Raw genomic sequence first — 183812 nt, forward strand, 5'->3', positions numbered from 1 at the left:
TATCTGTCTGAAGTTTTAATTCTGGAATCAGCTCTCTGTAATAATCAATACCTTTGAGTAATTCTGCTCTGAACTTCTCAAAATACTTAGTCTTTTTCGCATTCAGATCATGCAGTTGCGCAGTCAGATCTTTCTTCAGATAATCGACATATAAATGCAATTCATTGACAAATAAATTCGGTCGGTTGAATTTAAAAGTGATGGCCTCTCTTCCGTAAATATGACTGATCATTTCTTTTAGTGTATACTGTTTAGAAAAATAAGCGAGATTGGGGCCCGGGCAAATACTTACTGCTTTATTTTCCCTTGGTTTTAACAGGTCATTTTTCAGGTAAGCGGAAGCACATAATCCTTCACACAAACATATTTTCTCTGTAATCGCTTCAAATTTCTCTGCAAAAATTGCAGGATCTGGTTCTGTTACTTCTAACTGTTTAATCTTCAGTCGCTGATATTCTCTGGAAGCAGTACAGATAGGCAGTTCAGTAAACTCTGTATTGGTAGACAGGAACTTTTTAGTACAAGGACTGCCTGGTCTCCCTTTTTCTATCCGTTGTAAACGCTGCTCTTCAATTGTACTGTTTTTGAAATTATTGAATAATACCCCCAGAGGTGAAGAGTTGCTAACGTAGAAATCATCCTGCTGTGCATTCGCCAGAGCTTCCAAAGTCTGCGCATCCACATTAGTCGCTTCCGGAACCAGCAGAAATGGACTTCCCCATCCTGTCGCATCCAACTGATAATAATTAAGCAGGAATTCATTTTCTCCTGCTGTACCAATTCCTCCCTGAGCAGTAAATTTAAGTACCGGGGTTTCTTCCAGTGAAATCCCTTTATTTAATAAGGCAGCCTGATAAATACCCGATAATTCTTCGCGCAATTCATTCCGCTTTTGTTTAAATTCTTCTAATATTGGCCCGAGCAATAAACCTTCGGTCGCAAAAGCATGACCTCCGCAATTCAAACCAGATTCCACTCTGAATTCTGTTACCCATAATCCTTTTTTGGCCAGCATTTTCGCTTGTATAAGCGCTGACCTGAAATCACTAACCTTCAGGATGATCTTCTTTCTAATCCTGCCGTTTGCATCCGGATAAAAATCAATGCAATTCTCCATATAAGTATATAGTCTTGGATTCAGCCCGGCCGAAATCACCACAGCAGATGATAAAGTACTGTTTCCAAAACCACGCATCGCTGCCAGCGCATCTGTATAATCGTTGCCCAGATTTTCCTGGTTAGCTGTGTAATTAGCTTTGTCCACCTTCGACATGATATTCACATCAATATTTCCGGCTTTCATTTGCTGACGCAAGTTGTCTTGTAGACTTGCTTTTACTATACCTTCTTCCAATTGAAGCATTTCCAGGTATTGACTCTTCAATGCAGAGTTTTCCGGAAGAAGTTCAAAATAAGTATGTATAGCTGCGCCTTCATTAAAAGGTTCAGCTTTTAAAGCCTCAAATTGCTGCTCAACCAATTTGCCAATCAAATTAAGGTAGGCTGTAACCCGTCTTGCACGCCCATCTTCTTCTTCTTTTTTGATCAGGACATAATCAAGTTTATTTGCCTGGGAATGAAACTTTCTCATTCGCTCTGTCAATTCATCATCAACGATAGAAAGGACTGAAGAAATACCATATTTAGCTACTTTTAAAGGAGTATCAATGGAGTAACCCAATCCCAAAACGGGTATATGAAAAGTGTGGTTCATGCAATTCTATTTTATCTGTAGGACGGCAAAATAGGGGAGAAATCCGGGGATAAAATATGACATGGATCATTATTTTTTATGATTTATAAGGGTACCCGGCATGACAGAAGTCATAGATAGATCCGGCAGATGCACAGATCTTTGTAGTAAGAAAAACAACATATTATGGCAACTTTAACCTTAAACACCGCCCCATCCATCAGTCTATGGTCTAAATATTTAAACTTTGCTGATAGTCAGAAACCTAATCACTTAGGCTGGTTTTTAGTCTCTATTGTTTTACACGCTACGATCCTTGTTCCATTAACTTTTGTACTGGTCTATTCTTTAGGTGGCTATGTAATTCCATGTTTAGCAGTGAGTATGCTGATCTTCTTTGCCAACATTGTGGCAAATATGAGCAGTGCTAGTACCAGAGTAACGATAGGTGTATTTTACCTGAGCCTTTTGATCCATGCAGCAATCCTTTTAATTACGGTAGCAGGTCTCTAGCTTTAAATAATCTCTTAATAGATTTCTATATTTGTAAAAATCGATTATGGAAAAAGCAAGGTTATTAGAGGCGATTATTGAAACAGCCATTGATGGAATTATTACCATTGATGAAAGAGGGAAAATAGAAAGCCTTAACCCTGCGGCACTTCGGCTTTTTGGCTATACCATTGAGGAAGTAATCGGACAAAATATTTCTAAACTCATGCCTGAACCAGACAAAGGCAGGCATGATGGCTATCTGGCCAATTATCATGATACTGGTGAGAAACATATTATTGGTAAAGGGAGAGAGGTTAAAGGATTGAGGAAAGATGGTACTACTTTTCCTTTCAGGCTTGCTGTAAGCGAAGTACAATATGAAAGCCGTAAAATATATACTGGGTTCATTCATGATCTGTCCAAAGAAAAAGAAGCAGAAGAACGCTTACAGGACTATGCGGCCGAACTGGAAAACCTGGTAGAGGAGCGGACTAAATCATTAAAAAAAACAGTAACCGCTTTAAGAGAAGCAAAAGAGGAAGTAAGTTTGTCGCTTGAAAAGGAAAAAGAGCTGAACCAGATGAAAAGCAGGTTTGTCTCTATGGCATCCCACGAATTCCGTACCCCGTTAAGTTCGGTACAACTTTCTGCTTCTCTCATTGAAAAATACGCACAACCATTTCAGAATGCAAATATTGAGAAACACGTACATAAAATAAAGAATGCGGTCGGTAACCTGACTACTATCCTTAACGATTTCCTGTCTCTGGAGAGACTGGAAGCCGGCAGGGTAGAACCTGCATTTCAACCTTTTGATCTGGTTAAATTATCAGAAGAAATTACCGAAGAAATGCAGATGATTGCCAAGCAGGATCAGAACATTATTTATCAGCATACAGGGCTGGAAAGTATGGTCTTACTCGACCAGAACCTGCTGAAAAATTGCATGATCAACCTGATCAATAATGCAATCAAATACTCGGGGGAAAATACTTTTATCGAGTTTAACACTGAAATCAATGCACATCAGTGTTTGGTTACCCTGAAAGACAACGGTATTGGTATTCCCGATACCGATCAAAGACATTTATTCCAGCCATTTTTCAGAGCGCATAATACAGGGAATATTCCAGGTACAGGCTTAGGCCTTAATATTGTACTCCGGTATGTGGGCTTAATGAATGGTGAGGTACAATTTGAAAGTAAAATTAACGAAGGAACTAAATTCACCCTATCTTTCAACAAATAGGCAGAATTCAAGTAGGATGGAAAATAAGAAACAAAGGATATTAATTATTGAAGACAATGACGATATCAGAGAAAGCACAGCGGAAATACTAGAACTGGCCGATTACGAGGTTTTCCAGGCAGACAACGGGAAAACAGGTGTTGAAATGGCGCATAGTCATTTGCCAGACTTGATTCTTTGCGATATTATGATGCCTGAACTGGACGGCTACGGCGTACTTTATCTCTTGAATAAAAGTCCGGAAACTGCTGCCACTCCCTTTATCTTCTTAACCGCAAAAGCCGAAAGAATGGACATGCGTAAAGGAATGGAGATGGGCGCAGATGATTATCTGGTGAAACCTTTCGACGATGTTGAACTGCTGAATGCGATAGAAAGCAGGTTTAGCAAGAGGGAAAAACAAGAACTTTTTTATAGCAAGTCAATTGATAAATTGAATACACTGGTTTCTTCCAGCCAGGGCGTGAAAGAGCTTGACAAACTCATGCAGGACCGTAAAGTCCGTACCATTAAAAAGAAACAGATCATTTATTACGAAGGAGATAGTGTTTCAGGAATTTACCTGGTCTTAAGTGGAAAGGTAAAAACCATTAAACTTACTGAAGACGGCAGAGAACTTTTGACAGGAATGTATGGAGCTGATGAATATTTTGGTATCCCTGCCTTACTCTTGAATGAACCTTATGCCGAAACTGCAGAGGCTTTAGAAGATACAACGGTATGCCAGCTTCCAAAAGAGATGCTCGAAGAATTACTGAACCGTTACCCTGATGTGGGCAGACAGTTTATCCACATCCTTTCGAATAACCTGCTTGATAAAGAAGAACAGTTGCTACAATTAGCTTACCATTCTGTCCGTAAAAGGATGGCAGAGGTGTTATTGCGCCTGTGTAAACTCGAAAAACAGGAAGGGCAGATTAACCTTAAGATCTCCAGAGATAATCTCGCAGCAATGGCAGGAATGGCTACCGAAACGGTGAGCCGTATTTTAAGCGATTTCAAAGATGAAGGCATTATAGAAAGAAAAGGCAGTCAAATCGGAATCCTCGATCAGACGAAACTTCAGCAAATGAAAAACTGATCCAGATCATATTTATGGCTGACTAGCCTCATTCTCTCTGATGTGTTTTCGGGTTAATTTTGCTCATTAACAAATCGATCCGAATGAGAGTAGTAGCCTATAGTATAAAATCTTTTGAAAAAGAGCCACTGGCAATAGCCAACCACAAGAAACACGATATTACGTTAATATCTAATTCGCTAAGCCCAGATACAGTTAGCTATGCGGCAGGAAAAGAAGCTGTGATTGTCTTTACAGATGATGTGGTTTCTGAAGCTGTGATCAATAGCCTTGCTGATCTGGGCGTGAAGTATATCGCAACCCGGTCTACCTCTACCCAGCATATTAACCAGGAAACGGCTGCGTTGCGCAATATTAAAATTGCAAATGTTCCGGCAGTTTCTTTAATGGCAGATACCAATGATGAGCTATCGCTTGCTTTAGCCAGAGAGACTATCTTAAACCTTGATAAATGGCAGCAGAACCGTTGTTTAGGCTCTGCTTGTGTTTGTTCAAAAGCCTGTGATCAGGTTCACCCTAAAACACCTGATCATGAGCATTAAAACACTGATTGCGAAATACCATGTTGCAGCGCCCCGTTATACCAGTTACCCTACAGTTCCTTATTGGGATACCGAAGGATTTGATCAGGAAAAATGGGCTTATGCAGTTCGCAAATCATTTACCCATAGCAATCAACAGGACGGAATCAGCGTATATATCCATCTGCCTTTTTGCGAAAGTCTTTGTACCTATTGCGGATGTAATACCCGTATTACACGCAACCACAAAGTGGAACATCCTTATATCGAAACTGTCTTGAAAGAGTGGAAATTATATCAGAAACTTTTCGATAGTAAACCTGTGATCAGAGAGCTGCATTTGGGAGGGGGGACACCTACATTTTTCAGTCCCGAAAATCTGAAGTTGCTGATAGATGGAATTCTGAGTGTGGCGGTTATCCATGAAGATGCGGAGTTCAGCTTTGAAGCGCATCCTGGCAATACAACCCAGGCGCATTTAGATACACTGTATCAATTAGGTTTTGGACGTCTGAGCTTAGGTATTCAGGATTTTGATCCTAAAGTACAGCTTGCAATTAACAGAATACAAAGCGTCGGAGAAGTCTCTTTAGTCACGCAGCAGGCCAGAGAAGCAGGTTATCATTCTATCAACTACGATTTGATTTACGGCCTTCCTTTGCAGAATATTGAGGGCTTATCTGCTACTATTTCTTCTGTATTGACCTTGCGTCCAGACAGGATAGCTTTTTATAGTTATGCACATGTACCTTGGGTGAGACCGGGACAGCGCAGGTATACAGAATTGGATCTTCCTTCTGCTGCATTAAAGCAGGAATTATATGAATTGGGGCGCGAAATGCTAAAAGCAGGAGGGTATGTGGAGATTGGAATGGATCACTTTACCCTTGTCACCGATAGCCTGTACCAGGCTGAAAAAGAAGGTAAGTTACATCGTAATTTTATGGGCTATACCCATCAATATAGTAAGCTGATGATCGGATTAGGCGTCTCTTCTATCAGTGATAGCTGGACTGCTTTTGCGCAGAATGTAAAAAAGGTAGAAGATTATATGAGCTTGGTTAATGAAGGGGAAATACCTGTTTTTAAAGGCCATATCCTGGATCAGGAAGATTTGGTGATTAGAAGACATATCTTAAACCTGATGTGTAAAGGGGAGACCTCATGGGCTAAACGTGAGGAACAAAGTGAAGGTTTCAGCAAAGGCCTGGAAAGGATGACTTTAATTGCAGATGATGGTCTGGTGATGATCAGAGGTACCGAGTTAAAAGTAACCGTATTAGGTAAAAGGTTCTTAAGGAATATCTGTATGGCACTGGATTCAAGACTTTATGCCAATCAGCCTCAGACCCAGTTATTTAGTATGGCCGGATAAGATAATCAAATCCGGATCAGTTACATATAGCAGTTCCGGCTCCGGCCGGACTCAAATATGGAATATTCAATTCCATTCCCCGAAGGATAAACCAGACCCCCAGCATTACCATTAAGTAAGGAATCATTTGATTCAGCTTTCTTCTGAAAATCGCAGAAGTAAAACCAGCACTTATTCCAGCGATAAACATCAGAGGGACTGTCCCCATTCCATACCAGAACATATATTCAACAGCTGTATTTACACCTCCGGTATTCAATGCCCCGGTTAAAGCCAGGTAAACTAAACCACAAGGCAGAAAACCGTTTACGATCCCAATAATCAGGTGATTCGCTTTATGCTTTAATGCGTAACCAAATAACTGGTTAAAGGGTTGCAGCAACTTCCCATTCATCCTTCCGGCAGAGAAGTTAAATAGTCTTGAAGCTGCGGCAATCAAAATCAGTATACCGCTTAAAATACTGATATATTGCTGCGCACCTGCCAGCCAGATTTGACGGCCAACGAGACCGATCACAGCACCTAAAATGCAATAGGAGATTATTCTGCCCCCCTGATAACTTAACTTATCCAGTATCAGGAATCCCCAGCCTTTTTTTAAGGTGGGGACTGCAAAAGCCAGCGGGCCGCACATCCCTAAACAATGCACACTGCCCATCAAACCTATCAGAAATGCTAAATACTGATCACTCATTTGATATTAATTTCCTGTTCGATAAGATATTTTTTAGACTGACTTTCCCATTCCACGATTAAGCGCCAGGATCCTTTCGGTAAATGCTGGGCAGGAATCAATAGCTGTCTGTTTTGATCTGTTTCAAAAGTCATCGCTCTGTCCAGTCTTTTATCCGAAGTACGCATCAGGCGTAAATTCCCTTTGGCCTGTTCTTTAAAAACAAGGCTGATTGTCTCTTTGCTTACCACTATTTCTGGCTTTGCATGATCAATATTTACCTGTTCTTTCAGGTTATAGACTTTGTCATAATTGATCCCTTTCTCATAATAATCATTGTCTACCAGTGCATCAGTTTTACTGTTAAACATAATGACAACCAGTACGATAATAAAACTCATGAAAGTGCCCATGCCGAGCAGTACTTTTATTCCCCAATTCATAGCTTAATCATTAGCAGGTGCAATAAATGTGGTCTTGAACTGTCCGGCAACTTTATGTTCAGACATCAGTTTAAAACCTATAGCTGTTTTATATTTCTGAATAGATTTTTGCGGAAGGATCACAAAAAAAGTCAGCTTGATCGTTTCCCCGGGTTTCACTATGTTCTCTTTCTGGATATACTGTAATTTAGCTTCCTTGTTATCGGGAACAATCTCAAATTTTATTGGATGAGTTGTTTTATTCATCAACTCTGAATTGTACAGATTGCTGACGGTTTTGTCTTTATCCCGAAGCTGATATAATGTTCCGCTTGCTCTGAGTATCGTTGTTTCCACATCACTGCGGCTGATCAGCAAATAAGCCAGTACGGCCATTAGCATAAACAGTACTCCGGCATAACCATAAATCCTTTTATTCAGGTGAAAAGGTTTTTTTGTCGCAATTTCATCTTCAGATTTAAAACCTATTAAACGCAGTGGACGGTCAATTTTCTCCATCACCATATCACAAGCATCAATACAAGCGGTACAATTCACACATTCCATCTGGGTACCATTCCTGATATCTATGCCCGTAGGACAAACTTGTACACATAACTTACAATCGATGCAATCTCCCTCTGGCTGTTCCACCTCTTTAACTCTTTTTCCACGAGGCTCACCACGTTGGTAATCATAAGCGACAATGATACTTTGATTGTCTAATAGTACCCCTTGTAAACGTCCATAAGGACAAGCTACCGTACAGACCAATTCTCGCATTCTTGAAAACACCAGATAAAATGCCATGGTAAATACACAAATCGCTATAAACCCCGACACATGCATGGAGACTGGTTCGGTCATTATTTTCCACAACACTTCTGTGCTGATCAGATAAGAAAGAAAGATATTGGCAATTAGAAAAGAGATAGCCAGGAACACACCATGTTTAGTCGTTTTCTTCCAAAATTTATCAATGTTCAACGGGCCTTCGTCCAGCTTCCTTTGTTTCAAATGATCACCTTCTATCCAGTTTTCAATTTTCCGGAAAACCATTTCCAGAAAGATAGTTTGTGGGCAGGCCCATCCGCAGAAGACCCTGCCAAAAACTACCGTAAACAACACCACACCTATGATAAATATCAGTAAAGCCAGTACAAAAAGATAAAAATCCTGTGGCCAGAAAATTATTCCAAAGAAGACAAACTTCCTTTCCAGCACATTCAGTAAAATCAGCTGTTCTCCATTTAATTTTAGAAATGGAGCAGAAAACAGCACAGCCAGGAAAAAATAACTGACCGCGGCGCGGTACTGATAAACCTTTCCTTTGATGATTTTAGGATAGATCCACTTTCTCTTTTTCCCGTCATCGGTAATCGTACCGGGCTGATCTCTGAAATGTGCAGGACTTTGTGACATAGCTTATTCTTTGTTACCTTGTGGGGCTTTCGCTCCCGCAGGTTTTGTTCCCTGGAGTGACAAAACGTAATTCGTTAAGTCAGATATCTGTTGCGCACTGAGTGATTTCTCCCAGGCAATCATTCCTTTTTCAGGAACACCATACTTGATCGTTTTGAAAACATCTTTTGCTTTTCCACCATGTAACCAATATTCATCAGTCAGGTTAGGGCCTACCAGACCTTCTGCATGTTCTCCATGGCAAGGCGTACAACGGTTGGCAAAGAGAGATGCGCCGTTTTTAATGACGGCTTCATCCTTACTTTGTTCCATATTGTTTTCATTGACCGCGTTCTTTGCATTTGCCGGATTGGCCAGGAAAGCAACTTTCGACTCCGCTGCCTGCTCTATTTCTGCGATATATTCTTCTTCTTGCGATTTACCGAAACCCAATACATCATAAGTCAGTAAATAACCAATTGCAAAAATAATCGTACCATAAAACAGGATCATAAACCAGGCAGGAGTCGGATTATTCAATTCGGCGATCCCGTCGAACTTATGTTCCATAACCAGGTTTTTCTCTTCTTCCATCGGTTTCAGCTGCATCAGCTTAGTCCAGATAGAAGGCTTTTTATCCTTGATTACCTGTAATGCTTCTTGTTCAAGCCTTCTTTTTTCTTTTTCTTCTGGTGTTGCAAAAGGAGTCGGATTGACAGATTCCTTCACATAAAACTTAATCACCTTTAGCATTAATATGGCTACGCAAAGGATCATAACCGCAGTGATGAGCATTAAACCGATCACAATATCAGCCGATGTACTTCCAGTAGACCAGTTGCTGTTAATTACCTCTTTCATCCTGATCGTCTTTTATAGGGAGTTCGCTCATATATTTTATATCGTCTTTTTTCATGGTCAGCAATAACACGCCGACCAGTAAGAAAAATAGCATGAAGATGCCGAGTGAGCTGAGCAGATACCCTTGGTTTCCATCAACCTTATCTAAAAATTGCTTAAACATGTTTTGCTTTATTTGGCTTTAATATCAGTTCCAAGGCGTTGCAGATAAGCGATGATCGCGATGATCTCCTTATCACTTTTTACCTTAATGTTGTTCTGTTGTAAATCGGCAGCTATTGCTTTGGCTTGCTTTTCTAAATCGGCATTGGCCTGATGCTCATAACCTTTTTCGTAAGGGACACCTAAAGTCCGCATCGCATTAATTTTTACGCGGGTTGTGGTGGTATCCAGTTTTTGCTCCGCAAGCCATTCGTATGGAGGCATAATACTGCCCGGAGACATCGTTTGCGGATCGTACAAGTGATTGTAATGCCATGCGTTACCATATTTTCCACCTTCACGTTGCAGATCTGGTCCTGTACGTTTTGAACCCCATAGAAATGGATGGTCATAAACGAATTCTCCAGCTTTACTGTATTCTCCATAACGTTCGGTTTCAGAACGGAACGGGCGGATCATCTGAGAGTGACAGTTCACACAACCTTCTCTGATATAAACATCTCTGCCTTGTAGCTCTAATGGCGTATAAGGTTTTACACTTGATATTGTAGGGATATTTGATTTAATTGTAAAAGTTGGCATCATCTCAATCATTCCACCGATCAGGATTACAATTAAAGAAAGCACCATAAAGATCATTGGTTTGCGTTCCAGCATGCGGTGCAATTTCTTGTCATCACCCTGTGCCACATAAACCGGAGGTAATGGTTGTGCTTCGGCAGCTTCATTCGCTACCAGCTTACCAGCTTTCATGGTTTTGATCAGGTTATAGGTCATCACGATCACACCTGTCAGGTATAAAGCCCCACCAATAGCTCTCATCACATACATCGGTATAATCTGCAGCACCGTTTCCAGGAAGTTAGGATATTTCAATAACCCTTCTGGTGTAAACTCTTTCCACATCAACCCCTGTGTAAAACCAGCAAAGTATAAAGGAACAGCATAAAATATAATTCCCAGAGTACCAATCCAGAAGTGGAAAGAAGCTAGTTTTACCGAGTATAAAGTGGTATTGTAAATTCTTGGAATTAACCAGTATAAAATAGCGAAGGTTAAGAACCCATTCCAGCCTAAAGCACCAACGTGTACATGTGCAACTATCCAGTCGGTATAGTGAGCAATTGCATTAATCTGTTTAAAAGCAAGCAAAGGGCCTTCAAAAGTCGCCATACCATAGGCTGTTAAACCTACGACCATAAATTTCAGTTTTGGATCTTCTCTTACTTTGTCCCAGGCACCGCGTAAAGTCAGCAGTCCGTTGATCATACCACCCCAGCTTGGAGCGATCAGCATCACAGAGAAAGCGACCCCTAAAGACTGTGCCCACGAAGGCAGAGAAGTATATAATAAATGGTGAGGACCTGCCCAGATATAGATGAAAATAAGTGACCAGAAATGCAGGATACTTAATTTATAAGAGTAGACAGGACGGTTTGCCATTTTAGGCAAAAAGTAATACATCATACCCAGATAAGGAGTAGTCAGAAAGAATGCAACCGCATTATGTCCGTACCACCATTGTACCAGTGCATCTTGTACGCCTGCGTAAACATAGTAGCTTTTGAAAGCAGAGACTGGCAATTGGATAGAGTTAACGATATGCAGGACAGCTACCGTAACGAAGGTTGCAATGTAAAACCAGATCGCCACATACATATGTTTCTCTCGTCTTTTAATAATAGTACCAAACATGTTGTAACCGAATACTACCCAGATAACAGTAATGGCAATATCAATCGGCCACTCCATTTCTGCATATTCATGAGAACTGGTTAACCCTAAAGGAAGAGTAATTACCGTTGCAATAATGATTAATTGCCAGCCCCAGAAATGTATCTTGCTGAGTATATCGCTGTACATCCTGGCTTTGAGGAGTCGTTGCAGGGAGTAATAAACGCCCATGAAAATCGCATTACCTACAAATGCAAAAATTACCGCATTGGTGTGCAATGGCCTGATCCGGCCGAAAGTTGTGTATTGGGAACCCATGTTCAAGGCAGGCTTGAATAGCTGCATGGCAATCAGAAGTCCAATCGTCATTCCCACTATACCCCAGACTATGGTGGCTAATGCGAAGTTTCTGACGATCTTGTTGTCGTAGTGGAATTTTTCAGTCATGAGAAAAACTTGTAGTTGTTTATGGGGGTAAAATTAGCTTCTGGTGTTATCCTGGGGAGTGACAGGAGTTATGTCCCGGAATGATCTTCATCACTTTTTTCTTCGTTCCGGGTTTCCTGAAGGTCTTCTTCTTCAAAAAGTACCCGTACACCTGGTGTAAAAAGATCATCATGCTGACCAGATTTATTTGCCCAGAAAAAGGCGAGCAGAAATAGCAATGCCAATAGAATACTGAAGCCAATCAGCATATAGATCATGTTCATAATAACTGGTTTTTACGGGCGTAAAACCGGGCGGTTAAACTGGTGAATAAAATAATGGTGATTGTACTCATTGGCATAAGTATCGCTGCCATCAATGGGGAAAGCAAGCCTTGTACGGCAAAGAACAAGCCCACCATATTATATAGCAACGAGATAATGAAACTCATATGGATCACTTTTACTGCATCTTTTGCCTGTTTAATGAACTGTGGGATTTTTTGGAAAGCAGCTCCATCCAATATGGCATCACAACCTGGTGAAAAGTTATTGATGTCGTCTGTGACTGCTACCCCTAAATTACTTTGTTTTAAGGCACCTGCGTCATTTAAACCGTCACCGAGCATCATTACTTTAGCCCCATTTTTTTGCAGCTGAAGAATATAATCCAGCTTTTGCTGTGGGCTTTGTTGAAAATGTAATTGCTGGGCTCTTGGGAAAAATGGGGTCAGCGAGTTCCGGTCGTGATCCTGGTCTCCTGATAATAAATGGAGGTCAGCAGTCTGGCTTAATTTTAAAGCTAAGGGTTTAAATCCTGCTCTCCATTGCTGGGCAGAGCGGAAATAACCACAATAACGTTTCTCAATGAGGATATGGACCACACTGCCTTCATCTTGTGTTTTCAACCCCAGGTAAGCAGCGCTGCCTAATTTTATATCGTGACCATCTACACAGCCACTAATTCCGCGGCCTACTTTTTCCATGTAGTGTCCGACTTGGAATAATGGAGTTTCTGCTAGCCATTTCACCAGTTCGCGGCTTAAGGGGTGTCCCGAATTCCTGGCCAGATCAAATACTAATTGGCGCTCATATTGATCGAGCTTTCCGTTAAATTCGAAACCTTTGGCTTCCGGGTTGGTAATCGTTCCGGTTTTATCAAATACGATCGTATCCACCCGGGCAAGTTCTTCTATAACTGATGTGTTTTTTAAATAGAACTTATTTTTATCAAAAATGCTCAGTACAGCGGCTAATGTAAAAGGCGAGCTTAGTGCTAATGCACAAGGGCAGGCAATAATCAGTACTGCTGTAAATGCGGCCACAGCTTTGTTGACATCAGTATTTATCCAATACAGGCCAGCCGAAAGAGCTATGGCAACCAGAACGATGCTAAAGTGCCTGCTAGCGGTGTCACTGAAAGTTTTTATAGGGTCTCTTTCCCTATTAAAGGCCTCATTGTTCCATAATTTGGTTAGATAACTTTGAGAAACGGGCTTGACAACTTCTAATTCAATGGCGCCATGGAGTTGTCTTCCTCCTGCGTAAATGATCTCCCCTAAAACTTTTTCTACCGGAATAGATTCTCCGGTTACAAAGCTGAAATCAAGTTTAGCATCTCCTTTTAATAAGATCGCATCGGCTGGAATAATTTCATTGCTGCGGATCAGAATACGGTCGCCGGTTTTCAGCTCATTTAAAGGAAGTGGTTTTTCTTTGCCGTCTTTTAACTGTGTTACTGCTACTGGGAAATAAGAGCGGAAATCGCGCTCAAAGGAAAGATAATGATAGGTTCGTTTTTGCATCCATTTACCGATCAGCAGGAAGAATACAAGTGAACACAACGTGTCTACAAAGCCAGCACCAGTTTGGGTAATAATTTCATAGGCGGAGCGGATAAACATAACTGCGATACCCAGAGCAAGTGGGAAATCGAGATTCAGGACTCCATTTCGGAGGTTTGTCCAGGCAGAGATAAAGTAATCTCTGGCGCTATAAAGGAGTACCGGAATGGCGAAAGCAAGATTAATCCAGCCGAAGAAGTTTTTGAAATCCTGGTCAAGGCTATTTAAACCAAAATAATCTGGAAAACTTAACAGCATTACATTGCCAAAACAGAATCCTGCAACTGCAATTTTAGTAAAAAGACTACGTTCAGAATGATCAGTTTGTTGTTTTTTGATCATATCCTGTAAGCTAATCAGCGGTTCATAGCCGATTGCGCTTAAGTTTTCCACAACCTCACGGAGTGAGATTTGCTGATTTCTGAAAGTAATACTGACTTGCTTTTTGAGAAAGTCAACGCGCGACTGTGCAATTGCGGGATTGATTTTATGCAAATGTTCGAGCAACCAAATGCAGGAACTGCAATGGATCACCGGGATAAAAAGTGTAATAACAGTAACTTTTGCATCAGTATAATCGACCAGTTCTGCAGCAATTCCGGGTTCATCCAGATAATCGAAATGTAATGTTTTCTTCTTCTGAGAGCTCCCAGGTACGTCATTATAGAGATAATAGCTGGAAAGGTTGTGTTTGGAAAGAATTTGATAAACGCCTTTACAGCCCAGGCAGCAAAATTGTTTATCGTCCGCAGGATAAGGCTTTTCTGGAAGATGGTCACCACAGTGAAAACAATGTGTTTCCACCGCTAAGCTATTTGTTTCTTTCATGCTGAAATTCTTTCCTCCAAAAATGGGGGCATAATCTCAGGTGTAAAATGATAGCAGAAACCTTAAAAAGTGACGCATGTCACTTTTATTTCCATAACTTTATATTTTATTTCGTGAAATTAAAAACTATTGCCCACTGCAGAGTCTTATTATAGAATGGAACTGTGATTTGCAGCAGAATATATCGCGAAATGAGCAAAATCGTTAGCAAATGATAGCTTCATCACAACCGAGAAACAATTTTATTATTGATGAAAAAAGATAAAATGCAGTTATGGTCACAACTTATGGGAAGTCCTGATACCCATACGCTGGAAGCAATCATATTTCATACTGCCTGCATTTTTACTGGTTTGCTTTTTATTTGCAGCATAGTTTTTAATTATCTGATAGGTTTATATACTTTATCAATCTTATTGGTACCAGCTGTATTCTCTGTTGGTTTTGTTTACTATTTATCAAAGTTTAAATACAAGCTTAATTTGGCGGTGACCATTTTTTGTACACTGGGCAATTTGTTATTTATAGCTTTTTTCCTGAAGAACTCTGGTATTAATGGCCCCGGGCTGGTAATTTATTTGCTTTTTTTCTTTTTGGTGATTAGTATTGTACCTAAAAATCAGCGCTTTGCATGGATGGCCGTTAATATCATTGTAGCGATCAGCCTTATCCTTTTTCAGTACCGTTATCCTGAGTTGGTACCTGTTAATTATGAGGATAATCTGAGCAGGCACCTGGATTTTAGTTATGTATATTTCTTTACTTTAATTATCATTTACTTTATTCTGACGAGTATTATAACAAGTTATAATCGGGAGCGGTTGCTGGCAGAAAAGCGGGCTGAGCAATTGGAGATTGCCAATCAGTCGAAGAATAAGTTGTTTTCTATTCTGGCACATGATCTCCGGTCACCTTTGAATTCTATCCAGAGTTTTCTGGAAATTTCTATGGAGGTTGAAATTGAGGAGGAGGAGAAAAGAAGCATAAATTCGAGTTTACTGAAAGAAACCAAGTATACGGGGCAGATGTTAATCAATTTACTTTCCTGGAGTAAAACGCAGATGGAGGGGGCGAGCGTGAAAATGCTTGTACTTAATTTGGATTGGGCGCTGGAAACGACGTTGCTTTTACAAACTAGTCTTGCGGAAGAAAAGGGATTGATTTTGAACAATAGGCTGCAGCAGAATATCTTTGTAATTGCTGACAATGATATGTTAGAATTGATTGTCCGCAATTTGCTGAATAATGCAATTAAGTTTACGCCACCTGGCGGACAGATCACCATTTCTTCTGAGGTACATGGTAAAGAGTGCTGGATTAAGATCCAGGATACGGGAATTGGAATAGATAAGATTGATTTTGATCATATCTTTTCTTTGAATTCTCAGAGTACTTATGGAACGAATCAGGAGAAGGGGGTAGGTTTGGGTTTGGTTTTGTGTAAGGAGTTTATTGAGTTGCAGGAGGGGAGAATCTGGGTGGAGAGTACGTTGAATGTAGGGACTACTTTTTTTATAAGCCTTCAGATTTCGTCGCAGAATGATTTGTTTGCTTTGCATTTGAATTGAAAGTTTAATTAGTCACCTTTGCACGGTCAAAAAAATTATAATATATGGAAGATCATTATGAGCTGTCCCGTTTCGGAAAAGGGTTTAAGGAAAGAGTTGAAAATGCGCTGGACTGTCTGAAAAAGGGTAAAGGGGTACTGGTTGTTGATGATGAGAGTAGGGAGAATGAGGGTGATCTGATTTTTCCTGCGGAGTCTATGACGGTGTCGGATATGGCTTTAATGATCAGGGAGTGCAGTGGTATTATTTGTCTTTGTTTGAAGCCGGATAAGGTTGATTCTTTAGAGTTGCAGCCTATGGTACAGGTGAATACGAGTAAGTATCATACGCCTTTTACGGTGTCTATTGAGGCTAAGGAGGGGGTGACTACCGGTGTTTCTGCTGCGGATCGTTTACAGACAATCAGAACGGCTATTGCTGATCAGGCTAAGCCTGGTGATCTTTCCAGACCTGGTCATGTTTTCCCGTTAAGGGCTAATGAGGATGGGGTTTTCGGCAGACGCGGGCATACTGAGGGGAGCATTGATTTAGTGGTTTTGGCTGGGTTCAGACCTGTAGCTGTGCTTTGTGAGCTGACGAATGAGGATGGTACGATGGCAAGGCTGGCTGAGATTTCTGTTTTTGCGGATAAGTATGAGTCTACTGTGGTTTCTATCGAAGATATTTTTCAATATCGTTTATCGCTGCTGAAATAATTTTATGCGCGTTCTTCGAACGTAAAAAAAAGGAGTATACTATGTTCGGGCGACATTGCCTTCGCCGAAGAGGCTCGGAACGAATGCCCTTCACATTAGCATACTCCTTTTTTTACAGTTTCTCCTGTTGCAGGATGTATAATTGGATTCATAACCCGGTGGATAACTTGTTACATGGTTTGGTAAGTAGCCCTGTTGGATGTTTTTTTTGATTGCCTTGTTGGATAGCTTTTTAGATTGCACCGATGGATAGCTTTTGGATTGCCTTGTTGGATACTTTTTAGATTGTCTGTTGGATAGCTTTTGGATAGCTTTTTAGATTGTCTGTTGGATAGCTTTTTAGATTGCCTTGTTGGATAGCTTTTTGGATTACTTCAGTGGATAATTTGTTGCTTCACTATACTACTTTCATGAATTCTTCGACAAACAGCATTGCTGATTTTTTACGGTACACTCCTTTTTGCCAGAGGATGAAAGCCTGTTTGTAGAGCTTTTTATCTGATATAGGTACGGCAGCAATGTTTTCCCAGGTGCTTATTGCCTTTTCATTAATGATGGTTGCCCAGTTCCCGGATTCAACCATGGATAACAGGGAATGTACATCGTTCATTTCGATTCTTGTATTGGGCGTGATGTTGTTTTTTCTAAATATTTCATCGAATAGATCACGCGAGCTAAAGCCTTTGCTCGGGAGAATCAGGTCTAGTTTTCCGAGTTCTTTCAGGGAGATTTTTGGAAGCTTGGCCAGCGGGTTCTCTTTGGAGATAGCCATGATGATTTTGGAAGAGAAAACAGGCTGCATCTCAAAACCGCTACTGTCACGTTGTTCGTGGAAGGCCAGGATGATATCCAGGTCAGCCATTTTTAGTTTATTTTCCAGTTCACCTGCTGTTCCGTATTCGATGTGGATCATGATACCTGGATATTTCTCTGAGAAAGGAGTTAATGCCGGGAGCAGCAAAGAACTGAAGGCATAGGTTACTCCGATTTTTAGTTCTCCGTTAACCATGTTGGCGAGCTCAAATATGGCTTGTCTGGACTTTTTGATGTCAAGCATGATTTGATGGGCATGCGTGAGGAACACATTGCCGGCTTCAGTTAGCTTTACTTGTTTACCCATCCGGTCGAATAGGAGCATACCTAAATCTTCTTCGAGTTGTTTGATTTGCTGCGATAGGGTAGATTGCGTCACAAAGCAGGCTGCGGCGGCATCTGTAAAGTGCAGAAGTTCTGCGGCTTTGATGAAGTAGTTGAGTTGTCTGATTTCCATAATCGATCGTTAAAACTAATCAATATCATTAAAACTATCAATTTTATAAATAGATAGTTTATGCCGAAATTTGTAACAGTCTTTCTGATGAAGCTGCTAATGAGAAAATTAGATGCAGTACATCAGCTCTCAGACCTTCAAAATAGTAAAGTAATATCATGAATGTTTTTCGGTCGTTAAAATCACGTAATTTCAAACTCTTCTTTTATGGACAATCAATTTCCCTTGTAGGCACATGGATGCAAAAGACGGCGGTCAGCTGGCTGGTTTATCAGCTTACGGGATCTGCTGTTTTACTAGGGGTAGTTGGTTTTGTAAGTTTGATTCCTTCGTTAATTTTATCGCCATATGCAGGAAGTCTGGTAGACAGGCATAACCGGTACCGCATCCTGGTCATTACACAGGTTGTTTCTATGATTCAGGCAGGAGCACTGGCAGCAATTATCTATTTTGGATATAATAATATCATTTTTATCATCGGGCTGAGCCTGGTACAGGGGATTGTCAATGCTTTTGATGTAACCTGCAGGCAATCACTGATGGTGGAGATGGTGAATGATAAAAATGATTTACCGAATGCGATTGCACTGAACTCTTCGATGGCCAATTTTGCACGTATTGCAGGACCGGCTGTTGCAGGGATCATCCTGAGTACCTTTGGTACAGACATTTGTTTTCTAGGAAATTTCCTGAGTTACATCCCGGTTTTGATCTGTTTGTTCATGATGCGTTTACCTGTGCAAATTATTACGAAATCAACTAAAAGCATTTGGGTGGAATTGGAAGAAGGTTTCAGATACGTATCAGGAGATAAAGAATTAAGCAGCATGATCATGATGATCGGAATCAGCAGTCTTTTTGTAATTCCTTTCAATACACTGATGCCGATTTTTGCTAAAGATATTTTTAATGGAGATGCCAAGACCTTTAGCTGGTTTGAAAGTGCAGCTGGTCTGGGCTCAATTATCAGTGCTATTTATCTGGCCAATTTAAAAGACAGTAGTACGATGATCAAATTAACTACTATTGCAGGAGCTGTAATGGGAGGTAGTTTGTTGTTTCTTGCTTATGCACCGCAATTGCCAATTGCACTTGTGTTTATGGGTTTATCCGGAGTAGGGATGATGGCGCAGTCTTCAGCTATTAACACTTATATTCAAACACATGCTATTCCCGAAATGCGCGGACGTGCAATCAGTTACTATGTAATGGCTTACCAGGGCTTGATTCCTGTAGGTAGCCTGCTGATTGGCTGGGTTGCGCATTTGATTGGCCCAAGACCAGCGGTTATGATTGAAGGACTCATCGGAATCACTGCTACCGGTATCTTTGCCTATTACAAAAGCAGGCAGGCAGCAGTTAAAACTATATAATTTTAAGACAATGCGCGTATCAGAATGACACGCGCATTGTGTTTTAAATACTCAATCCTCCGAAAGTACTGAACAGAATAATTGAAAGTACAATCAATGTAATCAATACATAGAGTTTATCTCTTTCCATCCCAAACGCAACCAGCGAAAATACAATCCTTATAATCGGGGTCGCAATCAGAATGACTACACCGAGTTGGATGATTTCTTTTGCACTGCCTTGCCCTAATCCTTTAATGATCCCTGTTAGGCTAGTGTAGCCTTCGCCTTCCCCATGAAATGTACTGTAGTCAGGAAGGCCGGAGCCTTGTTGGAATAAGTACCAGATTCCGCCGATGATTGCAACAAGACCTGAAATTAATACACCATATCTTAAAACCTGACCGATCAGTTGTTGCATATCGTAGTCAGTTACTCTTTTAGTTTCTTTACTGTTATTCATGTTTCCTAGAATTTGTGATTAAAACCATTGTAAATCATGTTAAGGGCGATAGCTGTAATCGCAAAACTGAAGATGATCTTCAACCATTTGACGTCGATCTTCATCAATAACTTTGAGCCTGTAAAAGCGCCTGCAAGTACACCGATAATTACTGGAAAAGCAATTCCAGGATCGATATAACCTCTTTGTAAATACACCACAGCACTCGCAGCAGCAGTTACTCCGACCATGAAATTACTGGTTGTAGTACTTACCCGGAAAGGGACACGCATGGCACTATCCATTGCCAACACTTTTAAGGCACCTGAACCTATTCCTAATAGGCCTGAAAGCATTCCGGCCAGGGTCATAATGGAGAATCCACCGCCTATATTTTTTAGCTTATAGTCTACAACACCATCTTTTGTAGGGTAGCTACTGTTTAATTTCAGAAAATAAGATAGTTTACTACCTTCCGCTAATGCACCTTCATGTTTCTTTCTCAGGGTCATTGCCGCAGAAAAGATCAAAGTAACACCAAACAGGATAGCTACAATGTTAACAGGTGTATAGATCGCCAGAATAGCCCCCATAACAGCACCCGCTGTGGTCGCTATCTCCAGGAACATTCCGAGACGGATATTGGTGATGCCTTCTTTCACATAAGCACTCGCAGAACCAGAAGAGGTAGCGATTGATGCGACCAGTGCAGCACCGATTGCATAACGAATGTCAACGTGAAAAAACAGGGTCAGCAAGGGTATAATTACCACGCCGCCGCCAAGACCAGTTAGTGAACCAGCAAGTCCTGCAAGATAAGCCCCTAATAACAGGATCAGGGTAAAGGTTAAAATTGTCATGAGCTGTATGATTAATAATAGTTTTTAGTAATTGTTATCTAATAAAGTTTTGATGAGCTGTTCTGCCGCTGCCTGATCTCTGTTGACAATGGCAAGGGCAAGTTCTTCATGCCAAACATGGCTTCTGGCAAAATAAGCCATGTTTTGTTCTTTGCGCTTGGTAAAGAAATCCCGGATTACTGCAGTGAAGTTCTGATACAGATCAATTAATACCTTATTTTTTGAGGCTTTTGCAATGCTGACGTGAAAAGCTATATCTGCATCAGTGCATTTTTGTTGCTGATCGGTATCGATAGCTTTTTTTCGCTGCGAAAGATGATTTTGCATGGCAGTCAAATCTTCTTCAGTTCTGTTCAGACAAGCAAGTTTTACGATTTCTTTTTCAAGTAAAGAGCGGACAGTATTTATTTCTTCGAAGTCTGCCCGGCGCAGACGCTGTGCAAGAGTTTCCTCTTTTATTTTTGAAGCGACAAAAGTACCTGAGCCTTGTTGTACTTTAAGTACGCCAGAGATCGCAAGAGTTTTAATTGCTTCCCTGATGGTAGAACGGCCAACTTCATAACGCTCCATCAGTTCAGGTTCTGATGGGATTTTTGTGCCTTTTTTGAGTTTTCCAGAGGCAATATCGCTTTTGAGTGCAGCGATTACTTTGTCTGATAAATTGATTCTTTTCATCTGTTTTATCTATTGTCTTTCTTGTCAGATGGAGCCTTTGATGATTAAAATAATTATTGCCTTTCGGGTTTGATAATTATTTTAATCATGTCGGGTTTATGATTTAAACATCTGATGTTTCAAAGGTATGTAATCCTATTATACGTCTGATGTTTGTAATGCAAAAGTGACAAGAAAAACTGTTTTTTTTGAAGGTGATCTTTTAATAAATTTCTTTTCTTCTTAAAAATGTTATAGGTTTACAAAAAACTTTAGGGGTGCCTTGTGCTGAGATATACCCTTTGAACCTGATGCAGTTAGTACTGCCGAAGGGAAAAGTAAGGCCACAACTATGTTGTTGGTTTTCCATTCCTTATACAGGTCATTCCTATCGTTATTAAAAATGAAAAGAATGGAAATTACTGTAAATCATCAAACTTATTCTATTGCCGGTTCATGCTCTGTAGTACAGCTGTTAACTGCTGTTTTACAGATTTCAGAGAGCGGTATTGCGGTGGCTGTTAATCAGTCAGTCGTGTCTAAATCTGACTGGTCTGTATACCATCTTCAACCCGGAGATCAGGTCATGCTGATCAAGGCAACTCAAGGAGGATAATCCATTAATTTCTGTTTGCAATCTCACAAAATCACATAACGATGAAAGTAGAAAAAATTCCAGATGGCCAGGTCATCAGCAGGACGCCGTTCCCGGCTTCCCGTAAAGTTTTTGTAAAAGGTGAACTTCATGCTATTGAAGTAGCCATGCGTGAAATCAGCCTTAGCGAAACCAAAATACATAATGGTTTTGGCCTGACAGAGAAAAACCCATCCGTAACAGTTTATGATACAAGTGGGCCTTATACAGATCCGAATGCACATATTGATGTTAAAGCGGGCTTGCCACGAATCCGGGAACGTTGGGTAACCGATAGGGGTGACGTAGAAAAACTGGATCAGGTTACCTCTGCTTATGGTGCACAGCGGTTGGCAGATCCCTCACTGGATCATTTGCGTTTCGCTTTTCAGCATCAGCCGTACCGTGCAAAAGCAGGGCAGAATGTTTCTCAGATGCACTATGCGAGAAAAGGGATCATTACTCCTGAAATGGAATATATCGCGATCAGAGAAAATCAAAGAATCGAACTTTGGAATAATGAAAAAGGGGAGCAGGCTGAAGCAATGAGTCAGCAGCATGCAGGAAATAGCTTTGGTGCAAATACACCTAAGGGATTTATTACACCGGAATTTGTACGTCAGGAGGTGGCCTGCGGCAGAGCTGTTATTCCATCAAATATCAATCATCCTGAATCTGAACCTATGATTATTGGCCGGAATTTCCTGGTTAAGATCAACGCAAATATTGGTAATTCAGCAGTGACTTCCAGTATTGAAGAAGAGGTTGAAAAAGCAGTATGGGCATGCCGCTGGGGTGCAGATAATATTATGGATTTGTCAACAGGCAAGAATATCCATGAAACAAGAGAGTGGATTATCAGGAATTCACCGGTTCCAATCGGGACTGTTCCAATCTATCAGGCGCTTGAAAAAGTGAACGGTAAAGCAGAAGACCTGACCTGGGAATTATTCAGAGATACGTTAATTGAGCAGGCTGAGCAAGGAGTTGATTACTTTACCATCCATGCAGGAGTGTTGTTAAGATATATCCCGCTAACTGCTAAAAGAATTACGGGTATCGTTTCAAGAGGTGGATCAATCATGGCAAAATGGTGTTTAGCGCATCATCAGGAGAGTTTCCTGTATACACATTTTGAAGAAATCTGTGAAATTATGAAAGCTTATGATGTTGCCTTTTCATTAGGTGACGGACTAAGACCGGGATGTTTGGCTGATGCAAATGATGCTGCGCAGTTTGCAGAGCTGGAAACATTAGGTGAGCTAACTAAAATTGCCTGGAAACATGATGTACAGACTATTATTGAAGGGCCGGGTCACGTACCGATGCACATGATTAAGGAAAATATGGAGAAACAGCTGGAACATTGCGGTGAAGCTCCATTCTATACCTTGGGCCCCCTGACTACGGATATCGCACCTGGATATGATCATATCACTTCAGCGATTGGTGCGGCTATGATTGGCTGGTACGGAACTGCGATGTTGTGTTATGTGACGCCAAAAGAACATTTGGGTTTACCAAATAAGAAAGATGTAAAGGACGGTGTGATCACTTATAAAATTGCAGCACATGCGGCAGATTTAGCAAAAGGACATCCCGGAGCTCAGTACCGTGACAATGCATTGAGTAAAGCAAGATTTGAATTCAGATGGGAAGATCAGTTTAATCTTTCACTTGATCCGGATACCGCAAAGGAGTTTCATGACGAGACACTTCCTGCTGATGGTGCTAAAATCGCTCACTTTTGTTCAATGTGCGGTCCGAATTTCTGTTCGATGAAAATCACGCAAGATGTAAGGGAATATGCGGCTAAACAAGGTTTGGACGAAGCTGCGGCGCTTGCAAAAGGGATGGAAGACAAATCGCGCGAATTCACCGAAAAAGGAAGTGAGATATACCTGTAAATGGAACTTATAGCCGTTACACGTCCGGATTATTTCCAGGGAGAAGGAGAATTGATTAATGGCTTGTTTGAGGCAGGACTTCAATTATTGCATCTCCGGAAACCAGAAAATAATGAGGCTGAATTTATGAGGCTGATGTTAGAAATTAACCCGGATTATTACCGGGCAATTTCAATTCATCAGCATCATGAATTGGCAAACAGGTTTTCAATCCGCAGGCTTCATTATCCTGAAAAACTATGGAAACTTACAAGTCAGCAAAAAAGAACAGAACTTGTTACGGAAGGTTTTCATTTAAGCCGTTCTGTTCATGAATGGGCGCTGCTGGAGGATACGGCATTTCTGGATTATGTTTTTTTTGGGCCAGTATTTAATAGTATTTCTAAAGTAGGTTATCAAAGTATAGTGGATAGGGATTTTAGTTTGTCTGCTGTTCCTGAAGGGCTAAAGGTATTTGGTATTGGAGGGGTTACAGCAGCACTGTTTCAAGAATTGCGGCGGATGAAGTTTGACGGTGCTGTTGTTCTTGGTGCACTTTGGAATCACCCGTCTGGCGCATTAAAAGAATTTGAAAAGATGCTCACATCATTAGAAGAAAAAAGAGATGTTAATTGATCAGTTACATTATATATCACAGCCCCCGGAAAATGGGACACACCTTACTGCTATTGAGAAAGTATTGCAGGCAGGTGGTCAATGGATACAACTGCGGGTTAAGGAGCAATCCGAAGATGTTGTGCTTGAACTCGCCATTCAAGCCAGTCGTTTATGCGAAAAGTATGGCGCAAAATTAATAGTAAATGACTATCCTGAATTAGCTTTAAAATCAGGTGCTTATGGCGTGCATCTGGGTTTGAATGATATGTCTGTAGCTCAGGCAAGGACTATTCTGGGAAAGGATAAGTGTATTGGTGGTACGGCGAACACTTTTGCAGATATATGCAGAAGGGTAGAAGAAGGTGCAGATTATATTGGTTTGGGACCTTTCCGTTTTACTACAACTAAGCAAAATTTAAGCCCGGTACTTGGACTTGAAGGTTATAAGCAGCTTATGCAGCAGGTTTTAGATGCCGGTATTAAATTACCTATTATAGCTATTGGTGGTATTACAACTCAGGATATCACGAGTATTCTTCAAGCTGGGATTTATGGGGTTGCAGTCTCTGGGTTACTCACACAGGGTGCTGATCTGGCTGGAAATATCAGCTTGATCTATCAGAAATTAAACCTTAATTCAAAACAAACGATATGTTAACTATTGCAGATAAAGTATTTAACTCCCGTTTATTTACAGGAACGGGAAAGTTCAGTTCAGCAGAAATTATGGAGCAGGCGTTGCTGGCTTCTGGTTCAGAACTGGTTACTGTAGCCTTAAAAAGAGTTGATCTGAAGGATGAGGAAGATGATATATTAAGCCGGTTAAATTATCCGCAGTTTAATTTATTGCCGAATACTTCGGGTGTAAGGAATGCGAAGGAAGCTGTTTTTGCAGCGCAAATGGCAAGAGAAGCTTTAGAAACTAACTGGATTAAGCTGGAGATTCATCCTGATCCTAAATATTTAATGCCTGATCCGATTGAAACGTTAAAAGCAACTGAAGAATTGGCGAAATTGGGTTTTATTGTTTTGCCGTATATTCATGCTGACCCGGTATTGTGCAAGCATTTAGAAAGTGCTGGGACTGCTGCGGTTATGCCTTTAGGTTCGCCAATAGGGAGTAATAAGGGATTGAAGACTATCGATTTCCTGGAAATTATCATCAGTCAGAGTAATGTTCCTGTGATTGTGGATGCTGGAATTGGTGCGCCTTCGGACGCCGCAAAGGCTATGGAAATTGGCGCAGATGCGGTATTAGTGAATACGGCAATTGCTGTTTCGAGAGATCCTGTTAAAATGGCTGAAGCGTTTAGGCTGGCAGTTATTGCGGGAAGGACGGCTTTTGAAGCAAAATTAGGATCTATCAATTCATATGCTGTGTCAAGCAGCCCTTTAACGTCTTTTTTGGATGAATGATAATTTCACTACACTTTTTAATACTTATAGCTGGGAACAGACTAAGCAAAGTATATACGAAAAGACAGCGCACGATGTAGAACGTGCTTTGGGGAATAGCAAGCGGACTTTAGAAGATTTCAAAGCATTAATTTCTCCTGCTGCAGCTCCTTACCTGGAACAAATGGCACAGTTGAGCAGACTGGCTACTTTAAAGCGTTTTGGTAAAGTAATGCAGTTATATGTGCCACTTTACCTTTCTAATGAGTGTAATAATATTTGTACTTATTGTGGGTTTAGCCTGGATAATAAGGTAAGGCGCAAAACGCTGTCTCCTATGGAGATTATGCAAGAAGTTGCTGTACTAAAGGAAATGGGTTATGAACATGTATTACTGGTGACTGGTGAGGCTAATCAGACGGTTCATACTGAATATTTTAAAGGAGTACTGGAACTTTTGCGACCGCATTTTGCACTGATTTCAATGGAGGTACAGCCGTTGGATACGGAAGATTATGAAGTTTTGATTCCTTTGGGCTTAAATACAGTATTGGTTTATCAGGAGACGTATCACCGGGAGGATTATAAGAAGCATCATCCGAAAGGAAAGAAGTCGAATTTTGAGTACAGGTTGGAAACACCTGACAGGTTAGGAAAAGCTGGTGTGCATAAGATGGGGCTGGGGGTGTTGATTGGGTTAGAGGATTGGCGCACGGATTCATTTTTTACGGCGTTGCATCTGGGGTATCTGGAAAAGAAGTATTGGCAGACGAAGTATAGTTTATCTTTCCCCCGTTTAAGGCCGTTTAGTGGAGGGTTGGAGCCTAAGGTTGAAATGTCAGACAGGGAGTTGGTACAATTGATCTGTGCGTACAGGTTGCTGAATGAGGAGGTGGAGCTTTCTATTTCTACAAGGGAGTCTATTGTTTTTCGGGACCATGTTATTGGTTTGGGGATTACTTCTATGAGCGCTGGGTCTAAGACGAATCCGGGCGGGTATGCGGTAGAACCGGAATCGCTGGAACAGTTTGAAATTTGTGATGAAAGGACGCCGGGAGAGATTGAGGAAATGTTGAAGGAAAAGGGGTATGAGGCGGTGTGGAAGGATTGGGATAGGCTTCTCCAATAAAAAAACACCTATACTATGTTCGGGCGACATTGCCGTCGCCGAAAAGGCTCGGAACGAATGCCCTTCACATTAGTATAGGTGTTTTTTTTCTATTTCAAAGCGGGAGAAGTGGTTGGGAAGAGGAAAGAAAGAAAGAAAGAAAGAAAGAAAGAAAGAAAGAAAGAAAGAAAGAAAGAAAGAAAGAAAGAAAGAAACCTTGAGAAGAAAAAATAGAATAAAGTTGGAGACGAGCATTAGGGATAAATCTTTACGAGAAAAAATTAAAATAGAATTAAAGACAAGGGTTAAGGGAGAACTTTGGGGTTAAAGCAGGGCTGGATTCTATCAATACTTTGATTTTTGCATTCAATTTTTTGATCATGTAAATACATCTTTATGTGCCAGCAGCATTTCCCGGATACGAGTATAAACACGCATGATCTGGATATTAACCTTGGTGGCCTGTTTACTGTTGAGCACACTGGAAAGCATCAATACCCCATGTTCAGTAAAAGCGTAAGGTTGTTTTCTTCGTCCACGCCAACTTGATGTCGCATTTTGAGACATCAAGTCTGCAAACTCCTGCTCATTCAGAACAAACATAGTCTTCGGGGAACGGTTCTATATTACGTTTCACCTGCTCATTTAAACGGCAGGTTTCAACGCCGTATAACTTTGCCAGATCCTCATCCAGCATTACCTTATTTTTGTAACGTAAAATTCTTAGATTCGCGGCATGAATTTAATAGACTTTACACTTCCCGAAATAGTTTTCTTAGAGCCAAGTGAACATCTTGAGGACGAAATGGGGGGCCGCACTGTGATACAGCATACGGGCTCACATACGATCATGGAAGTTATTGCGACAGATGAAGTTGAAGGACTTAATTTTAAGGCGGAGACTAAAACTTATGAGTTTGAATACCTGAACCTTTATGGGGTTGTCGAAAATCATATTTTCGCAGTGCATTTTACTTTGGAAGAGGGTGATTTGACTGAAGTGTTTAAACAATGCGCGGAATGGTATAGAGCATATCTGAGCTGGGAGGATAGAAATATCCTGGAAGACGAAGAATAAGAACTTTGTTTACCACCTGAAATAAATTCCTGCCATAACGTTCGCAGGTCTGATCATAGCAATGTTGGAAGTATACCCAGCGCCATCATATAAGGTGTAGGCATAAGTCTTTTTATTAAACAGGTTCGTACAATCTAAATTGATCTCTATATTTTTGCCAGGTATATAACGGAAGCCCAGATCTGCAAAAACCAGGGAGACAGATTTATTTGCTGATACCTGGTTATACAGATGATCAACTCCAGCTTTCAGATTCAGTTTTTTGCTAAGAATCAAACCCATCTCTATATGTTGATTTATCCTGTGGAGTGATAAGGTATTTGCTGTACCAGATACTGACAGACTATTTCTTGAAAAATCTCCTTTATATAATAAACTACACCAGCTGAGGATATCGGTGTTGAAACTTGGTGTGAGCTGAAGGGTAGTGGTTTTGTTTTCTAATAGTTTATCCTGCTGGATTAATTCTCCGCTTGTGGAAGTATAGTTAACGGAAATGGCGGCAGTCGCTTGCCAGTCATCAATTCCTTTACTTACCCGGCTGATCAGGCGCCACATTGACTTTTGGTTATTCCTAAGAATAACTTCCCCCACACTTATAAAACCTGAAAAATTACGTTGACTTAGCTGGTTAAAGAGCGTAGGCGAATAAATTCCGGATAGACTTGCGAATAGAGATTTTACAGGGTTCCGATAACTTAATCCTGCTGAATAAGATTGCCTCCTTTCTATGGACAGGCTACTGTTACCTAGTTCCAGATAGCGATAACTCCTGAAAATATAGCCTTGATTTAAGCGGTCAATATTTCCGGGGACACTTGATAAATTTGTCCTGAAATTAGCAGTCCAGAATGGATTGAACTTGTAGAAAAGTGTAAACTCCGGATTGAAATAGAGATAGTTTTCATGCAGCATAATAGCTGTTAGCCTGTTGGTGATTTTTGAATCATAAAAGTTGAGCGGAAGAGCCAGCGTCAGGTTGATTTTTTCAGTGTTGTAACGAACAGTGGGTTTTAAATAATAATTTAATAACTGCCATTGCAAATCGTTCTTTAATGAATCTTTTACCGGATATGATGCCGGCAATTGCAGGATGTCAGTATTCAGGTCTTGTATATTCAATTTAACACCAGCTTGGTAATCAATTGCCAGACCACTGAAATTCTGACCATAAGAGAGATTAGTGTGGCTGAAAAATGTACGTAAATTCGCTAGTTGAGTAAAAGGCAGAGCTTGATCAGCTGCAGAAACAACAAGCTCTTGTGGTAAATAGCTATACTGGTTAAACGAGTTGAATTTAAGGATGTTTTTACCGAGCACTTTTAACCAGTTCAAATCATTTTCCAGCAGATGATAAGGGGTCTTTCCATATTGCTCATTAGGACTTGTTCCGGTATTACCAATAGTACTGTTCTCCCAAAATAGTTGTGCTCTGAATTTGTCTTTTAAATAAATCTTCTCCGTATTTTTGTTTAATTCAGCTGTGCCCTCTGCACGGTTTCTTTGAATAATATTATGATTGTTTTCTTGAATAAGAATAGGTTCATTGCCAGCTAAATAGTAAGCTGACTCAGACTGACTATTACTTTTTAATTGATCATTGATATAACTAATGTTAGTTCTCAGCTGATAATCATTTTTTAATGTTCTGAGCGTATTCACAGCAGCAAGATAACTGCGGTTAAAAAGGATACGATCTTCATTGACCGGAGGAACATCCTGGGAAAGCTGAACCAGATTGCCCCGTTCTATATTGTTATCCTGCCCGTTAATCAGATCCTCCAAAGTGTGGGCCTTCAATTCGGTGCTGATATTCTGTCCAGTATTATTACTTTTCAAAAGATTTAAACTCTGGCTTGATGCTGATATTTTCATCGCCATCAAACTAGCTTTCCAAAGCGGAACAGGGATTCCGGTTCCAATCTCCACTGTACCCAGCCATTTTGCTTTAGCAGAATTTTTCAGTTTGAGATTCAATGCTGCTTTATCGGAAAAAACAGTAGACTTTAAAGCCTTTATTGGCTGATGACCTTCCAGTACCTCAACACTGTTGACATCTTTAAAAGAAATGTTGTTTGCAGCCAGACTGTATTTATTGTCGAGCAGATCAAGCCCCTCTATGTAGAACTTGTTAATCGCTTTTCCATTATATAATATAGTTCCATCCGTCTGCACATCTATGCCAGGCATTTTTTTGAGTACATCGGCTATCGTGCGGTCCTGATCACTGGCAAAAGAAGAAACATGATAACTGATTGTATCCTTACGCTGAGAAATCCGGGGCGGCTTTATGAAGACTTCTTTTAAATTGCTGATCTCTTCTTTGAGAGACAAATTAATTTGCTGTGTATTTTTCTTGACCAGTAGCAGGGAACGCATTTCATAACCTAACATGGATACTTTTAAAACGAATTCACCCGCATCAGGGGTAAACTGGATAGAATAATATCCCTTTTCATTCGTAGTGGTGTAGCCCAGTAAATTGGTATCGTCCTTAGATGTTACCGTAATAATGGCTCCTTCAATAGCTGTTCCCGTATTTTCCTGCTTAATGTACCCGTTCACAGTAGCCTGTGCAGCTACTTTTGTGAACAGACCAAAGGTAGCCAGTAAAGTGATCAAGAAGTACTTTATCGCACTCACGCGGATAGCAAAGAAGAGAGAATTAACGTTCAATTGGATTATAAGGTCTGTCTTTTTTTTGATTACTTGCACTGGCTTTGATAGTCATCGATGTATTGCTGTTGATAAATGCAACAGGATCTTTTTTCATCTTTTTATCCAGTTTAAAAAACTCAGCCTTAGTCAAACCGATATATCCTTTTTCCTCCATAACTATAGGTTCCTCCTTTTTAGTTTTTCTGAGGCCGGCAATTTCAAATACGTAGTTTTTATTGCTGTCTTCAACATGCAGGATAAGACCAGGAAGACCACTGAATTTCCATGGTCCTGTACTTACTGGTATTTCAGTTGTAAACCATGCAATATATTTCCTTCCACCAAAACTGCAAGTTGCTTTTTGTGCATTATATCCCAGTATCTTCTTTTTTTCTTTTTCTACTGCCCATTTCTGAAGCTTTAAAGTTTCTTCATATCTATAAGTATCAGATACCAGCTTCTCAGTCACTGTTATTTTTCCCTCCGGATAGTTTTTGTAAATATGATATTCCATTCCCTTTTTGCCATATTTAGCACGCTGAGCTAAAATTTGTGCAGTAGACATGCCACTTTTTGCATCTGCCTGTATCGAAGAATCGACCCTGAAAGAATTGTAACTATAGAAATCGGAAAGCTTGCGGCCTATTTTAAGGATCATGAAATCTTCTTTAGTTTGATTAGGACGTAAGGTATCAGGTACCCATGTTAACTTATACTGGCATTCAATTGTGGTTTTATCTATAGTCTGTGCATTTAAACAGAAAGAGGATACTATAAAGCAGGTGAAAATGAGGTATGATTTTATCATATAACGAGTTTTGAGATTAAATAAATATAATCAGAGGGGACACATGATATGCCCCCTTTGATTAATAGTAGTTGTTAACCACAATCAATAGCATCTAATATTAAAGCTGCATTTACAAGATCAAGTGCACTGCATCCATTGCAAGATGCTTCATAAGCAGTTCCGCAAGATGTTACAATAATAGTGCTGGTACGGTTGGTAGCGTTGGCAGCGAATGTTACGCCTAAAAGAAGACAAGCTCCTAATACGATCTTTTTCATAATTTTGGTTTTTAAGTTGATGAAATGAGTATTTTGCTTTTATGGATCGGCCAATCCCAGGCAAAAGCGAGCCTCCAGTAGCGAACTGAATATTTTACACACAATATTTAGGTTGATAATAATTGTTTTGTTTTCAGCAATTCCCGACGGTGAATCTGGTTTCTGTATTCCCGGGGATAATTAAAATTGAGTTAGAAGCGTTATATTTTGTAAACCTAATTTAATTTCAAATAAAGTTGAAAGCAATTTTTTTACGTGAAATGGATTGGAATTTAGGTGAAGTATATATAAAATAGTATATAATTGAATTTTATATTCGAAATTAAGCACCTTTTAATATTTAAATCGCCTGTAATGTTTTAAATTATATTTTTGTGCAGTAAACGAGATCAAAAATGAATTTACGTCATTATAAAATCACTGTTCCTACGTTGTTAATGCTCTCTTTCACTGCCGCTATGGCGCAAAAGCCTATGAACAACCTATATCAATCTGACACTTATACCTTATCAAAAGATAGAGTTACACAAGGAGCATTCCAGGCGATTGCACTTTCTCCAACAGCCTTACATTCTAATTATCAAAGTCCGGTTAACCTGGACATCAGTCCAAATCTGTCCTTCAAGTTCAGTATCAATGGTAAAGACAATGAAATGGTTTCTGGAAAAAATCACCAGATCAGTATTATTGCCGTTAATGGAAAATTTGAAACACCAGTAATTCGTTTTGGACAACAACTTAAAGAACCACTATCAAAAGGTATATTTCTCAGGCCAGATACTAAATTCACAATCAAGCTTGATATGCGTGAAGTGCTGGCTGCTTTTGCCTCCAAAGGTTTTTATACTACTTATGATGGAACAAAAATTTACAAAGCAGACTTCAAAGGCGTTTTTGTAGCCGGCAGTATCAGCCCGCTTATCTGGGATTTCGATAACCTGAACAATCATAAAGAGCTGGAATTAAAGGATGCCGATGGTGATGGCATTTATACAATTACGCTGGAAATGAATAATGCACAGGAGAAAAAAACTACGGCCTCTTCCTGGAAACTTTCCAAAGACATTTCTGCTTTTCCTCAATATAAATCTGCTGTTCCAATTATGGACGCGTTGTACAACCTCGGTTTGGAAGAAATGGAAAATGCAATAGAACCGGACAGTACTTTCAGAACCGGAAAAGAATGGGCAGGTGTATGGACAAGAGATATCAGTTATAGTATTATCCTTTCTATGGCTGCACTGCAACCCAAAGTTGCCCGGAATAGTTTATTGAGGAAAGTTAAAAACAACCGTATCATTCAGGATACAGGAACAGGAGGTTCATGGCCAGTCTCTTCTGACCGGATGATCTGGGCAGTTGCAGCCTGGGAAGTCTATAAAACCACAGGTGATCAGGTATGGCTTACCAAAGCTTATTCAATTATTCAAAACTCTGTTGAAGATGATCTGAAAAATGTATATGACCCACAAACAGGCATGGTCAGAGGTGAATCCTCCTTTTTAGACTGGCGAGACCAGACCTATCCAAAATGGATGCAGTCTGCCGATATTTATGCCTCAGAAAATCTGGGCACTAACGCAGTTCACTATCAAACCAATAAAGTACTTGCCGAAATGGCGATGCTGCTGAAAGATAAAAATGCAGCTGAAAAATATACGGGTATTGCCAATCAAATAAAAGAAGGGATTAACAAATACCTGTGGATGCCAGAAAAAGGATATTATGGACAATACTTATACGGCAGGCAATTTAAACTTCTGTCTCCCCGTTCCGAAGCACTAGGAGAAGCACTGACTGTATTATTTGATATTGCTGCTGCAGAGCAGCAGAAATCAATTATTGCAAACACACCAGTTACTAAATTTGGTATTCCTTGTATCTATCCGCAGATTCCGAATATTCCACCCTATCATAACAATGCAATATGGCCTTTTGTACAAGCTTACTGGTCACTTGCTGCAGCAAAAACTGGAAATGCAGAAGCTCTTATGCAGAGTATGAGCGCAATTTATCGCCCTGCAGCATTGTTTCTGACCAATAAAGAGAATTTCGTCTCTACCTCTGGAGATTTTGCAGGTACACAAATTAATTCCAGTAATATGTTGTGGAGCCTGGCTGGAAATATCAGTCTCGTTTATAAAGTATTATTTGGTATGGATATGCAAGCAAAAGCCCTGGTATTTAAACCTTTTATTCCTGAAATCCTAAAAGGAGAAAGATCGCTGAATAATTTTAAATACCGCAATGCGGTATTGGATATTAAATTGAGCGGATTCGGAAATCAAATTAAATCCATCACGATGGATGGTAAGTCTTTGCCGGAGGCTATGGTCCCTGCCACACTAAAAGGAAAACATCAAATTGATATTATACTCGCTGATAACAAATTGGAACAAGATAAAGTTGCAAAATCTGAAGACTACTTCTCAGTCGTTGCACCTGCGTTGAAAAAAGAGAATAACCGGATCAGCTGGGAAAAGGTAGAAGGAGCTGAAACTTATCATGTGATCCGTAACGGGAAAGAAATTGCTAAAACTCAGGAATTGAACTATACCGCAAAACAAAGCGGAGAATATCAGGTCATCGCTGCGGATAAAAATAAGGTTACCTCATTTGCCAGTGAACCTGTTTTAATTACAGACGCAAAAGAATTACAGACCATTGCGATGGAAACCGTAGCTGCCAAATCAATGTTAACTTATCAGGGATATACCACAAATGGTTTTATCGAGATCAGTAAAACAAAAAATAAGAAACTAACGCTTAAAATTAATATAGCTGAAGCAGGTACTTATGCCATTGATTTCAGGTATGCCAATGGGAACGGCCCAACCAATACGGAGAACAAATGCGCCATCAGAACATTTAATGTGGATGGTCAGTTTGCAGGAACCTTTGTATTTCCACAACGCGGAAAAGAAGAATGGTCTGATTGGGGGTTTAGTAATGTAAACACAGTGAAACTAACTAAGGGAACACATGAATTTCAACTATCATTGGAAGACTGGAACGAGAATATGAATGGCGAGCTTAACCAGGCCATGCTCGACTACCTGAGATTGATGAGGATAAACTAGAAAAAACCCTTTAAAGGGTCTTTTCTAGTTGTACAGAAAAACTTGAATTGCCATTGCGATTATCAAACATTTTACCATAGGTAAAAGCCTGCTGCGTATAGAAATCAGCTAACTCTTTTACCTGATAAGTATTGGAAGGCTTATAGCGTGAATGCGCATACGGCAACTTAATAACGACCGTCTTTTCCTGATCTTCCAGTTTTAATGCTTCAGCCACATGCATCGAAAAGAAAAACTTAAGGTTTGCTTCGCACTCCATAGCCCAAGGCAGATAGTTCTCCAGGTAATTCCATCCAGCAGCTTTATCAGTATGGAAAAGATAGACAATTAGTAGCCCCATGGAAGTGACCAGTGAAGAATCAGACTCATTTCCTTGTAACTCTTCTTCTGCCTTCAGGAACAGTGCGGCAGCTTCCTCAATCCTGTTATCTTTAATCGCCATATAACATAAATTGCAAAGTGTGATGAAAGGTACATGTGCACAGCTATATCGCTTTTCAATTAAAGGAAGAGCCCTGGTATAAGCCGCTTTAAAGTCACCTTCATTAATTAAAAATGAAACCTCATTGTCCATTTCACAAGCACTGCAATCACTCATTCCGTCAGTCGGCAAAGCATTCATTAAATCCAGATATTTCTTGCTTGCTGCCCGGTCTTTTTGACTAAGCGCTTCATGAAGGTGTTTCGTATAATAAGACCTGAGATTATAACCTTGCTCCTGTATTCTGCGCTTATAATCTTCCAGGACTACTTTAATTTGCTCCAGAGGAACTTCTGGATTGGAAAATAACTCTCCAATAATCCATTTGTACCTCCATAATAAAGTACTCGCAGCATAACGCTCAGGATCCGCATCAAAAGCATTGAGCATCCAGCTGAAAGCACTCACAAAATAAGGCCGGTCTGCAAGGCCCCATTGTTTATTCAGCAGATTTAACCTCAATTCATAGCCAAGCACAGTGTCTTCATGCACATCCGCAAGCTGGATCGCGGCAATGAGTAATTTTTGCGCATCTTTTGGGTTTGTGCTATCTTGATTCGCGTTGTCTGTTAATTCTTGTATTTCTAAAGTATAACTCATTGTCATTATAGATTGATAAAATTCTCCATCCCCATAATCACCAGGTTATGAAGTGCTTCATTGAATAAATTCATTTCTCTGTCACTCACTGGGTATTTCCCTAACATCAATGCCTGAACATATAAAATGTGAATAATTGAAGGGAACAAATAGGGATCTTTGATCCCAATAATGCTCTTAACCAGTTTATTGTCTACATTGAAACAAAGCAACGGCTCTATGACTTTTGTTTTTTTAGTAAACATACCGAGCGTTGCTTCCAGCGGATTAAAAGCGGAGGAACCCTGAGTACTTTTAGCATCAATGTCCTCGTAGGCACCGATGTAAATTGCTGGTGTATCTATAGGATTAAAATGCTTAAGACTACAACTACAATTTAAGGGCTGCAGGACTACCGCTGCTCTGTTTTCAAAATCTACCAGTTCTGCCGAATTCTGCACGTCGACAGAATGAAAAGTATTTAACAGGCTTTCTGGTGAGATTTGTTTGATCTTCAGCTCAGGATGCAACTGGCTGATCTTTTTTAATAGCTCTTCTTCAAATGTATAACCTGCATTAATGACCAGAATACCCTGCGAACCCGCGATCCGGTGAATCTGTTTAAAATCATTAACATTAGGCGTATAATAGATAGTCTGCTCTAAATGTCTGATGCTCCTGTAACTCTTTGGCCCTTTGTTGGTTTCAAAAAGCAGATCATCCATAAATACCAAAAGCAGCTCATGATCCTCAGCAGCAATGGCTTTAAGATGCAGGTAATGTGTACTTATCAATCTTTGATAAATATCAGGATCCACCATATCTATAGTTTTAAGATAGGATTTGATAGAATCTGAAATTTCTTTTTTAGCATCTTTAAGGGTATCATTATATACCAATGATTCTCTGGAAGCTGTAGCGTCTAAACCATCTGCATTCAAGATACAGCGAATAAAAAATGCCCATTTAGGTAAGAGATGGCAATCATCCTCACTCATAAACATGCGTTTTAAATAGAGCTTATGGCTTTGCTTTCCGCTAAATTGCGTTTTATACAATGATATAAAAGCTACTCCTTTAACACCTCCATTAGTTGCTGAAATGGGAAACACATCCAGAAAACTAGTGTTGAATGTCTTTTTTCCAATCGCAAGCAACTCTTCTTTAGAAGTTCCACGATCGAGCCAGCGCGCGCCGGATTCATTCACCCAGGTTACATTTTCATTGTAATGCAGGTAAATAGGCATTGGCAACGCTTCGCCATAATATTCTAAATTCTTTCGGAAAGTATCAGGTTCAAATAAATGTCTGAACTCATCTTTAGGCAGCAGGATTACTTTAGTCCCAATTGGTCTTGATTCTTCAATTTCAGTAATCTGATAAGTTCCGTCAGATTTTCCCGTCCACCTTACCGCTTTTTCACTTAAAGCTGACCGGGATTCTACGATGATCTCATTGCTGACTACAAAACAGGAAAGCAAGCCAATACCAAACTTCCCAATATAATCTTTAGCCTCAAATGACTCCCTTTTAGAACTTTCTCCGATCACTGCCAGGAACTTATGGATCTCTTCCTCTTTCAATCCGATTCCATTGTCTTCGAAGCTCATTTCTGCGTTTTGGTTGTTTGGCAAATAAACGCGCAAATAACCTTCATGGTCTTCATGAAGCGTTCTGAATGCTGTTATTGCATCCACACCATTTTGCAAAAGCTCTCTTACAAAAGTACCCGGGTTACTGTATAAATGTTCTGACAAGAGGGAAATCATTCCCTTCAGGTTTACCTGAAATAAATATTGTTGATTTTCATTCATGTTCATAAATAATTCTGTGCATAGTCAGGGCCATGCCTGCAATTCAAAATGACAGAGAAAGATGGTAATAAAGAGTTGAACCGTTATTTTGGCTCGTTCAAAGGACGGCGCAAAAAGAAGTATTCACTTTGATGCGCAACATACTCCTGAAAGCTGGAAGAAGCCTCAATACCTTCAGGGATCTTTTTGAAATTCTCAGGTGTGATATATTTCCAGGTTACCCCATTCGATTCTTCTAAAGAGATGATTTCAATGGGGAAGTTCAATACGAATTCATTCAGGAATTCAAGTTTGTTTGCTGTCCATTCCTTAGTGCTCCCTAAATTACGTGGCCATACATATAACTTGTGCGCTTCTACAGCCTTTCCATTGTCATCGATAAAGGTTGATTGTTTCAGGATCAGGTCACTGATTTTTACAGTGGCGATATCGCCTTTAAAATAATTCTCTTCCGCTGCGATCAGAATTGCCTTTGCAGTCAAAAAAGGAACACTTGCTCCCTCAGGATGTACTTCTTCTAAATGGTCAGTAAATACATAATGGCCTTTTTTGAATGTTAAAACATTTGCTGATGGTTGATCTTTGCTGCTCATTTTGAATTTTTTGTAAACTTAAACCTTTAACGTCAGTAATAGTAATAAAATTCTATTCAAAGGAAACTTTCAAGCGATCTGCTTGCCTGTTTATTTTACGTTCATCTCACAAAATTTTATTCTGTTAAGGGAAGGTATATGAAATTCATCTAAATTTAAATAACTTCAAACATAGCACGTTTGTTGTTGTTCTAAGGCTAGTAAACATATTGTTTAGAATTGATCTGATCTTTTAAATCTCAATTATATGCCAAAGAAAGTAGTCATTATAGGTGGTGGATTTGCAGGAGTGAACCTTGCTAAAAAACTAGCAGGTAATGAATCATTTGATATAACACTCGTAGATAAAAATAATTATAACTTTTTTCCGCCGTTGCTTTACCAGGTAGCTACCGGTTATCTGGAAACCTCTAACATCACTTACCCGTTTCGTAAGCTTTTCCGGGGAAAGAAGAACTTTATGTTCAGACTGGGAGAACTTGAAGAAGTTTTGCCAGAACAAAAGCAAGTTATCCTTTCCACAGGCCCGGTGAACTACGATTACCTCGTTTTTGCCACAGGTTGTGAAACCAACTATTTCGGAATGGACAATGTAGCAAAACATGCTATCCCAATGAAGACAGTTGCTGATGCCCTGCAAATGCGGAATACCTTATTAGAACGTTTAGAAGAAGCTTCCCGCTCAGCAGATCCTATGGAGCGTAAAAAGTTGCTGACTGTAGTTGTTGCAGGTGGTGGCCCCACTGGAGTTGAAATCTCCGGGATGTTTGCCGAAATGAAAAGAACGATCCTGGCTAAAGATTATCCTGAACTTAAAGGTGCAGGAGGTGAAATTCATCTTGTGGACGGACTAAAATCAGTACTTGCACCCATGAGTGAGAAATCTCAGCAATACACCTATGATACACTGACAAAAATGGGGGTCAAAGTAAAGCTGAATGTGATGGTGAAAGATTTCGTAGACGATACCGTTCATTTCGCTGATGGAAGTACAATTGAAGCTAAGAATCTGATTTGGGCAGCCGGAGTTACCGCAATGACTTTTAAAGGTATGCCAGAAGAAGCTTATGGAAAAGGCAAAAGATTACAAGTTGATGAATTCAACAAAGTAAAAGGACTGGAAGATATTTATGCCATAGGCGATACCTGTATCCAGTTAACCGATCCCGGCTTTCCACAGGGACATCCGCAATTAGCACAAGTTGCCCTTCAGCAAGGAGATAATGTCGGTAAAAACATGATCCGGGTTGAAGAAAACCAATTTCCTAAAGCATTTAGTTATGTAGATAAAGGTACAATGGCGATTATCGGAAGAAATAAAGCCGTAGCCGATCTGCCAAAACCCAAGCTATTTTTCAGTGGATTTATTGCGTGGGTGATGTGGTTGTTTATCCATTTAATCTCTCTGATTAACTCGGGGAACAGGATCAAAACTTTATATAACTGGATGATTGCTTACTTTACAAAAGACCAATCCTTACGAATGATCGTCAGACCGGCAAGTAAGAAGCTATAAAGCTGCTAATATTACAATTATAAGGCAATTCTTGCCTCTTGATTTATGGCTTCATAAGCCATAACTATTACATTTGCTACATGGATGATTTCTTAGCCGCACGACTCCAAATGGCCTTTTCACTAGGCTTTCATATCGTTTTCTCCTGTATCGGAATGGTGATGCCATTTTTCATGTGTACCGCTCATTATCTTTGGTTAAAAAGAAAGAAAGCAGTATACCTCGATGTCACTAAAGCATGGAGTAAAGGAGTAGCAATTTTCTTCGCTACTGGTGCAGTTTCAGGAACTGTATTGTCTTTTGAACTCGGCCTGCTCTGGCCTAAATTTATGGAACATGCAGGCCCGATCTTCGGGATGCCATTTTCACTCGAAGGGACAGCATTTTTTATCGAAGCTATTGCACTCGGATTTTACCTGTATGGGTGGAATCGTTTTCATCCCTGGTTTCACTGGTTCACCGGAGTCATCGTAGGGATCAGCGGATTACTTTCCGGTATTCTTGTTGTTGCAGCCAATGCCTGGATGAATAGTCCTGCGGGGTTTGATTTTGTTAAAGGGCAATACCTGAATATCGATCCGATGAAAGCCATGTTTAATGAAGCCTGGTTTTCACAAGCACTCCATATGTGTGTTGCTGCTTTTGTATCCACAGGTTTTGCGGTTGCAGGAGTTCATGCCCTGATGATTTTAAAAGGTAAAAACGTAAACTTTCACCGTAAAGCATTTCAGATCGCAGCTATATTCGGTACTGTAGCCGCATGTCTTCAACCCATTAGCGGTGATATTTCAGCGAAGGATGTTGCAAAGCGCCAACCCGCAAAACTTGCCGCAATGGAAGCTCACTTTCATACCGAAAAAGGGGCTGGATTAATCATTGGAGGGATTCCGGATACAGCGACTAAAACTGTAAAATATGCGTTAAAAATACCCAAAGCACTGAGTTTTATGGCTACAGGGGACTTTAATGCAGAAGTCAAAGGACTGGATCAGTTCGCTAAAAAGGATCAGCCGCCAGTTGTAGTGGTACATTATGCCTTCCAGATTATGGTAGGTCTGGGGATGGCCATGTTAGGCTTAGCTGTTATTTATTTTATTGCCCTGATCAAAAAGAAAAACTGGGCTGAAAGTAAATGGATGCTCAAACTCTTTGTTATTGCAACACCTATGGGCTTTCTTGCGCTCGAAGCAGGTTGGACAGTCACAGAAGTAGGCCGTCAGCCATGGATAATTTATGGTGTGATGCGTACTGCCGATGCGGTTACTCCAATGCCCGGAATTGCGTACTCATTTTATCTGTTTACAGCCGTTTACATTTCACTCGCCGTTATTGTGAGTCTGCTGCTATTCCGCCAGATCACGATGGTCGATAAACTTTATGATTCTTCCACTGATAAAAAAATACAATAGCATATGGTATACGTCGTAATAATTTTCCTGTGGACTGCCATTCTGTTATATATCTTATTGGGAGGAGCTGATTTTGGTGCCGGAATTATAGAATTATTTACTTCCAGAGCTAACAGACCGAGAATGCGTAAAAAGATGTATGAAGCCATTGGCCCGGTTTGGGAAGCCAATCACATGTGGCTGATCATTGTAATCGTGATTCTTTTTGTTGGTTTTCCTAAAATCTATACAACAGTTTCCATTTATCTGCACATTCCGCTGGTTTGTATGTTAATGGGGATTATTGCCCGGGGTACAGCTTTTGTTTTCAGAAATTACGACGCTGTAAAAGATGATATGCAAAAAGTATATACCCCGATATTTGTTATTTCGAGCGTAGTCACCCCTTTCTTTTTGGGAATTATCGCTGCAAGTGCCGTGTCAGGACAGATAGATCTGCAAGCCAAAGATTTCCTTTCGGCTTATGTTTTTAGCTGGTTAAGCTGGTTTTCGGTCAGTGTAGGCATCTTTACGGTCACTATTTGTGCTTATCTCGCTAATGTATTTATCATCGGTGAAGCAGAAGACGAGCAGGACAGACAATTGTTCACCCGTAAAGCAAGACGTACCATCTTCGTAGTTATGGCAGCAGGAGGATTAGTATTTTTAGCCGCACACTCAGAAGGTATCCCTTTATTAAATTGGATTTTTAGTGATGTTCCTGGAATTATAGCGTTGATTATGGCGACCATTTCACTCATTATTACTTTTGTCCTGCTAAACAGGAATAAACCGATTATGTTACGTTTATTGGCTGGTTTTCAGGTGACGATGATCCTTTTTGCTGCTACTTATAGCCATTTTCCGGATATTATCCTGCTTAAAGGCGGTGACAATCTTTCCTTACTAACCCATCAGGGACAGTTCAAAACAATAGAAACTTTAGGTTATGCACTGCTGATTGGCAGTATTTTTATTATACCTGCATTGGTTTACCTTATTTATAGCTTTCAGCAAAAGAAGGGAAGTACTAACGCACATTAAGCCTGTTTAAAGAGGCGTTAAACATTATTTTATGGAAGAGACTAATTTTTCAAGGCTTAGTAAGCTAACAGCGGGAGATTACGAGGCATTTTTATACGATTGTGATGGCACATTAGCCGACAATATGCCCGCACATACAGAGACTTATGTAGCCATAGCTAAACAATATAACGTGGATATGGATCCTGCAATTATAGATGAACTTGCAGGCTGGCCAATCTTCAATGTCGTAGAAGAATTAAACAGGCGTTACCAGGCTGATATGGATCCGGCAGAATTCACCGCCAGAAAAGCGAAGCTTTATTTCGAAGAGTATCTTCAGAAAGCATTGCCGATCACCTATGTTGTTGAACATTTAAAAGCGAATGCAGGTAAAGTGCGTATTGCTGTCGTTTCTGGTGGAGATCGCAGAGCAGTGCAGCATACGCTGGATGTAGTTGGCGTGAGTGATTATGTAGAAGCCATGGTTTGCGCCGGAGAAACACCAAGAGGTAAACCTTTTGCAGATCCATTTCTCAAAGCAGCAGAACTATTGGGTGTTGACCCGAAAAAGTGCCTGGTATTTGAAGATGGAAAACCAGGGACTGATGCCGCGGAAGCTGCCGGAATGCACTGGGTAAGGATTGATCAGTTTAAATTCGGGTAAATAAACAGATGAAAAGGTCAGGGACAGCAGATTTACCGCTTCACTATGGCCATATTCCGAAATGGCTTTCCCTGCGAATGTCACGTCTTGGACTGGCTATTACGGAAGCTATTATTACAGAATATGGCACTGCCGAAGTATTGCGCAGGTTAAGTGACCCGTTTTGGTTTCAAAGCCTGGGCGCGGTCATGGGAATGGACTGGCATTCTTCGGGGATTACAACTTCGGTAATGGGCGCTTTGAAAAGTGCAATTAATCCGCTTTCCAAAGAACTTGGCCTATATATCTGCGGAGGAAAAGGTAAATCGTCCCGCCAGACTCCACAGGAACTTCTGCATTACAGCGACCGTAACGGTCTCAATGGGACAGACCTGGTACGTTGCAGTAAACTAAGCGCAAAAGTAGATAATACAGCTATACAGGATGGTTTTCAATTGTACATGCACAGCTTTATTGTCAATACCGATGGTTTATGGTCAGTTGTTCAGCAAGGCATGCAGGATGGAAGTTCTACAGCCCGTCGTTACCACTGGCATTCGGCAGAAATGAAGTCTTTTGTTGATGATCCGCATACTGCTATTTGTGGGGTTAACCAGGGGACAATTATGAATATGGTTACTCAGGCAGCTCAGCCCGCCCGTTTATCCATGCTATCTATGACTACAGAACATCCCTCGCGGATGATTGCTGAAATACAGCATCTCGTTTTGCCAAACCACCATGAGGTAAAAGCCAAAGATGTAGATCTGAAGCGGCTGGGCGCGATGTTGTGGCTGACCCATGAAAGACAGCCTGCCGATTTTGAAGAATTGCTGTTACTGGAAGGAATGGGACCAAGAACTTTACAGTCTATGGCATTAGTGAGTGAGGTCATTTATGGCACGCCTTCCCGCTTTAAAGATCCTGCGCGTTTCTCTTTCGCGCATGGAGGTAAAGACGGGCACCCTTTTCCAGTACCACTGAAAGTTTATGACGAGACCATCAGTGTTTTAACAAAAGCAGTTAACAAGGCTAAGATCGGAGAATCTGATAAACTGCAAGCGATTCAAAAACTGGGCGAATTGTCCCGGCAGGCAGAGAAAGATTTTATTCCAAATGATAATTTTGAGGAACTTTTGGAAAGAGAACGGAATAACTCTTGGAAATATGGAGGAAAAACGATTTTTGGTGATGCAAAACCGCCTAAAGGAGGTCAATTAGACCTGTTTTAGGCATTATTTCTCTATATTTAAGCGAGTCCGGTTTAATTTTGAAAAACCGTTAAACTATAATTGACGTTTGTTGTCATAAATACGTCGTATAAACTGAATCTATATTATTTTTGAAGCTACAATGAGTTACTGGCAACGAGGTTTATGCCTTCTTTACATTTTTCTTTTTTCCGGATGTGGAATCCTGGTAAAAACCAGGGCAACCAATCACCATGGGGTTGAGACTGACGATTTTAATCTCCCGGTAATTAATTACCCAAGTGCTATTCCATCATCCAAAAGGTTACTTCTTCTTTTCTCCGGAGACGGGGGCTGGCTGGACTTTGAAGATCAGTTGGCTACAGGCTTTGCACAAAAAGGATTTCATACCATTGGTTTTAATTCCAGAAGCTATTTCTGGGACGGTAAAACGCCGCAGCAAACGGCAGATGATGTTGCCTTATTAATTTACAAATATTCTACGCTCTACAATACCAGGGTAATTTATCTGGCAGGTTATTCTTTTGGGGCAGATGTTGTCCCTTTCATCTATAACCGTTTACCTGAGGCAATGAAAAACAAAGTTGTCGCATTGGAGCTGATGTCTCCTTATTTCACATCTGATTTTAAGGTGCATACGTCCGATCTGCTGAATTTAGCCGGCGATGACAGGCAATATAAGGTTCAGCCTGAAATTGAAGCTGTAAACGTCCCGATTTTTTGTTTCTATGGAAAGAAGGAAGATCCAAAGCCAATGGAGAAATTACAGAAAAAGAATTTTACGTTAAAGATCTTACCGGGTGATCATCATTATGATGTTTCCTCTCATCAGGAAATTTTTAAAGCATTACGCGGATTAAGAAGAAATCAATTTTTTAGAGAACACGGATTATGGATGCTATAGTAATTACAGAAAAAGGTGGGCCTGAAGTTCTTAAGTTAGAACAAGTAGCTAATCCTGTACCCCAGGGAAACGAGGTTTTGATTAAAGTATATGCAGCGGGGTTAAACCGGAGTGATATTATGTCAAGAAAGAGTAATCCTTATGGAACAGATACGGTCAGGGAAATTCCCGGACTGGAAATATCGGGTGTGGTGGAAGCTATCGGTCCAGAGGTAAAGCGCTGGAAAACTGGTGATCGTGTTTGTGCATTGATTGCTGGCGGAGGATATGCTCAATACAGAGCTGTAGATGAAAGATTATGTCTTCCTGTGCCTGATGGTTTATCTTTTGAAGAGGCTGCAACTTTGCCTGAAACCATTTTTACAATCTGGTCTAATGTATTTAAAGATGCTGCTTTTAAAGCTGGTGAAAACTTTCTGATTCATGGCGGAACCAGTGGGATAGGGGTAACCGCTATACAAATGATTGTGGCTATGGGTGGAAAAGCTTATGCAACCGCTGGTACAGTAGAAAAGTGTCAGTTTTGTGAAGACCTCGGTGCAACTATAGCGGTAAATTATAAAACAGAAGACTTTGTAGCCCTGCTTAAACCTGTAGGGATTGATGTGATCCTGGATATGACGGGAGGGGACAATACTTTGAAAAATATGGATATACTGAATCCGGACGGACGGATTATTTTCATTAATGCAATGAATGGGGCTAAATCTGAGATCGATATTTTGCAGATGATGAGTAAGCGGATAATGCTTACCGGAAGCATGCTTAAGCCCAGAACAGCTGACTATAAAGCGATGCTTGCAGCAGAAATTGAGCAAACTATATGGCCGCTGATTGCAACAGGAAAAATAAAACCAATTATCTATAAAGTATTTCCACTGGCAGAGGCCGGGGATGCACAGCAATTAATGGAGAGCAGTACACATATTGGCAAAATCGTATTAAAAATAGCGTAATTGAGGGCAATCCTCTTTGAAAAGTAATTTATTCTGTATGATCGGAAAAAAAACAATTGGTAGCTGTAAAAACAGATCAATTACTAATTACATTTGTGACTGGATCATCATATAATACAGTAATGAATCACCATATCGCAAGAATACAGCAGGTTATTGAGCCGCTAAGACAAGAAATTATTAATCATAAAGTTTATTCAGTAATCAATAATCTGGATGATCTTAAAGTTTTTATGCAATACCATGTTTATGCGGTGTGGGACTTCATGTCATTGCTTAAATCGTTACAAATCGGTTTAACCTGTACAACTACGCCGTGGTTTCCTGTGGGAAATGCAAATACAAGATATCTGATCAATGAAATTGTTGCTGGTGAAGAATCAGACGTTGATGGAGCAGGTATCCGTAAAAGTCATTATGAGATGTATTTGGAGGCGATGTCACAATGTGGTGCTGATGTTACAGCTATCTATAAATTTGTAGAGAATTTAAAAGAAACAGGATCACTGACCACTGCTTATGAAGCAGCAGGAGTGCCGGAAGAAGCACGTTCTTTTGTTGACTTTACTTTTAAGGTGATTAACGGTGGAAAATCTCATTTGCAATCAGCTGCTTTTACTTTTGGCAGGGAAGATCTGATCCCACATATGTTTATATCTATAGTAGGCGATTTAAATAAGAAATTCCCTGATCAGTTATCCCTGATCAAATATTATCTGGACAGACATATTGAGGTGGATGGAGATCACCATAGTCATTTAGCACTGGAAATGACCGCTGAGCTTTGCGGAGATGATGAAGCAGCGTGGAAAGCCGCAGAAGAGGTTACTGTAGCTTCATTGCAGCAGCGGATCAATTTGTGGAACGGTGTTTATAAAGAGATAACGGGGACTAAATAAGCGAGATAAAGCATAAAAAAACCTGTAAGGTTATTTTATGCTATTCTTTTTATGCTTTATATTGGCAATTGCGTTAATCACAAATGCCAATATAATTGAAACCAGAATAAAGTTGAATGATAGATATATTCCGTTTAATTTAATATTGGTTATCTTATTAAAGAATGCGGCGGGATAAGTACTTATAATGGTAATTTTAGTAGATATAACTGGAAGTAATGCTGTGGAATTTTTATTTAATGCAGCAATTGCATAAAAAAACAATAAACTAATAAAGAGTATTGCGCTTAGTGTTATGATTCTTTTTTTCATTTATTTGATATAGGCAAAGCAAAGATTAATGACTGATCGTTCTTGTTGTTGACTCGAATATATATTCTTCTCTATTATTATCTGCAATGATTTTGTATATAGAATTTACATGAGCATTATCAGGATAAATTCTTTTGAAATCACTAATTAATTTTAACCCTCTTTCTCTTTCCCGAACAATAAAAAATAGTAGTGAGTAACCGGAATTATCTTGTATTGCCTGCTCAGACATGCCAGAAATACATTTGATATTTAATTTACCCAGATAGTTTTTTACAATTTCATAATCTTGATTAGATAAAACTATTTCCTTATTTTTTTCATGTAGGATACCTCTTTTAATTCTCATATCCTGATCATCCTGATGCCTGGCTAACCATAAATTACAAATATCAATTTGCTCCTTTAGGAAGCCTGTTTTAACTGAATAAGGTTTTTCGTTCATGGATTTTATACAGTCGAGTAGATTCAGATACGATCTTTTATAATCCGGATCGAGCAGAATAGCATGTCTTAAATCCTTTTTCGCTGATATAAGTACAGATTCTCTGACTTTACCACTAATTGTTTCGTAAAGTGTATTTGAAGCACTATTATTTATCTTTATGACTTCTTGATTCGATGTTTTATAATTGTAATCGATTTTTTTTTGTGCATTAGCAACGGATATATAGCTATTAAATAGTATTAGGGTCAAGATTGGAGTAAATAGATTTTTTTTAATTAGATCAAGCGACATAAGGAAATAAATAGAACTAAATTGATTCTTTTTCTACATCAAGAGTTTGAATCTTTTTGTAGGTTTCTGCAAGTTTTTTATCATTTGGAAATGTTTTACAAAGGCTCTCCATTATATCTAAAGATTTCTTACGTTCCCCTATAATCAGATAGGTATGTGCATTCGTGATCACTTGCGTCATTTCTTGTTTAGGCATTTTATTACTGATACTTATATGATCTTTATCAAGTTTATCTTTAATGATTTTAAAATCTTTATTTGCAAGTTCTTGATTTTTAGTCCGGTGTCACAATACACCTCTTTTTAATCGGGTTTCGTCATCTTGAGGATGATTTTTAAGCCATTCCGAGCAGGTATTGATTATTCCCTGTGGCTCATATAACATTTGATAAGACCCCATCAAAACCTGATAAGCAACAAACTTGGTGCTATCCAATCGAATGGCTTTCTTTGTTAAGAGAATGCTTTTCTTAAGATTGTTATTTTTTTGAATCAGACTTCCATCTCCAACATCATATATCAAGTTGCCAGCCTAATTAATCAACTTGAGCCTCTGCTTTTTTATCGGTCATTTTTTGACCGAAAGAAATACTCTGTTTAACGTAATTATTTCTTTCTGGCATCTTACCAGGCTTATAAAGTAAATCACCTGCTTCATTAATTAATTTCTGAGCTTCAGCTTTCTGAGCAGTTGTGTTTTGACTATATGACATGCCTGTGAGAGAGAAATATAACATAATGAATAATACGATTCTCATTTTTATAGTATTGCATTAGATGCCTTTATCTTGAAATGTAGTAGTTGTATTTTGTCAAATTTAGACTGAATAGATATTTGCCAGATTTTTTCTTATTGAAGTAAGGATATTATAGATTGTTAATATTTAGAATAGCCTGCGTCGATAAAGCTCCGCAGGCTATTCCTATTTATTGAAAAGTTGAGCTAAGAACTGCGTTTTCGATTGCTGTTTTATCTTCAACTTTATCAAAGTACCATGTCATCGTAAAGAGATAACCTTTTCTGTAGGCAAGTATGGTTTGATTTACGCCTGTATATCCATCTCTTGTATAAATTATTGATCTGAAATCCTGTGAACCAACTGTTAAAGTTTGAACCTTTGTATCCATTTTAGTAGATGGATAGGTTTTCTTTAATACTGTTAAAATATTCCTGGTGAAATCATCAAGGTTCTTCACGCTTTTACTGGCTAATGAAACACTGTCTTCAATCATGCTTCTGAACATTGGCCCTGTGTTGTCACCTTTGCTAAAGCTCATCAATTGAGTGGCTGCTGAGCCATTAAGTTTGTGATTGGCAGTTTTTTCTAAACGTTTAAACAATTCTGCTTTATCCTTTGAAGTTTCTATATGCCAGCCTGCCGGAACATCCATACTCCATCCAATTGTCTTATTAATATACTTGCCATTCACCAGACTATCTGTCTGAGCCGATAAGTTAAAGTTGACAAATAATAGTAAGGCAATGATGATTTTTATCTTGTTATTCATTTTTAGGTTTTAGTAATTGTATTATTTCTTCTTGATTGTCCCAAAATGACGGAACAAAATATAGTCTTTTGTTACCATCGAATTTAAAAGTAAGAATTTTATCATCCTTAAACGCCTTCTTAGGGTTTAATTCTTCATTAATAATAATCTTGTCTATAGTAGTCTCAAAATTATACTCTTGTCCCTGTAATCCTTTAGAACAAACAAAGATCACTTTGTTGTTTGTTAACTTAATTTCTGTAACGGTATATTTTACTATGGATAAAAGCTGTATCCCACTAATAATAAATATTTTCACAATAAGGACTACACCTACAAATGCACCAACTAAATAACCTTTCTCCCCTGGCGGAGTAGATAAAGAATTTACAAATACGACAATTCCTAGTAGACCAAAAATTATTGGTACAAAAACAAATAAACTTTTCTTGATTTTCTTTATGAAATTTTCAAGAAAAAATAAGCCATCAGGGTTTATATTGAAAAAAAACATATTTTAATTAGTGCCATATTGATAAGCGCAATAAGTTAACAGTATTTAGGATAAAATTAGCGGCAGTACGTATGCTTTCATCTAGTACGTTTTAAATCTTTCTTTGCAGAGATAAGTGCATTTTCTCAACTTTACGAATAATCATTTAGAAAAGCATTTTGGATGCATCGTTATTTGTTTTTCTGACTTCTTGATTCAAGAATTTGTAATTGTAATCAAATTTTTTCTGCGCATTGACTATGGAGATATTGAGACTAAGTAGTATAAAAAACACGGTTGAAGTAATTAGAATTTGGTTGATTTTATCTGCACATAGATATAATACTATTATCGAAAACGTCACCTTTTATCTACAAATTATAGCTTATAGTTGCTCTGGAATGCGATATAATGAAATAACCTGAGGATTTTCCGACAAGTTATTTCATTAATTGGGAATTGTTTTAAGGTAATCTCTTGTACTCTAAACCCCTGTAAAATTAAACATCTTCTCTTCAATATCTACATCTCGGATTTCCTTATATCCCTCATTAAATTTTTTATCATCTGGAAATGCCTTAGAAAGATTGTTCATTATCTCTAAAGACTTTTTTCTTTCTCCCATTAAGAGATACGTATATGCATTTGACACAACACCGGCTACTTCTTTCTTGGATAATTTATTGCTAATTTTTATTTGTTCTTTTTCTAATGTATTTTTAATCAACCTGAAATCTTGCTCAGCAAGCTTTTGTTTTTTTATTCTATGATATATTATGCCTCTTCTTAAACGCATATCAATATCATTAGGATGACTATTTATCCATTCTGAACAAGCATCTATACCCCCTTGAGTATCCTTAAGCATTGAATAAGATCCGATTAGAACTTCATATGCTACTCGCCTATCGTTGCCTAGCTGGATTGATTTTTTTGCCAAAACAATACTTTGTTTGAGATTACTATTTTGTTGCGCTAGACTTCCATCGCCAATATCATACATTAAATGACTTGCTTGATTAAGTAATTTGCCAGCCTCCGCTTGTTTATCAATTGTATTCTGTCCATATGAAATATTTACAATAGAAATAAATAATATGGCTGTAAATAAAATCCTCATTTTTCTAAATTAATTGTGCAAATTTAAGGTTGCTTGTCCACTCTGGTTGGTATTAGTTAATAATAATCCTGCTGCGTCTCTAGTCGTTGTACCAAGTCTAATTTCAAATTTAACAGTTTGAGATCCATCAAACGAATTAGGTAAGATAATAGACCCATTTGTAGGTATCATATTAGGATCTGAGAATGACATACCATTTGTAGAATATTTTGAGTCATTTAAGCTAAATGAATTGTAATAGTTTCCATTTATATATACATTAACAGTACCATGAGCCTCTGGATTTGTTCCATCTGGTATTTTTACATTAAATCCAGCAGCTGCAATCCAATTTCCAGAAATGTCTTTAGCGACTCCTATACCACCTGTAGCAGTCATAGCTGCAATACTAATTCCTTGGTTTTCTTGTAAGTAAGCACCTACGCCATCAATAAAACCAAAACCTAAAGTCATTTCTTGGGAGATTGAAGAGGCTGTTAAAGGTCCAAATACAATTGATGGTACAGGCCCTGGGCCATTATTCCCGTTAGGATTTGAAGAAGAACTGTTATCCATTGAAGGAGTATTTCCAGCACCAGTAAATCCACCTAAACCATATCCACTATTAAATCCACTGTTTTTACCGTCACTTACATAGCCGCCTCCACCACCCAATGAACCTGTATAAACTGAATCCGGATCAATTGGTGGATCCTTTGGTGGGAATTTACCTCCCAATATGCTTTTTACTGACTCACGATCAAGTACTTCCATCTCTCTTTCTAACTCATCGAACGACAAATTTGTTGTTGTGTTTTTCATGTTTTTTTATTTTTCGGGTTACGTAGGTTAATCAGATGGCTAAAGGTATTATAAAATATATTATCATTTAATAATTTATAAATAAATAATTATACTTTAGTGCTCTCTATTGATTACCTATGACGTTAAGAAAATTTCCATCAGACAGGCAACTGGATATGATGGACTGTGGACCTGCCTGCCTGAAAATGATAGCCAAGTACCATGGTAAATTTTACTCCCTTCAATACCTGCGGGATAAATGCGGGATTACTAAAGAGGGTATTTCTTTTCTGGATCTGAGTCATGCTGCGGAAAGCATAGGTTTACGTACCTTATCTCTAAAATGCAGTATTGAAGACTTGCAATACAAAATTCCTCTTCCAGTGATCATTCATTGGGACAATAGCCATTTTATCATTGTTTACAGAGTAACACCTAAACATATTTATGTATCAGATCCCGGAAGGGGGCATCTGAAATACAAAGTAAAGGAATTTGCTGATAAATGGCTTGAACAAGGAAAGCCAAAAGGAGTTTTAATGGCGATAGAGCCACAGGCTGATTTCTATCAACGACAACCCAATGAGAAAAGAGACCGGAGAAAAACACTAAGTCATTTTTTAAGCTATTTCGCACCTTATAAAAAGAGCTTTATAAATCTGTTTATCGTGATGCTGCTCGTTACGATACTTCAGGGATTTTTACCTTTTATTGCCAAGTCAGTTATAGATGTTGGTATCCAAACACATGACCTGGACTTTATCAATATAGTTCTCCTTGCTAACGTGGCAATTTATATCAGTATCCTTCTTTCCAATATCGTGCGGGATTGGATTATGCTGCATGTTACTTCCAGAATTGATATTGCGTTAATTTCTGATTACCTGATTAAGCTCATGCTGTTGCCAATTACCTTCTTTGAAAATAAGCAGACTGGTGATATCTTACAAAGAGCACAGGATCACGAACGTATCCGAAGCTTCATCATGAATAATTCGCTTAATATGGTTTTTTCCATTTTAACCTTTTTTGTTTTTGGTGTTATTTTATTCATATACAATACCCTGATTTTTGGAATTTTCTTAGCAGGAAGTGTATTATATGTGCTATGGGTCGTTGCTTTTTTAAAAGTAAGAAAGAAGTTAGATTGGGAATATTTTGAACTGGTGAGTAAGAATCAGAGTTACTGGGTAGAAACTATCGGAGCAATACAAGATATCAAGATCAATAACTACGAGAAATCAAAAAGGTGGAAATGGGAAGATATACAAGCAAGGTTATATAAAGTAAACCTCAGAGTGCTAAATGTGACCAATACCCAAAACCTTGGCGCGCAGTTTATAGATAGTCTGAAAAATCTATTTATTACTTTTTTCTGTGCTAAGGCTGTAATCAAAGGTGAAATGACTTTTGGGGTGATGATTTCAACTCAGTTTATTATTGGGATGCTCAACGGGCCTGTGGTGCAGTTTATACAATTTATCATTTCATTTCAATTTGCACAGATAAGTTTTCTCCGTCTGAATGAGATTCATCAATTGGAAGATGAACACGAAAATGTAGGTTCAAATGCTATTGATTTACCAGAGAACAAAAGCCTGATTCTGAATAATGTGTCTTTTCAATATACCCCTACTGGCCCGGTGATACTCAAAGGAATACGCTTATTGATTCCCGAAGGAAAAGTAACAGCTATTGTAGGTGATAGCGGTTGTGGGAAATCGACTTTACTTAAACTATTGCTGAGGCTCTATAAACCATCCTATGGCGACATACAGATAGGCAATATGAATGTGAACAATATTAGCTTAAAGCAATGGCGTGACAAATGCGGTGCGGTTATGCAGGATGGGAAAATATTTAATGATACTATATTGAATAATATTGTCCTGGATGATGAGAAAATAGACTACTCCAAACTAAAAAAAGCCTTAGAGACAGCAAACATTGCCTCCGAGATAGAGCAGTTGCCGCTTGGTTATCAGACAGTGATGGGCGAGCAGGGAAGAGGGCTTAGCGGAGGCCAAAAACAACGTGTTTTAATTGCCAGGGCACTCTATAAAAATCCGGATTATTTGTTTTTCGATGAGGCGACTAATTCACTGGACACCTTAAATGAACAGAAAATAGTCAATGCACTTGATGATGTTTTTAAAGAAAAAACGGTTATCGTTGTCGCTCACAGGTTAAGTACGATACGCAAAGCAGATCAGATTGTTGTCATGCAGGCTGGTATGGTGGTTGAAATTGGCAATCATGAGCTATTGATGCAAAGTAAAGGCAGGTATTTTCAACTCGTACAATCACAAATGGAATTAACTGCTATAGATACTCCACCTATTCCATTAATTACGGAAAACAATTAAGCAGGCGCATCCGGTTTTTTCCCACTAATTGATCAAACACAAATGAACGAAGAAGAAATATATCACTCCAATCAGCGTACAGAACAAGTACAGGATATTATAGAACGTATGCCCATAAGATTTGGATTCTGGGTAAGCTTAATAGTCCTGTTTATATTTATCATGTTGCTTCTTTTCGGCTGGTTAGTACGCTATCCGGACGTTGTAACAGGACAAATTGTTATCAATGCAAATAATGCGCCTTTAAAGCTCATCGCGAACAACAGTGGCAAGCTAAAGCTGAACGGAGTGAAGTCTATGGATCAGATCAAAGAGGGGCAGGTGATCGCTTATATTGAAAATCCTACACGGTTAGAAAATGTTCTTTTGATCGAGCGTATCCTTAAAGACTATAATCCCAATGCAGATACAATTACGCGTGTTTTTGCAAAACTACCACCCAATTTTTCCATGGGTGACCTGAATATAAAGTATTATTCTTTTGTCAATAGCTTGCAAAACTACATTAACTACAGGGACAATAAACTGATGGACAAACAAGATTCTAATTTAAGAATCCTGCAATCAGAACAAAGGAATGCAATTACATCCGCAGAGAAACGTGTAGAGATGAGTATCAATAATTTAAAATATGTTTACAAATCTTATTGGCGTGATTCTTTACTTTTTATTAAAAAAGTCATTAGTGAATCTGAGTTTGACAAAACTAACCTGAGCTACATTGCGGCCAAAGATGGGTATCAGTTTTCTTTAAATAACATGATTAATGCGAAGCAATCGGAACAGCAGACCGGTGGTAAAAGACAAGAACTTTCAGTTCAGAAACCTGAAAAACAGATTGAATTGCGCATGGCGGTTATTTCGGCATTTAATGACCTCCAGGATAATATTAAAAGCTGGGAGCAGAAATATATTTTCAGGTCTCCTTTTTCCGGGAAAGTTCAGTTCCTGAAATTTTACACAGATGATCAGTTCATTACAAGTGGTGAACCTGTATTTACGATTGTTGCTAAAGAAGAAAAGGCGCTAGGGCAAGTCTCATTACCGGCTATAGGCTCAGGTAAGATTAAAATCGGACAAGAGGTAATTGTGAAATTGGATAACTTCCCTTATATGGAATATGGATCAATCAAAGGACGGGTAAATTCTATCTCATTGACAACTAATATCACTAAAACTGAAAATAGTAATATTGATACCTATATGGTGCTGGTCGATTTTCCCGATCAGTTAAAAACCAATTATGGGAAAGAGTTAGACTTTAGGGCGGAAGCTAAAGGCACAGCTGAAATTATTACGAATGACAGGCGTTTAGTACAAAGGTTTTTTGACAACTTAAAGTATGTATTAAATAAGTAAGTTCTATTCCCTTAATCATACAAATAAGTCCTCTTAAACTTCAGGTCTGATAATTTGACATACCCGAAAAGTTGTTTCCCATTTGACATCATGGTCGCAAAACCCCAGTCTCCTTCATAAAGTTCTTCGATATTAATGACCTCAGGTGTATTCGCATAACCTTTCTTTCTTGATTTGTCATCTGGTTTGCTGTAGAAATAGCAAATATCTGCGGAAACAATATATTCCCCGGTCACATTATCCGCAATCTTGACATAAATGCCATTGAAACGATCTGTGAGTTGATAATTATCGCAATCCTGAAAATTTGCTGCTAATGAATCTTTGAGAAACGTGAGAGATACTTTGCATATTAATGATTTTTTATCTGCCTTGATGGTGGTTTTATTATCTGTCAATATTCCTGTCCCTGTAAACTGACCATAGGTTCCAGCTTTGTTGTTCCAGTTAGCAAGAATATTTATTTCCACCTGATCGTCGGTTCTCCTGACTGATATATTACTCGAAGTACCATTCTCCTTATTTGTTAATTTATAAGTAGCCGACTGAGAGAATATTTTTTGCGAAGAGAATAAAAGGACGATGAAAAAGATATATTTCATTAATTATTAATATATAATTTAATTTTTTATTCTGATTAGCTATAACAAGTACTGCTACCCATATGTTTTGAAGAATGACTTTTATTTTTTGAACAGTTTAGTTAGATTGGGCATTATGAATATAACAATAAGAGAAATTCAGCCAAAGGATAATGCTGCAATGGCAGTAATTCTAAAAACAAGTCTGGAAGAGTTTGGTCTGAATATTCCAGGAACAGCTTATTTTGATGAGAGTACAAATCATTTATATGAATCTTTTCTTGTGGCAGGCAGTAAATATTTTGTTGCTGAACAGGGAAACGAAATTTTGGGTGGAGTAGGGTTGTACCCTTCAAATGGACTGCCTGAAGATACAGTTGAACTGGTAAAAATGTACTTGGCACCAGCACACAGAGGTAAGGGATTAGGTAAAATATTGATGCAAAAATGTATTGCGCTGGCAGAAGAACTGGGCTATAAAAATATTTATCTTGAATCCATGCCTGAACTTTCTGCTGCGGTTTCTGCTTATGAGAAATTGGGCTTTAAACTATTGGATAAGCCAATTGGTAACACAGGACATTATTCCTGTTCCATCTGGATGTTATACCAAGTAGTTCCCCGCTAAATCTGCTGACCTTATTTTAGTCAATTGATTAATTTTTTTTCTAAGTATTTGTTTATTAATTTAATGAATAAATTGAACGGGGTTTTGATATACATGATGAATTGTTCATCCCGGTATGTTTAAAGCCTTTTTTGAGTTAAGGGAACCTAAATAAGGTATGTTGTTCATTTTATGTAATATGAATAGATAAAGTAAATGGCACGCTTATAGACTATTTAATTAATAGTGTAATATAATACGCGATTATTTAAATAGATACTTAATCACAAGCTATGCTTCTACTCATTGTAGTCTTCCCTATAAAGACAAATCCCCTTTCTGTAATTAGTATTGCCAGTAGCCAGGAAAAAGAATTAATCAAAGATCTGAAATTAATGAATATAAGAGCATTCTCTTTCTTATATCAGCAGTATTCATCAGCACTGTTATCCATTATCATAAAGATTGTGAAATCCAGAGAAACAGCAGAAGATGTTTTACAGGAAACCTTTTCGAAAGTGGCATCGAGAATTGACCAGTATGATGAAACTAAAGGCAGATTATTTACCTGGATGGCGAGGATTGCAAGAAATAAAGCCCTGGACCAGATAAAGGCACGCGGATCGGCTAACAGTGCCAAAAACATAAAAATAGAGGAAATCATGGATCTGGTGGAAATGAATTACGTCTGTTATTACAATCCTGATACTATAGGGATCGGACAATTGACTACCACATTAAACCCTTTTCAGAAAGAAGTGCTGGATCTGGTTTATTTTCAAGGCTACTCCCATGCTGAAACTGCTAAGCTCCTTAATATTCCAATTGGTACAGTTAAGACCAGAATAAGGATTTCTATCTTGACATTAAGAAAATACTTTACTGTACCGCTGGTGTTTGATTTATAATAACACCTTTAAAAAAAATAATAGATAAAGTGCTCATTAAAATCTACTCATCGAATTTTAATGGAATTCTAATTTAAACTATCCAATATTCTTTAACTCCTATAGCTATGAAATTTAAAACTCATACTTATGAAAAAGATCGCAAAAATTAGTCTTTTGTTTTTAGCAATGACTTTTGCCAGAACAGCTGCATTTGCGCAGATTAGTGTAGGCATTAACATATCTGCAAGAATTGCTCCGCCAACACTCCCGGTTTATTCACAACCTCCTTGTCCGGCAGATGGTTATTTATGGACTCCAGGTTACTGGGCTTATGACGACGCTGATGGTTATTACTGGGTTCCGGGTGTATGGGTGCACCCACCACGTGCAGGTGTATTATGGACGCCTGCGTATTGGGGCTTTGACGGTGGGGTCTATAGCTTTCACTCTGGCTACTGGGGCTCTCATATTGGCTTTTACGGCGGTATAAATTATGGCTTTGGTTATGGTGGTTCAGGTTTTTATGGCGGAAGATGGGAGGGAGGATCCTACAGGTATAATACAGCCATCACCAATGTAAATACTACTGTCGTTCATAATACCTATATCAATAAGACGGTAATCAATAACAATACAGTAAATAACAACCGTACAAGCTTTAATGGCCAGGGAGGTGTAAATGTTCAGCCACGTGAAGAAGAACGCAGGGCAATGAACGAAAGCCATATACAGCCAACTGCCTCTCAATTATCTCATCAGCAATCGGCAGGTAAGGATCATAATCAGTTCGCTAATGTAAATCATGGTAAGCCTGGAAATCCAGCAATGGAAAGAATACATCACAATGGAGGAATGAACAACCATCAGGCGAATGAGAATAATCCAATGAAAAATGACAGGCAGGTTAATGGAGACAATGCGATGAAAGGTGATAAACTGGCTAATGGTGCTAAATCACCTCAGCAATGGCATCCTGGAATTAACAGGCATCCAAATGCTATGCAACAACAGCTACAACAACCAAATCATGTGCAGCAGCCACATCCTAATCAACAACATCGTATGCAACAACCTCATCCGCAACATGAAGGTCATCAGCCTCATGAAGGTAACCCACACCGGGAAGAAAAAGAACATAGGTAACATTAAAAAGGCCTCTTATATGCATATAAGAGGCCTTTTTAATGTTATTCAGATAATAACCTGATTTCATGATCACCGATGGTAATCAAACGCTCTTTGTAAAGCGCGCCTGTTGTTTTCTTGAAAGCTTTTTTGCTGATCTTCAATAGGTCATAAACCTCTTCCGGGGAACTTTTATCACCTAAAGCGATCAGGCCCTGGTTTTCTTCCAGCATTTTAATCAGAACTTCCTTAGTATCCAGAATATGACCATAACCCATAGGCTGTAAACTCAGGTCAATCTTTCCTTCTACTCTAACCTTTTTAATCCATCCTTTTCTTACTTCTCCAGGATTAAGCTGATCAAATAATTCATTCTGATATAATAATCCTATATACTTATTATCAACAATTGCGTTGTAACCTAAATCACTCCGGTCTGCAATTAATAAGCTTACTTCATCACCTTCTTCAAAATTGATTTCTTCTTCTTCCACATAATTCGTTAATCTGGATGAAGCCACCATACGGTCATTGCTATCATCAAGGAAAACATAAACTACATGTTTATCACCCTTGAACATCGGGCGTTTTTGTTCCTTTTCAGGTACATATACATCTTTATCGATACCGATATCCATGAAAACACCATTCTCACCATCTTCAACAACAGTCAGGTAAGCAAAATCGCCTACACAAGCCAGAGGTTTTTGTGTGGTTGCATGAAGTTTTCCATCTTTATGCATGTAAATAAAAACATTGATATTATCTCCAATTTCCGCATCCTTAGGAACGTGGTTGTAGGGCAATAGCGCTTCCTTATCGCCATCAGACAGTATTAGTCCTGATTCTGTCTTGTTTATAATTCTTAACTCGTTGTATTGTCCTATCTGTATCATTGGTATTTCTTAATATTCAATCTGCAAAGGTAGCAATATCAGCAAGAATATGAGAACATCTTTCCACTACATGTGTTATAAATATATCATTAAACCCTGATCATAAACCGATATAAAGAATGAACGACCCAATTATTCCTCCATTGAAAACTGCCTTTCCACCAATTGTTGATCAAAACTGTAAGGTACTGTTACTGGGCACTATGCCTGGTGACCGATCGCTAAGTCTTCAGCAATACTACGGTCATGGAGGTAATCATTTCTGGAAATTGATCTATACACTTTTTCAGCAACCCGTTGAAGCGGAATATGAGGCCAGGAAAAGATTCTTGCTCGATCATGGAATTGCATTATGGGATGTGCTGGAATCCTGTACCTGCGAAGGTAGCCTGGATAGTAATATTAAGAATGAAGTAGTCAATGACTTTGCGGCCTTTTACCAGCAATATCCCGCTATCACAGAAATATTTTTTGATAGCAGGAAAGCAGAACAATTTTATCTTAAGCACGTAAAGAAAAGTGAGGATAAGAATTATCATTTGTTACCCTCTCCAAGCCGTGCAAATGCCTCAAAAACATTTGAACAAAAGTTGGAGCTATGGAAGGAGCTTCTGCCTTATGTTAAATTATAAGAAGCAATAATTTAACGATTTAAATATAAACTCCTTCTTATATTTGCGGTATAAATGAAGGATACAATCACTAAAAACAAACACAGAATATATCTAAGTCTCTTTTTCTTTATGTCCGGATTCAGTTTTGCAACCTGGGCATCAAGAATTCCAACTATCAAAATGGCCTTTGGCTTTAATGAGGCTGAACTCGGGACGATCTTACTGGCTATGCCAATCGGCTCTTTAATCGGTCTGCCAATATCGGGCTGGCTGGTTTCCAAATACAATAGCCGTGTTCCCCTTGCTGTTGGCTATGGCTTAAATGCGGTTGCACTGGCAATTATCGGATTTTCTCAAAACACCTTTAGTCTGGTTGTTGCGGTTGTCTTGTTTGCTTTTACGACACGAATTTTTAATATTTCAGTCAATACACAGGCTATTACACTGCAAAAGCAATTCAGTCAAAAAATTATTGGCTCTTTTCACGGCTTCTGGAGTACCGGCGGAATTGCCGGAGTCGCATTTTCGACACTGTTGCTGACCTACAATGTTTCCCTGCACATGCACTTATTGATTGTAGCGATCATGTGCTTAGTGATTACCTGTTATTCTTATCAGTTTTTGTTAAAAGGAGACCGGTCTGAAAAGGGTAATAAAATTATTGTAGGTAAGCCTGATCCTTATATTCTATATCTCGGATTTATCATCTTTTTTGCTGCGATATGTGAAGGAGGAATGTTTGACTGGAGTGGGATTTACTTCCAGGAAGTACTACATGTAGAAATCTTTACTTATGGCTATTTAATCTTCATGACCTTTATGGCGGCCTCAAGATTCTTGTCCGATCTGATCATTTCAAGAATTGGAATGCCAGCGACCTTTTTGATGTGTGCATTCCTTGTTGTTTCGGGAATTTCGCTTGCTATTATTGTACCGCAGTTCTGGCCAGCTATGATTGGGTTTTCGATGGTTGGCTTTGGTACAGCTGCAGTGGTGCCTATGAGTTATGCTTTAGCAGGTGCTTCCAGCAAATATTCGCCAGGAATGGCTATCTCAATTATTGCCACTTATGCAATTACCGGAATGTTGCTTGGACCGCCGATTATAGGATACCTTGCACACGCTTTCGGGCTGAGAGTCGCATTTATTATTTTTGGTTTCAGCGGATTAATGCTGATACCGATTTCGCAGTTATTCTTCAGGTATCAGAAGAAAATGACGACTATGTCCGAGAAACCAGAGTAGCAAAATAGAATAGAATAGAATAGAATAGAATAGAATAGAATAGCAAAATAGAATAGAAAATCAGTATAGTAGCCTAAGGAAATATAACCCAGGAGAACTGAATAATTTAACTAAAATATATGGATCAGCTCATTGATAACGTCAAGCAAGTCAGAACAAATTTTATTGAAAGTATAGGCGGTTTATCAGCCGAACAATTAAATAAAATACCAGAAGGGTTTAATAATAACATCATCTGGAATATGGCACATCTGGTTGCTGCTCATCAGGGAATCTCTTACCTCAGAGCAGGACTGGAAACTTTCGTGGACAAAGAATTTTATCTGAGTTATACCGGAGGAACCAAACCAAATGGCATTGTTTCTGAAGAAAAAATTGCGGAGATCAAGTCCTTATTAATCACTACACTCGATCAATTTAAAGTTGACTATCATAATCGGATATTTGATAACTATAAAGGATGGACTACCCGTTATGGTGTTAATTTGAACAGTATTGACGATGCAACAAACTTCCTTAGTTTCCACGAAGGCATGCACTTAGGCTACATTATGGCGCTAAAAAGATTAATCTTAAAAAATATTTAAAGTCATACATAATAATATCAAATTATAAACGTCTATATATTTGAGAGCGTTAATTTAGATGGCGGGGATACTGCGAGAGTGGGGTCCCCGCTTCTTTTTAGACAAATATTTTTATGGCAAACTTCGCAGAAATTATTAATTCAGATAAACCAGTATTGGTAGATTTCTCTGCCGAATGGTGTGGCCCTTGTAAAATGATGGCTCCGATCCTGCAACAACTTAAAGGGATGCTGGGGGACCGGGCAACAATTTTAAAAGTTGACGTCGATAAAAATCAGGCAGTTTCCAGTAAATATCAAATTCAGGGTGTACCTACTTTAATCCTTTTCAAAAATGGAGAGATCAAATGGAGGCAGTCTGGCGTAATTCCTGCAAATCAGTTACAAGGAATTATAGAAAGACATTTATAGAAATACACACATAACGCTTATAATTCTTTAGCCTTGTATCTTCTTAAATCTATGTCTGTAACATAGAAATAACCTTGTGCATTTCCAGATACATTACCTTGTGCATTTACCGGCACACTGGAAAAAAGACCGCTCCAGTCCGTTTCCAGGAAAACATCATAGAGATACCTCGCATATCCTTTGGAAAGAGAGAATTTGTAAATGGTAATCACATCCTCGCTCAGTAAATTAAAATCGCGTTTAAGATTGTTCAGTGGATATAAAGAGTTAGGCGAACCCAGAAAGTGGGTGTAATTATAATACTGTATCCCATCAAACTTTGAAGGATTCCATACCGGTATTCCCGTATAATTTATCCACCATTTATTAGGATTCAGATAGCCAAAAGTATGTTTTGGTATAGTTCCATCATAAGAACCGCTGCTATTGATTTTTACCTTTAATGGTAAAAAGTCATCTACAATATTAACCACCTGCCTTAATGTATCAACTGCTGTATAAGTTTTACTGTTATAGGTAATAGTCAGTGTATAAGCCTTATTGTAATTTGGGCTATTGTTATTTGTTGCAGAATATAAACCGGGCGTTGCTGTTTCTTTGAAAATGATATCCGTTTTACTATCATTTACGGTGATTACTGCCTTTGAAATTGCTGCTGGCATTGCGCCCAGTGCTAAAGAAGGTTTACTCAGCTTAATATACTGAGTTTTTGTTAACGTATTAATCCCCCCTTCCACAGCAAGATCATATTGATGTTTAGGATTATCAAACGAAATCTTATCATTCTTTTTACAAGCACTAAGCAGCGCTGTACAGAAAAACAAAATGTGGAGATAATGCTGCGTTTTCATATTAGAGTTTAAAACTGTATGAAATCCATGGAGAAACACCAAACGCATATTCCAGCGAACTTTTCTGGTCAATTGAAGAGTCCGTGGTTAAATGATAATATAAAGGATTTTTTCTATCGTATAAATTGTATATCCCTACAGAAAGCGTACTTGATAAAGCTCTTTTTCTGGATAATGGAGTTTGAAAATGATACTGACCTGAAATATCCAGTCTGCTGAAATCAGGGAATCTAGAAGTATTCCTGCCCTCGTAAATAGGAACATTGATTCCGTCATGCTGATAATAACCAACTGGCAACGTTAACGGCCTGCCAGTCGCATAAGTGAAAAATGCCTGAACAGAAAACTTTGTGTCGAAAAGATAAGAGGCACTCAGTTTCACCTCATGTGGAATATCATAATTTGCGGCAAACCTGTTTCCATCATTAATACCCTGGATCGTTCTGAAAGCCCTTGAATAAGTGTAGGCCAGACTGCCCGTTAACTTTCCAGTTGTTTTATTAATCTCCACCTCAACCCCGTAAACATCAGATTTGCCTGCCTTGAGCTGATTTCTGATATCAGGATTTTGAATAATCTGTGCATGACCGGTCAAATCCAGCTGATTATGTAATTTCTTATAATATGCACTTAAAGAAAAGAAGAAGCCATTTGGTGAATAATTATAGCCTGTTGAAAATAAATCTGAACGTTGTGGGGCAATGGTCGCAGAAGCAGGAACCCAAGGTTCCAGAGAAGAAAATGCCAATGTACTATTTTGCACCAGCTGCAGATATTGAAAACTACGGTTATAAGTAATGAACAGCCGCTTTTTATCATTTAATAAGTAACTTATATTGACTCTCGGCTCCGGGTTGATAAATGTCTTATAATCATTTTGCTTTACTCTGTTTCCCTGCGGATCAAAAACATCAAGGCGTTCCTCTGCATTCTGAAACAGTCCCAGGCGCAGGCCATAATTCAGCGTAAAAGAATTGTCAAAGGAAATCTCCTGATTATAATAAAGAGCAGATTCTACAGATTTATCTTTTGCGATATTAAACTCGTTGCTTTCCTTGTTTTTTGTCTGCCCGGGTGTAAACTGGTGGTAAGTAGTTGAAATTCCGAATTTGACCAGGTTAACGGGACTGCTGTAAAAAGTGTAATCTGCCTTAACGGTGATATCCCTTACTCCAGTACTCCATTGACTTTTCTGCGACAGGGTATCTGAATTCAAATCCAGCAGGTTACTATAATTACTGTAAATTGCTGAAGCATTCATAAACAACCTGGAATTAAAAATATGATTCCATCTTAAAGTAGAGGTCAGATTACCCCAGTCATTACGGAATGAGTTTTCTGAAAGCAGCCTGTCCTGACCAGCATATACCGAATAAAACACACTGTTATTTTTATTGATCCTGTAGTTTGCCTTGGCATTGATATCGTAATAAATAGAATTCGGGTTAAATAATTTAAACTTACTTCTAAAAACATCAAGCAAGCTCCTTCTGACGGCAAAAATAAATGAGCCTTTATCTTTGACAATAGGGCCTTCTGCTGAAATCCTGGCCGACAGCATATTAATTCCCCCATTGACATGAAATTCCTTGTTATTTCCTTCAGCCATACGGTTCACAATAACAGAAGAAAGTCTTCCACCAAAATTAGCCGGAATGTAATCTTTATAGACCTGAATATTATTGATGGCATCCGGGTTGAAAACAGAAACCAGCCCATACAAATGTGAAGGATTATAAACCACTGCTTCATCTAGTAAAATCAGGTTCTGGTCTGAATTTCCACCCCGTATAAACAAGCCTGAACTTCCTTCAGAAATCGATTTTATACCATTTTGCATCTGTAAAGCCTTGATAACATCAGTTTCACCAGCATAATAAGTTTTCATATCTAACGCCGAAGGACTGTAATCCTGTTGATTCTGTAAGATTGGATTTGGTGTAACTGTTTGTTTAATCTCTACTTCAGGTAGTGACTTGGTTTGTGCAGACAACTCGGCTTCCAGCTCTGTATTTTCAGTCAGATGAATAGTTTTTCGCTCAGTTTCGTAACCCAGATTAGAAATAAGTACCTCATAATTCCCTTTGGGTACACTTAGCGAATAAAAACCATATTGATTGGTGACTACACCCACCTTGAGTTTTGGAATGAATAGCGTAGCACCAATTAACTCTTCCCCATCTTCCTCATTACGTATATGCCCATGAATCGTAAAGATATCAGGTCTTGATTTTGTAATTACGATGTTATTTCCAATCAGATTAAATGTTAGGGAAGTGCCCTTGAAAACCTTTTTTAAGACCGATGACATTGGTGTATTTACGAAATGCATATCAGCTATCTGATAAGCTCCGAGTAAGTCAGACTCATAAGAAAAAGTTACGGCATAATTTGCCTGTAACTTAGAAAGTACACTGACCAGAGCACCAGCTTTTAGATCAATACTAACCTGATGTTCGAGAATTGTTTTTTTTTGCGCACAAAGCTTGCCCGTTTGTAATAAACATACAGAAAGAAGCAATGCAAAAACCTTATTTAACATACATCATTTACCAGGGAACAGAAGCGGGTTGGAAATTTAGTTATTTTTCGGCTAAAATATAACTTCCTTCTTCATTAATGACCTGACATTGTAAAGTTGCGGCAATAACTTTTAATGCACTGTCTGGTGTCTGGTAATGTAAATGTGCGGTTAACTTTCGGTTTTCAAGACTGTCTCCATCAATGGTGATAGAATTTTTATAGACCCTGCTTAGTTGTTTAACTACTTCATCAAGAGGGGTCTCAGTGAAGATGAACTCTTTATTTAACCACGATTTATAATTGATATCTGTGTTTTTCTCCGCGGTAAGTTTTCCGGTGGCAGAAGAATAACGGCCAGTTGTTCCAACAGTCAGAAGTACGGATTTCGAGGCTAGTGGCTGCTGTAAGGCAACTTGTCCTTCCTCAACAGTCAATACGATATCGCGATTACGTTTAGAAATATTAAAACTTGTTCCCAGATCCAAAGCATGTACATCGCCAAGGTCTATCAGGAATGGATATTTAGTCTGATGGATAACTTTAACAAAAATTTCTCCATTTAATAACTGAACTCTTCTATTTGTTTTAAAACTACCAGCAGCATATTTTATCGTTGCACCGCTGTTAAGCTGTACCGATGTGCCGTCAGGTAATGTGATCGTTTTAGCGGCAGCGCTCTGTTCATTGCTAACCACTGTATAAGTATTCTTATTAATGAAATAATAACCTAAAGAAACAACAAGCAATACAGATGCAGCGATGCCATACCAGATTTTAGTATGCGTATTTCTTTCTTTTTGTTTCCATGCATATTCCAGGTTATCAATTTTATAGTCCAGACTTTCCCAGGAAGATTCGGTCGTATAAGGTTCAGTATTGTATAGTTGATTAATATTTTGCTCAACCTGAACAAATCCCTGGTATGTCTTCTCATTTTGGTCACTTGCAGCCCTCCAATTCTCCAGTAGGATCTTATGCGCCGGACTGATAGTCTCTTCGAGATCATCAAGAATCAAGGAGTAAATAAACTGTTCGTTACTTTCAAATGCTTTCATAGTATAATTTGTACTGGCGCTAATATTTATAAAGTATCAGAAGCAGCAATAGTAAAGTTTGCTGTTGTTTTTCCAATAGTTCTCTCAATTTCTGGAAACCGTAGGTCAAATGATTTTTAACTGTTTTAATAGATATATTCATTTGTCTTGCGATTTCCTGTTGTTTTAATTTTCCAAAACGGCTTAAATACATCACCTCCCTACATTTTGGAGGCAAAATAGCCATTGCATCCTCCAGGCTGTTCAGCAAAGACTCTTTTTTGTCCCGCTGTTCATTTTCAGCGTCCGGATCACTTTCCACTACCAGGTAGGCATTTTGCTTTCCATTGTTAATTTTCTCTTTCTTAATGAAGTTCAGAGAAGAGTTAATCACTGCCCTGGACAAATAGCTTTTAATGGAATACTCAACGTTAAGTTGTCCGGCTATTTTCCAGATTGTCAAAAACACATCATGTACAATTTCTTCAGCAACCGGTGCTTGTCCAACATATCGGTAGGCTAGTGCAAACAACTGTCTGTAATGCTGTTTATACAGTTTTTCAAAGGCTTTTCGATCATGCGTTTTCAGCGCGGCAATCAATGCCCTTTCTTCATCCGGAAGAGAGTGTTTTTGTTCCTCGCTCATCCGGTCACTATTTTTGCTTCAAAGTCAGACCTCCTGAAATATCAGGAGTATCAGACACCGTATTCATGGCTACAAACCATAATCCTTTTAATAGATTTCGTTCCTGCAGTGGGTTTAAACTAAGCCTGCCGGTAATTTCCAATGCGGAGATTTGTCCATTGCTTTTGTAAATCTCCTTAACCAGTTCTCCAACTGATCCCTTTATGCCGCTTCTCAGCGTGATGATTGTGGGTGCAATTTTCTCAAAATTAAGTGTATAGGTCAATTGCTTGGTACCTTCATCGTATGTCCCTTTTAAAATACCTGTGCCTTCGGCATTTGTATTTGTTCCTTTTTTATCAATTCTGGCCGTGATGATATAACTTTTTACTGGTGGGTTAATTTTCGTTTCCCCAGTTGATGGCTCTTTTTTGCAGGATGTTTGCAATACGACCATCAAAATTAAAATCGTCCCTAAAACCTTATATAAGCTTGATTTCCTAAACCTCATTCCATTTAATACAGGAGGCTAAAATACTAATTATAGCTTAAACGTATTGTTAATTAAATCTAAATGTTCTCATACTCAGGAACCCATATTCCAAAGAGCGTTTACTATGGAAATTCTTATAATAACCCAATAATGTGAATAAGACATATTTTCTTGTCTTTAGTTTAATCCAAATATTATCTTCTGATAATTCGTGAGCGGTTTTTTCGGCATTAACCTGATATATTTCCGCTTCAGCAACCGAAAGTGCTTTGGTGTATGGCTTATAAATGTGCCTGGCTACCTTACGATGCAAATAATAACCCGGCGAAGATAAGCGATAAGCATCACCTGTAATGTATTGAAAATCATGGAAATGATAAAAAACAAGATCAAATGAAGTGTGTGTGTCCAATTCTCTGCCCTTAATTTGCTTCTCTTTAGTCGTAAATTCATACTGCTGTACATTCCACGGTGCAACTCCGCCCCCAATATTTTTTAATACATGGACAGTATCAAAACGGGTAGTCCAATCATCAAGATACTTCTGGTCACCAAATTTATTGTCTTCGAAACGATTAAAACACCACGTTATACAGGCATCAACCCACCAGTTCAAGACCTCCATACCTGCTTTTGTATTTTTAAAAGTCATGAATTGAACACAATAAAGACCACTTGTTACTGATTGATCGTAACATGGGGTATATCTGTGTTCTGTGATCAGCACCGATTTTTCACCCATTTCATCTACTAAGCAAGCTGGATTACTGAAGAACAAAAGATCTGCATCAATATAAGTACAATGATCCAAAGCATATTTTTCAATACAATATTTAATAGTAGAAGATGCACAAGTCCAGCAATATTCTCCTGCAGTACGATCGTCTTTTATAGCCAGTAATCGATCATTTTCAAAGGTATATAAGCTAATAATACTTGCGTTTTTAAGGGCCATTTTCGTAAGCACATCAAAGCAATAATCATCAAAAGCGAAAATATACAAATGGAAATCCTCAGCGTGTTGTTCTAGTGAATTGTACATTGCAATTCCACGGGAAAGATAAGTTGTGTTAAATAAGGTGCAAAATTTAAGCATGTTTTGATTTATTTACGAAGTAAAATCCTTTGTTGTAGCCAGTTGGTTGTTGGTCAATAGAGAGCACTGTTTCGCCTTCTACATAAGAAGGGAATTCGCAGATCTTGTTATAATTGGTGGTGAAATGATTTAAAAAACCGTCTTCCTGAAAAAACCACGAAGGGTAAGCTGCTTTATAAATTTCGGGAGGTACAATTTGTAAAGTCAGCCGGTCTTGCTTGCCTTGATGAAAAGCAGTACGATCAAAAACCAGGAAATCGAAGTTATAAGCTGCTAACGCTTTAAGGAAGAGATGTGGTTCCTGCAGGTATTGAACAGAACCTGACAGCAAAACCAAGTCTGGTTTCTGAACTTGCAGACAAGCCTCAATGGATGGATAAAATTTTAAATGGTCATCTTCAAAATGTTCTTTTCCAGCAGTTACATAATGTTCCTGCTCTACAATATTCCAGCTGGCGATCGCTGTCCCAACCATGTTTTTAGTCTGAAAATAAGTACTACCTAATGATCCGCCAAAATCTATAATGTGAAGGGGTCTTTGAAGCTGGGCGGCACTTTTGAATAAGCAAGTTAATAAGGGAAATGGATGTTCGATTTTATCAGACAGAACTGAATCTCGTTCGTAAATGGCAGTGCCATTTTTAACTTGTAATAAGGCATTTCTGGTTTTGTCCAGTATGCTGGCCTCGCTGTAACCGCCTATAGAATCGATTAAATCATTCCAATTGGAATAATTTCCAGACCAGCCGTAAGATAGTTTTTTAGATTTTGAAGAAAATAATTTGAACATTACAGGTTTTGAATAATCGATTTTTCATAAGCATGACAACCGATTATTCAAAAAGTCCTATATGGAATTCAGAATTATTTTTTATTTAAAGGTGGCGTTGCACCAGGGTAATCTCAAAGGTAGTGCCTGCTCCGATTTCCGAATAAATGTCAAAATTTCCATGTAAGCTATTGACAAGGTGTTTAACCAATGATAGTCCAAATCCATAGCCCTTTTCGCCAACAGTACCGTCTGTTGTGGCAGTTTTTCCTTCCATAATACAGTTGATTGTATCTTCATCCATACCCACGCCCGAATCTTCAACTTTGATTTTTAATTTATGCTGACCAACATCTACTTCAAGATCGAGGTTTACGATGACCGTACCATCTTGTGGCGTAAATTTCATCGCATTGGATATCAGATTTCCTGTAATCTGGAGCAGCTTATTTTTAATGAAAGGAATATGTTCGTTCTTTTCATTGATATTAATCTGAAAAGTAATGTTTTTGTTCAACGACTGTGGCAAATACAACCGTTCCAGCTTTTCCTTGAATACCAGCAGATTGAATTCATCACTCTTTAATGCAGACGTTTTTCCTTCGGTCAGAATTTCATCTGCAAGTTCAAGTACAGATCTGCCACTTTTATGGATCATTGTAATAAACTCCAATACTTCATCCAGGTTATTGTTATTGCCCTGTTCTGCAATAACTGCAGCCAGACCGACAATACCGGCAATGGGTCCGCGGATATCATGCGCTACCTTTTTCTGGGTTTCTCTGACCTCGTCCAATTTATGTTTAAGACCATCAATAGCTTTTAATGCTTTTAGTCTGTTAACCACTTCATCAGCTACAATTTTTAGCAGCTCAATCTTTTCTGGGCTTTGTTCTCTCAGTTTTTGATCCATTACACAGAGTGTGCCAATATGAGATCCATCAGAAGTCGTTAAAGGAACGCCAAAGTAATAACGCAGATTAGGTGGGCCACTTACCGCGGGAAATTCTTTAAAACGATCGTCGGCCGACATATCAGGCACTTCAAAGTATTCCTCTGTAGACGACAATGATATTGTATATTGACAGACAGTCTCTTCTCTGGGATTTTGAACTATACCCTCAAGCCCGTAGCTGGAATAGGTCCATTGTGTAAAAGTATCAATTAAATTGACCAGTGATATTTCAGTGCCGGCGATCTTGGCCGCCAGATGAGCCAGATCTTTGAAATTATTCTCCATAGAGGAGTAGTCAATGTCGAATTCTGCCAGAGTTAATATACGTTCCTGCTCGTTTTCGGGTATAGGGTTCTGAAACATCTTCATACAATACTGTTTATGAATTTCGGTTTAACCTGTTGATTAATTCTGCACTCTGTAACCTGCCTTGCTCCAATCTGTCATTAAAGAAGTTTTTGGTCTGATCGAAGTGTTGTTTATAACCATTTATATCTCCATAACCAATAATCGATGACCATTCTCTTACTGAAGAATGAAATTCGAGATCGTCTGCCCGGATCTGCTTGTCATAAAGGGCAGCCACAATAGACTCTTCCAGCAACTCCTCGTTTCTGAACAGGTACTCGACAATTCCAAGACGTAAACGGAAAGGTGGGGTCTGACAGATCAGGTTATCATATGGATTAATTTTCAGGTGATACCAGGCATCGGCCATACTTAATAAACTTAAATGTGAATTTGGCGTATGTGGTGCTCCGGTTCCTGATAGCGAAAACTCCTTCATGATCTGGTTGTCCAGTAGCAAGAACTGCTTGTCATCAGGAAAAAGATATTGCTTAACCTCTTTAATACGCTGGCGGAATTCGTCTTCTTTCTCCATAATCATCAGCTTGAACAGCTCTGATTCTGATTGCGCATAACGCTTGATTTGATGGCGCGCATAAGGGTTCATAATTGCCAGACCTGCATAGATGTGTGATTTGTAACTAAAGATCCGAAGCATAGTTAAAATCTTTACATTATCTATCCCACCAAGGTAAGATGCATTTTCCCAGGGAAAAAATCCTGCTTCTTTCCATGCGGTACCCATACTTTCAAAACCCATATGGGTTACTGCTTGTGTATCGGCTACGATTTTATCGTGTTCGTGGTAATCTTTCATCTCTACGATGTCAGAACCTAAAACCTCAAGTAAGCCAGTCATCCGGGTATAAGCATCCGCATCACAACGATGTGGGATCACAATTAATGTTTGTCCTTTAGGATCAAAACCAGGTCCATGTAACGAATGGCACGTAATAATATTAACGTCCTTAGGTAAATATTTCTCAAAAGCGGCGATCTCAGGATGTTTTACGGAGGTTTGGCCTGCAACGATAGCACCATATTTAGTAGAAGCCCCATAAAGCGCAACTACCTCTGCTATTTTTTCAGCTTCTACGGCATAAAAAATCACGTCACATTTGCGGGCCACAGCATTTCCGTCCACTAATATTTCTATACCTAAAGGAGATAATTCTTCCTCAAGTTTTTCTCTGAAGACCGGGAGGTCTGCACCGCAAACCTGATGTCCTGCTTTAGCAAAATGTTTTGCATAAAGTTTGCCCATGTCCCCCAGGCCAATAATTCCTATATCCATCTCAATATTATATACGGCAAATAAGCGAAATTCTATGGGAAAAGGAATGATTATCATCAATTTTATCGCAACAGTCACGGTAATAATTATTTGTAAATTTTTGTAATCATTTATATTTGTACCTTATTTATCTGTCGAAACTTTTATAGGATAAATAAGATATTCAAGATGGATCAAAAACAAAACGAGGTTAAAATTATTCAGGCTTCCCGCGAAAATTCTAATACTGCTATTCTTAAAGGAGATGCGGCAGGGGTTGCACAGTACTGGATGGATGATATTATTGTTATTTCTGGCGAAGGCGGACAGTATGCAGGAAAAAAGCTCCTGTTAAAGGTATTTACAGAAATGTTCCAGGAAGACCGGCCTGTTTTTGAACGAATACCTTCGGTGATTACAATTGGAGATAGTGGCGTACTGGCATGGGAAACAGGGGAGTGGAATTATAAAACAGAAAAGTTCAGAGGTAACTATTCGGCCATGTGGCGGAAAATCAAGGGAAAATGGCTAACCCAATCTGAGCTTTTTGTATCGCTGGATTAGGATAATCTATTGAGAATCCGTCTCTAGCTTATAGAAACGGATTTATTGTTTCTAAACACTTATTGACAATAGCTCTTCACTAACTCCATCAATTCATGGTTTTTTCTATCTAAATATACCTTTTGCTTTTCCAGCCACAGCGCTTGAGCAGCCACGTCCTTTTGTCCGTTAGTCAACATCTGCATCACAGATGACATTGCTGGCATTCCCGGCCCTGTTTTATGCGCTACGCTTTGTACAGGATCAAGCGCCGACTGTAATTGCTTCTCTGATATCGTCAATCCGTGGCCTAACCGTTCTTTCGCTTCAGTCTGGATCATTTCCAGTTTAATTTGATCAGCAGTTTTGTTTGCTGTTATTGCATGGTTAACGACTGCGGCAATAACCTCATGGGCGTCTCTGAAATCAAGATTAGCGGTCCTAACCAACAAGTCTGCCAAATCAGTCATGGTAGAAAAGTTTTCTTTTGCATACCTGAGCATGGTTTCCTTGTTGACATGTAAGGTACTAACCACTCCCGTCATGGTATGGGTTGCAGCCAGAAGTGCATTCAGAGTTTTCGGCTCCAGCATAACTCTGACACCACTATGCTGATATTCGATTCCCATTTAATGAGGTCAGTATAGACATCAATTGTCCCGTGGTTATTGCGGCTGCTTTACGTGTTTTTTCAAGCGCATCAGGATTTTTTTTCTGAGGCATCATACTACTTATACCAGCATATGAATTATCCAGTTCCACCGAGTTGTATTCATCCGTACTCCAAAGCTGCAGTTCTGAAGCCAGACGGCTGAGATCACTCATGAAGATCGCATTGTCAGCCGCAAACTCTGCGATATGATCCCATCCTGCAGCCCCTTCTATGGTGTTGACAACAAGCTAGTTAAAGCCCATTAATTCTGCTGCTCTGTACCTGTCTAAGTTCCAGCTCGTACCGCCGCTTGCCCCTGACCCCAGCGGACACTGATCAATACGTTCATAAAGCTGAAGGTAGCGGTCTGAACTTTTTGCCAGGCTTTCATCAATAGCCATTAAATAATGACCCAATGTGCCCGGTTGTGCCTCTTTTCTGTGCGTGTAAATTACCATTACATTTTGCAGATGATCCTTTGCTTTATTGTGAATTGCTATACGTAGCTTGTTGACCGCCCCGATAACTTCGAGCAGCTGATCGCGTAAATACATCCGGTTAATCGTATTGTCCAGATCATTACGACTGCGACCAATATGCATTTTTCCGCCAACGCTGCCAATTTCTTTGATCAGTTGTGCTTCATATGGAAGGTACACTTGTAAAGATGGGTTTTCTATGGCCAGTTTATCAACTTTAAGGAGGCCATTAAGTATTTTTTTAGCTTCCTTATCGCTGATGATTTTTTGTTCGGACAGCATGATTACATAGGCTTTTATGTAGTAAGGTCTGATAAGGAAATGTAACGCTGGTCAGATTCTTAGTGCTGACTTCATAATCATAAAGCTCCTGAAATTCCGGAGCCTTCGATCCCGAAGTACGGCCAATCCGGCTGGCATCCTGCAGGGGTTTAATTGAAGTATTGTTTGAATTTTCCATAGCTAAGCCTTTAGCGTTTATCAATTGGGCTTTCAGTTTTATTGGCAAAAACAGATTAATTACCGCTGCCATTAAGAATAGATGGTAAAGTTTGAATCTCATAATGCGCACAAAGTAAGTAGAAAAATTTATTAATGAAACATAGTTGCATTAAGTGTGTGCTAAGTAAGCTGCTGCTATCGGGAAAAAAATGATAAACTGAATTTGTGCTGTGATAAATTCTAATCATTTTTTAGCTTTAACAATTTCAACTATTCCATGCTTGCTATTCAGAATTTTCATCCTCCGGAATGTCTCAGAAACTATGTTAAATATTTCTGGTATATGGATGCTAATGCGCTGAATAATAGCAGGAAATGCTTTCGGATTTTTCCTGATGGTTTACCTGGCTTACTCTTTCACCATCACAATGGCCAGCAGGTACTTGAATTGCCTGACGGGCAAAAACTACCTTCTTCATTTATATATGGTCTTTCAACTCATGCTTTCACCAATTACAGCTCTACCGGGTTTTCTGCCATCGGTGTAAGTTTATATCCATGGGCATTCCACCGGATCTTTAAGATTGACAGTGTTGAATGCAGCAATAACATGCTAGCTCTTGATGATCTGACTGCTTTTACCCTAAATGAAAAGCTGTTTGATGCTCCCAATGCTGATACTGCAATTAAAATCTTATCGGGCTATCTTATTCAAAAAGTTAACTGCGCTGCCAGAGAAGATCAGTTGATAAAAGATTCTATCAGGCAAATCAACAATAACCCCAATACGTTAATCCGGGATTTAAGCAAGAGTTTCGGGTTAAGTGAGCGGCAGTTTGAACGTCGTTTTAAGCAGACAGCAGGCATTAGTCCTTATCAATATTTCAAAGTTCTCAGATTTCAAAGATCCCTTACAGCACTTAATTTCAATCTGACCCAAAGCCTTTCTGCTGTGGCTTACTGTTCAGGGTTTGCGGATCAGTCTCATTTTATCCGGGAGTTCAAACAGTATTCAGGAATTACACCGAATTCGTATTTGAAGCTTAACCAACAAAATCAGCAAATATTATCTGGTCATATTCGTCAAAATATACCCCAGCGAATTTTAGCAGTCTAAACTTACATGCCGGTTTTATACTATGGTAGCTTTTCTTAATTACTGAGCTTTGAATAAAAATTCAAATCATGGTAAACATACATCATATCAATTGCGGCTCTTTACAAAGAGATCCGGACAGCCTTAAAGTTCTTTGCCATTGCTTACTATTGGAAGATGTTAATGGTTTGGCTTTGATAGACACCGGGATAGGTATTCAGGATATTTTATACCCTTTAGAAAGAATTGGTGAGGCAATAATTAATCAGGCAGGTTTCAATTTTGACTGCATGGATACAGCTGTTTCAAAGCTTAATAAATTAGGATTCTCAGTAGAAGATGTTAAACACTGTATCCTAAGTCATCTTGATCCGGACCATATTGGCGGACTTGCTGATTTTCCCCAGGCAACAGTGCATTTATCTGCAATCGAACTGCAGATTTTTCTGGAAGGCGATCCGCGTTACTGTCCTCAACAATTAGCACATAGACCGATATTCAAAGTGTATCCCAATTTTGAAGAAAGCTGGTTCGGTTTAGCCGCTAAACGGGTAAATCTGAATTTTGAATCAGCAGTTTATCTGGTATTTCTCCCAGGACATACTTTAGGTCATTGTGGTATTGCGATTCAACAAAAAGATAAATGGCTATTTTATGTTGGCGATGCTTATTATTTAAGAGATGAACTTTTCATAACAGATCATCCGGTTAATGAACTTGCTGCATTGATGGCGATGGATAATGAACTGCGCATCGAATCCTTAAAAAATCTAAGGATTCTTATCCAAAAGCATGGAGAGGAAATAGAAATTTTCGGCTATCACGATCCATCAGAGTTAGCAATTATAACAGATTGATTATCTGCCGAAAATCTAAATTATTGACTCATTAACAGGTTTAGCATTTCCTTTACTTCTTCCAGTTCCTGCTCAAGTTTAATGACTCTGTTTTCCAGATCGGGAGAAGACTGCTGACTTATCTCAGGCTCAGGACTTTCTTCTTCCTCCACATCACCTCCAAATAAATGTTTATACCTCGCTTCTTTTTGCCCTGGTTTTTTAGGCAGGTGTTTAACATAAACTGGTTCTTCCTTTGCTAATTTATGCAGGATTTCCTGAACTTCTTCGATGGTTTCAAACTCATATAATCTTGCTGCATTTGTATTGATTTCACCAGGAGTTAATGACCCGCGTAAAAGCAATAAACAAATTACTGCAAGCTCGGCCGGGATCAGGGGATATGCAATAGCAAGATTGTGTTTATATTTTGTGCTCCTGCTGCTACCACCCATAGCTGTACTGGTCAGACCTTTAATTTTTAAAGTATTTAAGGTAAGGGTAACCGTTTCTTCATCATAGTTTACAATAGGATTTCTTGATGTTTTCTGATTACAGGCAGTGATCAACGCAGAAATAGTCATCGGATAATAGTCTGGTGTAGTTCTGCTTTTTTCGATTAAGACACCTAAAACGCGCTGTTCGGCTGCGTTTAATAAAATTAAAGGCTGATTATTTTCCATGTAATAAATATAGAAGATGCTGCTAATATTTGGTGCAGAAATTATTAAAATATATCCTTACCGAAGGACAGATGTCTCCAATTTATATGCTAAATCATTTTTATATCAAAAAATACTTCGATTGTTTATCATTTTTATAAAAAAGTTATATCTTTATTTTCAATCAGGTTTAAAACGCTCTATAGTTATAATTCGCTCTCAAATGTTTGAATTATTACTCATGTTTTTCATTTGAATTCTATTAAGCTATAATAGATGAATTTTAAAAATATGCAGTTCAATAACTGCGCAAAGAAATAAGCTTCGGCTTATAAATAGGTAGTTAATAAAAAAAATGCTGATGGATGTCAGCATTTTTCTTTGTTACCTGTCTCATCATATTGTAGCATTATTCCACAGTGTTTTTTATAAGATTAAATGTTAGTTTGCTGATTTTCAGTGTTTTGGTTTGTGTGCCAGTTTTTGGCATTATTATGAAACTATACCACTCAGATTAAATAACTGAATTATACACAACAGTAGCGAAGTATAGATTTATTATCAGAATTGAAAATTTCGAATGCTTTAACACAAATCTTAAAATTATGAAAAATATCATTTTAACAGCCGCAGCATTATTAGCAATTACAGGTATATCAACAGTAAAAGCGTCAGAAACTAAATCTCCGTTAGTAGTCACTATGAAAATGGACAGTGCATCTACCATGAAAATGGATAGCGCGTCTATCATGAAAATGGACAGTGCATCTACCATGAAAATGGACAGTGCATACACAATGAAAGCGGATAGTGCAACTACGATGAGAACAGATAGTACAATGAGTGTAAAACAAGATAGTTCACAAAAAGTACCTGTGAAATTAGAAGAGCTTCCAGCACCGGTAACTACTACTTTAAAAGCAGATGCTTATAAAGACTGGACGCCAACAACAGCATTTTTGGTAACAGCAGCAGATAAATCACAATTCTACCAGATTGATGTGACAAAAGGTACTGAAAAAGCCTTTATCAAAATTAATAAAGAAGGTGTAGTTGTTCAATAGATAATATTACAATACGTTTTAATACCATATCGGGAGCCGGATTTTATCCGGCTCTTTTTTGTATAAAAGGATTTAATTTCATTCTCTGCAAGGCGGACAGTTTTCCTGAACGTATCAGGTATCCTATAATTAATGCGATCAGCATAGCCAGGCTATTTAACGAGCTTAGCAAAGCGCTGATAAAATGCAGTAGGGCTATTTTCGTGTTTAGGTTCATATTTACCAGCAATAATCGGTAAATAGATAACCCTTCTGCGGCTTTGTTCACCAGTAACCGCAGATTGAGCAACCCGGTGCCATAACCGGCCGTCATGTATAGTCAGATCTCCGGCTTCCGGTACAATTGCTACTTCTTTTAAATCAGCTTTATTGTCCAGAAAATATTTCTTACGGAACAACATATGATAAAGACTCTGTTTATGTGTTCCTGGCAGGACTCTCAATCCACCATTTTCTGGTTTCAGGCTGCTCAGGTGGATACCCACGTTTAACATCGGATTTAGTTTTTGTCCGTGGAAGATATCACGTAAACCATCAGTATGCCATCCCATTTGTGTAAACTTACTTTCCGGGCCATTGACATAATGATTTAAAACCATCCCGTCTTTTTCTTCCGTACCTAATCTGGCACCCGGACCGGTCAGGCTTAACAAAGTTTCAAATCGTGGATCATGGGTTAGTCCGGCAAATAAAGGATGCTGCTGATTCAGAAAAGCAAAACGCTGCACAATTGCGGAACCATCCAGATCCTTGCCATATTTAATAGGTATGCCGTTTATCTTGGTTTTTTCCTGTTTTATCCAATCCTGCTGGACTTTTAAAGAAGCCTGTATAATATCATTTACAGTTTCTGGCTGAATGAAGTTTTTAAAATGGATGAAGCCATTTTTGTTGAAAAAATAGTTTTGTTCATCAGTAATAGTTTCGCCTAAAGTGAATCTGGTATAAGTAGGGTTCATGGTCGTTGAGGTTTAAGGTTTGAAGATTGGATATAGCAAATCCTGCTGCTTAGGTTAGCAGGTTCTAAAGGATATTAATCAAAGAAATTTTTTCAGAGAATTAACAACAACAATAGCAACAACCTGCCCTTTCAGAGAAGGGCATTCGCATGAAGTGCGCGCTGGAAATAGGGTTGCTGTAGTTCATATATTGTAATGTATACTAATTTAGTATACATTACAAATGTAGGAAAATATTTTGTTTATAAAAATATTTGAAAATAAATATTGATTCTTTTTTTATTGTTTGTATAATCCTGCTGTAATGCTTTCAATCAGTGACTTAGGAAGTATCCAGGTTCCAAAAACTGAGACCTTATTTAAGAAGCCCGGGACAATTTCTGCTTTCTTTTTAAACATACCATTTAAGCCGGTATTGGCCACATTTTCTGAAGTCATGTTGAATTTTTCGGCTAATTCTGCTAAGGAATCCATCCCCGCACGGCTCGAAAATCCAGTAGCTGTAGGGCCGGGGCATAAACAACTCACACTAACCGGGCTATCTTTTAGTTCATACCGTAAGGCACGGCTATAAGAAAGTATAAATGATTTACTGGCAGCATATAGCGCCAGCGTGGGTACAGCCTGATAAGCTGCTGTACTGGATACATTTAAAATGTAAGACTGTTTTTGTTTTCTTAAAATGGGTAACAGATGCCAGGTCAATTCAATTACTGCATCTATATTCAATCTGAGCATGTTGAGTTGTTCGGGAAGGCTTAAGAGCTCAAAATTACCCCATAGTCCGTATCCTGCATTATTGATCAGAATGGATAAATCTGGTGTAATACCGGTACACCATTCTTTTACCTGGTTGGCAGCTGTGCTGAGCGAAAGATCGGCAGATAAATAATGTGCTTTAACCTGATATGCTTGTTCGATGCTTTGCGAAAGCAGTTGAAGCTCAGTTTCATTGCGTGCAATCAGTAATAAATGGTAGCCGGAACGGGCCAGTGAATTTGCCATAGCCTTTCCTATTCCTTTACTGGCACCAGTTATTAAAGCGTATTTATTCATAAATGAGGTCTGTAATCGGGTGTAAAATAGTATTTTTTTTGGAGTTAACAGTTTATCCACATTAACTGTTGATAAACTGTTAGTTATGCCATTTTTACTGTGGGTAAGTGTCAAAAGATAGCGTTTGAATATAGTTTTTGCAGCTGAAATTATCTGTATGTGTGTCAGAATAGTAGTTGTTCACAATAATTGTTGATAAACGTGTTAAGTATTTGATATTCAATATTATGGTTGTGTGGATAACCTATTTGAGTTTGATGAAATTGAAGCCGGATTCCTGAGACAGGGGTGGACTTCTAAAAAAAGTGGCCTTGACGTACAGAACAGGTGTTGAAATTGGGTTGAATAGTGCCTTGAAATGACATTGGAATGAGGTTGGAATGACGTTGGAATGACCTTGCAATGACCACAGTCATTCCAACCTTATTGCAACGACATTGTAAGGTCGTTAGAAAGGCTAAGCAGAGTACCGTTTAACTACAACTGAAACAGTTCTCAACAGGTTAAGAGCTTGATTCTTTGTTTTTCTAATCAGTTAACATAAATAAATATGTATTAATTGATTTTTAATGTGTATCTTGTTTTTGTTCTGTATTTATTTAATAGTTTATTAATTGTTAAAATATATGGTAAAACCCCTTTGATTAATATTCACAGCATTTTTCACCTTAATAAAAAAGTTATGGCTATTGTTACAAACAGTTATTTAGGAACATTCACTGGAAGAATAGGAAATATGGTTATTTATCCTCTTGCAGGACAGATAGTTGCCAGAACTATAGGTAAATCCTATAAAAAACCCACAAATAATCAGCTGAATTCAAGGATGGCGCTTAAAAAGATGAATGTTTTTTTACAGGAAATCAAGGGGTTTCTCAAAGTCGGTTTTGAATTAGAAGCTAAAGGCACGACTGCTAATGCATTCAATCACGCGCTTAAATATAACCGAAAACACGTTACAGGTACATTCCCGGACGTCGCAATTGATTATGCAAAAATACTGGTCACCAAAGGAAAGATGCCCATTGTAGAGAAGGCAAAAGCCAGTCTCCTGACCGACAGGCTTAAAGTGAGCTGGGATACTCAGGTCATTAATGGGCAAACACATCAGGATGACCAGGTATTGCTATTGGCCTATTTTCCGGGGGAAAATGGGAAGACCCGTATTTTTACCACCTCGGTCAGAAGATCAGCGGGTACTTATAAGTTCAACCTGAACAGGAGTGCTAGAATGCGCAATGCACATTTGTATCTGTCCTTTGTCTCAGATGATTATAAAAGTATTTCTGACAGTGTTTATCTTGGAGAGGTTTCCTGGGATAAAGTGGCTAAATAGCTGGAGTTCTTCCCCCGTCTACTGGAATACTAACTCCTGTAACATAGGAAGCAGCTGGTGAAGCAAGGAAAGCAATTACATTTCCGATTTCTTCCGGTTGGCCAATTCTTTTCATAGGAATGGAATTGGTTAGCTGTTTTTCTACGTCGTCCTTATTAGTGGCATCAGAAAGACTATCCAGCAGTTTTGTATACCGCGTGGTCTGCGTTAAACCCGGCAATACATTGTTCACTGTAATATTATATTCTCCCACTTCATTTGATAATGTTTTTGCCCAACCAGCTACGGCAGCCCTGATCGTATTGGATACGCCAAGATTCGGAAGAGGTGTTTTTACCGAAGTGGAAACAATGTTGATGATCCGTCCATAACCTGCTGCTTTCATTCCAGGCAAAACAGCCTGAACTAATAGCTGATTACAAACCAGGTGCTGACTGAAAGCCTGTTCAAACTCATTGGCTAATGCTGTTGTTATCGGGCCTGGTTTTGGCCCTCCGGTGTTATTGATCAGAATTTCTACCTGATCAAGTGCAACGATTTTTTGGATTGCAGTACTGACCGTTGCCGGGTCGGAGAAATCTGCAACGGCATAGGCATGTTGTTGTCCCTCAGTTAATGGTAACTGCTTTAAAGTATTGATCAATGATTCCTCACTTCTTGCGATCAGAATACAGTTTGCACCTAAACGGGCAAGAATGGTGGCTGTAGCCAATCCAATTCCTTGTGTACTTCCGCAAATTACTGCGGTTTTATTTGAAAGGGATATGTTCATCGTCATTAGATTTTAATTGGGATATGCCTGTAGTATCATTAAGCTTACAGGTAAAAATATCAAAAAAAAGCCGGCCCTTGTGTAAGGCCGGCAATTTTAATTGTGTGTGCGTGTTATCTTTCTCTACCACCTCTTTGTGGCTGGTTATTGTTATTTCCTCTGTGGTCATCCCTTCCGTTTCCTTGCTCATGGCCAGCTCTGCCTTTCATTTGCGATCTCTCATTGGCACGGGAATTTATATTTTGACCCGGTCTGTTATTTCTTGCTGCAATGTACCTTTTGTCTTTGCTATCTCTGATATTTCCTTGTTTACCATGGTAATTTTTGTATTTACCATATTGTTTAAGGTTTTGAGCATGATTTAAATATGGATTCGGTGTGTTCATCACAACCTTATAACCATTGTATAAATTATAGTTGCTGTATCTGGTTGGTAAAGTTCTTCTCGATACCCATTTTCCATTGACCAGGTAAGTATAATTTTGTGAGGATACATTATAATATGAATCTACATCTGGCAGGTAGTAGTTATCCACATGGTCGTATCCTGTTGGTCCCCAGGCAGGCTGGGATCCTATATTTATATTCAGGCTTATTTGTGCACTGGCTTTGATGCTGCTAAACGAAGCTACTCCGATAATGACAGCTAAAACAATTCTTTTCATTTGTGTGGTTGAGTTATTTGCTAAGGGTATTCCAAACCAGATGCCATCATTCAGTATATCAGGCTCTTTATCTATGAATGATGGATATTTGCCGATGAAGAAGGTATACTTATCGCCCGTGGCTGATTTTTTTAATATTTTAGCGTGATGATAGATGTATCCTGTGCCCTGATTATTAGCCAGAACGGACAAGTTTTAGTTGCTCAAAGAAGTTTGAGTATGCATTTGCCGCTTAAGTGGGAATTTCCCGGAGGGAAAGTTGAGCCGGGCGAAACTGCTGAAGATGGTCTGATCCGGGAAATCAGGGAGGAGCTTGGTGTGGAAATTGAAATCCTGAAAAAGATGTTGCCTTCAGTTTATGATCAGGGAAAACAGGTCATACGTCTGCTACCTTTTCAATGTAAAGTGATTAGCGGGGAGATCAAACTTACCGAGCATGCAGCTTTTCAATGGCTGTTTCCTGCAGAATTAAAGAAATTGGACTGGGCAGCAGCAGATATTCCAGTCGTGCAAAACTTTATAGATGAAATGATGTTGTAAAGAAAATCTATATTATGAACTCATTTTTCAAAACAATCATCGCAGGCTGGGGCGCTAAAAAACTTGGCGGAGGCTGTCTGTCTACCATCCTTATTTTCGTCCTTATTTATGTTGCTTTAGGTCAATGCAGCAGAACGCCTCAACGTACTGCTGCATTGCACAAAACTGTACCGGTTATAGAAAACAGGCAGTAAGTTTTTATTTTGCGATCGCAGCAAAGAGCTTGGGTAATTCTGTGTCACCACTTGTTTTGAAGGTCAGTGCATGCTTAGGAGAGTATAAAAATAAAGACGGATACTTTGTAGGCTGGAACAACGGGATAAATACATGATCGCGGTCTTCCAGCAACAGTACATTTTTCTTTCCAACCAGGTTCTTTCCGTATTTGCTCATGAAATCATTCATGGTGATATGCTGGTCAAGGGAAACGAGATAGATATTCAATTTTTTTAAGTCTTCGTATTTCTTAGACAGTTCAATCATGGTTTTCTGGCAGTGAACACAAGTAGCATCAAAGAAGACAAAAAGTGATTTGTGAGCTGGAACAATTTGTGCCTTCGTGAAGGCTTTTCCATCACCTTTATAAAACTGAAAATTTGGAATATCTGTAGCAGGCATTTGTGCTGAAGCAGTAAAAGAAAGGAAGGCCATTAAAAAGCCGAATAGATATAGTTTCATAAGATCAGATGTTTTTTTCAATAGTCGTGATGCCGGGCGTATTTATACAGACTTCACTAGTATTGTCAAGGTAATCAAATATAATAATAATTGGGATTGTCGGAAATGATAAGAAAATTAATTTTTAATGGAAAAAGAAACGGGGACCATCCAGGCGGACGGTCCCCGTTATCTAATTAACGCTCTCGTATATAAGACGACCAAATCTTCAATTTATTGTGTAAGATTAAAATAATTTGAGAAATTTAATTGGTCCGGTAAGACGCAACAGGTTTGGCCAGTTCATATTTGATCCAGAAATCTGCTGCAGCTGTGCGCTGGTCATTTCCGCCATCTGAACTACGGGCTCCTTTACCTCCCATACCTCCACCATGTCTTCCGCCACCACCACCGCCACGCATACCGCCGCCCATGCCACCGCCTTTGCCTCCAGACATACCATGACCGCCACCACCTGAGCCTTCGCCCGCTGGTGTTTCTCTGTGATGATGTTCCACACCACTATTTATTTTAATATTATAAGCTACTGCTTTAGTCTCATTTCCTTTTAAACCAAGCTGATTTAACGGAATTGCTAGTTCACAGATATAATCTCTCTGTTTATTGAATGCCGCTGCGACCGCTATGCCATCTTTATTTGGCATGGCTAAACTTCCGTCTGGAATATTTTTAAAGCCTGAGACCTGTATCGTATGTACTCCACCATGCTCAAATTCGTTTGCTTCGGCGTCAGGATGTGATAAGGTGTCATTTTGCTCATGGGGAGCAGGAGGTTGGTTCATCCCTAAGAAATTGAGTTTGATACCATCTTTCTTTTTTCCGGCGGTATTGATATCCAGGGTAAGCCCCCCGGACATTAGTTTTCTGGTAGTCACTTCATCAAGTGATTCAATGATGATGTAAAGATTTTGCTGGTCATTAGCCAGTGCAAATGCAAGTTTGGTATCTGTGTTGTAGTTGTTGAGCGGCTCATGCCATTCGTCCGAAACTCCATCTACTTTAACGGGCTGTTGTACCCATAAATTTATATCCGCATCCGGATCTGTTTTTTGCGCATAAAGCGATGTGGATGAAAGGCAGCTGATACTGCTGAAGAGAACTAAACTCAGTATGGTTTTCAAATCCATTTTTTTGCAGCGGGGGGGATAAATAACCCCGCTTAACAAAGCTATCTGATCAGATACATATTCTAAATAAATTAACATTTTTTAACGCATGAAAGCCCTAACAAAAGGGCTTATCTTTTTGTTCCTTTTATTCATAATAGACTTATGGGACTATTGTCTATTGTGTAATTTATGGGTTCAGTGTATCTTGGCTTAAATACTAAATATAAACATGACAGCTGTTGACCTCCAAAAGAGACAGAAATTATTCTATAGTATTATAGATCAGATAGAGAAAGATTATCATTTATACTTTGGTCTTAAATCTATTCAAAAGAGATTAAGCCAGACAGAGCGGATTTATGATCATTTTATATTGGATCATCAATCTTTCGAGCTATCTTTTTATCCAGAAAGTGACTTGCCTCAGGAAATTAGAGATTTGGTTTTAAATGCCCATCATGAGACATTTTCAAAGCAAATACAACTGGGCTAAAATTGACTTTATGATTACTTTGCTAAAGGCTTTTAATTTTAATTATAGCTAGAATTCGAGGTTTTGTCTTTAATTTAGGTTTCTAAATCTTCCCTGATTCCTAAGCCTATGAAACCTCTCATTTTCATTATTTTATGGTTATTTATGCTGGATACTTCCGCACAAAACAAAGAAAGAGTTTTGTTGAGCGATTTGTATCAAATAAAGACAGCTTCAAATGTGAAATTTTCTCCCGATGGAAAGTGGTATATTTATAGTGTTCAGTCTATAGTTGCCAATGAAGCTAAAACTGGAGAATATGATTATCAGCGGCAATGGTTTTTGGCTGCTTCCGATTTTAGCGCTGCCCCAAGAGCAATCACCAACCAGAAAGAAAATAGTAGTTATGTTTGCTGGTCTGGAGATAGCCGGCAATTATTTTTTACAAGAGCAGTCAAAGGGAAGTCGCAGGTCTTCAGGTTATCATTAAATGGTGGTGAAGCTTTACAGTTGACAGATTTTCAATGTGGTGTGGAAAAACCGTTGGTGAGCAAAGATGGACAGACTTTATTTTTCTCTGCTTCGATAAACCTGGCTGAATTGGAAAAAGATTCAGTCCTGAATCCGCAAAAGGCAACGCCATCATGGAATTTGGAAAAACCTGAAGTTACTGCCCTTGAAATTTATACAAACTCTGCCAAAGGAAATGCTGATGGTAGTTTAAAGGAGATCAGGGCCTATTTGCAGCAGAATGAAAAGGAGAAGAAAGCAAAGGTTTTTAACAGGTTAGATTTTCAGGACGAAGCAGTTACTAATCCTGAGTTGAATTTTACCCAGCTATTTACTTTATCACTGGCTCGTCCAGATGCAGTTCCTGTGCCTTTAACCAGTGGTTTTTACAGTTATGAATTGATCGCTGTGTGCCCGGACGGCAAATCAGTTGTGGTCAATGCCGATCTCAATCCCTCAGTACATCCCGATAGAAGTACCGAGTCTGCCATTTACCGGTTAAATATAAATGGAGGAAAACCAGAATTAATTTTGAGTGGTGCTGGTCAGCAGTTTAAAGCAACCAGCATCTCCGGAGATGGCAATTGGATAAGTTTTACACGAACTCCTGGAAGAGGAATAAATATAGGGAAAACCTTTGTTTACAACTTGAAGTCAAAGCAACAGTTGCGGGTACCTTTGGAGCGTAATTTTAATGGTTTTAGCTGGAACAAAGAAAATACACAGCTTTATTTTACGGCCAGTTCCAATGGAGGAAATGTGTTGTATAGTTATAAGTTAGCTGATCATTCCTTAAAACGTCTTTCTGCTTTTGATACCGGAATAACATCATTTGATATTAATAAAACACAATTGGTTTATTCGCAAATGAATACATCAGATCCTTCGGAAGTTTTTGCTGCAGATTTGCTGAATAAAACACCAAAGAAGATTACCAGCCTCAATACAGGATGGCTTAAGGGGAAGAAACTGAGTTATCCGGTGAAAAAAATGTTTACCAATGATCTGGGAATGGAAGTAGAATACTGGGTCATGAAGCCTGCCGGAGCAGAAGCTGGTCATCAATATCCTGTGATGTTGGAAATTCATGGAGGGCCTTCAGCGATGTGGGGACCGGGTGAATCCAGTATGTGGCATGAATTCCAATATTATACTGGTTTGGGGTATGGGATTGTCTATGCTAATCCGCGCGGATCGGGTGGGTATAGTGAAGCTTTTTTAAGGGCTAATATTAAGGATTGGGGAGCAGGGCCAATGCGCGATGTCATAAAAGCGCTTGATCTGACTATTGAAGAGGGCTGGGCGGACACGACTAAACAATTCATTACCGGTGGATCTTATGCAGGTTACCTCACAACCTGGATCATCGCCCATACCAACCGGTTTAAAGCGGCCTGTGCACAACGCGGTGTCTATGACCTGACTACATTTTTTGGAGAAGGTAATGCCTGGAGGCTGGTACCGGAATATTTTGGTGGTTATCCCTGGGAAAAGGAAGCCGGAAAATTACTCAGAGCTGAATCCCCATTTACTTATGTAGATCAGATCCATACGCCACTGATTATTTTTCATGGGGAAACGGATTTAAGGACTGGGGTTGTTCAATCTGAAATGCTTTATAAAGCGCTCAAAGTTTTAGGCAGACCAGTTGAATATGTAAGACATCCAGGTGGCACTCACGAGCTCACCAGATCCGGAAACAACAGGCAGCGTGCTGACCAGATGTTAAGGACGATGGAATTTTTTGAACGATACAAATAATAATGATTAAAAAAGTATATACCACCTATAAAGATTCTTTTTCTGGATTAAGCGCTGAAACCTGGTTATTAAGTATAGTGATGCTCATCAATAGGAGCAGCAGCATGGCTGTACCTTTTATGAGTTTATATATGACTCAATATTTGCACAGACCACCGTCTGATGCTGGATTAATTATCACCCTGTTTGGAGTAGGGTCTATTCTGGGGGCAACTGCAGGCGGAAAACTAACCGATGTGATCGGCTTCAGGGCAGTACAAATTATCTCCTCCATTATTGGAGGGCTGTTTTTCATCCTGTATTCTACGATTACGCATTTTCATGCCTTGTGTATGCTGACTATTGTCATCAGTTTCTTCTCTGAGGCCTTTAGACCGGCAAATTTTGCTGCGATTGCAACTTATGCGAAAGAAGGTACTCAAACCCGTTCTTATTCGCTGAACAGACTGGCAACAAATATGGGTTGGGCTGTAGGCAGTGCCATAGGAGGAATTGTTGCATCTTTTAGCTATCCTATGCTGTTTGTGCTGGACGGATCGGTGAGTGCCCTTTCTGGTCTCTCGATTTTATTGCTTTTACCTGCAACTGCCAAAGGAGCACGTAAAGCGGTAGCCGAAAAAATTAAGGGAATGCAAGTTCGCAAACCTTGGGAGGATATTTTGTTTATCAAGTTTTTATTGCTGACCACCATGCTGACTACTTGTTTCTACCTGATGTTCAGGGTAGTCCCTCTCTTTTACAAAGAGGTCTGGCATATCAATGAGCTGAAAATCGGTTTGATATTGGGGATGAATGGTTTGATTATTGCGCTTTTTGAAATGGTCATGATCAGCAGAATTGAAAATAAGCGTTCTCCAATCCATTATATCGTCAAAGGTGTGTTGTTCATTGCCGGTGCTTATGTCATGTTATTATTACCTGGAATTACACCAGTTATAGTTGCCCTTTTATCTGTATTGCTGTTTACGATTGGAGAAATGTTCGCACTTCCTTTTATCAATACTTTTGTAATGAGCAGAACCAATGAATTTAACCGCGGACAGTACGCTGCCGGATATACGTTAAGCTGGTCGGTTTCACAAGTGATTGGCCCTTCGGCAGGTTTTTATCTGGCCGAAAAATATGGGTACAACTGGTTGTGGATAATGCTGATCGTATTGTTAGTCGTTTGTGCGTCAGGTTTTAAATTACTAAAACATAAAATGAATTAAACTGTCTTTAATAGTGAATGTAATTTTGTAATATTATTAAAAAAACAAAAAACTCTAGCTAACAAAAGATAAACAATTTAAAACTAAATAGATGAACCCGACATGAATAAAATAATTATAAGCATGCAATGCAATAATTATTTTATTCATCAAAGGCTCTAGCTAACAAAAGATAAACAATTTAAAACTAAATAGATGAAACGTAATGCAACAGCCGTTTGGAATGGCACAATCAAAGAAGGTAAAGGTCACTTAACTACCGACAGTACTGTACTGAACCAGACTCAATATTCATTTAGCAGCCGTTTTGAAGATGGTGTAGGAACCAATCCAGAAGAGTTAATGGCAGCTGCACATGCAGGATGTTTTACGATGAAATTAAGTCTTGATCTGACTGAGGCTGGTTTTAACCCGACATCGCTGGAAACTAAAGGAACAGTATCTTTGGATAATGGAGTGATTACAAGTTCTAATCTGGTACTGAAAGCAAGTATTCCTGATATTACGGAAGAGCAATTTCAGGAAATTGCTGCTGGTGCAAAAGAAAATTGTCCGGTAAGTAAGGCTTATAATGTAGCTATTTCTCTGGAAGCTAGTTTAGTTTAAGAGAATAATTAATATAATTTTTAAGAAGCTATTGAAACGGTTTCAAAAAAATGCTTTCTGTAAAGAAGGCATTTTTTTTAGGTCAGAATTTGCTGTGGTTAGTATTTAGGCGGAGCGATGAGATTACGCATCACTAAAAAGATAACAAGTAGTGCCAGCAGGATAATCATAATTTCTGATAATCCTATTTTGATATTATTGAACATATATAATATTGTATTCATCTTATTGCTTGGTTTGGGAAAGGTAAATTACCCTCTTGTTTACGTATGTTGGATGGCTATGGATTTCAATGTATTGAATATTACAGGAATTGGGCTTTTATATTTAATCTTTAACCAAACAATAAGCCTTTTCATTCCTTTTTATGGTATAGATTTCTAAAAAATTAAATTATGGACAGGTTAGTTATAGAATCAATCCTCGCGGAGGCTGAAAAAATATATGTATCAAATGATACCGAAAGTGCAGAACTAGGTACCATACTAATGCTTGGCTTTAAGGCTGATCATGCAGAGCAGGTAGTTAATGCGTTTACGGCTTTGAAAAACATTACACATGGTAAAGTAGTGGAACTGGTGATTTGTAAAACACTGACTTCAGGAATTTATGATCTCGAACTTAAAACAGATGCGCTGGATGAGCCAGTCAGGATCTTGAATAAAGCAATACCAGATGACTTGCTGTTGCGACTTGAAAAACAACTGCAAAAAGATCAGAAAATTTTGCTAGGTACTAATGTATCGGAACAGGAGAGCTGGATATCTTTAACCGATGCACAAGTGAAAGAGTGCGCTATTAAAGAGAAATAAGCTGTTTTTGAAGCGATCTGCTTAACCACCTTCAGTCTGAATGCTGAAGGTGGTTTTTAATTTAATTTTGCTGGTAACATAGCTTCCAGATGGTTATCATTCCCGCTGATGTACCAGATTTCCTCTATTTATATTTAATTTTTTTCACTGCATTGCATAAGAATTTGACTTTGTTTTTTAGTTTAAAAACCGGGTTAAATAAATCAGCACGTTATCTCTGTTTTTTGTTATTTTCGTAACAGATAAATTTAATTATGAGTGAGGAACCAGCTAATAACTCCTTTGGGATTTTAAGAAGCTTAAAGAAATTAATCTTTGAGGATAGCCCTGAGCCATCTGTCCCTGAATCGAAACAGACAGTTGTACCGTCGGTAATGGAAACTAAAAAGGGTGAAGGTGTAACTAACAACCCTCCAACTAATCTAACACAAAATACTTCTGATCTGCCGCCGGCTGATGTCAAGCAGATGAAGCTTAAAGTGCTGGAGATATTAGAAAGAATTAATGAACCAGGATTAGACTTTTTTGAAGTTTGGAATGCAGCTGCTGAGATGGGAAGTGTGAATGCGGGCTCTATAAAAGCAGCTTTTACTTCTTTAAAATATGTAGATAAAACCCTGGATAAGGATAAGCTGGTCAGAACTGGTCAGAATTATGCTGCCGAACTGCAAAAGGTAATTGATAAGGAAACGAGTCAGAAGCAACAGCAAAAGGAGAACATTGAACAAAATCAGGTGGCAGAAAGGGCCAGCCTGACTGCAGAGATCCAGCGGCTTGAACAAAATATGGAAGAGTTGCGTGAAAAACTGGGCTCCAGACAAAAAGAACTTAAGGACATCAATAGTAAGTATGAACCTCAGCTTAAAGATATAGATGCAAAAATTGCTGTAGGCAATACTGCAGTTGCGGAAGTAATCACTGATATTAAAAATGCACTTAACATAATCCAAACCAATATAAACTAAAAATTAAGATGGAAAATAAGTCCCAATTTGTAAACATCCCGGCCGAATTGAAAAGCCAGTTACCAATATTCCAGGTACTGGGTGATCATTTGCCTAGCCAGATGCAAACACCAGAAGCCAAAAAGACGATGGCTAATATTTTTTTCTGGGTAATTGTTTTAGGCGGAGCTTTTGCCTTTTTTAAATTCCTGCCAATAATGCTGGAATATGCTGCTAAAAGCATTCTACTGGTGATTTTCAGTATTATTCTGATTGTGTTATTATTGCTTGCACCAAAAATTATTGCTTTGCTGCATCGTCTGGGAACTATTTTGATTTTTAAAGGAGAGAAGGCTATTATCCGTAACAATCCGATTGAAACATTGCAATTGTTATCAAAAGATGCTAAAGATACTTTGAAAAGGGTAAAAGAGAAGATCACCAATGTAGACGGGGTGCGTATTGATATGATCCAGAGTGGAGAGACTGCGCAGAAAACAGCAGAGGAAAAATATACTTATGCAAAGCGCTTTACGGTTGAAGCAGCTAACCTGGACGAGAAGGGAAAACAAGAAGCGGCTAATAACAATACAGAGAAAGCAAATGGGTATGGCAGAGATGCGAAGGAAACCCGTACTAAAGCATTTTTATTAGGGAAAGAGGGGGAGTCTGAAGAGCAGAATGCAAGAAGTTATGTGCAATATGCGAATCAGTTTGCCAAGGTGCTGGAAGTTTTAAAAGACAATGAAAGTGCTGCCCGTATTTATGTAAGTACGCTTGATAGTAGTATTTCTATCATTTCTAAAAAACTGGAAGCAACTCAGAAAATGAAAAATGCAACTGATGGTTTGGCGGAAGTCTTTAACATTAAAGATAGCTGGGTATTTCAGGAGGCCATGAATGCAGCAACAGGTGCAATCAGCCAGAACATTGCTTCAATCCGTTCCAATCTTGATTTTCTGGATCAGAATAACAATATCACTGTGGGTGGGGCACCAACACAAGGTGAGTTGGAAGAGTTTATTCAAAAAGTGGATCAGCGTAATCTTAAAATGCTTAATGTTAGCCAGATGTCGGATGCTTCTTATGAACTAAAAGCAGAAGAAAAGGTGGATAAGGGTTTTACTTTGCTGGATTAGACTTAGAACTGGCTTTAAAGGGGGCAGTATTAAATTAAATTATTAACAATAAAAATATAAATAAAGAATATGGAAGAGAAATCAACATGGGGCAGATTACGCTGGCCGATAAAGGCAATAATTATTGCTATTCCAATTATAGGATTAGGTTACTGGGCATCTGAAACTGGTAAATTTGATGGGGGTGCAACTAAAGCAGCACAGGATAGTACTGGTATCAGCCGTACTGCAGATGCTTCGGGTTCGCCTTCTGCTGCAACTAGTGATGAGAAACGTTCTTTCAATTATACCCCGGAGAAACCAGTAAATGGTGAGTATAAAGGTGTAGTTGAGGTTGGTGCTTCTGGTTTTAACTCTTTTGTAGTTAATATTGATAAGGAAAAACGTTGGGAAATTATTTCTAAGGACTTTGGAAAATCTTTTGTGTATGAAGGTATGGCAACTACTGCTGATATCCGTACTGGATTAAAAGATTATATAGGTGCTATGTTTGATAAAGGCGTAAAGTCTAAGAATATACATTTCGTAATTAGTTCAGGTGCGCAAAAAGAACCTAAAACGGCTGCCATTACTTCTGAATTGAAAAAAATGGGTTATATCGTGAACCTGGTTACTGCTGAACAGGAAGGTAAACTTGCTTTAAAATGCGTATTGCCTGCTTCTTATTATGATAACTCTTTTGTAGTTGATATTGGTTCTGGTAACACTAAAATATCCTGGATGGATGGCATTGTTAAATCTGCTGAGGCGCCAGGAGCGAAGTATTATGAGAAAGATTTAAAGGATGCTGCTGTTTACGATCAGGTTAAAGCTATCGCAGAAAAGATTCCTGCGGCTAAGCGTGAGGTTTGTTTTATCATTGGTGGTGTTCCATTTGAACTGGCTAAACAGACCCGTAATGGTGAAGAAAGATTTACTGTATTAAATAATCCTGAGAAGTATAATACAGATAAGGTAAAGATTAAAAGTGGTGTAAATATTTACAAAGCGATCAAGTATGCGACGCATTGTGATACTTTTGTTTTTGATTGGGATGCTAACTTTACAATAGGGTTCCTGTTGTCGGTTAAGTAGGCTTTATAGCGCATTAAAAAAGCTGCCTTGTCATTGACGGGCAGCTTTTTTGCTGATATTATTGGATGTTTATTTTACAAATTCCATTAAAGGTCCGAGTATGGTCGTTTCAAACTCTAACTGTTCCCTAAGCCCTTTCTTCGTATTTGAAAAGGGCTCGCTGATTGGATAGTTTTTTACAAAACGCGTGCTCTTAGCGCCAATAGTGTAGACTAATAGACCATAACTGGTATCATTGACCAGCCTGATTTCCTCAAAGTCCATCAGTGTTTTTGTATAAATTCCGGGTATCTTTTTATATACTTTTCGGGTACCCTGGTCAAAAATGATTTTTACATTCGCTAAAAACAGGAATTCATAAACTACATAACAGCAAAGTCCCGTGCCAATTAAATACAGGAAAAATTTGACGTCATGAGCTATTGGTGTAAAAGGAATGACAGCAAAGCATAAAAAAATTCCTGCTAAAAAGATCTTTATTTTGGTGTAATAACTCAGATTGGGTTGAATACTGAACCGGCCATCTGAGATTTCTAAGTTATAAAGCGCCATAATTTCTGTTCTATTTAATCTTCAATTTTCATGATGTACAGCGCCTCATTAATCATGTTGTTGAGTGGTACTGTAGAAAATACGGATTGGTTCAACATCAGAAGTTTCTCTTTTCCTTCGATGTTTAAAACCATACTTGCTGTTGCATTCATCGTAATTCCAAAAACAGAGATCGTTTTGGCTACAAGGAAGGTTTCAAAATAGTCCAGGCTATAGGCTACTTCAGAGGCGAACAGGTTCTTTTTCAATAAAACCTGACGGGATTCCATATCGATGGTAGTTTTCGCAGTAAGGCGAAGTAAGACCAGCGCACCGAGTATGGCCATAATATAGCCAACCCATCTATTGGCTTTATCAGTTGCACCGATAGTAAAGGCAAGAATAAGTCCTCCTACCAGGAAGAGGCCACCAAGAAAACCAATAAATACGAATTGTGCTTTCAAAAGATATTTATCACCATCCTGTTCAAAGTACTTGTAATTTTCCATGTTATTTCTGTTTAAGGGGTTAATTAGATTGTTTAGCTAATAGTATATTTATTGTGGATCATTAATTGTATTGTTAAAATATATTTATTTTATCTGTTAAACAAAATTTGACGACAAAATTAATGCCATCTGTTTTGGTAAGAAGTATTAAATTTTACAGCTGGTAGTAACTGTCTGATTTATTGGTGGATAAGAATGTTGTGTAATTTTCTGTCAGCATATTACAGGCTGTTCGCTGTTTGATAAATTATAGTGATTTCTGATTTGAGGACAGAAATGTGAAAGAAGAGAGTTTATTAGTTATTCATTATTAGTGCATTTAATCATAAATGCAAATAACCGTTACTATGATTTAGAAACGGCTATTTGCAGTAAAAACAATACCTTTCTAATTCACATTAATTTTCACTTTAATGATATCATTAATAGCAGGTAAAGTTGTAAATGGGTTTGGATTAGGTACACCAGCGATTACATTGCTTTGTGATGCAGTAGCTCCGCCAAGGTTAAACTGGTTATTTCCCGCGCCAGGAAACTGATCAACGGCAGTGCCATTATCATATAGCTTGATGGAACTTGAAATGTCCGCCGTTTGTGTGGCATCCGAACCGTTTTCTGAAGAAGCAAAAAACCAGTCATTTGAAAAGCCATACATCGTTGCAATAGCAATACGGTCACCTTTGGCTACTGAAAGTTCTTGAGAAACGGAACCACCTACCTGATTTCCTATCATAGGAAGCAGGACAGTTGAGTTGGGTGCTGGTAATACGTATACATTTTTAACACCTGGTCTGCCTTGCAATGCTGCGGCTAATAAAGTCGCATTTCCTTGTTGTGCCAGTTCTTTTAATCCTTCGTTACGGTCTTTTTCACCAGTCTTGAAAATTGGATTATCTATGCCGTTATAAACCACTACCAGAATTGGAGACAGTGGAGTGAAGATTCCGGTATTGCTTTTTATGTAAGCATATAATGGTGCATTATTTCCAGCTTCAGCAAGCTGAGTCAAACCATTTGCTGTTGGCTGTCCGCTAGTGAAAATTGGTGCTGGGTTAAGTAGTTTGCCACCTGCAATGTATGATACTGCCCATACGCCAGGACTTAATGGAGTCTCATTAGCTGTACCGCCCGAAGTATTTTGTAAGGTTAAGGTGAAATAAGAATCGCCTTCATATTTTAAGGTCGCTTTGACCAGAGATGAAGCTGGTAGGTAGGTATTTCCCTGAGCATCTTTTCCACTCACTTCTGTAATTGCATTATTTTCTGCAATGCCGGGATGAACAACGTTCGCTCCTGGTGCCTGGTTCACTCTGGTTCCATTATCCCAGAGTTTGATTTGTGCTGAAACATCACCTTCAATTGGTTTTTTATTCTGGTCATAAAGTGCGATCCCAGGATTTGCTGGCGCGAAGAATAAGTCGTTAGACCAGCCATACATACTAGAGAAGGTAACTGCTTGTCCGATAGAAGCCGAAAAGCGGAAGGAAATAGTTTGACCCGGGAGTATAACTGGTGGTGTACCTGTGCCCTGAAAAGTACCTGATTCAACCAGGTTACTTGAATTCAATACGTTTTGTACCGTGATTGTAGTTTTGTTAGTAGCTGGAGGGGTTACTGAGTCTTTTTTACAGGCTGTGAATGTTAAAGGTAAGATCGTGGCTGCAATAAGCCATTTCCAGTTGTTTTGAAGTAAATTCATTTTGTGTTTGTTTTTCGTTTATACCGCTTTGTCGCGGTCATTACTAAAACCTTACAACTGATCCTGAATTAATTTCAAAAAATCAGATTGGCACTGTAAAAGGGGAGGGCAATCAGGATGGTAAGTTGGACATGTTGAGGAATAAAACTTGTTTTTTATAATATATGCACCTGAAATAAAAATCCAGGGCATAAAAAAAGCCCCTGTAAGGAGCTTCTAAAAGTTCTTTTTTAAATCCTATCCTAGAAAGAAAAATCATCATTCTGGCCTTTTGCAGCACCTTCATGATTTTCTGAATATTCATAGCGTTTTTCAACAACTTCCTGGTGATTCTTGATATAATCAACCGTCTCATTTAAACCTTCAGCGAATTTCTCAAAATCTTCTTTGTATAAAAAGATCTTATGTTTTACAAATACACCGTCTTCCAGTCTTTTCTTGCTTTCAGTAAGGGTTAAATAATAATCTCCTGAACGTGTTGCTTTAACGTCGAAAAAATAAGTTCTCTTACCGGCCCTTACTTTTTTAGAAAAAACCTCTTCTCTCTCTTTGTTGTCAAATTCTCCCATGTTTGGTATCGCTGTTGGTTTTTGGTTCGGGTAAATATAAAGTATTAATTAGATAAGATCAAAATAGAAATTAAAGAGATTTATTTTCTTCTTCCAATAACTGGTTCTGATACATCTCTTCGTAGATGCCATGCAGGTTAATTAGTTCATCATGAGTGCCTTGTTCTGCGATACGGCCTTCTTCAAGTACCAGAATCTTGTCTGCTTTTTTGATAGTAGAAATCCTGTGGGCAATTAATATGCTGGTCTTTCCTTTCATGACATTACCCAGGTTATTTAAGATTTCCTCCTCAGTTTTAGTATCTACTGCGGAAAGACAATCGTCGAAAATCAATATTTTGGGCTCTTTGATCAATGCTCTGGCTATAGATACACGTTGTTTTTGTCCGCCGGAAAGGGTAATGCCCCGCTCGCCAAGCATCGTGTCGAACTTCAACTCAAAGTCCATTATATTATGATATACGGCTGCATTTCGTGCTGCATTTTCGATTTCAAGATCGGTTACCTGATCCAGTCCAAAGGCAATATTATTCTTAATGTTATCAGAAAAGAGAAAAACTTCTTGTGGAACGAAACCAACTTGATCTCTGAAAGAATTCAGGTTGACATTCTTCAAGGGATTTCCGTCAATTGAAATCTGACCTGAGTCGGTATCATACATCCTCATAATCAGATTGGCCAGTGTTGATTTTCCCGATCCGGTACGCCCGATGATCGCAACGAATTGTCCTGCTTTAATATCAAAACTTACATCTTGTAATGCTTTGATACCTGTATCCTGATAGGTAAAGTTAACGTGATCAAATTTGATATTTCCGCTCACTTCTCCTGCAGGTGCATCTCCGGTATGAATATCTGATTGTAATTCGAGGAATTCATTGATCCTTTTCTGTGAGGCTGACGCGCGTTGAATTAACGTGGTTACCCAGCCCAGCATAGTAACGGGGAATGTAAGCTGATTAACATATACGATGAATTCTGCGATGTTTCCTGCGGTAATAGAACCATCGAGTACCTGTTCTCCACCTATATATACGGTAAGAATAGTACTCAGACCAACTAAAAGAAGCATAGTTGGATAAAAGAGTGCTTGTACGCGTACCAGCCCCATGGAACTGTTTTTATAGGCGTTGCTTTCGTTCGCGAAGATCTCCCGGGTATAATCTTCTCTGACATAAGATTTGATAACCCGGATGCCTGAAAATCTTTCCTGTACGAAACTTGATAAACTGGAAAGCTGTTCCTGGATCTGTTCGCTTTTATTATTGATCTGGGTGTTTACAAAGTAAATAATGATGACCAGTACCGGCAGAGGTAATAAGCAGAAAGTAGCCAGTTTAGCATTCACTGAATACATGGAAGTAATAATCAGCAGAAATAAAACAAGGGTATTGATGGCATACATAATTGCAGGGCCAACATACATCCTTACTCTGTTGACATCTTCTGTAGCCCGGTTCATTAAATCGCCGGTATTGTTGCGGCGGTAAAAGCCAAGGCTCAGCTTTTGGTAGTGTGCGTAAATCTCATTCTTCATATCAAATTCAATATGTCTGGACATCAGAATCAATGTCTGGCGCATAAAGAACAGAAATAGACCTCTGATCAGATAGAGGATCAATACGAGCGAGCCGAAATAAAGCAAACTGTAACTGAAGATATCATAAATGATCTGCTGTCTTTCAAAACCGCTGAAAAGGCCGTAAATCTGGATGTTCTCGGTAATAAGATTAAAGGCATGGCCGATAACCTGTGCTGGAATTACACCGAAAATATTAGAGATAATAACGAAAAACACCCCGGGTACGATCCACCATTTATATTTATAGAAATGTTTATTTAAAAAACGAAGGTGCTTCATGTGGCGTAAAGTTAGCCAATTGCACATGATTTTTGAAAACTGTTTGGTTAAAACAATGTAAATAATGTTTTTTATCCTTAGTTTTGCGAGCTGTCTGATAAACGAAATCTTATGTCTGGTAATAGTTCTGCGGTAACCTCAATTTTAGATCAACTAAGTGCTTTAGGACACAAAAAAGTTGTTTTTTGTAATGATCCCGATACCGGTTTAAAAGCCATTATTGCTATTCATGATACGACACTGGGCCCTGCTTTAGGTGGTACAAGAATGTTAAGTTATGCTACGGAGACTGAAGCATTGGAAGATGTGCTGCGGTTATCAAGGAGTATGACTTATAAAGCTGCAATTACAGGTTTAAACCTGGGTGGCGGTAAAGCTGTAATCATTGGTGATTCCCGTAAAGGAAAATCTGAAGCGATGATGCGCAGTTTTGGTCGTTTTATTCAAAACCTGAATGGTGAGTTCATTACTGCTGAGGATGTTGGTACAACGACTAAAGACATGGAGTATATCAGTATGGAAACCAAATATGTGACGGGGGTTCCTGAATCAATTGGTGGAATGGGTGATCCTTCCCCTACCACTGCTAAAGGCGTTTTTCTGGGAATAAAAGCTTGTGTTAAGGAAGTTTTTGGAACTGATATGCTGGCAGGACGCTCTGTTGTTGTACAGGGGATCGGAAATGTAGGGGAACAATTGGTAGAGTTACTGAGAAATGAAAACGTTGAGGTTTTTATCAGTGATATCAATGAGGAACGTTTACATCATATTGCAAGAAAATATAAAGCAAAACCTGTAGAGGCTAATAAAGTATTCGGTCTTGACGTTGATATCTATGCGCCTTGTGCGCTGGGAGCTACGGTCAATGATGTAACTATTCCCAGAATGAAGTTTGCGATTATCGCTGGTTCAGCTAACAATCAGCTTGCTGATGAACATGTGCATGGCAAGTTGCTTTTGGAAAAGAATATACTTTTTGCACCGGATTATCTGATTAATGCAGGTGGACTGATTAACTGTTATTCAGAATTAACAGGTTTTGGAAGAAAACGCACGATGCAGCTGACAGAAAATATCTATCAGGCAACGCGTAACGTAATTAAATTGTCCAAGGCAGAAAATATCCCAACAATTCTGGCAGCAAACAGGATTGCAGAACAAAGAATAATAGACATCAAAAAAATAAAATCATCATTTTAATAACCGGTATATTACCAACTCGTTCTTACATTCATGTTAAATAGAAGGCACCTACGAATTAAAGTCCTGCAAAACATCTTTGCGTGGCAAATGACAGACAAAAAGGATCTACTTTCTGCAAAGAAAGAATTGATGCACAGTATTGACCAGGTTTATGAAATGTATGTCAGAATGCTGGCACTACTTTCTGAGATCACGGAATACACCTCAGTTGACGCTATTGAAAGAGCTAACAAGCATTTTCCAACTGCTGAAGATCTGAATCCTAACAAGAAATTACTGCGCAACAAGTTCATTGTTTTGCTGCAGGAAAATCCTGAATTTAAATCGGCTGTAAACAAATACCAGATTAACTGGCATGCGGATCCTGAATTCATCAAAACAATCTACAATAAGCTGAAAGCTACTCCTGAGTATATCGCTTATCTGGCAGATACTGATGATAGTCTGGAAGGATCAAAAGAGATTATCAAATTTATCTTTAGAAAAATCATCCTTAAAAGCCAGAATATCATCCAGGCTTTTGAAGATAAATTTATCAACTGGCCGGTAGATAAGGAAGTAATGCAGGGTATGGTTGCAAAAACCCTGAAGAACTTTGTTTCGGAAGATCCGTTTAAAAACAAACTTACGCCAATCAGTGTGGATTGGAAAGAAGACAGCAAATTTGTGGAAGATCTTTTCACTTATACGCTGAAAAATAATACTGAATATCAGAATTTAATCGCCGAGCGTACTAAAAACTGGGAATCGGAACGTATTGCATTAATGGATACTATCCTGATGAAAATGGCTATTTGTGAGTTGATGAATTTCCCTTCAATTCCGGTAAAAGTAACCATTAATGAGTATCTTGACTTGTCAAAAGATTACAGTACTCCGAAAAGTAATTCATTTATTAACGGTATATTGGACAAAATTTTAGGCGATTTAAAGCGTACAAACAGTATTAAGAAAATTGGCCGCGGATTGATAGAAGAATAAAAAAATATAGTAATGAAGAAGATATTTTTACTTGCATTTGCAGCAGCTGCATTAGCTGCGTGCCAACAAACAAAACCTACAGCGGTTGCGACTGACAGTGTAGTTAAAACTACTGAAACTAAAACAGTGGCTTCACCTGATGCACCTGTAATCAGTTTCAAACAAGGAATGTACAATTTTGGTAAAATCGTACAGGGAGAGTCGGTACATTATGAATTTAAATTTACAAACACTGGAAAAAGCCCATTGATTATTACCAATGCGACTGCAACTTGTGGATGTACTATTCCTGAAATTCCTAAAGAGCCGATTAAACCAGGAGCTGATGGTGTGATTAAAGTAGTTTTTAACAGTGCTGGTAAAATGGGAATGCAGGATAAAGTTGTCACTATCACTTCAAATGGTAACCCTTCCACTACAGAAGTACATCTGATTGGTGAGGTAAAAGAAAGAACATAATTTTATAATAATACAATCAATATGACATTAACAGTAATTTTAGATGCTGCTGCCGGCGGAAGCAGTACGTTAAGTACCTTGGTTCCAATGGTATTAATCATGGTAGTTTTCTATTTCTTCATGATCAGACCACAAGTTAAAAAAGCTAAAGACCACAAAAAATTAGTTGCAGACTTGAAAAAAGGTGACAAAATAGTTACTACTGCTGGTATTCACGGCAGAATCGTTGATATGAATGAACTTACTTTTCTAATCGAAGTTGAAGGCGGTACTAAAATCCGTTTTGACAAGTCAGCGATTTCTCTGGATGCAACTAAAGCATCTACTGAATTGCCTAAGGCTTAATTCGCTGATAGACATTAAAAAGCCGCTCCATTAATGGCGCGGCTTTTTTGTTTAGTGATAAAACCTTAAATTTGATTAATTACAGCCCGTATGCCATTCATTAAACTTACAAAAATAGAGCGAAAGCGCTTTTTAGTATTGATCACTTGTGTGCTTCTGGCTATTGCAGGATGGTTGTTTCTGGCGTTGAACAATAAATATGTTTATACGGCCAAGACTGTTCTGATTTATAAAAATTTTCCGCAGAAAAAAGCTTTTCATCCTTTACAGTCCGATACGGTAGATTTACAGGTAGAAGGAACGGGCTGGCAGTTGTTGTTTGCACGTTTAAGAGTAAATCCGCAATTTATCAGCATCAACCTTGAAAAGTTGAATAACAGGAACTTTATCCTTTTTTCAGAACAGTTGTATAGTGTGAACAATCAGCTGGAAACTTCACAGAAAATTATATCTGTACGCCCTGATACGTTATACTTTGATTTTTCTAAAAGGACGGTAAAAAGAGTTCCGGTCAGATTAGTCTCTAATTTATCTTTTGTGAAGCAGTTTGGTATTTCTGATGTGATTCAGTGTACGCCTAATTACGTAACGGTATCGGGGCCGCAAGAAGAGCTGGAAAAAATTAATGAATGGAAAACTGATACTTTGGTGTTGCATAATATTCAGAATCAGGCAGTGACCAGGATAGGGATGATACAGAACGTGCTCAAAAATGTAAATATATTCCCGGCGAGTGTCGAGGTTAAATTGCCAGTAGATGAGTTTACAGAGAAGACACTAGAGGTGCCATTGAAGATTATCAATAATGGTGAATATTATAATGTTAAGCTTTATCCGAAAAAGGTGAAGATAACTTTTATGGTCGCCTTATCCAGTTATCAGCAGGTAAATGAAGATTTCATTGAAGCGGTGGTAGATTTGAATGAGTGGAAATTAAAGCATCATGGGCAGCTGAGTGTTAAGCTGACCCGCTTTCCTGATTATTGCAGAAAGGTGAGGGTAGACCCGGAAAAAATTGATTTTATTATAGAAAGATAATGATTAAAATTGGGATTACCGGTGGTATAGGAAGTGGTAAAACTACGGTTTGCAAAATATTCGAACAATTGGGTATTCCTGTGTTTTATGCGGATACTGTAGCGAAAGAAATTATGGTAACCGACCCAATATTAAGGAAGGGGATTATAGCAGCTTTCGGCGTAGAGAGTTATGAGCTGTCCGGGAAGCTGAACAATAAACATATTGCCCAGATCGTATTCAATAATAAAGTGGAGCTGGAGAAGCTGAATGCATTGGTTCATCCGGCTGTATTCAGAGCATTTGAAAGCTGGCAGCAAACTATACCTGCAGAGGTACCTTATAATTTGAAAGAGGCTGCACTATTATTTGAGAGTGGTTCTTATAGAATGTGTGACCATAGTATTTTGGTTACCGCACCCAAAGCGGTCAAAATACAAAGGGTGATGGAACGGGACGGGGTGACCAGCGAACAGGTCGAAGCACGGATGGATAAGCAGCTGAGTGATGAAGAAAAGAATAAAATGGCTGATTTTTTAATTACAAATGATGAAAGCCAATCGGTGATACTCCAGGTATTGGAGCTGCACTATCAATTTATAAACCTTACAAAATAAATGATATTAGAGGATTTTTTAGTGCCAACTAAAATTGGACTGTATTGTGCCTATGGCAATTTTTACCTGGATCCGAAAGAAATGGTAAAGGATGCAGTAATTTCACATGCACATGGTGATCATGCAATTAGTGGTAATTTCAATGTGTATTGTACCAAAGCTACCTCATTGTTCATGATACAACGGTATAAGAAATTTGCAGCGGGTGAGTTTCATCTGTATGCTTTTCATGCTGAATTTGTATTGAATGGAGTAAAGATCAGTTTTATCCCTGCTGGCCATATTTTGGGCTCGGCACTGGTAATGATGGAGTATAAAGGGGTTAAATATCTATATACTGGAGATTATAAGCTTCAACCGGATACGACTTGTGAGCCTATAGAATTTGCGGAAGCTGATGTATTGATTACGGAAACAACTTTTGCAAATCCTGATACTAAACATCCGGATGTAGAACTGGAGATCAAAAAACTAAATGCGACAACGAGTAATATTATGCTGGGTGCTTATGCTTTAGGTAAGAGTCAGCGGTTGATTAAATTGATCAGCGACCTTTGCCCGCAACGAAGAATCCTGGTACACCATAGTATTCTTCCTTTTGTGAAAATTTATGAACAGATGGGAATTGATATGGGAAAGTATGAGGTTTATGACCGGAAGGTAATGAAGAATACTAAAACTGATATGATTTACCTGGTACCGCCTTTGGTTTACAGAAGTTATATCAAAGCGGTAAATGTGATCAGGGTTTTTGCTACAGGATGGAAACACTTACAGAACAATAATGAGTTACAATTGTTCATTTCTGACCATGTGGACTGGGATGATATCATTTATACGATTGAAAAAGTAAAGCCAAAAGAAATCTGGACTACACATGGGAGTGGAATTCAACTAAAAAGTTATTATACAAACATTATTACTGTTAAATTGCTTAACTAATGGAACAGAGTGCCGACTATTATTTCAATAAAGAGGGATTAATGGTTTTTACGGAAGCGTACCACCTTAAACGTGGTTATTGCTGTAAAAATGGGTGTAAGCACTGTCCATGGAAATACGGCAGGAAAAAGGACAGTGGAAATAATAGTGAATTAAACTCAGAAAAAAGATAACGTGATACAGTTGCAGAAAGAAACAAAAGCTCCCCGCTATGAAAGCATATTCCACGAGGCAATGGTTAACGTGGCATTTACACAGAATTGGTGTAATGATCAGGTGAAACAGGCGGTTTCATTGTATGATATTACCAACCAGCAATTTAATGTGCTCAGAATATTGCGGGGGCAGTATCCGGACCCTTCAACTATCAATTTGCTGAAATCCAGGATGCTTGATAAAATGTGTGATGCTTCGCGAATTGTTGACCGCCTGGTACAGAAGGATTTGATTTGTAAAAAAACCAATACTTATGATAAGCGTGCAGTAGATATTCTGATCAATGAGAAGGGACTGGCACTGTTAAAGAAGATGGATAAAGAAATGGATCTGTCTGCTATCCTTTCTGCTAACTTAACCCTTAAGGAGGCTGAGCAATTAACCTCTCTGCTGGAAAAAGCAAGGGGCAGGGCTTAAGGCCCTGCCTGTCGATTTATTTCTATTAAGAGTACCCTTTTGGTGCCCTTCCTGATATTTTTATTTAGTGGCTGTGCCCTGAGGTATAAAAACCGATCAGTGCAATCGCAATACCCAATAAAACAGCAACCATTTTTCTTTTGGAAACTTTATGATCTACGCTGGATTCGAATAGGATAGTGGTTGAGATATGTAAGAATATCCCGATCACAATTCCCATCATCTTATGAAAGTACACTTCTATCCCTCCAATACTGCCTGTGCTGATTCCATTGCTAACCCAGAACCCCAGAGGTGCCATGATTGCGAAGATAGCCAGGTAAAAGATAATACCTGCAGGCTTAAATTTGTTTTGCATCAATATACTCGCCAGGGCAAAAGCCGCTGGGATATGATGCAGGGAAATACCAAAGATTAATGCGTTATGCTGATCTGCTGCAAGTGGCATTCCTTCTAAAAAAGCATGCAAACACAAACTGATCATTATTCCATAAGGAAAGATCTGAGTGTCATCATGTTTATGGATATGTCCATGTTCTACACCTTCAGAAAATTGTTCTAACAAGATTTGTAAAAGAAATCCAATTAATATGTAAATACCAATTTCTGCATGATCCGGCCCGCTGTAAGCATCGGGGATCAGGTGTAATACGGTGATGGCAAATAAATAAGCACCACTAAAAGAAAGTATAAGTTTTAGCAATTGTGACTTATCACTTTTGACTAAAAATATAGATAACCCTCCAAAAAAGGCGCAAAAGAACAGGATTAAGATTTTCCAAACTTCCATTAAAGTGCTGGTTGTAATTTTTTATAAATCAGGGATACTAAAAATCCGATAGTTGACCCTAGCGCAGCACCTGCTATAGTATCAATCGGGTAATGTACACCGACATATATTTGTGCGAAAGAAATAATAAATGCCCAGGCCAGGCCAACAGGCAGAATTGGCTTCCATCTTGGATAGAAAACCATAATTAAAAACACGGCAATACCGAAATGGTTGGTTGCATGTGCTGATGGGAAACTATAACCGCTGCCACAGGGTACACGGTGAATAATATCATGAATCAGTGTGGGTTCATTACAAGGTCTTAGCCTGGCAACAAATGGCTTAATGAATCTTGAAGAAATCATATCTCCCAGGGCAAACGTAAGGAGTACGCCGCCTATAATATACCAGCCTCTCTTTTTATATTCTTTGAAACTGAAAATGATAATAAAAAGGTAGAGCGGGGCCCAGGTATAGCGGTTGCGCATCAGTGGAAGAAACCAATCCAGGAAACCATTCGACAGTCCTCTGTGAATTTTCAGAAACAGTTCGACATCGAAGTTATGCAGGCTTTCTATCATGCTTTTTTACAAACAAGGATTAATCTGTCCGATTTGGCTACATCAAAAGCTTCCAGGCTATAGCTGCCGAATGTATCAACGATTTTTAACCCGCTTTTTTCAAGCATACGTTCAAAGTCAGCCAGACTGAATGCTTGTACACGTTCTTCAAAAGCATAGTGTTTGCTTTTGTGTTCAAAGTTGATGTGCTTAATGATTTTACCTTCAGCAACGAATTTACGAAGATCAAATTCTATACCTTCAAGGGTCTTGGTTTCTCTGTGGGTCAGGTTACTGATAATTTTCTGTGTGTTGAAATAATCAATAACTACTGTTCCGTCTTCTTTGATACTTTTTCTGAAAGATTTAAGCGCGTTTACATGATCTTTTTCTGTATCAAAGTAGCCGAAGCTTGTGAAAAGGTTCAGCGCGATGTCATAATAATTGATATAGCCTAGCTTACGCATATCGTGCACAAAAAAGTGAAGATGTTTTTGCTCGAATTGCTTTGCGTATTTGATACTTTGTTCAGAAAGATCAATTCCTGTAACGTCAAATCCCTTTTTGTTTAAATAAACAGAATGTCGACCTCTTCCACAGGCAATATCCAGCATACGGGAGTGTAGTGCAGGCTTCAGGTAGGCTGTCAGGTTATCAATTAAAAACTCTGCTTCAGCGTCATTACGCTGACTATATAAGATATGATAATAGGGAGAATTGAACCAATATTGAAACCACTTTCGCTGCATAAGGACCGTCTTAAATTTAGAAAAAGCAAATATAGTGATTAGGAATGCAACTGGGTGGACATTCAACTCAAATTATGCTAATATGACTATGACTACTTAAATTTTTACTATTTTTGAAAAACAAAATTCATAGCAGTTGACACTTATAAAATCTATTTCAGGAATCAGGGGAACTATCGGCGGAATCGCTGGAAATGGGCTAACACCTATTGATATAGTGAAGTTTACCGCAGCTTACGGCTCGTGGGTAATTAAAAATACGAATATTAAGAAAATCGTACTCGGACGGGATGCACGGATCTCGGGAGACATGGTGAATAATCTTGTGACTGGTACTTTACAGGGATTGGGTATTGAAGTGATAGACTTAGGTTTATCAACTACGCCAACTGTAGAGATTGCCGTTCCAATGGAAAAAGCAGGGGGAGGAATTATTCTGACGGCCAGCCATAATCCTAAACAATGGAATGCCTTGAAACTCTTAAATGAAAAGGGTGAGTTCATCAATGATGAAAATGGTAAAGAAGTATTGGAAATTGCAGAAAGAGCTGATTTTTCTTTTGCTGAAGTGAATGATCTTGGAAAAGTTACCTATGATGATTCTTATCTGCAAAAGCATATTGATGTAATTCTGGCTTTACCTTTGGTTGATGTTGAATTGATCAAAAAAGCAAATTTCAAAATTGCAATTGATTGTGTAAATTCTACAGGCGGTATTTTTATTCCAGCTTTATTAAAGGCATTAGGGGTAAAAACAGTATTTGAATTGTATTGTGAGCCAAATGGTGAGTTTCCCCATAATCCTGAACCTTTACCAGAAAACCTGACTGAAATTGCGAAAGTAGTGCAAAGCAAACAGGCAGATCTGGGTATTGTAGTAGACCCTGATGTAGACCGTTTATGTTTTGTTTGTGAAGATGGAACAATGTTCGGTGAGGAATACACTTTAGTTGCGGTAGCTGATTATGTTTTGAAGAATCAGGTGGGTAACACAGTTTCTAATTTATCATCAACCAGAGCTTTAAAAGATGTAACCCTTAGAGCAGGTGGAGCATACAATGCTGCTGCTGTGGGTGAAGTGAATGTGGTAAACCAGATGAAAGCAACAAATGCAATTATTGGTGGTGAAGGTAATGGCGGGATTATTTATCCTGAATTACATTATGGCCGTGATGCTTTGGTTGGGATCGCTTTGTTTTTAACACATCTTGCGAAATTTGGTAAGTCTGTTTCCTTGTTAAGAAGCAGCTATCCGAATTATCATATTTCTAAAAATAAGATCACATTAACTCCTGAAATGGATATTGATGCTTTGTTGGTTAAAGTACAGGAAAAGTATAAAAATCAACCAAACAGCACTATCGACGGATTGAAAATAGAGTTTGATAGTGAGTGGGTTCACCTGCGTAAATCAAATACAGAACCAATTATCCGTATCTACAGCGAAGCGGAAAATGAAACTGTAGCTGAAAACCTGGCGAACAAAATTATATCAGACATCAAAGAAATTTTAAAATTGAATTAATACAGAATGAACAGGATCTATTTAGATAATGCTGCAACTACACCTCTTGATAAAGAGGTAATGGCTGAAATGATTAATGTGATGGAGAATTATTATGGTAATCCATCTTCAATTCATGCACAGGGCCGTGAGGTACGTACATTGATTGAAAAGGCCCGTAAAACTGTAGCTGGATTACTGAATGCGACACCTGCTGAGATATTTTTCACTTCGGGTGGTACAGAAGCCGATAATACAGCTATACGTTGTGGTATCGCGGCTTTTGGAATCAAACATGCCATTACTTCAAAAATTGAACATCATGCGGTTGAGCATACGCTTGACCAGCTATTAAAAGATGGTGTTATTGATAAGCTGAGTTTTGTAAATATTGATGCTAAAGGTAATGTTGATTATGATCACCTGGAACAACTGTTAAAAGAGAATTCACGTTCTTTTGTCTCCTTAATGCACGCGAATAATGAATTGGCAACCTTGACCGATATGGAAAAGGTGGGCGATATTTGTGAGCGCTACGAGGCTATTTATCATTGTGATACGGTACAGACTATGGGTCATTATGTACACGATGTCAGAAAGATTAAGGCGCATTTTATAGTTTGTGCAGCACATAAATTGCATGGTCCGAAAGGAGTAGGCTTTTTATTTGTAAATCATACGGTGAAAATCAGTCCGATGATCTATGGTGGTGCTCAAGAGCGTAATATGCGTGGAGGAACTGAAAATGTCTACGGAATTGTAGGGCTGGCAAAAGCACTGGAGATGGCTTATAGTCATATGGAAGCGCATCAAACTTATATCCAGGAATTGAAAACTTACATGAAAGATAAACTGGTTGCAGAAATTCCTGCCATTAGTTTTAATGGAGAAACTGATCCTGATAAAAGTTTATATACGGTTCTTAATGTTTCATTCCCTGCAATGGATATGTCTGATATGTTATTGTTTAATCTTGATATTAACGGCATCTCTGCATCTGGTGGTAGCGCCTGCTCTTCAGGCTCTAATATTGGATCTCATGTATTGACAGCTGTCGGTACTGATCCGAACCGTCCATCTGTCAGGTTCTCTTTCAGCAAGTTGAATACGAAAGAGGAAATTGATTATGTGATAGAAAAGGTGAAACATATTGTAGAACAGAATATCGCAGTTTAAGAATTTTATTGATTACGAAAAGCTCTGACCAGCGGTCAGGGCTTTTTTTTTATAGCACAATTATGCAATACGTATCCATAGAGAATAATAAGAGCCCATACCTGTCTTTTATAGAGGAATTGTACCATGCTGCTTTTCCAATGGAGGAACGCAGGAACTGGGAACAATTGTTAAAAATGATCGGCACAGTTCCGGAAATGTTTATGCAGGTGATTCTGGAAGAAGAAAAAGCTATTGGTTTTGTAACCAGCTGGAAGTTTGAGGACTGGTGTTTTATTGAACATCTGGCGATTGATCCGGTAAACAGAGGAAAGAAATTTGGGGAGCGTGTGATGAAAGATTTCATGGTTAACCGTAAATTATTGTTAGAGGTTGAGCCTCCTGCTTCTGTGGATGCAATACGCAGAATTGGCTTTTATGAAAGATTGGGATTGGTTTGTTTACCTTTTGATTATCTCCATCCTTCTTATCATGACTCTCATGTTTCTCATTCTTTAGTGCTGATGACTAATGTACCGGAAAGAGAAGAGTTGTATTTTCATGAAATCATCCGCAGAGTTAAAAAGCAGGTTTATTTATACCACCCGTTTTAATTTATTGGTGATTGTACATATTTATTATAAAATAATATAAACTATATTTTTTCCGGCTTGTTGTGTATTCAATTGTCAATAATTTTTAATTAAAACATTGGTTATGAATACTCCGGATAAGCACGATCACGAAGAAGAAAAAAAGAAAACGGTTTATAAAGAAACTGACAATGATGAAGATTTGAGCAGTGGTGAAACATCTTCTGAGTCAGAATCTGGAAGATCTGCATTTGCGAACAGACCTGAAAGAAAAAGTAAGCCTTTAGGTGCGGGTCATGAGCCCGGTACTACACCTGGAAGAGATTTCTGATAAAAATATTATTTCTAAAGAAAACCCTGATTCAACAGCTGATTCAGGGTTTTTTGTTTATAAACGGGAATTTAATAAATTCTATCCCGTAAATATTACCGGATTTATTTGTCTGTTAAGGTTTTCTCCATTACATTAGAGGATAGATTTAGCTATTGTATGAAAAGGATAATATGTGTTTATTGATTTGCTAAATCGTTTTTAATTCTTTAACCATATATGAATCCTATCCGTACTTTAGCTGTAAGCAGCTTACTATTATTCTCCCTCACGAGCGTTGTATCTGCTCAAAAAAAGGAAACTTTTAAAGACAAGGAGGTCGTCTATAAAAAAGGTTTGAAATTAACCTTGATCAATCAGGAAAAGGGTTTTTCACCCGTAGTCAAAGAAAGAATGATCGAAACCTTCTTTAAAGTTTATCCGGCTTTAAAAGCTGCGTACAATGAAAAGACTGCAAAAGAAATCACTTTTGTCATCGATACTGCCTATAAAGGAGTGGCTGCAACCCAGGGAACTGTCGTTGCTTACAGCCCGGTCTGGTTTAAACAGCATCCTGGCGATATAGATGTGGTTACGCACGAGGTGATGCATATTGTACAAAATTATGGCAATAACGCAGGCCCATGGTGGATCACTGAAGGGATAGCTGACTATGTACGTTATAAATACGGAGTTGACAATGCAGGGGCTAAATGGACACTTCCTGAATATAAATCGGGACAGAATTATGATAATGGTTATCGTATTACAGCGAGATTTCTAGCCTGGCTGGAAGCGCATCACCAGGGGATAGTCAAAGTTCTGGATCAGCAGATGAGAGCGCATACCTACAGTGAAGAATTCTGGAAAACACAAACGACAAAAGCTTTGCCTGAATTATGGGCTTCTTATGCAGAAAATCCAATAATTTAGAATACTATTATACGCTATAAACCACACAAAACAAATGATGAAACATTTCTTATCAGCATTACTTATCTCTGCGGCTATGCCCGTACTAGCGCAGCAAGCAGGTAAAGTGACAGACCCGGTAGACTGGGTTAATCCGCTAATGGGGACGGCAAGTAAACCAAGCCTGTCTAATGGTAATACTTATCCTACAATTGCAGTTCCATGGGGAATGAATTTCTGGACTCCGCAAACTGGTAAAATGGGTGACGGATGGGCTTATACTTATGATGCTGATAAAATCAGAGGATTCAAACAAACACACCAGCCTTCTCCGTGGATGAACGATTATGGACAGTTCTCGGTGATGCCGGTAACTGGTAAAATGAAATTCAACCAGGACGAGCGTGCAAGCTGGTTCTCCCATAAAGCAGAAATTGTAAAGCCATATTATTACAGTGTATATCTGGCTGATGCGAATGTAACTACTGAAATTACACCTACAGAGCGTTCGGCTCAGTTCCGTTTTACTTTCCCAAAATCTGATAGTTCTTATGTAGTGATTGATGCTTTTGATAAAGGATCATATATCAAAGTTATCCCGAAGGAAAGAAAAGTTATAGGATACAGCACGCGTTATGCAAGTGGCCCGCTGCCTGCTAATTTTAAAAATTACTTTGTTATCTACTTTGATAAAGCTATTTCTTCTGCTAATACATGGCACGGGAATACTTTGGCAAAAGATACGCTGGAGCTGAAAAGTGATCATTCTGGTGCAATCATAGGATTTAAGACTGAAAAAGGAGAAAAGGTTGGGATGAAAGTCGCTTCGTCTTTTATCAGTGTTGAACAGGCCGAAATCAGTTTAAAGAGAGAGCTGGCAAATGATACTTTTGAAGCTACACAGCAAAAGTCAAGAGCGATATGGAACAAAACTTTGGGTAAGATTTCTATCGAAGGCGGAACTGTTGATCAGACGCGTACTTTCTATTCAAGTTTATACCGCACTTTATTTTTCCCGAATAAGTTATATGAGATAGATTCGAATAATAAAATTGTTCACTGGAGCCCCTATAATGGCAAAACTATGCCAGGATATATGTTTGCTGGTACGGGATTCTGGGATACCTTCAGGGCGCTGTATCCATTCTTAAACCTGGTATATCCTGCAATTAATAAAGAGATGCAGGAAGGATTGGTAAATGATTATAAAGAAGGCGGATGGTTGCCTGAATGGTCAAGTCCGGGTTATGCAAATTGTATGATTGGTAACAACTCTGCTTCGGTAGTAGCAGATGCATATATCAAAGGGTTACGTGGATATGATATTGAGAGTTTATTTGAAGCACTAAAACATGGTGCGAATAATGAAGGACCGAATGAAGCAGTCGGAAGAGCGGGTGTGAAGTATTACAATGAGTTGGGTTATGTCCCTTATGATGTTAAACTGAATGAGAATGCAGCCAGAACATTAGAATATGCTTACGATGACTTTACGATTTATCAATTGGGAAGAGCGCTGAACAAACCAGCTGCTGAGATTGATATCTACAAGAAAAGAGCAATGAACTATAAAAACATTTTTGATCCTTCGTCTGGCTTAATGCGTGGAAAAAATAAAGATGGTTCATTCCAGTCACCTTTTAACCCGTTTAAATGGGGAGATGCTTTTACAGAAGGAAATAGCTGGCATTATTCATGGTCAGTTTTCCAGGACGTAAATGGTCTGGTTGGCCTGATGGGTGGTAAAAATAAATTTGTAGAGAAACTGGATTCTGTATTCACTATGCCTCCTGTTTTTGATGCAAGTTATTATGGTTCTGTGATTCATGAGATCAGAGAGATGCAGATTGCAAACATGGGCCAATATGCACACGGCAATCAGCCGATACAACACATGATCTACTTATATAACTACGCAGGACAACCTTGGAAAGCGCAGTACTGGTTAAGAGAAACGATGAACAGAATGTATAAAGCTACGCCTGATGGCTATTGTGGAGATGAAGATAATGGACAGACTTCTGCCTGGTATGTTTTCTCTTCAATGGGCTTCTATCCGGTTACTCCTGCTACAGATCAATATGTGGTTGGTGCGCCTTTATTTAAAAAAGTAACGGTAAACCTGGATAATGGAAAACAGATTGTAATCAATGCTGCTGCAAACAGTGTGGATAATAAGTATATCAATGCGTTGAAATATAATGGTAAGGCTTATGGTAAAAACTGGTTAAGTCATTCTGATTTAGTCAAAGGAGCTACACTGGATTTTGATATGACTGCTGCACCTAATAAGACCAGAGGTACTGCAGAAAGTGATTTTCCTTACTCTATGTCAACAGAACAAAAATAAGTCAAGGCTCGGACAGCTTAGCTGATCAGCTTATAAAGCGCTTGATATACTCATTTATAGCTAAATGAGTATATCAAGCGCTTTTTTGTGTTTTAAATTGAAACTGTATTAATTATTTAAGATATTTTTATAATATATTTTTCTTCTGATGTTAATTTAAATATTAAGTATCATCTTTTATGTTTAATATTGAATACACAAATGAAACACTGTATGAAAAAACTAGTAACACTGGCGATGCTTTCTGCATTTGCACTGGCAGCTAATGCCCAAACTGAAAAAGGTAAGACTATTGTAGGAGGATCAATAGGTTATTTCAATGAAAAAAGTAATGATAATGCTATGGATAGTAAGCATAGCAGTTTAACCCTGCTTCCAAGTATTGGTTATTTTGTAAAGGATAACCTGGCATTGGGTTTAGGGATTGGTTATTCTAGGCTAACATCGCAGAGCAGCGAAAAAACACAGTATCTTTTAAGCCAGAAGAATACAACTGATTATTTTATGGTGAGCCCTTTTGTCAGACACTATATAAATATATCTGATCAGTTCAAATTCTTCAGTCAATTATCTGTTCCAATGAAATGGGGAAATCTGGAATCAGCAACAGGGACTACCAGTCCGGCTGTTAGTGTTGCACCTGCTTCAAATTCTAAAACTACATCGATAGGAGTGAATATAGAGCCTGGTTTCGCGTATTTTCCTACCAAAAGGATTGGGATACAGCTTTCTTTAGAAGGGCTATCTTATGCCTGGAATAAAACCGAAAACAAGAATTCGAACGAAGTGAGTAAGAATAATGCTTTCAATTTAGGAACGAACTTTTTCGCGCCGAAAATTGGTATTCAATTTCATTTCTAATCCTGAGCTGTATCATATGAAGAAAATAGTATTAATTTTTATTGGTTTGATATCAATATCAGTTAGCTGCATGGCGCAGACAGAAAAAGGAAAAATACTTTTAGGAGGTTATGCGAATTTCAACACCTATAAAGGTACAAGCATGACTGGCAGAAATACGAACTTAGGAATCAATCCTACGGTGGGAATCTTTGTGACGGACAAGCTGGTCATAGGAACCGGATTAGGGTATGTTCATTCTGCTTATACCCAGAATTTGGTAGATGGAGAAGAAATAGGATCTGTACGAAGAAAAGCTTATGCTGTAAGCTTAAGCCCCTTTGGGAGATATTATGTTGGTATCACACCACAACTTAAATTTTTTGGTCAGCTGGAAGCAGCTGTAAACTGGCGGAATATAAAAGGTAATGAAGCAACGGGGGAAAAAGATTTGAAGAGTAATTTTTATAGCGCAACCCTATCTCCGGGATTTGCCCTGTTCCCCTCTAAAAAAATCGGGATAGAACTGTCAATTACCGGATTCCAATATGCAAAGCAACATTGGAAAACTGAAGAGGCAACCTTAACTGATTTCAGATCTTTTAGTTTTGGAAGTGACTTCTTTAATCCGCGTTTAGGGATTCAATTCTATTTGTAAGCAAGAGTTGGAATAAAAGACCCTGATAAGATAAATTGAATAAAATAAGAATGCCCTGCTGAATAGAAATTTAATTTCCATTCAGCAGGGCATTCTATTTTATAGCAGCGTATTCTGTTTAATATTCAAGCCTGGTTAACAGGCAGCAGGTTATCTAGTTCTTTACCATTTTAAGGAAAGTAGCCAACTTGGCTTTCATCGCCCTTCTGTCAACAATAAAGTCAAGGAAACCATGTTCCTGCACAAATTCGGCAGTCTGGAAACCTTTTGGTAAGTCTTTTTTGATCGTTTCTTTAATTACTCTTGGGCCTGCAAATCCAATAAGTGCACCTGGTTCTGCAATATTAATATCACCCAGCATCGCATAAGATGCAGTTACACCACCGGTAGTCGGATCAGTTAATAAAGAGATATAAGGGATTTTTGCCTGGTTAAGCAAAGCTAATTTAGCAGATGTTTTTGCCATTTGCATCAGTGAGAATGCGGCTTCCATCATTCTGGCTCCTCCCGATTTGGAGATCATCAGAAATGGAATTTTATGTTTGATACTGTAATCGATAGATCTCGCGATTTTCTCTCCTACTACAGAACCCATAGAACCACCGATAAAATTGAAGTCCATACAGGCAATTACCAATTCTTCTCCTTCAATTTTACCTACTGCTGAACGGATAGCGTCTTTCAGGCCTGTTTTTGCCATCGTGTCAACCAAACGTTCTGTATAAGGTTTGCTGTCTGTAAAGTTAAGCGGATCTCCTGAGGTCAGGTCAGCAAAAAGTTCTTTGAACTCATTGTTATCAAATAATACCTGAAAATATTCTTTGGAACCAACTCTCAAATGATAATCACAATAGTGACAAACGTATTTATTTTCGATAAGGTCTGCGCTGTGTAATGCTTTCTTGCAATTAGGACACTTGTTCCATAAGCCATCCGGCGCTTCTTTCTTTTCTTCTGTCAGCGTACTGATACCTTTTTTTTCTCTCTTAAACCAAGCCATGTTATTCGTTGAAAAATGCGATTACAAAGAAACGAAAAAAAATCATAACAGCTTAACCTAGATTTCGTATAAATTCTATAATAGTTTAACAGGTTATAATTTATAAAATAATAGGGTATTATGTTTTGCTATATTGATATAGCAATTGAAATAATCATCTATAACAATAAATGATAGGATGAAACCATCATGTGCAGCGGTGAAGAAGCCGATATATACAACTTTCGTAGCACATGATAGCTTCATCTCTATTAAAACCATCATTGTCCGATGAAAATAATACCGGCTAAGGTTTGCCCGGGCTAATATTTTTCCTAACTTCGGCTTAAACAAAATCTAATAACAATGAGTTTAAAAGGCTATAAAGGCGTAATTTACGGAGATGCTGTTCAGGAATTATTTGAGCAGGCTAAAAAACATCAGTTTGCATTGCCTGCAGTTAATGTTACCGGAACAAATACCATCAATGCGGTTATGGAAACTGCTAAAGCGGTGAATTCACCAGTCATGATCCAGTTATCAAATGGTGGCGCGCAATTTTATGCAGGTAAGACATTGAATAATGATAACTTAAATGCATGTGTATTAGGCGCAGTATCTGCCGCTAAACATGTTCATTTACTGGCGGAACACTATGGTGTTGCGGTAGTATTACATACTGACCATGCAGCTAAAAAATTATTGCCATGGATTGATGGTCTGTTAGATCACGGTGAAAAATTCTTTGCTGAAACTGGTAAACCATTATTTTCTTCACATATGCTGGATCTTTCTGAAGAATCAATTGAAGAAAACATGGAGATCTCAGCTAAATATTTAGCCCGTATGGCTAAAATGGGCATGACTATCGAAATCGAACTGGGTGTAACTGGTGGTGAAGAAGATGGTGTGGATAACAGTGATGTAGATAGCTCTAAATTATATACTCAGCCTTCTGAAGTGGCTTATGCTTACGAAGAATTGAGTAAAGTAAGTGATAAATTTACTGTTGCTGCTGCTTTTGGTAATGTTCATGGTGTTTATAAACCAGGTAACGTTAAATTGCAACCAGTAATTCTTAAAAACTCTCAGGATTATATCAAAGAGAAGTTAGGATTAACAGCTGAAAAACCAATTAACTTTGTATTCCATGGTGGATCAGGTTCTTCTCAGGAAGAAATCAGAGAAGCTATTTCTTATGGTGCAATCAAAATGAACATTGATACTGATATGCAATGGGCATTATGGGAAGGCGTTCTGGATTATTACAAAGCGAATGAAGCTTATCTTCAGGGACAAATCGGAAATCCTGATGGAGATGATAAACCAAATAAAAAATACTATGATCCACGTGTTTGGTTGCGCAAAGGAGAAGAAGCATTTGTTAAACGTTTAACTCAGGCTTTTGAAGATTTGAACTGCAGAAACGCAAGTGATAAATTATAAGTAAAGAAAAAAAACTTCAGAGCGCTTCAGAGTCAATCTGAAGCGCTTTTTTTGTGATTTATTTTTTCCGGTTATACGCTGTAAATGCGTTTTAATCGTCAAATTAGCTGGAAAACTTATCTATGAAAACTCAGGGAAAGAAAAACAATTTATTTGAGCAGTTCTCTAACGCTGCAACCAAGTTTACTGGTAGCTCTTCAGCTTTTATTATTGCGTTGTTAATTGTTATTGTCTGGGCTGTAAGCGGCCCGGTTTTTCATTATTCGGAAACCTGGCAGCTGGTGATCAATACCGGAACAACAATTATTACCTTTTTAATGGTCTTTTTAATCCAGAAAGCTCAGAATAAAGATGGCAAAGCGATACAGCTTAAACTGAATGAACTATTGGCTGCACACGAAAGGGCAAGTAACAGGATGGTGGATATTGAAGACTTAACAGAAGCTGAATTAGATCAGCTACATAAGTTCTATGTCACATTATCAGCATTGGCAAAACAAGAAACCGATATTCATTGTTCTCACTCTATTGATGCAGCGCAGGCAGTGAGTGCAATTAAAGCGAAGCATTTATTTAAACCCAAACATCATGGAACTACTTCAGGTAAATAAGATCAGGACGCAGGAAGAATTGGAAAGTGCATTTGCAATTCGTAAACAAGTCTTTGTGGTGGAACAGGGCTGTCCGCCAGAACTGGAATGGGAAAATGAGGATGTTTCTCATCACTTCCTCGCTTTACTGGATAACCATCCTTGTGGCGCTTGCCGATGGCGAAAAACTGAGAATGGTTATAAATTAGAGCGCTTTGCAGTATTAAAAGAATACAGGGGTAAAAGGGTAGGACAGGCGCTTGTAGCGGCTGCTTTAGCCGATATACCAGATAGTGCCAATTCGATCTATTTAAATGCACAGGTGGAAGCTGTTAGCCTCTATGCTAAGTTTGGCTTTGCAGTAGAAGGCGAACAGTTTGAAGAAGCTGGAATACAGCACTTCAGAATGGTTAAGAAATAAATAACTGGTAGCAGGTGAGGTTACATTCCTTGAAATACTTTCGATGACAACAACATCGCCTCCTGCCATTTATCTATGTTCAGATTCAATGACTCTCCTTGTTGCTGAAGATAAGTAATCAGTTCTTCGGTAGCGAGGTTACCAGTCAGATCATCGGCTGCCATTGGACAACCTCCGAAGCCTTTTAAAGCACTATCAAAACGTCTGCACCCGTTATGGTATGCAGCTTCAATTTTTTCTTTACGCGTCTCCGGAGTGCTGTGTAAATGCAGGCCTATTTCTGTTTCCGGAAAACTGCGGAGCAAGAGTGGCATTAATTCTCTAATCTTTTCTGGGGTAGAAACTCCAGTGGTATCTGATAAGGAAAGTATTTTAGTTCCTCTTTCTACCAATTCTGACGCCCATTGTTCTACAATTTCTGTGTGATAAGCATCACCATAAGGGTTACCAAAGCCCATAGACAGGTAAACTACGGCAGTCTTCTGCTTTTTATCACATAATTCCAGCATTTTTTCGACGGTAACCAAAGATTCCTGAATACTGGAATTTGTATTCCTTTGCTGAAAAGTTTCGGAGATAGAAAATGGGAATCCTACGTAATCGATTTCAGGAAATAGCATGGCATTTTCGGCGCCGCGAAGATTGGCTACAATGGCTAACAATTTGCTTTGTGTGTTGCTGAGATCCAGTTGCGCTAAAACTTCTTTGGTATCGGTAAGCTGCGGAATAGCCTTTGGCGAAACGAAGCTGCCAAAATCTATGGTATCAAAACCAACTTGCAGGAGTAAATTGATATAGGCTGCTTTTAAGTCTGTAGGAATAAAATCATGGATGCCTTGCATGGCATCTCTCGGACATTCGATTAGTTTAATAGCTTTCTGACTCATACATTGTAATGCACGCTGGTTATTTGTGCAACGGCTCAATGTAAGTAAAAATACGAAATAACAGAAATAAGGCAGCTTTCCGTAGTGGAAAAACTGCCTGAGGATTAAGGTTGGTTTATTGCAGGATTAACTCAATGACAGGAATTGAGAAATCAGGTTTTTTAGTGGGTAGCGTAACCACCAGATCATCTGATCCTTTTTCCTTATAAAGCAGTTCTGAACTGTCATTTAAAAACTGTGCATATTTAACTTTACCATTGTAGCCTGGTAAAACCAGTTTGCCATTGGTTGGATAGTCAAACAGGTGCACATATAAACGCTTTGTGGTTGGGTTATAAGTCAGTTTACTGTCTTCTGGTATCTTGTATCCTTCGGGTGCGTAGGTACAGTTGTAAATGGCCTTGTTATTCGCGTGCATCCATTGACTCAGGCTATCCAGTGCATTCGTAGCTCTTTGGTCAAATTCGCCTCTGGCTGTAGGACCTACGTTCAGGATCAGGTTACCGCCATTGCTGACCGAAGTAATCAGCAGATCTAATAATTGTTTGTGTGTTTTCCAGCTGTTCTCGTCACGGTGATATCCCCATGAACCAGAAAAGGTCTGGCAGGTTTCCCAGGTTTTTCCTTTGTATTTGGCAAGCTCTGCTGTGCTCACCTGTTCTGGCGTTTCGAAATCTGCGCCATCTTTGTATTCGCCAAGATCCAGTCTGTTGTCTACAATGATACCGGGCTGTAATTTTCTGATCAGCTTAAGCAACTCTACTGAAGCCCAGTCATCTTTACCTTTACCTCTTCCGTTTGGTTTAGGAAAAGAGAAGTCCAGCCATAGAATATCTATCTTTCCATACTTGGTTAATAACTCGGTAATCTGATTGCGCATATAGGCTCTGTACTTGGCCATATCTCTGCCTTTATTTAAACGGGCATAGGCTGCGTCACTTTTATCTTTTCTGACTAGTGGATGGTTCTCATCCATGGTATAATCCGGGTGGTGCCAGTCTAGCAACGAATAATAGAAGCCAACTTTGATTCCTTCGGCTCTGAAAGCATCTACATATTCTTTCACCAGATCACGTTTTGCTTGTGTATTTGTTGCTTTATAATCCGTGAATTTGGTGTCAAACAAACAAAAGCCTTCATGATGTTTAGTGGTAAGTACGGCATATTTCATCCCTGCTGCTTTAGCCTGTTTTGCCCATTTCTTTGGTTCAAACTGATCTGGGTTAAACTGGTCAAAGTATTTCTGATATTGCTCATTTGATATGCCTTCTATACTTTTCACCCATTCATGTCTGGCTGGTTGTGCATAGAGGCCCCAGTGGATAAACATTCCGAAACGGTCTTGTGTCCACCATTCCATTCGTTTCTGCTTTTGTGCCGCAGTTTCATTACCGATCATCTTTTGTGCGAAAAGACTGGGGCCGCAGAGCAGGATGATCAGTAGCAATAGTTTTAATTTCTTTACTATCATTTTTCTAAGATTTAGGTTAGCTGGTTAGGTTTTGGTTTTTAAAATGATTTAGCTTCTATACAAAAGAAAAGAAATCCGGCCTGAAAAGATTAACTGAAATTAGCTAAATGATCAACTCTATTGGGATGGAATGGGTTGGTAATGAAATAGATTGAAAACAAAAAAGCCTTCTTCTGATTTCCAGAAGAAGGCTTTTAAATGATATGATGTTACTTAGGCGTGTTTTTTGCCTAAGTCGATTACAATTGGAGTAGAGATACATAACGAAGAGTATGTACCGATAACACGACCAATTAATAAGGCGAAGATAAATCCACGGATACTTTCTCCACCGAAGATGAAGACTACAAGTAATACGAAGAATACGGTTAATGAAGTTAAGATGGTACGACTTAATGTACTGTTCAACGCGAAGTTGATTAGTGTATTACGTTCTTCACCATATAAATCATCTTTACCTGTCTCTGCAAGTTTCTCACGGATACGATCAAATACAACTACAGTTTCAGTCATGGTATAAGACATAACCGTTAAGATCGCCGCAATGAAATCCTGACCAATCTCTAATGAGAATGGTAGAACACCATCAAGGATTGTATAGAATGATAATACCAGTAACACGTCATGGAATAATGCGATAACGGCACCTAAACCATAATTTACTTTCTTAAATCTGACGATGATATAAACAAACATCAACAGACAAGAGAATAAAATTGCTGTGTAAGCACTTGAAACAAGGTCGCTCGCAATGATTGGCCCTACTTTCTGGTTACTTTCAATGGTGTATTTAGCTCCTGTTGTTGCTAAACCAGCTTTTAATGCATCTTCTACAATCTTATCAGCACCAGCATTCTGGTCAGCGATATGATAAGTAGTTGTGATTTTTAACTCATTGTCAGCACCAGCAGTTTTAACCTGAATTTCTTCATTCTGGAAGCTTGGAGCTAATTTCGCTTTTACATCTTCAGTATCCATTCCTTTATCGAAATGAACGATGTAAGTTCTTCCTCCTTTAAAATCAATACCTAATCTTAATCCACCATTTTTGAAGTAGAAAATGATACCTAAGATGATGATGATAGAAGAAATTGTATAATAAATCTTTCTGCGGCCAACAAAGTTAAACGCGATGTTTTTAAAGGCGTGGATAGTTGCTTTGTTACCGAAAGTGATATTTGCATTTTTGTTCAATAAACCTTCGAAAACTAAACGTGAGATTAATACCGCACAGAATAGAGAAGAAAGGATACCGATACATAAAGTAGTTGCAAAACCCTGAACCGGGCCACTACCGAATGCGTAAAGGATAACACCTAAAATTAATACCGTAACGTTCGAGTCAATGATAGAAGGCATTGCATGTTTGAAACCTTCTTTGATTGCTACAGCAGTTGATTTACCATGCGCCAGTTCCTCTCTTACACGTTCGAAGATCAGGATGTTCGCATCGACTGATAAACCAATTACCAGGATAATACCAGCAATACCAGGTAAAGTCAGTACCGCGCCCAGTGAAACCAGGATACCCATGATGAACAATAAGTTGATCACTAAGGCAAGGTTAGCTACCCAGCCTGCTTTGTTGTAATACAACGCCATGAACACAAGGATCACGATGAATGCCAGTACGAATGATAATAAACCATTGTGGATCGCTGCTTCTCCTAAAGATGGACCCACTACAAACTCTCCAACAATACGTGCCGGAGCTGGTAATTTACCTGCTTTTAAGATGTTCGCTAAATCCTGTGTTTCATTCACTGTAAAGTTACCAGTGATCGAAGAAATACCGTTAGGAATTTCATTCTGAACAGTAGGAGCAGAGTAAACTGCGTTATCCAGGACGATAGCAATAGATTTTTTGTTGTTTGGATCAGCTGAAGCTTCAGCTGTGATTTTTTTCCATTTCTGTGCACCTTCACCAGTCATGTACATGGTCACTTCAGGTTTACCTTTCTGATCGTAATCATGACGGGCATCACTGATAGCTTCACCACCTAAATCAGGTTTTCCATCTGGAGATACAGATTTGATTGCGTAAAGTTCAAAAACTTTAGTACCATCCATTGGTCTTACACTCCACATGAATTTGAAACTCTGAGGTACGATAGAAACAACTTCTGGTCTTCTGAAGTAAGAGTTTACCTTAGCAGTATCTTTTTGTGCAACCCATCCAACAGTTGGACCAGGACGTAAAGCAGGCTGTCCTTTTTCATTCTGGTAAGTAGGGATATTTAATAAAGCGAATAATGGATTAGATTTAGAAAGTTCTTTTGTTTTTAAGTCAGCAGAATCTTTACCAGTAGTGCTTTTCTTAGCTAAGTTAGCCAATGCACTTTTTCCTTTTGCAGCAGTGTCTTTTACAGTTGTTACTGCAGCAGTATCTTTTAAAGTAGAGGCAAGGGTTTTGTTGATGTTCTCCATGATCGAGTAAACCTCTTCATTTTGATACACCTGCCAGAATTGTAATTCTGCAGACCCTTGTAATAATTTATGAACCCTTTCTTTATCCTGAACACCTGGCATCTCAATCAGGATACGGTTAGTACCTTCTTGTTTCTGCATGTTAGGACTTACCACACCAAATCCGTCGATACGGCTTCTGATAATGATAAATGAACGGTCAATCGCGCTGGTTGCTTCTTTCGATAAGTAATTCTTAACGTCAGCATTGCTCGCATTCGCTTTTAACTGCTGTGCATTATCCTGGTTAGAGAAATAATCTGCAAGTTTTACGTTCGGGCTGATTTTTTCGAATTCATTGACAAACAAACTGATGAAATCTTTACCACCAGCATTCAGCTGAGTTTGGGCAGTAGCGAGTGCTTTGTTAAAATTAGCATCATCTGTGTGATTCGCTAAAGATTTTACTAACTCTCCTAACGATATTTCCATCGTTACGTTCATACCACCTTTAAGGTCAAGACCTAAATTGATTTCTTTCCCTTTACAGAACTGATAGTCAAACCCGAATATTGGATAAACCGGGACGGTTGACATGGAGTCCAAATAAGCTTTTTCCTTAGTCAGATCGCCTTTAGCATACGCTTTAGCGTCTTTTTCTACCTTCGACGTAACGAAATTGAACGAGAGGGAATACACGCAGACAATACCTAATAGTATTGCCATAAATTTAATGAAACCTTTACCTTGCATTTTTGTTTGTAATTATTTGTCTATGCTGTATATTTTTTTCAACAAGTCGGCAAATCTAATTAATTTTTTAATTAATAGTCAGCCTTATATAATATTTATTGAGGATTGGGAACTATTTTCGAACAAGGGTTGAAATTGTATAACCAATGTTGTTTTTTTCGTCCGGCCCATAGCTGTTGCTGCTTTCCTCTTTCCAGATATCCGGGTCTATGGCCGGGAAAAATGTATCTGCGTCAAAATGGCCTTTAACAACCGTCAGATAGATTTTATCGGTGATATCCATTGCCATTTTATAGATCTGTGCCCCGCCTACAATAAATACTTCTTCATCAGGATCGCAAAGCGCTATAGCCTCTTCCAGGGTATTGACCACTTCTACACCCGGTATTTCCAGGTCAGCAGCGCGGGTAATGACCAGGTTACGACGTTTAGGAAGCGGTTTCCCTACAGAATCGAATGTTTTGCGGCCCATGATCACCGTATGACCGCTGGTCGTATCCTTAAAATGTTTCAGGTCACCTGGCAGGTGCCATAGCAGTTGATTATTCTTTCCTATTCCATTATTTTCAGCAATGGCAACAATGATAGAGACGATCATACGGCAACTGCGCCTTTAATGTGCGGATGTGGTTCGTAGTTTTTCAGGTTGAAGTCTTCAAACTTGAAACTGAAAATGTCTTTGACTTCCGGGTTGATTTCCATGACAGGTAAAGTTTTGGTATCCCTGCTTAATTGCAGTTTTGCCTGTTCAATATGATTATTATATAAATGTGCGTCACCCAGGGTATGGATGAATTCACCATATTCAAGATTGCATACCTGTGCGACCATCATCGTTAAAAGGGCATAAGAAGCTATATTAAACGGTACGCCTAAAAATATATCCGCACTGCGCTGATAAAGCTGACAGCTTAATTTACCATCGGCCACATAAAATTGAAAGAGTGCATGACAAGGAGGAAGAGCCATCTGGTCAATATCAGCTACATTCCATGCGGAAACAATAATCCTTCTTGAATCAGGATTCGTTTTGATGGTATGGATGATATTGCTGATCTGATCGATGAGCCTGCCGTCTGGTGTTGGCCATGACCGCCACTGCGAACCATAAACCGGGCCTAAATTCCCATTTTCATCTGCCCACTCATCCCATATTTTGACGTTATTGTCTTTGAGGTATTTGATGTTGGTCTCACCTTTCAAAAACCAGATCAGCTCGTGGATGATTGATTTAAGGTGTAATTTTTTTGTGGTCACCATAGGAAACCCTTCCTGGAGGTTAAAACGCATCTGATAGCCAAATGTACTGATGGTCCCTGTTCCCGTCCGGTCGTGTTTCTGTGCCCCATGGTCCAGCACGTATTGCATTAAGTCCAGATATTGTTTCATGTTGGAGGATAATTTCGCTTAAAATACAAAACTAAAACAAATAATGTAAAAAATAGGCGAATATAATAGGGCAGAATATTCCGTCCTTTTGTAAGTTTGCGATCCATACCTTTAAAAAGACGCCAATGCTCGCATTTGCCAATGCCAAAATAAATCTCGGCTTAAATGTTATTGAGAAAAGAGCTGACGGATATCATAATCTGGAGACAGTTTTTTATCCGGTAAAGCTATATGATGTATTAGAAATCACTGATGCTGCGGAGACCTCCTGTCAGATCAGAGGAATTGACATTCCTGGTGAAATGACAGATAATATCTGTTTGAAAGCATTTAACCTGATTCTGAGAGATTTTGACATACCAGCCCAGCAGATTACCTTATTAAAGAATATTCCTGTAGGTGCCGGTTTGGGAGGGGGATCAGCTGATGCTGCATTTTTGATTAAGTTGTTGAATGAAAAGTTTAAACTTGGATTGACAACTCAGGTGATGGAAGATTATGCTGGGGAACTCGGTGCAGATTGTCCTTTCTTTATCAAAGCTGAACCTGTATTTGCAGCAGGTAAAGGAGATCTGTTTTCACCTTTAAACATAGATTTGTCCGGATACTTCATGGTTTTGGTTAAACCTCCGGTACATGTTTCTACAGCAGCAGCATTCGGTACATTACAACCTGCTTTTCCGGAAACAGGCTTAAAAGAATTGATTCAACTTCCTGTCATTGAATGGAAAAAATCCCTGAAAAATGATTTTGAGTTTTCTGTTTTCTCCAAATACCCTGAAATTTCTCAAATAAAAGAGCAGCTTTATCACGCCGGTGCTACATTTGCATTAATGAGTGGCAGTGGTTCAAGTGTATTTGCGATATTTGAGGAGGCAGTAACATTACCGCAACTGGAAAAAGATAATAAAGTGTTTTATAATATTTAGCTAGCAATGGAAATCAACTTAATACGCAAGAGCGGTTTATTCAATTTTGAAGCCGAAAACTCGGGAGGAAAAACAGTCGAACTGGATGCAAATCCTAAGATAGGTGGGGAAGGCAAAGGTTTCCGGCCTATGGAAATGTTACTGGTTGGCTTAGGCGGATGCAGCGGGATTGATGTGGTGAATGTACTGACCAAACAGAAAGAGCCACTAAATGATATTAAAATCAAAATAAACGCGACGCGTAAGGATGAGGAAGTCCCTCCGATTTTTGAGGTGATTGATATCCATTTTAGTCTTTACGGAAATCTGAATGAACAAAAGGTAGAAAGAGCTTTAGCGCTGACTTTTGACAAATACTGTTCAGTTTCAAATATTTTAGGCCGTTCAGCGACCATCAACTTTTCATACACTATCCATAATTAATATCATGCAAGAAGATAATTTTGAAACCCTGGCCATCCGTTTGCAAACTGAGCGCAGCCAGTATAAAGAACATTCAGTACCCCTTTACTTAACTTCGAGTTATAAGTTTGATGATTCCGAAGAGATGCGGGCATTGTTTGCAAATGAAAAAGAAGGAAATGTTTATAGTCGTTACGCAAATCCTAATACTTCAGAGCTGATTGAAAAGATGGCAGCACTGGAAGGTGCTGAAACGGGCTGGGTAACTGCGACAGGTATGGCCGCTATTTTTACCACTTTTGCTACGTTTCTGAGTGCAGGAGATCATATTCTATCAAGCCGTTCTGTTTTCGGTTCTTCTCACCAGTTGTTGAATGGAATTTTTCCTAAATGGAATATTTCTTATACTTATGCTGATCTGGATAAAAAAGAACAGTGGGAAAATGGTATTCAGCCAAATACTAAAGTGATTTTTGTTGAAACCCCTTCTAACCCTGGAATTGATATTATTGACTTGGAGTGGATTGGTCAGCTGGCTAAAAAACATGATATATTACTGGTCGTTGATAACTGTTTTGCGACTCCTTATTTACAGCAGCCGCTAAAATATGGTGCTGATATTTCTATACACTCTGCTACGAAGTTTATCGATGGCCAGGGACGTACTTTAGGTGGTGTGATTTTAGGTTCTGATAAATTGATCAGGCAAATTGAAGGTTTCGCAAGACATAGCGGGCCGGCAATGTCGCCATTTAACGCATGGATACTCTCTAAAAGTCTAGAAACACTGGCTGTTCGTATGGACAGACACTGTGAAAGTGCTTTAAAAGTCGCTGAGTTTTTAGAAGTGCATCCTAAGGTTAAACAGGTCAGATATCCATTTTTACCATCACACCCGCAATATGATATTGCTAAAAAGCAAATGAAGCTTGGTGGTGGTATTGTAACATTAACGATTAATGGCGGTGTAACAGCAGCAGGTAGCTTTATGGATAAACTGAAAATGTTTTCTATTTCAGCGAATCTTGGCGATACGCGTTCTATTGCTACACATCCGGCAACCAGTACGCATGCAAAACTGACTGAAGAGGAAAGATTGCAGGTGGGTATTGAGCAGGGAACTGTCCGCCTTTCTATCGGGCTGGAACATATCAATGATATTATTGCTGATATTGAGCAGGCATTGAGCTAAAATAATATGGAAATGGTTATCCTCGTTTGGAGGATAACCACTTTTAACCTGTTACTTCTTACCTTTGAATATATTGATGAACTTATCCAGCAGGGTTTGTTTCGATACCGGGATCTCAAATCCTGAGGCTTTTAATTTTCTGCTATACTCTTCTGCTAAAACCTTATTTTCAAAACCAGGTACATCGGTGTAAACTTCGAATAAATTCAGGTTAGCCTCTTCATAACCTAATTCTGCTGCTTTTTTATAACGGTCAATGGCTAGTGGAATATTAACTTTCATTTCTATTCCATCCTGTGCATAGGTACCGAGTTGCCAATGGGCATAACTTTCATTATCGGCAGCTGCCTTTACTAAATAAGACAGTGCCTTAACAGTATCGCCAAGGTGGTTATATAACCAGCCTAATTCGACATTTACGTTTTCACCTTCTCTTTCTGCTATCAAATAATACTTTAAAGCCAGTTCGTAATTTTCATGGGTTCTTGGCATAACGTCATAATAATAGGTTCCGAGTTTAAAAGCTGCTGGCTGATAACCTGCTTCAAATGCCTGTGTATACCAATAGCACATTTGCAACTCATCAGGCGGAATTCCCATACCAGCCGAATAACAAATACCCGTGTTGTACATTCCGACAACAGAACCTGCTTTTGCTGAGCTCAAAAATAATTGAAAGGATGCTTCTTCATTTTTATATTCCGGATAGAGGTCATCCGCATCTTCATAAATAAGAGCGAGATCATTCATAGAATAGGCATGATTCAGTGCTACGGCCTCTTGAAAAAATCTGACAGCTTTTGCTACATCTGCTTTTTTTGCTGTTGCAAGCAATGCTTTTGCCTGGTTATAAAGAGAATCTCCCGGAGGAAGATCTTTATTGATGAAGGCTTGAAGTTGCGTGGCCTGTTCTTCATTGAAATAGTAATAGCCATATTCACTATTCGAATCAATATATTCCTGCAATATTTGCGGGTCGGCATCAGTGATCGTATCTTGATTAATCAAATAAACTTCATGGTCTTTATAAGCATAACAAGAGTCTTCGTGATCATTGCTGCTGATGATAAAATCATAAATAACAGGTGAGTGAGATTTTCCGAATGGATTGATTACACCCCATAAACGATTTTGCTGAACGGCAAGGGTAGTCTGATTTAAGACATTGATCTGGTCGTAGCAGATTTCAGTGATTTGCTGATTAAAATTACCCACTGAAAGATAAATCCCATATTTCTTACCTTCCTTGATTTTGAGAAATGTGCAATATTCATCCTTCGCTTCATCAGGTATTGCCGGATATAAAAGCTGAATCGGTTCGTTTAAAACCAGGTCAAGTTTTTCAATTTTATCATATACGAAATCAAGCAGCAGCTCACCTTTGTAATTTATTAATCCTTGTTTTTTCTGCTTTCTAAGGATGAAAATAGTGTACAGGTTCTCTTTTATCTTGTCATAACCGCTGATCAGCAGTTGCGCCTGATCATTGTATAATGAATTCTCTGTTATGTTTTCGCTTTTGATAAGTTCATAGAGATAGGATTCCTCAGGGATATTGAAGCTGTTCACAAAATGAGGGTCACCTTCAGCTAGCAATACAAAACGGTTAGTAAAGATTAATTTTGTCTCTTTATCTGGAACGGGAGTTGTAAAGGTAGATCCGTAATCATCTGAGGTTATAGATTCTTCATGTTCAAAAGGAATAAGGATTGTGTTTTTTATATCAATTATTCCCCATTTATCATTTAACCTGGCAGTGAAATATCTGCCGTCAGAAAGTATATCTGTCAGATCCTGATATTGAAAATCAACAACGACCAATCCTTTTTTATCAATTAAGCCATACTGCTCTGCTTTGACTACAGCTGCATAATCTCCTTCAAAATCAAAGGCATCGTCAAACTGTGGCTTAATAATCTCCTGACCACTTTTGTTCACATAGCCAGACTGACCGCCTGTGGAAACCACAGCAATATCATCATAGCTAAAATCATAAATGTGCTCATAAACCGGAACAAGTAAGATTTTTCCATCTCCATCCTTTAATCCCTTCAGTCCGTTTTCTTCGAAAATCTTTGCATCTTCGGGTTCAGGATGATCAATCATTGCCCATCCATAATCAAATCCTTCGTAATTTAACAGTGCTTTGAAATCAGTGAAACCCTGGCCGGTGAACTTGGAGAACAAAGAAAGTTTTAACTGCGAGACATCATCAGTATCCATTGCATTGGTAAGAATTGCATTGTTGTACCTGATGTTTTCCAGCCATTCCTGTGCCTGATCGCCATGTGTTTCCTCGCTCATGTTAAATACATCAGAGGCATTGAGCAGGAAGTAAGGCTGGTCTAGGCCATCCAGATAATTAAAAAGATTTTCTTTAGCGAGTTGAAAAGCTTCAATATGAGTAATTAATTCATTCTGATACTTTTCGATGAAATTGTAGAATCTTTTGAAATTTTCTATACCTGCCGCAGCGTGGTAGAAAAGAACGGGACTATCTTCTGGTTCCTCTGGATTAAGACTAAGATGGACATCAAAACTACCGTCCGCAATGATACTACCGTCACTGATTAATAAGGGGTGAAGCAGAATAGAAAGTTCATATCCCCATTCCATCATTTCTATGCTTTGATCAGTATAAGCATCCGGCTCACTGGTGTTATACAAGTATACTCTGTGGGACATAGGTTAAATAATTATTTTTATCTACTTTGGCGAAACTATGAAAATATCAGCTGCTATCGTATTACTTTCATTGATTTTTATCCAGGCAAAAGGACAGTCTATCATCCATCCGCAAGCTAAATTAAAAATTGTTACTCCGTCTATTATTGTACTGGGTAATGTGCAGGACGGAGGATCACCACATATCGGTTGTACGAAGGCATGTTGTAAAGATTTGTTTATTAATCCAGATCCAACCCGTATGGTTTCCTCCTTGGGGGTCATTGATCCGGAAAATAAATTAAACTGGTTATTTGATGCTACTCCAGATTTTACTTTTCAGCTGAAAGCACTTAAAAAAGCCTCAGAATTCAATACAAAGGAAGTCCCTGACGGTATTTTTATTACGCATGCACATATTGGTCATTATACTGGTTTAATGTATCTGGGCAGGGAAGCACTGAACTCTAAAAAAGTACCTGTTTATGCCATGCCAAAAATGAAGTTGTTTTTGGAACATAACGGGCCATGGAGTCAATTAGTTACTTTAAATAACATCAGCATCAAACCTATTCAGAACGGACAGATAAACACGCTGTCTTCCAATATTAAAGTAACAGCTTTTAAAGTCCCGCACCGGGATGAGTTTTCTGAAACGGTAGGTTATCAGATTGAAGGGCCAAACAAAAAAGCACTATTTATCCCGGATATTGACAAATGGTCAAAATGGGACAAAAACATTGTGGATGAAATCAAGAAGGTAGATTATGCATTTATTGACGCTACATTTTACGATGCTACTGAAATGAATAACAGACCTATTACTGAAATTCCGCATCCTTTAGTCGTGGAAAGTATGGAGCTCTTCAAAAATCTGACGTCACAGGAAAAAGATAAAATCTATTTTATTCATTTGAACCATACTAATCCTTTATTGAATCCGGATAGCGGACAGACTAAAACTGTCCTTAAAAGCGGATTCCATATTGCAAGGTATAACGACGTATTTGAATTGTAAAAAGGGTTAACTGATATAATCTCTGTCTTCGTCACTCAAAGCACCTTTTACAGGAGGTGAATTAACGGGAAGAATTTCGTCTTCATTTCTATCGTAAGTACTGATGACAGTTCTTGGACGGCCCGCCCAATAACCCAGCAGGAAACCAGCAAATGTGCATATCCCTACAACCAGTAATTTAGAAATGTCCTTTTTAACAAATATAAAGTCGAATTGTACTGCGTCTGTATTCATCATCAGAAAAATGGTGATTAATACAGTGAGAATGATGATCAGGATGGTTTTAGTACGCATGAGCTTAGAAAGTATAGTTAACAATTAATTCAAAGATAGGGTTATGATGATATTCCTTGTTCACAAACACAAATCTTGTACCTAAATCAACATTTGGCTGATAACGCAGCAGATTCATATTGCCATGTAATTCAAATCCATAAGTTTTAGGCTGTGACAGATTGCTGTCTGTACCCAGATTCTCATAGTGACAGAACACACCGCCTCTTACATTTCTGATATAAGCCAGTGGGCCGAGTTCTGCATCAGGATAAAAAAGCGGGAAACGATAATTGAAAAGTAAAGTGTTTTTAAGCCTGCTTTTCGCCATGATATTGTTGTAACCATAAACGGTATTGATATCGTTATTGTAAGTCCGGATACCAGTAGCTTCCTGGTAATTAAAGTTGGCCAGGAAAGAATGGTTTTTAGCCAGACCGGGGAAATAAAGAAAGCCTGCTACTGCAAATAAATCACCGCTTAACTGTTTATCGAAAGGCTGGCTATAATAAGAGAACCTTACAATCTGAGCCCATTTTGGGGCAATATCCCTTTCGGCAGTTCTGGTGGTATGCGTAAATGTGAAACCTGTTTCTAAGGGGAAACGGATAGCTGTGACAAAATTGGCAGGTAGATTTTGCGTATCATACCTTTGCGTATAACTCGTTCCGGCATTCACCGAAAAATTGTAATTGTGATTTTGTGCACTCAGGTTGATTGGAACAACTGCCTGTAGTTTTACATAATTCTCTCTCCAGTCTCCCTGTTTTGTGCCTGCGCCTGTAGCATAAAAAGTTCTGCGTGGGCGGTTACTGTAGGTCAGGTTGAAAATGGGATACAAACTTTTAAAACTTGCACCGGCGTTATATTCAAAGCGGCCAAGATCGCGCTGATAATTTACCCCTGCATAAGCATCAAAAGTATTCAGCAGATTATTTGAGTTGAACTGTAAGCCTCCTTTATATTCATCTTCGACTACTGGAATTAAGCTGTGCACATTAATCAGATGCCCCAGCTTGTGGTAAGGGATAGAAGTAAAGCTGCTGTCAGGAATGTTATCAAATACATTGCCTGTGTTTTCCTGTTTTTCGGCAGCGGCACCAAAGAAAACGAAATTATCTTTACCTGCGGGCTGCGCTTCAATTTTTGTTTGTGCAATCTCGTAACCAAACAGGTTGTAGTTATTAAATAAGATACTGTCTGTCCCTTTAATAACCGAAGGATTGAAAGCGCCATATTTTGAAGCACTCAGCGCGCTTATTTTTTTGGAATTGACGTCTATGCTGTAAATGTTGTTGATTCCATTGTAATGGGCATTAAAAGCGATGTCTGCACCGATGAATACGGGCCTGCTTAGCTGCTGTGGGGTTTCACTGATTAGTTTAGTAGTTTTACCATCAGCATCCACTGTCCAGAGTGCTTTACCTGCCTCTTTGACACTGATATAAGTGATTACTGTACCGTCATTGTTGAAAGACGGCGTTTGTATTAACAGGTTTTCAGGATTCGCGTACGTCTGGAGGACTTTACCATTAGCTGCATCCATCACGATTAATTGTACTTTATTGCTCAGGTCAATTTGTACGGCAACGATCTTAGACCCATCCGCAGAAAGGGTTGGAGAGAAGATCCTTGATTTGGAACTTAACTTATTCAGTTTTTTAGTCTGCAGGTTATAGGTGCAGATCACGCTGTAACTCCTTTGTTGAAATCTAGGATCGAGCCTGACTTCGTCCCACACGATCAAATTATTCGCATAACTGAACCAGGGCTGTTCTTGCTGACCAATTCCTTGTATCCTATGCTCTTTTTTATCCTGATCAATCAGTACCAAAGCTGCTGCCATGGCTTTACTTTGCTTCAATGTCAGGATTTTTCCGTCTGGCATTTTCACCGGAAGGGAATAGTCTGTTGCAAATTTTGCCTCCTGATTCAATACCGGATAATCTTTAGCAGGGCTAAGCAGGGCTTGTTTTTCCCAATCTGCTTTGACTTTTGCTGAGGTATATTCGTACCACCCTTTACCGTTTTTGCTACTAAATTTTTTAAGACTTTTAGCAAATGGATAAATGCGTACCGGACGATCTTTAATATCAGTTAATACGCTGTCGAAAACAAATTTACCCGCAGCTTGTCTGATTTGAGAAGCCATCAGATAGCCGATCTGATAATAGCCTGGGGTCACATCTTTTTGAGAACCGAAATTAGCTTTACTGTAAGAAAGGTTTTTTCCCTGGAGCAGTGCAGTCCGGTATGGCATGATCCAGTTGGGCTGGCGTCCGCGTCCCACGTTGGTAAGGGACGTTTCATTGGATACCGCATCTCCTTCAAAGAACCATAAAGGGATACTTATACCCATCCATGCAAAGTATACTTGTTCTGGAAATGGGTAAGGCCGGCCATTGGTCAGCTTATCGAACTGGGCTGCGTGGCGCAGTTCGTGAACGGCCAGGTTATTCAACCAGTCCTGACTATCAAATTGTTGAGGTGGGGTGGTGTTGAATTCTGACTTTTTGGGGCCAAGCTGGACGAAGCCATTTGCAATCACGCCCTGGTTTTGAAACACAATCGGAATCGTAGTTTTCCTGACGTTCAGACTGCGGCCTACCTTGGGAAAAATATAACGGATATTATTCGCCATCCGCTGTGCTTCGGATTCCATTTCTACAGGATAAATGATTTGGAAGCCTGAGGTATTAATTTGTCTCCAGTTTACACCTAAAGGGTTCTGTAATCCGCCAAAAATCTGGGCGGTGGCTTTATCTGTGTTAGCTATTGAAATTAGTAGTATGAAGGCGGTGATTATAAATTTATTATTCTTTGTTTTATAGTGCATTATGTTGTTGTACTAAAAGAATTGTGTTTTAGAGTGGTCCTTTTTCCTTGTGCTCAAGATACAGTTATTCCTCACAATTTATAAACAAATTTATCAGCTAAATTTAATGGAGGCGCTGGTAATCCGGGAGGGTAATTAGCTTTTGCTCTGACGTTTCTTGTAGATAGGGTATAAGAATACGGCACCTAAAATCAAGGCAGAACCCATATAAAATCCAGCCGACATCGTCTCTTTGTGTCCAAAGAAAAGAAAGGCTAAAATGATCCCGTAAACAGGTTCAAGATTACTGATAAGTGCAACCCGGAAAGCGGAAAGTGTACGCATTACAGAGACTCCTGCAATATAAGCAAGTGCCGTACAGACCGTTCCTAATATCATCAGGTAAATCCAATCGGATGCACTCAGATTGAAACTCTCCTGCAGCAGGCTATGGTCAAATAAACGGTAAATAGTAATCCAGAAAAAAGCACCGGAAAGCTCATAAAAGCTAATCAGTTTGGCATCGCTCTTTTGTGCGAAATTAGAATTGATAATGGAGAATAAACTTGAAGCTACTGCGGCCGAAAGACCAAAAATAATACCGGCTGTATAATTGGATTCGAAATGAAAGATCAGATAAATCCCAAAAATGATCACTATTCCAATAAAGATATCGCTGATTTGAACTGCAGTCCTTTTGATGATGGGTTCAAGGATGGCAGTAAATAAGGTGAAGGAGGACAGGCACACTAATGTTACTGATACTGTGGACACCTTGATGGCCTGAAAGAAAAGAATCCAGTGAAGGGCTACAATACTGCCCGTAAAGAAAAATTGAAGGAACTCTTTTTTGGTTACCCTGATACTGAATTTGGTAGCTTTAAAATAAATCAGTAAAGTAATGCTGGCAATTAAAACTCTGTACCAGACCATTTCGACCGAACCAACCGAAATCAGCGCACCCAGAATTCCGGTGAATCCCCAGATAAAAACAGTAGCGTGAAGGATCAGCAGATTTCTGTTGATTGCTGAAGGGGAGAGCGGTTTCATTATTTAGGTGCTTTTTTTAACAGGTAAAGGCCCAGTAATCCAAAGAAAATAGTGGGAATCAGGACAGCCAGCAGGGGAGGAATTCCGCCTTTCAGCGAAAACATCTTCGCAAACTGGTTCATAACGATATACAGGAAACTCAGAATAATCCCTATTCCTAAAGGAAGACCAACCCCGCCTCTTACCTTCCGGGAAGATAGAGCGACACCAATCAGTGTTAATACAAAGGCAGATAAGGGTTGTAACCAGCGTTTATACTGCTCGAAAAGTAAATCATTTTCTATACCTGTACCTCTGGTTTTTTCTTTCTTGATCTTATCGGAAAGCTCCTTGTTTGTTAAAATTTCATAAATATTGTCATAAGCAGAGAAATCATCCGGACGCATATCAAGAATCGTATCTTTAGGTTTATCAATGCTTTTAAACATATTTTCTTTCAGTCCGTTGATCGTTCTGATCGAATAATTGGTTAATTTCCAACTGCGTTTTAAGGAATCCCATTTAATCTGATCTGCAATAACCTTTTTGGTCAGTACATCTCCCTTAAAATTGTCCAGCATAAAGCGGTAACCCGTTTTGGTTTTATTCTCAAAACTTTCCATGTAGATGTAAGTATTGTCATCCAGTTTCATGTGAATCTGGAGTTTGCTTGTGGGGTCGTTCTTTTTTACATAAGTGTTTTCGAACGTGTTTTTAAGCTGGTTGGTATAGGGGAGCACATATAAATTGGAGCCGAGATTGGCTGCAAATATGATAAATGCGGAGATGAAATAGGGCTGTAAGAAGCGATTGAAACTTACTCCTCCACTTAAAATCGGGACAATCTCAGTCTGATCGGCCATCTTTGCGGTAAAGAAAATTACTGCAATAAAGTTGATCAGCGGTGAGAGCATATTCACGTAAAACGGAATCGAGCCCGCATAATATTGAGAAAGAACCTGCCAGGCAGACAACTTACTTCTTAAAAAGTCGTCCATCTTTTCTGATAAATCAAAAATTACAATAATGACCACGAAAATACTCAGGGTATAAATGAATGTACCCAGGTATTTCCCAATAATATAACGGTCAATAATTTTAAATCTGCCCTTGAGGATATTCATTTATAATTTATTCCCTAATATAGTCACCATTTTGTTCTTCCAGGCGTAAAACTCGCCGCTGATGATCTTTTCTCTGGCTTCTTTAACTAACCAAAGATAGAAGTGAAGATTATGCAAAGTCGCAATCTGTGCGCCCAACATCTCTTTAGAGTGCATTAAGTGTCTCAGGTATGCTTTTGAATAAACCTGGTCAGCGTATAAATCACTTTCTGCATCAATAGGAGAAAAGTCATCAGCCCATTTTTTGTTGCCAATGTTAATGATCCCGTTCCTGGTGAAAAGCATTCCGTTTCTTGCATTTCTGGTCGGCATTACACAGTCGAACATATCTACTCCTAACGCTATATTTTCTAAAATATTGATCGGAGTACCCACACCCATTAAATAACGAGGTTTATCAGCAGGTAAAATGTCGCAGACTACTTCGGTCATGCCATACATTTCTTCTGCCGGTTCTCCTACCGAAAGACCACCTATCGCATTTCCTTCACGGCCCATTGAGGCAATAAATTCTGCAGATTTCTTTCTCAGATCTTTATAAACAGATCCTTGAACAATAGGGAACAGGGTCTGATCGAAACCATATTTAGGTTCAGTGGTATCAAAACGTGCGCAGCAACGTTTTAACCAGCGGTGCGTCATGTTGATAGAATTCGCTGCGTATTTATAATCACACGGATAAGGCGTACATTCATCAAATGCCATAATAATATCGGCGCCGATGGTCCGTTGAATATCCATTGCATATTCTGGAGTGAAAAGGTGTTTTGAACCATCAATATGAGAACGGAAAGTAACTCCTTCTTCTTTGATTTTGTTTACTTTACTTAAAGAATAAACCTGGTAGCCTCCGCTATCTGTTAAAATAGGGCGGTCCCAGCCTATAAATTTATGCAGTCCACCCGCACCTTCCAGCACGTCAAGTCCTGGCCGCAAGTATAAATGATAAGTATTTCCTAGAATAATCTGTGCATCAATATCATTTTTAAGCTCGCGCTGATGCACGGCTTTTACCGTTCCTGCGGTGCCCACGGGCATAAAAATCGGTGTTTGGATGTCTCCATGAGCAGTAGTAACTGTTCCTGCTCTTGCTTTTGACTGAGGGTCGTTTGCCTGTAAGGTAAATTTCATAAATGTGTGTACGCTTCAAAAAATCTCGGCAAAAGTATGAAAAAACACCCGGTTCTCGATTTTTTTATCAATATATGGCTGCATTACAGATTAAAAATCAGAAATTTGACGCTTGTCAAAAAAACCATTGTGGAATTAACCTTACTAGAGAGTTGCCTGCTGGGTGCCCTCGTTTTTTGTTTTGCCGTTCAGCTGTATTTTAGTTTATTTATACATTTAAAACTGGCCCTTATTAAAGTAGAAGAGCTGCCAGCACAGGCTTCTAAGCCATTGAGTGTAATTATTTGCGCACGTAATGAGGCAGAAAATCTGACCCAGTACTTACCTGCAGTTTTACAACAGAACTACCCGGATTTTGAAGTTATTGTCGTGAACGACCGTTCCTGGGATCAAACCCGCGAAGTATTGAAAGGCTTCGTTGCACAATATAAACATCTGAAAGTAGTAACGGTTGCCGAAGGAGAAAAGTTCATTGCCGGTAAAAAATTCGCAGTGACTATGGGAATTAAGGCAGCTTCCCATGAGTGGCTGGTCTTTACCGATGCAGATTGCGTGCCTGCTTCAGAAAACTGGTTGTCAGGAATGCAGCAGCCCGAAAATGAGGAGACTGCAATTGTACTGGGTTATTCCCCTTATATCCGCAGACGTGGCTTATTGAATAGCCTGATCCGTTTTGAAACCTTCTTTACTGCTGTTAACTATCTTGCATTCGCCATTCAAGGTATGCCTTATATGGGCGTGGGCAGGAATATGGCCTATAAAAAGTCTCTCTTTTTTAAGAATAAAGGTTTTGCAGCACATATGCATATCCCATCTGGGGATGACGATTTGTTCGTGAATGCACATGCCACCCGTCACAATACAGAAATTCGTATGAACCGGAGTACACAGGTGTGGTCTGCGCCGAATACCAGCTTCTCAGCTTACCTGAGACAAAAGAAAAGACATTTTGGTGCAGGTAAATTTTACAAGGCTAAACATAAATTTATTTTATCGGTACAGATCATATTTCAATTTTTGTTCTACGCCCTGTTCGTTGCATTACTGTTTTTTAAACCTGCTAATTACCTGGCCGGCGGTGTTTTTGCATTGAGCCTGATCATTAGAAGTTTTATTTATCCCCGTTTGCTCAAACGCTTGAATTACCCTGATTTGAGATGGTGGTTTCCTATTTTGGATATTCTACTGTTCATTTTCTTAGTGTTTAATGGCATTCTGTCTATATTTGTTAAAAAAGTAAAGTGGAAATAAGTTCAACCCTCATACAAAAGTATTTTAAAGATCTCAGTGCAGATCAGATCAGCAAGTTTGACCAGTTGTTTGATTTATATAGTTTCTGGAATGCGCAGATCAATGTGATCTCCAGGAAGGATATTGAAGAATTATATGAACGCCATATCCTGCATTCTTTGGGAATTGCTAAATTCTGTACCTTCAAACCGGGGGAGAAAGTCCTTGACGTAGGTACTGGTGGTGGTTTTCCTGGTATTCCTTTAGCTATATTATTTCCTGAAACAGAGTTTCACCTGGTAGATTCTATCGGTAAAAAAATTAAGGTTGTAACTGAAGTTGCTGCTGCATTGGGCTTGAAGAATGTGAAAGCATCTCATTTAAGAGCAGAGCAAGTGGATGATAAATACGATTTCGTGGTTTCCAGAGCGGTTACCCGTTTGATAGATTTTTATCCATGGATCAAAGACAAATTCAATAAAAATTCTAAAAATGCTATCGCCAATGGTATTTTGTATTTAAAAGGTGGAGAATTGGAAGAGGAAATTAAAGAGTCCAGATTAAAAGCGGAGTTATATCCTTTAGCTGCTTATTTTGAAGAAGATTTCTTCGAAACTAAGTTCGTTGTTTATATCCCTTGTTAATTAAGGGATAATAAATTACCAGTATCAGTGGGCTAAGTATTAATTTAGCCCATGAGTTTAATCTATCAAATCGCGCTGACCCTCATTAAGAATGTGGGGGCAGTAACCGCTAAACACTTGCTGTCCCATTTCGGTACTCCTGAAGCTATCTTTGCTGCCAGCAAGGTACAATTAGCCGGGGTAGAAGGCTTAAGTATTTCGAAAATCACTGCTATTCTTCAGACCAATGCGCTTAAACTGGCTGCGGAGCAATTGGATTTACTGCAGCAACACCAGATTAAAGTTCTTTTTTACACTGATGAAGACTATCCTCAGCGACTGAAGGAATGTACTGATGCTCCGGTACTTTTATATTATAAAGGGACGGTCAATTTGAATCATCCGAGAATAGTCAGTGTTGTAGGCTCCAGAAATGCCACGCCTTATGGGAAAATGCTTTGTCAGCAGTTGGTGGCTTTATTACAGCATTATGATGTGCTGGTCGTGAGCGGACTGGCTTATGGAATAGATGTGACTGCACACCAGCAAAGTTTAGCGTATGGTATCCCGACTGTGGGCGTATTAGGACATGGGCTGGATCGTATTTATCCTGCTACCCATCATCAAGTTGCAAAAGCCATGCTGCAGCAGGGTGGACTGCTGTCAGAGTATCCTTTAAATACTGCTGCTGAAAAAGGAAACTTTCCGAAGCGAAACAGGATTGTAGCAGGGCTAGCCGATGTTGTGGTGGTGGTAGAGGCTGCAATTAAAGGCGGGGCATTAATTACTGCCGGAATTGCGAATTCTTATCACAGGGAAGTCTATGCTTTTCCTGGCCGTACTACAGATGAATATAGTCAGGGCTGCAATTTTCTGATTAAAACGAACCGGGCAGGAATGATTAACGAGGCCAGAGATCTGGTTTATTATATGGGCTGGGAGGCTGCAGATACGGTAAGCCCTGTCAGAAAGGAGAATCTACCTTCCGGGCTTTCTGGTATAGAGCATGTGCTGATTAACCTTCTTAAAACCGCTCCGCATAGCATAGATGATCTTGGGCTAAAAGCTGATATCCAGCAAGGTAAGCTTGCATTGCATTTGCTGAATTTAGAGATGAAAGGTGTTCTGATTTCTCTTCCGGGAAAGATTTATCAGCTGATTTAACGACTAGTTGGAGCCTGTTTTGCCATATAATAGCTAGGTGAAGGCCGTGTTCTTGAAGTCAATTCAGAATATAATTTTATTAAATCAAAATATTCAAAATATGATTATGAATATTTAATAGAAATAAAATTCTAGGAATCAAGTCGTACTTTTGTAACATGTGGTATAATAATATATTAGAAACTATTGGCAATACACCATTGGTGCGATTGAATAACGTTACGAAAGAAATTCAGGCGACTGTACTGGCTAAGGTGGAAACCACCAATCCGGGTAACTCTATTAAAGACCGTATGGCTTTAAAAATGATAGAAGACGCAGAAAAAAGCGGTAAGCTTAAACCTGGTGGAACAATCATTGAAGGGACTTCCGGCAATACCGGGATGGGCCTTGCTATGGCTGCCATTATCAAAGGATATAAATGTATTTTCACAACTACAGATAAACAATCTAAGGAAAAAGTGGATGCTTTACGCGCTTTTGGTGCAGAAGTAATCGTTTGTCCTACTAACGTAGAGCCAGAAGATCCACGTTCTTATTATTCAGTTTCCTCCCGTTTAGAGCGTGAAGTGCCGAATTCATGGAAGCCAAATCAATATGATAACCTGGCTAACACTGAAGCGCATTATGAGCAGACCGGTCCGGAAATCTGGGCACAGACTGAAGGTAAGATCACACACCTTGTAGTAGGTGTAGGTACTGGCGGTACTATATCCGGTACAGGGAAATACTTGAAAGAACAAAATCCTGATATTAAAGTATGGGGAATTGATACTTATGGATCAGTTTTCAAAAAATACAAAGAGACCGGTATTTTAGATAAGAATGAAATCTATCCTTATATCACTGAAGGAATCGGAGAAGATTTTCTTCCTAAGAATGTGAACTTTGATATCATTGATCTTTTTGAAAAAGTAACAGATAAAGATGCGGCATTGATGACCCGTGATATTGCGCGTAAAGAGGGGATATTTGTAGGTAACTCTGCTGGTTCTGCAATTGCGGGATTATTACAGTTAAAAGATAAGCTGAAACCTGAAGACGTTGTCGTCGTGATTTTTCATGATCATGGTAGCCGTTATATGGGTAAAATGTATAATGAAGACTGGTTAAGAGAACGTGGTTTCCTTACCGATGAAAAGTTAACTGCCAAATCTATTCTGGCTAAGAAAGAGCAGTCTGAGATTGTAACTATTGATTGTGAAAAAACAATCGTGGAAGCTATCAATACGATGAACATGCTGAATATTTCTCAGATTCCGGTTACACAGCAGGGAATGGTTGTTGGTAAATTAGCTGAAGGTGATATCCTGAAAGCATTGTTAGAAAACCCGTCATTGAAATCTGCTCCTGTAAAGGAAATTATGTCTGCTACTTTCCCGTTTGTAGATATGAATACTTCAATTGATAAGATTTCTTCATTAATTAATAAAGAGAACAGTGCGGTACTGGTTGAAGATGAGAACGGCGATTTTGAAATTATTACGCAGTATGATATTATCAATGCAATCTCTGCATAAGTTATCATATTAAAGTTTTATAGCATAGCTTGCCGGGATATCCGGCAAGCTATTTTTGTATACTATTATTGTCTTTTTGCTTTCAATGCAGACTGATAAACCGGGTTGATGTCGATCCTAGGCCCCATAAGCAGCCATATTTTTGTGTCGTGTTCTCTGGATAATTTGTTGGTAACTGTTCCGATAAGTTCAGCTTTAACATAGGCTGGTTTATTTTTTTCTACTGCTCCTTTATCATCTACATAAACAATATATTGATAAGGAATACGCTCTGGGGCCCAAAGAGTAAAACTGCTGCTTAAAGATACTACAGCAGGAAGCTGGTATTTTTTGCCCAAATGGTCTATTGCACCGGCTTCTCCATAGTTTTCTACGAAAATTGTAGTGGACTTGCGTTGCTTCTCCGGGATTTTAGCATAGGCTTTCGCTGTAATGGCAGTCATTTCTTCCCAACCAATCATATCTGCGTAATCTTGCGTGGTTTGGTGTTTTTTTCCATCTTCCCAGTACAGGAAATCATCCATGTGCAGGGATTTGAAATATATAATGGCCCGGTCTATGGGTAAAATAGGGATGAACATAGGCATGAAAGCTGCGTTCGGTAAAAGCACAATAAAGGCAATTACATATTTTAGTGAAGTACTGAGGCGTTGGGTCGTTTGTTCTATAGCGTAGGCACTGAGCGCAAACAAGACCGGATAGATACCAAAAGCATAATAAGGTTTTCCTTTAAAATACAGGAGTAAAGCTAAAAGCAGAAGATAACTGAATCCTACCCATCTGAGTTGCGCCAGGTTTTTATGGAAAAAGAGCAAAAGCAGACCTGGTATCCATAACAATACTGCAGTTCCATTAGAGATTAACTGTGCTTTAATAAATCCTTCTATTGTATTGTGTACCAACTGAGTTTCTGTAAGCTCCTTCATATGCGTGAGTACAGGCCAGTGATGCAGATATTGCCAGATGATATTCGGGAGAAAAATCAGGGATGCAATTAATGCAGCTATATAAAGCTGCTTTTTGAGTAATACTTTTCGCTGTGTGCTGAGTAATAATCCTCCTATAATCGCGATAACTACAAACAGGATTGCATATTTAGTTAATAAACCAAGGCCGATTACAGGCCCCAGGAACAGTAAATATTTGTTTTGCCGGGTGTAACTATACTTAATCAGTAAAAAGTAAGTAAACACCCACCAGAATTGATCAAATACTACGGGCTGTAACAGATAGCCAGTGGCCAGAAATGCAGGTGATAAACATAGGGCCAGGCCGCATAGGGTAACTGCCAAATGCTTACCCCCAATTTCTTTAACGATGAAGCCTGCCGTAAGTATTGTTAAGGCTGCAAAAATTGCGGGGATTATTCTGATAGCGAAAGCACTGTCACCGAAAAAGGTGATGGAGAACCTGGCTACCCATGCTATAAAAGGTGGAACTTCCATATAGCCGCAGGCAGGGTGATTGCCAAGGGCGATGTGCAGAAATTCATCCCGGTGTATCCCATAGTTGTTTAAGCCAGTTAAATGAAGGGAAAGGCTAATCAGGGCAAATAAGAAAATGAGCAGGTTCGTAGTTTGTGGCTGAGAGTTGGGACGCATTAAGTCTGGACTTTTGTAATTGGACAATCAGATATTGATGAAGTTACAAAAAAAATAAAAAATCCCTGCCTGATTATTCAGACAGGGATTCTTCTTGTTATTTTACCTGCTTTATTTTGCACCTCCAAGCCATAACAGCCCGTCAATGATAAATTTGTTCTGAGTTTCACTGCCAAAGGTAGAAGACTTCCCTACGTTAGCCGCGTAATCCATTGCATTGTGACCAAAATTGGCATAGATCATTTTGTAATTTTTATTGGTCCAGATCACCGGATAATAACCGCTATACCAGCTTTGGTTTGGATCAGTACCTAATGGGAAACTGCTGTTATCAATTGAACACAAGATTTTGATATCAGTGTTTTGACGTAAATCTTTTGTCCAGCTGTACCATTCACTTACTGCAGAGGTAAATTTTTGTGGCAGACGTTGTGTAGAAGGGTGGGTTTGATCTTCACATTTCAATATTGCAGTAGTTGGGCCCCAGGTATTGCTTTTAAAGCTGCCCACACCTAAGAACTTGTTGTAATACCAGTCCCACTCAGCCGAATTTGTATTGAATGCGCAAACATGAAAGCCCATCCATGCACCGCCGTTATCCATGTATTGTTTGAATGCTGCTTCCTGAGCTTTAGGTGGATGGTCGTCTAAGAAAAGGATAACCTGGTATTTAGCAAGATTGGCTGCATTCAGTTTACTCCAGTCATTTGTAGAAGTATAAGTGAAATTATTTTGAGCAGCTGTTTTTGGAAACCAGATGTTTGCTTCTTTCACAAAGTTAATATGGGCTGCATCCCATGTGCCATTGTAGAAGGCAATTACATTAAAGCTTTTAGCGGCTTTAGCTGGTAATGCTGTTTGCTGTTTTGAATTCGCCTCGTTCTGATTAGCGATACCAGTAGTACCGGCATCGCTTTTTTTGCAGCCTGAAAAGCTGCAAAACAGCAATACCAGACAAGTTAGTAGTGAATTTTTGTTGTTCATATTTGGTTTAGGTTAATGACGAAATTACAAAAAGACCCTATCGTAGCTGGCTGTTTAAAAAAGGAGGAGAGGTTTAAGATCTTCTTTCTAAAGTATTGCTCTTGATATTGTAAAAGAAACACTATGTCTAATATATAATAATATTATCACTTATTTAAATTCAGATGATATTTTTTTATGTTATGATAATAATTATTTCTTTGTATGTGGATTAGTTGCATCAACGGGGAATTGAAACAAAAAAAGCCAGGATCTGATCCTGGCTTTTTATTATAATTCTGGAATTAAATTAGTGTGATGGAGAATTTGCATCAACACGTTTAATCTGCGCACCTAAAGCACGTAAACGTGTGTCAATGTCCTGGTAACCACGCTCAATTTGTTCGATATTATAGATCGTTGAAGTACCTTCAGCAGACAATGCTGCAATTAGCAATGAAACTCCAGCTCTGATGTCAGGAGAAGTCATGCTGATACCTCTTAATTTATATTGTTTGTTGATTCCGTTTACAGTAGCTCTGTGTGGATCACATAAAATAATCTGTGCACCCATTTCAATCAGTTTATCCACGAAGAATAAACGGCTTTCGAACATTTTCTGGTGAATCAGGATTGAACCTTTTGCCTGAGTTGCAATCACTAATACAATACTCAACAGGTCGGGAGTGAAGCCTGGCCATGGTGAATCTGCAATAGTCAGGATAGATCCATCAATGAAAGTATCAATGATATAGTGTTTTTGAGAAGGAATGTAAATATCATCGCCTCTGCGTTCAAAATTGATTCCTAATTTTCTGAATACATCAGGTATAACACCCAATTCATCATAACATACATTTTTGATCGTGATTTCTGATTCTGTCATGGCAGCAAGGCCGATGAAAGAACCAATTTCAATCATATCAGGTAGCATTCTATGTTCAGTACCACCTAATTTAGTCACCCCTTCGATAGTCAGCAGGTTAGAACCAATTCCGGTTATTCTGGCACCCATGCGGTTAAGCATTTTACACAACTGCTGTAAGTAAGGCTCACAGGCAGCGTTATAAATCGTTGTAATTCCTTTTGCCAGCACTGCAGCCATTACTATGTTTGCTGTACCAGTTACAGAAGCTTCATCCAACAGGATATAAGCACCTTTAAGGTTAGTCGCATCTACATTAAAGAAAGATTCTTTAGCGTCATATACAAACTTAGCTCCTAATTTTTCGAAGCCAAGAAAGTGAGTATCCAATCTTCTGCGTCCAATTTTATCACCACCTGGTTTAGGGATGGCGGCTTGTCCGAAACGCGCAAGAAGCGGACCTACAATCATGATTGAACCCCTTAAACTTCCACCTTTAGACTTAAAAGTAGCTGATTTAAAGAATTCAAGATCGATGTTTTTGGCTTCAAATGTGTAAGTGTCTTTTGATAAACGGTTTACTTCAACGCCCAGGTCACCCAGAAGTTCAATCAGTTTATTTACATCTTTGATGTCAGGGATATTACTTACAGTGATTTTCTCTTCTGTTAGTAAAACGGCAGATATAATCTGCAGCGCCTCATTTTTGGCCCCCTGCGGATGGATTTCACCTTTTAACTTCTTCCCACCTATAATTTCAAATGCGTTCATGTGCTATTAACCTATATTATTTAAATCTGCTCGTTTAATGTCTTTGTTTTGGATTGGGATTGCTGCTGCGCGGGCGGTTATTGTTGTTATTATTATTGTTTTGCCTTCCCTTATTATTGTTGTTGTTATTGTTGCGTCCACGGTTGGTATTTGTAGAGGCTCTGTTTACCGGAGGTCTGAATTCCACCTTGTTCAGGTTAATGTTTTCTTCCAGTTGCAACAGACCACCTGACAATTCGCTAAGGTTCTTTAAAATAGTCTCATCAGCAACACTGTCTTTATTCCAGGTTACATAAGCCATTTTCATAAAGTTAGCAATGCCTTGTACCAATGCTGCTCTGCGTTCGGGTTCTTCTACTGCGATGGCTCTTTCGATCATCACCTCAACAGTTTTTCCGTAATGCTTGTATTTGATCCTTTGCTGCGGATAACCGATATGCGAAGGTTTAACCAATGCCATTTCAGGAGTTGGTTTTGGATAGGGACTATCTACGTCGATTTTATAACCGGAGATAATGTGTAAATGATCCCATAATTTATGCTTGAAATCGGCAACATCCCTTAGATGAGGGTTTAAGAAACCCATCAGATCTATTACTGCCTGAGCATATTTATTGCGCTCTTCCAGATCCGGCAATTCGCAAATGTACTTCACCATGTTCTGTACATTACGTCCGTATTCTGCAAGAATTAACTCGTTTCTTGTGGTATTGTAATCGAAATTCATTCTATTTATTTCTTGTGGTATTCGCTGAAGGAGGATTATCAGGGCTCTGGCCCTGTTTATTGTAATAAGCTCTTTAAAGATAAAGTTTATTTTACAATCCGCAATTTAGCAAATTTTAATAACAATTGCTTGTTTCCTAATCCCTGGAAAAATACCGTCGCTTTTACGTCTGGTAAAGTACCTTCCAGATTGATAATTTTGCCAAATCCAAACTTCTCATGTTCAACTTCCATGCCGTTCTGAAATGCACTCGCTGCATCAGGTGTAAAACCTGGGGTAGGGATGTGTGCAGTAGGCAGCATTGTACTCGTTTTTGGTCTTACAGGAGCGGTCTGGGTAGCTGATCCTGAGGATGCTGGTTTAGGTTTGCTGAAAGAGTCTCTCTGCTGTGTCCAAGACCTGCGTTCCCCGTCAAAGCTATCAGATGATAAACTTGTTTTAGGTGCTTTAACTACTTCCAGTTCCAGAAATTTTGCACTGATTTCACTAATAAATCGACTTGGTTCACAATTGGTCAGTGTTCCCCAGCGGTATCGCGAAGTTGCATAAGTCAGGGTCAGCTTTTTCTCTGCGCGGGTAATGGCGACATAGAATAAACGGCGTTCTTCTTCCAGATCAGTTCTTGAATTCAATGACATTTGCGAAGGAAACAGGTTTTCTTCCAATCCTACTACAAAAACGTTCTTGAATTCCAGTCCTTTTGCAGAGTGGATCGTCATCATTGAAACGGTATCTTTCTCTTTATCATCCTGGCGGTCATCGTTCGTTAAAAGCGCAATATCCTGCATGAAAATAGCAAGGCTTCTATCTTCGATATCTTCACGCTCGGCAAATTCTTTAATACCATTCAATAATTCCTGGATGTTTTCATACCTGCTGCGGCCTTCTACACTGTCATCGGTATGCAGTTCTTTCAAAATACCAGAATGCTGTGCGATATATAAAGCAGTTTCATAGGCATCCAGCTTTTTGGCTTCTGCCTGGAAACTCTGAATCAATACGGAGAAATCATTCAGCTGGTTAGCAATCCGGCCTGCAATATAAGTTTGCGGTTCACAGACTACCTGCCACATCGTGATATTATGCTGGTCAGCAGCTACTATGATTTTATCAACTGTAGTATCACCTAATCCTCTTTTTGGATAATTAATAACCCTTTTGATTGCTTCTTCGTCACTTGGATTGAAAGTAAGACGGAAGTAAGCAATTAAATCTTTAATCTCTTTACGCTGATAGAAAGATAACCCTCCAAAAATCTTATATGGTATATTGAGTTTTCTTAAACCTTCCTCCATTGCTCTTGACTGGGCATTGGTACGGTAAAGAATAGCAAAATCACTATAATTTAACCCTTTTGAAGTTCTGTCCTGAACGATAGCTTCTGCGACTATTTTACCTTCCTCATTATCAGTAAACGCTCTTGATACTTTAATTCTGTCACCAGATTCATTTTCAGAGAATACGTTTTTCTCCAGCTGATTTTTGTTGTTTGCAATGATGCTATTGGCAACATCAACAATATTTTGGGTAGAGCGGTAGTTTTGCTCTAATTTATAGACTTTTAAATCCGGATAATCCTTCTCGAAATTCAGGATATTCTGAATGTTTGCACCACGGAAACCGTAAATACTTTGTGCATCATCACCAACCACACAAATGTTCTGATAAGCTGCTGCCAGTTTTTTTACGATTGTGTATTGTGAAAAGTTAGTATCCTGGTACTCATCCACCATCAGGTACTTAAATTTCTGCTGGTATTTATTCAGTACATCGGGATGATCTTTCAATAAGACATTGGTTTTGAAAAGTAAATCATCAAAATCCATTGCCCCCGCTTTAAAGCAGCGTTTGGTATAAGTTTCATAAATAGAACCGATCAAAGGACGTTTATTGCTAATGTCCTCTGCCTGAATTTCGGCACTTTTCATGTATTCTACATGACTGACCAGGTTGTTTTTTGCAGAAGAGATCCGGTTATAGACAAAATTCGCATTGTATAACTTATCATCTAATTGCATTTCGCGCAAGATAGATCTGATCAGACTTTTACTATCATCGGTATCATAAATAGTAAAATTAGAAGGATAACCAATTTTTTCTGCTTCAACACGTAATATTTTGGCAAAAACAGAGTGGAATGTTCCCATCCATAAGTTTTTTGCCTCTGTACCCACAACTTTTGAGATACGCTCACGCATATCTTTCGAAGCTTTGTTCGTAAAGGTCAATACTAAAATATTAAAAGCATCCACACCTTTTTCTATAAGATGTGCAACCCGATATGTTATTACCCTTGTTTTACCTGATCCCGCACCAGCGACAATCATTGCCGGTCCTTTAGTATTCTCTACTGCTGCACGTTGCTGAGGGTTTAATCCTGCTAAATAATCCAAATTGAAATACTGTTTTGCGTATGAAAAGGTACAAAAATAACAAAACTATACCTCTTATTTCAATCAGGTCATGTTTTATTTTTTTATCTTTCGATGAAGCTTACAACAGTATCGTCTGACTTAATTAATGGGTCCCTGCTTCCATGATTTCTGAATCTGCAATTCGCATTAGGAGAAGTAAAGAAAGGATCTTTTTACAACTAGTCTGGGAATTTTTTTCTAGTTTTAACCGCTTAAATACCGGGCTTGATTGACAAGAAAAACAAGGCTTCGGGTTTTAAATTATAAACAATCATTTGTTATGCAAGAGATCAAAAAATATGTAGAAGACAACAAGCAACGCTTTTTAGACGAGTTGTTTGAATTATTACGTTTTCCTTCAGTAAGTGCAGACCCAAAATATAAAGGTGATGTATTGAAAACCGCTGCCTTTGTTGCGGAAAAGCTGAAAGAAGCGGGTGCAGATAAAGTGGAGATTTGTGAGACTGCCGGATATCCTATCATATATGGAGAGAAAATTATTGATGCAGCATTACCTACTGTTTTAATTTATGGTCATTATGATGTGCAGCCAGCAGATCCATTGGAATTATGGCATACACCTCCTTTTGAGCCTACTGTTCGTGATGGTAAAATCTATGCGCGCGGTGCTTGTGATGATAAAGGACAGTTTTACATGCATGTGAAGGCTTTCGAATTGATGATGAAAACCAATACGCTTGCCTGTAATGTGAAGTTTATGATCGAAGGGGAAGAAGAAGTAGGTTCCAGTAACCTTGGTGTCTTCGTTAAAGCGAATACTGAGCGTTTGAAAGCGGATGTGGTATTGATTTCTGATACTTCTATGATCAGTATGGAAAATCCTTCTATTGAAACTGGCTTACGTGGTTTAGCTTATATGGAAGTGGAAGTTACTGGCCCGAACAGAGATCTTCATTCAGGTGTTTATGGTGGTGCGGTTGCCAATCCAATCACTATTTTATGTAAAATGATTGCTTCGTTACATGATGAGAATAATCATATTACTATTCCTGCTTTTTATGATAAAGTGGTAGACTTGACAGCGGATGAAAAAGCTGCTTTAAATTCTGCTCCTTTCGACTTGAATGACTATAAAAAAGATCTTGATATCAATGCGGAATGGGGTGAGAAAGGATATTCTACTTTAGAACGTACGGGTACAAGACCAACCTTAGAGGTAAATGGTATCTGGGGTGGTTATATCGGTGAGGGTGCTAAAACAGTACTGCCATCTAAAGCAAATGCTAAAATTTCTATGCGCCTGGTGCCTCACCAGAGTTCAGATGAAATATCTGCTATTTTCCAGCAGCATTTTGAAAGTATCGCTCCTGATTTTGTAAAGGTAAAAGTTACTGCACATCACGGTGGTGAGCCAGTAGTTACCCCTACTGATAGCGTTGCTTACCGTGCTGCTGAAAAGGCGATCTTAACTAGTTTTGGTAAAAAGCCAATTCCAACCAGAGGTGGTGGTAGTATTCCTATCGTTGCTTTGTTTGAAGATGTGCTGGGTATTAAATCTGTATTGTTAGGCTTTGGTCTTGACAGTGATGCTTTACACTCACCAAATGAGAAATATGATATCTTCAATTACTATAAAGGAATTGAAACTTTGCCTTTGTTCCACAAGTATTTTGCAGAACTGAGTAAATAATTTTAGATAATTCTATCAACAAAGGGTGGCCGAATGGCTGCCCTTTTGTATTTTTACCCCGTGCCTCCACCTATAAAGAAAACACCTTCCAACCAGGGAAAGCTTATTTTTGATCAGCCGCTTGTACCTAAAGCGACTCCGAAAACAGCTCCGAAAGTAGCTCCAAAGCGTAGAAAGCCTGCTTCGAAGAAGAAAAAAGGGCTTTCATTGCAATGGAAGTTTGTGATTACAGGATTACTGCTCATTTTATTCTCGCCGTTATATTATGGGTATGTGCTGAAGCTTTTTACTTCGACAACCCGTTGGATACTGGATATTGGGGAAGATCCGAATTACCGGACTTATAAGAGTTTTGATATTCAAATTCCTAAACGGTATACGATTCACGGAATTGATGTTTCTTCTTATCAGGGTAAGATTGACTGGACTAAGGTAAAAGCCATGAAGGATGATGATGTGAGTATCAAATTTGCATTTATTAAAGCTACGGAAGGGGTGTCAAGTGTTGATCCATATTTTCAGCGCAATTGGCGGGAGGCACCAAAAGCAGGTATTATTTGTGGTGCTTATCATTATTTTATTCCTAAAAAATCAGGTTTATGGCAAGCCCGTTTTTTCTTGCAAACCGTTAAATATGAGTCTGGAGATTTACCTCCGGTAATTGATATTGAAACCTTAAGTGGCGTATCTCCTGAGAAAATGCGTGTAGAATTGAAGGATTTTATCACTCATGTAGAAAGAAAAACAGGCGTCAAACCTATCATTTATTCTGGCCTGGTTTTTTATAAAGATTATCTGAAAGGACATTTTGATGGGTATCCCTTGTGGATTGCACATTATTATAAGGCAGAGCTGAAAGCTGGTGCAAATACAAAATGGTCTTTTTGGCAGCACTCAGATAAAGCGAGGATTACGGGGATTAATCATGTGGTAGATTTCAATGCGTTCAGGGGGGACAGTGTATCTTTTCAGCAATTGCTGATCAAATAATTTAAGAATGATGATCTTGTTGTAAATCAAACGTTTGCGCAGTGTTATTCTGCGCTGTATATTTTAGTTTTTCTAAATTATAGGTTATAAACCAAACCTTATAACCTATGAGAAACTTATCAAAAACAGTATTACCTCTTATTCTTTCAGTTTATGCACTGCTATGCTTTACAGGCTGCACAAAATCTGCTATTTCTCCTGCGGGTGCTGTCCCCGGAAAATCTTCAGATCAGGTATCGGCAGTCTCAGTTACCGGGGAAAATGCGGCACCATCTCAGCATCTCTATTTCTCTTTTCCTTCGGATGCTATCCTTAAAATGCAAAAGATTAAAATCACAAAAACGGCTGATAAAGAGTATTTCTCTGTGAATAATTTCTCTGGAGGTTATAATGGACTTCAACAAACTCCGGATAAATCCTTTGGTACGCCGAATATCCTGATTGCTTCTTTATGGGATCCGAATACTGCGGGTAAAATCTATTCCAGAGTTGCCTATACCGGGGCGGGGACGGTTTCCAGTCGCTTTGGTGGAGAAGGGGACGGATATAAAACTATCAATCCTTATAAATGGGTTAAAGACACCTGGTATAATATTGCTATCCGGTCATGGAAGTTTAATGGAGAACTTTTTATCGGAACTTTTATTCAAAACCTATCAACTGGTAACTGGTTTCATACTTCTACACTAGCTATACCTGAAAGAACTACATTTTTGGGTTCTGGAAATGATGCTTTTCTGGAAAATTGGGATGGTACGAATGCTGCTGATGATGGACGCTTTGAAAGAAAGGCATTTTTTAAAGACTGCTGGAATTTGAATACCAGCAATCAATGGCAAAAACATAGCAGCCGTTCTTTTAGTGCAAATGCCAATGATGCTGGCCGAAACGGAATTTATGACCGTAGCTTTAACGCTGGGTATGATGCCACTGAAGATGCTTATTTTATGGAGCATGGTGGAAATGTGAAACCTGCTGCAGCTTTTGGAACTGGTAGAACACTCGTTTTACCTGTACAAACGAACCAGGGTGATGCTCCTGTTCTGACTATAGGTTCTGTCTATGGAGTAACCGCTAAGCTCAATGGGGCGCAGGCTACTGTAGACTGGAAAGTTACTGCTAATCTTAGTCCTCAGTTTTCTTCTAAGGTTGAAATTTTAAATGCATCAGGAACTGTGGTACAAACAGTTAATGAGGTATTGCCTGAAAAAAGAAAAGCAGTTATTAGTGTTGCCGCTAGTGGAACGCTGAGGGCAAGAGTAACCATTACAGATATATTTAATGGCGTATCTGTTCCGGTTACTGTAAATATTCTATAGTATTGTAGTGGCGCTGGTTTTGACTAGCGCCGCTATATTATGATAACTATTAAACGGTTAATTTGAAAGAGTCGGTTTAATCGGCTAAACTTGCATCAGATGAAAGAAACGGAAAAAACACTGGTCTTCAATAAATTGCTGGATCAGTATAATTACCTGGGCTTACCGAAAAAATCAATTGATGAGAATGCTGATTTTACGATTCATAACCTGAAAGATATTCATCTGATTATTCCTTATCAATCACCGGTCTACCGGACAAATTTCTTCTCTTTTGTTTTTGTGAAAAATGGCTCAGGGAAATACACAACAGACGAGCAACTATTTGAAATCAAACCGGGTACCGTATATTTTACCAATCCGGGACATTTCAAATCTTATGAATGGCGTACGCTGGAAGAAGTTTATCTGGTCACTTTAAGTGAGTCGTTTCTGAAAGAGAATGTACATGCCGATATTTTTGATGAATTTCCTTTTCTTTTAGCGGAAACAGTCCCACCCAGAGTTTTAGAACCTGCGGTATTTGCAGAATTTGAACAGCTTTACCAGCAAATTAACACGGCTTATTTTTCTGATTCAGTTTATAAGAACAGGATGATAGGAAGTTTGTTTGTGGTGCTTCTGTTAAAGGTTAAAGAATATTTCTGGAAGGATTATAATCCAATATATGAGGGAAACCGAAGTTCTCAGATTGTGAAGGATTTCAAAAAAAACCTTGAAAAACATTATAGACAACTTGCAGCAGGCGAAGTGCAGTTGCTGTTCAGAGTCCAGGACTATGCAGACGCACAAAATCTGCATCCTAATTATTTGAATAACGTGGTTAAAAGTAAAACAGGTAAAGCAGTTGGTACCTGGATCTCAGAAAAAACTATTGCCGAAGCTAAAGCTATGCTCCAGAATTCTGCTATTTCTATCAAGGAAGTTGCCTACCGTTTGGGGTTCAGTGAGGCCACAAACTTCAGTAACTATTTTAAAAAACATACTGATCTTTCCCCTGTTTTGTATCGGAAACAACAAGCTGGTACTACATCTTAGAGATTCATATCTTATCCTGTAATCTTCATATTTTTCGAAGCGGCCAGAATAGTCATATTTGTCTTGTCATTAAAACAAGGCAATTATGAAAACGCTAAACGGAAAAGTAATCTTAGTCACAGGTGCATCAAGAGGAATAGGTGCAGCTATAGCCCATCAACTGGCAGCTTCTGGTGCAAAAGTAGTCGTTAATTATGCTGGTGGTAAGGAAGCTGCGGATGAAACTGTTACCAGTATCCAGGCTCTTGGAGGCGATGCATTCGCTGTTCAGGCTGATGTGAGTAAAACAGATCAGGTGAAAAACCTCTTTGAGGCGGCAATCGCACATTATGGCAGGCTGGATGTATTGGTTAACAATGCTGGTATTATGATTACCAAATTAATCAAAGACACCACAGACGAAGATTTTACCCGTCAATTTGATGTCAACGTTAAAGGTACTTTTAATACAATGCGTGAAGCCGCAACGCATTTGGCGGATCAGGGCAGTATCATTAATTTCTCTACTTCAGTTAACCGGATTATGTTACCTGGTTATGCAACTTATGTGGCGACCAAGGCAGCTGTAGAACAATTAACCCGTGTATTTTCTAAAGAAGTGGGGAGCCGCGGAATCAATGTAAACTCAATTTCTCCGGGCCCGACCAATACAGAACTGTTTACAAAAGGTAAACCTCAGGAAGTGATTGACAGGCTAGCCGCTCTTTCTGCTTTTAACCGGATCGGTGAACCTGATGATATTGCTAAACTGGTTGTATTCCTTGCAAGCGATGAGGCGAAATGGATTAATGCACAGAATATTGGTGCTAATGGTGGAATGGCTTAATACGGGTCTTTTTCTTAACGATTATATCATTGATGAGTATGTACGATTTAAAAAATAAAGTAGCCTTGATTACAGGCTCAGCAAGAGGTTTAGGTAAAGCAATTGCAGAGCGTTATGCAGCATTAGGAGCTGATATTGTTATCAATTATTCAAGAGATAAAGTGTCGGCCGATGAATTAGTGAGCAATATAGAAGCGATGGGTGTAAAAGTATTGGCTGTTAAAGCTGATGTCAGCAAAGTGGCAGACCTGGAACGGTTATTCGCTGAAGCTATCACTGCGTTTGGTAAGATTGATATTGTAGTCGCCAATGCAGGAATAGAGATGGTAGAAATGCCGGTACTTGATTTTACGGAAGAGCAGTTTGACAGACTGTTTGCGATCAACACTAAAGGTAGTTATTTTACGATGCAGCAAGCAGCTAAACATGTGTCGGACAATGGCAGGATCATTTATATTGCTTCCAGTACGACTGCATTTCCTGTAGCAGGAATGGCTATTTATGGAGGAAGTAAAACTACACCACGTTATTTGGTAGATGTCCTTTCTAAAGAAATAGGACATAGAGGAGTCACTGTAAATTCTATCATTCCATTCGCAGTTGATAAGTCTGGTATTTTTGCAGCAGCAGATAGTTATCCTGAGCTAAGAAAACAATTGGTGGATAGCTGTCCGATGGGCAGGCTGGCAGAAGTTGAGGATGTGGCTAATCTTGCTGAGTTTTTCGCAAGCGGGCTTTCTTCGTTTGTTTCCGGGCAACATCTGCTGGTTAACGGAGGTGCAACAAATTAAATAAGAAACTCTGTTAAAAGAATAAGAAGCCCTTTGAAAGGGCTTCTTATTTATTGATCAATTAGAAAGGGTCAACGGTTTCATCTAATATCCGGTTCCAATCGGTATGGCGTTTAAGGTAGGCCACCACCAGCGGACATAGGGGAATCAGTTTATACTCGTTTTCTTCCAGATATGCCAGTGTCTTTTCGATCACAGCAGTTGCTGCACCTTTGCCTTTCAACTCTTCTGGTGCTTCGGTATGAATGAGCCAGATCTTCTTGCTTCGTTCTTTATAGTCTATAAATGCGGTATAATCACCCACTTTAAGTTCGAAACGGTTCTTGTCCTGATTCTTAACCAGGGGTAGATTTACATATTCTTCATTCATGTCTTTTTACATTTAACTCAATACACCAAATTTGCCAGCGTTGAAATCTTCAATTGCCTGATGGATTTCTTCTGCTGTATTCATTACAAAAGGGCCATAACTTACTATCGGTTCATCAATGGGTGCTCCGCTTAATAATAAGATAACACTTTTTTGATTTGCCTTGATATGGATTTCTTCCCCTGTATTCTCAAATAATACAAAACTGTGTTCTGTCGCGATTTCATCATTGATAATTATACTACCATTCACAACTAACAACGCAGTATTATGCGTTGCAGTGATTGTAGTAGTCAGTTCTCCACCTTCATTTAATTTAATGTCGAACAGGTTTACCGGGGTATAAGTCTCAGCTGGCCCGGTTACCCCATTAAAGTTTCCAGCAATCACGTTCACTGTACCTGCCTGATCTGGTAATTCAACTTTTCCCATTCCGGCAGCTTTTAATTCCTGGTAATGCGCAGGAACACATTTATCTTTTTTAGGAAGATTTACCCATAACTGAACCATTTCAAAAAGCCCTCCTGTTTTAGAAAAATTTTCTTCATGGTATTCTTTATGCAGAATTCCTTCTCCGGCAGTCATCCATTGTACATCACCAGCATTAATAATTCCACTGTTTCCTGCACTATCGTTATGGGCAATGCTGCCTTGATAAGCAATAGTAACCGTTTCAAAACCTTTATGTGGATGAACATCTACTCCTCTGATGTGAGCTGAGGGGCCAAAATCATATGCTGCATTAAAATCCATTAATAAAAACGGGCTGATCCTTCTTTTAGAAATATCAGCTCCAGGTATATAGTTAAATACTCTGAACCCGTCACCCACCATGCCTGGCTGACCAGGTTTTGTCACGATTTTTTCAATTAACTTCTTCATTTTATTTCTCCTTTTTTGAGGTAATCAAAACGATTGTGTTAAAACAATTTAACAACAACCCGCGTTGATTTTCGTTATACAAATATACCTTGAACAGCGTCCGGATCACTTGATGTAGGATAAGAAGTAGCCTGCCCGTACAGAATTGTTTTTATCTTTGTAGTATGAATCTGGAACCTAATAGTTTAATCCGCGCCTCTTCGCCTTACCTTTTACAGCATGCTTATAATCCTGTAAACTGGTATGAATGGGGGGAAGAAGCGTTAGCAAAAGCAAAACAGGAAAACAAATTGATTTTGGTCAGTATTGGTTATTCTGCGTGCCACTGGTGCCATGTGATGGAACGGGAAAGCTTTGAGCTGCACGAAGTAGCAGAGGTGATGAATAAACATTTTGTTTGTATTAAAGTAGACCGGGAAGAAAGACCTGATATTGATCAGATTTATATGCTGGCTATCCAGCTGATGACTGGAAGTGGGGGCTGGCCACTGAATTGTATTTGTTTACCAGATCAGCGGCCAATCTATGGAGGCACTTATTTTAAAAAAGAGGACTGGATCAATATTCTGTTAAACGTTGCTGATTTATGGCAAACTGAGCCGGGTAAAGCAGAACAATATGCCGTTCAGCTAACTGAAGGTATCCGGAACTCAGAAAAAGTTATTCCTAATATCAGAACTACGCCTTATACAGAAAAAGACTTACAGGATATCACTACACCCTGGAAACGTAATTTCGATATGATGGAGGGGGGATATAACAGGGCGCCTAAATTTCCTTTGCCTAATAACTGGCAGTTTTTATTGCGTTACAGTCATTTAATGAAGGAAAATGCAACGCATGTAGCAACGTTGCTGACCTTGGAAAAGATGGCATTTGGCGGGATTTATGATCAGATAGGTGGCGGTTTCGCCAGGTATTCTGTAGATGGTAACTGGCATGTGCCTCACTTCGAAAAGATGTTATATGATAATGCGCAGCTCATCAGTTTATATGCCGAAGCTTATCAATTTTCAGGTATTCAATTATTTAAAGAAGTAGCTATAGAATCCATTACCTGGATAGAGCGCGAAATGACTTCTCCCGAAGGATTGTTCTATTCTGCTTTGGATGCCGACAGTGAAGGGGTGGAAGGTAAATTCTATGTATGGGATTTATTGGAGTTTGAGAAAATACTAGGTGCTGATGCTGCACTAATGGCAGATTATTTCAATGTGACAGCACAGGGAAATTGGGAAGAGGAAGAAATCAATATCCTGCTCAGAAAATATGCGCCAGAAGAATATGCTGAATTAAAAGGTATTCCGATTGCTGATTTCACAACGAAGTTAAACCTTGCTAAAGAGAAATTACTGGCGGTAAGGAGTAAAAGAATGCATCCAGGCTTAGATGATAAGTGTTTGACTGCGTGGAATGCGATGATGATTAAGGCATTGGCAGAAAGCAGTCAGATTTTTGACCGGGAAGAGTTTTACCTGGCGGCAAAAAAAGCTGCAGATTTTATTCTGGTTAACCTGGCGGCCGAAAATGGTGGATTGTACCGGAATTATAAACATAATAAAGCTTCAATCACGGGCTTCCTTGATGATTATGCTTTCTTTATCGCTGCGTTAATTGCCTTATATGAGGCTGATTTTGAAGACCGGTGGTTATTGGAAGCAAAGAAACTGACAGATTGGGTGTTGAGCAATTTTCGTGATCTGGACAGCCCGATGTTGTTTTATACCCCTGCAAATGGAGAGTCACTAATTGCACGTAAGCATGAGATTATGGACAATGTGATTCCTGCTGCGAACTCAGTCATGGCACAAAATTTAAAAAATCTGGGCTTATTATTTGATGAGATCCGATATACGGAAAAAGCAGATGCGATGCTGGCTGCTGTACATCCTCAAATTAAAACTTATGGCTCTGCTTATTCGAACTGGGCAATCCAGATGATGAATGAAGTGTTTGGAATTAATGAAATTGCATTAACTGGAGATTCTACTGCTCAGGTAAGGAAATCACTGAATGAGAGGTACATCCCAAACAAAATTATATTAGGAGGAACAAATTCTATACTTCCTTTGTTAAAAGATAAGCAAAGCATTGAAACAAAAATCTATATTTGCCGAAATAAATCATGTCAGCTGCCTGTAACAACAGTTGAAGAAGCATTAAAATTAATTAACTAAATAAGATTCCAATGAGTATTAAACCCAATACAGTAGTTTCATTAACGTACGAACTGCATACGACTAATGAAGAGGGACAACAAGTTTTCGTAGAAAAAGCTGATGAGCAAAATGCATTGGTATTCTTATACGGTGCAGGTATGATGTTGCCTAAATTTGAAGAGCATTTAACTGGATTAAATGTTGGTGATGAGTATAAATTTGAGCTGAGTGCAGCTGATGGTTACGGTGATTTAGATCCGGGAGCTTTCGCTGACTTACCAAAAGATATGTTCAAAGATGTTGACCTGCCTAATGTAGGTGATGTTATTCCTTTGCAGGATAACGAAGGAAATCACTTCAGAGCAGGTGTTACTGCTATTCATGATACTACTATTTCAGTAGATTTAAACCACCCGATGGCTGGTAAAAACCTGATTTTTGGTGGTAAAATCCTTTCGGTACGTGAAGCAACTGAAGAAGAATTAAGTCACGGTCATGCACATGGTGCTGATGGACACGCAGGACACTAATCCTGATAAATTATAACAAAAAAGGTGCGGAGGTATTAACTTCCGCACCTTTTTTTATGTTTGTTAATTCTTTTTAACTTCAAGATTACACTTTTCGCAAGTTCCATAGGCAGTTGTATTTACTGTTTTAGCTGTGAACCCTTTTGGCATTGTGCTATGTGGCACTGCAACATCCAGACAATATATTTTATTGCAGGTGGTACAGTTAAAGTGAATATGTTCATCGTGATGATGTTCTGCTGAACAGGAAGAAGAACAAATGGCATAATTAGCCGTTCCGTTCATATCCATAATCCGGTGCAGAATTCCTTTATCCTCATAAATGTTTAAGATGCGGTAAAGTGTTACCCTGTCAATTTCTTTACCGAGCTTTTTTTCCAGTTCGGGTTGCGAAATGGCGACAGTATCTAAGGCTATCTCTTCTAAAACACGAACTCTTTGTTTGGTATGTTTCAGCGCGTGTTCTTTGAGTATGTTCGTAGGATCGATTTTCATGTTCATTAGATTGACTTTGCGTTAACTAGTGCTATTGGTGGATTGTCCATTGCATTTCCGGTGCTTAATTTCAGCGTTCCTTTAATGGTTATAGTTTGATAGGTGAATTTAATCGGTTCAGCAAGCTCAACCATCACCATAATCGGTACGCCATTTTTCCCGCAAAAATAACATTGGTTAATAGGAAGGGTTGAAAGCATAAACTTAGTCTGTTTCATCCCGTCTTTAATCGGGACTAAATATCCTTCCAGTTCAAATGGCTTATTCGCGTATTTTTTAATATCGGCATTATATATAGGATACATCTGTGTATCCTTCACAATCTTAAAATCTACTCCTCCAATCACGTCCCAATTAGAAGAGCTGATCTGGTCGTTCGGATTATGCTGAGCTTTCACTGCATAGCCTGAAAGTAGTAAGAATATAATGAGCAGTGGTTTCATTCGCGTGTTCATATTTAGTTTTTAGACAATATCTTAGAGATATTTGACCGGTAAGCCTGCATGGCAGGAATTACAGCTGCAAATATACCAATCGCCAGCCCGGCAACAAATAAATAAATTTCATCCTTCAGCAAGATAAACCCACTGAGTCTGGCCTGACTGCTTTCTTGATAGTTTCCGATAAGCTGCAGGACTAAATGTCCCAAAACTATTCCAATAATTGTACCAGCTAAAGTAAGCAGGATTCCTTCAAAAATCACAATACAGAATAATTGGCTTCTGGAAGCGCCAAGTGTCCGCATAATAGCCAGGTCGTAACTTCTTTCTTTTAGGGAATTGTATAAGTTTACAAATACACTAATCGCAGCAATGAGCATAATCAGGGCAGCAAACCATTGTAGTGTATCTACCCCAACGCCTATCAGAGAGAATAAGCGGGTACTTTCCATCGCGGGAGAAGCGGCTTGTAAATTGGTAGATTGATTGACCATTCTTGGAAACATGACTACAGACATCGGTGACCTGTATTGAATAAGCAGGGCGGTAATTTCCTTTTCATCATTGTGTCCTGTTTGGTCTGGCCTGTGGTCCTGGTGTTCATGATGTTCTGCAGCTTCTTCTTTTTCATGGTCTTCGTGCATTTTCCATACGCTTGAAATATTAGTCAGAATCAGGTTGTCTGTAACATTTCCCTGAGAAGTTAAAATTCCGACCACTTTATAGGCATGCGTTTTATGAATGTCTGAACTCCCTGTGAGTCCGTGGGCACCGAAAAAGGTGTCTCCGATTTTTAGTTTCTGATTGATGGCAACGGTTGAGCCTATAGTGACTTCAAAATCGGCATTCCAGAATTTACCTGTACTGGTCTTTAGTTTATAGATGCTGACAAAATTGCTATCCGTACCTACGATTCTGATCCCCTGGTAATTATCGCCTTGTGCTAAGGGAACAGCTTTTTTAACAAAAGGACTGCGCGATAATTCTTGTGCTTCTTTCAATGGAATGTTTCCGGTCGGGAAGTCTATATAATAGATGCTGCTCAGAATAAGCTGAAGCGGGCTTCCTTTGGCACCAACCACCAGATCGATGTCTTTAGCATTGTGATCTAATTTCTCTCCGATTTGTGTGGAGGCTAAAAGCAGAATCGTCAATATACTCGTACCGAAGGCAATGAGCATAATATTTAATGCGGAGGATAATGGTTTAGACCATAAACTTTTCCAGCTGATTTTTAACGGGCTCATTTTAATTCGTAAGTATTTGTAAATGCATCTTTAACTCTTTTATCATGGGTGGCGACAATTAATGTGGCCTGGTTTAAACCAGATTGCTGCAGTAATAATTCAAGTACAGCCTGTGCATTTTTATCGTCCAGACTTGAAGTAGGCTCATCTGCAATTAACAGGGCTGGTTTATTGATTACTGCGCGGGCGATAGATACTCTTTGCAGTTGTCCCTGGCTTAATTCACTGGGATAACTGTTTTTCTTGTCCGCTATGCCTAATGAGGTTAAGACTTCATTTGCTCTTTTCAAGTCTTCTGGAAGATGGGCAAAACTCTGAGCCATAACCAGATTTTCTGCAATTGTGAGGCTTTTAATTAAATGCGGGCGCTGAAAGATGATTCCTATATTTCTGCCTCTAAATTGATCAAGCTCACGGGAAGATAGGGAATATATGGACGTACCATCCATATTTACTGCCCCCGCGGCAGGTTTTAATATTCCGGTAAGAATGTGTAACAGTGTCGTTTTTCCACTGCCCGATTCTCCTAAAAGTAACCATTGTTCGCCATTATTGATTTCCCAGTCTTTAAAGCCAATGCGGTGGGCATTGCCATAACTGTGTGAAACTGATTTGATGGATATCATTTGTATGAGTCTGTTTAATTTTAACAAAAGTACTATATGCAAGTTTATTGCATATAGAATATATGTAAAGAGTTTGCTACTGCATTTGAACAGGTAAACGCGCTGTTTTCAGGATTGTTGTCTCTTGGTAAATATAAATGCAATTATATTGCATTTATATTGTTTATTCTATATTTGCAACTTGATTGCATTAATTTACACGTAAAATGAAGACTAAATTATTACCAGTAACTGTGCTCAGTGGATTTCTTGGAAGTGGGAAAACTACATTGCTAAACCATATTCTACATAATAAACAAAACTTGCGGGTGGCGTTGATTGTCAATGATATGGGCGAAATAAATATTGATGCAAATGCGGTTCAGCGGGAGAATATGTTATCCCGGACGGAAGAGAAATTGGTAGAGATGAGCAATGGTTGTATTTGCTGCACGCTGCGTGAAGATTTGATTGCTGAAGTAGAAAAGCTTGCGAAGGAAGACCGGTTTGATTACCTGATTATTGAGAGTACTGGTATTTCTGAGCCTGTTCCGGTAGCACAAACTTTTAGTTACGTAGATCTGGCGATGAATATTGACTTAAGTAAGTTTAGTAAACTGGATACAATGGTGACCGTGGTAGACTGTTTTAATTTTAAGAAAGATTTTGGGACGAATGAATTGCTGGTAGACAGGGGATGGGTAGATGATAACGCCGACAGGCGGACTATTGTCAATTTGTTAACTGATCAGATTGAATTTGCGAATGTGATTATCCTGAATAAAACAGATTTGGTTTCTGCAGAAGATTTATTGCTGTTGAAAGCTGTGATCCGGAAATTGAATCCTTCAGCCAAATTAATTGATACTTCTTTTAGCAAGGTTGATTTAAAAGAGATATTAAATACTGGTTTGTTTGATTTTGATGAGGCCTCTCAGGGTGCAGGATGGATTAAAGAGTTAAATGCAGAGCACCTGCCCGAAACTGAAGAATATGGGATTAGCAGTACGGTATTCCGTTCTTCCAAACCTTTTCATCCGGAACGTTTATGGGATTATCTGACTAAACAGTTTCCTCCGAATGTGATCAGAACAAAAGGATTGTTTTGGTTAGCACCTATGCCAGACCGCGCCTTGAATTTTTCACAGGCGGGTGGATCGCTGCGGATTGAGAGTGCTGGAACGTGGTGGGCGAGTATGCTGCCTTCTGAAAGGTTGAATTACCAGGATTTTACAGAGAACAGGAAAGAAATTGAGACCCGCTGGGATGCAAACTATGGTGACCGGATGAATGAACTGGTATTTATTGCTCAGGATCTTCAGAAAGAGCAATTGCATCGGGATTTAAATACTTGTTTGCTGACTGTGGAAGAAGAGCTTCAGCAGCAGAATAAAGAGGTGTTTGCTAATCCTTTCGAAAACGTAATTCAATAATCCCTGTTCAGTAGCCTGCGTTCGTAATGAATTGGTTACAGGGTTATAATATTAATGCAATTTAGTTGCAATTTTGTTGCATTAGTGTTATATTTGATCTTCATTATTTAGTTAATAGGTAAGCACTCGTAACGGGATTCATCACCCTGTTACAGTGCTTTTAAATTTTAATATCAGATCGTACGTGTATATTAGGGGTTTAATCAATCCTCTAAATCGTTATGATCAAAAAGATATGCGCTCTACTATTTTTATTGTTGGCTTTTACTTTAAACAGCTTTGCACAGCAATTTAAAGTAGCTTATTCTCCTGCTTCATTAAATCAGTCTTTTACAGGAAAGGTTTTTGTGTATTTATCAAAGAATAACCCTGAGCCCTTAACTGCATCTATCGGCATAGAACCATTAAATTGCTTTGCTGTGGAGGTTAAAGGGATTAAACCTGGTGAAAGTATTGTTATCGATGATCTGGCGACGTCCTATCCTGTCCTGCCTTCTGAAATGGAGCGTGGAACATATTATATCCAGGCAGTCTGGGACTTGAATCTAGGAGGAAGAGCTATTGCAGCCAGTCCGGGTAATATATTTAGTACTCCACAAAAAATAGTAATTGGTAAAGATCTAAAGCAGTCTTTTAACTTATTGGCTGATCAGGTGGTTTCTGAACTCGTTTTTCAGGAAACGGAATTCATTAAAGAGTTCAAGGCTCCTTCCAGGTTATTGAGTGATTTCTACCAGAAGAAATTTACTTTAGATGCGGCCGTTCAGTTACCTGTTGAATATTATAGAAATCCATCAGCTAAATTTCCAGTATTGTTTGTGGTTACTGGTTTTGGTGCTGATCATCATTATATGTCTATTACGGGTAAAATGCCTGCAGTAATCGGCACTACTCCGGTTATCCGCGTATTCTTGGATGGTAATTGTGCTTTGGGACATTCTGCATATGCGAATAGTGATAATAATGGTCCCTGGGGAGATGCGCTGACCGAGGAATTCATTCCTTTGCTGGAAAAGAAATACCGTTGTAACGGGGCAAGATTGTTGACGGGGCATAGCAGCGGTGGTTGGTCTGTTTTATGGTTGCAGACGCATTATCCCAAACTATTTTTAGCTACCGCTTCCAGTAGTCCTGATTATGTGGATTTCCGTAGGTTTCTGAATGTGAACTTATATCAGGATAGTAACTTGTTTTATAACGCCAAGGGGCAGCTTAATCCTGGTGGAACAGTTGCAGGGAGGTTTCCTTTTTCTTATTTGAAAGAAATGTACCAGGTAGAGCATGTAATTTCAAGAGGAGAGCAGCAGCGCTCTTTTGAAGCGGTATTCAGTAAAAAAGGGAACGACGGATTACCGGAATCAATTTGTGATCCTGAAAGCGGATCGATCAATCAGTATACTGTTGAAAATTGGAAAAAGTATGATATTTCTTTATACCTGAGAAATAACTGGAAAGATTTAAGAAAAGATCTGGATGGGAAAATACGGATATCGATAGGGGATGAGGATAATTTTATGCTGAATTATCCGGTCAGGTTAATGAACGAAGAGATGAAAGCTATACAGGCAGATCTGCTTTTTAAATATTATCCGGGAGATCATTTTACGGTAAAGACAGCGCGATATATGGCTGATTTGTCTGGCTTCCTTGAAGGGAAATATAAGCAATGGCTGCACCAAATTGGACAACAAGCAAAATAATAAAGAAGGTTTGAATGCAGACAGGCTGATCAGACCTTCTTCATTATTTTATCTGCAGGTTAGTAATTCTCCAGGAAGTCTTCTCCCTTTTGAGTAATTGTTGCAGAGGGATGGGCGCTATCCGGATGAATAAGGATATAACCCAGACGCTCCAGCTCTTCATAAGCTTCTTCCATTCCTCCAAGAATAGAAGAGCTTACTTGTTGTTCCACTGTTTCCAGTATTCTTTTGATTTCTTCTTTTTCCATACTTAAATCTAACAATTTTTATCCTAAGGTGTTTGGTAATTTTAATACTGTTCATAAAATATATTTATTTTTGTGCCCATGAAAACATACCCCCATTCGTTATTCCTCTTTCTTTTATTGTTTCTTTTCGCCTGTCATTCTGATTCTAAACAACAAATAGCTAAAACTGCTAAGGATACTGTAATCGGTACTCAGGATACCGTAATGCATGCTGGGCATTCGACATCTACCGTTAAATCTTCTCCGGCAGATGCTAAAACGATTCTTTCGCGAAAAGAAGTTCCTGTATTGTGTTACCACCAGATCAGGGATTGGAAAGCTTCAGATTCCCAAAGAGCACATGATGATATTATTCCTCCTGCTAACTTCAGAGATCATATGAAAATGCTGGCAGATAGTGGTTATCATACTATTTTACCGGATCAGTTATATGATTATTTAAATTATGGGACGAAACTGCCTTCAAAACCGATCATGATTTCTTTTGATGACACAGATTTGGATCAATATACAGTTGGTGCTGCTGAATTGAAGAAACATGGCTTTAAAGGTGTGTTTTTTATCATGACTGTATCTATCGGCAGACCAAGATATATGAGCAAGGCGCAGATTAAAGAGCTATCAGATGATGGTCATGTAATTGCAAGTCATACCTGGAACCACAAGAACTTTGCGCAGTTTACTGATGAGGACTGGGACATCCAGATTGATAAACCTACACAGACTTTAGAAAAAATTACCGGGAAAAAGGTAGCGTATTTCGCTTATCCTTATGGTGTTTTCAAAGCTGCTAACCTGCACAAATTAAAAGAGCATGGGTTTAAGGCGGCGTTTATTTTGTCTACGCCAATGGACGAGGTGAATCCTATTTATACGATCAGAAGGATTATTGATCCGGGACGTTATACAGCCAAAAATCTATACAATAGTTTGCAGAAGAGCTTTAACAAGAAAAAGATAGTTACACCTGCTTCTTAACAGGTGCATGTATAAACGTAAAAATGGGTAGCTGAAATTTTCAGCTACCCATTTTTTATAGTATCAGCTTATTTATATAATTCTGCTCTGATTTGTGCTACATCATCACTGTTGATATAATCATCATAGCTCATCATCTTATCAATTGATCCGTTAGGTGTCAATTCGATAACCCTTGTCGCTACAGATTCAGTTAAGGCATGATCTCGTGAGGTAAATAAAACAGTTCCTTTGAAATCTTTAAGTCCGTTGTTCAATGCAGTGATTGATTCCAGATCCAGGTGATTCGTCGGCTCATCAAATAATAACAAGTTAGCTTGTCTTAACATCATCTGAGAGAACATACAACGCATTTTCTCTCCACCTGACAATACTTTACAGTTCTTTAATACTTCTTCTCCGGAGAACAGCATTCTACCCAGGAAACTTCTTACAAACTGCTCGTCTTTATCTGTGTCAGAGTATTCTCTTAACCAATCAACCAGGTTCATATCTTTTCCTTCGAAATAAGAAGAGTTATCATTTGGAATATCAGCTGTATTGATAGTTACACCATATTTGAATTCTCCGGTATAGTTTTTATCACGACCTGTCAGTACATTATAAAAAGCAGTAGTCGCTAAACTGTTCTGAGAAACAACAGCAATTTTATCGCCTTTGTTCACCATGAAGTTTACGCCCTTAAACAAGACTTCGCCATGGCTGCTCAGGGCAAGATTTTCTACCTGAAGGATCTGGTCACCAGCTTCTCTGCCACCTACGTTGTTAAACATAATTGCAGGGTATTTACGGCTGGATGGCTTAATCTCAGTCAGGTCAATTTTATCAAGGGCTTTCTTACGGGAAGTAGCCTGTTTTGATTTGGAAGCATTCGCACTGAAACGCTGGATAAATTCCTGCAGTTCCTTTACTTTCTCTTCTAATTTTTTATTTTGATCACCACGCTGTTTTAAAGCAAGCTGGCTTGACTCATACCAGAACGTATAGTTACCAGAGTAGGTAGTCATTTTGGCAAAGTCAATATCTACAATATGCGTACAAACCGCATCTAAAAAGTGTCTATCGTGAGATACCACCAATACTGTACTTTGATAGTCAGCCAGGAAGTTTTCTAACCAGGCGATAGTTTCTATATCCAGGTCATTCGTTGGCTCATCCAGTAACAGAATATCAGGGTTACCAAAAAGCGCTTGTGCAAGTAATACACGTACTTTTTGTTTACCATCTAATTCAGTAATTTGTTTGTGGTGAAATTCTTCTTTAATTCCAAGATTGCTCAACATGGTTGCTGCATTGCTTTCCATATTCCAGCCGTCCATTTCAGCAAATCTGTTTTCCAGTTCACCTGCACGTTCACCGTCTTTATCAGAGAAATCTTCTTTCAGATAGATAGCGTCTTTCTCCTTCATGATGTCATATAATTCTTTATGACCGATCATAACGGTTTCAATAACTGAGAAATCATCATATTCATGGTGATTTTGTTTTAAAACCGCCATACGTTCTCCAGGCGTAAAAGCTACGCTGCCCGAGGTCTGATTAACTTCACCAGACAGGATTTTTAAGAAAGTTGATTTACCCGCGCCATTAGCTCCAATTACACCGTAACAGTTACCAGGAGTGAATTTTAGGTTAACATCTTCAAATAGGGTACGTTTTCCGTAACGCAGGGATAAATTAGAAACTGAAATCATATTGCACAAAAATAAGCCGCAAAGGTAACGATAATTTAATAAAATGTTTTGTCTGGCAAGGGATTCAATCGCTGAATTCCATAGATTTATTGTAATATTCACCTGATGAAGCAGGAGCCTGTTAAAATTGTTATTTTTGTACCCAATTATGGAAAGCGAAATAAATATACTTAGTTCTATTATACAGCGCAGACGGAGCATTTTCCCGCCAAGTTATACACAGGAAGAAATTCCTGAGGAGTTGATTACCCAGGTTCTGGAAAGTGCAAATTATGCACCTACGCATAAATTAACGCAGCCGTGGAGGTTTATCGTTTACCGGAATGAGGGAAAACGTAAACTGGGAACAGAGCTTGCACGTTTGTATAAGCAGGGGACACCTGAGGCGCAGTTCCTGCAAAAGAAATATGATGGGATCATAGAGAAAGCAGTGCAGTCAAGTTGTGTGATTGTGTTAAATGCGCAATTGCATCCTGATCTTATTCCGGAATGGGAAGAAATTGCGGCCTTTGCGTGTGCGGTGCAGAATATGGCATTAACGGCAGAAGCATTAAAGATTGGTGCGTACTGGAGTTCGCCGGGAATGATTACTCAAATGGATGAGTATTTGGAACTGGCACCGAATGAAAAATGTTTTGGGTTGTTTTATATGGGTTTTCACAACGAGGAACCGCGTGCACCAAAACGCACACCGATGACAGAAAAAGTAAGATGGATCAATGGGTAATATGGAAGGACTAAAAGCGAAATTATATCAATCTTGTATGGATTTTATCATGCAAAGGATCAATACTGCCGAAACTGCTTTAGAGCAGGCACAAGAGGCGAGTAATGATGATACAAAAAGCAGTGCGGGTGATAAGTTTGAGACTACACGGGAAATGATGCAGCAGGATATTGGCAGAAATAAAAGCTTGTTAATGGATGCAAAGCAGAACCTGGCTTTGTTATCTTCTTTGGAAGAGGCTGTCCATAGTGATGTAGTTAGAAACGGAGCATTGGTTTATACTTCTAATGGGATATTTTATATCAGTATCAGTGCTGGGCAGTTGAAAGTTGATGAGCAACAGGTATTTGCGATTTCGGCAGTTTCTCCAATTGGACAGTTATTGGTGGGTAAGAAGGTTGGGGAGTCTTTCAGTTTTAACAAGAATGAGTATACGATCAAAAAGGTAGATTGATTGTAATTTGATACAAATAAAATGGGCAGGTAATTTATTACCTGCCCATTTTATTTAAAAACTGTTTTTAATACTATTGCTCAAAGTTTTTGGTGTCCAGTAACCACTGGCGATAATCCTTCTGATCGTAAACAGCGGATCTTTTTCATCACGTTTTGTAGATAAAATAAACGCACTCTTGAATCCTCTTTTTTTCAATTCAGGAATAGCTTCCGGATTCCATAAACCAAATGGGTAAGCGAAATGGTGAATGTTCTTACCAGTAATCTCCTGTAATGTTTTTGTTGGTTTGTCAATCTGGATTTCCCAATCTTTACCCTGGTATTTTTTCACATTATGGTGATCCCAGGTATGAGAACCAATATCATTTCCTTTATCTGAGAGATCTTTAACTTGAGCTTTGCTCATGTAATTTGGTCTGCCCAGAGAAACAGTCATCACAAAGAAAGCACCTTTGAAGCCATATTTTCTCATAGTAGGTTCAGCAATGGTATACTGATCAAGATCAGTATCATCAAAGGTCAGTAAAATAGGTTTAGACGGTAGTGGTGTACCATTATTCAGGTAATCATATAATTGATCCACCAAAATGGTGTGATAACCACTATCTGCCAGCATTTTCATGTGGCCTTTAAATACATCTATTGGAATAATATAATCTTTAGCTGCTTTGGAATCTTTAGGTCTCCAATCACGAATCTGGTGATAACATAATACAGGAACTTGTTTACGCGCCAGGATTGTTTTGGCATCAGCTACTTTGATCTTTGAAATATCTACGGCTTTATTCGGGGCAGCAGGTTCATTAGAAGTTTTAGTTACGGCAGTACTGTCTTTAGCCTCTTCTTTTTTGTTTTGGGATTTGGACTGGCAGCCTGCACTTAATAATAGTGCAGCAGCAGTTAAGGATAGGATATAGTGTTTCATTCAGAGATTTTATGTGTTGGTTGCTAAATTAGGAAATCAACTGACATTTTTATTATTAAAAGCAAAAAAGGCCAGACAATATTGCCTGGCCTTTTCTTGTATAAAACGTTGTGTAGAGTATCTACATACTATAAGTAGAACTGAACACCGATTTTTGGAGCGAAGAAGTTTGCACCAATGTTGAAAGATTTGTCACTACCATTGATTTTGTTTCCGTCGTTATCTTTAAGAGAATTGTTGTTGTAGCTAATTCCTCTAACTGAAAACTCGATACCGAATTTTTTGCTTGGGAAGAATGCAAAACCTGGAGATAAAGCAACACCTACATTGTTGTATTTAGAAACTTTTGTGTAGTTGTCACCATCAGCAGTAGCTTTGTTGTTACCAAAAGCCATTGGAACTGATAATTCTCCGAAGAATTTGAATGATTCATTGATACCTTTGTAGTAACGTGCAAATGGAGCAACTACGAATTCTTGAGTTTTTGTTGCTGCATTAGGAAGAGCAGTAGTGTTCTTTTGATCTTTAGCAAAGCCAAAACCAACACCTGTACCAATTGCAAAGTTGTCCGAGATGAAATATCCTACACTTGGAACAATGTTAAATTTAGTATCAGATTTGGATGCGCCGTTCTCTTTAGTTGAATTAAATTCAACATTACCACCTAACATGAATTTACCTTTTTCAGTTTGAGCTTGAGTTGTGAATGCTAATGCTGAAACTGCGATTAATGATAATAATAATTTTTTCATTTTGTTGCTTTTTTAATTTATATCAAGCCAGAATTTTTATTTTTAGTATCTGACTATGTTTGTCATATAGTCAATAGCGGTGCCAAAGAAATGTTTAGCGTATAAACTGGAAACGCGGTTTTTTGTAAATGCTTATCGGATAGTAAGATAAAATGTTTTAGGTTTCCCTTTATTATTTTGTGATGACAATTAACAAAATGCTCACATTAAATTAACATTAAAATTAGCAGGACAGTTTGACTTTCTTTGTTAGAATGTCAGTTTTTTTAATGCCAATTCTGTCAGTTCTTGGGACAATTTCAGTTTACTCTGGCATGAATCTGGCACGTGTTATTAAATAAATAACTAACAAAACCTCTTTCTGATAAAAAAAAACTAAATTCATTAAACCTTTATGTCCGTTTAAAACGTTATTTAATTATGAGACTATTAATAGAGCGCAAACCGATAAAAGTATATCCTGATCCAAAACGTGTAATAGCCAGGTTTTTTTTTAATGGTGAAGATAGAGCTAAAGAAGTAATCAAACGGGTTTTAACTTTATCAGATCAGGAAGTATTTGGTTTGATATCCCCGATTTTACAGGAGTATTCCAAAAGACACCGGAACATTACCAAGATTCTTGCGCGTCACTGTAAACAGATTAAACATTGCATAGAGGAAATGGAAGTTGATTATGAGTCATTGAGCAAGTATCAGCGGCTTTTATTGGGATCTTACTTTACACACGAATATTCTATAGAATCAGCGGCATTTTTTAACCCCTCCGTTGTAGAAGATCCGGACCAGTCAGAACTGGTAGAAGGAGAAAAAAGATTGATCATCAGTTTCAGAGCAGTAGGGGAAGGTCATATCTCCTCAGTGGTCTTCAGAAGAGCTTTGATAGACTCTAATGGAAATATAACAGTGAATCCTTCCGGAAACTATATTGATGAAGCAGAAGTAGTCCGCAATGCAGTATACAACAAGAAACTCTTCTTCAAAAGAGCTGCGGATGCTATGATTGATCTGAATATTTTGGATGAGGTAGGCCTGAAATTAGAAGAAAAGTTTGATTATGCCATTCTGAGAAGAGTAATTGTCGATTCTAAAAATCTCCAGACCGATGATCTGAAGAAACTGGAATATGATAAAATACTCTGGCTTTCTGATACTTACCATGAGATCAGTTTTTCAAGAGATACTGATATCTCTGACCGTGTCATTTTTCCAATCTCAGAATTTGAACGTAAAGGGATAGAAGATGCGCGATTTGTCAGGTTTATTAAAGAAGATGGTTCGGTTATCTATTATGCAACCTACACTGCATTTGATGGGGCTATGATCTTGCCTAAACTCTTACAGACCACAGATTTTTATGACTTTAAAGTAAGCCCGCTTCATGGAGCAGGCGCACAAAATAAAAACTTAGCCTTATTTCCAAGAAAAATTAACGGCAAGTATGCCATGATGTCAAGGATAGACGGCTGGAATAACTATCTGATGTATTCAGATAAACTTACCGTATGGGATCATCCGGTAAAATTGCAGCAACCACAGTTTCCATGGGAATTCATTCAGATTGGGAATTGCGGATCTCCAATCGAAACAGAAGCAGGCTGGCTAGTGATTACGCATGGCGTAGGGCCAATGCGCCGCTATTGCTTAGGCGCAAGCTTATTGGATCTGGAAGACCCTTCTATAGAGATTGGCCGGCTTACAGAGCCTCTGGTGATCCCTAATAATGATGAAAGAGAAGGTTACGTGCCGAATGTATTGTATTCTTGCGGCTCGATCATCCACAATGGAGAATTAATTATCCCTTATGGACTATCAGACTACTGTTCTTCATTTGCTTCAGTGAAAATTGAGTTGTTACTCGCTAAGTTATTAAGCTCGTCGAGTGAAGGCAAAAATGTGAATGACACTAAAAATGTGAACGACACTAAAGATTTGAATGAAAATAAAGAAGCGAATAAACCTGAAGAAAAGTTATAGAATTTGCTGGTAGAGGCTAATATAATCCTCTACCATTTTCTCTTTAGAAAACTTACGTTTCGCCCATTTGTGGCAGTCCATTCTTTCCAGTTTAGAGATTTTAGCCACTGCGGCTACTGCCTCTTCTACATTCTCTACCAGGAAACCTGTTTTTTCATGTTCGATAAGCTCTGGCATAGAACCCTTATTGAAAGCGATTACAGGAGTTCCGCATAACATAGCTTCTGCTACGCTTAATCCGAAAGGTTCGGCAAAATTAATCGGGTGTAATAAAGCTAAGGCGCCTTTCAACAATTCGTTTCGCTGATCAGGGCCGGCAGAACCTAAAAATACAATCTCCTCATTTAAATAAGGCTCAACTGCTTCTTTATAATAGCGTTCATCCTGAATAATTCCGGCAATTAACAATCTTTTTTTACTTTTAATAGCAATTTGTATTGCTTCAGCCGTTCCTTTATCCGGATGAATCCTTCCGAAAAATAACAGATAATCATCAGGACTGGCATTAAACTGGAAATCCTGTGTCACCAAACCATTATAAACTGTACCTAAATAACTGAGCGCTGGATGCCGATTGGCATTGCTAATAGATACATAATGGTTATGCCGGTTATATTTCTGATAAACCTTTACAATCTTTTCTGATGAAAACCCATGAATTGTAGTTAAGACCGGAGTTCTGATTAATCCGGAATAACTTAATGGCAGAAAATCGAAATGATTGTGAATTAAATCAAAATCATCTGACTGCTCCATCAGATTACTAATATGAAGACACTCTATAACTTTTGCATCCTGATGGCGATCTTCCTCATAACCAGTTTTTACAACACTTCTTAATTCGGCAGAGGTGATAGAATCACCAGTGGCAAATAAAACTACCTCAATTCCGGCATCATGTAAACCTTCTGTTAAATTGGAGGCCATTTGTTCCCATGGGCCATAATGACGGGGCGGAGTTCTCCAGGCTATGGGTGATAATACAGCAACTTTCATCAGATCACCTCCTCTTTAGCGGGTACTGCATCAGGTTTAACACTGTATTCATACTCAAACTCCAGTGATTTCAAGATAACCAGGTGGGAAATCCAATAAGCTAAAGTACTTTCTGCACCTTGATTTCTGTTCACACCATAATTCTGCAAACCATCCCCGCAACCTTTGGTTTCATAATCATAAAGTGGCAGTCTGAGGCTGTTTTCTCCTAAGAACCATTGATAGCTTAAATACATTTGACGGATATATTTAAGGTCATGTGTAATCTCATAAGCCTTGAAATACAAGAGCACGATTGCCATAGTTTCTATAGCCTGCTGATCGTACTGGGCCATCTCTTTATTTTCTTTGAATAACCAGCCATCGTTACCTACCGGATTTAAATAGCCTTTCTCCAATGTTTTAGAGGTCAGGAATTCCATACTTTCCAGTCCGATAGCCAGAGAATCCTGGTCGTGGGTAGTCTCATAATGACAAAGCAGGGCCAATGGTAAAATCGCATTGTCATAAGTCATCTTCTCTTCAAACCAATTCCACTGCTCTGCTCTGTGGGCTTTATAAGAAGCTTTTAAAGGAGTGGCCAGTTTATTAAGTTCATTTATGATATGCTCATCACTCGGATGAGCTTTTAAGAAACTACTTAAACCAATCATGGTATTTGCCACCCCTCTCAAGTGTTTAAGCTGTGCAAAATGGGGAATAGACTTGATAAACAATTCTGTCGCAAACTCTCTGTAAGAATTATTCGGTGCATTGTTAATCAGATAGCCTAGTGCCCAGATAGTCCTGCCAAAGGAATCTTCTGAACCCACTTCGTCCAGGTACTCTCTTTTAAAGCTCAGGAAATTTCTGAAATTACCATCATCACACTGCATATATTGAATATAACTCAGATACACAGGGAGCAATTCTAAAGCAGTTTTATTCTTGTTTTGCTGCCAGGCCAGAATCACCATGATCAATGCACGGGCATTGTCATCCAGGCAATAACCTTCTTTTAAATTAGGAATACCATATTTAGCATGTTGAACAATTCCAGTATCATCCGTTAAACGCTTGATGTGTGCCATACTAAAAGCAGGCATCATATCAGGATCTATAATAGGCTTGATTTCCTCTTTTGCCTGGTTCGCATTCAGTATCGACTCATTTAAAGTTTCAATAAATACATTACCCGTAGTTGGCCAGCGCAGATGCAGACCATAGTTATACGCATTGTTTTTGAGTTCTTTAAGTTGATCCTGATTTGCAAAAAGATCATTGACAATTTCTGCTAAGGCATCTGAATCTTTGAAATCAAACAGTTTCCCGCGGTTATCTGCCAGTAATTCCTGTGCATGCCAGTACGGAGTAGAAATAACCGCCGCTCCTGCGCCTATAGCATAAGATAGCGTACCACTTGTAATTTGCGCCTCATTCAAATAAGGCGTGATATACATATCAGCTGCAGTGAGGTAATCATATAATTCATCTTCCGAGACAAACTTATTAATGAAAATCAGGTGATTTTCTACGTTCAGTTTTTTGGCCAGACGTTTCAGGCTGTCTCTGTATTCTTCGCCCGAATTCCTGATTACCCCAGGATGTGTAGTTCCCAGGATCGCATAAAGTACATCCGGATTTTTAGCTGCTATTTTAGGAAGCGCTTCAATCACTGTTTCGAGCCCTTTATTCCGGCTGATCAGGCCAAATGTGAAAAGTACCTTTCTGTTTTTGAAAGCGACAGAGTTCTTGACCTCATTTTCAACTTTGGGCTCAAGATCAGGCACACCATGTTCAATAAGTTTTATTTTATCTTCTGCTATTCCATAGATACTGGTCAGAAAATGTACTGCCCGGTTACTCATGACTACAATCTTCGAAGAATACTTTGCAATTTCCCTGATGATGGTCAGTTGCATGTAAGACGGATCTTTAAGTATAGTATGGAGAATTGTAATAAGAGGTTTTTGCAAACGGGCAATCAGTGGCAAAATATATACGCCATTATCGCCCCCGTAAATGCCAAATTCGTGCTCTAATATACATACGTCTGTTAAGCTTGTATTGATATAATCGGCTGCTCTGATATAATCTTTTTGATTTTCTTGTCTGATGATGAACTGAACTTCCGGAGGATATTCGTAAGTAGTCAAATCTTCAGTATCTGTCATTGCCACAACAAAGCTGTCTTTGGAAACTACTTCTGTATGGTGACCGATTGCTTTTAAAAGATTATTATTGAATGTAGCAATACCACATTCACGCGGAGGATAAGTCGATATATAAGCTATTTTCATTTTTAAGTTTATTGAGCCATTGTAAACAATAGGTTTTTGAATTAATGGTTTTAAAAAGGAGCTATATGACACGGATTGTTAAACAAAAACAATTAATTGATAGCTTTTGTTCAGTTTTCGCTTTTAATTGGAACGTATTTGTCTTATAAAAGGTTAGTTCAACCCCTTTCTTCTCTATAAAGCGAAATTTTGCGTTATTGTTTTGAATATTTCCTGCTAAGGAGCAGATTAAACAATAGTGTGACACCAAGTGCTACAATGCAGCCAGTTACGACACAAGATACTCTCTCTAAAGCTACATACCAGTGTTTCTCTTGTTCCTCCTGAAGCGTAATAATAACCACAGCAGCCAAAGCACTTTTTAAAGTATTAGTCATGCGGAGCGCAATGCCCATAAAGATGGTCAAAGCCACACCCAGGCATAAGATAATCAGGTTTGAAGTATGTAGTGGATAAAGACAAATGCCTGCGGCACAACCAATCATATTGGCTTTCATCCGGTCGTAAGCAAGTGTATTGCTGTTATCAGGAGAGAGGGAGACGGCGACAGAAACTAATGACCAGTAAAATGGATACTGAGGGAAATAGCTGTAAAGTGCGTAACAAATGATAATTCCGGTCAGACATTTTAATAAATAGATGAAATTAGTAGCATACGCCTCCTTGTTAATCTCTATTCTATTCATTTGCCGATCTTTGCTTAAATCAATTAGGACTGCAATTTAGAAAAAAAAAGAATGCTGGTCTGCAATTCTTTAAATCACCTGATGGTAAATTATTGAATAGCTGACCAGCATTCTTGTAAAAGAGCTTTTATGAAGCAGGTGTTTCCTTTTTATTATTCAGAAATACAAACTTGTTATCAAACATATCTAGTTTAATTTTACTGTCTTTATCAATCTTTCCAGCCAGTATCTCTTTAGATAGTTCATTTAATACACGTTTCTGGATCACTCTTTTTAAAGGACGTGCTCCAAATTGCGGATCATAACCCAGTTCTGCCAGCCAGTCCAACGCTTCTGGAGTGGCTTCAATCTCAACACCCATTTCAGCAAGTGTATCCTGAACATGTCTGAACTGTAGTTCTGCAATATTTCTTACCTCACTACGGTTTAACGGAGTGAACATGATCAATTCATCAATCCTGTTCAGAAACTCAGGTCTGATCGTCTGTTTCAACAATTCAAACAGTTCATTCTTGGTCTTCGCAATCACCTCATCTCTGTTCGCATCATCCAGTTCCTTAAAGTTCTCTTGTATCAAATGAGAACCAATATTAGAAGTCATGATAATAATGGTATTCTTAAAATTAACCAATCTTCCTTTATTATCAGTTAAACGTCCGTCATCCAGTACTTGCAGTAAAATGTTAAACACATCGGGATGCGCCTTTTCAATTTCATCCAGCAGTACCACAGAGTAAGGTTTGCGGCGAACGGCTTCCGTAAGCTGACCACCTTCATCATAACCTACATATCCAGGAGGCGCTCCGATTAATCTGGAAACAGAATGTCTTTCCTGATATTCACTCATATCAATTCTTGTCAACGCATTATCATCGTTAAAAAGGAATTCTGCCAATGCCTTAGCCAGCTCTGTTTTACCTACACCAGTTGTACCTAAAAAGATGAACGAGCCAATCGGTTTACGTTTATCCTGCAAACCAGCACGCGAACGACGTATGGCATCAGATATCGCTTCAATAGCTTCATCCTGTCCAGCTACACGTTTATGCAGCTCATCTTCCAGATTTAACAATTTTTCACGCTCACTGGATACTAATTTCGTTACCGGAATACCTGTCCAGCGCGCTACAACACCCGCAATATCATCTGCAGTCACTTCTTCTTTCAGCATACGGCCTTCGCCCTGCTGACTTTCCAGTACTACTTTTAATTTTTCGACTTTATCCTGAGCTTCCTTGATCTTACCATAACGGATCTCTGCAACCTTTCCATAATCACCTGCACGTTCTGCCTGATCAGCTTCCAGTTTATAGTTTTCGATCTGCTCCAGTTCGGTATTAATGCCGTCAACAACATCTTTCTCTCCCTGCCATTTTGCTTTCAGCTCATCGCGTTCAGCAGAAAGGTTAGCGATTTCTTCTCCAAGAGATTTTACTTTTTTATCATCATTCTCTCTTCTGATGGCTTCTCTTTCAATTTCCAGCTGCATAATTTTACGGTCCAGCTCATCTACATTTTCTGGCACACTGTCCATTTCTAAGCGCAATTTAGAAGCAGCTTCATCCATTAAGTCAATCGCTTTGTCTGGAAGAAAACGGTCACTGATATAGCGCTGGGATAGTTCTACTGCAGCGATAATTGCCTCATCACGGATTCTTACCTTATGGTGCGTTTCATATCTTTCTTTTAATCCTCTTAAAATAGAGATCGCATCCTGCGTATCAGGTTCATCTACTACTACCTTCTGAAAACGACGTTCAAGTGCTTTATCTTTTTCCAGATATTTCTGATACTCATTTAAAGTTGTCGCACCTATTGCTCGTAATTCACCACGGGCTAAAGCAGGTTTCAGGATATTTGCAGCATCCATTGCCCCTTCGCCACCACCGGCTCCCACCAGTGTATGTATCTCATCTATAAATAAAATGATATCCCCTTCGCTCTGTGTTACTTCTTTTACAACAGCTTTCAGACGTTCTTCAAATTCTCCTTTATATTTTGCACCGGCAATCAGAGAACCCATATCCAATGAATACACTGTTTTTGTTTTCAGGTTTTCAGGTACATCACCTTTAATAATCCTGAAAGCAATACCTTCTGCAATGGCAGTTTTACCTACACCAGGTTCCCCGATTAAAATTGGGTTGTTTTTGGTTCTTCTGGAAAGAATTTGAATCACACGGCGAATTTCTTCATCGCGGCCTATCACAGGATCCAGTTTTCCTGATTCTGCATATTCATTTAAATTCCTTGCGTATTTATTTAAAGCATTATAACTTGCTTCAGCATTCTGGTCAGTTACTCTGTTATCGCCACGTAAAGCAGCAATAGCTTTTTTAAGGTCTTTTTCAGTTACACCCTGATCCTTTAAAAGTTTAGACGTATTGTCGTTAACGGATAATATGCCCAGTAAAAGATGTTCTACGGAAACAAATTCATCCTTAAACTCTTTCAAATAAGTCTGCGCTTTTTGTAATGCGGAGTTTGCACCAGAAGATAAATATCCATTGCTGCCACTTACCTTAGGGAATTTTGCAATCTGCTCATCCAGATTTATGTTGAGTGTATTTAAATTAACATTTAGCTTCTTTAAAACATAAGAAACTACATTTTCATCAACAGTAAGCAACCCTTTTAGCAAATGGGCCGTTTCAATAGCCTGTTGCTGATTGCCCTGGGCTATTTCGGAAGCCTGTTGAACTGCTTCCTGGGCTTTTATAGTAAAGTTGTTGAAGTTCATGCAAATGTCCGAACAAAAGAAATGCCATAGTGCTGGATATGCGTAGTTCGGAAATAATGTCGCTAAAAGATATTTTTTTACTGAATAAATGACTGGCTTTTAGCGTTTTGTACTGAATTTTTGTCTGATTTTAAAAATTATTAAAGTAGGATTTCCGGTTTGTCTTTAATTTGGAGGGTTAGACCAGTATTCAGGAAATATGATGAATTTAAATTTTGAATGAGTTTCTTTGCATCAGAATTATTACGAATACAAATTAAAAAACAATACCAATACAATATAATGGAAAAAAACTTACTCAAAGGCGCCTTATTAGTAGGGCTTGGCGCCTCAAGTTACGGTGCGTTGGCGACAGTGGTTAAGATGGCTTATGAGCATGGATTCAATACTGCAGAGGTCACAACCTCTCAGTTTACAATTGGATTTACGGGAATGCTTTTATTAAATATATTCATCAAGAATAAATCAAAAGCAAAAGAAGAAGCGCAAAAGGAGAAAGGATCAATTTTAAAGTTAATGCTGGGTGGAACTTCTTTAGGGTTGACCAGTGTATTTTATTATTTCGCTGTGAAATACATCCCTGTATCTGTAGGGATTGTGCTGCTAATGCAATCTGTTTGGATGGGGTTGTTACTGGAAGCTGTACTGGATAAAAAAATGCCTTCAGGCAGAAAAATAGTAGCCACAGTTATTGTTTTAATGGGAACCGCATTGGCTACAAATATATTCTCAAGTGTACACAGTCTGGATTGGAGAGGGATAGCCTGGGGTTTAGCTGCAGGAATATCATATACGGTATCCTTATATTCTTCTAATAGTATCGCGACCCATATGCGACCTTTAAAAAGGAGTCTGTGGTTGCTTGCCGGCGGACTGGTTGCTATTATTCTGATTTTCTGTACTAACTCTTATTCGAATTTTAACTTCGGTATTTTCTGGCCCTGGGGTTTATTTCTTGCTTTTTTCGGAACAATTCTTCCTCCGATACTTTTTACCAGTGGAATGCCGCATACCGGGATTAGCCTGGGGACAATTGTAGCTTCTGTAGAGCTGCCGGTATCAGTGATGTTCGCTTATATTTTGTTAAGAGAGCCTGTTAACCTGTTACAATGGGTTGGAATTCTGATGATTATCAGTGCAATTGTCCTGATGAATGTGCAGAATTTAAAGAAAAAGCCTTTACCGGTAGCCTGATACAACTTATTCATTCTTAAAAGAGAGACTACAATTTGAAACGATTTACAATTGTGGTTTTCCTGCTTTTTTCATTTGCTGCATTTGGACAGACATTAACTGTTTGTTCGTGGAATTTAAAAGATTTTGGAAAATCAAAGACCGATATACAAATAGATTTTATAGCACAAACACTGAGAAATTGTGATATAATTGCGATTCAGGAAGTGGTAGCCGGGCCAGGTGGGCCAATGGCTGTAGCGCGTTTGAATGATGCGCTGAACCGTACAGGAACTAAATGGGATTATACGATCAGCCATGGTACTTCGAGCGACAGATATAGCAAAGAGCGTTATGCTTTTATCTGGAAAACCAGCAGGACTGAAAAAATAGGAGAGGCCTGGCTGGAGAAGAAATACAACCTTGAAATTACCAGAGAACCTTATTTTGCGAGGTTCAGGCTTGGCAAAAAGCAGTTTACACTGGTTACTATGCATGCCATTCCAAAGTCAAAACAGCCAGAAACTGAGATCAAATATTTAAAGTTTCTGCCGGAAAATTATCCTTCAGATGTATTGATCTTCTGCGGAGATTTCAATTTACCAGAGTCACATTCAGTATTTAATCCATTGAAGGGTATGGGGTATCCTCCTGCTTTGACCAATCAAAAGACTTCATTAAAACAGAAATGTATCAATGGTAATTGTCTGGCCTCTGCTTATGATAACTTTTTCTATAACCAGGCGAAGGTTAATTGTATTAATGCAGGGATCATTCCTTTTTACACTGCATTCGATGATTTGAAGGAAGCGAGAAGGGTTTCTGACCACGTGCCAGTGTTTTTGAAGTTTTCAATGCTGTAAAGTAGCAGGATAGTTTAACATCGGTTAGTCATTTATGTTGAGAAGGGGTTGATAAGGCCATTGGCCTTATCAACCCCTTCTCAACATAAATGATTTCTACATCTGTCCTATACTGAGATTAGTTTACAGTAGAAAGTAGATTACTAATTTATGTTTACCTAGTTTATTACAATTTCCTGCCCTTAGTTTACAATAGG

179 protein-coding genes, 2 pseudogenes and 1 riboswitch (1 of these 182 cut by a window edge) are annotated in these 183812 nt (G+C 38.8%); of the genes and pseudogenes, 93 read left to right on the top strand and 88 right to left on the bottom strand.

Annotated features, from left to right (window positions below; genetic code table 11):
* Positions 1-1714, bottom strand: partial view of a hypothetical protein gene (locus tag ABIB30_RS12750; protein ID WP_354302561.1) — the 5' portion only. The gene continues 95 nt to the left of window position 1, outside the view; the window shows 1714 of its 1809 coding nt (coding positions 1-1714); its start codon is at positions 1712-1714; its stop codon lies beyond the left edge, outside the window.
* Positions 1715-1879: 165 nt separating this feature from the next.
* Here ABIB30_RS12750 and ABIB30_RS12755 point away from each other — a divergent pair, with 165 nt between their 5' ends.
* The 5 genes from ABIB30_RS12755 to hemN all read left to right on the top strand — a co-directional run bounded on the left by ABIB30_RS12755 (position 1880) and on the right by hemN (position 6414).
* Entirely contained in the window at positions 1880-2206 is a 327-nt protein-coding gene (locus ABIB30_RS12755; RefSeq protein ID WP_068402742.1) for a hypothetical protein, read from the top strand.
* A gap of 46 nt (positions 2207-2252) precedes the next feature.
* Complete coding sequence (locus ABIB30_RS12760; protein WP_354302563.1) at positions 2253-3437, top strand: PAS domain-containing sensor histidine kinase; 1185 nt, start codon at positions 2253-2255, stop codon at positions 3435-3437.
* A gap of 16 nt (positions 3438-3453) precedes the next feature.
* On the top strand, positions 3454-4518 hold the full coding sequence (locus ABIB30_RS12765; RefSeq protein ID WP_354302564.1) for a response regulator: 1065 nt from the start codon (positions 3454-3456) through the stop codon (positions 4516-4518).
* Positions 4519-4601: 83 nt separating this feature from the next.
* On the top strand, positions 4602-5060 hold the full coding sequence (locus ABIB30_RS12770; RefSeq protein WP_354302566.1) for a Rossmann-fold NAD(P)-binding domain-containing protein: 459 nt from the start codon (positions 4602-4604) through the stop codon (positions 5058-5060).
* Positions 5050-6414, top strand: coding sequence for an oxygen-independent coproporphyrinogen III oxidase (gene hemN / locus ABIB30_RS12775; RefSeq protein ID WP_502931088.1), 1365 nt, complete (start codon positions 5050-5052; stop codon positions 6412-6414). Before ABIB30_RS12770 ends, hemN begins: the two co-directional genes overlap by 11 nt.
* A 16-nt stretch (positions 6415-6430) precedes the next feature.
* Here hemN and ABIB30_RS12780 read toward each other — a convergent pair whose 3' ends face one another.
* From ABIB30_RS12780 to ABIB30_RS12815, 8 genes are all read right to left on the bottom strand, one after another.
* Positions 6431-7108, bottom strand: coding sequence for a sulfite exporter TauE/SafE family protein (locus ABIB30_RS12780; RefSeq protein WP_354302568.1), 678 nt, complete (start codon positions 7106-7108; stop codon positions 6431-6433).
* Positions 7105-7530, bottom strand: a complete 426-nt coding sequence (locus ABIB30_RS12785) for a FixH family protein (RefSeq protein WP_354302570.1) — start codon at positions 7528-7530, stop codon at positions 7105-7107. The genes ABIB30_RS12780 and ABIB30_RS12785 overlap by 4 nt, the downstream gene beginning before the upstream one ends.
* 3 nt (positions 7531-7533) lie before the next feature.
* Positions 7534-8931 carry a cytochrome c oxidase accessory protein CcoG gene (ccoG, locus tag ABIB30_RS12790; protein WP_354302574.1) on the bottom strand — a complete coding sequence of 466 codons (1398 nt, stop codon included), beginning with the start codon at positions 8929-8931 and terminating at the stop codon, positions 7534-7536.
* A gap of 3 nt (positions 8932-8934) precedes the next feature.
* Entirely contained in the window at positions 8935-9771 is an 837-nt protein-coding gene (locus tag ABIB30_RS12795; protein ID WP_354302576.1) for a cbb3-type cytochrome c oxidase N-terminal domain-containing protein, read from the bottom strand.
* A complete protein-coding gene (locus ABIB30_RS12800) occupies positions 9755-9934 on the bottom strand; it encodes a hypothetical protein (protein ID WP_068402726.1) in 180 nt (59 codons plus the stop codon). The genes ABIB30_RS12795 and ABIB30_RS12800 overlap by 17 nt, the downstream gene beginning before the upstream one ends.
* Positions 9935-9942: 8 nt before the next feature.
* The gene (ccoN, locus tag ABIB30_RS12805) at positions 9943-12054 is read right to left on the bottom strand and encodes a cytochrome-c oxidase, cbb3-type subunit I (protein WP_354302578.1); all 2112 of its coding nucleotides are present in this window, start codon (positions 12052-12054) and stop codon (positions 9943-9945) included.
* Positions 12055-12122: 68 nt separating this feature from the next.
* On the bottom strand, positions 12123-12317 hold the full coding sequence (gene ccoS / locus ABIB30_RS12810; protein WP_354302580.1) for a cbb3-type cytochrome oxidase assembly protein CcoS: 195 nt from the start codon (positions 12315-12317) through the stop codon (positions 12123-12125).
* A complete protein-coding gene (locus tag ABIB30_RS12815) occupies positions 12314-14704 on the bottom strand; it encodes a heavy metal translocating P-type ATPase (protein ID WP_354302581.1) in 2391 nt (796 codons plus the stop codon). The genes ccoS and ABIB30_RS12815 overlap by 4 nt, the downstream gene beginning before the upstream one ends.
* A 251-nt stretch (positions 14705-14955) precedes the next feature.
* On the opposite strand from ABIB30_RS12815, the gene ABIB30_RS12820 reads away from it, so the two are divergent.
* Positions 14956-16272: a sensor histidine kinase gene (locus ABIB30_RS12820; protein ID WP_354302582.1), complete on the top strand. Its 1317-nt coding sequence runs from the start codon at positions 14956-14958 to the stop codon at positions 16270-16272.
* A 44-nt stretch (positions 16273-16316) separates the two neighbouring features.
* Positions 16317-16967: a 3,4-dihydroxy-2-butanone-4-phosphate synthase gene (gene ribB, locus ABIB30_RS12825; RefSeq protein ID WP_354302584.1), complete on the top strand. Its 651-nt coding sequence runs from the start codon at positions 16317-16319 to the stop codon at positions 16965-16967.
* Positions 16968-17364: 397 nt separating this feature from the next.
* Here ribB and ABIB30_RS12830 read toward each other — a convergent pair whose 3' ends face one another.
* The gene (locus ABIB30_RS12830) at positions 17365-18237 is read right to left on the bottom strand and encodes a LysR substrate-binding domain-containing protein (protein ID WP_354302586.1); all 873 of its coding nucleotides are present in this window, start codon (positions 18235-18237) and stop codon (positions 17365-17367) included.
* 158 nt (positions 18238-18395) lie between these two features.
* Between ABIB30_RS12830 and ABIB30_RS12835 the strand changes: the two genes are divergently transcribed.
* A complete protein-coding gene (locus ABIB30_RS12835) occupies positions 18396-19610 on the top strand; it encodes an MFS transporter (RefSeq protein WP_354302588.1) in 1215 nt (404 codons plus the stop codon).
* A gap of 43 nt (positions 19611-19653) precedes the next feature.
* Here ABIB30_RS12835 and ABIB30_RS12840 read toward each other — a convergent pair whose 3' ends face one another.
* Genes ABIB30_RS12840 through ABIB30_RS12850 form a run of 3 tightly spaced genes read right to left on the bottom strand, consistent with a single transcriptional unit; the run spans position 19654 to position 21566 of the window.
* A complete protein-coding gene (locus tag ABIB30_RS12840; protein WP_354302590.1) occupies positions 19654-20052 on the bottom strand; it encodes a DUF1634 domain-containing protein in 399 nt (132 codons plus the stop codon).
* A 5-nt stretch (positions 20053-20057) separates the two neighbouring features.
* Complete coding sequence (locus tag ABIB30_RS12845; RefSeq protein WP_354302592.1) at positions 20058-20891, bottom strand: sulfite exporter TauE/SafE family protein; 834 nt, start codon at positions 20889-20891, stop codon at positions 20058-20060.
* Between the two features lie 24 nt (positions 20892-20915).
* The gene (locus tag ABIB30_RS12850) at positions 20916-21566 is read right to left on the bottom strand and encodes a FadR/GntR family transcriptional regulator (RefSeq protein ID WP_354302594.1); all 651 of its coding nucleotides are present in this window, start codon (positions 21564-21566) and stop codon (positions 20916-20918) included.
* A 243-nt stretch (positions 21567-21809) separates the two neighbouring features.
* Positions 21810-21897: riboswitch (TPP riboswitch) on the top strand.
* Between the two features lie 60 nt (positions 21898-21957).
* Here ABIB30_RS12850 and thiS point away from each other — a divergent pair.
* The 7 genes from thiS (at position 21958) to ABIB30_RS12885 (ending at position 27514) form a co-directional block, all read left to right on the top strand.
* On the top strand, positions 21958-22161 hold the full coding sequence (gene thiS, locus ABIB30_RS12855) for a sulfur carrier protein ThiS (RefSeq protein ID WP_354302596.1): 204 nt from the start codon (positions 21958-21960) through the stop codon (positions 22159-22161).
* Positions 22162-22202: 41 nt separating this feature from the next.
* Entirely contained in the window at positions 22203-24086 is a 1884-nt protein-coding gene (gene thiC, locus ABIB30_RS12860) for a phosphomethylpyrimidine synthase ThiC (RefSeq protein ID WP_354302598.1), read from the top strand.
* A complete protein-coding gene (locus ABIB30_RS12865; protein WP_354302600.1) occupies positions 24087-24701 on the top strand; it encodes a thiamine phosphate synthase in 615 nt (204 codons plus the stop codon).
* Positions 24691-25341: a thiamine phosphate synthase gene (locus tag ABIB30_RS12870; protein WP_354302602.1), complete on the top strand. Its 651-nt coding sequence runs from the start codon at positions 24691-24693 to the stop codon at positions 25339-25341. The genes ABIB30_RS12865 and ABIB30_RS12870 overlap by 11 nt, the downstream gene beginning before the upstream one ends.
* Positions 25335-26099: a thiazole synthase gene (locus tag ABIB30_RS12875; protein WP_354302604.1), complete on the top strand. Its 765-nt coding sequence runs from the start codon at positions 25335-25337 to the stop codon at positions 26097-26099. Before ABIB30_RS12870 ends, ABIB30_RS12875 begins: the two co-directional genes overlap by 7 nt.
* Positions 26092-27207 (top strand): 2-iminoacetate synthase ThiH, encoded by a 1116-nt coding sequence (gene thiH, locus ABIB30_RS12880; protein ID WP_354302606.1) that lies wholly within the window; start codon positions 26092-26094, stop codon positions 27205-27207. The genes ABIB30_RS12875 and thiH overlap by 8 nt, the downstream gene beginning before the upstream one ends.
* A gap of 112 nt (positions 27208-27319) precedes the next feature.
* A complete protein-coding gene (locus ABIB30_RS12885; protein WP_354302608.1) occupies positions 27320-27514 on the top strand; it encodes a hypothetical protein in 195 nt (64 codons plus the stop codon).
* 50 nt (positions 27515-27564) lie between these two features.
* On the opposite strand, the pseudogene ABIB30_RS12890 reads toward ABIB30_RS12885, so the two are convergent.
* Positions 27565-27883 (bottom strand): annotated as a pseudogene (locus ABIB30_RS12890) (ORF6N domain-containing protein).
* A gap of 39 nt (positions 27884-27922) precedes the next feature.
* On the opposite strand from ABIB30_RS12890, the gene ABIB30_RS12895 reads away from it, so the two are divergent.
* On the top strand, positions 27923-28264 hold the full coding sequence (locus ABIB30_RS12895; RefSeq protein WP_354302610.1) for a hypothetical protein: 342 nt from the start codon (positions 27923-27925) through the stop codon (positions 28262-28264).
* A 9-nt stretch (positions 28265-28273) separates the two neighbouring features.
* On the opposite strand, the gene ABIB30_RS12900 is transcribed toward ABIB30_RS12895, so the two are convergent.
* The 3 genes from ABIB30_RS12900 to ABIB30_RS12910 all read right to left on the bottom strand — a co-directional run bounded on the left by ABIB30_RS12900 (position 28274) and on the right by ABIB30_RS12910 (position 31990).
* On the bottom strand, positions 28274-30940 hold the full coding sequence (locus ABIB30_RS12900) for a carboxypeptidase-like regulatory domain-containing protein (RefSeq protein WP_354302612.1): 2667 nt from the start codon (positions 30938-30940) through the stop codon (positions 28274-28276).
* Positions 30930-31730, bottom strand: coding sequence for a GLPGLI family protein (locus ABIB30_RS12905; RefSeq protein WP_354302614.1), 801 nt, complete (start codon positions 31728-31730; stop codon positions 30930-30932). Before ABIB30_RS12905 ends, ABIB30_RS12900 begins: the two co-directional genes overlap by 11 nt.
* Before the next feature lie 74 nt (positions 31731-31804).
* A complete protein-coding gene (locus ABIB30_RS12910; RefSeq protein WP_354302616.1) occupies positions 31805-31990 on the bottom strand; it encodes a hypothetical protein in 186 nt (61 codons plus the stop codon).
* Positions 31991-32385: 395 nt separating this feature from the next.
* Here ABIB30_RS12910 and ABIB30_RS12915 point away from each other — a divergent pair, with 395 nt between their 5' ends.
* Positions 32386-35070, top strand: a complete 2685-nt coding sequence (locus ABIB30_RS12915; protein WP_354302618.1) for an alpha-L-rhamnosidase-related protein — start codon at positions 32386-32388, stop codon at positions 35068-35070.
* A gap of 10 nt (positions 35071-35080) precedes the next feature.
* On the opposite strand, the gene ABIB30_RS12920 is transcribed toward ABIB30_RS12915, so the two are convergent.
* From ABIB30_RS12920 to ABIB30_RS12930, 3 genes are all read right to left on the bottom strand, one after another.
* Positions 35081-36151: a hypothetical protein gene (locus ABIB30_RS12920; RefSeq protein WP_354302620.1), complete on the bottom strand. Its 1071-nt coding sequence runs from the start codon at positions 36149-36151 to the stop codon at positions 35081-35083.
* A 5-nt stretch (positions 36152-36156) separates the two neighbouring features.
* On the bottom strand, positions 36157-37944 hold the full coding sequence (locus ABIB30_RS12925) for an HSP90 family protein (RefSeq protein WP_354302622.1): 1788 nt from the start codon (positions 37942-37944) through the stop codon (positions 36157-36159).
* 83 nt (positions 37945-38027) lie between these two features.
* Complete coding sequence (locus ABIB30_RS12930; protein WP_354302624.1) at positions 38028-38537, bottom strand: hypothetical protein; 510 nt, start codon at positions 38535-38537, stop codon at positions 38028-38030.
* A 247-nt stretch (positions 38538-38784) separates the two neighbouring features.
* Between ABIB30_RS12930 and ABIB30_RS12935 the strand changes: the two genes are divergently transcribed.
* The 8 genes from ABIB30_RS12935 (at position 38785) to ABIB30_RS12970 (ending at position 47080) form a co-directional block, all read left to right on the top strand.
* Positions 38785-40053 carry an NAD(P)/FAD-dependent oxidoreductase gene (locus ABIB30_RS12935; RefSeq protein WP_354302626.1) on the top strand — a complete coding sequence of 423 codons (1269 nt, stop codon included), beginning with the start codon at positions 38785-38787 and terminating at the stop codon, positions 40051-40053.
* An 80-nt stretch (positions 40054-40133) separates the two neighbouring features.
* Positions 40134-41462: a cytochrome ubiquinol oxidase subunit I gene (locus ABIB30_RS12940; RefSeq protein ID WP_354302628.1), complete on the top strand. Its 1329-nt coding sequence runs from the start codon at positions 40134-40136 to the stop codon at positions 41460-41462.
* A 3-nt stretch (positions 41463-41465) separates the two neighbouring features.
* Positions 41466-42485, top strand: a complete 1020-nt coding sequence (locus ABIB30_RS12945) for a cytochrome d ubiquinol oxidase subunit II (RefSeq protein ID WP_354302630.1) — start codon at positions 41466-41468, stop codon at positions 42483-42485.
* A gap of 31 nt (positions 42486-42516) precedes the next feature.
* A complete protein-coding gene (locus ABIB30_RS12950; protein WP_354302632.1) occupies positions 42517-43131 on the top strand; it encodes an HAD family hydrolase in 615 nt (204 codons plus the stop codon).
* Between the two features lie 8 nt (positions 43132-43139).
* Positions 43140-44342 carry a DUF763 domain-containing protein gene (locus ABIB30_RS12955; RefSeq protein WP_354302634.1) on the top strand — a complete coding sequence of 401 codons (1203 nt, stop codon included), beginning with the start codon at positions 43140-43142 and terminating at the stop codon, positions 44340-44342.
* Positions 44343-44463: 121 nt separating this feature from the next.
* Positions 44464-45225, top strand: a complete 762-nt coding sequence (locus tag ABIB30_RS12960; protein WP_354302637.1) for an AcvB/VirJ family lysyl-phosphatidylglycerol hydrolase — start codon at positions 44464-44466, stop codon at positions 45223-45225.
* Complete coding sequence (locus ABIB30_RS12965) at positions 45213-46181, top strand: NAD(P)H-quinone oxidoreductase (RefSeq protein WP_354302638.1); 969 nt, start codon at positions 45213-45215, stop codon at positions 46179-46181. Before ABIB30_RS12960 ends, ABIB30_RS12965 begins: the two co-directional genes overlap by 13 nt.
* 122 nt (positions 46182-46303) lie before the next feature.
* A complete protein-coding gene (locus tag ABIB30_RS12970) occupies positions 46304-47080 on the top strand; it encodes a DUF3050 domain-containing protein (RefSeq protein WP_354302640.1) in 777 nt (258 codons plus the stop codon).
* A 337-nt stretch (positions 47081-47417) separates the two neighbouring features.
* On the opposite strand, the gene ABIB30_RS12975 is transcribed toward ABIB30_RS12970, so the two are convergent.
* The 7 genes from ABIB30_RS12975 to ABIB30_RS13005 all read right to left on the bottom strand — a co-directional run bounded on the left by ABIB30_RS12975 (position 47418) and on the right by ABIB30_RS13005 (position 52033).
* Complete coding sequence (locus ABIB30_RS12975) at positions 47418-48131, bottom strand: hypothetical protein (RefSeq protein ID WP_354302642.1); 714 nt, start codon at positions 48129-48131, stop codon at positions 47418-47420.
* Between the two features lie 16 nt (positions 48132-48147).
* The gene (locus tag ABIB30_RS12980) at positions 48148-48327 is read right to left on the bottom strand and encodes a hypothetical protein (RefSeq protein ID WP_354302644.1); all 180 of its coding nucleotides are present in this window, start codon (positions 48325-48327) and stop codon (positions 48148-48150) included.
* Positions 48328-48667: 340 nt separating this feature from the next.
* Positions 48668-48889 (bottom strand): hypothetical protein, encoded by a 222-nt coding sequence (locus tag ABIB30_RS12985; protein ID WP_354302646.1) that lies wholly within the window; start codon positions 48887-48889, stop codon positions 48668-48670.
* 169 nt (positions 48890-49058) lie between these two features.
* Complete coding sequence (locus tag ABIB30_RS12990; RefSeq protein ID WP_354302648.1) at positions 49059-49640, bottom strand: hypothetical protein; 582 nt, start codon at positions 49638-49640, stop codon at positions 49059-49061.
* Entirely contained in the window at positions 49633-50133 is a 501-nt protein-coding gene (locus tag ABIB30_RS12995) for a hypothetical protein (protein ID WP_354302650.1), read from the bottom strand. The genes ABIB30_RS12990 and ABIB30_RS12995 overlap by 8 nt, the downstream gene beginning before the upstream one ends.
* Before the next feature lie 463 nt (positions 50134-50596).
* On the bottom strand, positions 50597-51232 hold the full coding sequence (locus ABIB30_RS13000) for a tetratricopeptide repeat protein (RefSeq protein WP_354302652.1): 636 nt from the start codon (positions 51230-51232) through the stop codon (positions 50597-50599).
* Between the two features lie 9 nt (positions 51233-51241).
* On the bottom strand, positions 51242-52033 hold the full coding sequence (locus ABIB30_RS13005) for a hypothetical protein (RefSeq protein WP_354302654.1): 792 nt from the start codon (positions 52031-52033) through the stop codon (positions 51242-51244).
* 119 nt (positions 52034-52152) lie between these two features.
* Here ABIB30_RS13005 and ABIB30_RS13010 point away from each other — a divergent pair, with 119 nt between their 5' ends.
* Both ABIB30_RS13010 and ABIB30_RS13015 read left to right on the top strand, forming a co-directional pair.
* Positions 52153-54381, top strand: coding sequence for a peptidase domain-containing ABC transporter (locus ABIB30_RS13010; RefSeq protein ID WP_354302656.1), 2229 nt, complete (start codon positions 52153-52155; stop codon positions 54379-54381).
* A gap of 42 nt (positions 54382-54423) precedes the next feature.
* On the top strand, positions 54424-55740 hold the full coding sequence (locus ABIB30_RS13015) for an HlyD family secretion protein (RefSeq protein ID WP_354302658.1): 1317 nt from the start codon (positions 54424-54426) through the stop codon (positions 55738-55740).
* 11 nt (positions 55741-55751) lie between these two features.
* On the opposite strand, the gene ABIB30_RS13020 is transcribed toward ABIB30_RS13015, so the two are convergent.
* Complete coding sequence (locus tag ABIB30_RS13020; RefSeq protein WP_354302660.1) at positions 55752-56342, bottom strand: hypothetical protein; 591 nt, start codon at positions 56340-56342, stop codon at positions 55752-55754.
* 115 nt (positions 56343-56457) lie between these two features.
* On the opposite strand from ABIB30_RS13020, the gene ABIB30_RS13025 reads away from it, so the two are divergent.
* The 3 genes from ABIB30_RS13025 to ABIB30_RS13035 all read left to right on the top strand — a co-directional run bounded on the left by ABIB30_RS13025 (position 56458) and on the right by ABIB30_RS13035 (position 58961).
* On the top strand, positions 56458-56949 hold the full coding sequence (locus ABIB30_RS13025) for a GNAT family N-acetyltransferase (protein ID WP_354302662.1): 492 nt from the start codon (positions 56458-56460) through the stop codon (positions 56947-56949).
* A gap of 272 nt (positions 56950-57221) precedes the next feature.
* A complete protein-coding gene (locus ABIB30_RS13030; RefSeq protein ID WP_354302664.1) occupies positions 57222-57836 on the top strand; it encodes an RNA polymerase sigma factor in 615 nt (204 codons plus the stop codon).
* 129 nt (positions 57837-57965) lie between these two features.
* The gene (locus ABIB30_RS13035; protein WP_354302666.1) at positions 57966-58961 is read left to right on the top strand and encodes a hypothetical protein; all 996 of its coding nucleotides are present in this window, start codon (positions 57966-57968) and stop codon (positions 58959-58961) included.
* Between the two features lie 44 nt (positions 58962-59005).
* Here the strand turns inward: ABIB30_RS13035 and ABIB30_RS13040 are convergent, their stop codons facing one another.
* Complete coding sequence (locus ABIB30_RS13040) at positions 59006-59839, bottom strand: CvfB family protein (RefSeq protein ID WP_183867412.1); 834 nt, start codon at positions 59837-59839, stop codon at positions 59006-59008.
* 119 nt (positions 59840-59958) lie between these two features.
* Between ABIB30_RS13040 and ABIB30_RS13045 the strand changes: the two genes are divergently transcribed.
* The 4 genes from ABIB30_RS13045 to trxA all read left to right on the top strand — a co-directional run bounded on the left by ABIB30_RS13045 (position 59959) and on the right by trxA (position 62695).
* Positions 59959-60471 (top strand): DNA-deoxyinosine glycosylase, encoded by a 513-nt coding sequence (locus ABIB30_RS13045; RefSeq protein WP_354302668.1) that lies wholly within the window; start codon positions 59959-59961, stop codon positions 60469-60471.
* Between the two features lie 54 nt (positions 60472-60525).
* Entirely contained in the window at positions 60526-61698 is a 1173-nt protein-coding gene (locus ABIB30_RS13050) for an MFS transporter (protein ID WP_354302670.1), read from the top strand.
* Between the two features lie 119 nt (positions 61699-61817).
* Positions 61818-62285: a DinB family protein gene (locus ABIB30_RS13055; protein WP_354302672.1), complete on the top strand. Its 468-nt coding sequence runs from the start codon at positions 61818-61820 to the stop codon at positions 62283-62285.
* A gap of 113 nt (positions 62286-62398) precedes the next feature.
* Positions 62399-62695, top strand: a complete 297-nt coding sequence (gene trxA / locus ABIB30_RS13060) for a thioredoxin (protein WP_354302674.1) — start codon at positions 62399-62401, stop codon at positions 62693-62695.
* Positions 62696-62712: 17 nt separating this feature from the next.
* Here the strand turns inward: trxA and ABIB30_RS13065 are convergent, their stop codons facing one another.
* From ABIB30_RS13065 to ABIB30_RS13105, 9 genes are all read right to left on the bottom strand, one after another.
* Positions 62713-63546: a hypothetical protein gene (locus tag ABIB30_RS13065; RefSeq protein WP_354302675.1), complete on the bottom strand. Its 834-nt coding sequence runs from the start codon at positions 63544-63546 to the stop codon at positions 62713-62715.
* A 1-nt stretch (position 63547) separates the two neighbouring features.
* Entirely contained in the window at positions 63548-66088 is a 2541-nt protein-coding gene (locus tag ABIB30_RS13070; protein ID WP_354302677.1) for a TonB-dependent receptor domain-containing protein, read from the bottom strand.
* 40 nt (positions 66089-66128) lie between these two features.
* Entirely contained in the window at positions 66129-67124 is a 996-nt protein-coding gene (locus ABIB30_RS13075; protein ID WP_354302679.1) for a FecR family protein, read from the bottom strand.
* A 19-nt stretch (positions 67125-67143) separates the two neighbouring features.
* Positions 67144-67749 (bottom strand): RNA polymerase sigma factor, encoded by a 606-nt coding sequence (locus ABIB30_RS13080; RefSeq protein WP_354302681.1) that lies wholly within the window; start codon positions 67747-67749, stop codon positions 67144-67146.
* 7 nt (positions 67750-67756) lie between these two features.
* A complete protein-coding gene (locus ABIB30_RS13085; protein WP_354302683.1) occupies positions 67757-68239 on the bottom strand; it encodes a hypothetical protein in 483 nt (160 codons plus the stop codon).
* Between the two features lie 49 nt (positions 68240-68288).
* Complete coding sequence (locus ABIB30_RS13090) at positions 68289-69317, bottom strand: glycosyl transferase (protein ID WP_354302685.1); 1029 nt, start codon at positions 69315-69317, stop codon at positions 68289-68291.
* The gene (locus tag ABIB30_RS13095; RefSeq protein ID WP_354302687.1) at positions 69310-70107 is read right to left on the bottom strand and encodes a methyltransferase, TIGR04325 family; all 798 of its coding nucleotides are present in this window, start codon (positions 70105-70107) and stop codon (positions 69310-69312) included. The genes ABIB30_RS13090 and ABIB30_RS13095 overlap by 8 nt, the downstream gene beginning before the upstream one ends.
* An 85-nt stretch (positions 70108-70192) precedes the next feature.
* Positions 70193-71410: a GAF domain-containing sensor histidine kinase gene (locus tag ABIB30_RS13100; protein WP_354302689.1), complete on the bottom strand. Its 1218-nt coding sequence runs from the start codon at positions 71408-71410 to the stop codon at positions 70193-70195.
* A gap of 10 nt (positions 71411-71420) precedes the next feature.
* Entirely contained in the window at positions 71421-72683 is a 1263-nt protein-coding gene (locus ABIB30_RS13105; protein WP_354302691.1) for an NAD(P)-binding domain-containing protein, read from the bottom strand.
* A gap of 168 nt (positions 72684-72851) precedes the next feature.
* Between ABIB30_RS13105 and ABIB30_RS13110 the strand changes: the two genes are divergently transcribed.
* Positions 72852-73226, top strand: a complete 375-nt coding sequence (locus ABIB30_RS13110) for a YybH family protein (RefSeq protein ID WP_354302692.1) — start codon at positions 72852-72854, stop codon at positions 73224-73226.
* A 59-nt stretch (positions 73227-73285) separates the two neighbouring features.
* Here the strand turns inward: ABIB30_RS13110 and ABIB30_RS13115 are convergent, their stop codons facing one another.
* The 3 genes and pseudogenes from ABIB30_RS13115 to ABIB30_RS13125 form a co-directional block, all read right to left on the bottom strand.
* Entirely contained in the window at positions 73286-73834 is a 549-nt protein-coding gene (locus ABIB30_RS13115; protein ID WP_354302693.1) for a lyase family protein, read from the bottom strand.
* A pseudogene (locus ABIB30_RS13120) lies at positions 73812-74618 on the bottom strand (lyase family protein). The gene ABIB30_RS13115 and the pseudogene ABIB30_RS13120 overlap by 23 nt, the downstream one beginning before the upstream one ends.
* A complete protein-coding gene (locus ABIB30_RS13125; protein WP_354302694.1) occupies positions 74587-74796 on the bottom strand; it encodes a hypothetical protein in 210 nt (69 codons plus the stop codon). The pseudogene ABIB30_RS13120 and the gene ABIB30_RS13125 overlap by 32 nt, the downstream one beginning before the upstream one ends.
* Positions 74797-75054: 258 nt before the next feature.
* On the opposite strand from ABIB30_RS13125, the gene ABIB30_RS13130 reads away from it, so the two are divergent.
* Both ABIB30_RS13130 and ABIB30_RS13135 read left to right on the top strand, forming a co-directional pair.
* Positions 75055-75894, top strand: a complete 840-nt coding sequence (locus tag ABIB30_RS13130) for a helix-turn-helix domain-containing protein (RefSeq protein WP_354302696.1) — start codon at positions 75055-75057, stop codon at positions 75892-75894.
* Between the two features lie 68 nt (positions 75895-75962).
* Entirely contained in the window at positions 75963-76730 is a 768-nt protein-coding gene (locus ABIB30_RS13135) for an MBL fold metallo-hydrolase (protein WP_354302698.1), read from the top strand.
* 20 nt (positions 76731-76750) lie between these two features.
* On the opposite strand, the gene ABIB30_RS13140 is transcribed toward ABIB30_RS13135, so the two are convergent.
* A complete protein-coding gene (locus ABIB30_RS13140; protein WP_354302700.1) occupies positions 76751-77392 on the bottom strand; it encodes a YceH family protein in 642 nt (213 codons plus the stop codon).
* Positions 77393-77976: 584 nt separating this feature from the next.
* Here ABIB30_RS13140 and ABIB30_RS13145 point away from each other — a divergent pair.
* Complete coding sequence (locus tag ABIB30_RS13145; protein ID WP_354302702.1) at positions 77977-78435, top strand: hypothetical protein; 459 nt, start codon at positions 77977-77979, stop codon at positions 78433-78435.
* A gap of 152 nt (positions 78436-78587) precedes the next feature.
* Here ABIB30_RS13145 and ABIB30_RS13150 read toward each other — a convergent pair whose 3' ends face one another.
* Positions 78588-79394 carry a phytanoyl-CoA dioxygenase family protein gene (locus ABIB30_RS13150; RefSeq protein ID WP_354302704.1) on the bottom strand — a complete coding sequence of 269 codons (807 nt, stop codon included), beginning with the start codon at positions 79392-79394 and terminating at the stop codon, positions 78588-78590.
* 279 nt (positions 79395-79673) lie between these two features.
* Entirely contained in the window at positions 79674-80450 is a 777-nt protein-coding gene (locus tag ABIB30_RS13155) for an SDR family NAD(P)-dependent oxidoreductase (protein ID WP_354302706.1), read from the bottom strand.
* 682 nt (positions 80451-81132) lie between these two features.
* On the opposite strand from ABIB30_RS13155, the gene ABIB30_RS13160 reads away from it, so the two are divergent.
* A complete protein-coding gene (locus ABIB30_RS13160) occupies positions 81133-81786 on the top strand; it encodes a DUF6266 family protein (RefSeq protein ID WP_354302709.1) in 654 nt (217 codons plus the stop codon).
* On the opposite strand, the gene ABIB30_RS13165 is transcribed toward ABIB30_RS13160, so the two are convergent.
* Complete coding sequence (locus ABIB30_RS13165) at positions 81779-82558, bottom strand: SDR family oxidoreductase (RefSeq protein ID WP_354302711.1); 780 nt, start codon at positions 82556-82558, stop codon at positions 81779-81781. The genes ABIB30_RS13160 and ABIB30_RS13165 overlap by 8 nt on opposite strands.
* Positions 82559-82671: 113 nt before the next feature.
* Complete coding sequence (locus tag ABIB30_RS13170) at positions 82672-83223, bottom strand: hypothetical protein (RefSeq protein WP_354302713.1); 552 nt, start codon at positions 83221-83223, stop codon at positions 82672-82674.
* A gap of 147 nt (positions 83224-83370) precedes the next feature.
* Here ABIB30_RS13170 and ABIB30_RS13175 point away from each other — a divergent pair, with 147 nt between their 5' ends.
* Both ABIB30_RS13175 and ABIB30_RS13180 read left to right on the top strand, forming a co-directional pair.
* The gene (locus ABIB30_RS13175) at positions 83371-83763 is read left to right on the top strand and encodes a (deoxy)nucleoside triphosphate pyrophosphohydrolase (protein ID WP_354302715.1); all 393 of its coding nucleotides are present in this window, start codon (positions 83371-83373) and stop codon (positions 83761-83763) included.
* Positions 83764-83777: 14 nt separating this feature from the next.
* Positions 83778-83957: a hypothetical protein gene (locus tag ABIB30_RS13180; RefSeq protein ID WP_068402612.1), complete on the top strand. Its 180-nt coding sequence runs from the start codon at positions 83778-83780 to the stop codon at positions 83955-83957.
* A gap of 4 nt (positions 83958-83961) precedes the next feature.
* On the opposite strand, the gene ABIB30_RS13185 is transcribed toward ABIB30_RS13180, so the two are convergent.
* Together ABIB30_RS13185 and ABIB30_RS13190 are read right to left on the bottom strand one after the other, a co-directional pair.
* Positions 83962-84441, bottom strand: a complete 480-nt coding sequence (locus tag ABIB30_RS13185; protein WP_354302717.1) for a TlpA family protein disulfide reductase — start codon at positions 84439-84441, stop codon at positions 83962-83964.
* Between the two features lie 245 nt (positions 84442-84686).
* Positions 84687-85568 (bottom strand): hypothetical protein, encoded by an 882-nt coding sequence (locus ABIB30_RS13190; RefSeq protein ID WP_354302719.1) that lies wholly within the window; start codon positions 85566-85568, stop codon positions 84687-84689.
* 211 nt (positions 85569-85779) lie between these two features.
* Between ABIB30_RS13190 and ABIB30_RS13195 the strand changes: the two genes are divergently transcribed.
* The 4 genes from ABIB30_RS13195 to ABIB30_RS13210 all read left to right on the top strand — a co-directional run bounded on the left by ABIB30_RS13195 (position 85780) and on the right by ABIB30_RS13210 (position 90110).
* The gene (locus tag ABIB30_RS13195; protein WP_354302721.1) at positions 85780-86043 is read left to right on the top strand and encodes a hypothetical protein; all 264 of its coding nucleotides are present in this window, start codon (positions 85780-85782) and stop codon (positions 86041-86043) included.
* 108 nt (positions 86044-86151) lie between these two features.
* On the top strand, positions 86152-88293 hold the full coding sequence (locus tag ABIB30_RS13200; RefSeq protein ID WP_354302723.1) for a S9 family peptidase: 2142 nt from the start codon (positions 86152-86154) through the stop codon (positions 88291-88293).
* Between the two features lie 2 nt (positions 88294-88295).
* Positions 88296-89504, top strand: coding sequence for an MFS transporter (locus tag ABIB30_RS13205; protein WP_354302725.1), 1209 nt, complete (start codon positions 88296-88298; stop codon positions 89502-89504).
* 195 nt (positions 89505-89699) lie between these two features.
* Entirely contained in the window at positions 89700-90110 is a 411-nt protein-coding gene (locus tag ABIB30_RS13210) for an OsmC family protein (protein ID WP_354302727.1), read from the top strand.
* Between the two features lie 98 nt (positions 90111-90208).
* On the opposite strand, the gene ABIB30_RS13215 is transcribed toward ABIB30_RS13210, so the two are convergent.
* A complete protein-coding gene (locus tag ABIB30_RS13215) occupies positions 90209-90334 on the bottom strand; it encodes a hypothetical protein (protein WP_354302729.1) in 126 nt (41 codons plus the stop codon).
* A 171-nt stretch (positions 90335-90505) separates the two neighbouring features.
* Here ABIB30_RS13215 and ABIB30_RS13220 point away from each other — a divergent pair, with 171 nt between their 5' ends.
* The 4 genes from ABIB30_RS13220 (at position 90506) to ABIB30_RS13235 (ending at position 94079) form a co-directional block, all read left to right on the top strand.
* Entirely contained in the window at positions 90506-90922 is a 417-nt protein-coding gene (locus ABIB30_RS13220) for a hypothetical protein (protein ID WP_354302731.1), read from the top strand.
* Positions 90923-91176: 254 nt separating this feature from the next.
* Positions 91177-91887 carry a hypothetical protein gene (locus ABIB30_RS13225; protein ID WP_354302733.1) on the top strand — a complete coding sequence of 237 codons (711 nt, stop codon included), beginning with the start codon at positions 91177-91179 and terminating at the stop codon, positions 91885-91887.
* A gap of 8 nt (positions 91888-91895) precedes the next feature.
* Complete coding sequence (locus ABIB30_RS13230) at positions 91896-93005, top strand: hypothetical protein (protein WP_183867445.1); 1110 nt, start codon at positions 91896-91898, stop codon at positions 93003-93005.
* Between the two features lie 69 nt (positions 93006-93074).
* Positions 93075-94079: a hypothetical protein gene (locus ABIB30_RS13235; RefSeq protein WP_354302735.1), complete on the top strand. Its 1005-nt coding sequence runs from the start codon at positions 93075-93077 to the stop codon at positions 94077-94079.
* 69 nt (positions 94080-94148) lie between these two features.
* Here ABIB30_RS13235 and ABIB30_RS13240 read toward each other — a convergent pair whose 3' ends face one another.
* From ABIB30_RS13240 to ABIB30_RS13260, 5 genes are all read right to left on the bottom strand, one after another.
* Entirely contained in the window at positions 94149-94631 is a 483-nt protein-coding gene (locus ABIB30_RS13240) for a hypothetical protein (RefSeq protein ID WP_354302737.1), read from the bottom strand.
* A gap of 14 nt (positions 94632-94645) precedes the next feature.
* Positions 94646-95119 (bottom strand): hypothetical protein, encoded by a 474-nt coding sequence (locus tag ABIB30_RS13245; protein ID WP_354302739.1) that lies wholly within the window; start codon positions 95117-95119, stop codon positions 94646-94648.
* Between the two features lie 388 nt (positions 95120-95507).
* Positions 95508-96818: a spondin domain-containing protein gene (locus tag ABIB30_RS13250; RefSeq protein ID WP_354302741.1), complete on the bottom strand. Its 1311-nt coding sequence runs from the start codon at positions 96816-96818 to the stop codon at positions 95508-95510.
* A 242-nt stretch (positions 96819-97060) separates the two neighbouring features.
* Entirely contained in the window at positions 97061-97387 is a 327-nt protein-coding gene (locus ABIB30_RS13255; RefSeq protein ID WP_111632195.1) for a DUF3276 family protein, read from the bottom strand.
* 70 nt (positions 97388-97457) lie between these two features.
* On the bottom strand, positions 97458-99248 hold the full coding sequence (locus ABIB30_RS13260; RefSeq protein WP_354302744.1) for an ABC transporter ATP-binding protein: 1791 nt from the start codon (positions 99246-99248) through the stop codon (positions 97458-97460).
* A 111-nt stretch (positions 99249-99359) separates the two neighbouring features.
* Between ABIB30_RS13260 and ABIB30_RS13265 the strand changes: the two genes are divergently transcribed.
* From ABIB30_RS13265 to ABIB30_RS13305, 9 genes are all read left to right on the top strand, one after another.
* Positions 99360-100448: a Glu/Leu/Phe/Val family dehydrogenase gene (locus ABIB30_RS13265; protein WP_184660351.1), complete on the top strand. Its 1089-nt coding sequence runs from the start codon at positions 99360-99362 to the stop codon at positions 100446-100448.
* Positions 100449-100538: 90 nt separating this feature from the next.
* Entirely contained in the window at positions 100539-101432 is an 894-nt protein-coding gene (gene nusB / locus ABIB30_RS13270) for a transcription antitermination factor NusB (protein ID WP_232324612.1), read from the top strand.
* A 12-nt stretch (positions 101433-101444) separates the two neighbouring features.
* Positions 101445-101891 carry a DUF1573 domain-containing protein gene (locus ABIB30_RS13275; protein ID WP_354302747.1) on the top strand — a complete coding sequence of 149 codons (447 nt, stop codon included), beginning with the start codon at positions 101445-101447 and terminating at the stop codon, positions 101889-101891.
* A 21-nt stretch (positions 101892-101912) separates the two neighbouring features.
* A complete protein-coding gene (gene yajC / locus ABIB30_RS13280; protein ID WP_354302749.1) occupies positions 101913-102236 on the top strand; it encodes a preprotein translocase subunit YajC in 324 nt (107 codons plus the stop codon).
* 90 nt (positions 102237-102326) lie between these two features.
* Entirely contained in the window at positions 102327-103274 is a 948-nt protein-coding gene (locus tag ABIB30_RS13285; protein WP_354302751.1) for a CdaR family protein, read from the top strand.
* Positions 103274-103870 carry a dephospho-CoA kinase gene (coaE, locus tag ABIB30_RS13290; protein ID WP_354302753.1) on the top strand — a complete coding sequence of 199 codons (597 nt, stop codon included), beginning with the start codon at positions 103274-103276 and terminating at the stop codon, positions 103868-103870. Before ABIB30_RS13285 ends, coaE begins: the two co-directional genes overlap by 1 nt.
* Positions 103871-104812: an exonuclease gene (locus ABIB30_RS13295; protein ID WP_354302755.1), complete on the top strand. Its 942-nt coding sequence runs from the start codon at positions 103871-103873 to the stop codon at positions 104810-104812.
* The gene (locus tag ABIB30_RS13300) at positions 104812-104985 is read left to right on the top strand and encodes a C1orf53 family protein (protein ID WP_354302757.1); all 174 of its coding nucleotides are present in this window, start codon (positions 104812-104814) and stop codon (positions 104983-104985) included. The genes ABIB30_RS13295 and ABIB30_RS13300 overlap by 1 nt, the downstream gene beginning before the upstream one ends.
* Position 104986: 1 nt before the next feature.
* Positions 104987-105445, top strand: a complete 459-nt coding sequence (locus ABIB30_RS13305; RefSeq protein WP_354302759.1) for a MarR family winged helix-turn-helix transcriptional regulator — start codon at positions 104987-104989, stop codon at positions 105443-105445.
* A gap of 64 nt (positions 105446-105509) precedes the next feature.
* On the opposite strand, the gene ABIB30_RS13310 is transcribed toward ABIB30_RS13305, so the two are convergent.
* Genes ABIB30_RS13310 through ABIB30_RS13320 form a run of 3 tightly spaced genes read right to left on the bottom strand, consistent with a single transcriptional unit; the run spans position 105510 to position 107526 of the window.
* Entirely contained in the window at positions 105510-106235 is a 726-nt protein-coding gene (locus tag ABIB30_RS13310) for a ZIP family metal transporter (protein ID WP_354302761.1), read from the bottom strand.
* Positions 106235-106798 carry a phosphatase PAP2 family protein gene (locus tag ABIB30_RS13315; RefSeq protein WP_354302763.1) on the bottom strand — a complete coding sequence of 188 codons (564 nt, stop codon included), beginning with the start codon at positions 106796-106798 and terminating at the stop codon, positions 106235-106237. Before ABIB30_RS13315 ends, ABIB30_RS13310 begins: the two co-directional genes overlap by 1 nt.
* On the bottom strand, positions 106795-107526 hold the full coding sequence (locus ABIB30_RS13320; RefSeq protein WP_354302765.1) for a class I SAM-dependent methyltransferase: 732 nt from the start codon (positions 107524-107526) through the stop codon (positions 106795-106797). The genes ABIB30_RS13315 and ABIB30_RS13320 overlap by 4 nt, the downstream gene beginning before the upstream one ends.
* Before the next feature lie 136 nt (positions 107527-107662).
* On the opposite strand from ABIB30_RS13320, the gene glmM reads away from it, so the two are divergent.
* From glmM to ABIB30_RS13360, 8 genes are all read left to right on the top strand, one after another.
* Positions 107663-109051 carry a phosphoglucosamine mutase gene (gene glmM / locus ABIB30_RS13325; RefSeq protein WP_354302767.1) on the top strand — a complete coding sequence of 463 codons (1389 nt, stop codon included), beginning with the start codon at positions 107663-107665 and terminating at the stop codon, positions 109049-109051.
* Positions 109052-109057: 6 nt separating this feature from the next.
* Positions 109058-110206: a cysteine desulfurase family protein gene (locus ABIB30_RS13330; protein WP_354302769.1), complete on the top strand. Its 1149-nt coding sequence runs from the start codon at positions 109058-109060 to the stop codon at positions 110204-110206.
* 62 nt (positions 110207-110268) lie between these two features.
* Positions 110269-110799, top strand: a complete 531-nt coding sequence (locus tag ABIB30_RS13335; RefSeq protein ID WP_354302771.1) for a GNAT family N-acetyltransferase — start codon at positions 110269-110271, stop codon at positions 110797-110799.
* Positions 110800-110902: 103 nt separating this feature from the next.
* Positions 110903-111109, top strand: a complete 207-nt coding sequence (locus ABIB30_RS13340; protein WP_354302773.1) for a hypothetical protein — start codon at positions 110903-110905, stop codon at positions 111107-111109.
* Positions 111110-111328: 219 nt separating this feature from the next.
* Entirely contained in the window at positions 111329-112021 is a 693-nt protein-coding gene (locus tag ABIB30_RS13345) for a basic secretory protein-like protein (protein WP_354302775.1), read from the top strand.
* A gap of 37 nt (positions 112022-112058) precedes the next feature.
* Positions 112059-114350 carry a GH92 family glycosyl hydrolase gene (locus ABIB30_RS13350; RefSeq protein ID WP_502931089.1) on the top strand — a complete coding sequence of 764 codons (2292 nt, stop codon included), beginning with the start codon at positions 112059-112061 and terminating at the stop codon, positions 114348-114350.
* 213 nt (positions 114351-114563) lie between these two features.
* Positions 114564-115211, top strand: a complete 648-nt coding sequence (locus ABIB30_RS13355; RefSeq protein ID WP_354302778.1) for an outer membrane beta-barrel protein — start codon at positions 114564-114566, stop codon at positions 115209-115211.
* Between the two features lie 70 nt (positions 115212-115281).
* Complete coding sequence (locus ABIB30_RS13360) at positions 115282-115848, top strand: porin family protein (protein ID WP_354302780.1); 567 nt, start codon at positions 115282-115284, stop codon at positions 115846-115848.
* A gap of 154 nt (positions 115849-116002) precedes the next feature.
* On the opposite strand, the gene accD is transcribed toward ABIB30_RS13360, so the two are convergent.
* Positions 116003-116848: an acetyl-CoA carboxylase, carboxyltransferase subunit beta gene (gene accD, locus ABIB30_RS13365; protein WP_068402561.1), complete on the bottom strand. Its 846-nt coding sequence runs from the start codon at positions 116846-116848 to the stop codon at positions 116003-116005.
* 345 nt (positions 116849-117193) lie between these two features.
* Here accD and fbaA point away from each other — a divergent pair, with 345 nt between their 5' ends.
* The 3 genes from fbaA to ABIB30_RS13380 all read left to right on the top strand — a co-directional run bounded on the left by fbaA (position 117194) and on the right by ABIB30_RS13380 (position 119284).
* A complete protein-coding gene (gene fbaA, locus ABIB30_RS13370) occupies positions 117194-118273 on the top strand; it encodes a class II fructose-bisphosphate aldolase (RefSeq protein WP_068402559.1) in 1080 nt (359 codons plus the stop codon).
* 122 nt (positions 118274-118395) lie between these two features.
* Positions 118396-118884, top strand: coding sequence for a low affinity iron permease family protein (locus tag ABIB30_RS13375; RefSeq protein ID WP_354302783.1), 489 nt, complete (start codon positions 118396-118398; stop codon positions 118882-118884).
* Positions 118862-119284 carry a GNAT family N-acetyltransferase gene (locus ABIB30_RS13380; RefSeq protein WP_354302784.1) on the top strand — a complete coding sequence of 141 codons (423 nt, stop codon included), beginning with the start codon at positions 118862-118864 and terminating at the stop codon, positions 119282-119284. The genes ABIB30_RS13375 and ABIB30_RS13380 overlap by 23 nt, the downstream gene beginning before the upstream one ends.
* A 20-nt stretch (positions 119285-119304) precedes the next feature.
* Here ABIB30_RS13380 and ABIB30_RS13385 read toward each other — a convergent pair whose 3' ends face one another.
* The 5 genes from ABIB30_RS13385 to ABIB30_RS13405 form a co-directional block, all read right to left on the bottom strand.
* Positions 119305-120171 (bottom strand): hydroxymethylglutaryl-CoA lyase, encoded by an 867-nt coding sequence (locus tag ABIB30_RS13385; RefSeq protein WP_354302786.1) that lies wholly within the window; start codon positions 120169-120171, stop codon positions 119305-119307.
* 115 nt (positions 120172-120286) lie between these two features.
* Positions 120287-121642: an alpha-L-fucosidase gene (locus tag ABIB30_RS13390; protein WP_354302788.1), complete on the bottom strand. Its 1356-nt coding sequence runs from the start codon at positions 121640-121642 to the stop codon at positions 120287-120289.
* A 213-nt stretch (positions 121643-121855) separates the two neighbouring features.
* A complete protein-coding gene (gene secDF, locus ABIB30_RS13395) occupies positions 121856-124801 on the bottom strand; it encodes a protein translocase subunit SecDF (protein WP_354302790.1) in 2946 nt (981 codons plus the stop codon).
* 112 nt (positions 124802-124913) lie between these two features.
* Positions 124914-125399: a dihydrofolate reductase gene (locus ABIB30_RS13400; protein WP_354302792.1), complete on the bottom strand. Its 486-nt coding sequence runs from the start codon at positions 125397-125399 to the stop codon at positions 124914-124916.
* Positions 125396-126190 (bottom strand): thymidylate synthase, encoded by a 795-nt coding sequence (locus ABIB30_RS13405; RefSeq protein ID WP_354302794.1) that lies wholly within the window; start codon positions 126188-126190, stop codon positions 125396-125398. The genes ABIB30_RS13400 and ABIB30_RS13405 overlap by 4 nt, the downstream gene beginning before the upstream one ends.
* A 125-nt stretch (positions 126191-126315) precedes the next feature.
* Here ABIB30_RS13405 and ispE point away from each other — a divergent pair, with 125 nt between their 5' ends.
* The 3 genes from ispE to ABIB30_RS13420 are packed head-to-tail and all read left to right on the top strand — an operon-like array spanning position 126316 to position 128713.
* Positions 126316-127119 (top strand): 4-(cytidine 5'-diphospho)-2-C-methyl-D-erythritol kinase, encoded by an 804-nt coding sequence (gene ispE, locus ABIB30_RS13410; protein WP_354302796.1) that lies wholly within the window; start codon positions 126316-126318, stop codon positions 127117-127119.
* Positions 127120-127125: 6 nt separating this feature from the next.
* On the top strand, positions 127126-127542 hold the full coding sequence (locus ABIB30_RS13415) for an OsmC family protein (protein WP_183867482.1): 417 nt from the start codon (positions 127126-127128) through the stop codon (positions 127540-127542).
* A 4-nt stretch (positions 127543-127546) separates the two neighbouring features.
* A complete protein-coding gene (locus tag ABIB30_RS13420) occupies positions 127547-128713 on the top strand; it encodes a trans-sulfuration enzyme family protein (RefSeq protein ID WP_354302799.1) in 1167 nt (388 codons plus the stop codon).
* Positions 128714-128764: 51 nt separating this feature from the next.
* On the opposite strand, the gene ABIB30_RS13425 is transcribed toward ABIB30_RS13420, so the two are convergent.
* Positions 128765-131398 carry an SEL1-like repeat protein gene (locus ABIB30_RS13425; RefSeq protein WP_354302801.1) on the bottom strand — a complete coding sequence of 878 codons (2634 nt, stop codon included), beginning with the start codon at positions 131396-131398 and terminating at the stop codon, positions 128765-128767.
* 37 nt (positions 131399-131435) lie between these two features.
* Between ABIB30_RS13425 and ABIB30_RS13430 the strand changes: the two genes are divergently transcribed.
* The gene (locus ABIB30_RS13430) at positions 131436-132395 is read left to right on the top strand and encodes an MBL fold metallo-hydrolase (protein WP_354302802.1); all 960 of its coding nucleotides are present in this window, start codon (positions 131436-131438) and stop codon (positions 132393-132395) included.
* Between the two features lie 6 nt (positions 132396-132401).
* Here ABIB30_RS13430 and ABIB30_RS13435 read toward each other — a convergent pair whose 3' ends face one another.
* The 5 genes from ABIB30_RS13435 to tgt all read right to left on the bottom strand — a co-directional run bounded on the left by ABIB30_RS13435 (position 132402) and on the right by tgt (position 138767).
* A complete protein-coding gene (locus ABIB30_RS13435; RefSeq protein ID WP_354302804.1) occupies positions 132402-132689 on the bottom strand; it encodes a LapA family protein in 288 nt (95 codons plus the stop codon).
* Between the two features lie 4 nt (positions 132690-132693).
* On the bottom strand, positions 132694-135504 hold the full coding sequence (locus tag ABIB30_RS13440) for a TolB family protein (RefSeq protein ID WP_354302806.1): 2811 nt from the start codon (positions 135502-135504) through the stop codon (positions 132694-132696).
* A 135-nt stretch (positions 135505-135639) separates the two neighbouring features.
* Entirely contained in the window at positions 135640-136533 is an 894-nt protein-coding gene (locus ABIB30_RS13445) for a DMT family transporter (protein WP_354302808.1), read from the bottom strand.
* On the bottom strand, positions 136533-137636 hold the full coding sequence (locus ABIB30_RS13450) for an LptF/LptG family permease (protein ID WP_068402529.1): 1104 nt from the start codon (positions 137634-137636) through the stop codon (positions 136533-136535). The genes ABIB30_RS13445 and ABIB30_RS13450 overlap by 1 nt, the downstream gene beginning before the upstream one ends.
* A complete protein-coding gene (gene tgt / locus ABIB30_RS13455; RefSeq protein WP_068402527.1) occupies positions 137637-138767 on the bottom strand; it encodes a tRNA guanosine(34) transglycosylase Tgt in 1131 nt (376 codons plus the stop codon).
* 36 nt (positions 138768-138803) lie between these two features.
* Between tgt and ABIB30_RS13460 the strand changes: the two genes are divergently transcribed.
* From ABIB30_RS13460 to ABIB30_RS13475, 4 genes are all read left to right on the top strand, one after another.
* Positions 138804-140018 carry a glycosyltransferase gene (locus ABIB30_RS13460; protein WP_354302811.1) on the top strand — a complete coding sequence of 405 codons (1215 nt, stop codon included), beginning with the start codon at positions 138804-138806 and terminating at the stop codon, positions 140016-140018.
* Entirely contained in the window at positions 140009-140641 is a 633-nt protein-coding gene (gene rsmG / locus ABIB30_RS13465; protein WP_084359298.1) for a 16S rRNA (guanine(527)-N(7))-methyltransferase RsmG, read from the top strand. The genes ABIB30_RS13460 and rsmG overlap by 10 nt, the downstream gene beginning before the upstream one ends.
* A gap of 51 nt (positions 140642-140692) precedes the next feature.
* The gene (dprA, locus tag ABIB30_RS13470) at positions 140693-141784 is read left to right on the top strand and encodes a DNA-processing protein DprA (RefSeq protein WP_354302813.1); all 1092 of its coding nucleotides are present in this window, start codon (positions 140693-140695) and stop codon (positions 141782-141784) included.
* A 158-nt stretch (positions 141785-141942) separates the two neighbouring features.
* Positions 141943-143304 carry a pyridoxal-phosphate dependent enzyme gene (locus tag ABIB30_RS13475; protein WP_354302815.1) on the top strand — a complete coding sequence of 454 codons (1362 nt, stop codon included), beginning with the start codon at positions 141943-141945 and terminating at the stop codon, positions 143302-143304.
* Between the two features lie 65 nt (positions 143305-143369).
* Here the strand turns inward: ABIB30_RS13475 and ABIB30_RS13480 are convergent, their stop codons facing one another.
* The 5 genes from ABIB30_RS13480 to ABIB30_RS13500 all read right to left on the bottom strand — a co-directional run bounded on the left by ABIB30_RS13480 (position 143370) and on the right by ABIB30_RS13500 (position 150624).
* Positions 143370-144905 (bottom strand): glycosyltransferase family 39 protein, encoded by a 1536-nt coding sequence (locus ABIB30_RS13480; protein ID WP_354302817.1) that lies wholly within the window; start codon positions 144903-144905, stop codon positions 143370-143372.
* 111 nt (positions 144906-145016) lie between these two features.
* Positions 145017-145889: a ThuA domain-containing protein gene (locus tag ABIB30_RS13485; protein WP_354302818.1), complete on the bottom strand. Its 873-nt coding sequence runs from the start codon at positions 145887-145889 to the stop codon at positions 145017-145019.
* Positions 145890-146178: 289 nt separating this feature from the next.
* Positions 146179-147504 (bottom strand): UDP-N-acetylglucosamine 1-carboxyvinyltransferase, encoded by a 1326-nt coding sequence (murA, locus tag ABIB30_RS13490; RefSeq protein WP_354302820.1) that lies wholly within the window; start codon positions 147502-147504, stop codon positions 146179-146181.
* A gap of 34 nt (positions 147505-147538) precedes the next feature.
* Positions 147539-148231, bottom strand: coding sequence for a DUF4290 domain-containing protein (locus ABIB30_RS13495; RefSeq protein ID WP_354302823.1), 693 nt, complete (start codon positions 148229-148231; stop codon positions 147539-147541).
* 86 nt (positions 148232-148317) lie between these two features.
* Positions 148318-150624: an ATP-dependent helicase gene (locus tag ABIB30_RS13500; protein WP_354302825.1), complete on the bottom strand. Its 2307-nt coding sequence runs from the start codon at positions 150622-150624 to the stop codon at positions 148318-148320.
* A gap of 301 nt (positions 150625-150925) precedes the next feature.
* Here ABIB30_RS13500 and ABIB30_RS13505 point away from each other — a divergent pair, with 301 nt between their 5' ends.
* The 6 genes from ABIB30_RS13505 (at position 150926) to ABIB30_RS13530 (ending at position 157260) form a co-directional block, all read left to right on the top strand.
* The gene (locus ABIB30_RS13505) at positions 150926-152296 is read left to right on the top strand and encodes a dipeptidase (protein WP_354302827.1); all 1371 of its coding nucleotides are present in this window, start codon (positions 150926-150928) and stop codon (positions 152294-152296) included.
* Positions 152297-152329: 33 nt separating this feature from the next.
* The gene (locus ABIB30_RS13510) at positions 152330-153286 is read left to right on the top strand and encodes a glycoside hydrolase family 25 protein (RefSeq protein WP_354302829.1); all 957 of its coding nucleotides are present in this window, start codon (positions 152330-152332) and stop codon (positions 153284-153286) included.
* A 107-nt stretch (positions 153287-153393) separates the two neighbouring features.
* A complete protein-coding gene (locus ABIB30_RS13515) occupies positions 153394-154605 on the top strand; it encodes a DUF3472 domain-containing protein (RefSeq protein ID WP_354302831.1) in 1212 nt (403 codons plus the stop codon).
* Between the two features lie 99 nt (positions 154606-154704).
* Entirely contained in the window at positions 154705-155643 is a 939-nt protein-coding gene (locus ABIB30_RS13520) for a helix-turn-helix domain-containing protein (RefSeq protein WP_354302833.1), read from the top strand.
* 85 nt (positions 155644-155728) lie between these two features.
* Entirely contained in the window at positions 155729-156469 is a 741-nt protein-coding gene (locus tag ABIB30_RS13525; protein ID WP_354302834.1) for an SDR family oxidoreductase, read from the top strand.
* Between the two features lie 38 nt (positions 156470-156507).
* A complete protein-coding gene (locus tag ABIB30_RS13530; RefSeq protein ID WP_354302836.1) occupies positions 156508-157260 on the top strand; it encodes an SDR family oxidoreductase in 753 nt (250 codons plus the stop codon).
* A 61-nt stretch (positions 157261-157321) separates the two neighbouring features.
* On the opposite strand, the gene ABIB30_RS13535 is transcribed toward ABIB30_RS13530, so the two are convergent.
* Complete coding sequence (locus tag ABIB30_RS13535; RefSeq protein ID WP_354302838.1) at positions 157322-157630, bottom strand: GNAT family N-acetyltransferase; 309 nt, start codon at positions 157628-157630, stop codon at positions 157322-157324.
* Between the two features lie 12 nt (positions 157631-157642).
* Positions 157643-158512 (bottom strand): pirin family protein, encoded by an 870-nt coding sequence (locus tag ABIB30_RS13540; protein WP_354302840.1) that lies wholly within the window; start codon positions 158510-158512, stop codon positions 157643-157645.
* A gap of 164 nt (positions 158513-158676) precedes the next feature.
* Between ABIB30_RS13540 and ABIB30_RS13545 the strand changes: the two genes are divergently transcribed.
* Together ABIB30_RS13545 and ABIB30_RS13550 are read left to right on the top strand one after the other, a co-directional pair.
* Positions 158677-160689: a thioredoxin domain-containing protein gene (locus tag ABIB30_RS13545; RefSeq protein WP_354302842.1), complete on the top strand. Its 2013-nt coding sequence runs from the start codon at positions 158677-158679 to the stop codon at positions 160687-160689.
* An 11-nt stretch (positions 160690-160700) separates the two neighbouring features.
* Positions 160701-161201, top strand: coding sequence for an FKBP-type peptidyl-prolyl cis-trans isomerase (locus tag ABIB30_RS13550; RefSeq protein ID WP_354302844.1), 501 nt, complete (start codon positions 160701-160703; stop codon positions 161199-161201).
* Positions 161202-161264: 63 nt separating this feature from the next.
* Here the strand turns inward: ABIB30_RS13550 and ABIB30_RS13555 are convergent, their stop codons facing one another.
* From ABIB30_RS13555 to ABIB30_RS13570, 4 genes are read right to left on the bottom strand one after another with little or no spacing between them, the layout of a single operon-like run.
* Entirely contained in the window at positions 161265-161702 is a 438-nt protein-coding gene (locus tag ABIB30_RS13555) for a Fur family transcriptional regulator (protein ID WP_354302846.1), read from the bottom strand.
* A complete protein-coding gene (locus ABIB30_RS13560) occupies positions 161702-162151 on the bottom strand; it encodes a hypothetical protein (RefSeq protein WP_354302848.1) in 450 nt (149 codons plus the stop codon). Before ABIB30_RS13560 ends, ABIB30_RS13555 begins: the two co-directional genes overlap by 1 nt.
* Positions 162152-162153: 2 nt before the next feature.
* A complete protein-coding gene (locus ABIB30_RS13565) occupies positions 162154-163383 on the bottom strand; it encodes an ABC transporter permease (RefSeq protein ID WP_354302850.1) in 1230 nt (409 codons plus the stop codon).
* Positions 163380-164009 carry an ABC transporter ATP-binding protein gene (locus ABIB30_RS13570; protein WP_354302852.1) on the bottom strand — a complete coding sequence of 210 codons (630 nt, stop codon included), beginning with the start codon at positions 164007-164009 and terminating at the stop codon, positions 163380-163382. Before ABIB30_RS13570 ends, ABIB30_RS13565 begins: the two co-directional genes overlap by 4 nt.
* 206 nt (positions 164010-164215) lie before the next feature.
* On the opposite strand from ABIB30_RS13570, the gene ABIB30_RS13575 reads away from it, so the two are divergent.
* Positions 164216-165421, top strand: a complete 1206-nt coding sequence (locus tag ABIB30_RS13575; protein ID WP_354302854.1) for a GTP-binding protein — start codon at positions 164216-164218, stop codon at positions 165419-165421.
* 221 nt (positions 165422-165642) lie between these two features.
* Positions 165643-167121, top strand: a complete 1479-nt coding sequence (locus ABIB30_RS13580; RefSeq protein ID WP_354302856.1) for an alpha/beta hydrolase-fold protein — start codon at positions 165643-165645, stop codon at positions 167119-167121.
* Between the two features lie 59 nt (positions 167122-167180).
* On the opposite strand, the gene ABIB30_RS13585 is transcribed toward ABIB30_RS13580, so the two are convergent.
* Complete coding sequence (locus tag ABIB30_RS13585) at positions 167181-167369, bottom strand: hypothetical protein (protein ID WP_111632136.1); 189 nt, start codon at positions 167367-167369, stop codon at positions 167181-167183.
* Between the two features lie 78 nt (positions 167370-167447).
* Between ABIB30_RS13585 and ABIB30_RS13590 the strand changes: the two genes are divergently transcribed.
* On the top strand, positions 167448-168347 hold the full coding sequence (locus ABIB30_RS13590; protein ID WP_354302858.1) for a polysaccharide deacetylase family protein: 900 nt from the start codon (positions 167448-167450) through the stop codon (positions 168345-168347).
* A 68-nt stretch (positions 168348-168415) separates the two neighbouring features.
* Here ABIB30_RS13590 and ABIB30_RS13595 read toward each other — a convergent pair whose 3' ends face one another.
* Complete coding sequence (locus ABIB30_RS13595) at positions 168416-170041, bottom strand: ABC-F family ATP-binding cassette domain-containing protein (protein WP_111632134.1); 1626 nt, start codon at positions 170039-170041, stop codon at positions 168416-168418.
* Between the two features lie 148 nt (positions 170042-170189).
* Here ABIB30_RS13595 and ABIB30_RS13600 point away from each other — a divergent pair, with 148 nt between their 5' ends.
* Positions 170190-170768, top strand: a complete 579-nt coding sequence (locus ABIB30_RS13600) for a nitroreductase family protein (RefSeq protein ID WP_354302861.1) — start codon at positions 170190-170192, stop codon at positions 170766-170768.
* Between the two features lies 1 nt (position 170769).
* A complete protein-coding gene (locus ABIB30_RS13605) occupies positions 170770-171222 on the top strand; it encodes a 3-oxoacyl-ACP synthase (protein WP_354302863.1) in 453 nt (150 codons plus the stop codon).
* Positions 171223-171276: 54 nt separating this feature from the next.
* On the opposite strand, the gene ABIB30_RS13610 is transcribed toward ABIB30_RS13605, so the two are convergent.
* Both ABIB30_RS13610 and ABIB30_RS13615 read right to left on the bottom strand, forming a co-directional pair.
* Complete coding sequence (locus ABIB30_RS13610) at positions 171277-172149, bottom strand: polysaccharide deacetylase family protein (RefSeq protein WP_354302865.1); 873 nt, start codon at positions 172147-172149, stop codon at positions 171277-171279.
* A gap of 128 nt (positions 172150-172277) precedes the next feature.
* On the bottom strand, positions 172278-172901 hold the full coding sequence (locus tag ABIB30_RS13615) for an outer membrane beta-barrel protein (protein WP_354302867.1): 624 nt from the start codon (positions 172899-172901) through the stop codon (positions 172278-172280).
* Between the two features lie 420 nt (positions 172902-173321).
* Here ABIB30_RS13615 and ABIB30_RS13620 point away from each other — a divergent pair, with 420 nt between their 5' ends.
* Positions 173322-174878, top strand: coding sequence for a glycoside hydrolase family 130 protein (locus tag ABIB30_RS13620; protein ID WP_354302869.1), 1557 nt, complete (start codon positions 173322-173324; stop codon positions 174876-174878).
* On the opposite strand, the gene ABIB30_RS13625 is transcribed toward ABIB30_RS13620, so the two are convergent.
* From ABIB30_RS13625 to clpB, 4 genes are all read right to left on the bottom strand, one after another.
* Complete coding sequence (locus ABIB30_RS13625; protein ID WP_354302870.1) at positions 174873-175874, bottom strand: glycosyltransferase family 4 protein; 1002 nt, start codon at positions 175872-175874, stop codon at positions 174873-174875. The genes ABIB30_RS13620 and ABIB30_RS13625 overlap by 6 nt on opposite strands.
* Positions 175874-178153 carry a glycosyltransferase family 4 protein gene (locus ABIB30_RS13630; RefSeq protein WP_354302872.1) on the bottom strand — a complete coding sequence of 760 codons (2280 nt, stop codon included), beginning with the start codon at positions 178151-178153 and terminating at the stop codon, positions 175874-175876. Before ABIB30_RS13630 ends, ABIB30_RS13625 begins: the two co-directional genes overlap by 1 nt.
* A gap of 194 nt (positions 178154-178347) precedes the next feature.
* On the bottom strand, positions 178348-178839 hold the full coding sequence (locus ABIB30_RS13635; protein ID WP_354302874.1) for an FUSC family protein: 492 nt from the start codon (positions 178837-178839) through the stop codon (positions 178348-178350).
* Positions 178840-178966: 127 nt separating this feature from the next.
* A complete protein-coding gene (clpB, locus tag ABIB30_RS13640) occupies positions 178967-181579 on the bottom strand; it encodes an ATP-dependent chaperone ClpB (RefSeq protein WP_183887468.1) in 2613 nt (870 codons plus the stop codon).
* A 282-nt stretch (positions 181580-181861) separates the two neighbouring features.
* On the opposite strand from clpB, the gene ABIB30_RS13645 reads away from it, so the two are divergent.
* Both ABIB30_RS13645 and ABIB30_RS13650 read left to right on the top strand, forming a co-directional pair.
* On the top strand, positions 181862-182773 hold the full coding sequence (locus ABIB30_RS13645; protein WP_354302876.1) for an EamA family transporter: 912 nt from the start codon (positions 181862-181864) through the stop codon (positions 182771-182773).
* A gap of 35 nt (positions 182774-182808) precedes the next feature.
* Positions 182809-183615, top strand: a complete 807-nt coding sequence (locus ABIB30_RS13650; protein WP_354302877.1) for an endonuclease/exonuclease/phosphatase family protein — start codon at positions 182809-182811, stop codon at positions 183613-183615.
* The last annotated feature ends 197 nt before the right edge of the window (positions 183616-183812 follow it).

The sequence above is a fragment of the Pedobacter sp. UYP1 genome (assembly GCF_040547305.1).
Classification (GTDB): domain Bacteria; phylum Bacteroidota; class Bacteroidia; order Sphingobacteriales; family Sphingobacteriaceae; genus Pedobacter.

Bases quoted from the DNA above. Each gene is read 5' to 3' on its own strand.
- ABIB30_RS12755 (WP_068402742.1), top strand. From the start codon at position 1,880: ATGGCAACTTTAACCTTAAACACCGCCCCATCCATCAGTCTATGGTCT.
- ABIB30_RS12760 (WP_354302563.1), top strand. From the start codon at position 2,253: ATGGAAAAAGCAAGGTTATTAGAGGCGATTATTGAAACAGCCATTGAT.
- ABIB30_RS12765 (WP_354302564.1), top strand. From the start codon at position 3,454: ATGGAAAATAAGAAACAAAGGATATTAATTATTGAAGACAATGACGAT.
- ABIB30_RS12770 (WP_354302566.1), top strand. From the start codon at position 4,602: ATGAGAGTAGTAGCCTATAGTATAAAATCTTTTGAAAAAGAGCCACTG.
- hemN (WP_502931088.1), top strand. From the start codon at position 5,050: ATGAGCATTAAAACACTGATTGCGAAATACCATGTTGCAGCGCCCCGT.
- ABIB30_RS12780 (WP_354302568.1), bottom strand. From the start codon at position 7,108: ATGAGTGATCAGTATTTAGCATTTCTGATAGGTTTGATGGGCAGTGTG.
- ABIB30_RS12785 (WP_354302570.1), bottom strand. From the start codon at position 7,530: ATGAATTGGGGAATAAAAGTACTGCTCGGCATGGGCACTTTCATGAGT.
- ccoG (WP_354302574.1), bottom strand. From the start codon at position 8,931: ATGTCACAAAGTCCTGCACATTTCAGAGATCAGCCCGGTACGATTACC.
- ABIB30_RS12795 (WP_354302576.1), bottom strand. From the start codon at position 9,771: ATGAAAGAGGTAATTAACAGCAACTGGTCTACTGGAAGTACATCGGCT.
- ABIB30_RS12800 (WP_068402726.1), bottom strand. From the start codon at position 9,934: ATGTTTAAGCAATTTTTAGATAAGGTTGATGGAAACCAAGGGTATCTG.
- ccoN (WP_354302578.1), bottom strand. From the start codon at position 12,054: ATGACTGAAAAATTCCACTACGACAACAAGATCGTCAGAAACTTCGCA.
- ccoS (WP_354302580.1), bottom strand. From the start codon at position 12,317: ATGAACATGATCTATATGCTGATTGGCTTCAGTATTCTATTGGCATTG.
- ABIB30_RS12815 (WP_354302581.1), bottom strand. From the start codon at position 14,704: ATGAAAGAAACAAATAGCTTAGCGGTGGAAACACATTGTTTTCACTGT.
- ABIB30_RS12820 (WP_354302582.1), top strand. From the start codon at position 14,956: ATGAAAAAAGATAAAATGCAGTTATGGTCACAACTTATGGGAAGTCCT.
- ribB (WP_354302584.1), top strand. From the start codon at position 16,317: ATGGAAGATCATTATGAGCTGTCCCGTTTCGGAAAAGGGTTTAAGGAA.
- ABIB30_RS12830 (WP_354302586.1), bottom strand. From the start codon at position 18,237: ATGGAAATCAGACAACTCAACTACTTCATCAAAGCCGCAGAACTTCTG.
- ABIB30_RS12835 (WP_354302588.1), top strand. From the start codon at position 18,396: ATGAATGTTTTTCGGTCGTTAAAATCACGTAATTTCAAACTCTTCTTT.
- ABIB30_RS12840 (WP_354302590.1), bottom strand. From the start codon at position 20,052: ATGAATAACAGTAAAGAAACTAAAAGAGTAACTGACTACGATATGCAA.
- ABIB30_RS12845 (WP_354302592.1), bottom strand. From the start codon at position 20,891: ATGACAATTTTAACCTTTACCCTGATCCTGTTATTAGGGGCTTATCTT.
- ABIB30_RS12850 (WP_354302594.1), bottom strand. From the start codon at position 21,566: ATGAAAAGAATCAATTTATCAGACAAAGTAATCGCTGCACTCAAAAGC.
- thiS (WP_354302596.1), top strand. From the start codon at position 21,958: ATGGAAATTACTGTAAATCATCAAACTTATTCTATTGCCGGTTCATGC.
- thiC (WP_354302598.1), top strand. From the start codon at position 22,203: ATGAAAGTAGAAAAAATTCCAGATGGCCAGGTCATCAGCAGGACGCCG.
- ABIB30_RS12865 (WP_354302600.1), top strand. From the start codon at position 24,087: ATGGAACTTATAGCCGTTACACGTCCGGATTATTTCCAGGGAGAAGGA.
- ABIB30_RS12870 (WP_354302602.1), top strand. From the start codon at position 24,691: ATGTTAATTGATCAGTTACATTATATATCACAGCCCCCGGAAAATGGG.
- ABIB30_RS12875 (WP_354302604.1), top strand. From the start codon at position 25,335: ATGTTAACTATTGCAGATAAAGTATTTAACTCCCGTTTATTTACAGGA.
- thiH (WP_354302606.1), top strand. From the start codon at position 26,092: ATGAATGATAATTTCACTACACTTTTTAATACTTATAGCTGGGAACAG.
- ABIB30_RS12895 (WP_354302610.1), top strand. From the start codon at position 27,923: ATGAATTTAATAGACTTTACACTTCCCGAAATAGTTTTCTTAGAGCCA.
- ABIB30_RS12905 (WP_354302614.1), bottom strand. From the start codon at position 31,730: ATGATAAAATCATACCTCATTTTCACCTGCTTTATAGTATCCTCTTTC.
- ABIB30_RS12910 (WP_354302616.1), bottom strand. From the start codon at position 31,990: ATGAAAAAGATCGTATTAGGAGCTTGTCTTCTTTTAGGCGTAACATTC.
- ABIB30_RS12915 (WP_354302618.1), top strand. From the start codon at position 32,386: ATGAATTTACGTCATTATAAAATCACTGTTCCTACGTTGTTAATGCTC.
- ABIB30_RS12920 (WP_354302620.1), bottom strand. From the start codon at position 36,151: ATGAGTTATACTTTAGAAATACAAGAATTAACAGACAACGCGAATCAA.
- ABIB30_RS12925 (WP_354302622.1), bottom strand. From the start codon at position 37,944: ATGAATGAAAATCAACAATATTTATTTCAGGTAAACCTGAAGGGAATG.
- ABIB30_RS12930 (WP_354302624.1), bottom strand. From the start codon at position 38,537: ATGAGCAGCAAAGATCAACCATCAGCAAATGTTTTAACATTCAAAAAA.
- ABIB30_RS12935 (WP_354302626.1), top strand. From the start codon at position 38,785: ATGCCAAAGAAAGTAGTCATTATAGGTGGTGGATTTGCAGGAGTGAAC.
- ABIB30_RS12940 (WP_354302628.1), top strand. From the start codon at position 40,134: ATGGATGATTTCTTAGCCGCACGACTCCAAATGGCCTTTTCACTAGGC.
- ABIB30_RS12945 (WP_354302630.1), top strand. From the start codon at position 41,466: ATGGTATACGTCGTAATAATTTTCCTGTGGACTGCCATTCTGTTATAT.
- ABIB30_RS12950 (WP_354302632.1), top strand. From the start codon at position 42,517: ATGGAAGAGACTAATTTTTCAAGGCTTAGTAAGCTAACAGCGGGAGAT.
- ABIB30_RS12955 (WP_354302634.1), top strand. From the start codon at position 43,140: ATGAAAAGGTCAGGGACAGCAGATTTACCGCTTCACTATGGCCATATT.
- ABIB30_RS12960 (WP_354302637.1), top strand. From the start codon at position 44,464: ATGAGTTACTGGCAACGAGGTTTATGCCTTCTTTACATTTTTCTTTTT.
- ABIB30_RS12965 (WP_354302638.1), top strand. From the start codon at position 45,213: ATGGATGCTATAGTAATTACAGAAAAAGGTGGGCCTGAAGTTCTTAAG.
- ABIB30_RS12970 (WP_354302640.1), top strand. From the start codon at position 46,304: ATGAATCACCATATCGCAAGAATACAGCAGGTTATTGAGCCGCTAAGA.
- ABIB30_RS12975 (WP_354302642.1), bottom strand. From the start codon at position 48,131: ATGTCGCTTGATCTAATTAAAAAAAATCTATTTACTCCAATCTTGACC.
- ABIB30_RS12980 (WP_354302644.1), bottom strand. From the start codon at position 48,327: ATGCCTAAACAAGAAATGACGCAAGTGATCACGAATGCACATACCTAT.
- ABIB30_RS12985 (WP_354302646.1), bottom strand. From the start codon at position 48,889: ATGAGAATCGTATTATTCATTATGTTATATTTCTCTCTCACAGGCATG.
- ABIB30_RS12990 (WP_354302648.1), bottom strand. From the start codon at position 49,640: ATGAATAACAAGATAAAAATCATCATTGCCTTACTATTATTTGTCAAC.
- ABIB30_RS12995 (WP_354302650.1), bottom strand. From the start codon at position 50,133: ATGTTTTTTTTCAATATAAACCCTGATGGCTTATTTTTTCTTGAAAAT.
- ABIB30_RS13000 (WP_354302652.1), bottom strand. From the start codon at position 51,232: ATGAGGATTTTATTTACAGCCATATTATTTATTTCTATTGTAAATATT.
- ABIB30_RS13005 (WP_354302654.1), bottom strand. From the start codon at position 52,033: ATGAAAAACACAACAACAAATTTGTCGTTCGATGAGTTAGAAAGAGAG.
- ABIB30_RS13010 (WP_354302656.1), top strand. From the start codon at position 52,153: ATGACGTTAAGAAAATTTCCATCAGACAGGCAACTGGATATGATGGAC.
- ABIB30_RS13015 (WP_354302658.1), top strand. From the start codon at position 54,424: ATGAACGAAGAAGAAATATATCACTCCAATCAGCGTACAGAACAAGTA.
- ABIB30_RS13020 (WP_354302660.1), bottom strand. From the start codon at position 56,342: ATGAAATATATCTTTTTCATCGTCCTTTTATTCTCTTCGCAAAAAATA.
- ABIB30_RS13025 (WP_354302662.1), top strand. From the start codon at position 56,458: ATGAATATAACAATAAGAGAAATTCAGCCAAAGGATAATGCTGCAATG.
- ABIB30_RS13030 (WP_354302664.1), top strand. From the start codon at position 57,222: ATGCTTCTACTCATTGTAGTCTTCCCTATAAAGACAAATCCCCTTTCT.
- ABIB30_RS13035 (WP_354302666.1), top strand. From the start codon at position 57,966: ATGAAAAAGATCGCAAAAATTAGTCTTTTGTTTTTAGCAATGACTTTT.
- ABIB30_RS13040 (WP_183867412.1), bottom strand. From the start codon at position 59,839: ATGATACAGATAGGACAATACAACGAGTTAAGAATTATAAACAAGACA.
- ABIB30_RS13045 (WP_354302668.1), top strand. From the start codon at position 59,959: ATGAACGACCCAATTATTCCTCCATTGAAAACTGCCTTTCCACCAATT.
- ABIB30_RS13050 (WP_354302670.1), top strand. From the start codon at position 60,526: ATGAAGGATACAATCACTAAAAACAAACACAGAATATATCTAAGTCTC.
- ABIB30_RS13055 (WP_354302672.1), top strand. From the start codon at position 61,818: ATGGATCAGCTCATTGATAACGTCAAGCAAGTCAGAACAAATTTTATT.
- trxA (WP_354302674.1), top strand. From the start codon at position 62,399: ATGGCAAACTTCGCAGAAATTATTAATTCAGATAAACCAGTATTGGTA.
- ABIB30_RS13065 (WP_354302675.1), bottom strand. From the start codon at position 63,546: ATGAAAACGCAGCATTATCTCCACATTTTGTTTTTCTGTACAGCGCTG.
- ABIB30_RS13070 (WP_354302677.1), bottom strand. From the start codon at position 66,088: ATGTTAAATAAGGTTTTTGCATTGCTTCTTTCTGTATGTTTATTACAA.
- ABIB30_RS13075 (WP_354302679.1), bottom strand. From the start codon at position 67,124: ATGAAAGCATTTGAAAGTAACGAACAGTTTATTTACTCCTTGATTCTT.
- ABIB30_RS13080 (WP_354302681.1), bottom strand. From the start codon at position 67,749: ATGAGCGAGGAACAAAAACACTCTCTTCCGGATGAAGAAAGGGCATTG.
- ABIB30_RS13085 (WP_354302683.1), bottom strand. From the start codon at position 68,239: ATGAGGTTTAGGAAATCAAGCTTATATAAGGTTTTAGGGACGATTTTA.
- ABIB30_RS13090 (WP_354302685.1), bottom strand. From the start codon at position 69,317: ATGCTTAAATTTTGCACCTTATTTAACACAACTTATCTTTCCCGTGGA.
- ABIB30_RS13095 (WP_354302687.1), bottom strand. From the start codon at position 70,107: ATGTTCAAATTATTTTCTTCAAAATCTAAAAAACTATCTTACGGCTGG.
- ABIB30_RS13100 (WP_354302689.1), bottom strand. From the start codon at position 71,410: ATGAAGATGTTTCAGAACCCTATACCCGAAAACGAGCAGGAACGTATA.
- ABIB30_RS13105 (WP_354302691.1), bottom strand. From the start codon at position 72,683: ATGGATATAGGAATTATTGGCCTGGGGGACATGGGCAAACTTTATGCA.
- ABIB30_RS13110 (WP_354302692.1), top strand. From the start codon at position 72,852: ATGGATCAAAAACAAAACGAGGTTAAAATTATTCAGGCTTCCCGCGAA.
- ABIB30_RS13115 (WP_354302693.1), bottom strand. From the start codon at position 73,834: ATGGGAATCGAATATCAGCATAGTGGTGTCAGAGTTATGCTGGAGCCG.
- ABIB30_RS13125 (WP_354302694.1), bottom strand. From the start codon at position 74,796: ATGGAAAATTCAAACAATACTTCAATTAAACCCCTGCAGGATGCCAGC.
- ABIB30_RS13130 (WP_354302696.1), top strand. From the start codon at position 75,055: ATGCTTGCTATTCAGAATTTTCATCCTCCGGAATGTCTCAGAAACTAT.
- ABIB30_RS13135 (WP_354302698.1), top strand. From the start codon at position 75,963: ATGGTAAACATACATCATATCAATTGCGGCTCTTTACAAAGAGATCCG.
- ABIB30_RS13140 (WP_354302700.1), bottom strand. From the start codon at position 77,392: ATGGAAAATAATCAGCCTTTAATTTTATTAAACGCAGCCGAACAGCGC.
- ABIB30_RS13145 (WP_354302702.1), top strand. From the start codon at position 77,977: ATGAAAAATATCATTTTAACAGCCGCAGCATTATTAGCAATTACAGGT.
- ABIB30_RS13150 (WP_354302704.1), bottom strand. From the start codon at position 79,394: ATGAACCCTACTTATACCAGATTCACTTTAGGCGAAACTATTACTGAT.
- ABIB30_RS13155 (WP_354302706.1), bottom strand. From the start codon at position 80,450: ATGAATAAATACGCTTTAATAACTGGTGCCAGTAAAGGAATAGGAAAG.
- ABIB30_RS13160 (WP_354302709.1), top strand. From the start codon at position 81,133: ATGGCTATTGTTACAAACAGTTATTTAGGAACATTCACTGGAAGAATA.
- ABIB30_RS13165 (WP_354302711.1), bottom strand. From the start codon at position 82,558: ATGAACATATCCCTTTCAAATAAAACCGCAGTAATTTGCGGAAGTACA.
- ABIB30_RS13170 (WP_354302713.1), bottom strand. From the start codon at position 83,223: ATGAAAAGAATTGTTTTAGCTGTCATTATCGGAGTAGCTTCGTTTAGC.
- ABIB30_RS13175 (WP_354302715.1), top strand. From the start codon at position 83,371: ATGATAGATGTATCCTGTGCCCTGATTATTAGCCAGAACGGACAAGTT.
- ABIB30_RS13180 (WP_068402612.1), top strand. From the start codon at position 83,778: ATGAACTCATTTTTCAAAACAATCATCGCAGGCTGGGGCGCTAAAAAA.
- ABIB30_RS13185 (WP_354302717.1), bottom strand. From the start codon at position 84,441: ATGAAACTATATCTATTCGGCTTTTTAATGGCCTTCCTTTCTTTTACT.
- ABIB30_RS13190 (WP_354302719.1), bottom strand. From the start codon at position 85,568: ATGGATTTGAAAACCATACTGAGTTTAGTTCTCTTCAGCAGTATCAGC.
- ABIB30_RS13195 (WP_354302721.1), top strand. From the start codon at position 85,780: ATGACAGCTGTTGACCTCCAAAAGAGACAGAAATTATTCTATAGTATT.
- ABIB30_RS13200 (WP_354302723.1), top strand. From the start codon at position 86,152: ATGAAACCTCTCATTTTCATTATTTTATGGTTATTTATGCTGGATACT.
- ABIB30_RS13205 (WP_354302725.1), top strand. From the start codon at position 88,296: ATGATTAAAAAAGTATATACCACCTATAAAGATTCTTTTTCTGGATTA.
- ABIB30_RS13210 (WP_354302727.1), top strand. From the start codon at position 89,700: ATGAAACGTAATGCAACAGCCGTTTGGAATGGCACAATCAAAGAAGGT.
- ABIB30_RS13215 (WP_354302729.1), bottom strand. From the start codon at position 90,334: ATGAATACAATATTATATATGTTCAATAATATCAAAATAGGATTATCA.
- ABIB30_RS13220 (WP_354302731.1), top strand. From the start codon at position 90,506: ATGGACAGGTTAGTTATAGAATCAATCCTCGCGGAGGCTGAAAAAATA.
- ABIB30_RS13225 (WP_354302733.1), top strand. From the start codon at position 91,177: ATGAGTGAGGAACCAGCTAATAACTCCTTTGGGATTTTAAGAAGCTTA.
- ABIB30_RS13230 (WP_183867445.1), top strand. From the start codon at position 91,896: ATGGAAAATAAGTCCCAATTTGTAAACATCCCGGCCGAATTGAAAAGC.
- ABIB30_RS13235 (WP_354302735.1), top strand. From the start codon at position 93,075: ATGGAAGAGAAATCAACATGGGGCAGATTACGCTGGCCGATAAAGGCA.
- ABIB30_RS13240 (WP_354302737.1), bottom strand. From the start codon at position 94,631: ATGGCGCTTTATAACTTAGAAATCTCAGATGGCCGGTTCAGTATTCAA.
- ABIB30_RS13245 (WP_354302739.1), bottom strand. From the start codon at position 95,119: ATGGAAAATTACAAGTACTTTGAACAGGATGGTGATAAATATCTTTTG.
- ABIB30_RS13250 (WP_354302741.1), bottom strand. From the start codon at position 96,818: ATGAATTTACTTCAAAACAACTGGAAATGGCTTATTGCAGCCACGATC.
- ABIB30_RS13255 (WP_111632195.1), bottom strand. From the start codon at position 97,387: ATGGGAGAATTTGACAACAAAGAGAGAGAAGAGGTTTTTTCTAAAAAA.
- ABIB30_RS13260 (WP_354302744.1), bottom strand. From the start codon at position 99,248: ATGAAGCACCTTCGTTTTTTAAATAAACATTTCTATAAATATAAATGG.
- ABIB30_RS13265 (WP_184660351.1), top strand. From the start codon at position 99,360: ATGTCTGGTAATAGTTCTGCGGTAACCTCAATTTTAGATCAACTAAGT.
- nusB (WP_232324612.1), top strand. From the start codon at position 100,539: ATGACAGACAAAAAGGATCTACTTTCTGCAAAGAAAGAATTGATGCAC.
- ABIB30_RS13275 (WP_354302747.1), top strand. From the start codon at position 101,445: ATGAAGAAGATATTTTTACTTGCATTTGCAGCAGCTGCATTAGCTGCG.
- yajC (WP_354302749.1), top strand. From the start codon at position 101,913: ATGACATTAACAGTAATTTTAGATGCTGCTGCCGGCGGAAGCAGTACG.
- ABIB30_RS13285 (WP_354302751.1), top strand. From the start codon at position 102,327: ATGCCATTCATTAAACTTACAAAAATAGAGCGAAAGCGCTTTTTAGTA.
- coaE (WP_354302753.1), top strand. From the start codon at position 103,274: ATGATTAAAATTGGGATTACCGGTGGTATAGGAAGTGGTAAAACTACG.
- ABIB30_RS13295 (WP_354302755.1), top strand. From the start codon at position 103,871: ATGATATTAGAGGATTTTTTAGTGCCAACTAAAATTGGACTGTATTGT.
- ABIB30_RS13300 (WP_354302757.1), top strand. From the start codon at position 104,812: ATGGAACAGAGTGCCGACTATTATTTCAATAAAGAGGGATTAATGGTT.
- ABIB30_RS13310 (WP_354302761.1), bottom strand. From the start codon at position 106,235: ATGGAAGTTTGGAAAATCTTAATCCTGTTCTTTTGCGCCTTTTTTGGA.
- ABIB30_RS13315 (WP_354302763.1), bottom strand. From the start codon at position 106,798: ATGATAGAAAGCCTGCATAACTTCGATGTCGAACTGTTTCTGAAAATT.
- ABIB30_RS13320 (WP_354302765.1), bottom strand. From the start codon at position 107,526: ATGCAGCGAAAGTGGTTTCAATATTGGTTCAATTCTCCCTATTATCAT.
- ABIB30_RS13330 (WP_354302769.1), top strand. From the start codon at position 109,058: ATGAACAGGATCTATTTAGATAATGCTGCAACTACACCTCTTGATAAA.
- ABIB30_RS13335 (WP_354302771.1), top strand. From the start codon at position 110,269: ATGCAATACGTATCCATAGAGAATAATAAGAGCCCATACCTGTCTTTT.
- ABIB30_RS13340 (WP_354302773.1), top strand. From the start codon at position 110,903: ATGAATACTCCGGATAAGCACGATCACGAAGAAGAAAAAAAGAAAACG.
- ABIB30_RS13345 (WP_354302775.1), top strand. From the start codon at position 111,329: ATGAATCCTATCCGTACTTTAGCTGTAAGCAGCTTACTATTATTCTCC.
- ABIB30_RS13350 (WP_502931089.1), top strand. From the start codon at position 112,059: ATGAAACATTTCTTATCAGCATTACTTATCTCTGCGGCTATGCCCGTA.
- ABIB30_RS13355 (WP_354302778.1), top strand. From the start codon at position 114,564: ATGAAAAAACTAGTAACACTGGCGATGCTTTCTGCATTTGCACTGGCA.
- ABIB30_RS13360 (WP_354302780.1), top strand. From the start codon at position 115,282: ATGGCGCAGACAGAAAAAGGAAAAATACTTTTAGGAGGTTATGCGAAT.
- accD (WP_068402561.1), bottom strand. From the start codon at position 116,848: ATGGCTTGGTTTAAGAGAGAAAAAAAAGGTATCAGTACGCTGACAGAA.
- fbaA (WP_068402559.1), top strand. From the start codon at position 117,194: ATGAGTTTAAAAGGCTATAAAGGCGTAATTTACGGAGATGCTGTTCAG.
- ABIB30_RS13375 (WP_354302783.1), top strand. From the start codon at position 118,396: ATGAAAACTCAGGGAAAGAAAAACAATTTATTTGAGCAGTTCTCTAAC.
- ABIB30_RS13380 (WP_354302784.1), top strand. From the start codon at position 118,862: ATGGAACTACTTCAGGTAAATAAGATCAGGACGCAGGAAGAATTGGAA.
- ABIB30_RS13385 (WP_354302786.1), bottom strand. From the start codon at position 120,171: ATGAGTCAGAAAGCTATTAAACTAATCGAATGTCCGAGAGATGCCATG.
- ABIB30_RS13390 (WP_354302788.1), bottom strand. From the start codon at position 121,642: ATGATAGTAAAGAAATTAAAACTATTGCTACTGATCATCCTGCTCTGC.
- secDF (WP_354302790.1), bottom strand. From the start codon at position 124,801: ATGCAAGGTAAAGGTTTCATTAAATTTATGGCAATACTATTAGGTATT.
- ABIB30_RS13400 (WP_354302792.1), bottom strand. From the start codon at position 125,399: ATGATCGTCTCTATCATTGTTGCCATTGCTGAAAATAATGGAATAGGA.
- ABIB30_RS13405 (WP_354302794.1), bottom strand. From the start codon at position 126,190: ATGAAACAATATCTGGACTTAATGCAATACGTGCTGGACCATGGGGCA.
- ispE (WP_354302796.1), top strand. From the start codon at position 126,316: ATGCTCGCATTTGCCAATGCCAAAATAAATCTCGGCTTAAATGTTATT.
- ABIB30_RS13415 (WP_183867482.1), top strand. From the start codon at position 127,126: ATGGAAATCAACTTAATACGCAAGAGCGGTTTATTCAATTTTGAAGCC.
- ABIB30_RS13420 (WP_354302799.1), top strand. From the start codon at position 127,547: ATGCAAGAAGATAATTTTGAAACCCTGGCCATCCGTTTGCAAACTGAG.
- ABIB30_RS13425 (WP_354302801.1), bottom strand. From the start codon at position 131,398: ATGTCCCACAGAGTATACTTGTATAACACCAGTGAGCCGGATGCTTAT.
- ABIB30_RS13430 (WP_354302802.1), top strand. From the start codon at position 131,436: ATGAAAATATCAGCTGCTATCGTATTACTTTCATTGATTTTTATCCAG.
- ABIB30_RS13435 (WP_354302804.1), bottom strand. From the start codon at position 132,689: ATGCGTACTAAAACCATCCTGATCATCATTCTCACTGTATTAATCACC.
- ABIB30_RS13440 (WP_354302806.1), bottom strand. From the start codon at position 135,504: ATGCACTATAAAACAAAGAATAATAAATTTATAATCACCGCCTTCATA.
- ABIB30_RS13445 (WP_354302808.1), bottom strand. From the start codon at position 136,533: ATGAAACCGCTCTCCCCTTCAGCAATCAACAGAAATCTGCTGATCCTT.
- ABIB30_RS13450 (WP_068402529.1), bottom strand. From the start codon at position 137,636: ATGAATATCCTCAAGGGCAGATTTAAAATTATTGACCGTTATATTATT.
- tgt (WP_068402527.1), bottom strand. From the start codon at position 138,767: ATGAAATTTACCTTACAGGCAAACGACCCTCAGTCAAAAGCAAGAGCA.
- ABIB30_RS13460 (WP_354302811.1), top strand. From the start codon at position 138,804: ATGAAAAAACACCCGGTTCTCGATTTTTTTATCAATATATGGCTGCAT.
- dprA (WP_354302813.1), top strand. From the start codon at position 140,693: ATGAGTTTAATCTATCAAATCGCGCTGACCCTCATTAAGAATGTGGGG.
- ABIB30_RS13475 (WP_354302815.1), top strand. From the start codon at position 141,943: ATGTGGTATAATAATATATTAGAAACTATTGGCAATACACCATTGGTG.
- ABIB30_RS13480 (WP_354302817.1), bottom strand. From the start codon at position 144,905: ATGCGTCCCAACTCTCAGCCACAAACTACGAACCTGCTCATTTTCTTA.
- ABIB30_RS13485 (WP_354302818.1), bottom strand. From the start codon at position 145,889: ATGAACAACAAAAATTCACTACTAACTTGTCTGGTATTGCTGTTTTGC.
- murA (WP_354302820.1), bottom strand. From the start codon at position 147,504: ATGAACGCATTTGAAATTATAGGTGGGAAGAAGTTAAAAGGTGAAATC.
- ABIB30_RS13495 (WP_354302823.1), bottom strand. From the start codon at position 148,231: ATGAATTTCGATTACAATACCACAAGAAACGAGTTAATTCTTGCAGAA.
- ABIB30_RS13505 (WP_354302827.1), top strand. From the start codon at position 150,926: ATGCAAGAGATCAAAAAATATGTAGAAGACAACAAGCAACGCTTTTTA.
- ABIB30_RS13510 (WP_354302829.1), top strand. From the start codon at position 152,330: ATGGCTGCCCTTTTGTATTTTTACCCCGTGCCTCCACCTATAAAGAAA.
- ABIB30_RS13515 (WP_354302831.1), top strand. From the start codon at position 153,394: ATGAGAAACTTATCAAAAACAGTATTACCTCTTATTCTTTCAGTTTAT.
- ABIB30_RS13520 (WP_354302833.1), top strand. From the start codon at position 154,705: ATGAAAGAAACGGAAAAAACACTGGTCTTCAATAAATTGCTGGATCAG.
- ABIB30_RS13525 (WP_354302834.1), top strand. From the start codon at position 155,729: ATGAAAACGCTAAACGGAAAAGTAATCTTAGTCACAGGTGCATCAAGA.
- ABIB30_RS13530 (WP_354302836.1), top strand. From the start codon at position 156,508: ATGTACGATTTAAAAAATAAAGTAGCCTTGATTACAGGCTCAGCAAGA.
- ABIB30_RS13535 (WP_354302838.1), bottom strand. From the start codon at position 157,630: ATGAATGAAGAATATGTAAATCTACCCCTGGTTAAGAATCAGGACAAG.
- ABIB30_RS13540 (WP_354302840.1), bottom strand. From the start codon at position 158,512: ATGAAGAAGTTAATTGAAAAAATCGTGACAAAACCTGGTCAGCCAGGC.
- ABIB30_RS13545 (WP_354302842.1), top strand. From the start codon at position 158,677: ATGAATCTGGAACCTAATAGTTTAATCCGCGCCTCTTCGCCTTACCTT.
- ABIB30_RS13550 (WP_354302844.1), top strand. From the start codon at position 160,701: ATGAGTATTAAACCCAATACAGTAGTTTCATTAACGTACGAACTGCAT.
- ABIB30_RS13555 (WP_354302846.1), bottom strand. From the start codon at position 161,702: ATGAACATGAAAATCGATCCTACGAACATACTCAAAGAACACGCGCTG.
- ABIB30_RS13560 (WP_354302848.1), bottom strand. From the start codon at position 162,151: ATGAACACGCGAATGAAACCACTGCTCATTATATTCTTACTACTTTCA.
- ABIB30_RS13565 (WP_354302850.1), bottom strand. From the start codon at position 163,383: ATGAGCCCGTTAAAAATCAGCTGGAAAAGTTTATGGTCTAAACCATTA.
- ABIB30_RS13570 (WP_354302852.1), bottom strand. From the start codon at position 164,009: ATGATATCCATCAAATCAGTTTCACACAGTTATGGCAATGCCCACCGC.
- ABIB30_RS13575 (WP_354302854.1), top strand. From the start codon at position 164,216: ATGAAGACTAAATTATTACCAGTAACTGTGCTCAGTGGATTTCTTGGA.
- ABIB30_RS13580 (WP_354302856.1), top strand. From the start codon at position 165,643: ATGATCAAAAAGATATGCGCTCTACTATTTTTATTGTTGGCTTTTACT.
- ABIB30_RS13585 (WP_111632136.1), bottom strand. From the start codon at position 167,369: ATGGAAAAAGAAGAAATCAAAAGAATACTGGAAACAGTGGAACAACAA.
- ABIB30_RS13590 (WP_354302858.1), top strand. From the start codon at position 167,448: ATGAAAACATACCCCCATTCGTTATTCCTCTTTCTTTTATTGTTTCTT.
- ABIB30_RS13595 (WP_111632134.1), bottom strand. From the start codon at position 170,041: ATGATTTCAGTTTCTAATTTATCCCTGCGTTACGGAAAACGTACCCTA.
- ABIB30_RS13600 (WP_354302861.1), top strand. From the start codon at position 170,190: ATGGAAAGCGAAATAAATATACTTAGTTCTATTATACAGCGCAGACGG.
- ABIB30_RS13605 (WP_354302863.1), top strand. From the start codon at position 170,770: ATGGAAGGACTAAAAGCGAAATTATATCAATCTTGTATGGATTTTATC.
- ABIB30_RS13610 (WP_354302865.1), bottom strand. From the start codon at position 172,149: ATGAAACACTATATCCTATCCTTAACTGCTGCTGCACTATTATTAAGT.
- ABIB30_RS13615 (WP_354302867.1), bottom strand. From the start codon at position 172,901: ATGAAAAAATTATTATTATCATTAATCGCAGTTTCAGCATTAGCATTC.
- ABIB30_RS13620 (WP_354302869.1), top strand. From the start codon at position 173,322: ATGAGACTATTAATAGAGCGCAAACCGATAAAAGTATATCCTGATCCA.
- ABIB30_RS13625 (WP_354302870.1), bottom strand. From the start codon at position 175,874: ATGAAAGTTGCTGTATTATCACCCATAGCCTGGAGAACTCCGCCCCGT.
- ABIB30_RS13630 (WP_354302872.1), bottom strand. From the start codon at position 178,153: ATGAAAATAGCTTATATATCGACTTATCCTCCGCGTGAATGTGGTATT.
- ABIB30_RS13635 (WP_354302874.1), bottom strand. From the start codon at position 178,839: ATGAATAGAATAGAGATTAACAAGGAGGCGTATGCTACTAATTTCATC.
- clpB (WP_183887468.1), bottom strand. From the start codon at position 181,579: ATGAACTTCAACAACTTTACTATAAAAGCCCAGGAAGCAGTTCAACAG.
- ABIB30_RS13645 (WP_354302876.1), top strand. From the start codon at position 181,862: ATGGAAAAAAACTTACTCAAAGGCGCCTTATTAGTAGGGCTTGGCGCC.